Source organism: Arthrobacter sp. zg-Y895, from assembly GCF_020731025.1.
GTDB lineage: Bacteria > Actinomycetota > Actinomycetes > Actinomycetales > Micrococcaceae > Arthrobacter_B.
This window is the reverse complement of the sequence record NZ_JAJFZY010000003.1, coordinates 227431-458116: the sequence shown is the minus strand read 5'-3', so window position 1 is coordinate 458116 and position 230686 is coordinate 227431. Positions and strand designations below refer to the sequence as shown.

Here is a 230686-nt window from a genome sequence, read left to right as displayed (position 1 = left end):
ATGCTGCCCTCGCCCGCGGTTTCGACCTGTTGTCCGATCGGCTGGAAGAAACACAGTGCGTCCACCCTGCCGGCGGTCAGCGCGCCGATGGCGGCGGTGGCGGCACTGCCGATGTTGACCATCGTGGAATCGGTCTGGGCGTTCTTGCCGATCTTTTTGAACAGGTACGTCATGAGCGCTTCGGTGCCGCTGCCCGGTCCGGTGATGCCGATCTGCTTACCCACCAGGGCCTGGATCCGTTCCTCGAGCGGTGCGTCAGCGGAGGGTCCGTCGAAGTTGTTCCCCACCACCACGTCCACGTAGTACTCGGTGACCAGGCCGCTGACCAGTTTCGCGTCGTCGTCGATCTTGTACAGGTTGAACGCGTCGGTGATGACGCCGGCGCCGAGATCGATGCTGCCCGATTTCAGGGCGGCGGCCACCTTGGCACCCGTTCCGAGCCGGGGGCGTTCTCCCATGGTGACTCCTTCAGCGGTGAAGAAGCCTTCCTGCTCGGCTACGAACAGGGGGAAAAACGCGATCGAGTCGCTGATCTGGCCCACATTCAGCACTCCCGGATCGGAGCTGCCGGCGTTGTTGGCGCAGGAGGCGAGTGCGGGGACGGCGGCGATGGCGGGAAGGATGAGCATCGACTTGAGCATGCTGCGTCTGGAGGGGGTAACCGTTTCAAGCATTGGAGTTCCAATCTGTGGAGGAAGAGTTAGTGCTCGTCCAGGGGCTTCCAGCGGTTGATCCGCTTGCTGAGGACGGCGACGCCGGAGTTCAGGATGGTGGCAACGATGGTGAGCACCACCAGGGTGGCGAAGACGCCGGCAGTGTCGAACTGGGCGGCGGAGGCGTTGATCAGGTAGCCGAGTCCCTGGTTGGACGCGACCAGCTCGCCGATGACCGCACCGATCAGTGCGTACGGGATGGCTACCTTCAAGCCGGTAAGGAAACCGGTCATGGAGGAGGGGAGCACGACCTTGAAGGCGACATGGCGGCGGTTGCCGCCCATCAGCCGGACTGCGTCGATCAGGCCGCGGTCCACTTCGCGGACCCCGGCGGCGGTGTTGAGGAAGACGAGGAAGAAAACCGTGGCGGCTGCCAGCAGCACTTTCATGTCCATGCCGATGCCGAACCACACAATGAACAGCGGTGCCAGGGCAACCTTGGGGATGGAATACAGGGCGAGCATAAACGGATCCAGCACCTGGTAGAGCAGGTTGAACGAGGCCAGCAGGTATCCCACCAGGGCGCCGGCAAGGGCTCCGAAGAAGAACCCGAGAAGGATCTCCTGCAGGGTGATCCAGGTGTGTGTCCAGAGTGTGCCGTCAGCGATCCAGTCCACCAGCCGTTCCAGGATCAGGCTGGGCTTGCTGACGAAGGTGATATCGATGACCGGTCCTGCGGTGATCTGCCACAGGGTCAGGAAGGCCACCAGTACCGCCGCGCGCAGGCCCCAGACGATGGTTGAGTGGCCAAACTTGTCCCACCAGGTGCGGTTCAGGTCTTCCTTGACCGGACCGGACCCGGCCGCCAGCGGCGGTACCCGGCCCGTTCCCGGTGCGGTTGCCGCCGGCAGCGCCGGCTCGGCCGCGGATGCAGCGCTCATGCCGTGGATCCTTCCTTGAGGGCGGCGGCAAGCTTCTTATGCAGCGCCACGAATGTGGGGTCGATCCGGGTTTCATCCACCGAGCGGGGACGCGGGATATTGATCGGCTCATCCAGCAGGATCCGGCCGAGCTGGCCCAGGACCACCACGCGGTCGCCGAGGAGGAGGGCCTCCTCGATGTCATGGGTGACAAAAACCACCGTCTGCCCGGAGCCCTGCCACAACCGCAGCAGTTCCTCCTGGAGTTCGTTGCGCAGCTGTGCATCCAGCGCTCCGAAAGGCTCGTCCATCAGGAGGGTCTTCGGCGCCCCTGCCAGCATCCGGGCCAGGCTGGCCCGGCGCCGCATTCCCCCGGAGAGCTCCCGGGGATAGTGGTTCTCGAATCCGGTCAATCCGACCTTGGCTATAAGTGACTGCGCCACCTCCCGGCGCTTCTCCTTGGATTCGCCGCGGATTTCCAGCGGCATTTCGACATTGCGGACGACGTCGCGCCACGGCATAAGCGTGTCCGACTGGGTCAGGTAGCCGATGTCCACGTTGGGGCCGTTCAGCACCGAGCCCTGGTAGTGGACGGTTCCCGAACTGGGCCGGGTAAGCCCGGAGAGCAGGTTCAGCATGGTGGATTTCCCGCAGCCGCTGCGGCCGAGGATGCTGACGAATGTGCCTTCCTCGATGGAGAGGTCAAAGTCCCGCAGGGCAACGGTGGCGGTGTCATCGCGCTCAAACTGCTTGCTGAGCCCGGAAATTTCCAGCAGGGAGCTCATGCGGCCTGCACCTTGCCCCGGTGGTGGGACGGGGCATCCGGCAGCGGGTCCGCGCCGGCCAGCCAGCGGCTGTTATGCACCGTCATCAGCCGGACCTCTTCCTCCGTGAAATCCTGCGCCAGCAGCAGGTCCGCGGCGATGGCCAGCCCGTCCTCCACAGGAGGGTTGAAGGGCTGGCCGAGGTCGCTGCTGATGACCGAGTTTTCCGGGCCGGCATGGCGGATGTTGGAGAACCAGAGGTCCCAGGACACCTTGCCGGTGAGGGGAGTGGTGAGGCACCGCTCCAGCAGCGCACCCTGCTCGGCCAGCTCCCGCTGCTGATCCAGCAACATGCGCTGGGAGGTGAACTCCGGGTGCGTGATCACCATCCGGCGCACGCCCAACTCCACGGCCGCCGGAATCAGGCTGCCGGATTCGTCGGCGTGCAGGTGGCCGGTGGCAAGCGTCATGTCATGTTTTGCGATCAGCTCCAGGACCTGGCGGGCCTCCGGGACCAGCCCGCCGCCGGATTCCACCTCCACGGCGGGTGCAGCCATTCCGGCGGCGCGCAGGTCCTCCTGCAGCTGGGCCCACATGGGCGGGGTGGCGCCTTCGGGCTCTTCGGAGAGGCAGGACCGCTGGTTTGAGCTGTCCACGGTGGGCAGCCAGACAAACTGGGCTCCGCCGCGGGCGGCAATCTCCACGGCGATAGGGTTCAGACCCCCCACCGAGGCATTGAGGGTGATGGCTCCGAGGACATCCACGCCCGGGTGGACCTTGCGGACGACGGCGGCGCGCTCTGCGGTGGGCGTGTAGTGGGACTTCAGCACAAATCCGGCCATGCCGAGCTCCGCGAAACGGGCGGTTAGATCAATGTCGTCAATTCGGCGGCGCATAACGTCCGGCGCAATGTGCACGTGGACGTCATATGCGTCCCGGACTAGGTCCCGTGCGCGGGCTGAGGGCTGGTGATGGTCGGACATAAGGCTCCCTTGCCTGATGAGCGGTTGGTGCCCAAATTGTCGCCAATAATGTCAACGGTTGTCAATCCGAAAAAGTGAGCTGCTTCACATCACTGCACAATCCGGGCAGGACAACGAATAACGCCGACGCGAAATGCGCCGGCGTAGAAACTTTGGTGGGGTGGCAGGGAGCAGCTAGGCCGAGCGGGTGTTTTCCGGTTCCGTTTGCCCCGCGCGGTCGCTGGGACCGTTGAACACCACATACCGGTACGCGAAGTAGCGGAAGATATTGCCCAGGGCGATGCCCACCACGTTGCCGGAAATGTTGTCAGCAAAGGTGCTGCGGAAATCCAGCACGTAGTGGGAGATGAACAGGCAGCCGGTGGAAATAAGCAGCCCCACCAGATTGGTCAGGGCAAAAAGCAGCGTTTCACTGCGGATGCTCCGGGTGCGCAGCTTCCGGAAGGTCACGTAGCGGCTGCCCAGCCATGAAACGGTGGTGGCCGCCAATACTGAAATGGTCTTGGCCGCGATGGGGCTGTCCGGCACGAGGGTGGCAGAGAGAATATTGAACAGGCCTACGTCAACCACGAAGGCGACGGCGCCCACTGCTGAAAACGAGCCCAGACGGCGAACGATTGCGCGCACCTTGCTGGTTTCTGCCATTACCGAAAAATCCATTCACCGCATTGCTGCGGGACGCAGCTTCCTGCCCTTGCCGGTGCGCACACGCGGGGAGGGACTTTTACCTTTCGGATGATGGCACAAAGTGCATTTGGCCTCAAAATCCGTGCCGATGCAAGCCGGATCAGGGCAGTGTGACTGTAAAGACAGTGCCCTTGCCGGCCTCGCTTTCCATCGCGATGGTGCCCCCGTGCTCTTCCACAATGCGCTTGGTGATCACCAGCCCCAGCCCGACCCCGGGGATCTGCGCCCGGCGTGCGGTGCCGGAGCGGAAGAACTTGGTAAAGACCTCTGCCTGCTCGGCCTCGGTCATGCCGATGCCGGAGTCCGCTACCCGAAGGACGGTGGCGCCGGTTTCGGTGCGCCAGGCGCTGACCGTCACCCGGCCGCCGTCGGGCGAGTATTTCACCGCGTTGGAGAGCAGGTTGTCCAGCACCTGGGAAATGCGCTTGGGGTCGACCATGGCCGGCAGCGTCTCGGGAACCTCGGCAACGATGGTCACCGCGTTGATTTCGGCACGCGGAGCGGCGGAGGTGATGCCGGAGCGGACCAGTTCGCTGAGGTCCGTGACTTCCTGCTGGACATTGGCGGAGCCGGCCGCGGCGGTCAGCAGGTCCGAGACCAGGTGCAGGAGCTTCTCGGAATTCCGCTGCGCCACCTTCAGCGAGGAGGCCACATACGCCGGGATGGCATCTTCTTCGTCGAGCGCCAGTTCCAGGTAGCCCATGATCGAGGTCAGCGGGGTGCGCAGCTCATGGGACACATTCGCCACGAAGTCGTCCTTCGCCGCCACGGCATTCACCAGGCCGGTGACGTCGCTGTAGGCGATCACGGAACCGCGGAAGGCGTCGTCGTCGCCCTTGACGGAGCGGGCCGAGACGCTCAGCGCCTTCTGCTCCTCGCCGTTCCCGTACCAAACGAGTTGGTCCGAGAAGGACTGGCCGAGGGCTGCCCGCTTCACCGGACGCTGGTCCACGGGGACCGGTGTGGTGCGGTCCGGCCCGAAAATGTACATTTCCGCTTCGGTGGGGCGGGTGGTGAACGAAGGGGCCGCGAGGCGCTCGTGGAGCTGCTGGCGGGAATTGGTAAGGATGCGGCGGCCGTCCTCGTCAATGACCGCCACACCAACCCGGATGGTGTTCAGGATGGTTTCCAGCATCGATTCCTTGCGCAGGCTCTCCATCAGCGAGGCCTGCAGCACCACATCCTTTTCCTGCAGCACCACTGCCTGGGCGGTGAGGCTGGCCTCAGCCTCGGCGCGGGCGGCCTCGGCGTCCTCGGCGGTGCGCAGGGCCGAAATGAGGTCACGCTCGTACAGCCGGCGCTCGTGCGCATAGAAGGCAACCACCTGGTCAAGGGCCGGCCTCCCGTCGGCCGCGGGGGAGCGGGTGGCGGAGAGCAGGACCGGGATGCGCCGGCCGTCGGGTCCCAGGAGGTCGACGGCGAGTTCGGCAAACGCCGCGTTCAACGCCAGCTGCGGCATGGCGTGGGTGGTGTAGACAATCCGGTCACCCACGGGCAGCAGCTTCAGGAAGCTGGTGCCGCGGACGTCCTCCAACGCCTTGCCAATCCATTTCTGCGCCGTGCCGTTGGCGTCCACCACGGTACCGTCCGTCAGGGTGATGAAATAGCCCGCCGGAGCGGTTTGGGACAGGGCGCGGTAGTCGAGCCGGAAATCCAGGTCCACGATGTGCCTACTCCGACTGCTGCAGGTAGCCGAGGATGATGTCCGCGGTCTCCTCCGGTGCGCTGACATGGGGGAGGTGGCCGGTGGCTTCCATCTGCACCAGCGTGCTGTGCGGGATGTGTTCCTGCAGGTAGCGGCCCACGTGGTCGGGGGCCAGGAGATCCGCGGAGGCCTGCATGATGAGGGTGGGGACTGACACCTTATGCAGCAGGCTCCGGACATCGCTCAGGAAAGCCACGCGGGCAAACTGTCGGGCGATGGTCGGGTTGACCCGGCAGAAACTGCCCTCGAGTTCGGTGCCCAGGGCGGGAACGGCCGGGTTGCCCATGATCACCGGTGCCATGGTGGCGGCCCAGACCAGGTAATTGGTATCCAGGGATTCGAGGAGTTCGTCGAGGTCGGCGCGGCTGAAGCCGCCTTCGTAGCCGTCCTCGGGATAGTCCATGTAGCTGGGCGACGGCGCTACCAGGATGATCCGGGCAAGGCGTTCGGCGGCGGTGGCGCCGGCGGCAATGGCCATCATGGCGCTCACGCTGTGGCCGATGAAGGTGACATCCTGCAGGTCCAGCTCTTCGCACAGTTCCAGGACATCGGCGACGTAGCCGTCCAAGGTGGCGTATTTGGCCGGTGTGTAGGCGGCGAGGTCGGAACCACCGGCACCGACGTGGTCGAAGAGAACCACTTTGTACTCATCGGTGAAACGCGGCAGTACCCGGGACCACATGCCCTGGTCGCAGCCGAAACCGTGGGCGAAAAGCAGTACCGGCCCGTCCGCTCGTCCTAGGACGCGAACATTGTTCCGGGTGCGGATATCAGTCTTCATTTACCTGTACGCCTGCTTTTCTTTCATATTCCGTGCCCGCATTGCCGTGAGCGGAGTCTCAGCAAACATTACAGGTCTAATACCGCTTAAACGGCCAGCCGGGCCGCGGACGGAAATGCTGTTCGGCGGGGCCGTCGGTAATGCCGGGAAAACGGGTCGGCCCGCCCCGCATTCACCAACCGAAAGTGTTGTAGGTACCGTTTGTTCCCCGGCAAACGGTCTCTACTGCACTTTCCCCACGGCGTAGCGGAGCTCGGCGGCGCCGCCGTTGAACTGCGTGCTGGCGATCAGGCGCATGGGTGCGGTGGGGCCGGACACCGGCAGCAGGCGCCGCCCGGTGCCCAGCGCCACCGGCATGTAAGTGATCCACAGTTCGTCCAGCAGCCCGGCCTCGGCGAACTGTGCCGCCACATTGCCGCCGCCCACTACCCAGATGTTCCCTTCTCCTGCCGCGTCCCGAGCAGCCCGGAGCACCTCGCGTACGTCACCGGAGGCAAACCGGACGTCCCCCTCCGCCGGGCCGGACTCTTCCCCGTGCGTGAGTACCCAGCACGGCTGGGTGTACTCCCAGCTGTCCGGTTGCTCCGCCCGGACCCAGCGGTAGGTGTCCGCCCCCATAACCACCGCGCCGACGTCGGCCATAAACCGGTTGTAGTGGTCCTGGAACGCTTCGAAACCGAACTGGAGCAGCCAGTCCAGCCGGTTGTCATCGGTGGCAATAAAACCGTCCAGGGAGGATGCGACGTAATAGATGACCTTGGGCATGGGATGAGGATAGCCCGTGGCCTCGGGAGGGATGTAGTGCCAGGCGGGCTTAGCCGGCCCGAATAAACGGATTCTGCCTAGAAGGGATATCCGGCAATTCCGGGCCGCATGGTCAGCCACTGCGTTTCGGTAAACGCTTCGATGTTGGCGCCCGCCCCGCCGAAACGGGAACCCGTGCCGGAAGCGCCCATCCCGCCGAACGGTGAATTGGCTTCATCGGAGACGGTTTGTTCGTTGATGTGCACTTTCCCCGAGATCATGCGGTCTGCCACCTCCATCGCCATTCCCACCTCACCCAGCACGCCCACGGAGAGGCCGTATTCGGAGGCATTGGCCAGCTCGACCGCCTCATCGACGGTCGAGAACCCCAGCACGGGGGCCACCGGCCCGAAGATCTCCTCCGTCCACGCGGGGTTGTCCGGGGTCAGCTCGGTCAAGACAGTGGGCTGGTAGAAGAGGCCCTCATAGTTTCCACCCGCCGCAATCCGGGCACCGGCGTCCTTGGCCGCCCGTACCAGGCGGTCAATGTTGTCGCGCTGGCGCTCGTCGATGATCGGGCCCAACGCTACGCTGCCGGTGTGCGGATCCCCGACCGGCAGCGCCCGGGCTTTGGCCGAGAGCCTGTCGATGTACTCCTCCAGCAGGGATTCGTGGACCAGGTGGCGTCCGGTGGTCATGCAGATCTGTCCTTGGTGCATAAAGGAACCGAAGGCTCCGGCAGACGCAGCCAGCTCAACGTCGGCGCCGGGCAGCACGATCAGGGCGTTGTTGCCGCCCAGCTCCAGGTGGGCGCGCTTGAGCAGGCGGCCCGCAGTCTCGCCGACCTTGCGCCCGGCCGCCGTGGAACCCGTGAAGGAGATGATGCGTACCTCCGGGGCTTCCACCAGGGCCTGCCCGACGTCGGCACCCCCGGGGAGCAGCTGCAGGACTCCGGCAGGAAGGCCGGCCAGTTCGAAGATGCGCATGATGGACACACCGCCGGAGACGCTGGTGCGGGGGTCCGGCTTCAGCAGGACGGCGTTGCCGAGCGCCAGGGCCGGCGCCACCGACCGGATGGAGAGGATCAGGGGGAAGTTGAAGGGGGAAATCACCGACACGACGCCGGCAGCCCGGCGCCGAGCGAAGGACCAGCGGTTTTCATTGGAGGTCAGCACTTCCCCGGCCGGGTGGGCGGGAAGCGCAGCCGCTTCGAAGCATTCGTTGGCGGCAATGTGGGTCTCCAGCGCCGCCTTGGCCTCAATTCCCCCGGTCTCGCGAATGATCCATCCTTGGATTTCCTTGGCATGGTCCTCGAAGAGCATCCCCGCCCGCCGCAGCACCGCGGCACGCTCCTCCGGCTTGGTCTGTGCCCATGCCTGCTGCGCGGCAGCCGCCCGGGTTGCGGCGGCAAGGGCATCGGCGCGGTCCGCTGCCCCAACGGCACCCAGGACAAGCCCGGTGGCGGGTTCGACGACGTCGATAACGCCGCCGGACCCGGCCGTCCAGGAATCGGTGTGGATTTTTCCGTGCCAGGCGGATGTGGCGAGGATGGACATGGCTGCTCCTAGATTGCGGTGAAACAAGATGGCTGCGAAGGATTGGTTCCCTTGCGGGAGGGATCAGGCCGGGGTGGAAGCACCTTGGCCGGGTGGTGTTTCTGCCGGGGCGGAACCCGCTGCCGCGGAGGCCGGACGCACCGCCCGCGTCTTGCGGCGCTGCACCAGGGTGGCGGCTGAGACGGCGATCAGCAAAGCTACCCCGTTGAAAACGTTGGTAACCCAGGTCTTGGCACCCAGGATGACCAGCCCGTTGGCTCCGACGGCAAGCAGGTACACGCCCGTTACAGTGCCCCAGACGTTGAAGTAGCCGGCACGGATGGCCGTGGCACCCAGGAACGCAGCGGCGTAGGCCGGCAGCAGGAATTCCGGGCCAAGGTCCGGCGTCGCATTTCCAGCGCGGGACGCCTGCAGCGTTCCGGCAAGTCCGCCGAGCAGTCCGGCGCCGATGAAGGCCGCGGCCAGGTATCTCTTGGTGCGCACCCCGGAAAGTTCGGCGGCGTCGCGCCCCAAACCGGTGGCCCGCAGGTACCGGCCGAAGGGAGTGCGTTCCAGGACGAACCAGAGGATGAGGGCCGCGGCGAGGAAGTAGAACACAACTACCTGCAGCCCGCCGGGCAGGCGGAGCCCGGTCAGGGCCGAGAACGCATCGGAGGAATGGGTGATCAGCGTGGAATTGGTCAGCAGCAGGTTCAATCCGGCCAGGATGGTGGCCATGCCCAGGGTCGCAATAAAGGCGTTGACGCCGACGACGATGGTCATGAACGCGTTGATGGCGCCGATCAGCATCCCCAGGGCAAGCGTGGCGAGCAGGATCAGCGGCAGCGGCAGGCCGGTACCGGCCAGGACTATTCCGGTGATGGTGCAGATGCCGAGGTTGGCACCCACGGAAAGGTCGAACTCTCCGGCGGCCAGCGGCAGGATGACGGCCAGTGCCAGGATGCCCGGGACCGCCTGGTCGGCGAGGATCTGCCGGAAGTTGCCGGACGTCGCGAAGGTATCCGGCATAAGCAGCGCGAAGACGGCGATCATCAGTACCAGGAAGACTACGATGCCGTAGTTCTTCATGAGGATGCCGGGGTTGAGGCGGAGGTTCACTGTAGAGGCTCCTTGGTGGGGTGTGCGTAGTAGGTGGGGTGCGGCCTAAGCCGGTGCGCCGGTCTGGCAGGCGAGGGCGATTCCGTCCTCGGTGATTTCCGGCCCGGAGAGCTCGGCGGCAATCCGGCCGCGGTCCAGGACCACCACGCGGTCCGCCAGGCCGACGAAGTCGTCGTAGTCGGTGCTGGCGACCAGGACTGCCACGCCGTCGTCGGCAAGTTCCTGAAGCAGCCGGCTGATCTCCTGCCGGGCCAGTGCGTCAACCCCCTGGGAGGGTTCATCCAGCAGCAGCAGCAACGGCGTGCCGCTCGCTGCGCGTGCAACAACCACTTTCTGCTGGTTGCCGCCGGAGAGGCTGCGCACAGGTGCGGCGAGGGACGCGGTCTTCACCAGGAAGCGGCGGGAGAGGTCCTCCGCGGCGGCCTTCTCCGCAGCGCGGTTTATGACCGGTCCGCGGGTATACCGGCGCAGGCGCCCGAGCGTCAGGTTTTCTCCGACCCCCAGGTCCAGGACGACGCCGTCCCGCCGGCGGTTTTGCGGAACGCAGGCCACCCCCGACGTGATTGCGGCTGCAGGGGAATCCGGTGTGTACGGCTTGCCGGCCAAGGTCATGGACCCGGCGGACGGCTGCTGGGCACCGGCGATCAGACGGACCAGTTCGCTGCGGCCGCAGCCGACCAGGCCCGTGACCCCCACGATCTCTCCGGCGTGCACATCCAGGTCGATACCGTCCAGCCGGGGTCCGCTGAGTGCACGGGTGCTCAGCAGCACCGGGCCTTCGCGTTCCTCGGCGCTGCGGATGGCGGGGGACTCCAATTCGCGGCCGATGACCAGGGAAACGACCGCCGCGGCGTCACGTTCGCCCAGCGGCTCGTCCGCAACGAGCAGGCCGTCACGGAGCACGGCGACATTGTCCGCGATGCGGCGGACCTCCTCGATCCGGTGGCTGACATAAACGGCGGTTCCGCCGTGGCCGCGGAGCATGTCCAGCAGGGCCAGGACGCGGTCTGCCTCGTGCGCGGGCAGCGAGGCGGTGGGCTCGTCCAGGATCAGGATGTTGCGGCGGAGCGCGTCGACGTCGGCGGGGGCGCCGTCGTCGACGCTCCCGGAGCGGTGCTGGAAGGCGCGGGCGATGCCCACCATGGTGCGGGTGGAGGGGGTGAGGTCACCGACCAGCCTGCCGGGATGTTCGTCGATGCCCAGGAGCTCCAACGTGGCTGCCACGTGGGCGTGTTCCTTCCGGAGCTTCACCGGGGAAAAAGCGGTGCGGGTGAAGAACCCGTCGGAAAGCGCAAAGTTGTCGGCGATCGTCAGCGCGTCCACGAGTCCCAGGTCCTGGTGAAGGAACCGCAGGCCTGCGGCGTGTGCGGCCGCGGGTGTAAGCGGCAGTTGCAGGTCCTTGCCGCGGACCGAAAGGCTTCCGCCGGGATCCGGCGCGTAGACCCCGGCCAGGATCTTGATCAGCGTCGACTTTCCGGAGCCGTTCATGCCCAACAGTGCGGTCACTTTGCCGGTCTGGATGTCGAGGCTGACGCCGTCGAGGGCCCGTTGTCCGGTAAAGGTCTTGCTGATTCCGCGGATGCTCAGGGCTGCGGTGTGCTCCATGGGTACTCCTGAATGTGTGGCAGCGGGAAAGCGGTATACGGCCGGCCCGGATAACCGGGCCGGCCGCGTGGGTTCCGCGGAAACTAGCCCGCGTTCTCCCACAGAGCCGTGAAGGCTGACTTCCAGTCGGAGTCACCCGTCCACGGCAGCTCGGGCAGGGTCTCCTGCAGCACCATGCGTTTGGGCATCTCGATGACCTGGTGCCCGCTGGCACCGTTGGCGAAGAGGTTGTTCATCTCATGCACGGACAGGTAGCCCGTGTGCTCCATCGGCTTGATGACGTCCGCGAACTGGCTCTTGCCGTCCTTGATCAGGTTCAGGTTGGCGGAGTTGCCGTCGTAGGAAACCATCTTGATCTTCTCGCCGTTGGCGCTGCGCTCCACGGTGGCCTGGGTGGAGACGACGGCGGCACCGGTGTGCGTCCAGATGTAGTCGATGTCCGGGTTGGCGGTCAGGGTGGCCTGGATCTGCGGCGGCAGTCCGGACTGCAGCTGGGACATCTGCGTTTCGATGGTCTCGACGATCTCGCAGCCGGAGCAAAGCTCGGGGAGCCACTTCTCGAACGCCTCGGTGCGCGCCGTGATGGACGGGAAGGCCGGGTCGGTGGTGAGCAGGATCTTCGCGTCTCCGCCGCTGTCCTGGGCGATGGCCGCAGCCATCATCTTGCCCGAGACCTCCTCATCCGGCACAACCTCGACGTCGAAGCGGTCATCGGCGGGGGACATGCTGTTGACCAGGAAAATGCCGGCTTCCCGGGCCTGCTTCAGCGAAGCATCGATCTGGTCGCCTACGGCGGCGGTGAAGATGATGCCGTCGGCACCGAGCTGGATCGCCTGGTCGATGGCCTGGCGGGCTTTTTCCGGATTGCCGGCCGGATCGATCATGCGGGTTTCCCAGCCAAGGGATTCAGCCGCTTCCATCGCAGCGTCGGCTCCGCGGGCGCAGGCTTCGGACGAATAGGTGCAGGGGATGACCACGATGCTCTTGTCTTTCGCGATGGCCGCGGACTCCGTCGGCACCTCTTCTTCGAGGGGCTTCTGGAAGTCGGTGAGCATGGTCTCGAGCGCCGCTGTGTCCACTGACGAGGAACCGGTTTCGGCGGCGTCGGACGTTGTGCCGGCATCGTCACCGCAGGCGGCAAGGGACAGGACCAGTGCCGGGACAGCGAGCAGCCCGAGCAGGTGGCGGGGAGAGGTTTTCATAGGGTCCGGAGCCTTTCGGAAATGACACTGGGTGTGATGTAGGTCCCACTGTCTCCGGCAGGGCAGGCGCCGCTGAAGGCCTGGTCCGGAACAGGCAAGCCGATGTCCGGATTCGGCAAGGATCATATTCTGGAAAGGGCCGGCTTATTCCGCCTGGCGTGCGGCCGCTGAAAGGCGGGCGTCGCGGGGTGTGCAGCCGTACTCCAGACGGAATGCCCGGGAGAAGTGGGCGGCCGAAACGAATCCGACGGACGCCGCGATTGCTGCGATGGAGGTGGCGGCGTGGGCCGGATCTGCCAGCAGCTGCTGGGCACGGGTCAGCCGGGTCTCCAGTACATACCGGGCCGGGCTGGTACCTGCTTCTGCGAAAACCCGGGTCAGGTGGCGCTCGCTGATCCCCACGGCGCGGGCTATCTGGGCCAGGGACAGGGCCGGCCGGCCCAGATGTGTTCCGATGTAATCGCGGGCGGCTGCGAGATAGGCCAGCGAAGGCGCGGCCCCGGGCTCGCCGGTAATGATGGAGAACATTTCCAGCACGCTCCGTTCCAGCTCGTCCGTATCTTCAACCGGATCCCGGAAGGCCCCAAGCACCGCGTTGGCAGTGGTGTTGGCGTGCGTGGCGGCGGGTGACCCGGCGATGCGGAGCACCCGCGGACGGAAGTACTCTTCGCGTGCCGACTGCTCGCGCAGCACCGTGCGGGGTACCTCCACAATCACCTGGCGCATATCCGTGGAAAAGCCGTACATAAAAGGCCGGTTGGCGTCATAAACGACGGCTTCCCCTGCCGCCAGGGTTTCGCAGCCGGCGTCGTGGTAGAAAAACGCCTTCCCCTCGAGCAGCAGGCAGAGCATTACGGCGTCGACCGGGTTCCTGCGGATATTCTCCGGCGCGCGTTCAATTACATGGTCATTCCCGTTGATATGCGTAAGCCGGATCCGGGGCAGTGCAAGGTTGGTTTGGGTGGCCAGGAGGCTGCGTTCCGAGAGGGTGCTGCAGCGCAGCCCGAACAGTGCCTGCTCGTTGTATTCCTCCCATAAATCCAGCCGTTGCCGCAGCGGCGCCTGCGCGGTGGAAAACCGGCTTGTCCGGCGGGCTCCTTCAGGGGTGCCGAGGGGTGCGGAATCGTTCATCGGAACGGGAATCGGCACGGCCGGCGCCTCCAATCGGGCATCTTTGTCACGAACCAGGAGCAATGCACCCAAGGGTACGTGAAATGTGCCGCACGTCACTATCTGAAAGTCCGGGGGATGGCGGCACCTGGTGCCTGCTGTGCCACCCTTGGGTTCCCGGGGCGGGCAACTAATGCAATAGTGTGGCCGTATCGTAAGCATGCTGATTACAGGAGGCTTCCATGAGTGAGCGGCTCGTAGCGGATCTGATTGTCGAACGCCTGAAGGCCTGGAATGTGGACCGGGTGTTCGGCTACAGCGGAGACGGCATCAATACGGTCCTGGGCGCGATGCGCCGCAGCGGCGACCCCGAGTTCATCCAGGTCCGGCACGAGGAAAACGCAGCATTTATGGCGGTGGGGCATGCGAAGTACACCGGCGGGGTAGGGGTGATGATGTCCACCCAGGGGCCCGGCGCCATCCATCTGCTCAACGGCCTGTACGACGCCCGGCTGGACGGGGCACCCGTGGTGGCCATTGTCGGGCAGCAGTCCCGCAGCGTGCTGGGGTCCTCGTACATGCAGGAAGTGGACCTGATGAACCTGACGCGGGATGTTGCGTCGGCGTTCCGTCAGCAGATCAATTCCCCCGAGCAGGTCCCGCTGGTGCTGGACCGCGCGTTCAAGAAGGCGCTGGCCACCGGCACGCCCGCCGTCGTCATCATCCCGCATGACGTGCAGCAGGCCCCGGCCCCGGACCTGGAACAGGAGCACGGCATCCTCAACACCGTTCCCGTGTTCAGCCCCGCGCGGACCTCGCCGGACCCGGCGGACATCCGGGCCGCCGCGGACCTGATCAATTCCGGCGAGCGGGTGGCCCTGCTCGTGGGGCAGGGTGCACGGAATGCCCGCGCCCAGGTCGCCGCCCTGGCCGAGAAGATCGGTGCGGGCATCACCACCAGCCTGCTCGGCAAACCGTACGTGGATGAAACCCTGCCGCTGGCCGCCGGAACCATGGGACACCTTGGCGCCAGTTCCGCCGGCTACGTGATGGACAACTGCGACACCCTGCTGATCATCGGCTCCAGCGACCCGTGGACCGAGTTCTACCCAAAGCCGGGGACGGCGCGCGGGGTGCAGATTGACCGGGATGCTTCCGCAATCGGGAACCGCTACCCGGTGGAGGTCGGCATCACCGGAGACACCGTAGCCAGCCTGGATGCCCTGATCCCGTTGCTGGAAGCTAAACCGGATACTCCCTGGCGGGGGCAGGTGGAGGAAAGCGTACGCCGCTGGCACGAACTGGCCCGCGTACGGGCCATGACGCCCGCCGATCCGGTGAACCCCGAACGCGTGGTCTACGAGCTGAACCGGCGCCTGCCGGACAACGCACAGGTGGCGGTCGACGTCGGCAGCTCCGTGTACTGGTACGCCCGGCAGCTGCACCTTCCGGAGGGCGTGCCCGCGCACCTGTCCAGCACGCTGGCCAGCATGGGCTGCGCCGTGCCGTACGGACTGGCCGCGAAGCTGGCGTATCCGGACCGGCCGGTCGTGGCGCTCTCCGGAGACGGCGCCATGCAGATGGCCGGAGTGACCGAACTGATCACCCTGAGCCGGCTCTGGCAGAAGTGGGAGGATCCGCGGTTCGTTCTCTGCGTGCTGAACAACCGCGAGCTGGCCGAGGTCACCTGGGAACAGCGCGAAATGGAGGGCGATCCGCGGTTCGAGGACAGCCAGTCGCTGCCGGACTTCAAGTACGCGGAGTACGCCAAGCTGCTGGGACTGGAAAGCATCCGGGTGGAGGATCCGGAGCTCCTGGGTGAAGCCTGGGACGTGGCGCTCGCCGCCACCCGGCCGTTCCTGATCGAAGTGGTCACCGATCCCGCGGTGCCGCTGCTTCCGCCCTTCCCCAGCGGCGCCGCCCAGGCCGAAACCATGAAGGACGGCCTGGCGCAGGAGGGTGCCGCGGGCGAGCATTCACGCCGGCTGCTGGACATCTACCTGGAGCAGGAAGAAGGCCTGTACCGGGATCTCTGAGCCGGCCGGGGGCCGGGAACAACAACCCGGTACACCGGAACGGGCGCACCCGCGGTGGGTGCGCCCGTTCCTCCTTTCGGTGCCCGTCCTAGGTTCGGGTCGGTGCGCCGAGCTCCACGGGTTCTTCATCATTCAGGTAGGCGGATTCGGAGTGGGCCATGAGGTCGATTCCCTTGAGTTCGCTCTCTTCGGGGATGCGCAGGCCGATGGTCAGCTGGAGCACCTTGGCAATCACCCACGTCACCACGAAGGAGTAAATGAGCACGGCTCCGCAGGCGAGTGCCTGGCTGCCGAGCAGGGAGAAACCGCCGCCGTAGAAGAGGCCGCTGACACCGTTGGGCGCCGCGTCCGTGGCGAACAAACCGATCAGCAGGGTGCCCAGCAGGCCGCCGACGGCGTGGACTCCCACCACGTCCAGGGAATCGTCGAAGCCGAGGCGGAACTTCATCTCGATGGCCAAGGAGCAGACCAGTCCGGCGATCGCGCCGATGGCGACGGCGCCCAGGGGGCTGACCGCGCCGCAGGCGGGCGTGATGGCCACCAGGGCTGCGATCAGGCCCGACGCCGCACCCAGACTTGAGGAGCGTCCCAGCCGCAGGCGTTCCATCAGCATCCAGCCGAGCATGCCGGCGGCTGCGGCAACTGCGGTATTCAGGAAAACGACGGCGGCGGAGTGGCCGGCGCTGAGGGCGGAACCGGCGTTGAAGCCGTACCAGCCGATCCAGAGCAGGCTTGCCCCCAGCAGGATCAGCGGGCGGCTGTGCGGCTGCCCGTGCGAGTGCGGCCAGCCTTTGCTGCGGCCCAGGACCAGCGCCAGGGCCAGTGCAGCGACACCGGCGTTCAGGTGTACGGCGGTGCCTCCGGCGAAGTCAATGGCGCCGAGCTGGTTGGCGATCCAGCCGCCGACGACGGTGCCCTCCGCGTTGTCAAAAGCGAAGACCCAGTGCGCCACCGGGAAGTAGACCAGCGTGGCCCAGAGCCCGGCGAAGACCATCCAGGCGCCGAACTTCATCCGTCCGGCCGCGGACCCGGCCACCAGGGCGGTGGTTACGCACGCGAACATCAGCTGGAAGGCAGCGAACAGGGCCACCGGGATGGACGCGGCCGGATCTTCAGTAAGGAGTGCGGAGAGGCCGAGGTACTCCAGCGGGTCGCCCAGCAGGCCCATGCCGCCCAGCGAGTCGCCGAACGCTGCGGAATAGCCGTAAAGCACCCAAAGGACGGCCACGAGGCTGGCCCCGCCAAAGCACATCATCATCATGTTCAGGATCCGCCGTGAGCCCACCATGCCGCCGTAGAAGAAGGCGATCCCGGGGATCATCAGGCAGACCAATGCGGAACTGGCCAGCAGCCAGGCTGTGTTTCCAGAGTCCATGGAGGTACTCCCGTTCGGGTTGTGCGCCCGTTCCTGCCTCTGCCGATGCAGCCGGGCGGAGAATGCGGAGAATATGGACGGGCCAGCCCCCCGCGGCTGACCGGCACCCCGGTACCGGCGGCGCTGGTTTAAGCATGGGGGCGGTATGTTACGGCCGGGAGCGCCTGCAGGTTAGCGCTGCGTTAACGCGGTCTGGACGTCTGCTGGGAGGTTTCTGGACGCGCAGGCCCCCGGTTCGGGAGGCTGACTGCCGGAAGGAGGTTCAAGCGTTTCGGGGCATGCCCCGGCCGAAGGCAAAGGCGCGGACAATCTGGATGGCGCCCAGGACCACAAGGAAGATCCCGCCGTAAATCACCAGGACCGCCAGAGTTTCCAGGGGGAGGAAGAGCACCACTATCCCGGCGAGGATGCTCAGGATCCCCAGCACAATGGCGAACCAGCGGGACCCGCCGCGGTCGGACTCGGCCAGGGCCATCACGCCCTCCACGATCCAGGCGATCCCGATCACCAGGCCGAGTGCCGTCAGGGTTTCCGTGGGGTTGCGGATGGCGATCACGCCGACCACCAGCAGGGCCAGGCCCACCAGGATGTTGAGGATCTTCAACCCTCCGCCCAAGCCGGTGAAAACGCCGAGCAGAATGCGGACGGCACCGGCAATCACGAAATACAGGCCAAAGAGGACTGCGAGCACCTCGAGCGTCGCTCCGGGCCAGAAGAGGACAAGCAGTCCCAGGATCACCGAAACCAGCCCGGTGATGCCCAATCCGAGGCGGATTCCGCGCACGACGGACTTGGTCAGGTTCATGGCGTCCAACGCAAACCCTTGATGGAACTCGCTGCCTGATGCGGACATCCTCAAGACCTCCAGAGAGATTCCCCCATCGGCCCGGCTGGCCGTCTCCCCAGTATCCGATGCCAACGCCCCGCTTCTCTAGGGAACAGCCGCGGAACCGGCCGGCCGGACCCGGATCGTCGCTGCGGCCGGCCTGCGCCGGAGGCTCGGGTGCATCCGTCAGGGGCCCAGCAGGTCCCGGACCTCGGCATCGGTGGTCTGGCCGAACCGGCGGTACGCCAGTCCCACGGCGTCCAGTCCGCTGTGCGGCCAGGGCACCACGACGTCGTCCGCCGGCGGGCTGAGCCGGTCCGCCGCACTGCCGCACGCTACCGGCGCAGCGGCGACCAGGCGGGCCGGGTCCAGCTGCCGGACCGCGCCAAGGGCGGCACGCATGGTCGCTCCGGTGGCCAGCCCGTCATCCACCGCAATGACTGTGCAGCCGGCAATGCGCCGTTCCGGTGATCCTGGGCGGAACAGCTCCTCCCGGCTCCGGACCTCGCCGAGCTGCTGCTCGACGGCGGCCGCGAACAGGGCCTCCGCGTCCTGCGTGCGGCTGCGCCAATACCGGAGCACGTCCTCGTTGCGGACAACGCAGACCGTTCCAGCGATGCCGGCCACTGCGCCGGCCGCCAGCTCGGGCTGTTCCGGATAGCCGATCTTCCGCACCACCACCACATCCAGCGGCGCGGACAGCGTCCGGGCCACCTCGGCTGCTACGGGAACCCCGCCGCGGGGGAGGCCCAGGACCAGCAGGCCCGGTGCACCCGCGTAGGGGAACAGTCCGACGGCGAGCGCGCGGCCGGCGTCGGCGCGGTCCTGCCAGCGCGGGGAGGGGGCGGAGTTCGAGAAAAACATGGGATGGGCGGATCCGGTCGGACGGAAAATCGGGTTCGGGTGCTCCTCCCAAGCTAGGGACCGCCGCAGGCACCGGCAAGGGGTCCACCCAACCGCTGCGTTGCCAAACCGGGGCCGGCATAGAAAGGTGGCCTTATGACGCAGACAGCAGTTATTACAGGAGCCACGTCCGGAATCGGTGCGGAGTTCGCCCGCCAGCTGGCACAGCGCGGCTATGACGTGGTGCTCACCGGCCGGAATACCGAGCGGCTGGAATCCACCGCAGCGGAACTGGCCCGGGATTACTCCGTAAAGACCGAGTGGATCGCGGCCGACCTCGCCACCTCCGAAGGAGTGGACGCCGTCGCCGACCGCGTGCAGAAGCCCGACGTCGGACTCCTGGTCAATAACGCCGGATACGGTCTGAAAAACGATTTTGCCCGGAACGAACTGCAGGCCGAGATCGACCACCTGAATGTTCTGGTGGGCGCGCCGCTGCAGCTGAGCCACGCTGCACTGAACGCGATGCAGTCCAACGGCGGCGGCCGGATCATCAACGTGGCCTCCGTGGCCGGCTTCATCCCACGGGGAACCTACAGCGCCGCCAAGGCATGGGTGATCAACTTCAGCCGCTGGGCCAATCTCTACTACCGGGGCCGCGGCATCACCGTGACCGCGGTATGCCCGGGGTTTGTGCACACGGAATTCCATGCGCGCATGGAAATGGACAAGAGCCTGTACCCCAAGTGGATGTGGCTGAGTGCGGACCGCGTGGTGCGTGAAGCCCTGGCCGACGCCTTCGCGGGCAAGGGCGTTTCCATTCCGTCCAAGCGGTACCGGGTGCTGGCTACGGTGGGGAGCCGGGCACCGCAGGCACTGGTGGCCCGGCTGGCGGGCCGGGGGCGGTAGGGGAGCGGCCGACGTCGGACGTCACGGAAGCTGGCGGAGCCGTGGCCGCGGGCCTAGGGTTGCCCTGCACCGCCTGCCCTGCCCGGGGCCGACGACGAAACCGGTGAAAGTGAGTTCCATGAGCACCCCCACGGTCTATGCCCTGCATGAGAATCCCGAATGGTTCCCTCCCTTTGCCCGTGCCTTCGAAGCCGAAGGCGTGCACGTGGAGGAATGGCTGCTGACCGACGGCGTCCTGGACCTGGACTCGGTGCCGCCGGAGGGGATTTTCTGGTCCCGGATCAGCGCCTCCTCGCACACCAGGGACCACGGCCTGTCCAAGGACTACGCCCGGGCGGTGCTGTCCTGGCTGGAAGCGCACGGACGGCGCACGGTCAACGGCCGCCGGGTGCTGGAACTGGAAATGAGCAAGGTGGACCAGCTGACCGCGCTGCGCGCCGCGGGCATCGACACCCCGCGGACCGTGGCCGCCGTCGGGCACCACCAGATCCTGGCTGCGGCCAAGGAATTCCCCGCGCCGTTCATCACCAAGCACAACCAGGGCGGCAAGGGACTCGGGGTGCGGAAGTTCGAATCCCACGGGGAACTGGCGGACTACGTGGCGTCGGAGGACTTCGAGGAGCCTGCGGACGGCATCACCCTGATCCAGGAATACATTGTTGCGGCCGAGCCCTTCATTACCCGGGCGGAGATTGTGGGCGGGGAATTCGTCTACGCCATCAAGGCGGACACGGCCCGCGGCGGATTCCAGCTCTGCCCGGCGGATGCCTGCGCCATCGACCCGTCCACGGGCAAGCCGATCATGCCGCCCGGCGCCACCATTGCACCGGACGCGGACACCCAGCTGTTCAGCCTGCGGGAGGACTTCGACCATCCGGTGATCGGCAAGTACCTCGAGTTCGCCCGCCGGAACCGGTTGGAGGTCTGCGGCATAGAGTTCATCGAGGCCGCCGACGGCCGCCTGCTGACCTATGACGTGAACACGAACACCAACTACAACGCCGCCGTCGAAGCTGTGGCTCCGCGGTCCGCGCCCCGGGCCCTGGCCCGGTATCTGGCGTCCCTGGCGCCGGTTGCGGAATAGGGTGGCGCGGCTCAACTTTTTTATCCACAGGGCTGCGGCCTCGATATAGTCGTGGTATTGCCCAACCTGAAGGAGACCTCCATGTCCGCTGCCCTGGAACCGCATTGGGTCAAGAACTACCAGCCCGGCGTTCCCGCGCAGATTGAGCTGCCCACCGAATCGCTCACCGCCATGATGGAAGACGCCGTGGAGCGGTTCGGCAGCAAGGTGGCCCTGGAATTCTTCGGCGCCGAAACCACGTATCGGGAACTGGGGGACCGGATTCGCCGGGCCGCCGAAGGCCTGCGCAAGCTGGGCGTGCGGAAGGGCCACCGGGTGGCCGTCATCCTGCCCAACTGCCCGCAGTACCTCATCGCGTTCTACGCCGTGCTCCGGCTGGGCGCCGTCGTCGTCGGCCACAACCCGCTGTACACCGAACGCGAGCTGCGCCACCAGTTCGAGAACCACGGCGCCAAGGTGGCCATCGTCTGGGACAAGGCCGTGGAGAAGGTGCAGGACTTCCCCGGCGACGTGGCCGTGGAAACCATCGTGGCCGTGAACATCACCAAGGCGATGCCCCGGATCAAGCGGATGGCCCTGGCTCTTCCGGTTCCCTCCCTGCGGCGCACCCGTGCGGGCCTGACCGCCAAGACCGAGCGCACCATGTCCTGGGAGGAACTGCTCGACAATGCTCCGCTGTCCGCGGACCACCCCCGCCCGGCCGTTTCCGACCTGGCGGCCCTGCAGTACACCTCGGGCACCACCGGCATCCCCAAGGGGGTCATGCTCACGCATTACAACCTGCGGTCCAACGCCCTGCAGGGCAAGGCCTGGATGCACGGTGCGCAGGAGGGCAAGGAAGTCATTTACGGCGTGCTGCCCATGTTCCACGCCTTCGGCCTCACCCTGTACCTGACCTTCTCCGTCCTCACCGGGTCGCGGCTCGTATTGTTCCCCAAGTTCGACGTGGACCTGGTCCTGTCCGCCGCGAAGAAATCCAAGCCCACCGTCTTCTGCGCCGTCCCGCCGATCTACGAAAAGACCGCGAACGAGTCCAAGAAGCGCGGCGTGGACCTGTCCACCATCCGCTACGCCATTTCCGGGGCCATGACCCTGCCGGCAGCCACCGTGAAGCTCTGGGAAGAGGTCTCCGGCGGGCTGCTGGTGGAGGGCTACGGCCTGACCGAATCCTCTCCCGTGGCCCTGGGCAACCCGTTTGCCGAATCGCGCCGCAACGGCACCATCGGTGTTCCGTTCCCCAGCACCGAGATGCGCGTGGTGGACCCGGAGAACCCCGTGAACGACGTCGAACCCGGTGCCGCCGGTGAGCTCCTGATCCGCGGGCCGCAGGTCTTCGCCGGCTACTGGAACAACCCCGAGGACACCGCCGAGGTGCTGCTCGACGGCGGCTGGCTGCGCACCGGCGACATTGTCACCGTGGACGAGGACGGCTTCGTGAAGGTGGTGGACCGCCGCAAGGAACTGATCATCACCGGCGGCTTCAACGTCTCGCCGTCGGAGGTTGAGGACGTGCTGCGCACCCACCAGCACATCCTCGACGCCGCCGTGGTGGGCCTGCCCCGGGCCGACGGCGGCGAGCAGGTGGTGGCCGCCGTCGTCCTGCAGGAGGGTGCCGAGCTTGATGAAGCCGCCCTGCGTGCCTACTGCCGCGAGCGGCTGACCCCCTACAAGGTGCCGCGGAAGATTGTGGTTATCGAGGAACTGCCCAAGTCCATGCTGGGGAAGGTGCTGCGCCGCCAGGTGCGGGACGCCCTGCTGCAGGACGCGTAGTCCCCTCCTCGCAGCAAGTACCTATTGACGGGTCCGGAGGCGTGGGGCTGGAATTGTAAGTGGGCTTGGTATGTATGCCAGGTTCCTCACCAGTCAACCAGCCGGCCCGGAGCCGCAGGCGGAAACCGACCGCCTTGTCCTCTGTCTCCGATCAGGCCAGTGGTGAATTACCGCCGGTCAACCGATTCGGCGGATTCGCTGTCGCGAGGAGAACAAGATGATCACGAATCAGCAGGTCGAAGGACTCATGAGCGGTTCGGGCAATGTAGTCGGCTCGAACGGTGACCGAATCGGTGCCGTTGGTACCTTCTACCTGGACGACCAGACCGACGAACCGGCATGGGTCACCGTGAACACCGGCCTCTTCGGCACGTCGGAAACGTTTATCCCCCTCAGTGAGGCAACCGTCGAGGGTGCCGACGTCCTGGTGCCCTACTCCAAGGAAGAGGTCAAGAACGCGCCGCACATTGAAAGCGACGGTTCGATCAGCCCCGACGAGGAAGTCACGCTCTACCGGTACTACGGCTTCAGCTACGACGACGGTTCTTCGGAATCCGTGTCGGAAACCGACACCATCACCGAGACGCGGGACAGCGGCATGCGGGGCAGTGACATGAGCAGCGGTACCTCCACGGTGTCGGGGAGCCAGACATCCGGGACCTCCAGCAGCAGCTCCAGCAGCAGCGGGACGTCCGGCCTTTCCTCCAGTTCCTCCGGTTCGGGATCCGGGGACGACTCCATGACCCGTTCGGAGGAGCGCCTCAACGTCGGCACCGAGAACCGCGCCGTGGGCAAGGCCCGGCTGCGCAAGTACATCGTGACGGAGACCGTCACCAAGCAGGTGCCGGTCAGCCACGAGGAAGTGCGGATCGAGCGTGAGCCCATCACGGACGCCAATGCGGGGGATGCCCTGTCAGGCGCCGAACTCACGGAAGACGAGCACGAGGTGACGCTCCATGCCGAAGAGGCCGTGGTTTCCAAGCACACCGAGCCGGTGGAACGCGTTCGCCTGGACACCGAGACGGTGACCGACACGGAGAGCGTCTCCGAAGAGGTCCGCAAGGAGCAGATCGACACGGACGTCAATGATTCCTCCTCCCGCGGGAAAAAGTCCGGCGGGTCGGGGTCCTCGGGGTCCGGCTCGGATTCCTCGGGGTCTTCGGGGTCCGGGTCCGGCGGCAGCCGCTAGGTCCTGGCTCTTTAACACGCACGACGGATTAACACGCACGACGGATTAACACGCACGACGGCGGGTCCCGGGTTTCCGGGGTCCGCCGTTTTGTTGTGTGGGGGCGACTGTCGCGGTGCCCCGCTGGGAGGGGCTACTGAGCAGACGAGGGGGTGCGCCGGGGGTCATCCGGGGACCCGGATCTAGTGAGCAGATAACGGGCTATGCGCGGGGATCCTGGATCTACTGCGCAGATAACGGGGGGGTATCCGGCGGCCATAACCCCGTTAACTGCTCAGTTGATGAGTTGCGCGGGCTGGGCATCCCGAGTGCCGGCACAGCATCCCACCGAGTGGTGCTGCTGTTGCCTCGTGGGACACCGTCCGCCCCAACAGCACCACCGGATGGGATCCCCTGTCCGCCGCCGGCGCGCGCGGGACACCGTCCGCCCCGACCCGGGTCCCCACCCTGGCACCCGGCGCAAGTCCGCCGGCCCCGACGGTGAGTGTGCAGTAGATGCGGGATGGCCGTTAAACAGGCAGCATCTACTGCACACTGAATGCGATGCCCGGCTCTGCAGCGGCACCCAAAAGCTCGGCCGGTCCGGTGCAGGTGCTAGGTTGGGGCAACTGTCTACGAAGTCCCGGGGGAACCATGAGAAAAACCGCAGCCATTCCGGTCCTGGCCCTGCTGCTCGTCACCGGCTGCAGCGCAGAAGCGGCGGAGCCCGAAGCTGCCTCGGCCCCTGCAACCGCCGCAGCCTCCGCCCCTGCACCCGCCGCAGCAGCTGCCGGGTCAACCGCCGAAACGGTGGCTCTGGACTCGGCAGAGGAAACGTGCCGCAAGCTCCTCGGGACCGACGGTAACGGCCCCCTCTACCGGGCCATCTATTTCGTGAAAGACAACGGTTCGACGTTTGGCTTTGAGGGCTCGGACGGCACGGGTGCAAACGCGCTCAACACGGAAGTCCGCGGTATTGCCGACAGCGCCCCGGAGGGTATGGATGCCCTGCTCAAGGAGCTGTCAGCTCCGATTGAAAGCGCCATGCCGGTGGCCGAGGACTCCGGTTCCGCCCGGCACTTTGATATCTATGCCTGGAGAAACGCTGTTTCGGAGATCCTGGCCCAGTGCGCGCCCTATGAGGCCACGGCCGGCGACGCCGGGGCGGCACCTGCTGCGCCTGCCCCGTCCAAAGCCGACGAGGCCAGCGCCGCGTTCCCGGGCTACCCCCTGATCGTGAATGCTGCCTCTGTGGATTACCGGGTGGCCGCCTGGTTCGACAGCAAGCTCGTCGACGGGCAGGTGGTTGCACTGGCGCCGGGACTTTACGCGCCGTACGACCCCAACGTTTCTGACCTGTCGGCCTACTACGTTCCGGGCGGCGTAGCCGGGGACCGGGCCATGAAGGCAACCGTCTTTCCCAACTCCGGGGGCGCCGCCAGCTGGTCCGGGGTGAACCCCGGCCCGGAGGAACCGCAGTAGGGCGGTCAGGCGGTGCGCACCGACGGTCACGGTTACACGCCGGCCTAAACCCTCCGGTTTGGGTCAAATCGACCGGTTTGGGAAAACCCTGCCACTGCGCAGCGGAGGGATTTCCCAAACCGGCAGGAAAACCCCCAACCGGCAGGAGAACCCCCACCGAGGGATTTCCCCAAGCCGATGGAGAATTCCCAACCGGCCCCCCCCAGCCGGCAGGCCCCCCACACCGGCAGAGAGCACACCTAGGACACCAGTCGGGCCGTCCGCTCCAGAACCTCCCGGCACGCGAGAATGGCCGGACGCCTGCTCCCAGCCTCCCGGACCGATGTGAAGATGGTCCGCCGCGGCCGGCCCGGCAGATCCAGGAGCCGGACCGTCGGTGTGCGGCCGGTCCACACGAGCTCCGGCATGAGGCCGACGGCGTTGCCGGACTCGATCAGCCGGATCTGCGCCTGCAGGTCAGCCGTTTCATACCGGACATCCGGCTCGAACCCGGCCTGCCGGCACGCCTGCTCTGCCCAGTGCCGGGAGGCGGCGCCGCGGGGTTCCATGACCCAGGCGCGGGAAGCGGTGTCCGCGATGGAGCGGATGTCCCCGGCATCCAGGGAATCGGCGGGCACTGCCAGCTGGATGGCGTCCGTGGTGAGCTGCACGCGGTCAAGGCCGGGATGCCGGGGTGCGGCATGCCCGGGGTACTGTTCGGCGATCACCAGGTCGAAATCCCGGGCCCAGGTTTCATAGAGCGCGGTTTCGGGTTCGCGCTGGGTCATTTCGATCCGCACCTCGGGATAGTCCCGCCCCAGGATGGTGAGGGCATCCGGCATCAGGGCCAGTGCCGCTGACTGGAAGACGGCCACGCGGACCGTTCCCGCCACGGTGGTCAGGGACTCGGCCAGGTCCGCTTCCGCCCGCTCCATGGCGTCCAGGATCCCGGCGGCGTGGTCCACCAGGATCTCGGCCTGCGGCGTGAGGGTGACCCGGCGTCCGGTCTTGCGCAGCAGGGGCACCCCTACCTCGTTCTCCAGCAGGGCCAACTGCTGCGACACCGAGGACGGACTGAAGTTCAGGGCCGCGGCAACAGAGGCCAGCGTGCCCCGGACCTTGAGTTCGCGCAGCAGCCGCAGCCGGCGGATATCGAGCACGCGGGCACCTTTCAGATTAGTAAGCAGAGCCAAAGTGTATCGGTCGGAAAAGATCGCTTTATCTAATTGAACAACAGGCGGATACTGGGTCAGTACCTTTGGGGGATAACTACCTGTTAGATGAAAAGAGCACCAACTCATGACCGATACCTTTGAGGACCGCGCCAGCGCCGACGCCGCCCCCAGCGCCGGGCTGGCAGAGCAGTCCGTAGCCCTCGTCCGCCGCTGGCTGACCGAGGCCTCGGCCGTCCCCGTGGACGCCTCCGCCGCGCAGCTGGCCGGCGTCCTGAAGGACCCGGACGGCCTGGGCTTCACCGTCGGCTTCGTCGACGGCGTCGTGCGCCCCGAAGACATCCGCGTCGCAGCCCGCAACCTCGCCGCCCTGGCCCCCCGCGTCCCCGGCTTCCTGCCCTGGTACATGCGCGCGGCCGTGCGCGCCGGCGGCATCCTCGGCCCGGTGGTCCCGCAGATTGTCATTCCAGCCGCCCGCAAGGTGCTTCGCGAAATGGTCGGGCACCTGATTGTCGATGCCACGGACGCGAAGCTGGGCAAGGCCATCGCCGGCATCCGCAAGGACAACACCCGGCTGAACATGAACCTCCTCGGCGAGGCCGTCCTCGGCCAGCACGAAGCAGCCCGCCGGCTGGAAGGCACCCACGCCCTCCTGGCCCGCGACGACGTCGACTACGTCTCCATCAAGGTTTCCTCCACCGTGGCGCCGCACTCCGCATGGGCTTTCAACGAGGCCGTGCAGCACGTTATCGAATCCCTGACCCCGCTCTTCCGCCGGGCCGCGCAGTCCCCGGTGAAGAAGTTCATCAACCTGGACATGGAGGAGTTCAAGGACCTGGAGATGACCATGGCGGTCTTCACCGGGATCCTCTCGCAGCCCGAGTTCAAGGACCTGGAAGCCGGCATCGTGCTCCAGGCCTACCTCCCGGACGCCCTCTCGGCCATGATGCGCCTGCAGGAATTCGCTGCCGCTCGCCGCGCCGACGGCGGTGCCGCCATCAAGGTCCGCGTGGTTAAGGGCGCCAACCTGCCCATGGAACAGGTGGAAGCTTCCCTGCACGGCTGGCCGCTGGCCACCTGGCACACCAAGGCGGACAGCGACACCAACTACAAGCGCGTCATCAACTACGCCCTGCACCCGGACCGCATCAAGAACGTGCGGATCGGCGTCGCCGGACACAACCTGTTCGACGTCGCGTTCGCCTGGCTGCTGGCCGGGGAACGCGGCGTGCGGGACGGCATCGAATTCGAAATGCTGCTGGGCATGGCCGCCGGCCAGGCCGAGGTGGTGCGCCGCGACGTCGGCAGCCTGCTGCTCTACACCCCGGTAGTGCACCCCGCTGAATTCGACGTCGCCATCGCGTACCTGATCCGCCGGCTGGAGGAAGGCGCCAGCTCGGAGAACTTCATGTCCGCCGTGTTCGAACTGGCCGACAACGAGGCATTGTTCGAACGCGAGAAGCTGCGTTTCCTGGCCTCGCTGGAGAACCTGGACACCGCCGTTCCCGCCCCGCACCGTGTGCAGGACCGCAACCTTCCCGCCGTGGCCGCGGCCACGGACAGCTTCGACAACACCCCGGACAGCGATCCGTCGCTGCCCGCCAACCAGGCCTGGGGCCGGGGCATCCTCGCCCGCGTCCCCGGTTCCGAACTGGGCAAGGCCGCCGTGGCCGCTGCCGCCGTCGGCACCGAGGCGGAGCTCGACGCCGTCATCAACACCGCGGTCACCAAGGGCAAGGCCTGGGGTGCACTCAGCGGTGCCGAACGCGCCGAGGTCCTGCACCGCGCCGGCGAAGTCCTCGAGGCACGCCGAGCCGATCTGATGGAGGTCATGGCCGCCGAAACCGGCAAGACCCTGGACCAGTCGGACCCCGAGGTTTCCGAAGCCATCGACTTCGCGCATTACTACGCCGAGCTCGCCCGCGAACTCGACAACGTGGAGGGCGCCCGCTTCGTCCCGGCCCGCCTGACCGTGGTCACCCCGCCGTGGAACTTCCCGGTAGCCATCCCGGCCGGCTCGACCCTCGCTGCCCTGGCTGCCGGGTCCGCCGTCGTCATCAAGCCCGCCCGCCAGTCCGCGCGAAGCGGTGCGGTCATGGTGGAAGCGCTCTGGGAAGCCGGCGTTCCGCGCGACGTCCTGCAGCTCGTCCAGCTGGGTGAAAACGAACTCGGCCGCCAGCTGATCTCCAACCCGGCCGTGGACCGCGTAATCCTGACCGGCGGCTACGAGACCGCCGAACTGTTCCGCTCCTTCCGCCCCGACCTGCCGCTGCTGGCCGAAACCTCGGGCAAAAACACCGTGATCGTCACCCCCAGCGCGGACTTCGACCTCGCCGCCCGCGACGTCGCCGCGTCCGCCTTCGGGCACGCCGGGCAGAAGTGCTCCGCCGCCTCCCTGGTGATCCTGGTCGGTTCCGTGGCCAAGTCGGCGCGCTTCCGGAACCAGCTCGTGGACGCCGTCCAGTCACTGAAGGTCGGCTACCCCGAAGACCCCACCACGCAGATGGGCCCGGTCATCGAGCCTGCCGCCGGCAAGCTCCTCAAGGGCCTCACCGAGCTTGGCGAGGGCGAAACCTGGCTGCTGCAGCCGGAACAGCTCGATGAAAGCGGCCGGCTGTGGAGCCCGGGCATCCGCACCGGTGTCCGCCGCGGTTCCGAGTACCACCGCACCGAGTACTTCGGCCCAATCCTGGGCGTTATGACCGCCGCGACGCTCGAAGAGGCCATCGACATGGCCAACGACATCGACTACGGCCTCACCGCCGGGCTGCATTCCCTCGAACCGGCGGAAATGGACGTCTGGCTGAACCGCATCCAGGCGGGCAACCTGTACGTGAACCGCGGCATCACCGGCGCCATCGTCCGCCGCCAGCCGTTCGGCGGCTGGAAGAAGTCCGCCGTGGGTGCGGGCACCAAGGCCGGCGGCCCGAACTACCTGATCGGCCTGGGCAACTGGGAAGCCGTAAACGGCACGTCCGACGCGGCCGCCGCCGAGCTGCCCGCCGCGGCGCCGGCTGCACGCCTTGTCGCTGCCGCCGAATCCGCAGGCTCGGCCTTCACCGCCGACGACGCCGCGTTCCTCCGCCGCGCCGCGAACAGCGACGCCCGTGCCTGGAACGGCGAATTCGGGACCGCCAAGGACGTGTCCGCCCTGTCCGCGGAGCGGAATGTCTTCCGCTACGTACCCGTTCCGGTGACCGTCCGCCTCGCCGAAGGCCAGCCGGCAGCCCTGCTGGTCCGGGTCCTGGCCGCAGCGCTGACCGCCGGATCGGCAGTCAGCGTGTCCACCGCCGTCGACCTCCCGGCCGGCCTGCGGGCCGTGCTGACCGAACTCGGACTGCAGTTCCGGGTTCAGGACGACGCCGCGTGGCTGGCTTCCGCTGCTTCGCTGACGTCAGGGCGGATCCGGCTGATCGGCGGCTCCGTGCAGGCGCTGGCCGAAGCCACCGGCGGCACCCCGGACATTGCCGTCTACGCCCAGCCCGTCACCGAATCCGGCCGCCTGGAGCTGCTGCCCTTCCTGCATGAGCAGGCCGTCAGCATCACCGCGCACCGCTTCGGAACGCCGAACTTCCTCTCGGATGCGCTGATCTAGGCGTTCACCGGAGGTTCGGAATCCGACGCCGAGCGGGAAGCACGCAGCAGGAAACGCTGCAGCTTTCCGCTCGGCGTTTTTGGCAGCTCCTCCACAAAGTGCACCGCCCGCGGATACGCATGGGCGGCATACTGGGTCTTGACCAGCTGCTGCAGTTCCGCCGCCAGCTCGGGGGAGCCGGAGCCGGAGCGGAGCACCACGTAGGCCTCCAGCCGTTCTCCGCGCAGCTCGTCCGGAACCCCGATCACGGCACTCTCCGCTACCTCCGGATGCGTGGCCAGCACGGATTCGACCTCGAACGGGCCGATCCGGTAGCCGGCCATGATGATCACATCGTCATCCCGGGCGGAAAAGTAGGTGTACCCGTCGGCATCGCGTGAACCGGTGTCTCCGGTGTAATACCAGCGGCCGTCTCTGCTGTAGCGTTCGGCGGTTTTCTCCGGGTTGTCCGTGTACCCGCTGAACCACATCAGCGGGCTGGCCGGAACGTCAATGGCCACCCGTCCCTTCTCGCCGGGTGCGGCCGCGGTGTCTTCCTCCAGTGACAGCACTTCGGTGCGGTAGCCGGGCAGGGCGTGGCCCATCGAACCGGGCCGGATTTCGCGGGACACCGAGTCTTCCCACCCGTTCACAATGCACATACCCATTTCCGTCTGCCCGTAGTGGTCCCGCACGGCGGTACCCAGGCAGCGCGTGGCCCAGCTGATGGTTTCCGCGTCCAGGGGCTCGCCCGCGCTGGAGGCGCGCTGCAGTGCCAGGGGGCCGACGCCGTCGGGCGCCTCGGCCCGGAGCGAGCGGAAAATGGTGGGCGCCGCGGCGAAGTTCGTGACGCGGAACCGGTCCAGCACCTCCCAGCACAGCTTCGCGCTGAAGCCGCCGCGCAGCAGCAGGTTTCGGCGGCCCGCCGCCAGCGGAGCGAGGATCCCGTAATACAGGCCGTAGGCCCAGCCCGGATCGGCGGCGTTCCAGAACACGTCCTCCTCCTGCACGTCCAGTCCGTAGTGGAAGTAGGCGGAGAACGCTTCGAGCGCCGAAACCGGCACCGTCACGCCCTTCGGTGCGCCGGTGGTGCCCGACGTGAAGATTTCCACGAGCACCTCCTCCGGGTCCAGGACTGCCGCCGGCATTCCCGGCTGTTCGGCCGAGAGCAGCTGTGTCCAGTTCAGGGCATCCACCGCACCCGCGGCACCGGCGGCTTCGCCCGCGGCACCGGCGTCGCCAGTGCCGGCGGCCAGGACCGTCAGGCCCAGCTCCGGCACGAGGGGTGCCACCTTGGCCAGCTGGTTTTCGTCGGCCACCACCAGTCGGGCACCGCTGGCGGACAGGCGTACGGAAATGGCCGGCGTGGCAAATGCCGTGAACAGCGGCACGTGGATGGCGCCCAGGCGCCACAGGCCCAGCAGCACCGTCACCAGGTCACCACTCTTGCCCATCAGGGTTGCCACCCGGTCCCCGCGTCGCACCCCCAGCCGGGCGAAGGCCGCCGCGGCCCGCTCGGAGCCCGCCTGGAGTTCTCCGTAGGTCAGGTCGGTGGACGAAAGGTCCTGCTCAATGACGGTGAAGGCAACAGAGTCAGCGGGGTGCCGGTCGCACAGCAGTGCGGCGGGCGCCACCGGTTCCTGGACAGTGAGGGGGTTGAACATCTTATGCGGCTCCGTTCCATTCCATGTGCCGTGGATCACTCCCGGCCGTAGTCTCCATGCTAGGCCGACGTCGGCTTAGCGGGGGACATTGTGTCCTCACCGGGCAGCGGCCCATGATGGGGACCGAAAGCGATCGTGGCCGGCGGCGACGGGCCGGGACCGGCAGGGCAACCGGGAAGGCGGGACCATGGAGCAGCTGCTCAGCGGGAAGAACGCGGTGATCTACGGCGGCGGCGGAGGCATCGGCGGCGCCGTGGCGCAGGCCTTTGCCCGGGAAGGGGCGCGGGTCTTCCTCGCAGGACGCACGCCGGAGCCGCTCGAGGCCGTGGCGGATCGGATCCGGCATGCCGGGGGGACGGTGGACACGGCGCTGCTGGACGCCACCAACGAGCGGGCGGTTCGCGAACATGCCGACGACGTCGCGGCCGCCGCGGGCAGCATCGATATCTCCATGAACGTGATCCAGCACGGCGACGTGCAGGGAACGCCTATGGCCGAAATGTCCGTCGCCGACTATCTGCGGCCTGTCGCCACCGCCGTCCAGACCTTTTTCCTGACCTCGCAGGCGGCCGCGACGCACATGATGCGCCAGCGCTCGGGGGTGATCCTGGTCTTCGGCGGCTCGGGTGACCCGGTGCCCGGTTTGTACCTGGGCGGGCTGCAGGCCGCCTTTGAAGCGATGGAGTCCATGCGCCGCCAGCTTTCCAGCGAGCTGGGGGGCTACGGGATCCGGGTGGTGACCCTGCGCAGCGGCGGCGTCCCGGAAACCCTGCCGGAAAACATGGAAGGCGCCGGCGAGATTGCCGACGCCATGATTCGCTCCACCATGCTGGGCCGCGCCGCCACCCTGGAGGATGTTGGCTATGCGGCGGCCTTCGCTGCTTCGGACCGGGCTGCCACCATGACCGCCGCAACGCTGAACATCAGCGCCGGCGCCCTGATCGACCGGTGAACGGTTTCCGCAGCGGGGGTGTGGCTACAGCTTCCAGAGGCTGAAATCGTCCATGCTGGCCGCAGTCCGTAGGCCGGTGGACTCATCGCGGATCCAGACGGTGGACAGGCCCGGGGCCGTGTCCTGGACCTCGCCGTGGAAATAGGTGGTTCCGCCGCTGCGTGCTTCAACGATGTCTCCGCGGCGGAGGGAACGGATGCTTCGCACGCGCTTGGCACGTGCTGTCGTTGCGGGGGAGTTGGTATTGGCTACCGGCAAAAGGCATCTCCTCAATTAGTTGATACTTACACTAACCAGCGCATAGCCGTTAAATATTCCCGTTCGCGCATGGACCACTGACCGGCGGGCAGTACGCCGGGTAGGATTCGGCCATGGATATCGTGGATTTCCTGGTCACGCGTTTCCAAGAAGACATCTCCGAGGCCCGCAAACTACTGGCATCTTCCGACGTTTCGCTCTCCGACCGCTGGTATGAGGAGAGGCTGCTGAAGGAATGCGAAACCAAGCTCATGCTCATCGAGATCATCGGAGGTGCGCGCCGCCATGCCCTCTCACGCATGATCGTGGACCCCGACGACGATCCCCAGTTCCGTGAGGAGCTGGAGTGGACCCGGCTGGCGCTGTCCGCCCTCGCCGCCGTGCACGAGGACCATCCGGAGTTCCAAGACAACTGGCGCCTGACGCAGGAACGCCCCTAGCGGGACGTTCGCTGCCAGCGATGGAAGAAGGTGCGGCGGCGTCCTGCGGGCCATAGATTGGTTCCATGAGTGAAAAGCCAAAAGCCCCGTCCGCCCGCCCTGATCCGGACGCCGCCGGCCTCCTCCGCCAGCTTGCCGACTTTCACAAGGTAGCCACCACCTTCACCGGCTGGGACGGTTCCGAGCAGCAGGTATCCGACTCCACGCTGCGCAGCGTCCTCTCCGCACTGGGCCTGGCCGTCGAATCGGAACAGGACCTGGAACGGTCCCTCGCAGAGTCAAAGGCAGCCGCCTGGAAGCGCACGCTGCCGCCGACCGCCGTCGTGCGCCGAGGCAAGCCCGGCAGCGTGCCCGTCCACCTGCCGCCGGGCAGCACCGCGAAACTGACCCTGCGGCTGGAAGACGGCTCAGAACAGGAACTCGCCTGGCCGGAACAGCCCGAGGAGGAACGGGAGATCGACGGCTCGGCCGTGGCCCGCACCCTGGTTCCCCTGCCCGAGGGGCTGGAGCTGGGCTGGCACCGGCTTGAAGCGGCAAGCGGCGGCATCTCCGCCAGTGCCGTTCTGGTGGTCACCCCCGACCGGCTCGACACCGCGGACAAACTGGAAACGGATCGCGCCTGGGGTGTGCAGGCCCAGCTCTACTCGGTCCGCTCTTCCCGGTCCTGGGGGATCGGAGACCTTACCGACCTGGCGGATCTCGCCGCCGTCGCCGGCACGGATTACGACGCCGGGTTTGTCCTGATCAACCCGCTGCACGCCGCGGAACCCGTTCCGCCGATTGAGCCGTCCCCGTACCTTCCCACCACCCGGCGGTTCTTCAACCCGCTGTACATCCGGGTGGAAGCCGTGCCGGAATACGCGTACCTGACCGACGGCCAGCGGCAGGCCGCTGAAGAGGCGGCCCGATCCCTGTACCCGGCGAACACCTCCGCGGCGGAACTGGACCGCAACGCCAGCTACGCGGCCAAGCTGCGCGTCCTGCAGGACGTGTACCAGGTGGAACGCAGCCCGAGCCGGCAGAAACAGTTCGACGCCTTCAAGGCCGACGCCGGTCAGGGCCTGGAGAACTTCGCCCGCTGGTGCGCCCTGGCCGAGGAACTGGCCCCCGGCGCACCGGAATGGGCCGAAGCCACCGGCCCCGACAGCGACTACGTGATCCGCCAGCTGCCTCGTCTGCAGGAACGCATCGACTTCTACAAGTGGCTGCAGTGGATCTGCGACGAACAGCTGGAGGGCGTGCAGCTGGCAGCGAAGAAGGCAGGCATGGGGATCGGCGTGATCCACGACCTCGCCGTGGGCGTGCACCCCAGCGGCGCCGATGCGTGGATGCTCCGCGACGTGCTGACCTCCGGCATCTCCGTCGGCGCGCCGCCGGACATGTTCAACCAGCGCGGCCAGGACTGGAGCCAGCCGCCGTGGCACCCCGGACGGCTGGCCGACTCCGGCTACGCCGCCTACCGGGACATGATCCGCACCATCCTCCGGCACGCCGGCGGCATCCGGGTGGACCACATCCTGGGCCTGTTCCGGCTCTGGTGGATCCCGCAGGGCGCCGGATCCCCGGGCGAGGGTGCGTATGTCTACTACGACCATGAGGCGATGATCGGCATCCTCGCGCTGGAAGCGCAGCGGGCCGGCGCCGTCGTCATTGGTGAGGACCTGGGCGTCTTTGAGCCGTGGGTCCAGGAGTACCTCGGGGAGCGCGGGGTGCTGGGCACCTCCATCCTGTGGTTCGAGCAGACCGAGGACGGCCCGCGCGATCCGGAGGAATACCGGGTGGGTGCCCTGACCAGCGTGAACACCCACGACCTCCCGCCGACGGCCGGTTATCTGGCCGGTGAACACGTGAACCTGCGCGAGTCCCTTGGCCTGCTCAACCGTCCGGTGGAGGAAGAACGGAAGGCGGACAGCGAGGGGCAGGAAGCCGTCCTGGATGCGCTCCGGCAGCGCGGGCTGCTGCCCGAATCCGCCTCCGACCAGGTGGCCGGCCAGATGCACGGCGAAGAAGTGCAGCAGACGGTGGAGGCACTGCACGAATTCATCCTGCAGACGCCGTCGGTGCTTCTCGGCGTGGCCCTGGCCGACCTGGTGGGCGAGAAAAAGACCCAGAACCAGCCGGGGACCGCCGATGAGTACCCGAACTGGCGGATTCCCCTCTGCGGTCCCGACGGCGAAGCGGTGCTGCTGGACGACCTGGAACAGAACGAAAGGTTCCGCTCCCTGGCGGCCCTGATGCAAAAGGGGATCTAGGCTCACACCCCGCCGCCCTCGCCGCCCCCGCCGCCGTCGGGCGTTGGGACGGGCGTTGCGGCGGCCACAGTTCGAGCGCCGGTGCGGTGGTCTGCTTTGCGGACCGCCGCACCGGTTTTTTGTGCCCTCCCTGGGTCGCTGCCGGTATCCAGGAACAAATACTGTTGACATTCTCAACGATCCGGGGTGACATGGAGCCAGCCACCGGCACGGGTTCAGGGAATCCCCGTCCGGGTAACGGCCAGGGCACCACTCTTACCACCACAATGAAGAGGTAGGTCATGAGGAACACGATCACCAGGAAACTGTCCACTGCTGCGGCAGGCGGAGTTCTGCTGGCACTGGCACTGACCGGCTGCTCCGGTTCGACTGCCGGATCAGACGCCGAGTCGTCGCCGTCGGGCAGCGAAAGTTCCGGCAGCGGTGAACTTCAGCAGGTGGTGGTGGGGGTGTTGTCCATCGCGCCGTCCTCGGCCATGCAGTACGGCATCGACGAAGGCATTTTCGAGAAGCACGGGCTGGAAATCGAGCTCCAGCGCGGCACCGGCGGGGCAGCCATGCTGCCGGCGGTCTCCACCGGCGACATCCATTTTGCCGTGGGTAACCCGCTGTCGGTCATGGTGGCCAAGGACAAAGGGCTGGATATGAAGATCGTGTCCGGGTATTCCAATTCCCTCGCAGAAGGCAACGACATCAACGGTGTGGTGGCCCGCGCCGACTCCGGGATCACGTCCTTCGCCGATCTGGAAGGCAAAACCACCACCGTCAACGCGGTCAATACCCAGGGCGATCTGACCATCATGGAAAGCGCCGCCCTGGCCGGCGCCGATCCGGAGCAGATCAACTTCAACGAACTGCCGTTCCAGGATATGGAAGCCGCGCTCGAGCGAGGCAATACAGACGCGATCTGGCTGCCGGAGCCTTTCCTGAGCCGCGCCCTGGCCAATCCCGACTACGTCCTGGTGGGTTATCCGAACCAGGAGGCGATCCCCGGGATGCCCACGATGGTCACGTTTACCTCCGGCCGGTATGCGGAGGAAAACGAGGAAACCGTCACGGCCTTCAAGGAGGCCGTCACCGAAACGCTCACCCAGGCGCAGGGCGACGTCGACGGCGTCCGCGCCACCCTTCCGACGTTCATGGGGATGGACGCGGCAATCGCCGAGAACCTCAAGATGGAGGAGTTCGACGGCGAACTCCGAAGCGACGAGCTGGATGACCTGGGCGCACTTATGCTGAAGTACGAGTTTGTGGCAAAGGAACCGGACGTCGATGCGATGACGGTGCAGTAGTGCCATGGAGAATCAGGGGCTGGGATCATGGATACACCGCCGGCGCCTGAAGTCCGCCGGCCGGACGGCACTGGTCTTCCAGGGCAGGGGCATCAGCTACACGGAGCTGGACGAGCGCATCAACCGGCTGGCACAGGCACTGCGTGCCTCCGGGGTGGAGCACGGTTCCCGGGTGGCTTTCCTCGGCGATAACCATCCCGCATTCCTGGAGACGTTTTTTGCCGCCGGTACGCTGGGCGCCGTCTTTGTTCCGTTGAACACCCGGCTGGCGCCGCCCGAGATTCAGTTCGCGCTGCAGGATTCGGGCAGCTCGGTGCTGGTGTACACCGGTGCGCTCGCCCGGCTGGCGCAGCTGGGGTCAGCGGGCACATCGGTGGCGGTGCGGCTGGAGGTGGCCGACGGCGCCGTGGCCGACGGCGCCGTGGCCGACGCCCCGGCGGCGCCCGACGCGGACGATCCGGCCGGATCGGGCGGAGAACATGTGTCCGACTTCGACGCCGTGATAGCCGGAGCGCCCCCGGACCGGCTGGACCTGCCGGTCGGGGCAGAGGACGGGGCGATGATCCTCTACACCTCCGGCACCACCGGCCGGCCCAAAGGCGCCCTGCTGTCCCACTCCAACCTGGCCTGGAACTGCTACAACGTGCTGGTCGACTACGACGTGTCCGGGACGGAGGTCGCACTGATGATCTCCCCGATGTTCCACGTCGCGTCCCTGGACATGGGCGTGCTGCCGGTGCTCCTCAAGGGCGGCACGGTGGTGCTGGAAACCAGGTTCGAACCGGGCCGCACGCTCGCCGCGATTGAACAGTATGGAGCTACCTACATCAGCGGCGTGCCCACCACGTACCAGATGCTGTGCGAACATCCGGACTGGGACAAGCGGGACATCAGCTCGCTGACCACCATCACCTGCGGCGGATCCGCAGTGCCCCTGCGGGTCCTGGAAGCCTATGAAGCCCGCGGCCTGTCCTTCTCCAACGGTTACGGAATGACTGAAACGGCCCCGGGCGCCACTGCGCTTCCGGCCGCCCGATCCAGGGAAAAGGCAGGTTCCGCCGGATTGCCGCACTTCTTCACCGACGTTCGGATCACGGGTCCGGACGGCGGCGTCCTCCCGGCGGGAGAGGTGGGGGAGATCCAGATTTCCGGACCCAACGTCATCCGCTCCTATTGGAACCGGCCCGACGCCACCGCGGAAGCCTATGCCGAGGACGCCTGGTTCCGGTCCGGGGATATGGGCTATTTCGACGACGACGGGTACCTGTTCATTTCCGACCGGCTGAAGGACATGATCATTTCCGGCGGGGAGAACATTTATCCGGCCGAGGTCGAGCAGGCCATTGCGGAGCTGGAGGCCGTGGCTGCCGTTGCGGTGATCGGGGTGCCGGACAGCAGATGGGGCGAAGTCCCCCGCGCGGTCATCAGCCTGCGGCCGGGATACGCACTGACGGCCGAAGAAGTGCAGGAACACCTCTTCGGCCGCCTGGCCCGGTACAAAGTGCCGCGCACGGTGACGATGGTCGAGGACTTTCCCCGCACGGCGAGCGGAAAGATCCGCAAGGCCGAACTGCGCCGGCAGTATTCGGACTGACTGCAGCACAAACGAAACAGGCGGGGAGCCGATGCTCCCCGCCTGCCACTGTGATGCTCCCGCCGGGGCTACTGCTCCAGCTTCATGGCCTTGCGCAGCGTCAGCGAGCCTCCGCTCTGCAGAACGGCCCGTCGGTAGATCTTGGCGCCAAAGCCCAGCAGCGCGTAGGCCGCGGCCAGCGCAATGGCCAGCGAGGCGAAGGTCTGCCACAGCGGCACCTCCGAGCCGAGCATCCGGACGGGCATCGCCACGGAGGAAATCACCGGCACGAACGAGGCGACGACCAGCAGCTGTCCCTTGGCAAACATCCCGGCAAACAGGGCGGCGAAGATGATTGCCATGACCGGGGTGGAACTGCTGTTCAGGTCCTCGGACCGGCTGGCCATGGCCCCGAGCATTGCCCAGCCGGCGGCAAGGATCAGGAACCCGACGAGGAAGAAGACCAGGAACCAGCCGGACACCGGAATGATGGAGCCCACCATGTCCGCTGTTCCGGTCAGGTTCAGCGCCAGCAGGGCTGCCCCGCCGTACAGTGCCAGCTGCACCACGGCCAGGACGGTATTGCCGATCACCTTGCCGTAAAGGAGCTGGCGGATGGGAATGGCGGTAGCCAGGATTTCCACCACCCGGTTCTGCTTCTCCTCCAGCACGGAGGTGGCGATCGCCAGACCGAAAATGATGGTGGCCATATAGAAGAGGAAGCTGAACGCGAAGCCGACGGCGGCGGCGATTCCGGCCTGCTCGGCGTCGCCTTCCAGCAGCGCTTCTTCCAGCTCGCTGCCGGCGGTCAGTTCCGCCGCCGTCGTGCCGGCCGCTGCGGCGTTGGCACTGATGACATAGCTTGTCAGGGCCTCGGAAACCGGCCCGCGGATCCCGGAACCGATCTCGGCCTTTCCGGTCAGGGTCCAGCTGCCGTCATCTCCCTGGATCAGTGCCGCGTCCGCCTCTTCATTGTTGACCAGCTGCAGGGCTGCCTCGGGGGAGTCTGCCGTGACGGCTTCGAAGGAGGTGTTCCCGCCGTCCTCCTGTCCGGCGGCGTCGGCAGCGGTGATGATTTCGGCGGCGGCGGAATCTGCCACGGCCACCGTATGGTCCGAACCGCGCGAGGACATGTAGGCGTTAAAGAGGACGCCGCCCACGATCAGCAGCAGGGTCACCAGGGTCGAGAGCAGGTAGGTGCGGTCGCGCATCTTGACCATGACTTCGCGCAAGGTAACGATGGCCCAGGCGGGCGTGTTGTCAGGGGTTTCCGGAGCTTGCCCGGGCTTTGCCACGGGGGTTCGGGTTGCGGTGCTCATGCTGTCACCTCACGGTAGATGTCGCTCAGGGACGGACGGATGGGGGCGAATTCCTGCACCGTGCCGCGGGACAGGGCGGCGGCCAGGGTGCGCTGGGCGTGGGCGTCGTCGTCGAACTCCACCAGTGCGGACGGACCGGCGACGTCGATGACGGTGAGTCCGGTTTCCTCGCGCAGCCAGCCGGCGTCGGGGGAGACCGTGATGCGGTGGCGGCGGGGTGCCGTGGCGCGCAGCTCGTCGCCGGTGCCGGCGGCCATCAGGCGGCCGGCCTGCAGGACCACGAGGTTGTCGCAGAGCCGGTCCACCAGGTCCAGCTGGTGGCTGGAGAACAGGACCGGCACACCGGCGGCGGTCCGTTCGCGCAGCAGTTCCACCATGGAGTCGACGGCGATCGGATCCAGTCCGGAGAACGGTTCGTCCAGGATCAGGGCGGTGGGCCGGTGCAGCAGCGAGGCGGCGATCTGCACGCGCTGCTGGTTGCCCAGGGAAAGCGATTCGAGCTTGTCCTTGCTCCGGTCTGCCAGATTAAAACGGTCCAGCAGTTCCATTGCCTCACGGCGGGCCGAGGACTGGCTCATCCGGTGCAGCTGGCCGAGGTAGACCAGCTGGTCGATGATGGGCTGCTTGGGGTAGAGGCCGCGCTCTTCGGGCATGTACCCGAACTGTGCGCGCTGCGCAGCGGTCACGGGGGACCCGTCCAGCAGCACTTCGCCGGCTGTGGCGGTCAGGACTCCCATGATCATGCGCATGGTGGTGGTTTTACCGGCGCCGTTTGCACCCACGAAGCCGGTCATGCGGCCGGACGGAATGTCGAACGTGACGTCGTCGACGGCGGTTTTGTCCCCGAAGCGTCGGGTGAGATTGCGGACCTGCAGCATGTGCTGCTCCTTCCCCGGAAGAGGCCGGGCCTAGTGATGAACTTCTGCTTCGAGCTTAGGCAGAAGAGCAGCACGGCGGATCGGCCGCGGGATGGAACCTTTCCGGGTCAGCCGGCGGCCGGCTTGTCCCCCGGGAGGATGAGGCCGGACTCATAGGCGAACACCACAGCCTGCACCCGGTCCCGGACCTGGATCTTGCCCAGCAGATTGGAGACATGGGTCTTGACCGTCGCCTCGGCCACGAACATGCCCGCAGCGATCTCGGCGTTGCTCCGGCCAGCGGCAACATTCACGAGCACTTCGCGCTCACGGGAGGTCAGCGAGTCCAGCAGTTTCTGCTGCTGGGCGGACCCCGACGGCGGGCGGGTTCCGACGGCGGTGGCCGGGGCAGCGGTTGGGTGGCCGTTTGGCCGGGCAGCCGCGCCGGCAGCCTCTGCGTGCAGCTGCCGGGCGAAGCGTTCGATGACCCGCACCGTCATTTCCGGTGCCAGCAGGGCGTGGCCGCCGGCGACGGCGTGGACCGCTGCCACCAGATCGTCCGGGTCGGAGTTCTTCAGCAGGAAGCCGCTGGCACCGGCGCTGATGGCATCAAAAAGGTAGTCGTCGCGTTCAAAGGTGGTGAGGATGATGACCTTCGCGGTGCCGGCCCGCACTACCTGCTCGGTGGCCCGGATCCCGTCCAGGACCGGCATCTGCACGTCCATGAGGATGATGTCGACGGGGTGTGCCGCGGCAAAGTCCACGGCTTCGGCGCCGTTGGCGGCTTGGCCCACCACCTCGATTTCGTCCTCCACGGAGAGCATCATGGCAAAGCCCGCCCGCAGCAGGGCCTGGTCATCAGCCAGCAGGACCCGGATCGGTTCCATTACTTACGCTTCACCCTTTCGAAGGAGTTCTGCCGGCCGCAGCATGCGGCCCTCGGCAACCACGGTAACGGTCAATGGAGCGGAAACCGGACCCGGACGCGCCAGCCGCCGCCGGACCGCGGTCCGATTTCGGTGCTGCCGCCGTGCAGGTCGGCCCGTTCCCGGATACCCCGGATGCCGAATCCGGAACCGGCGGTGCTGCCCGTGCGCGGCCTGCCGTTGTCCACGGTCTCCACCTCCACCCAGCTGTTGCCGGTCCCTGTGGTGCCCGTGCGAAGGGCGACGACGGCGGAGCCTGCGGTGGAGTGCCGGCGGACGTTGGCGAGGGACTCCTGGACGGTGCGGTAAATCGAGAGGCCCAGCGGTGCGGGGACCCGGTCCAGCGAGCCGGGCACATGCTCGGACCGGTGATACGACACGGACAGGCCCAACTGCAGGTGCTCTGCCACCAGTGCCGGGAGGTCCGCCAAGCCGGGCTCGGGGGTACGCCGCGCACCGCCGTCGGACTCCGCCCCCGGTTCCTCGCCCGCGCGCAGTACGCCCAGCAGGGACCGCATCTGCTCCACCGCTTCGCGGGAGGAGGCTTCAATGGTCTGCAGGGCGCCCGCGGTGGCCTCGGGTTTTTTCTCCAGCACCCGCCGGGCCGCGCCCGCCTGGACCCCGATCACCGCGATGTGGTGCGCGACGACGTCGTGCAGTTCCCGGGCGATGCGCAGCCGCTCATCCAGCACCGCCTGCCGGGCCAGTTCCGTCGCCTGGATTTCCAGCTGAGCGGACTGTTTGACCAGCAGCTCGCGCTGATGCGCGCTGCGCCAGGCGCTCATGCCGAACATGATGGCTCCGCCGAAGAAGGCGGCGTTGATGGCGAAGTTGTAGAGCGCCAGGGATGCCAGCGGCGGCAGGAAACCGCGGTAGGTGTCATCGCCCTCCATGATCCGTTCCAGCATGCCGTCGTAGGTGGAGGACACGGTGAAGGAAAGGATGACCCACAACGCCATCACGGCAATGACCACGGTGGTGCCGAGCCAGAGCATCCTGCGGTCCTTCGCCCAGGCCACAGCGGTGTAGAGCGAGGCAAAATAGGCGGCCTGGAAGCTCGTCTGCGTGGCGACCATGGGCACCAGCAGCCCCAGTCCCAGGAACACGGCGCTGCAGGCCAGCATGACGGCCACCGGGTAACGGCGGCGCACCACCAAGGGCAGGATGATTAAAGCCAGCGCCAGATGCTGGAACCAGATGGGCCCGGTTTCCCCGGCCAGGGCACCGATTCCGCGGCTCACCTCCATAACGAGCGCGGAGACCAGCAACACGATCAGGGTTCCGACGACGTCGTGGCGCAGCTGGGCGCGGGTGGGCCCCGGGCGTTCCCAGTCCTCCCCGGTTCGCCAGGGGAGGCGGGCGAGCCAGCCGGGCCGGGTCCGTGCGTTCCGTTCCGGGCCGGCGTCGGCCGTGTCGAAGGCCATGGTCTCGATCATGCTGCCCAGTCTAGGAGTTGCACCGCCGGCAGGGGGTCCGCCGCAGGGATGAACGACCGGGGGATGAGCGGCCCCCTCGCCAGGAGCGGCTCTTCCGCGGGGGCCAGTGGAGCCCCGTTCACCGCCGTCGTCGGACCGGAACCGGTGCGGTTGGGGCCGTGCCCCCTGTGCTGGAGCGAAAGGAGTGATTTACTGCGTAGGTAGCGGCAGTCCGAACGGCAGCCGGCCATCAGCGTAGATGACAGGACTTCAAGCATGTTTGTACAGGAAGCACAGGCGATCCTGCCTGAACTGGTGGCCCTGCGGCGGGAGCTGCACCGGGATCCGGAGACCGGAATCAACCTGCCCCGGACGCAGGAAAAAGTCCTGGCCGCCCTCGAGGGGCTGGACCTGGAAATCACCCTGGGGGTGAAGACAACCTCCGTGGTCGCCGTGCTCCGCGGCGCCGAACCCGGTCCCACCGTCCTGCTGCGCGGGGACATGGACGCGCTGCCGGTGAGCGAACTGACCGATCTGGACTATGCCTCCACCAACGGATCCATGCATGCCTGCGGGCATGACCTGCACGTCGCGGGCCTGGTCGGCGCCGCCCGGCTGCTCTGCGCGCAGCAGCAGGACCTCTCCGGCAATGTGATCTTTATGTTCCAGCCGGGGGAGGAGGGCCACGACGGTGCAAGCCTGATGCTCGACGAGGGGGTGCTCGACGCCGCCGGGGAACGTCCCGTAGCTGCCTACGGCATCCACGTCCGGCCCGGCCCGCTGGGAGTCTTCCGTACCAAGCCCGGCACGCTGATGGCCGGCGCGAACGAACTGCGGATCACCGTGAAGGGCTCCGGCGGGCACAGCTCCCAGCCGCAGACGGCCATTGATCCGGTGCCGGCGCTGACTGAAATCGCCACGGCGCTGCAGACCATGGCCACGCGCCGGTTCTCTGCCTTCGACCCGATCGTGCTCACCGTGACCCAGCTTTCCGCAGGGGAAGCGATCAACGTCATTCCCGATACCGCCAGCCTCGGCGCCTCGGTCCGTACTCTCTCGGAGGAATCCCTGGACCGGGTGATCGTGGAGTCCAAGGCGCTCGCCGAGGGCATTGCCGCCGCGCACGGCTGCAGCGTGGAGGTGGACTTCACCATCCGCTACCCCGTCACCTGCAACGATCCTGACCGGACCCGGGAGGCCGTCACCGGGCTGCGGGAGATCTTCGGCGAGGACCGGGTGCTGGAATCCCGTGATCCGCTGATGGGATCGGAGGACTTCTCCCTGGTGCTCAACGAGGTTCCGGGCACCTTCCTCTTCCTCGGTGCGACGCCGCCGTCGGTCAATCCGGTCACCGCCGCCTGGAACCATTCACCGCGGGTGGTCTTTGACGACTCGGTGCTGGGGGACCAAGCCGCAGCCCTGGCGCAGCTGGCCTACAACCGGCTGACCTGACCTGGCCTGACCTGACTTGGCCTGCCGTCGTTGACCGCACCGCTGCCCGGGCGGTCCTTCGGGGCAGGGGTGTAGCGTCGGGGGCATGTCTGCCCTGAAGAAGGTCCTTGCCCTTGCCGCCCGCCCCGCGCCGCCGACGTCGAAACCCCGCCGCATCGGCGCCGTTGCCCTCGGTTCGTTCCTGGCCTTCGCCGGGACCTCGCACCTGACCTTCGCCCGGCAGGAATTCCAGGCCCAGGTGCCGGACTGGGTTCCGCTGAACGAGGATGCCGTGGTGCTGCTCTCCGGCGTGGCCGAAATCAGCCTGGGGGCGGCCCTGATCCTGCTCCGGAAGCGCCGGGTGCCGGTTGGGCTGGCCGCTGCTGCGTTCTTCATTGCGATCTTCCCGGGCAACATTTCCCAGTACGTCACCCACACGGACGCGTTTGGCCTGGATTCGGACCGCGCCCGGCTGGTGCGGCTGTTCTTCCAGCCGCCGCTGGTGCTGTGGGCGCTGTGGTCAACCGGGGCGTGGAAGGAACTGCGGGCGGCGACTAAGAAGGGATAACCCGGTCAGGGCGCGGCCTGTTGCATCCTGGCGCGGCGTTTCTCTTCCCGAGCCGCCGCCTTCGCCTGCAGCAGCCGGGCCTTCTCCTTCTCCCGCCGCCGTTTGTCCCGCTTGCGGGCTCGCCGCGCCCGGCGTCGTTCCTCGTTCCGGGCTTCGAACTCAAACTGGTCCGCTTCCCAGTCGCGGTACCACTGGGGCAGCAGCACCGGGCGGAGGGCTTTCGGCAGGAAGTAATGGTGCATCATGGCGATGGGCATGCCGATGCACCAGGACGCACCGGCCATGAGCTGAACTGCTTCCAGGGGCATCCCCAGCAGGCCCAGGATCATCGCCAGCAGCGTCCCGGTGAACGCCAGCCCGCCCCAGAAACAGGTAAAACCCACCCGGGAGTGCTTGGCGGTGGAGCCTGTCGATACCCTCAGTCCCAGCCAGGACGTCCACCGGCCGGTGTGGGCGCGGATGCCCATCACCATCGCCGCCGGCCCGATGACCACCGCGCCGGCGCCGAACAGGATGTATGCGATCAGCGGTGGCGAGTCCATTCCGATCACTCTAGGGGACAGGGTTCGGTGGTGACGACGACGGCGGCGGGTCGACTGCCACTCGACCGGCCCCAACCGCGGCCCTGGACCCGGCCCGGGAAGACGAAGAGGCTTAGCCCCTCAAAGTGCATCTACTGAGCAGATAAAGGGCTTATCGCCACCGAATAACCCCCCGCCCGCACGTTCACTGTGCAGTAGATGCTGCCTCCGGACCGGCCAGACGACATCTACTGCACTCTGAACGCGTCCGGGCCGATGAAACGCCGCAGAACTTCCCACCCACTGGTGCTCCTGTTCCTGGTGTGACAACTACAGCCAGAGCCATCACAGTTCATGGGAAATCATGCAGGACCGGTCCAAAGCGCCGCTCCTGTCCGGCTGATGCCGCCCGGAACCACGCCAGGCAGCATCACCCGTACACGAGGTGAGCTCTCATGACGTAAGAATGTGACCGCAAACACAAAGTGCATTAGCGTTGTTCTTCCGTCAACGCAGCCGGAGCCACTCTCCGTGTCCACACTGCGTCATCACTTGCCCCTTTAGGGCGGCACGACATGGAAAGGGGTGCCGGGTGGGAACCTCGCTCCACGAAACCGAGCCCTCGCTCAAGAAAGTCCTCGGCCGGATCGACGTCCTGGCCCTAGGTTTCGGCGCAATGATCGGTTTCGGCTGGGTGGTGCTCACCGGCGACTGGCTGATCAATGCCGGCACCCTCGGCTCGGTGCTGGCCATGGTTACCGGCGGCGTCATCATGGCGGTGGTCGGACTGACCTACGCCGAGCTGTGCGCGGCGATGCCCAAGGCCGGCGGCGAGCACAACTACATCATGCGCGCCATGGGCCCGCGGACTTCCTTCGTGGGATCCTGGGCCATCATCGGCGGCTATGTGACCATTGTGGCGTTCGAAGCCGTGGCCCTGCCCCGCACGGTGCAGTACATCTTCCCGGACCTGAGCCAGATTCACCTGTGGACCGTGGCGGGCTTCGACGTGCACCTGACCTGGGCGCTGGTAGGTGCGGCTGCCGCCGTCGTCATCACCTGGATCAACATCCGCGGCGTGAAGGAAGCGGGCGTGGTGCAGACCTTCGTGGTGCTTTTCCTGCTGGCCATCGGGCTGGTGATGATTGCCGGTTCGTTCACCGGAGGGTCCGTGGCCAACATGGAGCCGTGGATTAACAACGGCATGACCGGGTTCTTCGCGGTCCTGGTGGTGGTGCCCTTCCTGTTTATCGGCTTCGACGTGATTCCGCAGTCCGCCGAGGAAGTGAACATCCCCGCCAAGCAGATCGGCAAGCTCGTAGTTGTCTCCGTGGTGCTGGCAACCATTTGGTACCTCATGGTGGTGCTGACCACCTCTTCGGCCATGTCCGCCGGAGACCTGGCGCAGACGGATATTGCGACGGCGGACGCCGTCGGAGCCATGTTCGGCTCGGACATCATGGCCAAGATCCTGATTGCCGGCGGCATCGCAGGCATCCTCACCTCGTGGAACTCGCTGCTGATGGGTGCGTCCCGGCTGATGTATTCTCTGGCCCGTTCAGGCATGCTCCCGGCCTGGTTCGGCCGCCTGCATCCGAAATACCACACCCCGCACAACGCACTGCTGTTCATCGGGGCGCTGAGTTTCCTCGCCCCGTTCGGCGGCGCGGAGATGCTCGGCTGGCTGGTGGACTCCGGGGCACCGAGTATCGTGCTGGCCTACACCCTGGTGGCGATTTCATTCCTCATCCTGCGCCGCCGCGAACCGGCCATGGACCGTCCGCTGCGGATCGGCGGGCGCGGCAACGGCGGCATTGTCATCGGTATTGCCGCCGCGGTCTTTGGCCTGGCCCTGTTCAGCCTCTATATGCCGGGCATGCCGGCGGCGTTGGGGCTTGAGCCGTGGGTCCTGTTCGCTGCGTGGTGGGTGGTCGGCCTGGTCTTCTTCTTCCGGGTGCCGGCGGGCATCAAGGCAGGGCCCGACGCCGAGGAGCACGTCCTTGCCCGGCTCCGGTCCGGCGCGCGGTAGGGCTGATTTGGACAGGGGCGGTGGATCGATGTCGGCGGCCGCGAGGCTGGCGACGTCCCGGTGCACGCCCCGACGCAGCACCTTCCCCCTGGAAATCCATCTACTGAGCAGATAACGGGCTTATCTCCGCGGCTAAACCCCGTTGTCTGCTCACTGGATCCGGCTAACCCCGTTATCTGCTCACCAGATCCCGCGCCCGCACGTTCAGAGTGCAGTAGATGCTGCCCGCGGGCAGGCGAGGTGACATCTACTGCACTATGAACGCGTCCAGCCACTGAAGCCGGCAGAAAACCCCATCCAGTGTGGCTGGTGTTCCCGGTGTAACAACCGCAGCCACCAGGGTTCCAGAGAGTGTGAGCCCACGCCGACGGCCAGGCCGGCCAGCACTAACTCCGCCCGCAGCAAAAACATCATGTTGTACGGGTTTGGAGCTTCCCGGAGCGCTTTGTGAGGCAGGTAACGGTAAGGTTGCTTGGTAGTTTTCGCTCGGACACCAAGCTCGGACACCAAGCTCGGACACCAAGCTCGGACACCAAACCCGGACTCCAAGCCCCGGGCGGCGACAAGAAACATACGCAACCAAAGTGAAGAGGTCTTGATGTGTGGGAATTCGTGGCGGACCGGTATCAGCAGATCCTGTTCGCCGGATGGCAGCACTTCAGCCTAGTTGTCCAGTGCCTGATCCTCGCCACGGTCATAGCCGTGGTTATCGCGGCCCTGGTTTACCGCAATAAGACCCTCAGCGGAGTGGCCAACGGCGTCTCCGCAGTTGGCCTGACGCTCCCGTCCTTCGCCCTGATCGGCCTGCTGATCGCACCCTTCGGGTTCGGTGCCGTGCCGGCCGTGATTGTGGTGGCGTTTTATGCCACCCTGCCCATCCTGCGCAACGCGGTGGTGGGCCTGGCCGGAATTTCCCCGACCGTTGTTGAATCCGCCCGCGGTGTCGGTATGAGCCGGCTGCGCACGCTGCTGCGCATCGAACTGCCGCTGGCCTGGCCGGTCATCCTGGCCGGCGTGCGTGTGTCCGCCCAGATGGTGATGGGTATTGCCGCCATCGCGGCCTACGCCCTCGGCCCGGGACTGGGCGGCTTCATCTTCACCGGCCTGTCCCGCCTGGGCGGGGCCAACTCCCTCGAGTCCGTGGTGGTCGGCGTCGTCGGCGTCATCCTGCTGGCCCTGATCCTTGACCTTCTCCTGGTCGGCCTCGGCCGGCTCACAACCCCGCGAGGTATCCGTGTCTGAGACTCTTTCCCCAACCACCGGCGCCAAAGCCACCGCCACCGGCATCCTGCTCGAAGACGTCACCAAACGCTTCCCCGGGCAGGGCAAGCCGGCTGTCGGCGGCCTGACCATGGAGATTCCGCGGGGCAGCATCGTGATGCTGGTTGGCCCATCGGGCTGCGGCAAGACCACCACGCTGAAGATGATCAACCGGCTCATCGAGCCCACCAGCGGACGGATCATCCTCGACGGCGAAGACGTTACCGGGATCGACGGCGACCAGCTGCGCCGCGGGATCGGCTACGTCATCCAGGCCGGCGGGCTCTTTCCGCACATGACCGTGGGGGCGAACATCGCCGTCGTGCCCAAGATGCTCAACTGGGACAAGGACCGCATCCAGGCCCGGGTGGACGAGCTGCTCGAACTGGTCTCCCTGGATCCGGCCCTGTACCGGGACCGCTACCCGAAGGAGCTGTCCGGCGGGCAGCAGCAGCGCGTGGGGGTGGCCCGTGCGCTGGCCGCCGATCCGCCCGTGCTGCTCATGGATGAACCGTTCGGCGCCGTGGATCCGATCACCCGCCAGCGGCTGCAGGACGAACTGCTGCACATCCAGTCCGAACTGCACAAGACCATCGTCTGCGTCACCCATGACTTCGACGAAGCGGTGAAGCTGGGGGACTGGATCGCCATCTTCGACGAGGGCGCCCAGCTGGTCCAGTACGACTCCCCGGAACGGATCCTGGCCAATCCTGCCAACGAGTTCGTGGAGAACTTCATCGGCTCCGGCGCGGGCCTGAAGCAGCTCACCCTGACCCGGGTGAACGAGGTGGAGCTGACGTCCCCGATTACGGCCGCCATCGGAGACCTCGCCAGTGACACCCTCTCCCGGCTGCAGGGCGCCGGCGAGCAGAACGCCGTGGTGCTGGACGAACGCGAGCGGCCCATCCAGTGGCTCTCCCGCCGCCAGCTCAGCCGCCTGGACCGGCACACCGACATCGTCGATCCCAAGCTTCCGGTGATCGGGAACCAGTCCACCCTCAATGACGCGCTGGACACCATGCTGGTTTCCAGCACCGGCGCCGCCCTGGTGACGGGGCCGCGGGACCGGTTCCTCGGCCTGATCACCGTCCAGACCGTGATGGAAGCGATCACGGCAGCGAACGACGCCGCGCAGCAGGGCTCCTCCGGCGCACCGGTGGGCCTCAACAGCGGCGCCATCCGACGCGGCACCGAGACAGACGCCCAGGCAGCGGTGCAGGACGACGCCGGTGCTGCCGCCGGCCAGGGCACCCGATGACCGCCGTTTCGACGGCTGCGCAGGCCCGGACCGAAGCCGAAAGCGGTGCCGGCCCGACGTCGTGGCGCCCGCTGCTGCTGCAGCTGGCCGGCATCGCGGTGGCCTTCGGACTCCTGATGCTCTGGCTGACCACCGCCGAGCTCAGCGTCACCGAGCGCACCACGCTGGACCCCGCAGCACTGTGGGAATACACCGTCCAGCACCTCCTGCTCACCGGGGTGTCCGCCGTGATCGTGCTGGTGGTCGCCATCCCGCTGGGCGTGCTGCTCACCCGCGGACGGATGCGCCGGGTCACCGGACCGATCATGGCGCTGGCCAACATCGGCCAGGCCGCGCCGGCCATCGGGCTGCTGGTGCTGCTGGCCTTCTGGGTCGGGTTCGGCTTCCGGGCCGCCATCGGCGCGCTGGTGGTCTACGCCCTGCTGCCGGTTATGCGGAACACGATGGTGGGCCTGCAGCAGGTGGACCCGCGCATCGTCGAGGCCGGCCGCGGCGTCGGCATGAGCAACGCCCAGGTGCTGTTTCGGCTGGAACTGCCGCTCGCGGTGCCCGTGATGCTCTCCGGCGTCCGGACCGCCCTGGTGCTCCTGGTGGGCACTGCCACCCTGGCCACGTTCGTCAACGGCGGCGGGCTGGGGATCCTCATCACCACCGGCGTGAACCTGAACCTGACCACGGTGCTGGTGGCCGGAGCCCTGCTGGTGGCGCTGCTGGCCCTGGTGGTCGACTGGATCGGCCGTCTGGTCGAGCACATCGCCCGGCCGAAGGGACTCTAATGAAAAAGCAGCCAAACGCACGCGTCCGCCTCGCTGCCGCAGGAGCCGCCGCCGTCGGCCTGCTGCTTGCAGGCTGCGGACTGCAGCCCGCCGCCTCCTACGTGCCGGAGGCGGACCCCGGCCTGATCCAGCCGGTTGAGGGCCTGCCCGACGACGCGAAACTCACCGTCACCAGCAAGAACTTCACCGAACAACTCATCCTGGGCAAGATCGCGGTGCTGGCCACCAAGGTAGCCGGCTTCGACGTCACCGACCTGACCAACGTGCCCGGCAGCCAGCCGGCCCGGGAGCTGCTCCTATCGGGGCAGGCAGGCATGACGTGGGAATACACCGGCACCGGGTGGATCGCCTACCTCGGGCAGAGCGAAGGCATCCCCGACAAGCAGGAACAATGGCAGGCCGTGCATGACGCGGACCTTGCCAACGGCGTCACGTGGGGCGATCCGGCACCGCTGAACAACACCTACGCCATGGCCATCCGCAGCGAAGCGGGCGAGGAACTGGGGGTGGACAGCATCTCCGACATCGCCAACCTGCCGGTGGAGGAGCGCACGTTCTGCCTCGAGGCCGAGTTCAACTCGCGTCCGGACGGCATGAACCCGCTGCTGGAAAAGTACGGCATACCGCGCGGGGCGCCCAACGGCGTGCCGGACGCCAATATCGGCATCTATGACACCGGTGCCGTGTATTCGGCCACCGACGCCGGGGAGTGCAACTTCGGCGAGGTCTTTGCCACGGACGGACGGATCGATTCGCTGGGCCTGACCGTGCTCGTGGATGACCTGGCCTACTTCCCGGCCTACAACGCGGCGCCGGTCTTCAACACCGACGCGCTGGAGGAATATCCGGAGCTGGTAGACATCTTCGCGCAGGTGTCCCCGTTGCTAACGGACGAGGAACTGCGCAAGATGAACCTTGCCGTAGACGTCTACGGCCAGGAGCCCGCCGACGTCGCCTTCGACTGGATGGTCGAGAAGGGCCTGATTACCGCTCCCGAGTGAGGTGGACCCCGTGGACCTTCCAGCCATCCTCGACGCCGGCCACGTCGACGACGCCGCCGCCCTGCTGCACCGCTACTACACGCAGAAACTGACCTCGGGGCATGTGCGGACCGGGGCGAGGTTCGACACCTGGGCCGGCGGCGGAGACTCCCCGGGGGCCGCCAACCGGATCACCGCTGACGACCTGCTTGCACTGGCCCTGCTGGGCGAGGAAATCAAGGGACCGGCGGTGGTGGGGCTGCTCGAGACCAAGGCCCCGGAGATCGGCGAGCTGCTGGAACTGATTCCGGTGAACCTGGAGCTGGCGGACGTTACCGGCGTCGAATACGTCCACGTCCTCGGCAAGGACAGTCCGGCGTGGCTGCTCTGGGACGTGTTCCGGGGCTACCGGGGCGGGCAGTGGAAGATGGGCCCCATGAAAACCAGCAAGCTGCTGGCCCGCAAGCGGCCGAAACTGATTCCGATCTGGGATTCGATGGTGGCCCGCAGCATCGGGGCGGGTACCTCCCTCACGCAGTGGGAGCAATGGCATGCGCTGCTCACCGCCAATGACCGGGAACTGGTCCGGCGCCTGGACGCGGTCCAGGACCGGGCGGCCCTGCCCGTCCGGGTTTCCAGGCTGCGGGCCATGGACGTGGTGCTGTGGATGGACGCCAAGCAGCGCGGGTTCCGGGCGGCGCCGGGCGACGACGACTGAAATTTCCGGGGTACGCGGAAGACGCCGGCGCCTAGTTCCGGTAGGTGAACACGGTCAGCCCGCCGGTCGCGAAACGAGGAATATCGGCGTTGGCGGCCTGGCCCTCGGCGGTGGTCAGTGACTCCTGCATGGCCGATTCGTCGTCGAAATCGGCTTCAAACAGTGCAAAATACGGCGGCCGCTCCTCCGCGGACCTCAGCTCCTCGGACGCCCGCAGGTCGCGGAGGCCGGGAATGTTGCGCACCAGCGGCAGGTGCACGTTGCGGTAGTGCCGCCGGAAGGCAGCCGGGTCCACCGGTTGCCGGAACAAAACAACGAGGGTGTGCATGCAGAAAAGGTAACGCGGCTGGTTGCGAGGGAACAGGGCGGCGCCGTTAAGGACAGGCAGTCCCGCACCGGACTAGAGTCCTCAGTACGTCGGGCCGCCATGCCCGCGGACCCGCAACGAAGAGGAAACCGCCATGTCACTTTCCACCAGCCCAGCCGCGACGCCGACGCCGGAGCTTCCGGACAGCATGCGCGTCTCGGTCCTGCGGGTCCCGTCTGCCGCGGACGGCAACGCCGGCAGCGAAGCACCCAACCAGCTCTCCGTCGATGAACGCCCGCTTCCGCAGTTGGCACCGAACGAGGTGCTGGTCCGGGTGGCCGCCGTCGGCGTCTGCGGTAGCGACGTGCACTATTTCCGGCACGGGCGGATCGGGCAGTTTGTCGTGGAGGAGCCGCTGGTGCTGGGGCACGAAGCGTCCGGGACGATTGCCGCCGTCGGCGCCGCCGTGGACCCGGTCCGGATCGGCCAGCGCGTGTCCATCGAGCCGCAGAAACCCTGCCGCCGCTGCGAGCAGTGCAAGCAGGGCCGCTACAACCTGTGCCCGGACATGGCCTTCTACGCCACCCCGCCGGTCGACGGCGCCTTTGCCGAATACGTGGCGATCGAGTCCGATTTCGCCCACGCCGTTCCGGACACCGTTTCGGACGAAGCCGCCGCCCTGATGGAGCCGCTCTCGGTGGGCATCTGGGCCTGCCGGAAGGCCGGTATCGGGCCCGGACAGCGGGTGCTGGTAGCCGGGGCCGGGCCGATCGGCGTGGTTATTGCCCAGGTGGCCCGCGCTTTCGGTGCCAGCACCGTGTACATCAGTGACATCGCGCAGGACCGGCTGGACTTCGCCGCCCGGCACGGAGCCACGCACACCCTGCATGCCTCGCAGCCGGTGGACGGGCTGGGGGTGGATGCGTTCATCGACGCGTCCGGAGCTCCCAGTGCGGTCCGCGCAGGCATCCGGGCGGTGGCCCCGGGCGGCCGGGCAGTGTTGGTGGGCATGGGCGCCGAGGACGTCGAACTGCCGGTCGGCGTGATCCAGAACCGCGAAATCTGGCTCACCGGCGTCTTCCTCTACGCCAATACCTGGCCGACGGCGATCGCGCTGGTGGCAGAGGGCAAGGTGGACCTGGACGTACTGGTCACCCATGAGTTCGGGCTCGGCCAGGTGCGGGAGGCGCTCGACGCCGGGCAGGAACCGGGCGCGCTCAAGGCCATGGTCCAGCCCTGGCGCTGACGCGGCGCTGAGGGCCTGGCGCTGACGGGCGCCGCACTGCGGGGGCCGGTACCGGTTCGCGCGCCAGCGGACCGGGAAAAGAAAATTCCGCGGCGCACCTCGACACTAAGTTACTGAGCGGTAATATAGCGGGCATGCACCTCATTCTGCGCACCCTCCTGACCCTGTTCCGCGCCCGACGCCGGCCCAAGCTGGGCTTCTTCGAGACCTCCTCAGTGCCCATGAAGGTCCTGGTCACGGACATCGACTTTGCGATGCACCTGAACAACGGCATGTACTTCTCGCTGATGGACCTGGGCCGGTTTGACCTGCTGGTCCGCAGCGGCGTCTGGGACATCATGAAAAAGCGCGGCTGGAGCCCGGTGGCGAACAACGAAACCATCAGCTTCCGTAAATCCCTGCAGCTGCACCAGCAGTACAGCATTGAAACCCGGGTCATCGGGTTTGATGAACGGGCCATCTACATCGAGCAGCGCATGGTGGCGGACGGCGAGATCTATGCCAGCGCCGTCATCTGCACCCGCCTGGTATCCAAGAAGGGCCCGGTGAGCAACGAGGAGATCTTCGAGGCCGTGGGCGCCGTCCCGCCGTCGGACCTGGAACTGCCGGAGTGGATCAACGAGTGGCGTGCCGCCGTCGCGCTGCCGAGCACCCGCCGCCCCGCTCCGCACACCTGGGCCTAAGCGGAGCTCCCGCCCCCGGGCGTTGCCGGGGACCGTTGACACCCCCGGATGCCGGGCCGAACCTAGAAGCAGGGGGACCTAGGAACGGGGTGCTCGGTGAAGCTGACGGTCAACACTTTCCTGACGTTGAACGGCGTGATGCAGGCTCCGGGCAGCGTGGAGGAGGACCCGTCCGGCGGTTTCACCGGCGGCGGGTGGCTGACTCCGCTTGCTGATCCTGACCTGGAGCAGATTGTCTCCGAGTGGTACGGCATGGCCGATGCACTGCTGCTGGGGCGCAACACGTACGACATGATGCAGCCCTATTGGGAGGCCGCGAACCAACCCGGCGACTTCATTGCCACAGCATTGAACCGCCTGCCGAAGTATCTGGTCTCCGCCACAATGCCGCCGGTGCCCTGGCACAACACGTTTCTGCTCGAAGGGGAACTGGTCTCGAGCGTGGAACGGCTGAAGTCCCGGCGCAGCGGCGAACTCCAGGTGCACGGCAGCTATCAGCTGGTGCAGGCGCTGGCGGCGGCGGGGCTGGTGGACGCGTACCGGCTGCTGATCTTCCCGGTGGTGGTCGGCCAGGGCAAGCGGCTCTTCGAAGACATCCGCGAGGCCGCCTCCTACAGCGTCTCCCAGCCGCAGACCACCCGCTCCGGTGCCATCTGCGTGACGCTGCACCCCGCGGCGCTGCCGGCCGAAACGGGATCCGAAGCCGGCCCCGGAATGTCCGTCTGATGCTGTTCAGTCCTGCCGAAATAAGGAAGAAGTTTTCCGCTCTGCGATAAAGTGGGGGCAATTCGTGGGGAGGGGCAATCATGGCTGAACGGGCCGCCGGATCCGGCGTGCAGTCGGTGGAACGGGTCTTTGAACTGCTGGAGCTGATTGCCGACGCCGGCGGGGCAGTGACGCTGAGCGAACTTGCCGCCTCCACCTCCCTGCCCCTGCCCACCATCCACCGGCTGCTGCGCACCCTCGTGGGCCGGGGTTATGCGCGGCAGCTGCCCAACCGGCGTTACGCCCTGGGGCCGAAACTGATCCGGCTCGGGGAAGGCGCCAACCTGCAGCTCGGCGCGCTGGCGATGCCGCAGCTCAAGGGTCTCGCGGATGATCTGGGCGAGACCTCCAACATGGCAGTGCTCGACGCCGACATGGTGGTCTACGTGGCCCAGGTTCCCTCGCGCCATTCAATGCGGATGTTCACGGAAGTCGGCCGCCGGGTGCATACCCATGACACCGGCGTCGGCAAGGCGATCCTGGCGCAGCTGCCGGATGAACAGGTCCGCAGCATCGTGGGCAGGGCGGGAATGCCCACCCCCACCGGGCACAGCCTGGGCAGCGTCGATGCGCTCCTGGCTGATCTGGAAGGCATCCGGGAGCGCGGCTACTCCGTGGACGAGCAGGAACAGGAGCTCGGGGTGCGCTGCTTCGCCATGGCCGTCCCCAACGCGCCCACACCGTCGGCGGTGTCCGTCTCGGGGCCGGTCTCGCGCGTGGATGGAGCCTTCGCGGACCGTGCGGTGCCGCTGCTGCGCGCAGCCGTGGAGCGGATCTCCGCCGAGCTGAACCGCTAGGACATTTCCCGAGAGCCTTTTTGGGCAGCCCTCCGGGGCACGGAAAAGGGCAGGTGCCGCGGCTGCGGTACCTGCCCTTTTCTCAGTGATGCGAGGTGATGCGGTGTGATCTAGCTGTGAAGTGCCCGGTCCCTAGTGCTGGGTGCCGCGGCGGGTGCCGGCGATCAGCATGCCGATCGGAACCAGCAGCAGGAGCAGCGGGATGAGTACGGCCAGGATCTTCGGGGAGGTGAGGATTTCGCCCGGGGTCAGCGCCGTGGTGCTGGCCCGCATGGTGTCCGCACCTTCGGAGATCTTGCCGTTGCCGTCGGCCAGGGTCTTGCTGCCTTCGGCCAGTTCGGTGTTGCCGTCGGCCAGCTTCTTGGCGCCTTCCTTCAGGTCGCTCGTGCCGGCGGTCAGCGTCTTGCCGCCGTCGTCGAGCTTCACAACGCCCTCGTCCAGGGACTCGGTGCCGGTGACCAGGCGGCTGGTGCCGTCGGAGAGGCTGATGGTGCCGTCGTAGATCTTGTAGTTGCCGTCGGCCAGCGTGTAAGCGCCGGTTTCCAGGGTGTCCAGGCCGGTGGCCAGGGTTCCTGCGCCGGTGGCGAGCTTGCCGTTGCCTTCGGCCAGGGTGTAGGCGCCGGTTTCGAGGGTCTTCAGGCCGGTGTTCAGCTCGGAAGCGCCTGCGGAAAGGGTTCCGGCGCCGGTGTAAAGCTGCGCGACGCCGTCGGCTGCCGAGTGGGCGCCTGCAGCCAATGCGGGAGCCTTGCCGTTCAGCTCCGTCAGGCCACCGGATACGGCGTCGGCACCATAGACGAGGCCAGGGTTCTGGGGAGTGCCGTTGCCTTTGAGGCCGACGTCTATTCCAGCGACCAGCCGTTCGAGACCCTCCAGCTTGTCCGCTGCATCGAGTATGCCTTCCCTGGCGCCCGGAATTACCTGCGCCTGGGCCAGCATGCGGAGTTGGGCGGCGCCTGCTGAAACGCCTTCCGGACCGTAAGAACTGCCTGTCTTGGCGAAGTCTGCCGAGATGTTCTGGTAAGCGGTTTTCCCGTCCTTGCCGGGGGTGCTGTTGATGCCCGCATAAATGCTCTCTACCCCACCGTCAACCGCAGCCGCGCCCGGGGCCAGCTCGGAAATGCCTGCAACAGCGGCGTCTGCACCGGCTGCGAGTTCCTTCGAGCCTCCGACCAACGGTTCCATCTTCGTGTAAAGCTCGTTCGCACCGGTGGCCAGCCTGTCGGAGCCCTGACGCGCCGTCGTTGCGCCTGCGGCCAGCGTGCTGGCGCCCTGTGAGGCGCTGCTCGCGCCGGCAGCCAGCGTGCCTGCACCCGTCCGGGCGTTGGTGGCACCGGCAGCAAGCTTGTTGGCACCCTCGTTGGCTGCTTCCGCGCCGGTGAGGAGCTTGACGGCTCCTTCATCCAGCGTGGTGGCGCCTTCCTTCAGGGTGGTGACGCCGGCCTTGGCTGACCCGATGCCCTTGGCCAGGGTGTTGGCACCCGCGTCAACCTTTTCGGTGCCCGCAGAGAGGTCCTTGGCACCGGTCTGCGCCTTCTCGGCGCCGGCCTTCAGGTCTCCTGCGCCGGTGGAGGCGCGTTCCGCGCCGTCGCTCAGCTCCGTTGCCCCGCTGGCAACCTTGCCCGTAAAGAGGACGAAGAAGGCGAGGAGGAGGACCAGGAACAACGCCAAAAGTACGGTCAAAAGTGTGTGTGGGCGGCTGGAAGCGCGCCCGGACGTGGAACTCGTCATTGAATATCCTTCTTCTGCTTCTTACGATTCGAGACTGACTAAGCGGCGAGCAGCACGCCTATGGGCGCAGCCTCCGCGGATGCAAGGTGACCGGGTCCGTCGCTACGTTGAGACGTAATCGGTCAAGACCAGTGTGATGTCTGTTACATCTAAGCTACCCGCGGGTAACAAAGCAAGGCTTTTTCGAAATTAGTTACTGATGAGTAGGTTGCGCGGTATGTTTTGGTGCGCTATTGGTCACCAGCGTGTCGAACCCGCGTAACCCAGCTCACACCGGGCATCGTTGAGTGCAGACAGGATCGGCGTGAAATAAGGGAGTCTGTATGAGCTGGCTGGACCGCGACCGCACCATCGCCCCGCCCGGATTCAATCGATGGCTGATCCCGCCGGCGGCGCTGGCGGTACACCTTTGCATCGGACAGGTCTACGCCACCAGCGTCTACAAGACGGCGCTCGTGGAATACTTCGGCGCCAGCCTCACCCAGATCGGCGTCATCTTCTCCATCGCCATCGTGATGCTCGGGCTCTCCGCCGCTGTGATGGGCACCTGGGTGGATGCGAACGGACCCCGCAAGGCCATGTTCGTTTCGGCCATGTTCTGGGTGAGCGGCTTCCTCATTGGGGCCTTGGGCATCTTCACCGGGCAGCTCTGGCTGCTGTACCTGGGGTACGGCTTCATCGGCGGTATCGGCCTGGGCATCGGCTACATTTCCCCGGTCTCCACCCTGATCAAATGGTTCCCCGACCGGCCCGGCCTCGCCACGGGCATGGCCATCATGGGCTTCGGCGGCGGTGCGCTGATCGCCAGCCCGCTCTCCTCGGCCCTGCTGACCTTCTTTGACCCTGAATCCGGCACCCCCGGCTGGGTGGCGAGCGGCGACGCCGTGGGCAAGCTGTTCCTCACTCTGGGCGCCCTCTACCTGGTGTACATGCTCTACGGCGCCTGGAGCATCCGGGTGCCGGCGGCGGATTGGAAGCCCGAGGGCTTTGACCCCTCCACCGTCGCCTCCAAGTCCCTGGTCACCACCAACCACGTCTCGGCCGCCAACGCCATCAAGACCCGACAGTTCTGGCTGGTCTGGATTGTGCTCTTCTGCAACGTCACCGCGGGCATCGGCATCCTGGAACAGGCAGCGCCCATGATCCAGGACTTCTTCCGCCAGCCCGACGGCGCCTCGCTGGTGACGGCCGCCGTCGCCGGCGGTTTCGTCGGCCTGCTCTCGATCGGCAACATGGGCGGGCGCTTTGTCTGGTCCGCCACCTCGGACCTGATCGGCCGCAAGCGCATCTACATGATCTACCTCGGTGCCGGCGCTGTCCTGTACACCCTGCTGTCCTTCTTCGGGGACACGTCCACCATCCTCTACGTGGCCCTGGCGTTCGTGATCCTGTCCTTCTACGGCGGCGGGTTTGCCACGGTTCCCGCTTACCTGCGGGACCTCTTCGGCACCTTCCAGGTCGGTGCCATCCACGGCCGCCTCCTCACGGCCTGGTCCGCTGCCGGCATTGCCGGTCCGCTGATCGTCAACTCCTTCCTGGACGCCCAAGGCACCCCGGGGGAGCTGACGGCAGCGGCGTACTATCCGGCCCTGCTGACCATGGTGGGACTGCTGGTGGTTGGCTTCATCGCCAACCTGCTGGTGACGCCGGTTGCTTCCCGCTACCATGAACCCGCGAAATCCGAGCCGGCTGCCCCGGCCCAGGCCGCTACCCAGGACGGAGAACGCTGATGACCAAGGCAAAGTTGACGGTGAGCTGGCTGCTGGTGGGGGTCCCCCTGGCCTACGGGGTGTTCCAGACCCTGACCCGGGCCGCGGCGCTCTTCGGCTGACCGAGGCACCGCGGATCACGGGTATGGGGCAGGATATGGCCGGCAGCTGGAATGAGGTTCGGCTCCTGCCGCCGGAAGCGCGGCCGGACGCCTATACCCAGCTGCCGTTCACGGGCTGGTTCCTCATGATGGGATGGGCGGCGAGGGTGCAGCACACCTACCGCCATCCCGGCACGCTCTATGAAACCCTGCCCACCCAGGAGCTGTTTGCCCCCGAGGACGAGGAATGGGTCTACCAAATGACCAATGACTATCTGGCGCTGGTCGACATTCCGCCCGTCCCGCGCGGATACGTCTGGTTCCTGGCCCGGCCTGCAGGGATCACCTCGGATGAAGCCCTGTGGCGGCGGCTGAACGAAAAGATCGATGAGGTGGGAGGCATACCCCACTTCGACGGACCCGCCTACGTCACGGGGGCCTATCCGGTCATCGCGGAGGCGGTGCGGAGGCTCTACTGACGGGGCTTCGAAACCTTGGCGTCCTTCGAGTCCATCACCTGGTCCATGACCAGGGAATAGAGCACCGCTGCCATTGCCATGACTGGACGGGGCCGGGCCACTCCGCGTCGGACCAGCCACGCTTCGACAGCCTCATCCAGTACGAGGCTCAGTGCCGTGATCCCGCTGACGGCTGAGCCCATCAGCACAGCCAGACCCGTCAGCGCAATTCCCGGCATCCGCGTCCGGGGCCCGGCTGCACGCACGTAGGAAGGGGCGGTTGCGGAATCACCCCCGGCCCTGACCGTGAACGGGGTGACAAGGTCAACCGTTCCGGCGGCGGCCAGCTCCCTCCCTTTTCGCATGCCCCTGCTGAGGGCTACGACGCCGATGGTGCCCACGGCTGCGCCCGGTACAAGAACATAGGCGCGGCGCAGTCCCGGGGACCAGTCGGCCGGCCGTGACAGGGTAAAACCGCCGACGGCAGCGGCAATCGTGAGTGACAGCGGAAGATTCTTCATGGCCCACACGGTACCTGCCGCCGGAGGGGCTGTGGAACCGGGAACGCGGTGCAACGATTGAAGTGCAAAATCCATCCATCGCGCCGTGGCGGATCACTGTCGGTGCGGAGAGCAGGAGTATGCCATGAAGGCCCTTCAATACCGCGCCATTGGCCAGCCGCCCGAAGTGGTGGAGATTGATACCCCCGAACCCGGCCCCGGGCAGGTCCGCCTGAAGGTCACCGCCGCCGGGGTCTGCCACTCGGACGAATTCATCATGAGCCTCCCTGAGGAGGAGTACATCTACGGTCTGCCCCTGACGCTGGGACACGAGGGTGCCGGCGTGGTGGACCGGGTGGGCGACGGCGTGCAGTACATCGAAGAGGGCACGTCCATGGCCGTCTACGGGCCGTGGGGCTGCGGGATTTGCTACGAGTGCTCCAGCGGCCGGGAGAACTACTGCCGCAACGCCGCGAAGTTCGGCATTGTCCCGCCCGGACTCGGCGCACCCGGGGCCATGGCCGAATACCTGATTGTGGACAGCCCCCGCCATCTGCTTCCCCTCGGGGACCTGGATCCGGTGCAGAATGTGTCCCTGACCGACGCCGGGCTCACGCCGTACCACGCGATCAAAGGCTCCCTGGAGAAGCTGCCCTCCGGTGCCACCGCCGTCGTCATCGGAGTGGGCGGGCTGGGGCACGTGGCCGTGCAGATCCTGCGCGCCATGACCGCAGCCACCGTGGTGGCGCTGGACATCGACGAGGCGAAACTGAACCTCGCCACCGACGTCGGCGCGCACTACACCTTCCCGTCCGAGCCGGGCGCAGCGGACCTGGTCCGGGACCTGACTGGCGGCAGGGGAGTGGACGCTGTCTTTGACTTCGTGACCAACCAGGCCACCCTGGACCTGGGCCAGGCGATGGTGGGATCGCAGGGCGACCAGGTGCTGGTGGGGGTCGGGTCGGGCACCGTGTCGGTGGGCCTGGCTGCCACAGCCGCCTGGGAAACCTCCATCCGTGCCCCGTACTGGGGTTCGCGGTCGGAGCTGTTCGAGGTGCTGGACCTGGCCCGGGGCGAAGGCATCAACGTGCATACCGAGGTCTTCAGCCTGGACGAGGCCCCGGCGGCCTACGAGAAGCTGAAGAACAACCAGCTGATCGGCCGCGCCGTCGTCGTGCCGTAACTCCGGCGCGGAAGCTACAGCCCTGCCGGAAGTTACAGCGGTGCCGGTGCCAGCCCGGCGAACCCGGCGGCGGACCGCAGCAGCTGCGGCACCCCGGCCTCCAGCGACGGGGCGAATATCCGGTCGTTGGGGCGCTCGCCCTTGAGCCAGCGGGTATAGATGGCCTCGCAGAAGATCGATGCCTTCCACAGGGCCAGGGTCTGGTACCAGGGCAGCGCTTCCAGATCCAGGTCCATCCGCTGCCGGTAGGCCTCAATGACATCCTCCCGGGTGTAATAGCCCGGGTTGCGGGTCACTCCGGTGAGCTCCAGGGGCGTAGCGACGCTGCCCGGCTCGGAATAGGTGGCGGTGAGGTAGCCAAGATCGGCCAATGGATCGCCGATGGCGGACATTTCCCAGTCCAGGACGGCAATCACTCTGGCGGGGGACTGCGGGGCGAACATCAGGTTCCCGGGCCGGTAATCCCCGTGCAGCACCGAGGCGGCCTGGCTGTCCGGCACGTTGTCCGCCAGCCAGCTGCCGATCCTGCCCACCTCGGGAAGATTGCGCATGGTGTTGACCTCCCACAACCCGGAGAACCGGGCCACCTGCCGCTGCAGGTACCCCTCCGGCTTGCCGAAGGAGGCCAGGTCCCCGCTGCTGACATCCACGGAATGGATGCGGACCAAGGCGTCGACGACGGCGGCGCTGGTTGCCCGGCGGTCCTCCATTGCGGACAGTGCGGTCGGGATGGTGTTGGTGATGACCAGTCCGTCGAGGAAGCCCATCACGTAGAACGGCACTCCGAGCACCGACTCGTCTTCGCAGAGGGCCAGGATTTCCGGCACCGGCACACCCTGCACGCGCAGCAGCTGCTGGATCCGGGCTTCGCGGACCATGTCATGGGTGGAGCGGGGCAGCGGCGGGCGCGGGCCGCGGCGCAGCACAAAGTCATCGTTTCCGCGCCGGATCCGGTAGGTGATGTTGGACTGCCCGTCCCCGATCTGCGCCCAGGACAGCGGCCCCGAACCCAGTCCGTGCGCGTCGAAGAACGCGGTCACCTCATCCAGGATCAGCAGCGGAGGGGAGGCCAAGGCCTCGGCCTGGGAACGGGTGGCTACAACTTCGGTGCCGTCGGCAGTGGTGTGCATGGGGTTCAGGCTTTCGCTTCGGCGGGGGTTCCGGCGTCGTCCGCGGACGCCGGGCGGGACACATCGGCAAGATCCGGAGCGCCGCGCTCCGTTTCCCGGCGGCGGCCGGCGGAAGCGCGGCGGGCAATGGCCCACTTATGCGTTTCGTTGGAGCCGTCATAGATGCGGAAGGCGCGGACCTCGTTGAGGTAGGAGGCCAGCGGCAGCCGGTCGGTGACGCCGTCGCCTCCGCACAGCTGCAGGCTCCGGTCGATCACCCGGTACACCGCCTCCGAGGTGTGGGCCTTGGCCACCGAGGACAGGGCGGAACCGGCCTTGGCATCGGTTTCCAGCAGGGCAGCGGTCTTGGTGATGATGGCGTCGGAAGTTTCAATATCGATGACGGACTGCGCGATCATTTCCTGGGCCAGGCCGAGTTCGTTCATCACCGATCCGAAGATCTCCCGCCGGTTGGTGCGGTCCAACGCGATGTCCAGGGACCGCCGGGCCAGGCCGAGCCAGCGCATGCAGTGGGTCAGCCGGGCCGGACCAAGCCGGACCTGCGCGTACCGGAAGCCTTCCCCGGGTGCGCCGAGCACGGCGGCGTCCGGCACAAACACGTCCTCGAAGTGCACGTGCGGATGCCCGCCCCCGATCGCCCGGTCCATGGTGTGCAGCTGCTCGCCGATCCGCACCCCGGGGGCATCCATGTCCACCAGGAGCATGGTGGCCCCGGCGGGCGCGCCGTCCACCGCGTCGGTGCGCACCATGGCAATGCAGAAGGTGGCGTTGTTGGCTCCGCTGGTGAAGCGCTTGTGCCCGTTGATCAGCCAGCCGCCGTCCACCTTCGCGGCGCTGCTGCGCAGGGCGGCGGGGTCCGATCCGGCACCCGGGTGCGGCTCGGTCATGCCGAAGCAGGATCGGGCCTCGCCGGAGACCAGCGGGGCGAGGTAGCGGCGCTTCTGTTCCTCGCTGCCGATCAGGTGCAGCATGTGCATGTTCCCCTCATCCGGGGCCATGCAGTTCAGCGCCGAGGGGCCGATCAGCGAATAGCCGGCCTCCTGGAAGACGGGGGACCAGTACTCGAGCGGCACCCCCTGCCCGCCGTATTCGCGCGGTGCGTGCGGGGCGAAGACGCCGGCGGCCTTCGCGGCGGCGCGCAGTTCCTCCAGCAGCGCCTCCGGAACGACGGCGCCCGGCCGCGGTTCTGCGGGCATCACCGTGCCGCGGATGAACTCGCGGGTGCGCAGGCGGAGGTCTTCGATTTCCGGAGGCAGGGAAACAGTGCTCATGAGGGGTCCTTAGGGGATGCGGTGGGAGCGGTCAGGCCGAGCCGCCGGCCACGAGCAGGCCGCCGTCGAGGTTGATGATCTGCCCGGTGATCCAGGCGGCGTCGTCGGAAGCCAGGAAGGCGGCCGCACCGGCTACGTCCTCCGGGGTGCCGAGCCGCTTCAGCGGGTAGGTGGAGCTGACTTTTTCTTCGCGGCCCTCATACAGGGCGCGCGCAAACTGGGTCTTGACGACGGCGGGCGCCAGCGCGTTCACGCGCACCGTGGGGGCCAGCTCGACGGCGAGGGTGCGGGTGAGCTGTTCCACGGCGGCCTTGCTGATGCCGTAGAAGCCGATGCCGGCGGCCGGGGTCTGCGCCGAGACCGAGGAGAGGTTCAGCACCGATCCGCCGCGGCCGAGGAAATCCAGTGCCTCGTGCGCGCAGACGGCGGAAACCCAGGCGAGGGTGCCCAGCACGTTGACGTCCAGGATCCGGCGGGCGGCCTCCGGGTCCAGCTTGCTCAGGGGCCCGTACACCGGGTTCACGCCGGCGTTGTTGACGAGGATGTCCAGCCGGCCCCAGGTCTCGGCCACGGTGTCCAGCACCTCGGTGCGGTGGTCCGGGTCATCGGATTTGCCGGCTATCGCCAGCACCGTGCCTTCCGGGAACTCGGCGGCGGCTTCCTTCAACGGTCCGATGTTGCGGGCAGTGATGCAGACCTTCGCCCCTTCGGCGGCCAGGCGGTGTGCGATCGCCAGCCCGATACCGCGGCTGGCTCCGGTGACAATGGCTGTTTTGCCCTCGAGGCGTCGCCCGCCTGCAGGCTGCTCCGGTTCGGTCATGTGCTCCGCCAACTTCCGTCTCCAACCACTACCGAGCGACCGCTCGGTACGGTTAGTCTGGTGCAGGCCCCGTAAAGTGTCAAGGATCACAACCGGGTATTCGACCAACGAGGGGACGCCATGACCGCAGTCCGTACGCAGCCCGACTGGCGGGACTTCTCCGTGCCCGCCCTGCCGCCGCTGCTGCGCAACGCGCTGGACTGCTTTGTGGAGCACGGCTACCACGGGACCAGCATCCGCACCGTGGCCACCCGGGCCGGCTTGTCCGTGCCCGGGCTCTACCACCACTATCCGTCCAAACAGGCGCTGCTGGTGGGGATAGCCGAATCCGCGATGGCGGATCTCTACGTCCGGAGCACCGCTGCCCTCGCCGAGGCGGGGGAGGACGTCGAGGACCGCTTTGCCCTGCTGATCGAGTGCCTTGTCCTGGTGCACGCCTACCGCTGGGAACACGCGTTCATCGCGGCCAGCGAGATCCGCAGCCTGGAGGGTGCGGCCCGGGCCGGGCACATCGCGGCCCGGGACCGGCAGCAGAAACTCCTGGATGACGTGGTGTCAGCAGCGGTCAGCAGCGGCCGCTTCGCCACCGGCTATCCCAAGGACGCCAGCCGGGCGGTCACCACCATGTGCACCGGAGTGTCCCAGTGGTACCGCGCCGGAGGTCCGCTCAGCCCGGAGGAACTAGCGGTGCGCTATGTGCAGATCTGCCGCGGTGCGGTGGGCGCGACGTAAGGCTCACCGGTACCGGCGGTGCAGGTTCTCCTTCGGTTCGTCGCCGCGGGCCGTCTCCGAGATCCACGGGCCCGTCCCCTCGGACGCATCCAGCACACCTTCCTCCTGCCAGGTGTAGCGTCCGTCCAGGACTCCCTTGGACAGCTTCCGGTCCGACTCGTCGGAGTTGTGCCACAGGCCGTCGAACAGGGACTCGATCCGCACCCGGGACTGCCGGCTGAAGGCGTCCGCGAGCTCGAACGCGCTTGCACCCTCCGCCGGATCCTCGCGCCGGATGTTCAGGGCGCGGACGCACGAGGCCGAGATCGCAAAGATTTCCGCGCCGATGTCCACAATCCGGCCCAGGAAGACCTGGTGGTGTTCCAGCCCCGCCTGCCAGCGGGCCATGCCGAGGAAGGTGGACCGGGCCAGCCGGCGGGAGGCCCGCTCGGCGTAGCGCAGGTGCCGGGCCAGCAGGCCGAACTCGGCGTAGGACGTGGGGACGTTGCCCTTGCCCGCAGCGAGCGTCGGCAGCCACTTGCCGTAAAAACCGCTGGCCTTCAGTGCAGCCCGTGCCTTGGCGCCCACCGGGGCGTCCGCCACCGCCAGGTCCCCGGCCGCGGACAGGTGCGCGTCCACGGCTTCCCGCGCAATGAACAGGTGCATGATTTCGGTGGAACCCTCGAATACCCGGTTGATACGCAGGTCCCGCAGCTGCTGTTCGGCCGGGACCGCGCGCTCGCCGCGGGCGGCGAGGGAATCTGCGGTCTCGAAACCGCGTCCACCGCGCACCTGCACCAGCTCGTCGGCAACGTTGTAGGCCATTTCACTGGCCCAGAGCTTCGCCAGGGCCGCCTCGATGCGGATGTCCTTGGTGCCGGCGTCGGCGAGCTGGGCGGAGAGTTCGAAGACCGCCTCCAGTGCGAAGCTGGTAGCCGCAATGTAGGCGAGTTTCTTGGCCACGGCCTCGTGCCGGCCGATCGGCCGGCCCCACTGTTCCCTGGCACCGGACCAGCCGCGGGCAATCTTCAGCGACCATTTCCCGGAGGCCGCGCACATGGCCGGAATGGAGAGGCGGCCGGTGTTCAGCGTGGTCAGGGCAATCTTCAGGCCCTGGCCTTCGCGGCCCAGCCGGTTGGCCGCCGGAACGCGGACGTTGGTGAAGCGGGTGACCCCGTTCTCGATGCCGCGCAGGCCCATGAAGTTGTTGCGGTTCTCCACCGTGATGCCGGGGGAGGACATTTCCACCACGAACGCGCTGATGCCGCCCTTGGAACCGCCGTGCGGCGGAACGGCGGCCATCACCACCACCAGTTCGGCAATCACGCCGTTGGTGGTCCACAGCTTGACGCCGTCAATCACGTATTCGCTGCCGTCTTCGGAGGGGATGGCGGTGGTGCGCAGCCGCGCCGGGTCCGATCCGACGTCGGGCTCGGTGAGCAGGAAGGCGGTCACTGCCCCGGCGGCGCAGCGCGGCAGGTACTCCTCCTTCTGTGCGTCGTTCCCGAAGACCTTCACCGGCTCCGGCACGCCGATGGACTGATGGGCCGAGACCAGTGCCCCCAGGCTGGGGTGCACGCTGCCCAGGAGCATCAGGGCGCGTCCGTAGTTCAGCAGGGACAGTCCGAGCCCGCCGTAGTGCTGGGGGATCTTGATGCCGAACACCCCCAGGTCCGCAAGTCCGCGCAGGTTCTCGTCCGGAATCACCCCGGTGCGTTCAATTGCCAGTCCGTCCATGGTCCGGCAGTACTCGGTCAAGGCTTCCAGGAACAGTTGGGCGCGGGCCTCCTCGTCGAGGTCCGCCGGCGGCAGGGAACCGACCAGATCCAGGTTGTAATTGCCGAGGTAGATCCCCTTGGCGAAGCTCGGGCGGGATTCCCCGGTATCGCGTGCTGCTTCGGTGGCGTTGCGGGCATCCTGTTCGGTGACCACGCGCTCTTTGATTCTGCGGGCACTTCGGTTGCGGCCGGCGTCTTGGGAAACATCAGTGGTGCTCATGGGATTTCTCCTCCGTCATGGCTGCACCGTAAATCCGGCACCGTGTCCGGCCTCGCAGCCCACTGTGGGGACCATGCTACGCGTCAGTAGGTAGGGGTAAAGGGGGTGCGGTGGCTAATGTTGGCCGCAGGCCGTAAAGCCGGAGGGAAGCTCCCGGAAAAGGGAGAAAACCGGCGGGGTTCAACGTGAAGGAGATCGACATGGCATGGGTGGAGACGGAACGCGCGGAATTGGTCCGGACGCTGCGGGAGGCGGATCCGCTGGCGCCGACGCTGTGTGAGGGATGGGATGTGCGCCGGCTGCTGGCCCATCTGGTGCTGCGGGAGCACGCGCCCTGGAGGATTGCCGCCGATGCGGTGCAACGGACCAAGCCGGGGCAGGAGAAGCAGCTGGGTGCCGAGGCCGCCGCTGCCGGCACCCCCGAAGGCTATGCCGCATTGGTGGACCGGTTTGCCGCCGGTCCGGCCCGTTTTTCCCCGTTCCGGCTGGACGCGGCGAACCTGGTGGAATACGTCGTCCACCACGAGGACATCCGCCGCGGGGAATCAATGGCAGCGCCGCGGGAGCTTCCCGCGGGTCAGCAGCAGGCCCTGTGGAAGCAGCTGGGCCTCATGGCCCGGATGGGCTACCGCGGCAGCCCGGTGGGCGTGGAACTGGCAGTGCCCGGTTCCGGCCGGCGCCGGGTCAAGGGCGGCACCCCGTCGGTGCTGATTTCCGGAGACGTGGTGGATCTCGCCCTGCACGCCATGGGAAGGCGTGCGGCGGCCAATGTGAGCATCGAAGGCGGGGGTGACACGGTCCGGGCATTCCGCCAGTGGGCCGCCCGCTAACTTCACCCGCTTGACAAGTACCCCCTCATTGCCGTTGAAATAGTAAGCACACTGATTGTTTCAGCGGAGCAGAACCGCCTACCAATGACGTATCAGGGAAGCAGGAAGATGCAGAACGAGGGGGACTGGGAACCCGTGCGGCTGCTCTCAACGGCTGCAAGACTGGTAAGACGAGAAGTAGATAACAAGCTCCGTGCCGTGGGGCTGACCCAGGAGCGCGTGACAGTGCTGCGGGTGCTCCTGGCGGAGGGGCCCATGCGGCGCGCGGAGCTGGCCAGACGCCTGCGCGTCACCGCGCAGACCCTGGGTACGGCGCTGGTGAGCATGGCCGCGCAAGGTCTCGTGGAAGAGGTGTCGGCCGAGACCGTCGGCCGCTCCGGACGATGGATGGCCATCTCCGAGCGCGGGCAGAAGCTGCTGGCCGACGCCGAAAACCTGGAGCAGGACAATTCCACGGCCGGAATCGGTCCGGAGCTGCGATCGGAGTTGATCACGCTTATCCGCGGCCTCGAGCGCGGCAAGCAGCAGCGGCCTGCACCGCCCCTGGCCGGGGTGGAGCAGAACGGCTCCCCGCTGGCGGCGGCCTCCGAGCCTCCGCTGCCGGGGTAACGTGTTGACCTAAGAGCAGCACGTTATTGGCCTGGTGCCGGGGAAGGAAGGGCATGAGCGAGGGTATCCGCGTTGCCGATGTTGACGAGATAGACGAGGGTGAAGCCCTGACGGTGGACGCCGAAACTGCGGGCACCTCGGATGATATTGCCGTTTTCCACAGCGACAACGGACGCTTCTATGCGCTCAATGACACCTGCACGCACGAGGATGCCTCCCTTGCCGACGGGTGGATCGAAGGGGACGAGGTGGAATGCCCCGTCCACTCCGCGCGGTTCTGCCTCCGCACCGGTGAAGCCTTGTGCCTGCCGGCCCTCATCAGCACCAAGGCACACCGCGTCGACGTGCGCGACGGAGCCGTGTGGCTCTACCCGAACGAGAGCCCCCTCAACGTTTGACGTCCCTTGCAGCCCCCGCGTCCATCGCTGTGGTGGGCGGCGGAATCGCCGGCTTCAGCGCCGTCCGTGAGCTCCGGCGGCGCGGCTTCGCCGGCACCCTCTTCCTGGTGGACCCGGCCGGGCTGCCTTATGACAGGCCGCCGCTGAGTAAGGCGTTCCTCGCCGGAACCCTGGACCGGCTCCGCCTGCAGCTTGCCCCGGAACAGTGGTACGACGACAACGGCATTACGGTGCTCGCCGACACCGTGGACAAGCTCGACGCCGGGAACGGCACCGAGGCGTCCGTCCTCACGCTGGCCTCGGGCAGGGACCTCGCCGCCGACGTCGTCCTGCTCGCCACCGGCGCCCGGGCCCGCCGGCTGCCGCTGCCCGGCATGGACCTGCCCGGAGTCTTCACCCTGCGCGGCGCCGACGATGCCCTGGCACTGCAGGGGCACCTGGCTGCCGGCGCCCACTTGGTGATCCTCGGCGCGGGACTGATCGGTGCCGAGGTGGCGGGAACGGCCCGCGCACTGGGAGCCGGCGTCACTTTGGTGGATCCCGCCGAACTGCCGTTCGCGCAGGCCGTGGGCCCCGCCATGGCCGGCTATCTGCATCACCTCCACGCTGCGCACGGGACGGAGCATGTGCGGGGCACGGCGGCAGCGATCACCTCGGACGGGAACGTCCTGCGGGTGGAACTGGCGGACGGCGGCAGGCTGTCCGGCACCGCCGTCCTGGTCGCCGCGGGCAGCGAGCCCGAAACGGCGCTCGCCGAAGCCGCAGGACTCGCCGTGGACGGCGGCCTGCTGGTGGATGCATCCGGCCGAACCTCCCATCCGCGCATTTTCGCCGCCGGTGATTCCTCCCGCAGCATCGGCCCCGACGGCGTGCCCGGCCGCCGGTTTGAACACTGGGATGCGGCCCGCCGTACCGGCGAAGCGGCCGCTGCCGGAATGCTCGGCGCCGAACCTCCGGCTGGCACGGCGGACTGGTTCTGGTCCGACCGCTACGGCGTGCACCTGGAAGTGGCCGGCAGCATGGCCGTCCCGGGGCAGACCGTGCTCCGCGGCGAGCCCGGCTCCGGATTTATGGTGTTCCGGCTGGGCCGGGACGGAGCGCTGGCGGGAGCGGCCGCCGTCGACGGCGGAACCGCTGTCCGGGCAGCCCGGAAGCTCATTGAGTCCGGCCGGATCCTCGACCCGGCGCAGCTGCAGGACCCGGCTGTCGACCTGCGCCGGCTGGCCCGCGGGAAGGCCTGAAACAGGCGGCGGACGCGGGGTCCGGAGGCATTTCCGGACCCCCGGATGGATTACGAAAGGTTAGCGTTGCGTAATTAGGGAAAACCTAGGCTAACCTTACTTTTGGATCCGCGACCGCTGGGTCCGTTCCGTTCGTTTAGTGATCCAAGGAGCCCAACATGGCCCTGTCCCGGATGCGCCGCGTCGCCGCTGCGGCCGCCGTCGCCGTTCTGTCCCTTTCCGCCTGCTCCACCGGTGCCGCGGGGGAAAACGAATCCTCCGGCAGCGCTGCAGCGGCGGAAGACCAGTTTCCCGTGACCATCAAGCATGCCTTCGGTGAGACCACCATCGAAGGGGTTCCCGAACGGGTAGCCGCCGTGGCCTGGGCCAACGCAGAAACCGCGCTGGCACTGGACGTGGTTCCCGTGGGGATGCCGCTGATCGAATTCGGCGGCAATGACCAGGGCACCACCCCCTGGATTGACGAGGCACTCGAAGACCTCGACGCATCCATCGGATCGGAAAACGCTCCGGTGCAGTACTCCGAGGCTGACGGCATTGCCTTCGACGACGTCGCCGCCACCGACCCCGACGTCATCCTCGCCGCGTACTCCGGATTGTCCCAGGAGGACTACGACAAGCTGAGCAAGATCGCTCCCGTGGTCGCCTACCCCGAAACCGCGTGGGGCACCTCCTGGCAGGACACCGCCACCATGATCGGCGAAGCCCTCGGCAAAAGCGACGAAGCCGAGCAGCTGGTGGCGGACACCGAGCAGGCCATCACCGAGAAGGCGGACGAATACCCGCAGCTCGAGGGCAAGTCCTTCATCTACGGCAACCTCGCCCCGGGCGCGGAGAACTCCGTCTACACCGCCCTGGACAACCGGCCCAAGTTCATGGAATCCCTGGGCCTCACCATGGCGCCGGTGGTAGCGGAAAACACCAAGGGCGACGAGTTCTACATCCCCTGGTCGGATGAAAACCTCAACCAGCTGGATTCCGACATCTTTGTCAGCTGGGTGGCCAGCGAAGAGGTTGCCGACAGCATTGCCTCCGATCCGCTGCTGGGGCAGATCCCCGCTGTGAAGAACGGCGGCCTCGTGGCCGACGCCGATCCGACGCGCGTCTTCTCCACCTCGGCCATCAACGTGCTCAGCATCCCCTACGCCCTGGACAACGTGGTGCCGATGATCGCCGACGCCGCAACGGCAGCCGACGACGCGAAGTAGGACCCGTTACCTCCGCCTTCTCCGGAAGGCGCAGCGGACACCCCGGAATCCTCCGGGGTGTCCGCTGTTTTAACCGCCCGGCGGGCAGGCTCCGCACGGTCCCGCCGCGAGACCTGATTGGACAGCCACCCACGGCTGTTTGCAATGATCGAAGGTATGGAAGACCTGCTCTCGCTTGCTGTCAGCTTTAAACCGCTCTTTGCCGTGCTGGCAGCAGTGGGTGTGGCCCTGATCGTGGCCCGGATCCTGCGGGAAGTGGTCCACCGGGCATTCCGCAAGACGCCGGGCATCCGGGAGATCTCCGTCAAGGCCCGGAACCCGCTGCGGCTGGGACTCTCGCTGATCGGCGCGCGGATTGCCCTCGGAGCCACCGCTGCCGGTGCCTCGTGGCTGCCGGCGGTGGACTACGTGCTGGTGCTGGGACTGATCGGCGCCGTGGCGTGGCTGGGCGTGGTCCTGCTGCTGGTGATCGAGGCCATGATCCTCACGAAGTACAGCACGGACACCCGGGACAACCGCCGGCTGCGGCGCCTGAAAACCCAGGTGATCCTGGGCAGGAGGGTGGGCATAGCCGTGCTGATCACCATTGCCGTTGCCTGCGTGCTGCTGACCATCCCCGAGGTCCGCGCACTCGGTGCCGGTATCCTCGCCTCCGCCGGCGTGCTGTCCATTGTGGCGGGCCTCGCCGTGCAGGGGACGCTGACCAACGTGTTTGCCGGGATGCAGCTGGCCTTCACTGACGCGATCCGGGTGGACGACGTCGTTGTGGTGGAAGGCGAATGGGGCACCATCGAGGAAATCACCATGACCTACGTGGTGCTCCACATCTGGGACGACCGGCGCCTGATCCTGCCCTCCACCTACTTCACCACCACGCCGTTCCAGAACTGGACCCGCCGCCAGTCGGACATCCTGGGCACGGTGGAACTGGACCTGGACTGGCGTGTGCCGGTGGGGGACCTGCGCACCCTGCTGAAGGAAATCCTCGCGGACACCGACCTGTGGGACCAGCGCACCGGCGTGCTGCAGGTGACGGACGCCGTGAAGGGCCTGGTGCGGATCCGCATCCTCGTCAGCGCCGTGGACAGCGGCACCCTGTTCGACCTGCGCTGCCTTATCCGCGAAAGCATGGTCGCCTATCTCCAGGAATGGCATCCGGATGCCCTGCCGCGCCAGCGCTGGGAAGAGGTCCGCCCCGCCGGCAGCATGGTGCACAGCGGCCCGCGTGCCGCATCGGCGCCCCGCAACGAGGACACCAGCGACTCGCAGTTCTTCACTGGAAGCATCGATGCCGTGGAACGCCGGGTGAACTTCTCCGGCCCCGGTGAAGAGGTCTTCGCCGAACGGGAGGAAAACGCCGTCGACGGCGAGCCGCGCTGACTTCCCCGTTCCCCGCCGGACGGCACGCGCACAGGTGTTGACAGCAGGCCCTGCGTCGGGCGGCAATAAGAACCCGGCCAGTTCGGCCGGGCCGGCGAAGGGACGAGACATGGCGGATGCATTTACGCTGCACGAAATCCAGGGCTCCAGCGTCTGGGCGAACGACGGCGAGCGGCTGGGGCTGGTGGGTGAAGTGCACCTGGACCGCGCCACCGCAGAGCCTGTCTGGATCACGGTTGACCTGGGCCTGTTCGAAACCGAGAACCATTATGTTCCGCTGACCGGTGCCCGCCGCGACGGGCAGGACATCTTCGTGAACTACTCCAGGGACCAGGTGGCGCACTCACCCGGGGCCAATCCGGAGAACCCGCTAAGCCCCGGCGAAGAGGCCGTCCTGATGGACTATTACCGGCTCCGCTGACTTCCGCGGATCCGGGTGCATCAGCGGTATCTCTTTGTTGGTAAGAACGCTTACTAATAGCATGGGGGCAGAACATCCATCCCAGCAGGAGGCCGCAGTGGCGCAGGAAACGAACAGCAAAGCCGAGACCGCACCCAGTCCGGACGATGCCAGCAAGCCCGATAAACCCACCGAGGTATCCAAGCCCAGCTGGAAATACATCCTCAAGAAGACCGTCCGCGAGTTTTCCAAGGACCAGTGCACCGATCTGGCCGCGGCCCTGACCTACTACACCGTCCTGGCGATCTTCCCGGCCCTGCTGGCGCTGGTGTCCATCCTGGGTTTGGTGGGCCAGGCGGAAAGCACCACCAACGCACTGCTGGACCTGGTGCGGCAGTTTGCCCCCGCGGACGCGGTCAAGGTCATTGAAGGGCCCATCGAGCAGCTGACCTCCTCCTCCACCGCAGGGCTCGCGTTGATCGTCGGTATCCTGGGCGCCCTGTGGTCAGCCTCCGGCTTCGTGAAGGCGTTTGGCCGTTCCCTGAACCGCATTTACGAAGTTGAGGAAGGCCGGCCCGCCTGGAAGCTGCTTCCCACGCAGCTGCTCGTGACCCTGGTGCTGGTCCTGATGGCTGCCGCACTGATGCTGATGCTGGTGATTTCAGGCCCGATCGCCGAAGCGATCGGCAATGTCATCGGTCTGGGCAGTGAAGCGGTAACCATCTGGAATATCGCCAAGTGGCCAATCATGGTGATCTTCGCGGTGCTGATCATCGCAGTCCTCTACTACACCACCCCGAACGTCAAGCAGCCCACGTTCCGCTGGATGAGCATGGGCTCACTGATCGCCCTCGTGATCCTGGCGATCGTGACCCTTGGCTTCAGCTTCTACGTCGCCAACTTCGGCAACTACAACGCCACCTACGGCGCCATCGGCGGCGTCATTGTCCTGCTGCTGTGGATCTGGCTGGCCAATGTGTCCCTGCTCTTCGGTGCGGAGTTCGACGCCGAGGTGGAGCGCGGCCGCGAACTGCAGGCAGGCATCCAGGCCGAGGAATCCGTGCAGCTTCCCCCGCGTGACACCCGCCAGACGGAGAAGCGGCAGGAACAGGAAGAGAAGGACATCGCCGAGGGCCGGAAGCTGCGCCAGCAGCATGCCGGCAAGGACTATGACGACGATCTGCACGAGTAACCGCTAGCGCACTGCAAAGCCGCGCAAACCCAAAACCGCCCCGGACCAGCTGGTCCGGGGCGGTTTTTGCGTGCGGGGCGCGGCTGCCGGGATTCCCGGAACGAGAGTGCAGCGCCTACCGCTCCCGTGTGGTTTCGGTACTGCTTTCCTTCGGCTTGCCCGCACCGCGGCGGGTCTTGGCACCGAGGTTCTTGCCCTTGGCCAGGAACCGGGCTCCGAACAGCAGGAGCCCGATGGCCATCAGCGCGCCGGCCCGCAGCCAGACGGTGCCGTCCTGCTGGGTCAGGAGCAGCAGGCAGGAGGCGATAGCGAGGTACGGCACCACAATCGGAGCCTTGAAGTGCTTCTCCTCCACCTTGTCCTTGCGCAGCACAATCACTGCGAGGTTGGTGCTCAGGAAGACGAAGAGCAGCAGGAGGACCACGGTCTCGGCCAGCGAGGCCAGTCCTCCGGTCATGGTCAGGATCATGGCGACGGCGGTGGTGGCGATGATGGCCACCCACGGGGTTTTCCGGCGAGGCAGCACCCGGCCGAACACGGCGGGAAGCAGGCCCTGTTCCGACATGCCGTAGGTCAGCCGCGAGGACATAATCATGGTCAGCAGCGCACCGTTGGCCACGGCGACCAGGGCCACCAGGCTGAAGAGCCAGTCCGGAATGCCGAACCCGGTGGCGCTGACGACGTCGAGCAGCGGCCCCGAGGACCCGGCGAGGTCCTCAGTGGGCAGGGCAATGGATGCCGCCAGCCCGATCAGGACGTAGACGAATCCTGCGGTGAGCATTGCCCCGAAGATGGCCTTCGGATAGACCCGGCGGACATCGCGGACTTCCTCGGCGATGTTGGCGGAAACTTCGAAGCCCACGAAGGAGTAGTAGGCAATTACGGACGCGGCGAGGACCGCCGTGCCCGGATTCACGCCTACCGGGAACTGGGTGATCTGCTCCGTGAAGCCTTCACCCTTACCCAGCATGAGGCCCACCAGCACGATCACCAGGACCAGCCCGGAGAGCTCAATAATGGTCATAACCACGTTGCTGCGCACCGATTCCGTAATGCCGCGGGCGTTCAGCAGCGCCACCAGCAACAGGAACACGATGGCCGCGGGGACCGGGGGGACGTCCAGGAACGGACTCAGGTAGTCACCGGTGAACGCCAGCGCCAGTCCGGCCGCACTGGTCACGCCGGCGGCGAGCATGGCGAAACCGACCAGGAACGAAATGGCCGGCACCTTGAAGGCACGCTGGGCGAACACCGCGGCACCGCCGGCCTTCGGGTACTTCGTCACCAGCTCGGCGTAGGAGGCGGCGGTCAGCAGCGCAAGCACCAGGGCAACCAGCAGCGGCACCCAGATGGCACCGCCCACTTGGCCCGAAACCTCGCCCACCAGGGCGTAGATACCCGCACCAAGTACGTCGCCGAGAATGAACAGATACAGCATGGGGCCGGTGATGCCCTGCTTGAGTTTGGAGGCAGGCTTTTCCTGCGTGGTTTCTTCCATGCGGAAAAGTCTAGACAACATACTAAGAATGCTGATGATTTCCGCCGGATCCTGTAAAAAGTAGCTATGACCAGTCCTGAATCTTCCCCTCCTGTTCCCGAGTACGACGTGGTGATCGTGGGCGGCGGCATAGCCGGCCTCACCGCTGCGCTGGTCCTGGGGCGGGCTCGCCGCCGGGTGGCGGTGCTCGACGCCGGGTCCCCGCGCAACGCTCCTGCCGGCCATGTGCATGGTTTTCCCACACGTGACGGCATGCCGCCGGCCGAACTGCTTGAGCTCGCCCGCACCGAGGTCCGCGGCTACGGAGTGGAACTGGCGGAGGCCACGGTGGCCGCTGTGGAACCCTCCGGTACGGTCAGGACCGGCGAGGGCGGCGAGTTCCGCGGCCGGCAGCTGATCCTTGCCACCGGGCTGCGGGACGTTCTGCCGGACATCGAGGGCCTCCGCTCCCGCTGGGGCCGCGACGTGCTGCAGTGCCCCTACTGCCACGGCTACGAAACAATCGACAAAAAGCTGGCTGTGCTGGGAACCGGGGAAACCTCCATCCAGCAGGCCCAGCTGGTCCGCAGTTTCTCGGAGCATGTGGTGCTGGTGCTGCACGAGGACATTTCCCTCAGTGAAGAGGACGCGTCCGGCCTTGCCGCCATGGGGATCCGGGTGGTGGAGGGCACTGTGGCGGAGCTGAGCGTCGAGAACGATGCCTTGGCGGCCCTGGTGCTGGCCGACGGGCAAACCGTTCCCTGCGAAGCGCTGTTCCTGGAGCCCGACGCCGAGATGGACACCGGGCTGACCGAGCATCTGGACGTGGACGACGACGGCTGCATTGTCACCGACGAAATGGGACGCACCAGCCAGGAGCGGATCTGGGCCGTGGGCAATGCCACCGATCCGTCCGCCCAGGTGGTCGCCGCCGCCGGCGACGCGTACCGGCTGGCAGTGGTGGTCAACGCCAAGCTGCTCGAAGAGGATCTCGGGCTGGCGGTCGCCGCCGCACGCCCGGCAGCAGGCATGGTGGAAACAGCGGACCTGCGCGAAGCGGTCTAGGTGCCGGCTAGCGGCGCACCCGGCTGCGGGGTGCCAGCAGCGGAGAGCCGGCCACGCCGTCGCCGGCGCTCATCCCGTCCAGCACGAACTGCAGGGATTCCAGCGAGGTGCGCCGCGGCTGCCAGCCCAGCTCTTCGCGCGCCCGGGCGGTGTCCATTACCGGCACACCGGCGGCCAAGTCGATCCAGCCCGGATCCGAGGCCTGCAGGTGCGCCGCCCAGGTCAGGCCGACGACGGCGCGCACCAGCTTCACCGGCACGTTCAGGACCCGCTTGGCGCCCAGCACCCCGGCCAGGAGCTCGGGCGTGATGACCGGATCGGCGGCAATGTTGAAGGCACCCTCCGCGCGCTGGTCCACCACGCGCCAGTAGGCGTCGGCCATGTCATCGGCGTGGACCGCCTGGAAAACAAACTCGCTGGGCAGGGGGATCAACGGCAAGCGGAGCTTGTTGAGGATGAACTTGGGGATCACCCGGCCCACAAAGTAGACGCCGATCTCGCTTCCGGCGTCGGAGGAGAAGACCAGCCCCTGCCGCAGCCGGGCCACGGCGATCTCCGGGTACTCCAGTTCGAACCGGTCCAGGAGCGCTTCCTGCTCGCCCTTGTGCCTGCTGTAGTGCGAACTGGCGATGCCGCGCGCCGGCCAGGATTCATCCGTCAGCCGGTCCTTCGGAGCCGGGCTGTATGCACCCACAGAGGAGGCGCAGACAAACTGCCGGACCCCCGCGGCGGCCGCCGCGGCCAGCGCATTTTCCGTACCCTTGACGTTGACCCGGTGCAGCTCGGCTTCGTCGCGGTTGGGCTGGATCAGCCAGGCAAGGTGGATGACCGCATCGGACCCGCGGAGCGCCTCGGCCAACTTGTCCACGTTGGCGGTGTCGCCGACGTCGATGCTGTGCCACTCGACGTCGTTGTACGGAGGCAGCGAGGTATCCGGAATCCGGCGGGCAATCCCCACCACCTCCAGATCGCCGCGTTCGCTGCGGGCGTCGGCAAGCCGGCGCAGGATCGCCGTTCCAACGTTTCCGGTTGCTCCGATAACCGCTACTCGCATGGTCCAGTTCCTTCCGTTGAACTGCTGCCGGCGTTGGATTCGACTCTACCGCCGCGCCCGTTTTCCGGCAGCCCCGAAGGCAGCGGCAGGCCCCCGCGGCCGGGCGCAACGCGTTAGTCTGTTGGGCATGACATCACAGGGATCAGCCCCGGCGGACAGCTCCGCGCATAGCACCAAAGGCGCCTATGTCACCGGCGGCACCGAATACACGCGGGACACGAACTACATCGAAACCCGAATCACCCGAGATGGCCGGGACGGCTACCCGGTGGAGGCCGGACGCTACCGGCTGGTCGCAGCCCGCGCCTGCCCGTGGGCCAACCGGACCATCATTGTCCGGCGGCTGCTGGGCCTGGAGGATGCCATCTCGCTGGGCCTGCCCGGGCCCACCCATGACGCCCGCAGCTGGACCTTCGACCTGGATCCGGACGGACGGGACCCGGTGCTGGGCATTGAACGGCTGCAGGAGGCCTTCTTCCGCCGCGTCCCCGGCTATCAGCGCGGGATTACCGTCCCGGCGATCGTGGACGTTCCCACCGGTGCCGTGGTGACCAACAACTTCCCGCAGATCACCCTGGACTTCTCCACCGAGTGGAAGGAGTTCCACCGCGAGGGTGCTCCGGACCTGCTGCCGGCCGAGCATCTGGCGGAAATGGAACAGGTCAATAAACGGATCTTCACCGAGGTGAACAACGGGGTGTACCGGTGTGGATTCGCCGGCTCGCAGGAGGCCTACAACGCGGCCTATGACCGTCTGTGGGCTGCGATGGACTGGCTGGAGGACCGGCTTTCGACGCAGCGCTACCTGGTGGGGGACACCATCACCGAGGCGGACGTCCGGCTGTTCACCACCCTGGTGCGCTTCGATCCCGTCTATCACGGGCACTTCAAATGCAACCGGAACAAGCTGACCGAGATGCCCGCCCTGTGGGGGTACGCGCGGGACCTGTTCCAGACACCCGGCTTCGGGGACACCGTGGACTTCGAGCAGATCAAGGCGCACTACTACATCGTCCACGAGGACATTAACCCCACCGGGATTGTGCCCAAAGGTCCGGACCTGTCCAACTGGCTTTCGGAGCACGGCCGCGAGGAGCTGGGAGGCCGGCCCTTCGGCGACGGAACCCCACCCGGACCGGTGCGGAAATCGGAACGGGTTGCCCCCGGACACGGCGCCGACAACTAACCAGCGGCAGGCGTCCTAATACGCAACATAAACGTTTCTTAAAGGCAGTAACCATAGGCTAGCCTTACTTAAGAAATTGCCTGTTGCTCTAGGGAGGTGCCTACGTGAGCGTTGCCGCACGCCAGTCAGGCGTTCCCCGCCAGCGCGGCTCCCGCGTGCACCTCACCGAAGCGGCTTCCTCCGCGGGCAAGACCACCGGTCCCGGCACTGAACCTGCCGTTTCCCGGCCGGAATCCGCCGGAAACCGCGGATCCGGACGACGTTTCGGCCTGCTCCTCCTGACCCTTGCGTTCCTTGCCGTGGCATGTGCCGCGTCCGTGGCCATCGGCGCCCGGCCGGTTGCCCCCGGCACCGTCTGGGAGGCCTTTACCGCCTTCGACCCGGCCAACGGAGACCATGCGGTGGTCCACTCCCGCGTTCCGCGGACGGTCCTGGGCCTGGTCACCGGCGCCGCGCTCGGCCTGGCCGGTGCGGCCATGCAGGGCGTGGCCCGTAATCCGCTGGCAGACCCAGGCATCCTGGGTGTCAACGCCGGTGCGGCGTTCGCGGTGGTGCTGGGCATCTACATCTTCGGCGTCACCAACCTCAACGGCTACATCTGGTTTGCCCTAGCCGGCGCTGCGGGAGCCGCCGTCGTCGTTTATCTGGTGGCGAGCCTCGGCCGGGAAGGCGCCACGCCCGTCAAGCTGGCCCTGGCCGGCGCAGCGCTCAGCGCCGGATTGATGTCCCTGCTCAGCGCCGTGCTGGTCTCCAGCCAGCAGACCCTGGATACCTTTCGCTTCTGGCAGGTGGGCAGCGTGTCCGGACGGAACTGGGACACCATCGTCGCGGTGCTGCCGTTCCTGGCGGCAGGTGCCCTGATTTCCGTCTTCGCCGGCCGGGCCCTGAACGGCCTGAGCCTGGGCGACGACGTTGCCCGCGGGCTCGGCCAGCGCGTGGGACTCACACGGGGGATCACGGCGCTGGGGGTGGTGCTGCTGTGCGGTGCTGCCACTGCAGCCGCCGGACCCATCGCGTTCATCGGCCTGGTCATCCCGCACGTGGTGCGCAGTTTCACCGGCCCGGATTACCGCTGGATTCTGCCCTTCTCCATGCTCCTCGCCCCGGCACTGCTGGTCACCGCCGACGTGGTGGGCCGGGTCCTGCTGCCGCCGGGGGAAATCCCCGTCGGGGTCACTACCGCAGTGATCGGCGCGCCGGTCTTCATCTGGCTCGTGCGGCGCCGGAAGCTGGCCGAACTGTGAGCACCGCCGTCGAGACTCCGCGCGGCCCCCGCACCGCACCCGCCGGCGCGGCAGAAGCGGTCCGCGCCGCCCGGCGACAAGGACGACGACGCCGGGTGCTGGTGCCGTCGCTGCTGGCCGTCGCGGTGTTCGTGCTGTTCGCGGTCTACGTCCTGCTGGGCACCTATACCTTCACCATCCCGGATTTCTTCCGGATCCTGTTCGGGGAGCAGATCCCCGGTGCAACCTACATCCTGATGGAGAGCAAGCTTCCCCGGGCAGTCATCGGCACCTTGATCGGGGTGGGGTTCGGGATAGCCGGGGCGGTATTCCAGACCCTGCTGCGCAACCCCCTGGCCAGCCCCGACATCATCGGCATCAGCTACGGCGCCAGTGCCAGCGCCGTGTGCGCAATCGTGTTGTTCGGCGCCGCCGGGACCACGGTGTCCGTCGTCGCGCTGGTGGGAGCGCTGGTGGTGGCCCTGGCCATCTACCTGCTTTCCCGCCGCGGCGGTGCGGCGGGTTACCGGCTGGTGCTGGTGGGCATCGGCTTCGCCGCCGTGATGCAGGCACTGGTGAGTTTCCTGCTGACCCGGACGGATATCCGCACCGCCTCCGAGGCGCTCGTATGGCTGAACGGTTCCCTGAACAACAGCAGCTGGGACCGTGCAGCGGTCCTGGCCGCCTTCCTGCTGGTGCTGCTTCCCGCTGCGGCCGTGCTCTCCCGCAGCCTGCGCGGACTGGAACTCGGTGACGACGCCGCTGCCGGCCTCGGTATCCGCGTCGAATCGGCACGGCTGGCCCTGATCATCGTCGGCGTAGGCCTGGCCGCCGTCGCCACCGCGGCAGCCGGCCCGGTGGCCTTCATCGCGTTCCTCTCCGGACCCATCGCCCGCCGGCTGATGGGCGGGGAGGGCACTCTGCTCACCGCCGGACTGGTCGGCGCCTGCATCGTCCTGGCAGCAGACTTCGTCGGTGCCAACCTCATCCCCGGCGTCACCCTGCCCGTGGGCGTGGTGACCGGTGCCCTCGGGGCCCCTTTTCTTCTGTGGCTGCTGGTCACGTCAAACCGCGTAGGCCAAGGAGGCTGACATGGAGAACCTGCTTTCCGCTGAAAAGCTGGAGCTCGGATACGACGAGCGCAAAGTGGTGGACTCGCTTTCGCTCACCCTCCCCGCCGGAAAAATCACGATCATCGTCGGTGCCAATGCCTGCGGAAAGTCCACCCTGCTGCGGGGCCTGGCCCGGCTGCTGAAGCCCACCGCCGGCACCGTCTACCTGAACGGCAAGGATATCTCCGCCGTGCCCAGCCGGCAGGTGGCGCGCACGCTCGGACTGCTTCCGCAGACACCCACCGCCCCCGAGGGGATCACGGTGGCGGATCTGGTGGGCCGCGGCCGCTACCCCCACCAGGGCTGGTTCCGGCAGTGGACCTCCGCCGACGACGACGCGGTGGCCGCCGCGCTGGCCGCCACCGACACGGTGGACCTGGCCGGACGCAGCGTGGATGAGCTTTCCGGCGGCCAGCGCCAGCGGGTCTGGATTGCCATGGCCCTGGCACAGGAAACGGACATCCTGCTGCTGGACGAACCCACCACCTTCCTGGACGTCACCCACCAGATCGAAGTCCTGGACCTGATTACCGACCTCAACCGGCGGGCCGGCACCACCGTGGCCATCGTGCTGCACGATTTGAACCTGGCCGCCCGTTACGCGGACCACCTGGTGGCCATGAAGGACGGGAAGATTGCCGCAGAAGGCGCCCCGGCCGACGTCGTGACCGAGGAACTGGTGGGCGCCGTCTTCGGGCTGGCCTCCCGCGTTATCCCGGACCCGGTCTCCGGCACGCCGATGGTCGTCCCGCTGGGCCGCCACCACAGCGCCGAACCGGAACCGGAACCGGAACCGGAACCGGAAAAACCACAGGGCTACCTGCCCAATCCGGGGGACGGCCAGCGCCGGTCCGGCATCAACGAGCCCATGGAGGCCGCATCATGACGCACGTCCGCTCCGCCAACGGGGCAACTGCGGCTTCCGCCGCAACCGCCGCAACCGTTCCGGCCCGCCACGGCCGCCGTGCCCGCAGCGCCGGCGCCGTGATGTCCTTCGACGTTGAGGTCAAACGGATTGCCCGGGTGGGCACCAACTTCCAGCGAGTCACCTTCGCCGGCCCCTGCCTGGCCGACTTCGGCGTGCAGGGACTGACCCACGATCTGCGGATCAAGGTGATTGTGCCCTGCGTCGACGCGGACGGCACTTCCCTGCCGCTGCCGGACCTCTCCACGCTCGACGCCGGCTGGTACCAGGACTGGCTGAAGCTGGATCCGGCCACCCGCGGCTGCATGCGAACCTACACCGTCCGCGATGCCCGCTGCTCCGGGTCCGAACCGGAGATCGACGTCGACTTCGTGATGCACTTCGACGAGGACGGCAAGGGCGGACCGGCTTCCAGCTGGGCGGCTTCCGCGGAACCGGGGGACCGGGTCTGCATCATTGGACCGAACGTTGCCCAGTGCGTCACCGCCGAGTCCTACGGCGGCATCGAATGGCGTCCCGGCATGGCCCGGCACGTGCTGCTCGCCGGGGATGAAACCGCCGTACCGGCCATCACCGCGATCCTGGAGTCGCTGCCCGAAGACGTCACCGGCCACGCCCTGATGGAAATTCCGTCCAGCGGCGACCGCCAGGAGGTCAGCACCAACTCCGGCGTGCAGATGATCTGGCTGGCCCGCGGTTCCCGGCCGCACGGCGAACTGCTCGACGCCGCGGTGCGGCAGGTCGTGGCACTGCCGGGCTGGGCATCGGTGGAGACGGCCGACGGCGCACCGTTCCGCCCCAGCCCCACCCTGCGGGAACCCGAGGAAGTCAACGTGGACGAGGCCATCCTGTGGGAAACCCCGCAGCGGCTGGATCCCGCCGTGGTGGAAGCCTCGCGGAATCCGCACGCCCCGTCCGGCGCCCTTCCCTTCTATGCCTGGATTGCCGGCGAGGCCGCCGTGGTGCGCGGACTGCGCCGCTACCTGGTGCGCGACGTCGGGATCGACCGCAAGCAGGTGGCCTTTATGGGCTACTGGCGCAAGGGCCGAGCCGAGCTTTCCTAGCGAATCCGCACCTGATTTTTTATTAGACGGGCCTGCCATACGGCGGGCCCGTCCTCCTGAGAGGAAGAACCATGAAAAGAACTCCGATTGCCGCTGCGCTGGCGGTCCCTGCGGTCCTGCTGGCCCTGAGCGGCTGCGGTGCAGACGCGGGGGACAGCCCGGAGGCCGGGGCAAGCACTGCAGGGTCGGAGCACTTTCCGGTAACCATCGACTCCGCCCTGGGGCAGGCCGTGGTTGAGGAAAAGCCCGAACGCGTGGTCACCATCGGCTGGGGCTCCGCGGACACCGCCGTCGCGCTGGGCACCACGCCGGTGGGCGTCGAAGAAGTCACTTGGGGCAACGACGAACACGGCAACTACCCGTGGGTCAGCGAAGCCATCGAGCAACGCGGCGACGATTTCCCGACCACCTTCACCGGGGGACAGGACATTGACATTGATGCCATTGTTGCCTTGGAACCGGACCTGATCCTGGCCCCGAACTCCGGCATCACCCAGGAGGACTTCGATATCCTCAACGATCTCGCTCCCACAGTGGCCTACCCGGAGCAGGCCTGGAACATCAGCTGGGATGACCAGATTGCGCTCATCGGCAAGGCCCTTGGCGAACCGGAGGCAGCACAGGATGCAGTTGACGGCATCGGGCAGTCCCTGGCGGACAGCGCGGCCGAGCATCCCGAGTTTGCCGGAAAGACCTTCGCCTACGTCTGGGGCGGCGGCGCCCCGGGCTCCCTGGTGCTTTACAACGAGGGTGACGCACGCGTGGATATCCTCACCGCGCTGGGCATGGCCGTGGCCCCCGAGGTGCAGGACATTCCCTCGAGCGAGGGAAGCTTCACCTCGGACCTGGGGCTGGAGAACGCCGGCAAGCTGAACGACGTCGACGTGCTGTTCACCTGGTACAACGACGAAGCGGAGCAGCAGCGCACCGAAGAGCAGCGGCTTTTCGCGCAGATCCCCGCGGTTGAACGCGACTCCGTGGTGCGCAGCCTGGACCGCCAGGTCGGCATGGCCTCCAGCTTCCTGACGCCGTTGAGCGTTCCGTGGGTCCTGGATCGGTTCGAGCCGATGATTGAAGAAGCAGTTGCCAAGGTCGGCTAATTCGACGCCTGGCTTGGTTCCGGCGCAGGCCGGAAACCCGGGAGCGGCCGGTGCAGGTGCGCAGGCCGCTCCGCGGCGTCCGCTGCTGGGCGCCGGGCGCGGGACGGCGCTGCTGGCCGCAGGGCTGGGTATGTTGTTCCTCGCCGTCATCACCAGCCTCGCCGTCGGCGCCCACCAGCTGAGCCCGGCGGAGGTCGCGGCGTCGCTGTGGACGGAAATCAGCGGCACCGGCAGCACCTATGCCGATGACGTGGTGGCCAGCCGGATGCCGCGGACCGTCCTGGGCATGGTGGCCGGCGCCGCCCTGGCCGTGGCCGGGGTAATCATGCAGGGCCTGACCCGCAATCCGCTCGCGGATCCGGGCATCCTGGGCGTCAACGCGGGAGCCGCAGCCGCCATGGTCACGGGAATGGCGTTCTTCGGCCTCGGCGCCACGAGCGCGAATGTCTGGGTAGCCCTGCCCGGTGCCCTGCTCACCGTGCTGGTGGTGTACGGCCTCGCCTCCGGCCGGCGCGGTTCGACGCCGGTCCGGCTGGTCCTGGCCGGCACCGTGATTTCCGCGGTGCTGCTCTCCTATATCCAAGCCATTGCCCTGACCCGCCCGGATGTGTTCACCATGTACCGGTTCTGGGCAGTGGGGTCCCTGAGCGGACGGACCATGGAGCAGGCCTATGACGTCCTGCCGTTCTTCCTGGTGGGACTGGTCGCCGCCCTCGCCACCGGGCGGACCCTGAACGCCCTGGCACTGGGCGAGGAAGCCGCGGCATCGCTCGGCCTGCGGCCGCAGACCGCCAAGGTCACCGGCGCCCTGGCCGCCGCTCTCCTGTGCGCCTCGGCGACCGCCGCCGTCGGGCCCATCGGCTTTGTCGGCCTCGCAGTGCCGCACATCGTGCGCAGCTTTACCGGCCCGGACCACCGCTGGCTGCTGGTCCTGAGCGCGATTGTCGGGCCTGCCCTGCTCCTGTTTGCGGACGTTGCAGGCCGCCTCGTGGCGCAGCCCGGGGAAATGCTCACCGGCGTCATCACCGCCCTGCTGGGCGCACCGTTGCTGATCCTGGCCGTCCGCCGGATGCGGGCGGTGGCATGAGCGGCGTCCGCACCGTGCCCGGGAACCGCGTGCCGGGAACCCGCACCGTCCGCCTGGGCAAGCGCTTGAGCTTCCAGTACCGCAGGCGCAGCCTCCTGATCTGCCTCCTCCTGACCGTCGCACTGATCCTGGTGGGAGCATTCACGCTGACCGCCGGGGAGCTGGGGCTGACCTGGCGTGAGTTGTTCGGACTTGCCGTCTCGCCGCCGGAGGGAAGCGCTTCCTTTGTACTCGAACGGCTGCGCGGGCCGCGGTTCCTGACCGCGGTGGGCGCGGGTATCGCGTTCGGTGTGGCCGGCTCCCTCTTCCAGACGGTTACCCGCAACCCGCTGGGCAGCCCGGAGGTGGTTGGGTTGACCAGCGGTGCGGCTGCCGGAGCCGCCGCAACCACGCTTTGGCCGGGCTACCTGCCGGTGCCCGTCGCCGCGATCCTGGGTGGTGCCGTGGCTGTGGGACTGGTCTGGCTCAGCACCGGCCGCGGGTTCGCGCGGCCCGGGAAACTGATTGTGGCCGGCATCGGCATTTCCGCCGTAGCAACCGCCTTGACCTCGCTGGCAATGACGACCGTGGGGGAGCAGCAGGCGCAGACGCTGGCGTTCTACCTCAACGGGTCCCTGGCTTCCCGGTCCTGGTCCCATGTGGCCACGATCGCCGTCGCCCTCGTCCTCTCACTGCCCGCCGCGGCCGCGCTGCAGCGGCAGCTGAACCTGGTGTCCCTCGGCGATGACATAGCCGCCGGGCTCGGCGTCCGGGTGGTGCGTACCCGTACGATCGCCATCCTCCTGGCGGTGGTGTTGGCTGCCGCGGCTGTCAGCGTGTGCGGGCCCGTGGCGTTCGTGGCCCTGGTTGCCCCGCAGATCGCGCTGCGCCTGCTCGGGGTTTCCTCACCCGGTGTTGCTGCACCGGCGCTGGTGGGCGCGCTGGTACTGACGCTGTCCGACTTCACCGTCCAGCAGATCGACGTCGGCGCAGCCCTGCCCGTGGGCATCTTCACTGCGGCTCTGGGCAGCCTCTATCTGGGGTACCTCTTGTTCGGGGAGGCACGAAAGGGCGTGCTCTGAGCACGTGCCCTGAGCCGGACCGGCCGTGGGCCCGGGTGTTGGCGAGACCTCTGACACGGGGGTGCCGGACATGGGTCACCGGGTGTGTTGGGATTGGCCACAAAAGGGAGACCGGCGGCCTGCCGGTTTCTAGAATTAAAACCGGGCCGGATTGCCAGGCGGAGGACCGGGATGGTCCCGCAGATACGTTCCAGTCCGGCTTCAGCGCTCCAGGGAACCCGGTGAAGGCTGCCCGGGCCCGGAACGCAACGGACGGCAGAAAGTCCGGATCACGGAAGAGTCCTTGACCAACGCACACTGAGGTGATTGTTGACCGAGCACTTTTTAGACTCCGCACATTCAGAGAACTCCGATTCCTCTTCGGCCCTGCTCCGCGCACCCGCCAATGTCCGGGACCGGACCCTGGCGGGGAGGCGCCCGACGGGAGAACAGGCTCCCGAACGGAATCCCCTTGACCTCCGGATCTCCGCCGAAAGCGTGCGGGCGCGCGTGAAGGACCTGCGCACCCAGGCCGGAACGCTCCGTACCCGGGCTGAAGACCTTAGCGGCCGTGCGGCCAAGGAAGCGGGTGCCCGGGCAAAGGAACTGGGGGCCCACGCCAAAGGGCTGGGCGAACGGGCTCGAAACTGGATCCAGGAGAACGATGCCCCCAACCGGCGGACCGGCGCGCTGTCCATCGCCGCCGCCGTCGCTATCGGCGGGCTCGTCACCGGGACGGCCGAATCAGCCGAACCGGACCTGCGGATTGAACGCCAGGTTGTGGTGTCCGAGCTGCCCACAGTCCACGGCGCGGACGGCGGGGACGGCACGGACGGCGGTGCTCCCGCAGCGGAGGCTCCCGAACCGGCACCTGCGGCGGAACCGGCTGCAGCGGAACCGGCCCCCGAGCCTGCTCCGGAACCGGTTGCCGAACCGGACCCGGGACCTGTCCCTCCCGTGGACGACATGGTGGTCACGTCTCCGTTCGGCTACCGGGACAACCCGCTCGCCCCGGGCGCCCTGGAATTCCACACCGGAACGGACTTCGGCGCGGTGACCGGAACCCCGGTGAAGGCCATGCTCGGCGGCACCGTCACGGAAGCCGGCTGGCATACCACCGGCGGCGGCGGGCTGCGCGTGGTTGTTGACCACGGTGACGGACTGCAGACCACCTACAACCACCTCAACAGCATTGACGTGAGTGTGGGGCAGGCCGTGGACGCCGGCGCAGTGGTGGGTGGAGTCGGCAGCACCGGCAACTCCACCGGGCCGCATCTGCACTTCGAAGTGCTGCGCCACGGGGACTACGAAGACCCGATGGGCTGGCTGTAACCGGGCCGTCCGGAGACGGCCCGGGTCACGGGTTACGGAACCGGGTTGGTGAGGACCGCAGGGTCCTTCTTGCCGTAGGGCATCCGGATGCGCAGGGCACTGGCATCCATCTCGAACAGGATATGGGTGGCGTTGCCCAGATGGTCGCCGTCCATTTCGAAGTCCAGCGGGGACTCGGCCCACACCTCGGCGCGCTTGCACTGGTAGTACTCCACAGCGGTGCTGCTTCCCTTGCCGCGGCGCAGCAGCCCGGTCACCACGCCCACCCAGCCCAGCTTGCCCTTGGGCGCCAGGGTCAGGATGTCCAGCAGCCCGTCGTCGAGTTTGGCACCCGGGAAAATCTCCAGGCCGCCGGTGATCTTGCCGCAGTTTCCACCCATGACGCTGCGGAGACGGCGGTGGATCGGCTTGCCGCCGTCGATCGAGATGGTGGTCTTCACAGGCTTGCCGGGAAGGTTCCGGATGCCGGCGTCGACGTACGCCAGCCAGCCGATCTTGTCCTTGAGCGTGTCCTTGGTGTCCGCCATCATGCCGGCGTCGTAGCCCAGCCCCGCCATCACCAGGAAGGTGTCGCTGTCCACGGCTTCATCAACGGTGACGTGGACGACGTCGATGCGCCGCTCCGTGCCGTTGAGGGCGGCGCGGACTGCCTGCTCGGGATCATCGACCCCGATGTCCAGGTTGCGGGCCAGGAGGTTGCCGGTGCCCAGCGGCAGCAGGCCCATGGGGAAGGATGTGCCGGCCAGCTCCGCGGCGACGCAGCGCACGGTACCGTCTCCGCCGGCGGCAATCACCAGGTCGACACCGGCTTCCATGGCCTTGCGCGCCATGGAGTGCCCCGGGTCCGCTTCCTCGGTGTCGAAGAACAACGGCTCATCCCAGCCTTCGTCGGCGCAGATTTCCGCAACCCGCACCCGGACGTCAAAATCCGTCTTCTTGATGGGGTTCACAATGACGGCGGCACGGGGACGCGACTGGGTGTCTGGGCTGGTCATGGTGTCCTTATCGTAAGCATGCGAACTATGGTCCGGCTCTGAGTCTAGCCCGGTACCGGGCCAGGCTGTGGCTGGTGCGGCACCCGGCTTGGAACGGGAGTTTCTCGAGGAAGCTTGTAATCTGTGGTGGTGACTTTCAAGCAGCGATACGTGGCCCTGGGTGATTCGTTTACGGAAGGCGTGGGGGATGAGGATGAGACCCGTCCCAACGGCGTGCGCGGGTGGGCGGACCGCGTGGCCGAGCAGTTGGTGCTCGCGGACAGCTCCTGGGGGTATGCGAACCTCGCCATCCGCGGCAAGAAGCTGCACCAGGTCCTGAACGAGCAGGTGGATGCCGCCATCGCGCTGTCGCCCACGCTGGTGACCATCTATGCAGGGGGCAATGACATCCTGCGTCCCAAGGTGGATATTGACGCGATAGTTGCCGCCTACGACGCCGGGATTGCGAAGCTGTGCTCCAGCGGTGCCGCGGTGCTTGTCTTCACGGGATTCGATTCCGGCAATTCCCCGGTCTTCGGACGCACCCGCGGACGCACGGCGATCTACAACGAACTGGTCCGCGAGGCAGTGGAGAAGAACGATGCCGTGCTGGTGGACTACTGGCGCATGAAGAACCTCCAGGACGAACGGTACTGGGCCGTGGACCGCCTGCACATGTCCCCGGCCGGTCACATGCTGACCGCCAAGAAGGTGCTGGAAGTGCTCCGCGGAACGGACGCCATTAACACTCCGGAGCTGGAGGAGCTGCCTGCGCGCAACCGGGTGGAGCAGCTCCGCAAGGACGCCCAATGGGCGCGCGAATACCTGGGCCCGTGGGTGAGCCGCCGGCTCCGCGGAGTGTCTTCCGGGGACAACCTCAGCCCCCGTTATCCGGAGCTGACCCACCCGCCGCTGCCCGCTTCGTAGCGACCCGTGCGGGAAATCACATATGCGGTGATAAGTACGCTGTTTGTATACCGAAACCGGTCCCGGCCCCTGCCCTGACAAGGGAAATTACGTTCCTCGATTCGGTGGATGCACCGCAGATTTCATAAACTTGTAGGCCTGCCCGGCACCGTGTGGTGCTCGGGTGGTTGCTTCTGTCTCCAGCAGCCGACTTCGATCGAGGGAAGGCCCACATGCCGAAAGATGCACCGCCCCGCGTTTCCGGAACCCCGGATTCACCATCCACACAGGCGGCCCGCAAGACCCGCAGGTCCCCCCTGCGGCGCCGCCGACTTGAGGTGGACGACGTAAATGTCGTCGACAAGTCCATGATGAAAAAGGCTGTCGGCGGCACCGTCGTCGGCAACACCATGGAATGGTTCGACGTCGGTGTCTACGGCTACCTGGCCGTCACCATGGGTGCCGTTTTCCTGTCCGACGCCGACAAGGACGCACAGCTGCTCTTCAGCCTCGGCGTCTTCGCTGCCACCTTCATCGCCCGTCCGCTGGGCGGCGTCGTCTTCGGGCGCCTCGGCGACCGCATGGGCCGGCAGAAGACCCTGGCCATCACGCTGATCATGATGGCCGGTTCCACTTTCGTCATCGGCCTGCTGCCCAGCTACGGCACCATCGGCATCTGGGCTCCGATCCTGCTGGTGCTTATGAAGCTGCTGCAGGGCTTCTCCACCGGCGGCGAGTACGCCGGTGCCACCACCTTTGTTACCGAATACGCCTCCGACAAGCGGCGCGGCTTCCTCGCCAGCATCCTGGACCTGGGCAGCTACCTGGGCTTCGCCCTGGGTGCAGCCGTCGTCTCGGTGATGCAGCTGCTGCTCTCCGACGCCGACATGGTGGAGTGGGGCTGGCGCATCCCGTTCCTGGTCGCGGGACCGATGGGCGCCGTAGCCATCTACTTCCGGCTCAAGATCGAAGAATCCCCGGCCTTCCAGGCCACCCTGGATGCACAGGAAGCGGGCGCCAAGGCCGGCGACGAAACCGAGTCGCTGGGCACCATGGGCATTTTCCGTGCCTACTGGCGTCCGATCGTGCTGGCCATGGTCCTCGTGGCCGCCGCCAACACCGTGGGCTACGCGCTGACGTCCTACATGCCCTCCTACCTGACGGATTCCAAGGGCTACGATCCGGTCCACGGCACCATGCTGACCATCCCCGTGCTGGTTCTGATGGCCCTGTGCATTCCGCTCACCGGCAAGCTTTCCGACCGCATCGGACGCCGTCCGGTGCTGTGGATGGGTGCCGGCTCCACCATCGTCCTGGCTGTTCCGTCCTTCTGGCTGATTGACCAGGGGCCGGTTGCCACGACCCTGCTCGGCCTGGCGCTGCTGGCCATCCCGGTGACCTTCTACGTGTCCAACCTGGCCTCCGCACTGCCGGCGCTCTTCCCGACCGCCAGCCGCTACGGTGCCATGGGCATCTCCTACAACTTCGCCGTTGCCATCTTCGGCGGCACCGCGCCGCTGATCATGCAGGGCCTGATCACCCTCACGGACAACGACATGATGCCGGCCTACTGGCTGATGTTCACCTCCGTGGCCGGTGCCATTGCCGTAGGCGTTATGAAGGAATCAGCCAACCGACCGATGCCCGGGTCCATGCCGAGCGTGGACACCCATGCCGAGGCACGCGAACTGGTGGCAGGCCAGGACGAGAACCCGCGGCTCGACGTCGATTCGCTGCCGTTCGACACGCTGGGGAGCCAGCAGGCGCCCTCCGCTGCAGAGCCTGCTGACAACCGCGCAGAACCCGGCGTCAGCCGCTAACCGCAATACCGCCAGCCACAGGAGCCGGCCGGACGCCCCGCGCGTCCGGTCGGCTCCTGCCGTTTGGCACCGGTTGGAGCGCAGCCCGAACCCTGCGATCATTGAAACCTAAAGCTTTGACGAGAGGAACGCCGGGATGACTGAGAGCACCCCCCGCTGGCTAAGCGCCCCGGAACGGCAGGCCTGGCTGGCCCTATACGCCGTATCGGGCCTCCTCCCGGCCGCGCTCGACGCCGATCTGTTCCGCCGCGCGCGGATCACCCTCTTCGATTACCACGTCCTGGCCATGGTCTCCGAGGCCGAAGGCAGGTCCCTGCCGATGAGTGAGCTGGCCGCGCGCTCCAACGCTTCGCTGTCCCGGCTTTCCCATGTGGTCAAGAAACTTGAGCAGCGCGGCTGGATGTCCCGGACCCCCTCGCCTGCGGATGCCCGGGTGACGACGGCGGCACTGACGGATGAAGGCATGGCCGCCCTCGAGGGACTTGCACCGCAACATGTTGAATCCGTCCGGAAGGCGGTTTTCGACGGCCTCTCCGACGAAGACGTCGCGGATCTGGAACGGGTGGGAAAGAAGATACTCGCCCGCCTCGACCCCGGCAACGGCATTCTCGGGCCGAATCAGTCCCCGTAGCGCCAAAGTCAACTTGTTGCCCGGATGCCTGCCCTTGTTAGCGTGGATACCGAGCAAACGCACGATAACCACGGCACGATGAGAGGCACCACAGCATGCGCGTACCCCGAATCCTGACCGTAGTCCTCGCCGGCGGTGCCGGCGGACGGTTGGGCAGCTTGACGGACCACCGAGCGAAACCGGCCATCCCGGTTGCCGGGTCCTACAACCTCATCGATATTTCCCTCTCCAACCTGCACAACAGCGGCTTCGGCGATGTCTGGATTGTGGAGCAGTACAAGCCCCAGTCGCTCAATGACCAGATGGTCAGCGGGCGGCCCTGGGACCTTGACCGCACCCAGGGCGGGCTGCGGGTGCTTCCGCCGTTCCAGGGCGGCGACGGCGAAGGCTTCGCCCAGGGCAACGCGGACGCCCTGTACCGCCAGGCGGATTACATCCGCGAATTCGACCCGGACCTCGTGCTGGTGCTCAGCGCCGACCATCTCTACCGCCTGGACTACCGCGACGTCGTCGAAACCCACCAGGCAAACGGCGCGGCCCTGACCCTGGTCACCACGAAGATCAACAACAATCCGGGGGACCACGGAGTGGTCGAGGTAACCGACGGGCTGGTCACCGGATTCGAGTACAAGCCCCAGGATCCGAAGACGGACCTGGTGGCGGCGGAGATCTTCCTCTATGACACCGATGTCCTGCTGAACGCACTGGAAACCCTGGTGCAGCGGGACGGGCAGCTCGAGGACTACGGAGACCAGCTCATTCCCTACCTGGTGGAACAGGAAAAAGTCGTGGAATACCGGCTGCCGGGATACTGGCGGGACATGGGCACGCCGCGCAGTTACCACCAGGCGCACCTGGACCTGATCGAGGGCAACGGCCTGGATTTCGATGATCCGCAGTGGCCGATCCTTTCCGCCAGCCCGCGGCGGCTGCCGGCCTATGTCGGGCCGAACGGTGTCGCCGCGGAGAGCCTGCTGTCTCCCGGTGCCCGGGTCGAAGGCAGCGTCCGCCGCAGCGTTCTCAGCGCCGGCGCAGTGGTGGAGGCCGGTGCCGAAGTGGATTCCTGCGTGCTGCTGGACGGCGTGGTGGTCCGGTCCGGAGCGCGTATCGCAAACCTGATCGTGGACTCCACGACGGTGATCGGTGGAGGGCGGAAACTGGACGGGGCGGAGTTGGATCCGGAAAACGGCGTGGCCGTGGTGGGACGCGATTCGAAGGCGGACCCGCCGTCGTCGTGATACCCGGCACGCAGGTACCTCCGAGTTTGAACGAAACGCCCGTTGCCCCTAGGATAGAGAGGCGTTAAGTCGTGTGTGTGTTAACCTGTTCCGCTCCGCGCGGGCAGGGGAGTATTTGCACGGCCACCCGTATAAACCTAGAATTGAAGGCTGTCGAGCCGGGTTCTCCCGTTCGGCTGCCTGAACTTCACCGTCTTCCCCGCGGCGAGGCACTTCGGCTGGATCTCACCCCGCCAGGTTAACCTCCGGAAAGTCGCAGTAATAACGGTGTCAAAACTGGTGGCGGGACGCTCTTTATGGCAGGTGCTTAGGCGCTTCCGCCTTGTGTCTGTTTTTTGAGGACCGTCATATTTACTACAACTGGAGGAGAGATCATGGCAGCTTACTGCCAGGTAACCGGAGCCATCCCCGGCTTTGGTCACAGCATTTCGCACTCGCACCGCCGCAACAAGCGTCGGTTCGACCCGAATATTCAGAAGAAGCGCTACTGGGTTCCGTCCCTGCGCCGCAACGTGACGCTGCAGGTTTCTGCACGCGGCATCAAGACGATTGACATCCGCGGCATCGACGCTGTTGTTACCGATCTGATCGCGAAGGGTGTGAAGCTGTAGTGGCTAAGGACAAGGACGTACGTCCGATCATCAAGCTGAAGTCCACTGCGGGCACCGGCTACACCTACGTAACTCGCAAGAACCGTCGTAACGATCCGGATCGTATGGTTCTGAAGAAGTACGATCCCAAGATCCGCCAGCACGTCGATTTCCGTGAGGAGCGCTAAGAATGGCAAAGAAGTCCAAGATTGCCCGCAACGAGCAGCGCAAGGTTATTGTTGAGCGTTACGCTGCCAAGCGCCTCGAACTGAAGAAGACCCTGGTCGACGCAAACGCTACCGACGAAGCCCGCGAAGCTGCACGCCTCGGCCTGCAGAAGCTTCCGCGCAACGCTTCCCCGGTCCGCCTTCGCAACCGTGACCAGATTGACGGCCGCCCCCGCGGTACCCTCCAGAAGTTCGGTATCTCGCGTGTGCGTTTCCGCAACATGGCCCACGCAGGCGAACTGCCGGGCATCAAGAAGTCCAGCTGGTAAGCACTGCCTACCGCTTTAGAAGGACGGTCCCTCAAAGGGGCCGTCCTTCTTGCTGTTAAGCACGCTTTTGCCCCCTGGCCTCTTCAGCCGTTGCCGATGAGGAAGGGCTACCTTGCTGCCTCCTGTACAGGTGATGCTCCCTGCGGGACGGCCGGGCAGCATGCTGTACGCCGTCGCGCCGTCGCGCCGTCGCATGCCTGGACTGAACCGAGACCATTCTTTTACTTCGGACGGGCATCAGGAGGCTTCGGCTGGCCGAGTGTGCAGTAGATGCTGTCTGCGGACCGGCCAGGCAGCATTTACTGCACTATGAACGCCGGAATCCGAGGCTGTAATCACGCACGGGGCAGGGATTCCCAACCACTCGCGCTGCTGGCGCTGAAGTGGCCCCTTCTACCGTCCGGCATCACAGGGCGGAATTCCGTGACAATGGTTTGATATCCCACCCGCCCGGAGGCCGGTCCGGCGCTGATAGCGCAGATATCGGGGTTATGGCCCCCGGATAAGCCCGTTATCTGCACACCGGATGCGGGGTGGGGCCGACCGAGGCCTCGCGGTGGAGGAGTAAGACCCGCGGGGAGCCAGCTGCGTCGCCCCCCCCGGGTGCAATAAACCCCCAGCGCGAGCCGGCAGATCCACTCCCGCCCCGGATTCAGCCGGTGCAGAGGCAGGCTCCCGCGGGTGCCGGGCAACCCGCTTATCACGGGACCAGCTTCCACGCGAGTTGACTGCTTATTGAGGGCAAAAAGCCACTTTTCGGCCTGATTATCGGGAAAAATCCGCTAAATGCAGGGGTTTTTGCCGGAGTTGGGGGTCCAAGCTGGTAAGTTTTCGAACAGCGGCGGTTTCGCATCCGCGTTCCGCTCGAGTTACCCCAGAGTCCAGGAGGACATAAATTGGCTATGAACCGCAGTGAACTTGTTGCCGCAGTTGCAGAAAAGTCCGGCAACAGCCAGACCGCAGTCAACGGCGTGCTGGATGCCGTCTTCGACATCTTCGTTGATTCCGTTTCCAAGGGCGAGAAGATCACCATCCCGGGCTGGCTGGCAGTTGAGCGCACCGACCGCGCTGCACGTACGGGCCGCAACCCGCAGACCGGCGAAACCATTCAGATCCCGGCAGGCCACAGCGTCAAGCTGACCGCCGGCTCCAAGCTGAAGGCTGCCGTCTCCACCAAGAAGTAGCAGAACACCAGCGGCAACCCTGCCGCAGCATTTGAGAGGGCCGGCATCGCGAAGATGCCGGCCCTCCCGTGTTTTCAGGGGATTCCCGGGAAGCGCAGGCGAATGCCGCTGCCGCCGCACAGTCCGCAAACCCGTGACAGCCGCAACAATGATTGGCCCTATTTTTACAGCGGGTAGAGAATGGGTACTGTGCCAAAATCCGTCAAACCCCAGACCGAACGCCCCGCCGGCAGTTCGCGGCTCCCGCAGCACGGCAACGGGAGCGATCCAAGCGCAGCAGGGGAGAGCCGCAGTGCTGTTCCCGCCGTGCGCACCGGCTGGCTTGCAGCTGCCGGCGCCCTCGTCTTCATCGCCCTGGCAGCGGCCATGCTTTTCACCGGTGCCGCCGGAGCGTCGCAGCTGGGGGACCCCGGATCGCTGACCCGCTGGGCACTCCCCGCAGCGAAGGCCGTGCAGAATATTTCCATGGCTGCCGTCATCGGCTCGCTTGTTTTCGCCGTGACAATCCTGCCCAAAAGCCTGAATTTTCGACGCGCGCGGAAAAACGCGTCCGGCCGGCCTGCAGCCGCTGAGCCCGAGCATCCTGCGTTCACCCGTGCGCTGACCCTGACCTCGGTTGCCGCGGTCGTCTGGACCCTTTCCGCGCTGGCGGTGATGGTGTTCACTTACTCTGATGTTTCCGGGCTGCCGCTCGGCGCCGACTCCACTTACACGGCTGGCCTGGCGTCCTTCCTGACTGACTTTTCCACCGGGCGTGCCTGGCTGGCAGTGAGCATCATCGCGGCCGTAGTCACCGCGCTGTCCTTCGGCGTGCGGTCCCTCGGCATGCTGGCCTTCACGCTGGTCCTCGCCGTCGGCGCGCTGCTCCCCACCGCCCTGATCGGGCACTCCGCCGGGGGTGACGATCATGCCGCAGCGGTGAACTCGATCGGACTGCACCTGCTGGGCGTGTGCCTTTGGATCGGCGGAATCATTGTCCTGGCCGTCGTGTCCCGGCAGCTGGGCTCCATCACCGGCGTCGTGCTGGCCCGGTTCTCGGCCCTCGCCGGCTTCGCCTTCGCGCTGGTGTTCCTCTCCGGCGTCGTCAATGCGTCCCTGCGGATCAATTCGCTGGACCAGCTGGGGACGCCTTGGGGCGGCCTGGTCCTCACCAAAGCCGGGCTCACGCTGCTCCTGGGCGTCCTGGGGCTGATGCACCGCAACTGGATCATTCCGCGCCTCGCCGGTTCCCACCCGTCCCGTACCCCGGTGCCGGGCGGCACAGCAGTCCCCACCGGCGGGCTGTCGGCCCAGCGGGTGCTCTGGCAGCTCATTGCCGTGGAACTGGCCGTTATGGGTGCAGTGTCCGGCGTGGCCGTGGCCCTGGGCCGCACCGCGCCGCCGCGTTCCGAAGAGCTTCCCCAGGATGCCTCCCCGGCCCGTATCCTGACCGGCTACGACCTCCCGCCCGAGCTGACCCCGGAACGCTACCTCACCGAGTGGCGGCCGGACTGGCTCTGGGTTGCCGTCATCCTGACCCTGGCCACGTCCTATCTCATCGGCGCGGTGCGGCTCCGCCGCCGCGGAGATCGATGGCCGGTCCGGCGCACGGCCTGCTGGCTGGTCGGCCTGCTGGCCCTCGGCTACATCACCTGCGGCGCGCCGCAGGTTTACGGCATGGTCCTGTTCAGCACGCACATGCTGGGGCACATGGCCCTGACCATGGTGGTGCCGCTGTTCCTCGTCCTCGGAGCACCGGTCACCCTGGCGCTCAAGGCATTGACGCCCCGCACCGACGGGACCCGCGGGATCCGGGAATGGATCCTCATCGGGGTGCATTCACGTTTCTCGAAGATCATCACCAACCCGATTGTGGCCGCCGTGAACTTTGCCGGCTCCATCGTGGTCTTCTACTATTCGGACCTCTTCGGCCTGGCCCTGCGCGAGCACGTGGGGCACGAGCTGATGGTGGTGCACTTCCTGCTGACCGGCTACATCTTCATCCTGACGATGATCGGGATCGATCCGCTGCCCGGCCGCGCGCCGTACCCGCTGCGCTTGGTGATCCTGCTCGCCACCATGGCTTTCCACGCCTTCTTCGGAGTGGCGGTGATGGGCGGAACGGCACTGATCCAGGCTTCCTACTTCGGGAACATGGGCCGGGAATGGGGACTGTCGGCCCTGGCGGACCAGCAGCTGGGCGGGTCTTTGATGTGGGGCATCGGTGAAATTCCGACCCTGTTCGTGGCCATCGGGGTGGCTTATCAGTGGTCCAAGAGCGACGCCCGGGAAACCCGGCGGCTGGACCGCGCAGCGGAGCGGAATAATGACGCCGATCTGACTGCTTACAACAACATGTTTGCAAACCTGGCACAGCGTGATGCCGGGACCCCGGATCAAGGAGATCGTTAATGACTGAAACCGTGCGCGCCGGATACCGGGTGCGGGCCTCGGAGCTTGAGGGCCGCAACTGGCTGAACACCGGCGGCCGGCAGCTGAACCTCGAGGATCTCCGCGGCAAGATCGTGTTGCTGGATTTCTGGACTTTCTGCTGCATCAACTGCCTGCACGTGCTGGACGAGCTCCGGCCCCTGGAGGAAAAGTTCTCCGACGTGCTGGTCACCGTGGGAGTCCATTCCCCGAAGTTTGAACACGAAGCGGACCCGGTGGCCCTCGCCGCAGCCGTGGAGCGCTACGAAATCCACCATCCCGTACTGGATGACCCGGAGCTGCTCACCTGGCAGGCCTACACCGCCCGTGCCTGGCCTACCCTGGTGGTCCTGGACCCCGAGGGGTACATCGTGGCGCACCTGTCCGGTGAAGGGCACGCAGCGGGCCTGGAATCGCTTGTGGCCGAGCTGGTGGAGGAACACGAGGCCAAGGGGACACTGCACCGCGGCGACGGCCCCTACGTTCCGGCAGAACCCACCGCCGGGGACCTGCGGTTCCCGGGAAAGGTGACCGCGCTGCCCGGGGGCACCTTCCTGGTCGCCGATACGGGCCACCACCGCCTCGTGGAGCTGGAAGCGGACCTGACGGGCGTCCGCCGGACCATCGGCGACGGCACCAAGGGCTGGCAGGACGGCGACGCCGGGACGGCACGCTTCAACGAACCCCAGGGTGTGGCCCTGCTACCTGCCGACGTGGCCGAAAAGGCAGGGTACGACGTCGTTGTGGCGGACACGGTCAACCACCGCCTGCGCTCGGTGAACCTCGCTACCGGTGCCGTTCAGACCATCGCCGGCAACGGAGTGCAGCGGTTGCTGGACGCCGGGAACCAGACCAAGGCGGGTGCTGCATCCGCAGGATCCGGTGAAGCCGCCGCTGGGGACAATGCTCCCTCCGATTCCTCGGATCTGCTGGGCGCCGAACCGCTCAACATTTCCCTGTCCTCGCCGTGGGACCTGGTCTGGTCCTCGAAGCTGCAGCGGCTGGTCATCGCCATGGCCGGCACCCACCAGATCTTCAGCTTTGACCCGGAGACCGGGGCCGTCGCCGTCCTGGCCGGCACGGGACTGGAGGGCCTGCTCGACGGCGGTGCCTCCGCTGCCTGGTTCGCCCAGTCCTCGGGCCTGGCCGAAGACAGCGACGGCAACCTCTGGGTGGCCGACTCCGAGACGTCCGCCCTGCGCAAGCTGTTCCTGGACGGCACCGGCATCCAGGTGGAAACCGCCGTCGGCACCGGCCTGTTCGACTTTGGCTTCCGCGACGGCGCGGCCTCCCAGGCCCGGCTGCAGCACCCGTTGGGCGTAGCGGTGCTGCCGGACGGCTCCGTGGCCGTTGCGGACACCTACAACGGTGCGGTGCGGCGCTACGATCCGGTCACGGGCACCGTCTCCACCCTGGCCCGTGGACTCTCCGAGCCTTCGGACGTGCTGGTGGACAACAGTGCCGCCGAACCGCTGCTGATTGTGGTCGAGTCGAACCGGCACCAGCTGGTCCGCCTGCCCATTCCAAAGGAAGCCCAGTCCGTGGATGAAGGGGCCCGGCAGACGCAGCGGCCGAAGACTCCCGTGGAAGCCGGCCCGATGTCCCTGACGGTGCGCTTTGCCGCCCCCAAGGGCCAGAAGCTGGATGACCGCTGGGGCGATCCCACGCAGTTGAAAATCTCCGCCTCCCCGGAGGAACTGCTCGTTTCCGGCGGCGGTACGGCTACGGGGCTGACCCGTGACCTCGTGCTCTCCGACAAGGTGACGGATGGAGTACTCCACATCACCGCCCGTGCTGCCGCCTGCGACGGAGAGCCGGGCGGAGAGATCCCGGACCACGCGGCCTGCCACATGTACCAGCAGGACTGGGGCATTCCGGTAGTGCTGCAGGCCGGCGGCGAGTCCGAGCTGGTTCTGGACCTGCGCGGACTGGACTGAGCACCTCTTCCCTGACGGGGCGGTACTGACTGGATCTGCTTAACGGCGCAGGCGGCGGCATGGGAATCCATGCCGCCGCCTGCGCTTTGTTGAAGGGCTGCTAGTCGACCTGCGGGCTCAGCGTCACGGTTTCGCCGTCCACACGGAGGGAAGCGCTGAAGGTGAAGGGCTCATCGGCCACCAGCGGGCTCTTGTCGCCGCTGAAGAGGTCGACCTGGGTGGCGGTGACCTGCGCGGTGCCGCTCAGCGGGCTGAGCACCCAGGCGCCCTCAGCCTGGGTCAGTTCAACGTCGGGGTAGTCGGTGATGCTCCACCTGATGGGCTGGTCCACCCGGTTGTTGGTGAGGTGGTAGAACGGGCAGCCCGGAGGTGCCAGACGGTCAGCGGCCGTGCAGCCGTCGAGGAACTCGCGGATACCGGCATCGATCTTGGAAACCAGTTCCTTGGTTGCCTCCGGCACGAGCGTGAGCTGCGGCTCGGCGTCGTCCGAAACCAGGACCTCCCGCTCCGCGGCGGCCAGGTACTGGCTGTCATAAGAGGCCGTCACCCGCGACGCAGGGAAGGCGGCGAACGTATTGGCGCCCTCCGGGAGCGTTACCCGGACCCCGTTGAGGTTCGCTTCCCGCAGCGCCGGAGCGTTGACCTGAACGGTCGGCAGCGTGGCCGGCACAAAGTCCCAGGTGTCGAAGAAGAGCCAGCGTTTGCCGGTGTTTTCCAGCACGAACCTGGTTGTTCCCTCGGCCTCGCCGTAGGCGTAGTCCACCGCAACCTCGACGCGGTCCCCGCCGATCTCCTCGGCGTCGCCGATTCCGCGCACCTGCTGCCCCTTCACGGAGGCGCGGAGCGCGTCGCCGTCCAGCAGCGCGGCGTTGGCTTCGGGGACCTGGGCGTTGAGCATCCCCAGCGCCTGTTCGCCCTCGCCGTCGGCAAGCTTCTGCAGATAGCTCTCGACGTGTTTCTCGGGGCCGTACGTCTTGGCGTTAACGAAGTAGATCACGACGACGGCGGCCGCGATGGTGAGCATGAGGGCAAGCAGCCAGGCGGCTACTGCCTTGATTACCGGTGATGTTCCCTGCACTGCTCTTACGTTACCTGCCCGGACGGACGAAGGCCGGATCGGTTTCCCGCTCCGGCCTTCGTGTCAGGTGCCCTGGCGGGAGGGCTGTACCAGTTGTCCCGCTGCTAGGAGGCTGCCGCCGGGGCGGTCTCGTGTGCAGCGGCGATCTCCTCGGCACGGGCGGCATTGGCTTCCTCGGTGAGCTCGGCGCCCGCAGCAGCGTCGCGTGTGAGGTTTTCACCGCTTTCCGGGTCGAAGAGGTGCACCTTGCGGGTGTCCAGCCACAGCTCGGCGTCGCGTCCGCCGCGGATTCGGCTGGCGGCGTCGAGCGTCACCACCACCTGCGGGCGCAGTTCGTCGGCGTCCATGTCCCGGGCAAGGTTGTTCAGCAGCTCGCGTACCTCGGGGGTGGGGTCGAAGTGGATGTACCCGTACTGCTCGTTGCCCAGCCACTCCGTGTGCGTGATCGGCGCCGTGAACGTGGAACCGTGCTGCAGCTTGCTTTCCTCCACCAGGGAGGCATCCTCGAAGAACTCCGGGCGGATGCCCACCAGGACAACCTGTTTGCCGGCGGCCTTTGCGGCCTTGTCTTCGGGGACGCGGATGTCGCCGACGGCCGTCTTCAGCACTCCGTTCTCCAGTGTTGCAGGCAGGAAGTTCATGGAAGGGGATCCGATGAAGCCGGCCACGAAGAGGTTGATGGGCTGCTCGTAAAGCTCACGAGGGGAGGCGACCTGCTGCAGGATGCCCTTCTTCAGCACCGCCACGCGGTCACCGAGTGTCATGGCCTCGGTCTGGTCGTGGGTGACGTAGACGCTGGTGGTGCCCAGGCGGCGCTGCATCTGCGCAATCTCCGAACGCATCTGGCCGCGCAGCTTCGCGTCCAGGTTTGAAAGCGGCTCGTCGAAGAGGAACGCATCCGCCTGCCGGACGATGGCGCGGCCCATGGCCACCCGCTGCCGCTGGCCGCCCGAGAGGTTGGCCGGCTTGCGGTCCAGGTGGTCGGTCAGTTCCAGCGTTGCGGCTGCATCGGTCACGAGCTTGCGGACCTGCTCGTCGTTGTACTTTCCCTTGTTCAGGCGCAGCGGGAACGCGATGTTCTCGTACACCGTGAGGTGCGGGTAGAGCGCATAGTTCTGGAACACCATCGCCAGGTTGCGGTCGCGCGGTGCCTTGTCATTGACGCGCTCTCCATTGATGAGCAGATCGCCGGAGGTGATGTCCTCCAGTCCCACGATCATGCGCAGGAGGGTCGATTTGCCGCAGCCAGACGGGCCCACCAGGATGATGAACTCGCCGTCGGCAATGTCCAGGCTGACATCGTTGACGGCCGGAAAACCGTCGCCGTACTTCTTGACGAGGTGGTTGAGGGTGATAGATGCCATGGTTAGGGATCCTTTTCTTAGTCCGGGTGTCGAAGGGAACTAGCCCTTGACGGCGCCCTGGGTTAGGCCGGAGACGATTTGGCGCTGGAACGCGAGCACCAGGACAACTACGGGAATGGTGACGATGATCGCCGCGGCGGAGATGGCTCCGGTGGGCTCCTCGAACTGTGAAGCGCCGGTGAAGAACGCCAGGGCTGCCGGTACCGGCCGCGCCGCCTCGGTGGAGGTCAGCGAAATGCCGTATACGAAGTCATTCCAGGCGATGAAGAACGCAATGATCGCGGTGGTGAAGACGCCGGGGGCCGCCAGGGGAACGATGGCCTTGCGGAACGCCTGCCACGTGGTGGCGCCGTCGACCTGGGCTGCCTGCTCCAGCTCCCAGGGGATCTGCCGGAAGAAGGCAGCCAGGGTCCAGATGGAGATCGGCAGCGTCAGGGACAGGTAGGGGATGATGAGTCCGGGCCACGTGTCGTAGAGCCCGATGTTGCGCCAGAGGTTGAACAGCGGGGTCACGATGGAGATGACCGGGAAGATCGAGACACCCAGCGCCGTGGTCAGCACCAGTTTCTTGCCCGGGAAGTCCAGACGGGCAATGGCATAGGCGCACAGGGTGGCCAGGACGACCGCGATGAAGGTGGCGATCAGGCAGATGCCGATGGAGTTGCGCAGGCTGCTCAGGAAGAGCCCCTGCGCGTCGCCGACCAGGATCTGCTCGTAGTTGCTCCACGACCAGTTGGTCGGGAGGAAGGTCCCGGACGTCAGGTCGCTGGGCAGCTTGAACGAGGTGGCCAGGATCGATGCCACCGGGAACAGCGCGTACAGGACAACCAGAACCGAAATAATGGTCCAAATCGTCCGCCGTTTGGCAGGTGAGGACTTCACTTATTTACCCCCTCGTGCGCCGGAAAGGTCCACTTTGAACAGTTTGATGGCGATGAAACAGATGATGATGACGCAGATGAACAGGAGGACCGACACGGCCGAGCCCATGCCGATTTCCAGGCGGGTAATCGAGGTCCGGTAGGCCAGCAGCGACAGCACCTCGGTGCCGTACGCGCCGTTGGTCATGATGTACACGTTGTCGAAGATGCGGAAGGCGTCCAGTGCCCGGAACAGGACGGCGACCATGATGGCGGCCTTCATGTTCGGGATGATCACCTTGGACATCCGCTGCCACCAGGACGCGCCGTCAACCTCTGCGGCCTCCGTCAGCTCGCCCGGAACCTGGGCCAGGCCTGCCAGCAACAGCAGGGAAATGAACGGGGTGGTCTTCCAGATTTCCGAGGCCATGATGACGGACAGTGCCGTCCAGGTGTCGGCGAACCAGTTCAGGTCCGAGTCGATACCGGGCACCCAGTTGAACCAGCTGTTGATGTACCCGGAGTTGATGTCGAACGCATAGAACCAGGCGAAGGCGGAAACCACGGTGATGATGCCGTACGGCACGAGGATCGCGGTGCGCAGCCAGCCGCGGACGGCCTTCAACGCGCTGTTCATCACCAGGGCCAGGGCAAAGCCGAGAATCAGCTCAATGACGACGGTGATGACCGTGATCAGCACCGTGACGCCCAGGTCCCGCCAGAACAGGCCGTCCGAAAGGATGGTCGCGTAGTTGCCCAGTCCCACGAACTCCCGGTCCGCCGGGGCGGTCAGGCGGTATTTGAACAGCGATTCCCAGAGCGCCAGGAGGATCGGATAGGCGGTGACCGCCAGCATGATGATGAAGGCGGGCCCGGCGAGCCAGAAACCCAGCCGCCGCTCCGCTTTGGCGCGGTCGCTGAGGGGCTGTTTGGACGGAGTGGGCTTGGCCGGGGCGTCCCGGACCGCTTCGACGGAAGTGCTCACAGCAGTTTCTCCCCTCTAAGGACTTCGAGAATGAATTCCTGGCTCTCGGCCGGGGTGGTATCGGGGTTGACGTCGCTCGGCGGAGTCCAGGTCTGCTGGATGCCGGTCGAGATCTCGTTGTAGTACGGGGTCTGCGGCCGCGGCACGGCCAGTTCCAGCGAGTCCCGGATGACCGGGGCCATCGGGAATGTCTCTTCGATCCCCGGCGCGTTGTAGGCCTCTTCGTTCGACGGAGGGTTGCCGTTGGTGGTGAAGTACTGGGCCTGGTTCTCGGGCGAGACGATGCATTCGATGGCCTCGAACGCCAGGTCAGGGTGCTCACTGTTGGAACCCACTCCGAGGTTGATGCCGCCCAGCGGGGGAGCCGTATCCTCGCCCTCGTTCATAGCCGGGTAGAGGGCCCAGCCGATGTCCTCGATGAGGGACTCAGGCAAGGCACCCTCCTCGACCGACGCGTTGGTGGCCGGCCAGACGAAGGGGTAGTTGACCATGAACGAACCCTGGTCACCCTGGAACTGGATCATGGAGGTGTTTTCCGTCTGGGTGGGCAGTCCGGGACCGCCCAGGCCCTCCTTGCCGATCGTGGAGACGACGTCGGCCGCCTGCTTTCCGGCCTCGGAGTCGAGTCCCAGCTGCAGTTCGTCCGCCGATGCGTCCGGGTTCTGCACGATTTCACCGCCGGCAGATGCCACCAGGGCATTGACCCACACGGTCATGGACTCGGCACGTGCGCCCTGCACACCGATGTATTTGTCCTGGCTCTCGGCCGCGGCAATTATGTCGTCCCAGGTCACCGGCTGGGTCATGTCAAGACCTGCGGCCTGCGCAACGGACTTGCGGTACCAGAGGATCTGCGTGTTGGCCCAGAAGGGAACGGCCACCACTTCGTCTTTCCACTTTGCTCCCGCGAGGGCGCCTTCCAGCACACCCTCGGTGGTGCGCTCCGCGACGTCGTCGGGTACGGGCGCCAGGTAACCCGGCTCCGCATACTCGGGAACGTTGGGCGGATCCAGGCTCATGATGTCCATGCTCTTATCCCCGGCCGCGAGGCGCCGGGCCAGCTGTTCGCGCTGGGAGGCGGCATCATTCGGCAGCAGGGAGGTCTCGATGGTGTACGCACCCCCGGAGGCATCGCTGCACTGCTTCGCCAGTTCGGCTTGCCCGCCCGCATCCGGATTGATGTACCAGGTCAAGGTGGGTGCTGCGCCCTCATCGGTTCCGCAGCCGGTCAGGAGAGTCGCACCCACGGCCAGAGCAACGCCGGCCGCAGCCCGTGCCCCTTTCCGGGTACGGCCCCAGTATCTTGCGTCGTTTGGCATCGGTACTGTGCCTCCACCTCGTCGTAAGCGTCCCCTGCGGCTTTGCACGAGACGGGCCGCACACTAAGCAGCCTTCGGTTTGACCATATGCCTTGAACGTAATTTACGCCACATTTATACCGGCCAAAGCGGGTGTTGCCTCAGGTCAGCAGGGCTGCGGCCAGGACCAGCACGGGAAGAGAGGCAATGGTGGTGAGCAGCACGGTGTCCTTGGCCACCAGCACGCCTTCTTCGTAGCGGGCAGCCGCAACGAAGACATTCTGGGCAGTGGGAAGGGCGGCGGTGACCACGACGGCGAAAAGCAGGTGTCCTTCCATTCCCAGGAGGAAGCGGGCCAGCAGGAAAGCCAGCAGCGGCTGGACAAGGAGCTTGAAGGCAGAGGCGAGGACGACGTCGGCCCGCCTGCCGCCGTCGGCATTCAGGGGCCGCGACCCCACCAGCGAAAGCCCGAAGGCAAGCAGCATGGCGGGAACCGCTGCACCGCCGATCAGGGACACCGGTTCATGGATGATTTCGGGCAGCTGTGTGCCGGTGGCGGCCAACAGCAGGCCGATCAGTGAGCCTACGATTATCGGGTTGCGGACCACCTGCCCGGCAAAAACCCGAACTGAGGTCCGCCGGCCGCTGGTGGCCGAATCCATCATCATCAGGAAGAGCGGGGTGAAGAACGCGAGCTGGAAAATCAGCACGGGCGCGATATAGGCAGCGTCCCCGAGGACGTACACGCAGATGGGCAATCCAAGATTGGCGGCATTGACCAGGGACGAAGACATCGCCGAAATGAGCATTTCCGGCAACGGCCGGCGCAGCCACCAGCGGGTAACGAGCACATAGAGGACCGCTGTGGCTCCGGCGCTGACGGCGGCCACCAGCAGCGGAAACGAGAAGACCGTGGGCAGGTCCGCATCGCTGAGGGTTATGAGCAGGAGCGCCGGCGATGCAACGAAGAACGCCAGGCGGCTCAGTACGGTCTGGGCGTTTTCGCCAAGTACGCCGAGCCGGCCGATGGCATACCCGGTAAGGATGATGATCCAGACAACGGCGAATCCGGTGAGTACCCCCAGCACCGGATGCTGCTATCTGGCTTCGGCTGCGGCGCCCGGGTTGCCGGCCATGACCTGGGTGTTGTCCAGGGCCAGCGGAGGACGCTCGGTGCCTTCCGTCACGGCCTCGGCCGGGTCCGTCCCCAGCTCCAGGATCCGGTTGGCGGAATCAACGTGGACAACCGTCGGCACAAAGGAGCGGGCCTCATCGGTGGTCATATCGGCATAGGTAATGAGGATGACCGTGTCGCCCACATGCACCAGGTGGGCCGCTGCACCGTTGATGCCCAGCACTCCCGAGCCGCGTTCGCCGGCGATGGTGTACGTCTCCAGCCGGGCGCCGTTGTCGACGTCGACGATCGAGACGAGCTCGCCGGGGAGGATGTCCGCGGCTTCGAGGAGGTCAAGGTCAACCGTCACGGACCCCACGTAGTGCAGGTCGGCATGGGTCACCGTGGCGCGGTGGATTTTGGACTTAAACATTTTCCGGTTCATCGCGGATAAGTCTACGCCGAATACCCCGGACTATGAGCAGGGGGTTGACACGCTGACAGCGAAAGTGCAGTGCGGCGCAGTGCAGGGGGGAGTGGGTGGAGTCTTGCTCCGAAGTGGAGCGGGCGACGGGAATCGAACCCGCGTATCAAGCTTGGGAAGCTAGCGCTCTACCATTGAGCTACGCCCGCAGTGTCCGGAAGGAATCCGGCACAGCTCCTAACTTTACATGGAACCTGCCGGTTGCCTAATTCGTTTGCGGGCGCTGCCGAAAGGTTTCCGGACTGGTTGCCCAGGCACCGGCCGGCCTAGTCTCCGGAGCCTTCGCCGGGTTCGGAATCAGCGCCGGCCCGGGCCCGCTCCACGAGTTCGCGCCACCTGCCCTTGACCTGCCGTTCCGGGATGGTGACGGCGGCCGGGCCCACGGAGATCTCATACGTGAACCGGTCCGGTTCGCTGTCCGGGGCTTCGGGCGGATCGCTGAGGAGCGGCAGCCACCGCTCCTGTGCCTCTTCGGAGCTGACCTGCGTGCTCCAGGTGCGCTGCATGCCCGCAAAGCCGCCGCTGCGCACTACAACCAGTCTCATACCAAGACGTTAACCTCTTTCCATGCGGCCTGCACAGCAGTACTTTCCTCCGTTCCCGCTCCGTACCGTTTTTCCGCTGCGGTGAGCGTGGCGGCGGCAAAGACGGCGAAGGTGGCGTCGGCGGGAAAATTGCGTTCGGTGATGGTGTCGTACCAGATCTGGCCGGCTCGTTCCCAGGCATACCCGCCCAGGGCTTCAGCGACCAGGTAGAAGGCGCGGTTGGGGATTCCGGAGTTGATGTGGACACCGCCGTTGTCCGCCGCGGTCTGCACGAAGTCCGCCATGGACGCCGGCTGCGGATCCTTGCCAAGCACGTCGTCGTCGTAGGCAGTGCCCGGTGCCTTCAGGGACCGCAGTGCATGCCCCTGCACCAGGTCCGTGAACAGGCCCTCACCAACCAGCCAGCTGGCCTGGTCCGCTGTCTGTCCCAGCAGTTTCTGCTCGACCAGGACGCCGAAGACATCCGCTACTGATTCGTTGAGTGCCCCGGCCTGGTCACGGTAGTCCAGCTGCGCGGTGTACTGGATGATGCCGTGGGTCAGCTCGTGGCCGATCACGGTGAGGGATTTGCTGAAGCGTTCAAACACCTCGCCGTCGCCGTCGCCGAGCACCATCCGGGAACCGTCCCAGAAGGCGTTGTCGTAGGCGCGTCCATAGTGGACGGTGGCCTCCAATGCCCGCCCGGCGCCGTCGAGCGAGGAACGTCCGTAGGCATCGCTGAAGAGACGGTACGTGGCGCCGAGACCGGCATAGGTTTCGTCCACCGCCGGGTCGCCCGTGTCCGGTTCGCCCTCGGACCGCACTACCGTGCCCGGCAGTTCCTCCAGGCCCAGGGCATCGGAGATAGTGCGGCGCAGGGACGGGGCAAACGCCGTGCCTGATCCGCGGGACGGCGCAGAACGCGGCGCCGAGCGCGCGGATTCCACGCCGTCGATCCCGGTCAGGGCGCGGCGGGCAGCCTTCGCCGCCGTTGCCTTTGCAGGGTCTTCGGCGGCGGCCAGGCGGGCAAGCAGATACGGCGGAACGATGGAACAGATCGAAGAAGCAACGCTTGAGTTGGTCACGGTACAGCCCTCCCTCTGTTGTGAGGTTCCCCAGCGTAGGCCCCGGCACTGACACTGCAAGCGCTAGGCCTGCAAAAACGGCATCAAATGGCCATAACGCAACCTAATCGGCTGTTTTCGACCCTTCCGGGGCTGGTCAGTCCTGTTCCGTACCGGCCGGGTCCTGTGCCTGCGCAGCGGCCTTTTCGGACGCCTCGACGAGCGAAGCCACAACGTCCGGGCCGATCTCCAGCCCTACTTCGTGTCCCGGATTGACGGACATGCCGTATCCCGGGGCAATGCTGCGGATGGTGGCTTCGCCGCTGGCCTTGACGACCACCGGTGCTGCTTCGCGCAGCTGTGCGGGGATGCGGTCCGCGGAGGTGAAGGTGGCAGCCACGGAGTAGTCGGCGTCCGGGGCCTTCAGGACCACTGCCTGGAAGGTGGAGGGATCGTCGTCCTTCGTCAGGCGCCCCACGCTGAGCAGTTCCGACGTCCAGATGACGGACATAACCTCGCGGTTGGTGAGCCGGCCCTCACGACCGGCGGTGATGGCTTCTTCAAGCGCCGCGCCGGGTGCTTCGACGTCGTCGTGGGCCAGCGGCATTGTCGGGATCTCGGGGGTGTTGTCCGGTTCCATGGGGGCTCCTTCTCAGGGCTCGGTGCCAAAACCCCAAGTCTGGCATATGGAGCGGATACCGTGGTGGGCATGAGTCCGAACGAGAACACCCGCAGCCTCGAAGCAGGCATTGAGCGGGATTTCAGCGACAAGATGAGCTACGGGTCCTACCTTGCCCTGGATGAGCTGCTTTCCGCGCAGCATCCGGTGAGCAGCCCGGAGCACCACGACGAGATGCTGTTCATCATCCAGCACCAGACCTCGGAACTGTGGTTGAAGCTCGTCCTGCACGAGCTGCTGGCCGTGCGTGCCCGCCTGGCGGCGGATGACCTGCGTTCGGCCATGAAGGGAATTGCCCGGATCAAGCACATCCAGCGCTCGCTGACGGAACAGTGGTCCGTGCTGGCAACGCTGACCCCGTCCGAGTACTCCGAATTCCGCGATGACCTGGGCGCCTCGAGCGGCTTCCAGTCCTACCAGTACCGTGCCGTCGAGTTCCTGCTGGGCAACAAGAACGAGGCAATGATTGCCGTGTTCGCGGCAGACCCGGCCGCTCAGGAGCTGCTGTCCGGCCTGCTTTCCCAAACCAGCATCTACGACGAGTTCATCCGCTATCTTGCCCGCCGCGGCTACGCCGTGGCGCCGGAACTCCTGGACCGTGACGTGACGCAGGCACATGTGTATGACGAGTCACTGCTGGCGGTCTACAAGTACGTCTACGAAAACCCCGCCGGGAACTGGGACGTCTACGAGGCCTGCGAAGAGCTTGTGGACCTCGAGGACAATTTCCAGCTGTGGCGTTTCCGACACTTGAAAACCGTTGAACGCACCATCGGCATGAAGCGGGGCACGGGCGGTTCCAGCGGTGCCGGCTTCCTGCGGCGCGCCCTCGAACTGACGTTCTTCCCCGAGCTCTATGCGGTGCGGACGGAAATCGGCCGCTAGGGGCATGCGCTATTTTTGAAGAGTGCTGATTTCTGACCGCGACATCCGAGCCGAGATTGCCGACAACCGGATTGCCCTGGACCCCTATGACCCCGCCATGGTCCAGCCTTCCAGCGTCGATGTGCGCATCGACCGCTTCTTTCGGCTATTCGACAACCATAAGTACGCCCACATCGATCCCTCGCAGGACCAACCTGAGCTGACCCGCCTGGTGGAAGTGGATCCGGATGAGCCGTTCATCCTCCACCCCGGAGAGTTTGTCCTGGGTTCCACCTACGAGCAGGTCACCCTGCCGGACGACATCGCTGCGCGTCTGGAGGGCAAGTCCTCGCTGGGCCGGCTTGGGCTGCTGACGCACTCCACGGCTGGCTTCATTGATCCCGGCTTCTCCGGCCACGTCACGCTGGAGCTTTCCAACATGGCAACGCTGCCCATCAAGCTGTGGCCCGGCTCCAAGATCGGACAGCTGTGCTTCTTCCGGCTCAGCTCCCCGGCGGAGCACGCGTACGGCTCGGGACGCTACGGCAACCGGTACCAGGGCCAGCGGGGCCCGACGGCGTCGCGCAGCCACCTGAACTTCCACCGCACCGATGTCACTGCTGCCTCGAATGACGAGGACACGGCGGGCGTCAGCGCCTCCTAGGGCCTGGCGGCGGCGCGGCGACCGTCCGGCTGTAGGGCCTGGCGGGGGCGGTGTGACCGTCCGGCTGGAGGGTCGGGCGGGGGCGGTGTGACTGTCCGGCTGGAGGGCCTGGCGGCGGCGGTGTGACTGTCCGGCTCTAGGGTCTGGCGGAGGCGGCTTTAATATTCCGAGCGAGCTCTGCGAGCGTAGGAATTTCGTTGCCGCCGGAGCCAGACCCGCAGGCACGCAGGCCGGAGCCGGAGCCCGGCCCCATAGCGCTTAGTCCTTATCGACGGGCGAAGCGGTCCGTGCTGCGGGGGAGCGGACCGGGAGCAGCACCAGCAGCCCTATCAGCAGCACGGCCATGATGCCGATGATGCCGTACCGCTGGGAGCCGAAGACCACGATGCAGACCGAGAACAGCGTGGGGGCCAGGAAGCTGACCGCCCGCCCGGTGGTGGCATACAGGCCGAACAGCTCGCCTTCCTTCCCTTCCGGGGCGAGCCTGGCGAGGAACGCCCGGGACGCGGACTGGGCCGGGCCCACGAACAGGCACAGCAGCAGGCCGAAGATCCAGAACGTGGTGTCGCCGGTCCACTGCAGTCCAAACAGGTCCTGGTCATCCGGGCCCAGCACCACAATGGCCGTGCCGGCAAGGATCAGTCCGATCAGCGAACCGACGATCACGGCCTTGGGACCGGAGCGGTCATCGAGGAAGCCGCCGACCACGGACCCGGCGGCGGCGACCACGTTGCCGAAGATGGCGAACATAATCACCTCTGACAGTTCCCAGTTGAAAGTGCCGGCCGCGATAACGCCGCCGAAGGTGAACACTGCCGCCAGGCCGTCGCGGAAGACGGCGCTGGCGAGCAGGAAGTAAATGGTGTGCGGGTCGGTCCGGAAGAGGGCCTTGATGCGCTGGAAGAGGAGCTTGTAGGACGCAAGGATCCCCAGCCGTGCCAGCGCCTCCTGCCGGGGAACCTCGGGCACGGTGAACATCAGAGGCAGGGCGAACAGCAGGAACCAGACGGCGGAAAACAGCGCAACGAAGCGGATGTTCAGTCCGTCTTCGGAGGTGACGCCGAACCAGCCGACGTCGGGCTGCACAAAGCCCACGAGTACCAGCGCCAGGGCAGCGATTCCGCCTACATAGCCCATGGCCCAGCCCAGGCCGCTGATTTTGCCGACGGTGGCCGGCGTGGAGATCTGGCTGAGCATGGCGTTGTAGTTCACGCCGGCAAATTCGAAGAACAGGTTCGCTGCGGCGATCAGTGCCACACCCAGGATCAGATAGTCGGGCGAGGGGAAAACAAACCAGCACGCCGCGACCAGGGCGCAGGTCAGCAGGGTGTTGACGGTGAGCCAGGTGCGGCGGCGGCCACCCGCGTCCGAGCGTTGGCCGGTGACCGGCGCGAGGACGGCCACGGCGACGCCGGCAATCGCGAGGCCGGCGCCGAGGACGGCTGAGTTCTCGTCTTTGTCTCCGAAGGAGGCGGACGTCAGGTAGACAGTGAACACAAAAGTGGTCATCACTGCGTTAAAGGAAGCGGACCCCCAGTCCCAGGCCGCCCAGGCCGCCACCTGTTTCCAGCGTGCAGGTGCGGAGGCGCGCGGCGCCAGGCCACCCGGAGACGTTTTTTGTGTGCTGAGACTCATGCCGCTGAGCCTAGCGGCTGCCGCGGCCCGGAACGGTATTCAACGCCCAAAACGCCGGTGGCCGGTTCCTTTGCCGAACCGCCCGAGTAGGAGGGCGTCCGTATGCCATGGGTAGAATGTACTTACGACCTTGACCGCCCCCCTTGATAACTGCAGCCAAAATCAGGCTGAAACATCGACGAAAGAGCCCGGGAGATCATAGTGCTGTTTGTGCTCACCGTTTTATTTGCGGTGGCATTGGTTGCGCCCTTGGTGTTCCGCAAGGTCGGCCGGTCTGCGTTCTACATCCTCGCGGCCTTCCCGGCTGCCGCGTTCATTTGGCTGATAGCCACCTTCCCCCGGTACACCGGTGCAGACCAGACGCTGGCATCCGGCGCCCCGAACGCGCCGCCGTCGGTCACCATTGCCTGGATTCCCGACCTCCGGGTGGAACTGGCCTTCCGGATGGACACCCTTGCGGCTGTGCTGTCCATCCTGATCCTCGGCGTGGGCGCCCTTGTCCTCTTCTACTGCGCCCGGTACTTCCGGCCGAATGACCCGAAAATGGGCAGCTTCGGTGCCCAGCTGCTGGCGTTCGCAGCCGCCATGTTCGGTTTGGTTACGGCGGATGACCTCATCCTGCTGTTCATTTTCTGGGAACTGACCACCATCCTTTCCTACCTGCTGATCGGCTACTCGGCGCACCGGCTCTCTGCCCGCCGCGCGGCCCTGCAGGCCTTGATCGTCACGACCTTCGGCGGCCTGGCGATGCTGGTCGGCATGATCATCCTCGGCTCCGTCGCCGGGACGTACCGGATCTCGGAGATCCTGGTGCAGGCACCGGAACTGGTGAATGCCGGGACGCTGGTCAACGTTGCCATCGCCCTGCTGCTGGTCGGCGCCGTCTCAAAATCGGCCCTCGTGCCCTTCCACTTCTGGCTGCCCGCAGCCATGGCGGCGCCCACCCCGGTCAGCGCCTACCTGCATGCCGCAGCCATGGTGAAGGCCGGTATCTACCTCATCGCCCGGCTGGCCCCCGGTTTCTCCGAGACGCTGCTGTGGCACCCCATCGTGCTGATCCTGGGCCTTTCAACCATGCTGCTGGGCGGCTGGCGTGCCCTGCGCCAGTACGACATCAAACTGATCCTCGCCTACGGCACGGTCAGCCAGCTCGGTTTCCTTACCCTGGTGGTGGGCCTGGGCAGCCGGGAGGCCGCAGTCGCCGGGATGGGCCTGCTTCTGGCGCACGGCTTCTTCAAGGCGACCCTGTTCCTGGTGGTCGGGATTATCGACCACCAGGCCGGCACCCGTGACATCCGCAAACTCTCGGGAATCTTCCGTGCAGCACCGAAACTGGCCGTCGTCGCCGTTATCGGTGCGGCGTCCATGGCAGGCGTGCCGCCGCTGCTGGGCTTCGTGGCCAAGGAATCGGTCTACGAGACCTTTGTGCATTACGGCGAGCAGCAGGGCACCATCGCCGCCTGGCTCCTGCTGGCCGGCGTGGTGACCGGTTCCATCCTCACCTTCGCCTACAGCGCCCGTTTCATCTGGGGCGCCTTTGCAACCAAGGATGGCTGCACACCCACCCCGTTCAAGGCGGTGTCCTGGTCCTTCCTCGCCGCTCCGGCGATCCTGGCGGGCGTCACCGTAGTGTTCGGGCTCTGGCCGGCACCGCTTGATTCCGCGATTGCGTCCTACGCGGATCTTTTCCCGGCCGAAGGCAAGCCCACCCACCTGGCCCTCTGGCACGGCCTGACCCCGGCGCTGGGCCTGACTGCGCTCACCCTCGGCATCGGCGTCGTCCTGTTCCTGCTGGCCCGGCAGGTAGAGGACCTCCAGCGGGACGTCGCCTTCCCGGTCGACGCCGAGCGGTCCTACCGCGGCGCCATCGGGGTACTCGACGACGTCGCCGTGTGGGTTACCGGGCGCACGCAGCGCGGTTCGCTGCTGTTCTACCTGTTCGTCATCCTGACCATGGCGATCCTGACCCCGCTGATGGCCCTGATCCTGCGGTCCGCGCCCCTGCCGCAGGACTTCCGCTGGTTCGATACCCCGCTGCAGGCCGTGATCGGCGCCGCGGTGGTCCTGGGCGCCGTTGCCGCGGCCCGCGCGACGAAGCGTTTCCTGGCCGTGCTGATGGTTTCCGTCAGCGGTTACGGCATTGCCCTGATCTTCGCGCTGCAGGGCGCCCCGGACCTGGCCCTGACCCAGATGCTCGTCGAAACCATTGTCCTGGTGGCGTTCGTGCTGGCCCTGCGGTCCCTGCCGGCCAGGTTGTGGAAGCGTGAACCCAAGCGCCACCGCTTCCTAAGGGCGTTGCTGGGCATCGCCTTCGGCGCCAGCATGGTCGTGTTCGCCATGACCGCCATGGCTTCCCGTGTCGCCACGCCCGTATCCCTCGACTTCCCGCAGCTGGCCTACGACGGCGGCGGTGGTTCCAACATTGTCAACGTCACCCTGGTGGATATCCGCGCCTGGGATACGTTCGGTGAAATCACGGTGCTGGCCATCGCGGCCACGGGCCTCGCGTCCCTGATCTTCGTCCGCGGACGCGGGGACAAGCGGCGCCGGGCCGAGGGTGTGGCCAGCGGCTCCGTGGACCGGGGGAGGGAGCAGTTTGCCCCCACCGCCCGGCGCCAGGCCACCCTCGCCATGGCCCGCAAATTCTCCAGCGTGGGCCGCGACGCCTGGCTGGTAGCCGGCCGGACGCTGGCGCCCGAGCGCCGGTCCATCATCTTCGAGGTGATTACCCGGCTGCTGTTCCACTCCGTCATCCTGTTCTCCGTCTACCTGCTGGTTGCCGGCCACAACCTGCCCGGCGGCGGGTTCGCCGGCGGGCTGATGGCGGGACTGGCGCTGACCATCCGTTACCTGGCCGGTGGCCGCTTCGAATTGGCCGAAGCCAGCCCGGTCAGCGCCGGAACGCTGCTGGGCGGCGGCTTGGGCGTGATTGCCCTGTCCGCGGCGGCACCGCTGTTCTTCGGCGGGCAGATCCTGCAAAGCGCAATCCTCAAGTTCACCTGGCCGATCTTCGGGGAGGTCAAATTCGTGACCTCCACGATCTTCGACATCGGCGTCTACCTGGTGGTGGTGGGGCTGGTGCTGGACGTCCTGCGCAGCCTGGGCTCGGAGATTGACGAGCGCAGCGAGGGCGACGCCGACGACGAGGACGACGACGAAAATACTGTGGAGGAACCGGAAATCATCGACGTTGCCGCCCGTCCCGAAGAGGAAGAGGTGGCACGGTGACTGTTAACCTCACCCTCCTCCTGGTTATGGGGTGCCTGTACGCAGCCGGCATCTACCTGCTGCTTGAGCGGAGCCTGACCCGGGTGGTGCTTGGCCTGGCCATGCTCACCAATGCAACGAACATCCTGCTGCTCGCCACCGGCGGGCCGGCGGGGCTCGCACCGATCTTCAACAAGGACATTGCTGCGGATGCCTACAACGATCCGCTGCCGCAGGCCTTCATCCTGACCTCGATCGTCATTTCCTTCTCGGTCACGGCCTTTATGCTCGGCATCATTTACCGGTCCTGGGTGCTGGGCCGGCAGGACGAGGTCCAGGACGACGTTGAGGACCGGCGCGTGGCGAGCCAGAGCAGCTTCGACGCCGAAGATGACGCAGACGTCCCGGAGGACACCACGGAATTCACACCGCCGGAGGAAGCCGAAGAGGCTCCCGGCTCCCAGCGCGGCAACACAGCAAACGAACCGGAGGTGAACCGATGAACACAGCCAGCCTTGCACCGCTGGCGGTGGTGCTCCCGGTCCTCGGTGCCGCCCTCGCGTTCATCCTGATCCGCCACCAGCGCGCCCAGCGGGTGGTCAGCATCAGCATCCTCAGCGGAACCCTGATCCTGGAAATCGTCCTGCTGGGCTCCGTCTGGCAGACCGGCGCGCAGGCCGTGAACCTGGGCGCCTGGCTTCCACCGTTCGGCATCACCATGGTGGTGGACCAGTTCTCCGCACTGATGCTGGTGGTCTCTTCGGCGATCAGCCTTTCCGTGCTGATCTATGCCGCCGGCCAGGGTATGGCCGACGGCGACGAAGACGGACCCATTTCGATCTTCCACCCGACCTATCTCATCCTGGTGGCAGGCGTTTCCAATGCCTTCCTCGCCGGGGACCTGTTCAACCTGTACGTGGGCTTCGAAATCCTGCTGACCGCCAGCTATGTCCTGATGACCCTCGGCGGGACGACGCCGCGGATCCGCGCCGGCGTGACGTATGTAGTGGTCAGCGTGGTGTCGTCGCTGCTGTTCCTGATTTCCATTGCCATGATCTACGCGGCCACCGGCACCGTGAACATGGCCGACCTTGCCCTGAAGCTCGGCGAACTGGATCCGGCGACCCAGCTGATGCTGCACCTGATGCTCCTGGTGGCATTCGGGATTAAGGCCGCCATTTTCCCGTTGTCCTTCTGGCTGCCGGACTCCTATCCCACCGCGCCGGCCCCGGTCACCGCTGTGTTCGCCGGCCTGCTGACCAAGGTGGGTGTGTATGCCATGGTCCGCACCGAGACCCTGCTCTTCCCCGGGGACAGGATCAACACGCTGCTGATGGTGGTGGCGGGGCTGACCATGCTGGTGGGCATCCTCGGTGCGCTGGCGCAGACCGACATTAAGCGAATGCTCTCCTTCACCCTGGTCAGCCACATCGGCTACATGGTGTTCGGTCTCGCGATCGCCTCCGTGATGGGCATCGGTTCCACCGTGTTCTACGTGGTGCACCACATTACGGTGCAGACTTCGCTGTTCCTGGTGACGGGCCTGATCGAACGCCGCGGCGGAACCGCCAACATGGACCGGCTCGGCGGGCTGGCACGGCTGTCGCCGCTGCTGGCGGTGCTGTACTTCATTCCCGCCATCAACCTGGCCGGCATCCCGCCGTTCTCCGGGTTCCTGGGCAAGCTCGGCCTGATGCAGGCCGGTGTGGACCTTGGCACTCCGCTGGCCTATGTCCTCGTGGGTGCAGGGGCCGCCACCAGCCTGCTGACCCTGCTGGTCATGGCCCGGGTCTGGAACCGTGCATTCTGGCGTACCCCCGAGGACGCCGTGCACCCGGATCCCATCCTGCTGGCCACCAGCACCGACGGCTCCAGCCTGCGCAGCTCCGAGCACGTCATCGAGCATGCCACGGGACGGTTCTCCGGCAGGGAGTCCGTGGACCTGCTGCCCCGGACCATGGTTTACCCGACTGTGGGCCTGGTTGCCCTCGGCGTCGCCCTGACCGTGGCTGCCGGACCACTGTTTTCACTCAGCGACGACGCCGCCCGGGACCTGCTGGACCGCACCCCCTACATTGAAGCCGTACTGGGCGAGGGGGCAGCCCAATGACCAAGCAAGCACGCATGCGCAACCGGTCCCGCGTTCCGCTGCTGCAGGAACTGCCCCTGCTGATCTGGCTGGTGTTCCTGTGGGGGGCGCTGTGGCAGGACTTCAGCGCCGGAAACCTGGTCTTCGGGGCGGTGATCGCCTTCTTCGTGGCGAACATCTTCTACCTCCCGCCCGTGGAACTCAGCGGCAGGTTCAACCCGCTCTACGGGCTGCTCTTCGCCGGACGTTTCCTCTACAAGCTGGTGGAGGCCAGCTTCCACGTGCTTTGGCTCGCGCTTGTCCGCGGCCCGCGGATCCGCAACGGTGTCATCGGGGTGAAGCTGCGCAGCCGCTCGGACCTGCTGGTCACGGCCACCGGCCACGTGCTCTCCCTGATCCCCGGCTCGTTGATTGTCGACGTCGACCGTTCCACCTCGACTCTGTACCTGCACGCGCTGAACGTGTCCACGGCGGAACAGGCGGAAAAGGTGCGGGCCGATGCCCTGGACGCCGAGGCCTGGCTGATCCGCACCCTGGGAACCAAAGAGGAGCTGGCCGCCCTGCGTGCCGAAACCGCTGAAACACGGAAACGAAAGATTGGAGGCCGGGCATGATGAGCGCAGCTGTGGTGGCCGTGTCCGTCATGTTGGCAGTGGCCGGCGCCGGTGCCATTTACCGGATTGCCCGGGGCCCCTCGATCCTGGACCGGGTGCTGGCCTCGGACGTGCTGCTCGCCATTGTCGGTGCGGCCCTGATCACGGACATGATCGTTTACCGCAACCTGGACTACCTGGCCCTGGTGGTCGCTATTTCCCTGATCGGCTTCATCGGCTCCGTGACCGTTGCCCGGTTCGTAACGGACAGGCGGTAGCACCATGGAAGAGACCGTCTATGACGTGATCACAGCCGTATTGATGCTCGGCGGCGCGCTGATGTCCCTGGCCGCCGCCATCGGCCTGATCCGTTTCCCCGACCTGCTCAGCCGCATGCACGCGGCCACCAAACCCCAGGTGCTTGGGCTCCTGCTGTTCCTGCTGGCCATGGCCGTGGAATTCCGCAGCTGGAAGCTGCTGCCGATCCTGTTCGTGGCCTGGATCTTTATGCTCCTGACCGCACCGGTCTCGGCCCACATGGTTGGCCGCGCCGGTTACCGGACCAAGCACCTGCGGCCCGAACTGCTGGTCATCGACGAACTGGACGACGTCGTCGAGCGTGCACAGCGCCTGCTCCGGGAAGCGGAAGAGGAAGTGCTCGAAGACGAGGATGACGATCCGCGCGTGGACGATGATCCGGGGCACGGCTACACCGGGGAGCTCGACGACGACGAGATGCTGCGCGCCCGCGGAACCGGCGCAGGAGGGGCGTTAAACAGCGACGCCCAGCGCCCGGGGAAAAACCCCGAGGGCTGAGCGCCCCTGCCTCCACCAACGGCGGAGGCTTCGATAATCGAAGGCTTAGACGATTTCCGGCGTCTTCTGGTAGCGCTGGATGGCCCGCTGCGTGCCGCGGTTGGTCAGCACGCGGATGACCTGGCTGACGGCACCCGAGACCACGGCGAATGCCACGGCGGAGCGGAGGCTGTTTTCCAGACTGCCTTCGGCGTCCTTCGGCGGCTCGTTGCCGGTGGCCTTGGTCCAGGCGAAATCCAGCACCTTGGCGGCGACGATTCCGGAGAGGATGCTCGCTCCGGTTCCGAGCAGTTTGAGGATCAGGTTCATGAATACTCCTAGCTTCGGGCGTTTTTCCTAACCCTACGGTACCCGTTTGCCCGTCGCCGGATCAGGAACACGTGTGTAGAGTGGAACCGCAAACATACGACAGGGGAGCGCCGTCCCGCAGCAGGTCTTCGGACTGCGAAGGACAAGGCGCTGAGAGTGCGGATATCCGCAGACCCTCGAACCTGATCCGGTTAGTACCGGCGAAGGGAGTCGAGACTCAGGGAAATTCCCCGTTGGCCGGGCAACGGTCTGCGGGGAAGCGCGCCGGTTTACCGGTGCAGTATCACCCTCCCCTCCTGACCTCAGGAGGATATTCATGAAAGACCAATCCGCAGCACCCCACCGCACCCGGACTGCAGCCCCAAGGCGTTCCTGGCGGGTGGTGGACATTGTTGTTGCCTCCGTCCTCGCGGTGGCCGTGGGCGTGATTTTCTGGGCCTGGTCCCTGGGCTACGCCGGGATCAGCGTACTCACCGCGGCGTTTCCGCCGCTCGCCGGGCTCTACACCGGCGGCTGGCTGATTGCCGGGGTGCTGGGCGGGCTCATCATCCGCAAACCCGGCGCGGCGATCTACTGCGAGATGCTGGCCTCCGCCGTGTCAGGCGTGCTGGGCACGCAGTTCGGCCTCTCCGTGCTGCTTTCGGGCTTCCTGCAGGGCCTGGGCGCCGAGCTGGTGTTCCTGCTGTTCCTGTACCGGCGGTTCTCCCTTCCCGTGGCACTGCTGGCCGGGCTGGGGTCCGGCCTGTTCCTCGGCCTGAGCGAAAACGTCCTGTACAACGTGGAATGGGCTGCCCAGTGGCAGTTGCTGTACGTCCTGCTCACCTGCGTCTCGGGAGCGGTCATTGCCGGCGGGCTGTCCTGGCTGGCGGTCCGCGCGCTGGCACGGACGGGTGCCCTTGCACCCTTCGCATCGGGCCGGACGGGAACGGCGTAGCGGTGCTGTTCGGGAAGAAGGGCGGCGGGAGACGTCCGCCTGCTGCAGCGGCTTCCATCCCGTTGCGGAACACCGCCGCCGACTCCCGCCGCCGGCCCCGCCCGGCCGCCGTCGCAGCCCGCGGCTGGGGCTGGCAGCACGGGGGACGGACCGGTTCGGCGGTGTCTGGCCTGGACCTGGCGATTTCCCCGGGTGAGCGGGTGCTGCTGCTGGGTGCTTCCGGCGCCGGAAAATCCACGTTCCTGCACGCCCTTGCCGGTGTCCTCGGCCCGGATACCGGCGGGGAGGAACAGGGGGTCCTGACGCTCGACGGCGTCCATCCCGCGAACGCCCGCGGACGGACCGGGCTGGTCCTGCAGGACCCGGACTCCCAGACCGTCCTGTCCCGGGTAGGGGACGAAGTGGCCTTCGGCGCGGAGAACCTGGCCGTTCCGACCGCGGAGATCTGGCCGCGGGTGCGTTCGGCACTGGCCGACGTCGGACTGGAGGTTCCGCTGGACCACTCCACCGCCGCGCTCTCCGGCGGACAGAAGCAACGCCTGGCCCTCGCTTCGGTCATGGCCATGGAACCGGGACTGCTGCTGCTCGATGAACCCACGGCCAACCTGGACCCGGACGGCGTGGTGGAAATCCGCGACGCCGTGACCCGGGTGCTGGACCGCACCGGTGCCACGCTCATTGTGGTGGAGCACCGGGTGGATGTCTGGGCCGGCGTTGTGGACCGCGTTGTCGTCCTCGCCGCGGGCGGCGGCGTGCTGGCGGACGGTTCCCCGGAACAGGTACTGGGCAATCCCGCGCACCGCAGCACCCTGGCGGAGTCGGGGGTCTGGCTGCCCGGTACCAGGCCGGAAATTCCGGGCGGACCCTGGGGTCCGGCTGCGGCCGGTCCCCGGCTGCTGGAGGCCCGCGGGTTGGCCGTTGCGCGTTCGCTCCGCGGTCCCGCCGTGCTGACCGGAGCGGACCTGAGCCTGGACGCCGGCACCGCCGTCGGGATCACCGGCCCTAACGGTGCCGGCAAATCCACGCTTGCCCTGACTCTCGGCGGCCTGCTCCGGCCACGGGAAGGAACCCTCACCGCGGCCCCGGCCCTGGCCGGCGCGGCCCGCCCGGAACCCGGCCGCTGGACCTCCGCGCAGCTGGTGGACCGCATCGGCACCGTCTTCCAGGAACCCGAACACCAGTTCCTGGCCAACACCGTGCTGGATGAACTGGCCTTCGGACCGCGGCGGCTGGGCCGGGAGACGGACGCGCAGGTGCTGGCCCGGGTGCACCACCTGGCGGAACGGCTCCGGCTGGACAAGCTGCTCGAGGCCAACCCGTTCACGCTTTCGGGCGGGGAGAAACGCCGGTTGTCCGTGGCAACCATGCTTGCCACGGAGCCGTCCATCCTGCTGCTGGATGAACCGACCTTCGGACAGGACGCCCGCACCTGGGCGGAACTGGTAGCCCTGCTGCGCGGCCAGTTGTCGGAAGGGCGCTGTGTGGTTTCCGTGACGCATGACGCTGAGTTCATCGACGCGCTGGCCTCCCGGAACCTCCGGGCGGCGGGCGGGGTGCTCACCCCTGTTGCCGCTGCCGCGCCCGGCGTTCCTGCCGGCGACGCCGGCACGGCCCGGGACGCCGGCACGGCCCGGGACGCCCAGGTGCGGCGATGAGCGCTGCAGCTGCCGCGGCTCCGGCCCGCCCCGCCGGCACGTTCCTGGCCCGCGCCAACCCGCTCTCCAAGCTTGCCGCGGCAGTGCTGCTGACCCTGGCAGTACTGGTGACGGTGGACTGGGTGAGTGCCGCCGTCGTCCTCACCGCCGAACTGGCCCTGCTGCCGCTGCTGCACATCCGGATCGGAACGCTGGTCCGGCGGATCTGGCCGCTGCTGGCCGCGGCGCTGATCGGTGCGTGGGGCACGGCGCTGCTGGCGGAAAAGACCGGGTCGGTGCTGCTCGAGGCCGGGCCGCTGGTGTTCACCTCCGGCTCCGTTGCCGCGGGCATCGCCATCGGGCTGCGCGGCCTGGCGATAGCCCTGCCGGGTATCTACCTGCTGGCCACCACTGATCCCACGGACCTGGCCGATGCCCTGGCCCAGAAACTGGGGCTGCCGCACCGCTTTGTCCTGGGCGCGCTGGCGGCCATGCGCCTGGTGGGGCTGCTGGTGGAGGAATGGCGCACCATCGGACTGGCCCGGCACGCCCGGGGCGCGGGACCGGATGCCGGGGGAGCGGCCCGGCTTCGGGGGTTCGCCGGGCAGTCCCTCGCGCTGCTGGTGCAGGCGATCCGCCGGGCCACCCGCCTTGCGACGGCAATGGAGGCGCGCGGCTTCGGCGCAGCGGAACGGACCTGGGCTCGAACGTCGACCTTCAGCGGGGTGGACGCCGCGGTCTTCGGGGTGGGGGTGGCAGTGTCCGCCGCTGCCGTGGCAGCCGCGGTGGCGGCCGGCACGTTCAACTTCATCCTGACCTGAGGCTTCCCGGCCCGGCCGGCTTAGAGGGCCGCGTCCGCCAGTTTGGTGAGTTCGGCGTTCAGGGTCTCCGAGAAGGGCAGGTCCCTGCCGTCGATGGAGCGCACCGGTACCAGCAACCGGATGCTGGACGCCAGCCAGACGCCGTCGGCCGCGAACAGGTCTTCGGGCACCAGCGGCCCGTATCCCAGTTCCCAGCCGGCGGCTTCGGCCGCCCTGAAGAGGGCATCCTGCGTGGTTCCGGCCAGGATGCCGCTCTTGCGCTCGGGGGTGAGCAGGGTGCGCACGCCGTTGCGTTCGCGGGCCAGCACCACGGTGGACGTGGGCCCTTCGAGGACCTTGCCGTCGGAGGAGGTGAAGATCGCGTCGTCGGCGCCGTTCGCGCGGACGTAGCGCAGGGCCGCCATGTTTACGGCATAGGAGAGTGTCTTGGCGCCGAGCAGCAGCCACGGCGCGCGGGCGGCTGCCTGGCTGTCATAGCCGCGGTCCAGGAGCAGCACCTTGATGCCTTCGGAACGCTGGCGGAAGGCATCGGGGGCGGTGCTCACCTGCACCCATGCCGTGGGCGTGGCGGCGCCCTCCACGCCGCGGGTCACCACGAGCTTCACTGCCGCCCGTGCGGGGGAGCCGGTGCCGGCGGTTTCCGCCTCCGCGTGCAGGGCGAGCGCGGTGGCAATGGCCCGTTCCCAGGCGCCGCGCGGGGGAATGTCCAGTTCCAGGAGCCGCGCGGAGGACGCCAGCCGGTCCAGATGGGCATCCGGCTTGCGGGGCACCGAGTCCACGGCCAGCAATGATTCGAAGATCCCGTCTCCGCGGGTCACGCCCAGGTCATTGATCATCAGCTGGGGGACCCCGGCGTCGGCCGGACGTCCGTCGGGAAAGGCGGAATCCAGGAAAACCAGAACAGTCATGGCCCCAGCCTAGCCGCGGCAGGCACGGCCAGCGCGGCCGGACCGATAGGCTGTCTAAAAGGCGGCGTCGGGGAGGAGCAGGGTGTGTGGTGGTCTGTGGCCGGTTTTGACGTGTCCGGGTGGACCGCCGTCGTCCTGACCACGGTGGATTATGCGATCCGGATCATCGCCCTGGGTGTTGTACCCGGCAACCGCCGTCCCACCACCGCCATGGCCTGGCTGTTGTGCATCTTCTTCCTGCCGATTCCCGGGATCATCCTTTTTTCCTTCTTCGGCAACCACCGGCTGTCCGAGCACCGGGTGAAACGGCAGGCCGAAATCAGCCGCCTGGTCCGTGAAAACACCAAGGAGCTGGAAACCGAGGGCACCAATTACGACGGCCCCGAGTGGGTGCTGAATGCGGCGGAGCTCAACCGCCGGCTGGGATCCTTTCCCACCCTGGACGGCAACAAGGTGGACCTGCAGCGCGACTACCACGAGTCCATCTCTGAAATGACCGAGGCAGTGGGGAAGGCTACGCGGTACGTCCATGTGGAGTTCTACATCATGGGGTACGACGCCGTCACCCGCGACTTCTTCCGGGCCCTGAATGACGCTGCCGCGCGCGGCGTCACCGTCCGGCTCCTGTTTGACCACATCGGCACCCTGCGCATCCCGGGTTACCGGAGGCTGCTGCGCGAACTGCGCGGCAGTGACATCCAGTGGCGGCGGATGCTGCCGGTCAATCCCTTCCGCGGGCGCTGGCGCCGGCCGGATCTGCGCAACCACCGCAAGATCCTGGTGGTGGACGGGGACGTGGGGTTCACCGGCTCCCAGAACCTGGTGGAACCGGCCTACAACAAGCGCCGCAACCGCCGGTCCGGCCGCAAATGGGTCGAGCTTATGGCCCGGGTGGAAGGGCCGGTGGTGGATGAACTCAACGTCGTCTTCGCCACGGACTGGAACGCCGAGACCGACGAAAACCTGGAACGGGAACTGAGCCTGTACGAATCGTCGTCAAATCCGGGCGACGTCACGTGCCAGGTGGTGCCCAGCGGTCCCGGCTTCAGCACCGAAAACAACCTGCGCCTCTTCGCGTCCCTTATTTACTCGGCGAGCGACCGCATCTCCATTACCAGCCCGTACTTCGTCCCCGATGACACACTGCTTTACGCAGTGACGACGGCGGCGCAGAGAGGCGTGGAAGTGGAGCTGTTCGTCTCCGAGAAAGGTGACCAGTTCCTCGTGGACCACGCGCAGCGCTCCTATTATGAGGCGCTGCTGCGGGCCGGGGTCCGGATTTACCAGTACCCCAAACCGCTGGTACTGCATGCGAAGCACTTCACCATCGACAACGAGGTGGCGGTGCTGGGGTCCAGCAACATGGACATGCGCTCCTTCTCGCTGAACCTCGAAATCTCCGTCATGATGTTCGACGGCACGATCGTCGAGCAGATGCGCCGCATCGAGGACACCTACCGGGCACTGTCCAAGGAGCTCATCCTGGACAACTGGGTGGACCGGCCGCTGTGGCAGCGGTACATCGACAACGTGGCCAGGCTGACGGCGACCCTGCAGTAGCGGCTAGCCGGGAATGTTCCGCGGTGCCGGCTGCAGCCGGGACAGGACGGCCCTCAGCGCTGCCGCGGCGTTCCCCTGCGGACCCACCAGCCGTACGGTGAGATCCGCGGCGGAGGCAGCGTCGTCGTCGGCCGCCCAGCGGCGTTCCTGCGCCGCCCACCGCTCCCAGTGCGGAGCGTAGGTTCCGCCGTCGCGCGCCAACGCGACCCGGCGGCGGACGCTTTCCTCACCCGCCACCCAGACCGTGGTGTCCAGCAGCTGCCGGGCAGCGCGGTGGGCGGCGCCGACGCCCTCGAAGACCACGACGTCGGCCGGTTCCGTTCTCTGCCAGTCGCCGCAGCGTCCGGCGGACCAGTCCCAGGACTGCCAGCGGGCGGCGCGTCCCTCGGCGAGCGGGCACAGGATGTGCTCGCGGTAGTAGGTCATTCCCGATTCCAGCCCGTCCCAGCCGGGGTAGACATCCTCCAGGTGGAACACCCGAACGGAACGGGAGCGGGACAGGGCAGCGGCAATCCCGGCGGCCAGGGTGGTTTTCCCGGCGCCGGAGAAACCGTCCACCGCAATGAGCAGGGGTGCGAAGGAGCTAACGGGCATCGGGGGAGTTCCCGGGGCACATGGTCATGATGGCGGACATTCCTTAACCCTAGCCAGAAACGGTCAGGCTCTGAGGAGCAGTTCCCCGCAGGGGATCAGGAACCAGCCGTCCGGGGCTCCGGCCCACTCCTGCCAGCCGGCGGCAAGCTGCGCCAGCAGGTGGCTGTCCGCCAGTCCGCGTTCCTGCGCCTGCTCCGCGAAGGCGGAGTGCAGTACGCGTTCGGACCAGGAGTCCGCGTGTCCGCGCCGCTCTTCCGGCGTCGCGTAGAGCCAGTTGGAGGATGAGGGCGTGACGTCGGTGAAGCCGGCCTCCAGCGCCCAGGCCAGCAGGTGCCGGCCGGCATCGGGCTCAGCGGAGTTACCGCGGGCAATCTGCTGGTAGATCCGCATCCACTGGGCCAGCTCGGGTGTGGGCGGATGCCAGATCATGCCGGAGAAATCGGCGTCGCGCACCGCCACCAGCCCGCCGGGCTTGGCGACCCGGCGCATTTCCCGAAGCGCGGCCACCGGGTCCATCAGGTGCTGGAGCACCTGGTGGGCATGGACGACGTCGAACGTTTCGTCCGGAAAATCGAGGTCATAGACATTCCCGGCGACAAAGGAGGCATTGGCCAGTCCGTGTCCGTCCGCCCGGGCGCGGGCGGAGATAAGGACGTCTTCGGAGGAGTCCAGGCCCACCACCGGGCCCGGAGCCGCAAGCGCCGCGAAATCGGCGGTGATGCTGCCCGGGCCGCAGCCGACGTCGAGAATGCTGACTCCGGGCGTCAGCTCCGGCAGCAGATACGCCGCGCAGTCCCGCGCCGTTCGGAGGGCATGGGCGTCCACCACGCTGCGGTGATGGCCGTGGGAATAGGTTTCGGAAGCCATGGCAGGACCCTACCGCCAGACCCGCCCGCGAGGGAGAAGGGCCCGCTGCCGTGTTCCGCAACCTCCGGGCGCAGAGTTGAGCCTGAGACACTCAAGTTTGTTGACAAAGAAATACTGCTGAGTAAAGTTGAGTGCAGAACGCTCAATTGCTCTCCGCAGCGAACCGAGTGGCTGTCCTCCGGGGCGGACCAGGCCGGTGCCGCTGTGAGATGCGGGTTTCTCCAAGGAAAGAGGAAGCAAATATGTCACGTGCAGTAGGTATTGACCTCGGTACTACCAACTCGGTTGTCTCGGTCCTGGAAGGCGGCGAGCCCACGGTTATCGCCAACGCCGAAGGCGGCCGCACCACTCCGTCCGTCGTAGCCTTCGCCAAGTCCGGCGAAGTCCTGGTCGGCGAGATCGCCAAGCGCCAGGCAGTCAACAACATTGACCGCACCATCGCTTCCGTCAAGCGCCACATGGGCACCGACTGGAGCGTAGACGTGGACGGCAAGAAGTACACCGCCCAGGAGATCTCCGCCCGCATCCTGATGAAGTTGAAGAACGACGCCGAGGCGTACCTCGGTGAGAAGGTCACGGACGCCGTGGTCACCGTTCCCGCCTACTTCAACGACGCCGAGCGCCAGGCCACCAAGGAAGCCGGCGAGATTGCCGGCCTGAACGTGCTGCGCATCGTCAACGAGCCCACCGCTGCTGCCCTGGCCTACGGCCTGGACAAGGGCAAGGAAGACGAACTCATCCTGGTCTTCGACCTCGGCGGCGGCACCTTCGACGTCTCCCTGCTGGAAGTCGGCAAGGACGAAGACGAATTCTCCACCATCCAGGTCCGTGCCACGGCCGGTGACAACCGCCTCGGCGGCGACGACTGGGACCAGCGGATTGTCGATTACCTGCTGAGCCAGGCCAAGGCCAAGGGCGCGGATCTGTCCAAGGACAAGATCGCCCTGCAGCGCCTGAAGGAAGCAGCGGAGCAGGCCAAGAAGGAACTCTCCTCGGCTACCTCCACCAACATCTCCCTGCAGTACCTTTCGGTCACCCCCGAAGGCCCGGTCCACCTGGACGAGCACCTGTCGCGTGCCAAGTTCCAGGACCTGACCAAGGATCTGCTGGACCGCACCAAGAAGCCGTTCAACGACGTCATTTCCGAGGCCGGCATCAAGGTCTCCGACATCGACCACATCATCCTCGTGGGCGGTTCCACCCGTATGCCCGCCGTCTCCGAACTGGTGAAGGAACTGGCCGGCGGCCAGGAGCCCAACAAGGGCGTGAACCCGGACGAGGTTGTGGCCGTGGGCGCTGCCCTGCAGGCCGGCGTGCTGAAGGGTGAGCGCAAGGACGTCCTGCTCATCGACGTCACGCCGCTGTCCCTGGGCATCGAAACCAAGGGCGGTGTGATGACCAAGCTGATCGAGCGCAACACGGCCATCCCCACCAAGCGCAGCGAGACCTTCACCACCGCGGATGACAACCAGCCGTCCGTGGCCATTCAGGTCTTCCAGGGCGAACGCGAGTTCACCCGCGACAACAAGCCGCTGGGCACGTTCGAGCTGACCGGCATTGCGCCGGCTCCGCGCGGCGTTCCTCAGATCGAGGTCACCTTCGACATCGACGCCAACGGCATTGTGCACGTGTCCGCCAAGGACAAGGGCACCGGCGCCGAGCAGTCCATGACCATCACCGGCGGGTCCTCCCTCAACAAGGAAGACATTGACCGCATGGTCCGCGAGGCCGAAGAGCACGCCGCGGAGGATAAGAAGCGCCGCGAGGCCGCCGACATCCGCAACTCGGCCGAGCAGCTCGCCTACTCGGTGGACAAGCTCCTTGCCGACAATGACGACAAGCTGCCCGAAGACGTCAAGACCGAGGTCAAGGGCGATGTCGACGCGCTGAAGAAGGCGCTCGAAGGCACGGACAACGACGACGAGGTCAAGACTGCGTTTGAGAAGCTGCAGGCTTCCCAGACCAAGCTGGGCGAAGCTATCTACGCCCAGGCCTCCGCCGCCGGTGCCGACAGCACCCCCGGTGCTGCCGACGGTGCTCCGTCCGGTGACGGCTCTGCCGCAGGCAGCTCCGCCGGTGACGAAGACATCGTTGACGCCGAAGTTGTCGACGACGAAGAAAAGAAGTAACCATGCCGGCGGAAAACGAGCACGGGAACACTCCCGAAGGTGAAGAGCCCGTAAACGGCCAGGACACGCCCGGCACGGGCGAGACTGCGGATTCCGCCAACGGTGGCGCGGCAGGGGAGGAAGCTTCGGCTTCCGCCCCCGCCGCCGGAGCCGAGGGAGATGCACTCTCCCAGGCGGAGCAGATCCTGAACAACGCCGACGTACCGGCCCAGCCTGCCGCGTCCGGTTCGCCGGAGGCAGCTGAACTGCGCAACGACCTGCTGCGCCTGCAGGCCGAGTATGTGAACTACCGCAAGCGGGTGGAACGCGACCGCGACGTCGCCCGGGAGATGGCCGTCATCGGAGTCCTGAACTCCCTGATGCCCGTCCTGGACGACATTGACGCCGCACGCCAGCACGGCGACCTGGCGGAGGGACCCTTCGCCGCGATCGCCACCAAGCTGGAAAACTCGCTGAAGACGTACGGACTCAGCCGCATCGATGAGACCGGTGTGGAGTTCGATCCGAACATCCACGAGGCACTCATCCAGCAGCAGAGCGCGGACGTCACGTTCGATACGGTGACGCAGATCCTGAGGGCCGGCTACAAGTCCGGCGACCGGGTCCTGCGAGCCGCGCAGGTGATTGTTTCGGTTCCGGAACAGTAGTTGCACCGTGTCCGGGGCCGCCGTAAAGCGGCCCCGGACATTTTTCCATCGGCAGGTCCCGCAGCAGGGGCAGCAGGCCCGGCAGCCGTGTTTTCGCGGCAATGCAGCGGGATTCGCAAATGAGGAAGGGACACCAATTGGCTAGTCAGGATTGGGTCGATAAGGACTTTTACAAGATTCTGGGTGTTCCCAAGGATGCGTCCGACGCCGACATCAAGAAGGCGTACCGCAAACTGGCGCGGAAGTACCATCCCGATCAGAACCAGGGCGACGCCAACTCCGAGCGCATGTTCAAGGACCTCTCCGAGGCGTATTCGGTCCTGTCCGATGCCGAGGAACGCCAGCAGTATGACGCCATCCGTGCCATGGGCAGCGGCGCCCGGTTCACTGCCGGCGGCCCCCAGGGTGCCGGCGGCGGTGCCGGCGGGGCGGGCTTCGAGGACATCTTCGGGGACCTGTTCGGCCAGACCGCACGCGGCGGCGGCCGGCGGACCACCTTCAACGCGGGCGGCAGCAACATCCCGCCCGAATTCGCCGACCTTTTCGGCGGCGGCAGCGGCTTCGGCGGCGGCGGTTTCGGTGCCCCGCCGCCCACCAAGGGTGCGGACCGGACGGCCAGCACCACCATTTCCTTTGCAGGGTCCATTAACGGAACCGTGATCGGCCTGCGCGAACCCAGCGGCGAAGTGGTGGAGGTCCGGGTCCCAGCCGGCGTCAAGGACGGCCAGAAGATCCGGGTGCGCGGCAAGGGCCAGCCCGGCCCCGCAGGCGCGGGGGACCTGATGGTCACCGTCCACGTCACCCCGCACGACTTCTTCACCCGCGAGGGCAACAACATCCGGATCCACGTTCCGGTCTCCTTCCCCGAGGCCGCCCTGGGTGCCACCATCGAGGTGCCTACCCTCACCTCCGACACCGTCCGGCTCAAGGTGCCCGCCGGAACACCGTCGGGACGCACCCTGCGGGTCAAGGGCCGCGGCGTGCACACCTCCAAGGGCAACGGGGACCTGCTGGTGACTATCGACGTCGCCGTGCCCACCCACCTGAACAAGGACGCCCGGGAAGCCGTCGAGGCATTCGCCGACGCGACCAAGGGCGAGGACCCCAGAGCCGGATTGGCAGCAAAAGCACGGCTGTAATTCCGGCGCTCCGCTCCCCGGAGGGTGAACTACCCGCGTTACCATTTCAACAGCAGTGAAGGAGGAACAATGGGCATAGACGTCAATGCGCCTATATTCGTGATCTCCGTTGCCGCTGAGCTCGCGGAGATGCATCCGCAGACCCTCCGGCAATACGACCGGCTGGGGATTGTCCGTCCCAGCCGGGCTCCGGGGCGGTCGCGCCGATACTCCCAGCGCGACATCGAACTGCTGCGCGAGGTCCAGAAGCTCTCCCAGGAGGGTGTCTCCCTCGAAGGCATCAAGCGGATCATGGAGCTGCAGAACCAAGTCACCGGCCTGCGTCAGCGGATTGTGGAACTCTCCACCGAACTGGACGAGGCCCAGCGCCGTACCCCCGACCGCAGCCGCGTCTTCGCTGCCGGGCTCGCCGGCGACGTCGTCACCCTCAGCCGCGGGCAGCGCCCGCCGGCCGCCGCCACCGCCGTCCAGCAGCTGGGCCTGGTCTCGCTGATGGAACGCCGGAGCCGGCTGCGCGCGCTTCCCGCCGGCAAGTCCGCCGAGCGGAACTACGCCGACGACGGCTACATCCAGTCGCTCTAAGCGCCGGCCTGCAGGGCCTTTATGACACAATGCCGGGATGCCATATGAGGAAACGCCGGTAGGCAGCGTCCAGGCCTTGTACCGCTATCCGGTCAAGTCGACCGCGGGCCAGGCGGTGCGCGCCTCCGCCGTGACCGACAGGGGATTGCAGCATGACCGCCGATGGGCGGTTTACACCGAGGACGGCGGCATCGCCAGCGGCAAGCGGACCCGGCGCTTCCGCCCCGTGCCCGGGTTAATGCAGTGGTCCTCCAGCATCGAGGACAGTGAAACTGCGCCGTTGCTGATGAGCCCTGAGGGCCGCCAATATCGAGTCGATGATCCGGCCGCCTCCCGGGCGCTGAGCGCAGCCTTCGGCCGGGAACTGACCCTGCGGACCGAAACCGCTGTCGGGCACCATGACGAGACACCCCTGCACCTGGTGACAACGTCCTCACTTGCGGCACTCGAGGGCCTGGCAGGTGGTGCGGTGGATGAGCGCCGTTTCCGCGCCAACATCGTCATCGACACCGGTTCCCGGCTAGGGTTCTGCGAGGACGAATGGGTCGGCGCCGAACTGGTTCTCGGAGGCGAGGTTCTTCTGCGACTGGGGGAGGGGATGCCGCGCTGCGTGATGATCGACGAGACGCAGGCCGGTATCGCGGCACAGCGCAAGGCGTTGAAGCTTCTCGGCACGCACCACTCCACGGAATTCGGGCTGCAGGCACATGTCATGCGGACCGGGAAGCTGCGGGTCGGAGACGTCGTTACCCTTCGCCGCACCCTGACCGCATGACGGCCAGGTCCAGTCGCCCTGGTCAGGACCCGACGAGTCCGGTTCCGGGGGTCGGTCCCGCCCAGCCGTAGCGCAGGAGGACCGCTCCTTTCTCCGAAGCCTCCGGCGCCCCGAGCAGTCTCAGTTCCGCGGGCGGGCCGTCCGGAGGGAACAGGCGTTTCCCGGGGCCGACGACCACCGGATTCACCCACAGGTTCAGGGAATCGAACATGCCGCCCACGACGAGGGTGCGCGAGAAGTCGATGCTCCCGATGACATGGATTTCCCGGTGCCGTTCCCGTAAGCCTGCCAGCGCCGCCGCCAGGTCTCCGTCGAGGAGGTGCGAGTCCCGCCACCGGCCCAGATCCGGGGTTCCCCGCGACGCGACGTATTTGGGGACGGCATCGAACTTGCGTGCAATTCCGGAGTCCTCACCCTCCAGCTGGTGCGGCCAGTAGGCGGCGAAAATGTCGTATGTCTTCCGCCCCAGGAGCAGTGCGTCCATGGACTGGATGCCCTCGTCCACCTGGGCACCGATGGTTTCGTCGAGCAGGGGAGCCTGCCAGCCGCCGTAGGCGAAACCGCCCTCCAGGTCTTCCTCCGGGCCGCCCGGAGCCTGGGCGACGCCGTCCAGCGTCATAAAGAGGTCGATGGAAACACGGCCGGCCATGGTGCCCTCCCGTTTTGGTTACGGCACTGGGTAACGGTGCCAGGCAACATGCTCGCGACGCGGCGTGGCACCTGTCAATGGGCGGGAGGCGAGCAGGCGGTCCCCCGGGAGGGAAAACACCGGAGGGCTAGCGCCGCCGCCGTGCGCGCAGCACAACATCCTCGGTGTGGTGGGCGCCGGCACCGCTGGCAACGTGCCGTGGGCGGGTTTCGTCGACCTCTATCCGCCAATCGTCATCGAGCAGTGCAGCCACGTCGGCAACTCCCACGTACTCGTGAAGATCAATTCCGCGGGCCTTTGCTTCCTCCGCAGTGGGCGGCGGATGGTGCACCCACAGGAGAACCCCGCCCGGCGCGACGGCGCGAAGCAGCGAGTGTTCCGCTTCGTTCCCGTCAGTCCGCAGGAGTACGGGGTACTGCGCCGAAACCAGGTCAAAGGACGCCGGCGGCAGGGCAGCCTCGACCAGACCCGCATGCACCCAGTCCACCCGGACCGAACGCAGCCCGGCTTGGCGGGCCGCCCGGGCGAGGGCTACCCCCGAGACGTCCAGTGCAGTGACGTCCCACCCCTGTTCCGCCAGCCACAGGGCGTCGGCACCCTCGCCGCAGCCCACATCCAAGGCGCGGGCGGGCCGGAGCCCCCGGGCCTCGCTGACCAGCACGGCATTGGGCTGCCCGCTCCACAGTTCGCCGCTGCCGGCGTAGCGCCGGTCCCACAGCTCCTCGACGGCTGCAGGATCCCGCGGCTGGGAATCGGAGGGCTCGGCGCTGCGTGTCAACGGCGGGTGTCAGCTTCCGGGCGAAGGCGGATAAGGCGCTGGGGCCCGTCGTCGTCCAGCTCCACCAGGTCGCCGTGCGAGGAGAGGAAATCGGTGAAGGACCGGAAGCCCAGCGGCTTCTCGTTGAAGGCCGGGTCCATCCGGCGCATCTGGTTCTTGACCGTGCCCGTGTTGAGCCACTCGTCGGCGTCGCCCTTCGCGTGGCCGATCTGCAGGGCCCGCACGAGGAGTTCCGTTGCGAGGACACCCGGGTCGACGTCGTCGGCGGGTTCCGGCTCCTCAAACCCGGCCTGTCCCGTGTGCGAGAACATGGGGACCGTAGTGAGCCTGCGCGCAGGGGCAGGGTCGGGCTGGGAATCCGTCGGGGCTGCGGTTTTCCCGGCAGCCGTATCCGCCGCGGCCGGAGCGGCGGCTGCGGCTTCGATGCCGGGCAGCGAGTCGTAATCCTCGAATTCATCGCAGGCCGCAGCGAGGGAGGTGCTGGTCGACCCGGCAACACCGATGCCGACGACGAAGCGGCCGAGCCGCTTGGACTTCTGCGCGAGGGCAATGTAATCGCTGTCGCCGGCCACGATGATGACATGGGTCAGGTCGGGCAGGCGGAAGAGGTCTTCGACGACGTCCACGGCGAGGCGGATGTCCGCCCCGTTCTTGGTACCGCGCGTGGTGGTGGTGAACAGCTGCGTGAGGTCCACTGCCCGGGACATCAGCTGGCGCTGGTAACTCGCGTTCACGGGCACCGACCAGTCGGCATAGGCGCGGTTAACCACGAGGGTTCCGAAGGAAGCGGCGAAATCGATAATTGCGTTGAAATCCACCGTGGCTGCGGTGAGTTTGGCGGCAACTTCGGGATCGGCCTCGCGGTTCGTCCGGTCGAAATTGCGGATCCCGTCGCGCTGGAACGCGTTGCGGCCATGCAACTGCTGATAGCGCGAGATAACAATGTTGTCGAAATCGATGTAGAGACCGACGCGTGCGTCGTTCGGTTCAGTCATTTTTGAGTCAGATCCTTCGGTAAGCAAGGTCGAAAATCAGTCGGCCGGCCTCGTGGGCCTTGTTCTCGAAACTGGTCAGTGTCCGGCCTTCGAAGCGCGGGGCCCAGCCGCCGAGGGTATCGACGTCGTCTTCCGGGGCCTTGTTCTCCAGGCCTTCCCGGCGCACGCGCGTCAGTGGGCTGTCTTCACCGGCACGCTCGCCGGCGTGCAGATTCCCGAACCGCGCCGATGCATCCAGCACGTCGCGCATCTGCACGGCGTAGTCAGACCAGTCGGTTGCCAGGCGCCACGTGCCGCCGGGCTCCAGCACCCGGGCCACCAGCTCGGCAAAGGACTCCTTGACCAGGCGGCGCTTGTGGTGGCGGGTCTTGTGCCAGGGGTCGGGGAAGAACACCCAAACCTCAGCCACGGACCCGGCCGGGAGCATGCTGGTGAGCACCTCCGGGGCATTTGCCTGGACCACGCGGATATTCGTCAGGCCCTTCTGGCCGATCCGCTGCAGGGTCTGCGCCAGGCCGGGGAGATAGACCTCAACGGCCAGGAAGTCCTTGTCCGGATTCTGCTCGGCGGCATGGGCAACGGCTTCGCCCAGGCCCGAACCGATTTCGACGACGAGGGGAGCGGTGCGCCCGAACTCGGCGGCGGCGTCGAACACGTATCCGGGGTGCACCGAGGTGTCCGCTTCGTCACGCGGGACATCCACCACGAAGCGGTCGGAAAGTTCGTCCCAGGCCTGCTGGCGGCGGCCCTGCAGACGCGAGCCGCGCCGGACAAAGGACACCGGAGAGCGGAAATGCTGCTCCTCGTCGGAGCCGGTGGCGGGATCCGCCGGCCCGGTTTCGGCGGCGTCGGGCAGGGCTGGTTCAGTAGTCATCACTGTTAATGCTATCGGCTGGCACGGCCCCGGATTTCACCGCCGTTGCAGCCCCCGATTAGGAAAGATTCCGCATTACGGTAAACTTGAGGCAGATGTTGGTCCTGCCACTGTTGAACCATGCTTAAAATCCAAGGTTTGAACAGTGTGTGTAAGCAGTCCAGCCTGCGTCGATGAACGCTTTCTTTTGTCCCGCTTCAGTGCGGTAGACACTGTCTGACTTTTCTTCGGCGAACCCCCGGCCCAAACGGCGTTGGGGGCCTCTTACCGAAAGTTGCCTGTCTTTAATGACCACTTTTGCTGCCCTTGGTGTGCCCAAGGCACTTGTTTCCTCCCTCGCCGCCGCCGGAATTGACGAGGCCTTCCCCATCCAGGTGGAAACCCTTCCGGACACACTCAAGGGCCGTGACGTCCTGGGCCGTGGCCGCACCGGTTCCGGCAAGACCCTGGCATTCTCCCTCCCGCTGGTCGCCCGGCTGGCCGAGAACGAAGCAGCCTACCGCCGCCGCCCGAACCGCCCGCTGGGCCTGGTCCTGGCTCCGACCCGCGAACTGGCCACGCAGATCAACAACGTGATTGAGCCGCTCGCGAAGGAACTGGGCCTGAACACCACCGTGATCTACGGCGGCGTATCCCAGCAGCGCCAGGAAAAGGCACTCAAGGCCGGCGTCGACATCGTCATCGCCTGCCCGGGCCGCCTCGAAGACCTGATGAAGCAGAAGGTCATCAGCCTCGAGTCCGTCGAGATCACCGTCCTGGACGAGGCCGACCACATGGCGGACCTCGGCTTCCTGCCGGTTGTCCAGCGCCTGCTGGACCGCACTCCGGAAAAGGGCCAGCGGATGCTGTTCTCCGCCACGCTGGACAACGGCGTGGACAAGCTCGTCCGCCGTTACCTGTCCAACCCGCTGACGCACTCCGTGGATGAGCCGCAGGCAGCGGTCTCCACCATGGAGCACCACGTGCTGCTGGTCCAGGACCAGACCGCCAAGAAGCTGCTGGTCAAGGAACTGGCCGGTGGCCAGGGCCGCCGCATCATGTTCATGCGCACCAAGCACCACGCCCGCAAGATGGCCCAGTTCCTCACGGACAACGGCATCCCCACGGTGGACCTGCACGGCAACCTGTCCCAGAATGCCCGTGACCGCAACCTGGCGGAGTTCGCTTCCGGCGACGTCCGCGTCCTGGTCGCCACCGACGTCGCCGCCCGCGGCGTCCACGTGGATGACGTTGAACTCGTGGTCCACATTGATCCGCCCACGGAGCACAAGGCCTACCTGCACCGTTCAGGCCGTACGGCCCGCGCCGGATCCAGCGGAACCGTGGTGACGCTGACCCTCCCGGAGCAGAAGAGCGAGGTGTCGAAGCTGATGAAGGCTGCCGGCGTCGACGTTTCCATCGAGAAGGTCAGCCACAATTCGCCGTCCATCGCCAAGCTTGTCGGCGAACGCGCGGCCGTTGTGGAACCGCACGTCCGCGCTGCACAGCTCGCGGCCAAGTCGCCGCAGCAGGGCGGCGGGCGCTCCACCGGCGCCAACGCCCAGCGCAAGCGCGCAGCCCGCAGCACGGGTGCTCCCCGCGCCGGCGGACGCGGCGGTACAGGCGGCCGCGGCCGCGTTTCGGCTGAACGCCCGGACCGCAGCGAACGCAATGACCGTGCCGTCGACGACGTGCGTACGCAGCGTCCGGCCCGGTCTTCGGACGGACGCCGCAACAGCGCCTCGGCCGCGACCGCATCCGGCCGCAACCGCCGCCCGGCAACCGGCCAGCGCGCCGAGGGCGCCGGCAGCGGCCAGCGTGCAGGCGGGGCCTCCCGCGGCGCCGCCGGTGCAGCCTCCGGCCGTCCGGCACGCGCCGCCGGTCCCCGCCGCGCCACCGCGCCGGCGTCGAACGAACGCCGTTCCCGCTAAGGCATAGCAACAGCTACAAGAGGCGCCGCACCCACGAGGTGCGGCGCCTCTTTCGGCGTCGTCTGCTTTAGCGGGCTACTCCGTGTACAGCCCCATTCCACGCAGCACATTGCGGCGGGCAGCAATGGAGATAAGGAACCGGCGGCCGGTTGTCAGTTCCGGTTCAATGCGGACAAACGCGTTTTTCGTCCCCGCCTGCCACGGGAAGAGCGGGAGTTCCTCGGAGTCCATGATCTCCGAGAAGTCTTCGAGCAGGGTGGCTCCGCCCTTAAGTACCACGCTCCAGGCGGAGGACAGCGTGTCATCGTAACCGTCGATTTCGAACGCAACCCGGTTGCCCGAGAGCGCACCGGCCAGCTTGGTTCCGGCCGAGGTGCGGAAAACCACTGTGCCTTGGTCAACGGCGAAGTTAACGGGGAAAATCTCGGGATGTCCGTCGACAATCACGGCGAGCCGGCCGAACTTCGCCTGCCGGACATAGGTCCAGCACTGGCTGGAGGTCAGGTGGTCTGCGGTGTTCTCGTCGCTGATCGGCATGGCGCCAGTCTAGGGCAGGTGCTGGCGGGCGGGTATGCAGGCGGCCAAGCCGTGGCTAATCAGTACCGGGTGGAGAACAATGGATCCATGAAAGCGATCCTGAACGTCATCTGGCTTCTGTTCGGCGGTATCTGGCTTGCCCTCGGTTATGCACTGGCGGGTGTGGTCTGCTGCCTGCTCATTGTCACTATCCCGTTCGGTATCGCATCCTTCCGTATCGCCAACTACGCGCTCTGGCCGTTCGGCCGGACGGTCGTGGACCGGGGCGGGTTCACCGGTCCCCTCAGCCTGCTGGGAAACATCATCTGGCTGCTGCTGGCCGGCATCTGGATCGCCATTGGACACATCCTCACGGCCATCCCGATGTTCGTGAGCATCGTCGGGATCCCGCTGGGCATCGCGAATTTGAAGATGCTGCCGATTTCGCTGATGCCGCTGGGCAAGGTAATAGTGCCTACGGACACCTGGCAGATCACTCCGTACGCCGGGAACGCATACCGGCAGCCCGGCTACCAGGGCCGGGTTGCACCCCAGCAGTGGCCCTCCTGAGCTGTTCCCTTCGCGGTTAGCCCTGGGCGCCCTCGAGGAAGGCCTTCATCAGCGGTCCGCCCGAGGTAGAACCCCGCTCGCCCTGCTCCACGAACACTGCAACGGCCAGGTCGCCCTGGATGGCCAGCACCCATGCGTGGGTTTCCGGCGGCGTCTGGCTGCCGAACTCAGCGGTTCCTGTCTTGGCGAGCACGGGATCGCCCGGCACGCCGAGCAGCATCTGCACTCCGCCTTCGGCGACGACGGCGCGCATCATCTCCCGCAGCGATGCGGCTTCCTCTGCCGTGAGGTTGCCCGGCACGGAAGCTGTCGTTTCCGGAGCGGAGGCGGTGGGCGAAGCCGGAGCGGACCCACCGGCCGGGGCCGGCGAGGCGGATTCCCGGATCAGCGTGGGGGAGACCCGTTCGCCCTTGCCGATGGAGGCACCGGCAACCGCCATGGCCAGCGGGGACACCAGGACCTGGCCCTGTCCGATCAGCGAGGCTGCATGCTCGGTGCCTGCAGCCTCCGCAGGCACGGAGCCCAGGAACGCGTCCGTCCCGATCGAAGCATCCACACCGATGCCCAGGTCTCCGGCGGCAGCGGAGAGGCTCTGCTGGGAAACGGTGCCCTGGGCATTGAGGAAGGCAGTGTTGCAGGAGTTCGCGAATGCCGTGCGCAGCGGGATGCTGCCGGTGGCCTCGGCCGGGTAGCCGGGGACGTTGTTGAACTTCCGGCCGTCGACGTTGAGTTCGGACGGGCACTCCACGGTGCTGGCCGGTGTGGTGCCGTTGCGCAGCATTGCCAGCGCGGTGGCTGTCTTGAACGTGGATCCCGGCGGGTACTGGCCCAGGAGGGCGGTTTGCTGGCCTTCGCTGCCGGGGCCGTTCGCCACGGTCAGGATCTCACCGGTGGAGGGCTGGATAGCCACGATGGCGGACGCCGACGGTTCTTCTTCCAGGATTCCCTCCGCCAACTGCTGCAGCCGCGGATCCAGGGTGGTCTGCAGATCAGTGCCCGTCTGCGGATCGATGCTCTTCACGGTGTCGCTGGTTCCTGCTTCATTCTCGACGGTGACCGTAACGCCGGGACTGCCCTGGAGCTGCGGGTTGTACTGCTTCTGCAGCCCGGAAAGACCGGTCTGGTCCCCGGCGGACACCCTGCCCTCGGATTCCTCGACCAATTCCGCAGTCGCCTCGCCCACGGTGCCCAGCAGGGCGCGGGCAAAGCCGCGGGTGGGCGCCAGGATCCGCTGCGCGGGAAGGGCTAGTGCGCCGGGGATGGCTTCGATGGCCGCCGGGGTTGCCGGTCCCTCCGCTTCCTCACGCTGGACAATCGCCTCGACAAAGGCTTCGGGGCCGGAGGCCTGCACCTGTGCGGTGTACGGGGCGGGGTCCAGTCCCACCAGTTCGGCCAGCGCCGCCGACGACGACGCATACTGATCCTCGGAGAGGTCCGGCTTGTTGATGCCGATGCGGAGCACCGGCCGTGCGTTCATCAGGGGTTGCCCGTTGCGGTCCAGGATGTCGGCGCGGCCGCCGGGAGTGGTGGAGCGGACCAGCCGATCGCCGTCGACCAGGGGACTGAACAGTACGGAGGGTGCCCACTCAACGAGCCACTTGTCGTCCTCTCCGCGGCGGAGCTGGGCGGAGCTCTCATAGGTCCAGTCCGGCTCCGAATCGCTGTTGACGTCCCAGGCATAGGTCAACCGTGCGGTGGCGGCGGAGTCGTCGTCCTCGTCTTCGTCAACTCCGGCCACTGTGACGTCAGGGCGGAGCGGGCCCATGTCGGCGAGCAACTGTTCCAGCTCGGCGTTCACGTCGGCGGGGGTGCCCGCCGTAAAGGCAGATGCCGAAACGTCCAGTTGGCTGAGGCCCTCCGCCAACTCGGCGGCGGCGTCGTCAGGCGCCGGTTTGTCCCCCGAGCAGGACACCAGGGTCAGGGCCAGGGCGGCCACGGCAAGGACGGAAACGGAAGTACGGTTTTTCCCCATCCGCACAGGCTACCCGGGGTGGGCCCCGACTTTGGATTCCGGACACGTAAAAGGGCGGTGCGGAAGTCCGCACCGCCCTTTGTGCCGGGTGTTACGCCGTGCGGGCTGCCTTGATCAGGTCCGCGCAGCGTTCGCCGATCATCATGGTGGTGATGTTCGGGTTCACGGTCACCAGCTCCGGCATCACGGAAGCGTCCGCGACGCGCAGGCCGGTAACACCCTTGACCCGTAGCTGGGGATCAAGGGGAGACATGACGTCGTCCTCCGCGCCCATCCGAACCGTGCCGGCCGGGTGGTAGACGGTGTTGTGCGTCTTTTTGATGTATTCGATTATCTGCTCGTCGGTTTGCACCTCTTTGCCCGGGTAGAGTTCCTCGCCGACCCACTCCGCCATGGCAGGCTGGGAAACGATCTCCCGGGCCTTCCGGATGCCGTAGACCATCACGCGCATGTCATGCGGGTCGGTGAAGTAGCGCGGATCGACCATCGGCTTGTCACGGAAGTCCCGGCTGCGCAGCCGCACGGTGCCGCGGGAGCGGGCGTGGGTGACGTTCGGGGTCAGGCAGAACCCGTTCTCGGTGGTCGGGTAGCCGTGGCGCAGGGTGTGCATGTCGAACGGCACCGATCCGTAGTGGAACATCAGGTCGGGGCGGTCCAACCCGTCTTCGGTGGGGGTGAAAATCCCGATTTCCCACCACTGCGTGGAGGTTTCGGGCATCGGCTTTTTCGCCTCCCACTGAATCACGCCTTCGGGGTGGTCCTGCAGGTTCTCGCCCACGCCGGGGGAGTCCACCCGGACTGCGACGCCGCGCTCCTCGAGGTGTTCCTTCGGGCCGATGCCGGAGAGCATCAGCAGTTTCGGTGAGTCGATCGCTCCCGCGGAAACCACGGTTTCGATCCGCGCACGCAGATAATGTGCGCGGCCGAACGGGTTATCGACGACGGCAACACCGGTGCAGCGGTTCGCGTCGTCGAAGGTCAGTTCCTTCGCCAGCACGCCGGTGAGCAGGGTGAAGTTTTCCCGCTCCATGATCGGGTGGATGTAGGAGACCGACGACGAGGACCGGGTGCCGTCGGCGCGGCGGTTGATCTGGAAGAAGTTCGCGCCGTTGATCACCGTCTCGCCGGTATTGAACTTCACCTTCGGAATGCCGGCCTGCTCGCAGGCTTCCAGCAGGGCGACGCCGCACGGGTCCTCGGCGGGGATGTTCATCAGGTGCACGGGGCCGGAGTCGCCGTGATGCGGCGCGTCGGGGCCGGCGTCCTCGTTGGTCTCCAGCTTCCGGTACAGCTCCCAGGCCGTCTTGGCATTCCAGCCCTCGGCGCCGAACTTGGCTTCCCACTCGTCGATGTCCTCGCGCGGGGCCCAGAACGCGATGCAGGAGTTGTGGCTGGAGCAGCCGCCCATCACCTTCGCGCGGGCATGGCGCATGAAGGAGTTGCCGTTCTCCTGCGGCTCAATCTGGTAGTCCCAGTCATAGCCGGATTCGAGCAGTTCCATCCAGCGGTCCAGCTGCAGGACTTCCTGGATGCCGCGGTCATCGGGCCCGGCTTCGATCAGGGCCACCTGGACATCCGGGTCCTCGCTCAGCCGGGCAGCCACGGCTGCGCCGGCGGAACCGCCGCCCACCACGATGTAATCGAATTCGGTCTGATCAGCCATGTGGTGCTACGCCTTTCCGTGGTCGGCGAACCAGCCGGTCACCTGCGGGTTGATGTTGTGGTAAATGTGCTTGGCTTCCTGGTACTCGCCCAGACCGGTGGGTCCCAGCTCCCGGCCGATGCCGGACTGCCCGTAACCGCCCCACTCCGCCTGCGGGAGGTACGGGTGGAAGTCGTTGATCCAGACGGTGCCGGCGCGCATCCGGCGGGCCACCCGCTGGCTCTTGCCGGCGTCCTGCGTCCAAACGGCTCCGGCCAGTCCGTAGTCGGTGTCATTGGCCAGTTTTACGGCCTCTTCCTCGCCGTTGAACGTCTCCACCGTGACAACCGGGCCGAATGCTTCGTCCTTAAGCGCAGCAGTGCCGCTGTCCACGTTGTCCAGCACAGTGGGGGCGTAGTAGAAGCCCTTCTCGAGGTCGCCGGTGCCCCAGGTTCCACCGCAGCGGATACGGGCGCCTTCTTCCACGGCCTTGTTCACGTACGCGGTTACCTTGTCACGGTGGGCAGCGGAAATCAGCGGTCCGGTTTCGGCGGTCGCATCGAAGGGCCCGCCCATCCGGATCATTTCGGCGCGGCGTGCCAGCTCGGCCACGAACCGTTCAGCGATGGGTTCTTCCACGAGGAGCCGGGCGCCGGCGGAGCAGACCTGGCCGGAGTGGACGAAGGCGGCATTGAGTGCGTTGTCCAGGGCGGCGTCGAAATCGGCGTCGGCAAAGATGATGTTGGGGTTCTTGCCGCCCAGTTCCAGGGCGACCTTCTTGACCGTCTTGGCGGCGGAGGCAGCGATGACCTTGCCCGTCGCCACGCCGCCGGTGAAGGAGACCAGATCGACGTCGGGGGACTCGGAGAGCGGCGCGCCGGCCACGGCTCCGGCGCCGAGCACCAGGTTGGCGACACCGCGGGGCAGGCCCAGTTCCTCCAGCACCTGCATCATGAGGATGGAGGTATGCGGGGTCAGCTCGGAGGGCTTGAGGATGAAGGTGCAGCCCGCGGCCAGTGCGGGGGCGATCTTCCACGCGGCCTGCAGCAAGGGGTAGTTCCACGGTGCGATCAGCCCGCACACGCCGACCGGTTCGTATTCGATCCGGCTGACGACGTCGTTGTTGCCGGCGTCGACTATCCGGCCGGCGTTGGATCCGGCGATCTTGCCGAAGTACGTGAAGCAGGCAGCGATATCGTCCATGTCGATTTCGCTTTCCACCAGGCGCTTGCCGGTGTCCCGCGTTTCAGCCAAGGCAAATTCGTCTTTGCGTTCCTTGAGCCGGGCGGCAACCTTCAGCAGGAAGTCGCCGCGTTCCGGGGCGGGAACACTGGACCATTCCCCGCGTTCCCAGGCAGCCTTGGCAGCGGTGATGGCCTTTTCCGTGTCTTCACGGGTGGCTTCGGAGACCGTGGCAACAAAGGTGCCGTCCGCAGGGTTGTGGATGTCACGGGTGCCGCCGTCGGACGCGGGCACCCACGCTCCGTCAATAAACAAAGTGGCAGTGGTCATGCTTTTCCCTCCTCGCTGACAAAGTCAGCTTCCCAGTTGTCTTTCGGAACCTGGTCCTCCGCGATGGAGGTATTGCCCGGCACCTCGCGGTTGAGGTGCAGGAATTCCAGGTGGGTTTCGTAGTGGTCCAGGACATCGGTGATGACCTGTTCCTTGGTGTAGCCCATGAGGTCGTAGCCGTGGCTGCCCTCCAGGGAGAAAACCTCCATGCGGAAGTACTTGCTGTCCGCCGACGCGTTGTGCGCGTAGGAGGGCGTGTCGTACTGCACGGGGTAGATCTGGTACTTGAAGCCGCGTTCCTCGGCCATTCCCACCTGCAGGTCCAGATGGTGGATGCCGTGCGGGGCCGCTTCGCCCTCGCAGAGCACAACGTCCGCGCCGCGTTCCCGAAGTTCGTCATGGACTTCCTGCAGTGCCGGCCGGGCCACTGCCTGGAGGAACCGCTCCGCCTGCCGCGGGCCGGGGTAGGTCATCACCCGGGAGAGCCGCTGCCGCCAGCTTCGGCCGCTGCGCGCGTCGAGGCTGCGGCCCGCGATGATGCCCGGCAGCGAGGCGCGGTAGCTGTCAGTCAGCGTGTTCTCCACGCGCAGGGCCTTATAGACCCCGAGCATGATGAACAGCAGCAGGATGGACAGCGGCAGGCCCATGATGATGGTGGCGTTCTGCAGTGTGGTCACGCCGCCCACCATGAGCATCGCCAGGGTGAGCAGGCCGGTGGCCACGGACCAGAAGACCCGGAGCCATTTGGGTCCGTCAGAGTCGGCGTCCTTCAGATGGGACGTAAAGTTGGCCATCACCAGGGCTCCGGAGTCCGCGGAAGTGACGTAGAACAGCAGGCCGGTAAAGGTGGCGATGGCTGCCGTCGCCGGGGCCCACGGATACTGTTCCAGCAATCCGTAGAACGCCCGTTCGGGCTGGTTCATGGCTACCTCGCCGAAGGCGGCGTTGCCGCCCATCACCAGGTCGAGGGCCGAATTGCCGAAGATGGAGATCCACAGCAGGATGAAGGCGAACGGGACAATCATGGTGCCCAGTACAAACTGCCGGATGGTCCGGCCCCGGGAAATACGGGCGAGGAACAGGCCCACGAACGGCGCCCAGGCAATCCACCAGGCCCAGAAGAACAGCGTCCAGGAGCTCAGCCAGTCGTCCGGCCGGTCATAGGCCATCGTGTCCATGGTCATGGCCGGGAAGCGGCTCAGCACGTCGCCGACGTTCTGGACGATGCCGTCCAGCAGGAAATTGGTCTTGCCGGCAACCAGGACGAAAAGCATCAGCCCGACGGCGAGGATCACGTTGAGCTCGGAGAGCCGGCGGATGCCTTTTTCGACACCGGAGACCACCGAGACCGTGGCCATGACCACGGACAGGGCAATCAGGGCTATCTGTACGGTGAGGTTTTCGGGCAGCCCGAACATAAAGCTCAAACCGTAGTTCAGCTGGACGACGCCGATCCCCAGGGATGTAGCAATGCCGAAGATGGTGCCAAGCAACGCGGCGATATCCACCCCGTGTCCGATGGGCCCTTCAATTTTCTTGCCGAAGATCGGATACAGCGCGGAGCGGATGCTCAGGGGGAGATTGTGCCGGTAAGCGAAATAGCCCAGGGCCAGCCCCATCAGTGCGTAGAGGGCCCAGCCGGTAATGCCGTAGTGGAACAGCGTCAGCACCAGCGCCTGGCGGGCAGCCTCGGCCGTGGCGCCGTCTCCGGACGGAGGAGCGAGGTACTGGGTGACCGGCTCGGACACCGAGAAGAACATCAGGTCAATACCAATGCCCGCCGCAAACAGCATGGCTCCCCAGGTGAAGAGACCGAACTGCGGTTTGGAGTGGTCGGGGCCAAGCTTCGTTTTCCCCACCCGTGTCAGCGCAGTGGCCAGTACGAAGATCACGACCAGGCTGACCACCAGGAAGTAATACCACCCCATATTTACGGAAACCCAGCCGACCATGGAGCCGATAACGGATTCAGCGTTTTCTGTGGCCAGCATGGCCCAGAGGGCAATCGCAAGGATTCCCGTTGCTGAACCAATAAAGACCGTCGTATTAACCCGGGTCCGGGGAGCGGCCGGAATCCCTGTTTCGGGCTCCTCTGTCTCCGGTTCCGCAAGTCTGCTCATGGAGTCGATCCTTCGGGTTGCTTTGGAGTTGGAATGCGCTCCGGCAGCCTGGAATGTTTGAGGTGCCCACGGCAACGTACCGGCCTGCTGCGGCAGTGCGGCAGGTCTCACGGTTGGCGGCAAAGTGCGGGCTCCCGGAGGCATTTCGAATCTATCAAAGGGATTTGCGCTGTTCCGATTTCCTTGACGTGGATCACAATCGGTGTCCGTCCGCTGGGATGCCGCGGCTGGTTTGCCGCCGGTCGGGAGCCCTGTGCAGGGCATGTTTTCCCTGCTACGGTTTTTGGAAACGGCCTCAGGACGTGGCCTTATAAATACAACTCGCTTCCACCGGCACCCTGCGGACAGCCGGAACGGCCGCAATGGCCGCTGGAGGACCGGATCGGTTGCCGGTTGTTTTACGGCAGGAGTGGGCAAATGTCCGATCTGGACATGATTCTCGAGAAGACGGTGCGGTCCTACGGGCGGCGGCAGATCCAGGCCGGCCACGCACTGATGATCGTTATGGCACGCGATATTCCATACCCCATCGGAGAAGTGTGGTCTGCGCTCGCGGATCCGGAACGATTGGGTCAATGGGTGGCGCTTCCGGAAGGGGACCTGCGGCGAGGCGGCACCTACAGCCTCCCGGACGGATCCCACGGAGCGATCCTTCGCTGTGACGGACCCCGCCTTCTGACGGTGTCCTGGGCGCGGGAAGGAACGTCGTCTGCAGAGGTGGAATTTCACCTGACCGGGGAGAACGGAAATACCCGGTTGGAACTGCGGTACGCGTCGGTGCGCAAGGGATTCGCGGTAACAGCGGCCCCCGGCGCAGGACTCTGGACCGGCGGTGCGGGGTGGGAATATTTCCTCGACGTCATGGAGGACTATCTGGCCGGGACTATCCCCGAGGAGCCGCCCGGAATCCGGTTTGAAATCGAAGCAGCCGGGCCGCTGGCGCAGCTCTTTGAAGCGCGGAACGAACGCTGGCGAAGGACCGCAGACGAATTCGACCGGGAGCACATCCCCTAGGCGTTCCCAGGCCAGCGGAGGTGCTGTGGACAACTTTACTTCCAAAGTTGAGCGAATTAGACTCAACTTTATTTAGCATTGCGGAAGCATTCTTCGCTGAGGTTTTGAGGAGCCACCGTGGACACTAAATTCACGAACAAGAGCCAGGAAGCACTTTCGGCTGCGGCCATGAACGCGAACACTGCGGGGAATCCGCAGATTGAACCGGCGCATCTGCTCAAAGCGCTTATGGATCAGCGGCAGGGGGTCGCCGTCGCCCTCCTGAAGGCTGCAGGAATCAATGTGGACACCGTCAGTGCCGCTGCCAGCACCGCCATTCACCAGCTGCCTTCCTCCTCCGGCAGCTCGGTGGCGCAGCCCCAGTTTTCCCGGCCCTTGCTTCAAGTCATCAACGCGGCGCAGCAGGAGGCAGAACAGCTGGGGGATGCCTTTGTCTCTACCGAACACCTCCTGCTCGGGTTGTCCCTCGACAACGGTCCCGCAGGAAAAGCGCTTCGGGACAACAACGCCGGGCACGACGCGCTCAGCGCCGTGCTTCCAACCGTACGAGGAGACCGCAAAGTGACCAATGCCGACCCGGAGAACACGTTCCAGGCCCTGGAAAAATTCAGTACCGACCTGACGGAAATGGCCCGCTCGGGCAAGCTGGACCCCGTGATCGGCCGGGACGCCGAGATCCGGCGCGTCATCCAGGTGCTCAGCCGCCGTACCAAGAACAACCCGGTACTCATCGGCGAGCCGGGCGTGGGCAAGACGGCCGTCGTCGAAGGACTGGCCCAGCGCATCGTTGCAGGGGACGTGCCCGAGAGCCTGAGCGGCAAGACCCTGCTGTCCCTTGACCTTGGATCCATGGTCGCCGGTGCCAAGTACCGCGGCGAGTTCGAAGAGCGGTTCAAGGCCGTGCTCGAGGAAATCTCCAATGCCGAAGGCCAGATCGTCACCTTTATCGACGAGCTGCACACCGTAGTAGGGGCGGGTGCGGCCGAAGGGTCCATGGACGCCGGCAATATGCTCAAGCCAATGCTGGCGCGCGGTGAGCTGCGGCTGATCGGCGCCACCACGCTGAACGAATACCGCGAAAACATTGAAAAGGATGCGGCATTGGAGCGCCGTTTCCAGCAGGTATACGTGGGCGAGCCCAGCGTCCCGGACACCATCGGCATCCTGCGCGGCTTGAAGGAGCGGTACGAGGCGCACCACAAGGTCGCCATCGCCGACTCGGCCCTGGTTGCCGCCGCAACGCTGTCCAACCGCTACATCACCGGGCGCCAGCTTCCGGACAAGGCCATTGACCTGGTGGATGAGGCTGCTTCCCGGCTGCGGATGGAAATCGACTCCGCCCCCGAGGAAATCGACGAGCTCCGGCGTGCCGTGGACAGGCTCACCATGGAGGAACTCGCACTGGCGAATGAAACGGACGAGGCTTCGATTGAGCGGCTGGCCGTCCTGCGCGAAGACATGGCGAATAAGAAGGAACAGCTGGCGGCGCTCAACGCCCGCTGGGAGGCCGAGAAGGCGGGACTGAACCGGGTCGGCGACCTCAAGGCAAAGATCGACGAGCTGCGCAGCGAGGCGGAGAAATTCCAGCGCGACGGCGACCTCACGGAAGCCTCCCGCATCCTGTACGGGGAAATACCTGCCCTGCAGAAGGAACTGGAGGCAGCTCAGCAGGCCGAGGAGAACAGCTTCGGCGAAGAAACCCGGGAACTGATGGTCTCCGAGGAAGTCACTGCGGACGACATCGCGGAAGTGGTCTCTGCCTGGACGGGCATCCCCTCCGGACGCATGCTGCAGGGCGAATCCCAGAAACTGCTGGACATGGAAGAAGCCATCGGCTCGCGCCTGATCGGGCAGAGCAAGGCCGTGGCCGCGGTCTCCGATGCCGTGCGCCGCTCACGGGCCGGTGTCAGCGATCCGGACCGGCCCACCGGTTCCTTCCTGTTCCTTGGCCCCACCGGCGTCGGCAAGACCGAACTGGCGAAGGCCCTGGCGGACTTCCTCTTCGACGACGAGCGGGCCATGGTCCGCATCGATATGAGTGAGTACTCCGAGAAGCATGCGGTGTCCCGCCTGGTGGGTGCGCCTCCCGGATACGTGGGCTATGAGGAGGGCGGCCAGCTCACCGAAGCCGTGCGCCGCCGCCCCTACTCGGTGATCCTGCTGGACGAAGTGGAGAAGGCGCATCCGGACGTCTTCGACATCCTGCTTCAGGTGCTCGACGACGGCCGGCTGACTGACGGCCAGGGCCGGACGGTGGACTTCCGCAACGTCATCCTGATCCTGACGTCCAACCTCGGGTCCCAGTTCCTGGTGGATCCGGGCCTGACCGAGGAGCAGAAGCGCGAATCGGTGATGTCCATGGTCAACGCGAACTTCAAGCCGGAGTTCCTTAACCGGCTCGACGACGTGATCCTGTTCGATCCGCTGAGCCTGGAGGATCTGACCCGGATCGTGGACATCCAGGTGCGTGCCCTGGCCAACCGCCTCCACGAGCGCCGCCTGGTGCTGGATGTGACCGATGCGGCCCGGGAATGGCTGGGCCTGACCGGCTACGATCCGGCCTACGGTGCACGGCCGCTACGCCGCCTGGTGCAGCGGGAAATCGGCGACCAGCTGGCCCGCGGGATCCTGGCCGGAAAGATCAGCGACGGCAACACAGTGCTGGTGGATAGGCCGTCAGACGGGCTGGACGGCGACGGGCTGGTGGCCGAGCCCGGGCTTACGGTGGCAGCGGTCGCTTAGGTCCGAAAAGCACAAAGGCGCGCGGCGGCTGATGCCCGCCGCGCGCCTTTGTGCTGTTGCCTGGGGCGCTTACTCCTGAACCGCTTCCCTGTACCCGCTTACTCCTGAACCAGGGACTCGGTGAGTTCCTGGCCCTCAGGTGCGAAGACAATGCAGTCCACGCGGCGGTCACCGGAGGCCCAGGTCTGCTCGGTGGGAATGGACTTGGTCAGCTTCAAGCCCGGGGACTCCGCGGCGGCGTCGGCATACTCCACAGCCGCGCAGACCTCGCTGACCCGCTCTTCCAGGGCGCCGGTGCCGGGGAAGGCCGCGTCCTCAGTGAAGCTGTCCGTGGCGACCAGCTGGGCGTTGTGCGGCGTTTCGCAGGTGACTACGGTGGCGCTGGAGTTGACGTCGTCCCAATCCTTCAGGCACGCGCCGTCCGCCAGCTCGAGAGGACTCACATCCTCGGAGATGACACCTTCCTCCTTGCCGTTAAAGACGAACACGAAAAGCAGGATGGCGACGACGGCGGCGAGCACAACGCCGCCGAGTACCAGCAGCAGGCGGGTGTTGCGCTTGCTCTTGCCGCTGTCCTTTGCCGCGGCGGGGGCGATGCCTGCCGGCGTCCCTGCCCCAGTTGCGGAGGCCGTGGCGCCGGAGGCTGCGCCGGACTGCTTGGATGATGCCGTGGCCCCCGCTGCCTGGCTTTCGGCCAGCCGGCGTGACCGGCGGGTGTCGCCCGCCGGTACAGCTGCCGTCACGGGCTCCGGCTCTCCTGACGCGGCAACCGGGGCGACGGTGCGCTCCTGGGGTGCCGCGGTCATCGGAGCTGCCGCATTGATGCCGTGCAGGGGATGCGGTTCAGTGCCCCCTGCGGACGGTTCCTGTTCCGCTTCGGCGGCTGGTTCAGGTGTTTCGCCGGGCGCCGGAAGGTCTAGCCCGACGGCGGATTCACCTGCGGAGCCATCGGACTTGGAGTCATCTGCACCGTCGCCGGGGGCCGCGGAGTCTTCAGTACCCCGATCCGGCATGGCTTCAGCCTCCGCGCTGTCGGTTGTGTCTTCAGCCTCGGCACCATCGGCCTTGGAGTCATCTGCACCGTCGCCGGGGGCCGCGGAGTCCTCAGTATCCCCGTCCGGCACGGCTTCAGCCTCCGCGCCGTCCGCCGCAGCGGTACCGGCAGCCGACTCAGACTCGGAGGCCGTTGCAACGCCGTCCTCGGGTGTTGGACCGGAAAGAGTGGTCGCCTCGTCAGTTTCTCCGGGCTCATTGGCGCCGGCAGCGTTGGCGTCCACCTGGACTTCCGTCCCGGTAGGAGCGGGTTCCAGTCCGGACAGGCGCCCGGCTTCGGCCGCGTCGGCCTCGGCTGCAGCGGTTTCCGAGGCAACCTGGTCGAGGGACGCTGCTTCCACGGCGTCATCACTCAGGGCCGGCTCGGCCAGGGAAGGTTCTTCCAGTTCGAGTTCCTCCGGTGCTACCACCACCGGCTCCGGGGGAAGATCCAACGCAGCGGTTTCGTCACCGTCGGGTTCAGTTCCGGCGGCCATAGCCGGGGCATCCGCTGCGGAGCCTGCGCGGTCAGCCCCTTCGGCGGCGGCCATGTCAGCGTCTCCTGCACCCTCGAAACTGCGTTCCCAGACTCCGGCGTCGTGGTTTCCATCTTCGGAGAGCCACGCGGGGGAGTCCGAATGCGCGCTCAGATCGGGGAAGGCACCCGGCGTACTTTCCTTCTCCGGTGGCGGATAAACCGCTTCCGGTGTACTTTTCTGATCGCTCATGGTGAACGTCTGTCCTCCCTGTAGGCGGTGGCATGATGCACCCCAAAACTGTCTCTACCCCCGACTTTAGCCAATATCGGCGGGTGGGCGCAGGGACCGGCGTGCCGGACGCGCTGTGCTAATGCTCGGGGAATACCCCTCGCCGCGGTCGAGGGGGCACAAGCCAGCGGGAAAACATGTAACCTGTACTTACGACAAATTGACCAAATATTCCGGGGCCCTCGTTCATCTGCCCGAACGACTAACCTCCGGATCGACGCAAAAAGGGGGTCACGCCATGGGGCGCGGCCGTCAAAAGGCAAAAGCAACCAAGCAGGCTCGGGAGATGAAGTACTTCACCCCTGCCACGGACTACTCGGCGCTGCAGCGTGAGCTCTCAGGACCGACGAGTCGTCCATCCAGTCGATATCCCGAGGAGCCGGCTGAGCCCGACTACTCGGCGTACGAAGATAAGTACGCGGATCAATTTGGCGACGATGACGATGATGAGGGGAACCGCCGCGTAGGCTAGCGGTAATTTCCTCAACGACGTTGGCCAATTGCCTCCTTCAGCGGATCACCTTAGGGTGGGTCCGCTGAATGGCGTTAAGCCTGTAAGTAAGTTCCTGTTTTAGAGCAAGGCCCCGCACCGGCGTATCCGGTGCGGGGCCTTGCTCTGTTCGGGGGGGAGTGCTTAGGCGTAGGTCCCGACCAAGCGGACCGCACCGCCGTCAACGCCCTTGGCACCCTGTACAAAATCGGCATCGGTGCCGGACGGCGTTTCGATCCCGCCGACAGTGCCCATGACCCAGGCGGGGACGCCGCGGGCCGCGAGGCGCTCAAGCGCGGCGTCCGCGCTTCCGGCGTCGACGATCGCCACCATGCCGACGCCGAGGTTCAGCGTACGTTCGAGGTCCGGCTGAGGGACGTTGCCCAGTTCGGCGATCAGCTTGAACACGGGTGGCAGTTCCCAGGTGGAGCGGTCCACCGTGGCCTGCAACCCCTTCGGCAGCACGCGTGCCAGGTTTGCTGCCAATCCGCCGCCGGTCACGTGGCTGAAACCGTGCACTCCGGCCGCGTCGTAGCGGGCGAGGTCCAGGCAGTCCGCGGCGTAGACGCGGGTAGGTTCGAGCAGTTCCTCGCCCAGGGTGCGTCCCAGTTCGGAAACCTGGCGTTCAAGCTGCCAGCCGGCATGGTTGATGACGCGGCGGACCAGGGAGTAGCCGTTGGAGTGGATTCCCGAAGATGCCATGCCGATGACTACGTCGCCGTGGCGGACGCGGTCCGGGCCGAGGAGCCGGTCCGCCTCCACAACGCCCGTGGCAGCGCCCGCGACGTCGTACTCGTGCTCACCCAGCAGACCCGGATGTTCGGCGGTTTCCCCGCCCACCAGTGCCGTGCCGGCCACCTCGCAGGCAGCCGCGATGCCGCGGACTATGTCGGCGATGCGCTCCGGCACTACTTTGCCGCAGGCAATGTAATCCGTCATGAACAGTGGCTCGGCGCCCACCACCACGATGTCGTCCACCACCATGCCCACAAGGTCGAAGCCGATGGTGTCGTGGATATCCATGGCCTGCGCAATGGCAACCTTGGTTCCGACGCCGTCCGTGGACGTTGCGAGCAACGGCTTCCGGTAGCGCAGCAGCCGGGAGGCGTCGTAAAGGCCGGCGAAACCGCCCACCCCGCCCAGCACCGACGGATTGTGGGTGGCCTTTACGGCTGCCTTCATCAGTTCAACGGCTTTGTCGCCGGCTTCGACATCCACTCCTGCGGACGCGTAGGTGATGGGGGCGGCGTTCATACGGCTTCTTTCTTTTCGGCGTCGGTAAGCAGGTTCTCGTATTCGCTGTCCGGTCCCGGGTCACATCCGTTGGAGCCGGCGTCCTCCGCGGGATTGGCGGGATTGCCGGGTTCCAGCAGGTTCTTCCCCAGCCGGTCCGCGGAGGGCAGTTCGATCGGGTAGACACCGGTGAAGCAGGCCGTGCACAACCGTTCCCGCGGCTGCAGGGTCGCATCGATCATGCCGTCTTCGGAAATGTAGGCCAGGCTGTCCGCGCCGATGGACGCGCGGATTTCCTCCACGGCAGCGCCGTTGGCGATCAACTCGGCCCGGGAGGCGAAGTCGATGCCGTAGAAGCACGGCCATTTCACCGGGGGAGAGGAAATCTTCACGTGGACCTCAAGGGCGCCGGCTTCGTGCAGCATCCGAACGATGGCACGCTGCGTATTGCCGCGCACGATGGAATCATCCACCACCACTACCCGCTTGCCGCGGATTACCGATTCGAGGGCGTTCAGCTTCAACTTGATGCCGAGCTGGCGAAGGGTCTGGCTGGGCTGGATGAAGGTGCGTCCAACGTAGGAGTTCTTGACGAACCCATGGGCAAAGGGAATGCCGGATTCCTCGGCGTATCCCACCGCGGCCGGGGTGCCGGATTCCGGGACCGGGATTACGATGTCCGCTTCGACCGCGTTTTCCCGTGCCAGCTGGCGGCCCATTTCGACGCGGGATTCGTACACCGACCGGCCGGCAATGGTGGCATCGGGGCGGGCGAGGTAAACGTACTCGAACACGCAACCGGCCGGCGTCGGCTCCCCGAAGGTGCGGCTGCGGACCCCTGACTCGTCAATGGCAATGAATTCGCCCGGCTTGATCTCCCGGATGAAACTGGCTCCCACCGTGGCGAGGGCGGAGCCTTCGGAGGCCACCACCCAGCCACGCTCCAGCCTTCCAAGCACCAGCGGCCGGACGCCGTAGGTGTCCCGCGCGGCGTAGAGGGTGCCCTCATCCATAAACACGAAGGAGAACGCGCCGCGCAGTTTCGGCAGCAGTTCCATGGCCGTGTCCTCAAGGGACCGTCCGTCGCTGCCGTTGAGCAGGGCGGTGACCAGGGCCGTGTCGGAGGTGTTGCCCTGAGCGATTTCGCCGGTGCGGGGCCTGCCTTCACGCTCGAGGATCAGCTCGTACAGTTCGGCGGAGTTGGTCAGGTTGCCGTTGTGCGCCAGGGCCACGGTGCCGCTCGCGGTGGCGCCGAGGGTGGGCTGGGCATTCGCCCAGTGGGAGGCGCCGGTGGTTGAATACCGGCAGTGCCCCACCGCAATGTGCCCCAGGAGGGTATTGAGCGTGGTTTCGTCGAAGACCTGGGATACCAGCCCCATGTCCTTGTACACGCTGATGCGGTTGCCGTCGCTGGTGGCGATGCCGGCGGACTCCTGTCCGCGGTGCTGCAGGGCGTACAACCCGTAATAGGTAAGCTTCGCTACCTCTTCGCCGGGGGCCCAGACTCCGAAGACTCCACAGGCATCCTGTGGGCCTTTTTCGCCGGGCATCAGATCATGGGAAAGCTGTCCGTCTCCGCGTGCCATGTGTGAATTGTCTCATGGACAACCGGCGGCGCGGGCTGTGTGCGCAACCGTTACGACGGCGGCTGTTCCCGGCTTTCCGGTTCCGCGGGATCCACGCTCTCAACCGTGGACCGGCGGGCCCTGCGGACGCTGATCCAATCCAGGATGAGCGCGGTCAGGGCGCCCAGCAGCAGCCCCGGGAGGCCGAACATGACGGTGAAGAACCCGAGGGTGGCTTCACGCGTGAAGCTGGGGTTCTCGGCCCCGCCGTAAGCGACAAAGAGGGCAGCAATAAACCCGGCAACCACGCCTAGTGCCAGGAAAGGGACGAAACGGGGAGCGCGGCGGACCGTAATCTCGCGGCGCTCAGGGCTGTGCTGCTCGGAAACCATGCTTCGATTCTACCGGCCGGGCACTCTCCCGCCTGCCGATGGAGATCAGGCGCGGACGGGACGGATCCCGGCCGGGGATCCTAGGACCCGGTCCGGAAGAGCGGCAGCACATCGGAAAGGTCGGCGCGCAGCCCCGAGGCCGCCACCTTCCCCGCGGCAACGGCGTCGGCCCAGGACTGCCGGCCGGTGACCAGCGCCAGCCAGGTGGCGCCGTCGGTCTCGATGACGTTCGGGGGAGTGCCACGGGTGTGCCGGGGGCCGGCGACGCACTGAGTCACCCCGAAGGGCGGAACCCGGACCTCGACGCTGTTGCCGGGGGCGCGTTCGGCGAGTTCCTCCAGGGCATAGCGCACCGCCATGGCAGTGGTGCCGCGGTCGGTTGCCCCGGCTGCCGCTGCCTGCAGTGCGGCCCGGCCGTCTTCGCCGGAGATCCGGCGCCGTGCCACGCTTCTAGCCCAGCAGCGCCGTGACCGGCGCACCCAGCCGCAGGCTTCCCACGGGCTGTCCGCCGCCGAGCACCGGCTGCATGATCTTGGTCAGCACCTTCTCCACGGCCAGCGGATCGACGGCGCCGCTGGCGGCCAGCAGCGTCAGGCCCACCAGGGAGGCGGCACGGGTATTGCCGTCGAGCATCTTCAGCGCCACGGAAACGCCGGTGTCGGTGCCCAGCACCAGGACACCCTCGGCGCCGTTCTTGGCGATGATCCCCAGGTCCTCCATCACAACCGAATTCTCGCGGCCGTGGCCGTGCACCGCCCACGGGTAGTCGAGCATCGCGGTGGCAACCGTTGCCGCACGGGCGTTGCCGTGTTTGCCGGACGGCGCCTTGGCCAGCCGGCCGATGCCGCGGGCCAGCCCGGTCAGCGAGACAGCGGCCAGCGGCGCGCCGCAGCCGTCCACCGCCCAGTGCTGCACGGTTTCACCGGTGAACTCCTCGATCAGCTCGGCGATGCGGCGCTGCAGCGGATGCTGGGGATCCAGGTAGGTTGCGTGGTCCCAGTTGTTCTCGGTGCACGCCCAGAGGAAAGCGGCGTGCTTGCCGGAGCAGTTGAACGCGATCCGCTGCGGCCCCCTGCCTTCGCGGATGAGTTCATTTCGGGCCTCGGTGTCCTGCGGCCAGTCCTCGGGGCACTGCAGGTGCCCCTCGGTGACGCCGGCGGCGGCCAGCATGCCGCGGACGACGTCGGTGTGTTCCCGGGAGCCGACGTGGCTGGCGGCGGCAAGTGCCACCTGCGGCCCGCGCAAGGGCACCCCGGACTGCATGGCCGCGACGGCCTGGAACGGCTTGAGCGTGGAGCGGGGGAAGATCGGCGTGGTGATGTCACCGAGTTCCGTGACCACGGTGCCGTCGGCGGCCATCACGACGGCGGAGCCGATGTGGCGGGATTCGATAAAACCGTTGCGCTCCAGCACTGCCAGTTCAACGGCGTCGGACGCGGTAAAAGTTGCGTTCATGTTCTTCAGTCTAAAGGGGTGCGGGGGGCGAACCGGCGATGACGGCCCCGGCACCGCCGTCGATCTCGCTGCCCCCCGCTGTTCCTCGGCATGCGCTGCACGACTGCAGCTTCCGCACTTCCACTATCGATCCGCCTCGGGCTACCTGCAAGGGACGCCGGCCTACAGGTACCGAACGCATGCCAAATAGGTAGCCCTGGATGTCGAGCCGCCGCGGACAGGCATCGCTGCGGCAATCCGTGCCGCGGCGTCATGTTGGGCAGGTGCTTTCAGGCGGTCCATCCCAGCAAGTACCCTGATCTACTGTGAAGGTTCTCGTAGTAGGCCCCGGCGGCCGCGAACATGCCCTTGTCCAAGCGCTCCTGGCCGATCCCTATGTCCGCGAGGTGCACGCGGCACCCGGGAACGCAGGCATTGCCCAGCTGGTGCCGGTCCACCCGGTCGAGGCCACCGACCCCTCCGCGGTCACGGATCTGGCCCGCTCCCTTGGTTCCGACCTGGTGGTCATCGGGCCGGAAGCACCGCTCGCGGCAGGTGTTGCCGACGCGCTGCGGGAGGCCGGGTTTGCCGTGTTCGGTCCGTCGCAGGCTGCCGCCCAGCTCGAAGCTTCCAAGGCCTTCGCCAAGCAGGTCATGGCGGCCGCCAACGTTCCCACCGCCATGGCGCGCATGGCCGGCACCATGGAGGAAGCCGCCGACGCGCTCGACACCTTCGGCGCCCCGTACGTGGTCAAGGACGACGGGCTGGCCGCGGGCAAGGGCGTGGTGGTGACTTCGGACCGGAAGGAAGCACTGGAGCATGCCCGCGCCTGCTTCGAGGCGGGCGGAACCGTGGTGATCGAGGAGTTCCTGGACGGCCCCGAGGTCTCGCTCTTTGTGCTCTCGGACGGACGGCACGTGGTGCCGCTGGCTCCGGCCCAGGACTTCAAGCGGATTTTCGACGACGACGCCGGCCCCAACACCGGCGGCATGGGCGCCTACTCGCCCGTGGACTGGGCGCCGGCCGGGCTGGTGCAGGACGTGGTCCGCCGGGTCGCGCAGCCGACCATCGACGAAATGGCTTCCCGCGGCACCCCCTTCGTGGGCGTGCTGTACTGCGGGCTTGCCCTGACGACGCGCGGGGTGCGGGTCATCGAATTCAACGCCCGCTTCGGCGACCCGGAGACGCAGGCGGTGCTGGCCCGGTTGAAGACACCGCTCGGCGGGCTGCTGATGGCGGCGGCCAAGGGGGAGCTGGATGCCATGGAACAGCTCAAATGGGACCCGCGCCCCGCCGTCGCCGTGGTGGTGGCAGCGGAAAACTATCCGGGCAAGCCGAGGACCGGTGACCGGGTGCGGGGGCTGAAGAAAGCCGGGCGGCTGGAGGGTGTACACGTGCTGCACGCCGGAACCAAGCTCAAGAAGGACAAGGTGCACAGCGCCGGCGGGCGGGTGCTTTCCGTTGTCGCGCTGGGTTCGGACCTGAACGAGGCGAGGGACCGTGCCTACGCCGGCGTCGATCTGATCCGGCTGGAGGGGTCCCAGCACCGCACCGATATTGCCCTGAAGGCTGCCCGCGGCGAAGTGCGGGTTCCGGAAGGCAGCTCGGGGCAGGCGGGCAGCACCGCCGCCCCGGAAGCCGATGCGGCCCGGGAAGGGAAACTCGCATGAGCGACGGTACGGGCCATGCACCCCAGCTGCCCGGCTGGCGGCACGTGTATTCGGGCAAGGTCCGCGATCTGTACGTGCCCGAGGGGGACGGGGACGACGCCGGCCGCGTGCTGGTAGTGGCCAGCGACCGGATCAGTGCGTATGACCATGTGCTGGCCAGCACCATTCCGGACAAGGGCCGGATCCTCACCCAGCTCAGTCTTTGGTGGTTTGACCAGCTGGGGGACATCGCGAACCACGTGATTTCCGCCCGGGAGGGTGTACCGGACGCGGTGGCCGGCCGGGCGATGATCTGCAAAAAGCTGGAGATGTACCCGGTGGAGTGTATTGCCCGCGGTTACCTCACCGGCTCCGGGCTGGCCGAGTACCAGGCCTCCCGGACAGTGTGCGGGTTGCCGCTGCCTGCCGGGCTGGTGGACGGTTCACGGATTGAACCGCCAATGTTTACCCCCTCGGCCAAGGCCGAGCAGGGCGAACACGACGAAAACATCACCTATGAAGCAGTGGTGGACACAGTGGGTGCCGGCACGGCGGACGAGCTGCGTTCCCTGACACTGCAGATCTACACCCGCGCCGAAGCCGTCGCACGGGAACGCGGGATCATCCTGGCCGATACCAAAGTGGAGTTCGGAAAGGATCCGGTTACCGGTGCGGTCACCTTGGGGGACGAAGTGCTGACCCCGGATTCGTCCCGTTTCTGGGACGCGGCACTGTATTCGCCCGGCCAGGCCCAGCCGTCCTTCGATAAGCAATATGTGCGGGACTGGCTTACCTCACCGGCCTCGGGCTGGGACCGGCGTTCCGATGTGCCGCCCCCCGCTCTCCCGGACGACGTCGTCGAACGCACCCGGGCCCGGTATGTGGAGGCCTATGAACGGCTTACCGGGGAGAAGTTCGTCTAGTCCCGGCATTTTGCTCTTGGCGCTTAACGCAAAAGGGCCGGTCAGATTTCTCTGACCGGCCCTTGCTGGTCGGGGTGACAGGATTTGAACCTGCGACCTCGTCGTCCCGAACGACGCGCGCTACCAAGCTGCGCCACACCCCGTAACCACTGTTTCGCTGAAGTGTTTGACGACCTCGCGAAGCAACTTTACAAGGATACTAGACAAATCCCGATTCCGCGAAACGGACGTTTTGAACGTCTCCGGCGGCACCTGCGGAAGGCCGGTCCGGCGCCTGGTCCGGGCTTAGGAGTCCCGCGCCGTCAGGGTCAGCAGGACCGCCTCGGGACGGCAGGCAAAGCGCACCGGTGCATAGCGCGAGGTGCCGATGCCGGCGGAGACGTTCAGCGGCACCCGGCGTCCCGCATGTGCCCAGGACGTCAGGCCGCGGGCCTGCCAGGTCGGCAGGTCACAGTTGCTGACCAGGGCGCCGTAGCCGGGAATGCAGACCTGTCCGCCGTGGGTGTGCCCCGCAAGGATGATCTCGGCACCCCCGCCGGTGAACTCGTTAAGTACCCGCTGGTAGGGAGCATGGGCGACGCCGATCTTCACTTCGGGCGCTGCGTTGTTCCCCGTGGATGCGGCTACGCCGGACGGTGCAAAGCCCTGATATTTGTCCCGCCCCAGGTGCGGGTCATCCACTCCGGAGAAGTTCAGGCGCAGGCCGGGCAGGTCCATCACGCTGCTGGTGTTGGTCAGGTTCTGCCAGCCGGCGTCCTGGAAAGAGTCGAAGAGGCTGCCCCAGGGCAGCTTCTCCGGCTCGCGCCGATGCTTGGAGGGGCCGGTGAAGTACGTGAACGGATTCTTCAGCACCGGGGCGTAGTAATCGTTGGAGCCCGGGACAAAGACGCCGGGGAAACGCATCACGGGTTTCAACGCTTCAAGCACGGCTGGCACTGCCTGCGGGTGGCTGAGATTGTCGCCGGTGTTGACTACCAGGTCCGGTTCCAGCTCAGCCAGGCCCTGCAGCCAGCGGACTTTCCGCTCCTGGCCGGGAACAAAGTGGATGTCCGAAAGGTGCAGGACCCGCAGGGGAGTGCTTCCGGTCGGCAGGACCCGGACGGTTTCTTCACGGACGCCGAAGAGGTTCCGTTCTATCAGGGAGCCGTAGGCGAGGGCCGCAGCGCCGGTGCCGGCGAGGCCGCCGGCCAACCATGCTGCCTTCCGCCCCACGGAGGTGAGGGTCGAATCAGCCACTAGCCGTTACCGCCGCCGTTGCCGCCGCCGTTACCGTTGCCGCCGCCGCCTTCACCGCCGCCACCGTTGCCGCCGCCTTCACCGCCACCGCCACCGTTACCGCCGCCGCCGTTACCGTTGCCGCCGCCGTTGCCAGGCCCCTGATCTGCGGCAGGGGATGCCGGCGGGGAAGCCGGCGGAGTGGCGCGGGGCGGTGTTGTGTTGCCGACCATGCTGGCCGGGGGAGCGGTAAACGCGTTGGCCTCGTACTGGCCGGCAATCCTCTGGATGTAATTCTTCCAGGAGGGACCGGCGATCAGGGAGCCGTCGATCTCCGGGTAGGTCCGTCCGCCGATCAGCTTGTCGGACATGGTGGTGTTATTGGCTTTCCAGTTGCCGATCCACGAGGCGGTGACCATTCCGGTGCTGTAGCCCATGAACCAGGTCTGCGAGCGGGTGTCGTTGGTGCCGGTCTTGCCTGCGGTGGGAACACCGACCTGCAGGTTCACACCGGAACCGTTGGTCATCACCCGCTGAGTGGCCATATTGACGCCTTGGGCAACCTCTTTGCGCATCACCTGCTCGCAGGACTGCTCCGGAACCTGATATTCGGTGCCGTCGGCGCCGGTGACAGACTCAAGCGCAATGGGGTCACACTTCACGCCCTCGGCGGCCAGGGTAGCAAAACCGGTGGCCATGGACAGCGGAGAGGCGTCGCCGCCGCCGCCGAAGGTAGACGGCGGATCGACGGAGAGCATGTCCTCTTTGCCTTCCGAGCTCTTGCCGTTGTGGATTCCTGCGGCAAAGGCGATTTCCTGGAAGGAGCACAAATCCAGCTGGTTGATCTCCGCCAGGGTGATGGTGTTGTAAGACTGTGCCAGGCCGTCCAGGACGGTGGTGCTCTTGTAGTTCGTATCGCCGTAGTTGATGGGCGTCCACGGTTCAAGTGCCACGTAGCGGCCGCCGGGCAGGCACTTGGCGTTCCAGGAGTGCCCCGCGGGGTAGGTGCGCTTGGAACCGTTCAGGGTGGTGTTCAGGGTTTTGCCCGAATCCAGCCAGGCAGCAACGGTGAACGGTTTGTACGTGGACCCGGGCTGGAAACCGCCCAAGCCGTTGAGGGGTTTGGCTGGATCACCGTCTTGGTTGACGTCCACATTGAAGTTCTGGACGGAGTTGCCATCCGCGAGTTCCGGCGTGTACCGGGTGTTCTGGGCCATCGTCAGGATCTTGCCGGTGCCCGGTTCGATGCTGACCATCGCGTGGCCGATCTCAGCGTCGGTGGTGTCCGGATTGGCCGTTTCATTTACGGCTGTCTGAGCGGCATTCTGGAACGTTGGGTTCAGGGTGGTCTTGATGGTGAGGCCGCCGCGCTTGAGCAGCTTGTCCCGATCTTCCTCGGTGGCGCCGAAGTTCTCGTCGTTGAGCACAAGGCGTGTTACGTAGTCACAGAAGTAGGGGGCCTGGGAGGCGCCAACGCAGTTGCTGGAAACCGGAGTGACCTGCAGGTCCAGTCCGGTGGCAACAGAGGCGTCGAAGTCTGCCTGCGTGATGCGGCCCTTATCCAACATGGCCTGGAGCACCAGGTTCCGGCGTTCCAGGGCGCGCTCGGGGTTCAGCTCCGGGCTGTAAAAAGTGGGGCCGTTGACGACGCCGGCCAGCAGGGCCGACTGGGCAATGGTCAGGTCCTTGGCGTCAACGTTGAAGAAGTAGCGGGCCGCAGCCTGGACGCCGTACGTGGTGCCGCTGAACGGAACGATATTGAAGTAGCCCTCAAGGATTTCGTCCTTGCTCAGCTCTTTTTCCACCGCAATTGCAAGCTTCATTTCGCGAAGCTTGTCGCCAACCGATTTACCGCCGCTGAAAACAACTTCCTCGTTGTTCTGCATGTTGGTGTCAATGATGACGTTGTTTACGTATTGCTGGGTGATGGTGGAAGCACCGCGCGTGCTGTCACTGGTGGCATTGGACACCAAAGCACCCATGATGCCCTGCAGGTCCACCCCGCCGTGATCGTAGAACCGGTCATCCTCGATGGCCAGCATGGCGTCCACCATATTGGGCGACACCTGGTCGAGGGTCACCGGCTGGCGGTTCTCCTCGTACACGGTGGCGATCAGGGAGCCGTCGTTTGCATAGATCTTTGACGGCGTGGCCAGCGCCCCACGTTCCAGTTCCGACGGAAGCTGGTCAAAGAACTGGATGGATCCGGATGCGGCTGTGCCTGCTGCTGCGGCTACCGGAACCAGGAGACCGGCAGCCAGGACTCCGCAAAGAGCACTGATGCCGAAGAACGCGACGAGCTTCCCGAGAGTGGTCGCCGTGTCAAAGAACGGTGATTTGCGTGCTGCCATGCGAGACAGTCTACAAGCACGTTACGCTTTCCCTTATGACCAAATGGGAATACTTCATTACGCCTCTTCCACTGCACACACCCGGCCAAGTCCTCAATATGCACGGGGACGAAGGCTGGGAACTGGTACAGATCGCTTCGGCGCCGAACGGAACCGGTTCCGTTGCCTACATGAAACGCGAAAAAAACCAGTGACCGGCGCTGCCGGTGCAGTCTCGGCTGTTGAGGTCAGGCTCCGGGAACTGGGCCTGAGCCTTCCCGCCGTCGCGTCCCCGGTGGCCGTCTACGTTCCGGCCATGATCACCGGAAACCTCGTCCACACATCCGGCCAACTGCCGTTTGTGGACGGGGTCCTGCCGGCCACGGGCAAGGTCGGTGCCGAAGTGGGGGCAGAGGATGCCGCGTCCTACGCGGCCATCTGCGCCGTCAATGCCCTGGCCGCCGTGAAGGCTCAGATTGGTGACCTTGACCGCGTGGTACGTGTGGTCAAGGTGGTGGGCTACGTCGCCTCCGACCCTTCCTTCACCGGCCAGCCGGCCGTCATTAACGGTGCTTCCGAGCTGCTGGGAAATGTCTTCGGCTCCGCGGGAAGCCATGCGCGTTCCGCCGTCGGCGTGGCGGTCCTGCCTCTGGACGCGCCTGTTGAAGTAGAAATGATCGTTGAATTTGCCTAACTCCTCAGTCCGGCTTTTCCCGGTAGCCCCCGCGGACCGGGTGGCGGCCCAGACTTGGTTCGAGCGCCCCGACCGCACGCCCCGCAAACCGCGGCTGGCGTCCTCGGTGGTGCTGCTGCGGGACTCCCCGCGGGGTACCCAGACGTACCTTTCCTATCGGCGCGGCGAATCGCCCCTGGGCAAGGTCGCCTTCCCGGGCGGCAGCATCGAAGAGAACGACGACGCGCAGGTCGCTTGGTACGGTCCGGCCCCGGCACTGTGGGCGAAGTCCATGGGCGCCGACGACGCCCGGCACGCCCGTCGCCACGTCGTGGCCGCAATCCGCGAGTTGTTCGAAGAAACCGGAATCCTGCTGGCCGGCCCTGACGAGTCCACCCTGCTGGAAAGCAACCGTGGCCCGGAATGGATGGCTGCACGGACGGCCATTGCCACTCAGGAGGCATCCTTCCTGGAGTTGCTTGGTAAGCGCGGACTCGGTCTGCGAACGGACCTTCTGCGCCCGCTCTCCAACTGGCACAGCGCCGACTTTGCGCTCCGGCGCTTCGATACCCGGTACTTTGCCGCGGTCCAGCCGGTGGGCCAGGACGCCACCCTGCTGGAGGGTAAAGGTGTCTGGGCAGACTGGAAACCGGCGGCGGAAGTCATTGCCGCGCGGGACAGCACCGAGCTGGGCGACGAAATCGGCCAGCCGGACACGTCCGGTCTGACCCTTGGCGAACTGGTGGTTCCCGCCGTCGAACTCACCCTGGAAAAGGTAGCGTCCGCCCGAGGCTGTATCGCTTATCTTTCAAGCCGCCGGCCCGCAGCCGTCTACCAGCCGGAACTGGTCGAGGTTGACGGAAAGCCCTGCGTAGCCGTTCGTGCGGGTGGCGGCACCGAAGGATCCTCCCAGCACGGGCGCTAGCCGGCTGCGGCCCGGCCGGTGCACAAACGTGCACGGTTCTCAACCAACAACGGCGGGGGCGGGGGGCCACCACCCCAACCCGGGGGCCGCGGGCCCCCGCCCCCCCCCCCGCCGTTGTTGGTGTTTCTTGCCTTTAGCGGGAGCGCTGGCGCAGCCGCTGGACGTCAAGAATGACAACCGCGCGGGCTTCCAGGCGCAGCCAGCCACGCTGGACAAACTCGGCGAGGGCCTTGTTCACCGTTTCGCGGGAGGCGCCAACCAGCTGGGCCAGTTCCTCCTGGGTGAGCTCGTGCGCAACCAGGATGCCGTCGGTCGCGGGACGGCCGAAGCGGTCCGCCAGGTCCAACAGCGCCTTTGCCACGCGGCCCGGAACGTCGGAGAACACGAGGTCCGCCAGGGACTCGTTCGTGCGGCGAAGCCTGCGGGCCAGTGCCTGCAGCAGCTGGACGGAAACCTCGGGGCGGGTTTCAATCAGGGCGCGCAGGTTCTCGTGGCGGAGGCCCGCTAGGCGGGTTTCGGAAACGGCGGTTGCCGTGGCGTTCCGGGGCGAGGGATCAAAGAGGGCCATCTCGCCGAACAGTTCGCCCGGGCCGAGGATCGCCAGCAGGTTTTCCCGGCCGTCCGGGGCGGAGCGGCCAAGCTTGATCTTGCCGGAGACGATGAAATAGAGCTGGTCGCCCTGATCGCCTTCGCGGAAGACGGAGGCGCCGCGTGAGAGGTCGACCTCAGTGAGCTCTTCGGTCAGGGCGGCGAAGACGTCGTCTCCCAGAGAGGCGAACAACGGCGCGCGGCGCAGTACCTCGATATCCATGAAATCTCCTGTAAATAGTGGTCTCTCCTTATTATCTTGCCGCACGTCACCCCCTAGTGATACCTGAAGCACGTTTGTTCACTGATAGGTGCGAAAAAGAGGGCAGGACCACAAGCGCGGGAGCAATCCTGATAACGGCTTCCGCAGGTTGTCCCTATAAACTCGCAACTGCAGCGGTCTTCCACCGCCGGGCCACCCCGATTGACACGCTTGGAGCTCTTTGTGCTCGGACTGACACTTCTGGACATCATCCTGCTCCTCGTCCTGCTCTTCTACCTCGTTGCAGGACTGCGCAACGGACTGGTGGTGACCCTCGGCGGGATCGTCGGATTCGTTGCCGGCGCCATTGGCGCCTTTTTCGCGATTCCGCTGGTTGCCGAATGGGTTCCGGATAACGGCTGGCGGCTGACGGTGGTCATTGCCACGGCCGTCGTCCTCGTGCTCGTGGGCCACGCAGCCGGGGCCGCGCTTGGCGGCATGATCCGCAGGTGGCTGAATTTCCCGCCGCTGAGGTTCCTGGACCGCGTACTCGGCGGTGCAGCCAACCTTGCAGTGGCAGCGCTGGTCATGGCCATGCTTGCCTTTAGCGTGACGACGCTGGGCGTTCCGTTCCTGTCCCAGCAGATTGCCGCCTCGAAGGTACTCACCACCATTGACGATGCCACCCCCGAGCAGGTGAAGACCTGGAGCGCGCAGATTCGTTCCTTCACTGTCTCCGAGGGGCTGCCGACCATCCTTGACAGCGCCGCACCCCAAACGGCTGTCCCGCCCAGCGCGGAGGTGGACTCCGCGGAGCTGCGGACCGCATCGGCGTCGGTCCTCAAAATCACCGGCACGGCGTACCAGTGCGGACAGAACCAGACAGGGTCAGGTGTTGTGGTGGCGGATGACCGCGTGCTTACGAACGCCCACGTGGTTGCCGGCGTGAACGAACCAGTGGTGGAGGTTCCCGACGGCAGCGTGCTGCCCGGACGGGTGGTCCACTTCGATTCAGCCCGCGACCTGGCCGTCCTCGCGGTGGAAGGCCTCGACGCCGATCCCGTCCCCGTGGGTGAGCCGCTTGAAGCCGGCACCACCGCGGCCTTTGCCGGGTACCCGGCGGGCGGCCCGTTCCGGCTGCAGGCCGCAAGTGTCGAGGGCCTGTCCAACGTGTCCGTCCGGGATATCTACGGAACCTCCCCCTCGGTGCTGGAGGTCTACACCCTGGCCGCGAACGTGCAGCAGGGTAATTCCGGCGGGCCGCTGCTGGGCATGGACGGCAGCCTCGCCGGCATCATTTTCGCTAAGACCACCAGCGACCAGCCCATCGGCTATGCCCTCTCACTGGCTGAAGTCGGCCCGGTGGTTGATGCCGCGCCGGGTTATGACAGCCCGGTTTCGGCCGGTCAGTGCACCAGCAAATAAAAACAGACGACAGCAGTACCCCGCTATAGCCAGTGCAGGGACTGTCCGTGCGCTCCGGTGCGGGCCACGGCCCTGCCGTTGTGGTGCAGGACGAACAGTCCGGGTTCCGTACCGTGTTCAGGCTCTGCCGGCCCCGGAAGAGCGCCGCTGCCCTCGTTGGAGATCCAATGCACCGGGCGTGCGGGGATATCCACATAGCTGGACACCGTGTCCCGGAAGATTTCCCGGTCCGGCTTCGGAACGTAGGCAAGGACGGCGGTGTGGAACACAACGACGGCGGCCTCGGGCGGGGCAGCTTCAATCAATCCGGCGATTTCGGCGTTGAGGTCCCCCTTGACGATCCGGGCGGGGGAGCAGCCGGCGGTTTCGGCCGCTGCCTTCAGGAGTGTCCGGCGGTCTTCCATGCCGGGCCAGATCAAGGCATCCAACCAGGCGAGGTCTTCGGGGTCGGCAGGGTCCAGCGGCGACAGATCCACCCCGGTGCGGTGGATGATTTCGGGACAGGACCGCGGCAGCGGCGGGTTGCCGGTGGTCGTGCAGTCCAGGACCAGGTCCGCGCGGCCCGGATCGTTGAGGAGGTCGCCGTCGTCGTACCGGTAACCGTAGCGGTCCGGATACAGGCACAGCCCGGCGGAAGCGCCGACTTCGATCAGGGCCAGCGGGCGACCCTCCGTCCGCGCGATCTCGGCGAACAGGGGAAGGAGGACGGCGCAGCGGCGGGGTTCGTTGGTCTGCGTGCTCCGGCGCAGGATGACCGTCCGGATGTCTTCCCAATGCTCCTGCAGGAAGGAACGGAACTGCGCGTAGGGTCCGGCGGCGGCGCCACGGCTCCGGGCGGCCGCCAGCACGAGGTTGGGTTGGCGCTTGGCCTCCGGAAGGGCGTCAATCAGCTCCAGCACCTCAGGATCCGCGCTGATAGCCGCGGTCCACTGCTCATACACATCGGAGGATCCCCGGGCCTCGAATTCGGCGAACCGGGCATACCGCTGCGCAGTGGCGGCCATGGCTACTCCGCGGACTGCCCGGCGACGGCGGACCCGATCAGGTAGTCCACCGCCATGCGGTAGCCACTGATACCGGCCCCGCAGATCACTACCTCCGCCACCGCGGAGACGAAGGAGTGGTGGCGGAACTCCTCGCGGCGGTGGATGTTGCTCAGATGAACCTCGACCACCGGAAGTTCCACGCCGGACAACGCGTCCGGGATGGCCACCGAGGTGTGGCTGTAGGCAGCGGGATTGATGACAATGCCGTCCGCGGTGCCGCGCGCCGCGTGGATGGCATCGATCAGATCGCCTTCGTGGTTGGACTGGACGCAGTCCACGGTCCAGCCGTGGGCGGAGGCCGCGGCCATGGCCGCGGCCTCCACATCCGCCAGGGTGGAGCTGCCGTAGATCGCCGGTTCGCGGGTGCCCAACAGGTTCAGGTTGGGGCCGTTTAGGACGAGGAGGTTGCGGGTGCCGGCTGAAGTCATGGCTTAACTATGCCGGAGCTCAGATCAGAAGGCTGCACTGCGGCCGTGTTGCGCGCTGTCATGCGGCGGGCGGCCAGCGCGCCGGCAATGGTGATCAGGGACATCATGGCCAGGACGACGCCGGGGTGCCACCACGCACCGCCGGTTGCGTTGGAGAACACCTGGGTGATGGACGGGGTGAATCCGGAGAGGATGCCGGCCAGGCTGTAGGCCAGGGACATGGCGGTGAACCCGGTTCGGGCCGGGAACAGATCTGCCATCAATCCCCCCAGCGCCGCCCACGCCGCCGTCGGCGCGATCCCGCCGATCAGGATGGTCAGGATGTAGACCGGCGCGGTGGCGTTGCTGATGATGAAGTACAGCGGGAAGGAGATCAGCAGGGTCGCAACGGCCCCGGCCATCACCATCCGCGCCGAACCGATCCGGTTGGCCAGGAAACCGAACGCGGGGATGGTTGCCAGCTGCAGCACCGAACCGACCAATGCCGCGTTCAGGACCGTGGATTCGGACAGCCCAAGCACCGTTGTCCCGTAGGACTGGGTGTAGGTGGTCATCAGGAAGTACGAGCCGATACCCAGCAGCGCAGCCGCGGCCGCCACCAGGACCGCAGCCCACTGGGTGCGGAGCACCTCCAGCAGCGGAACCCGGGTGATCTGGTGCGCCTGTGCCACGCCCTTGAAAACGGGGGTTTCATCGATGGCCAGCCGCAGGTACAGGGCGATGCCCATAAAGGGGAAGGCCAGCAGGAACGGAATGCGCCAGACCCCGGCTGCCAGGTCCTCGTCGGAAACCTGGGTAAGCAGCAGGAAGATGCCGGTGACCATGATGGTGCCTACCGGCGAACCGATCTGCGGAATGGCCGCGTACAGCGCCCGCTTTCGGGGAGCGGCGTGCTCGGTGGCAATCAGGATGGAACCGCCCCATTCACCCCCGACAGCCAGGCCCTGGAGGAGGCGCAGCGCCACCAGCAGCAGCGGCGCCCAGATCCCGATGGTGTTGTAGTCCGGCAGCAGGCCCACGGCTCCGGTGGCGGTACCCATCAGGACGATGGTTCCGATCAGGGACGTTTTGCGTCCTACCCGGTCACCGATGTGGCCGAAGAGAATGGCGCCCAGGGGTCGGGCGATGAAGCCCATGCCCAGGGTGAGGAAGGACAGCAGGATGCCTGTTGCCGCATCCACGTCGGGGAAGAAGATCCGGTTCAGGATCAGGGCTGCGGCGGTGCCGAAGACATAGAAGTCGTAGGACTCCAAAGCAGTGCCGATAAACGATGCGCCCGCAACTTTGCGGGCCATCTTGGAAGAGGAGGGGGTGGGGGAAGCGGGCGGTGCGGCCGCTGCGGGTGTAGTAGACACAGACAGGAATTGTCCTAGCAGTGGAGGGTTTCACCAAGTCCATGAGTCCAACGTCACACTGGTCCGGATTTCGGCGGAGCTAGGAGGACTGTCCCGGCTCCGGAAGGTGCGGGAGGACCAGTGCCTTTCCGGCCGTGATCAGTGCCGGTTCGACGGCGGTGCCGTCCCCCACGTATCCGTGCACCATTGCGCCGTCCCGCAGCATCAGCAGCTGGTCCGCGAGCTGTCCGGCGTTCGTGGCGCCCAGTTGCTCCAGCCGTTCGCTAACGAGGGCATGCAGCCACGCGCGGTGCTCGGAAACAACCACCCGGACGGGATGGCCCGGGTCCGGATATTCCGCCGCCGCATTGATGAACGGGCAACCGCGGAAGCCTGCACTGCAGGCCTCGGAACCCATCGCTTCGGCGAACTGCAGCAGCCCGGTGCACGGATCCGGGTCCAGCTCCGCTGCCCGCGCCCGCATCGCCGCCGACTGCTCCCGCAGGTAGGCGACCACGAGGTCATCCTTCGAGCGGAAGTAGCGGTAGAAGGTCACCTTCGTGGTGCCGGCAGCGGCAATGATCTTGTCGGCACTGACTGCCCGGATGCCCTCTCGGTAAAACAGGAGGGAGGCCCGTGCCAGGATCCGCTCCCGCACGGGTGTAGCTGCCGTCATGGGTCCCCTCATTCGTTGTTCCTCATTTGCAGTAGACGTACTAGTTAGTCTACCTTGAGGTCTACCAAGTTTTCCCCACAAAAGGAGTTCCCCATGAGCGCTTTGTACACTGCCGCCGCCACCGCCACCGGCGACGGCCGCAACGGTGAAGCCCGTACCAGCGACGGCAAGCTCGAGGTGAACCTGTCCACTCCGACCGAAATGGGCGGTTCCGGCGAAGGCACGAACCCGGAGCAGCTTTTTGCCACCGGCTACGCCGCATGCTTCCTCTCCGCACTGAAGATGATTGCCCGCGCGGAAAAGGCACCCATCTCGGATGCCGCCGTGACGGCGGACGTCAGCATCTTCAAGAACGACGACGGCGGCTTCAAGCTGGGCGTTGAACTCCACGTGGAGATGTCCGGCGTCGACGAAGCCACTGCGGACAAGCTGACCCAGGCCGCCCACCAGGTCTGCCCCTACTCCAACGCCACCCGCGGCAACATTGACGTGTTCCTGGACGTCACCGTCGGCTAAGTCGCACAGGGTGAAACAACAGCAGGTGCCGTCCCGATCAGGGGACGGCACCTGCTGTTTTCTGCGGGGCCTACTTCTTGAGGGAAGCCGCAATCTGCTGCATGACTGTATTGTCAGCCAGCGTGCTCGAGTCGCCGGCTTCGCGGCCCTCGGCCACGTCCTTGAGCAGGCGGCGCATGATCTTGCCGCTGCGGGTCTTGGGCAGTTCGGGAACCACCAGGATGTGCCGCGGCTTGGCGATGGGGCCGATCTCCTTGCCCACGTGGTTGCGCAGGGTGGTGACAATGTCGTCGTCGTCCTTTGCACTGCCGCGCAGGATCACGAAGGCAACCACGGCTTCTCCGGTGGTGTCGTCCGCAGCGCCGACGACGGCGGCTTCGGCCACCGACGGGTGGCTGACCAGGGCGGACTCGATCTCCGTGGTGGAGAGCCGGTGCCCGGAGACATTCATAACGTCGTCCACGCGGCCGAGCAGCCAGATGTCGCCGTCCTCGTCCTTCTTGGCGCCGTCACCGGCGAAGTACATGTTGTCGAACCGGGACCAGTAGGTCTCCTTGAAACGCTCCGGGTCACCCCAGATGCCGCGCAGCATGGACGGCCAGGGTTCCTTGACCACGAGGAAACCGCCGGACCCGTTGGGCACCGATTCGCCCATCTCATCCACCACGTCCACTGAAATGCCGGGGACGGCCACCTGAGCAGAGCCCGGTTTGGTGGCCGTGATGCCGGGCATCGGAGCGATCATGTGGGCGCCGGTTTCCGTCTGCCACCACGTGTCCACGATGGGGGCGGGGTGTTCCTTCTTGCCGCCGTTGCCGCCGATGACCTGCCGGTACCACATCCACGCTTCGGGGTTGATCGGTTCGCCCACGGAGCCCAGTACCCGGATGGAGTCGAGGTTGTACTTCTGCGGAATGTCCCGGCCCCACTTCATGCAGGTGCGGATGGCGGTGGGCGCGGTGTAGAGGATGGAGACCTTGTACTTCTCCACCAGCTCCCACCAGCGGCCCTGGTGCGGGGTATCCGGGGTGCCTTCGTAAATCAGCTGCGTGGCTCCGTTGATCAGCGGGGCGTAGGTGACGTAGCTGTGGCCGGTAACCCAGCCGATGTCCGCGGTGCACCAGTACACGTCCGTTTCGGGGTGCAGGTCGAAGGTATTCAAGTGCGTAAAGGCCGTTTGGGTGAGGAACCCGCCGGTGGTGTGCAGGATGCCCTTGGGCTTACCCGTGGTTCCCGATGTGTAGAGGATGAACAGCGGATGCTCGGAGTCGTGGGCTACGGGGGAGTGCTCGGCGCTCGCGGTGTCCACAACATCGTGCCACCAGCGGTCCAGGCCGTCGTTCCATTCCACGGGCTCCCCGTTGCGGCGGACCACCAGCACGTTTTCGACGGTATGGCCGTCCTTGGCGAGGGCTTCGTCCACGGCGGGCTTGAGTGCGCTGGGCTTGCCGCGGCGGTAGGAACCGTCCGCCGTGACCACAAGCTTCGCCTCGGCGTCGTCGATCCGGCTGCGCAGGGCGTCGGCGGAGAAACCGCCGAAGACCACCGAGTGCACGGCGCCGATCCGGGCGCAGGCCAGCATGGTGATGACCGCTTCGGGGATCATCGGCAGGTACACCGCCACGCGGTCGCCCTTGGTGACACCCAAGGATTCGAACGCGTTCGCCGCCTTCTTGACCTCTTCGGTCAGCTGCGCATAGGTGTAGGTGCGCGTATCCCCGGGTTCGCCCTCGAAGTAAATGGCCACCCGGTCTCCGCGGCCTTCTTCGACATGCCGGTCCAGGGCGTTGTACGCCGCGTTGAGTTTGCCGCCGACAAACCATTTGGCGAACGGAGCATCAGTCCAGTCCAGCGCCTGGGTGAAATCCTGTTCCCAAGAGAGAATGCTCCGTGCCTGCCGCGCCCAGAACTCGGGCCCATCGGCTGCCGCTTCCTCATACAGCGAGGGACGGGCCACTGCGGATGCTGCAAATTCGGCACTCGGCGGGAAGCTGCGGCTTTCATGCAGCAGGTTCTCGAAGGCGTCTCCGTGCTTCTTTGCAGGGGACTGATCAGACATGGTTGAACCCTTTCACTTCGCTGAAAATCCATCACTAGGGGAATCGTGCATGGCTGCAAACCACCCTATCCCCGGTTTTATGCCACTGTGTCCGCGCTCACATAATCAGTCACAAAACGGCGCGATTATGCGGTGAGCGGTATGTCACTCCGCCGGGACGCGCCGCCCCTGCGCTAGTCTGCCTCGCCGTCGTTGATTAGGCTGTCTGAAGGAAGCAACCGCCTACGTACCGTAGATGCGCACCTCCAGTTCTTGACCGCACCCCGTGCGGTCAAGGGACAGGGGGGTCGTGAATGGAGATCAGTATGAACAACCCCCCTGTTGAGAACGAGGCCCGCACCACGGCCGGATCTTCGGAAACCGGCGGACATCCCTCCGCGACGGACAAGGGCCTGCCGGCACATCCGGCCGCCACGGACCAGGAAGCCCTCGTTGGGCCCTTCGGGCTTCGCGACACCGTTGTAGGCGGCTCGGTCCTCGTGATGCTCGTGGGCAGCATCCTGCCGTTCTTCACGGTGACCCGTCTCGGGTTTGAAGAGGACTTCAACCTTTGGAATGCGTTTTCCCTGTTCTTCATCGGCATCGGCATCCTGCTGCCGCTGCTGGTAGCCGGACTGTTTGCCGGCCGCCGCCTCGCGCCCACGATGAAGCCCCGCGTAGGATCGCTCTCCCTGGACCAGTTCGCCTCCGTGGCAGCTGTGCTGGCCCTGGCTTTCTTCTTCATCCAGACGGTGACCGATTTCAGCGTCGGCGCGATGGTCGCGCTGGTCGGTTCCCTGGGCCTGGTGGTGTCCACCACCCTGGCGCCGCACCTTCCCTTCTTTGCCCGGGAATTCCGTAACCGCCCCGAAGCTGCCGCGGCGCTGACTGCCCGCGATGCTTTGCCGCTGCGTCCGCGTCCGGCCCGCCCGAAGCCTGAAGCGAAGCCGGAGACGGAGAACGCCGCCGGTGCCCGCCGTTTCACCAACCCGCTGCGCCGCAACGAGGACGCCCGCACCACCGTGCATGACGCGCCGAGCCAGAGCGGCACCGATGTTTCCGCTCCGGGCGGCACCGCCGTCGTCGGAACCCCCACCGCCGGGGCGGCAGCAGCCGCTCCCGCCACCTCCGCGCACGCTGCATCCACCCCCTCGACGCAGGTTTCCCCCGCCACGGCATCACCGGCTACGCAGGCGCAGCCCGCTGCCGCTCCGGCCGCCGGAATGCAGGCCGAGGAACCCATGGCCGCCACGACCGTGAATCCGGTGGTCCGCGACGCCGGAACCCCCGAAGCGTCCGCAGCAGGGGCCCACGAAGCCGAAGCCGGCAACGCGGAACCCATTACCGCTACCCGTGACGAGTCCGAGGCAGTGGTGGAAGCCTTCTGGTTCGCCGTGGGCACGCCGCGCCAGATTGTGGACGAGCGCACCGGCCTGCCGCTGTTTATGTTCCACCCGGGTGACTGGGAACTGGGCCTTGAGGACCGCGGTGACGAATTCCTGGTCCAGGACAAGCGCACCGGGCGCATCGGCGTGCTGCGCGACCTCAGCAACATTGAGCGCGTCGACGCCGACCAGTAGGCCGTTCGCAGCAGGGCCGAACAGCATCAGGGGCCATCAGCAGCATCCAACCGTCAGTAGAAGGACACCCAGCAGTGGCAAAGGCAACCGGCAGCGATCCGTCCCTCCTCGCTTTGAAGCGGAGGGCACGGCGGATCAACCGGATGCTCGGCGAGGTTTATCCCTACGCCGTGGCCGAGCTGGACTTCACCAACGCGTTTGAGCTGCTGGTGGCCACTGTGCTTTCGGCGCAGACCACGGACATCCGGGTCAATGCCGTCACGCCCATCCTCTTTGCCCGGTACCCCGATGCCAAGGCGATGGCGGAGGCCGACGAGGAGACGCTGCAGGAGATTCTCCGGCCCACCGGATTCTTCCGTGCGAAAGCGGCCAGTGTGAAAGCACTGTCCACCCGGCTGGTCGATGAGTTCGACGGCGAAGTGCCGGACCGGCTCGAAGACCTGGTCACCCTGCCCGGCGTCGGCCGGAAGACCGCCAACGTGGTGCTGGGCAATGCCTTCGGCGTTCCCGGAATCACGGTGGACACCCACTTCGGGCGCCTGTCCCGCCGGTTCGGCTGGACCACCGCCACAGACCCGGTGAAGGTGGAGGAAGACGTCGCGGCGCTGTTCGAGCCGAAGGACTGGACCCCGCTTTCCAACCGGGTGGTGTTCCACGGCCGGCGGGTCTGCCACGCCAAGAAACCAGCCTGCGGCGCCTGCCCCGTCGCCCAGCTCTGCCCCTCCTACGGTGAAGGCGAAACGGACCCCGCGAAGGCACGCAAACTGCTCAAGTATGAGCTGGCGCCCGGCCGCGAGGAACTGCACGCCCGGATGATGGCCGCCGAAACCCGGGCCCAGCTGCGGGCCGCCGGCTTCGGCCTGGAAGCATGAGCGCCTACGCCGATCTGCGGGCGCTGGGTGTCTCCGCAGCCGCCCGCACCACCTACTTCGACGCGAACCTGGAACTGATGCGACGCAGCGTGGACCCGGCCACGGCCCGCCGTGCCGCCGTGCTGATCCTCTTCGGCAACCTGGATGACAAGCCAGCGGACTTCCGTTCCGCCGGGGTCCCCGCCGAACTCGATGTCCTGCTGGTCGAGCGGGCAGCCACACTCAACGACCACCCCGGCCAGGTGGCCTTTCCCGGCGGCTCCCTGGATGCCGCCGACGCCGGCCCGGAAGCCGCAGCCCTGCGCGAAGCCCGGGAGGAAACGGGATTGGACCCCGACGGCGTTACGGTCCTCGGGACCCTGCCGGAGGTGGGACTGCCCGTCAGCAACTTCCTGGTCACCCCGGTGCTGGGCTGGTGGGACCGGCCCACGCCGGTGGACGTGGTGGACTACGGGGAATCGGCATCGGTGTTCCGCGTACCGGTGGCCGACCTGCTCAATCCGGAAAACCGGCGCACCGCCGTCATCACGAACGGCTCTCGGACGTACCGTTCGCCGGCCTTCCGCGTGAACGGAGTGCTGGTGTGGGGCTTCACCGGCATCACCCTCAACGCCGTGCTGGATGAACTGGGCTGGACCCTGCCCTGGGATGAGAGCCGGGAAATCGTTCCGGCTCTCTAGCCTGCGCTGCTACTTGGCGTCCGCGTAGGAGTCCACGGCAACGGCTACCACCGGGAACTCCAGCGGAATCGGCCCGAACAGCAGCCGTGTGGCTGCCGACGCGGCCTCCGTCACCAGTGCGCTGACCTCCTCGACCCGTTCGGCAGGCACCTGGAGCATCACCTCGTCATGCAGGAAAAACACCAGTTCTCCTGCAGGGGCGGACGACGACGCCGCCCGCAGCCGCCGTCGTATCTCCGCCAGCCAGCACAGCGCCCATTCCGCCGCCGTCGCCTGGACCACGAAGTTGCGGGTGAACCGGCCCTGGGCGCGGGCCAGCGAATCTGCGCGGCGTTGTTCCTCGGCGCTGGTGCTCTGCTGGGCGCGGACCCAGCGTTCCGATACCGGCGGCGAACTGCGGCCCAGGTGGCTGCTCACCACCTGCCCGGCTTCACCCGCCCGGGCGCCGCGTTCCACCACGCCGATGGCCTGCGGGTAGGCGCGGGTCAGCACCGGCATCAGCCGGCCCGATTCCCCGCTGGTGGCCCCGTACATGGCCCCGAGCATTGCCATCTTTGCCTTGGCCCGGTCGCCGTCGAAACTGCGGTCTGCGATGCCCTGATAGAGGTCCTTGCCGCGGGCCGCTGCCGCCAGAGCATTGTCCTGCCCCAGGGCGGCGAGGACACGGGGTTCCAGCTGCGCTGCGTCGGCCACGATGAGCCGGTGGCCGGGGTCCGGGCGAACGGCGTCCCGTACCGTCTTGGGAATCTGCAGCGCACCGCCGCCGCGGGAGGCCCAGCGACCCGACACCACGCCGCCCACTACGTATTCGGGCCGGAAGCGGCCGCCGTCCACCCAGGCATCCAGCCAGGCCCACCCGTTGGCGGTGAGGAGCCGGGAGAGCTTTTTGTACTCCAGCAGCGGCTCGATGGCGGGATGGTCCTGCTGCTGCAGCTCCCAGGAGCGGGTGCTGCGGACCTCGATGCCGGCGCGGTGCAGGGCCCGCAGCAGCTCCTGCGGGGAGTCCGGGTTGAAGCCGGGGTTGCCCAGCAGCAGGCGCAGCTCGGCAACAAGCTGTTCGAGCTTTTCGGGGCGCTGGCCCTCCGGCGGCCGCTCGCCGAGGCTCTCCCGGAGCATGGCCTCGTGAATGTCCCGGCGCCACGGAATGCCGGAGTGTTCCATTTCCACGGCGATCAGGCCGCCGGTGGACTCCGCGACGGCCAGCAGGTTCAGTTTCGCCGGCGACGTGGAACGGGCGATCGCATCCAATTGGTCCGCCAATTCGGCGGCGAGCTCGGCAGCGGTGGCCTGCTGCGGACCGGCCGCCGCTCCGGCGGGGGCGTCGAGCGTATCGAAGATGGAGGTCTGGTCGGGGGAGTGCTGGACCGGGAGCAGCTGGCGGGGCGCCGGGTCTGGAGCCTCTTCCGCGGCGCGCAGTTTTTCGATGTAGGGAGTGGAGGGCACCGACTCGGCGAACCGCAGGATCCCGCGCACCAGTGCGAGGTCGTGGCAGCGCTCCACCGTGAGTCCGGCAGCCAGCAGCCGGGAATAGACTGCGCGGGCAGAGTCCCAGACCCAGCGGACCGGCTGTTGTTCATAGTGCCGCACGGCCGCGGGCAACCGGTCTCGGGTAATCACGACGGCGGGCGCGGACGGAAGGCCGGCGTCGTCGGTTTCCTGCAGGGTCCAGGTCTCGTCCTTCGCCTGGGCAGCGCCGGTGCCGGGTGCGAGGACGATGTACATGCTTCTATTCTCACCCGGAACCGCGGCACCGTGCTTTAGCCGCTTCGGTCGCGGGGAAACCTGCGGCGCGGCGATAGGGGAGACTGGAAGCTCACCAACTCTCAGGGCGGAACCACTTGATCACTCTTCAGCAGGACAATGACGGCTTTATTCGGATGGACCGGCATTTCCCGGCCTCCGCTTCCATCGCGGTCCGCTTCAGCGACGGCACCAGCGAAGTGCTCACCGGTGCCCGGCTGAATCAGGCGTACGACGACGCCGTGGCCGTTTTCCGCGCAAAGAACCACCTGGATGCCAAGGGTTTCTCCCGCGTACCGAAGAAGGTTTTCCCCGGCGCCAACAAGATCAATGTCGTTCCGGTGCAGCCCGGGATGGGCGACTAGCTCAAACTCAGGCGGAATCCGCGGTGCGGGCACCCAGGTGCCCGGCGACGAGCCTCAGCAGTTCGGGCACCACCGCGGGGGAGAAGTAGTGGCCCATTCCGGGGATCGTGGCCAGCCGTGAGCCGGGAATGGCGGCCACCGTCGCCGCGCCCCCGCTGGGATGCACAATCGGATCCCGGTCGCCGTGGATTACAAGCGTCGGAACCCGGATTCCGGCCAGGGCCCCGGTGCGGTCGGCGGAGGCATTGATAGCACCGAGCTGCCGGGCCCGGGCCGCCCCGCCGTCCGGATAGGCTCCGCGGTCCCAGGCCAGGCCGGCCAGTTCGGCTTCCGTCGCCGGATCCGCCGGGTTGGTCCGCCCGGAAAGATGACGCATCAGGGCTACCCGTGCCCGGATGAACTCCTCGCGGGTCCTCGGAGGCCGTGCCGCGAACCGGCGCTTAGTGGAGAAAGTTGCGCCACCCACGTCCCGGGCTCCGGTGGTGGAGATGATGGAGGTCAGGGTCAGGACGCGGTCCGGGTGATGGGCGGCCACGGACTGGGCGATCATGCCGCCCAGCGACATCCCCGCCACATGGGCCCGGCCCACCTGCAGGTGTTCGAGCAGCCCCGCGACGTCGTCGGCCATGTCCTCAATCCGGTAGGCGCCGGGCATCGGCCGGGCCAGCACCTGATGCAGCAGGGTGGGTGTGGGGGTGTCCATCCGGCAGGAGCGTCCGACGTCGCGGTTATCCGGCCGGATGACGCGGTAACCGGCAGCGGTCAGGCCCTGCACGAATGCGGCCGGCCACGCCTCCAGGTCCAGGCCGAGGCCGGACAAAAGGACCACCGGCTCGCCGTCGTCGGGCCCCTCGATCCGGTAACACAGCCGCAGCCCGGACCCGAGGGTGACGAACCGGTCCTCCGCCGAATTGTCGGCCCCGCCGGCGTCACCGCTGAAGTGCAGGTACTCATCCGCCAGCGCACCTTTCTGCAGGTCCCTCCGGTCGGCCAGGAAGTTCATGGTCATCAGCCAGGGAGCCTGGTCGCCCTGCCGGGGCAGGGAAGAAAGGCTGCGCTGGACGTAGCCGGCGCCAAAGTCCAGCAGCGGCCGGGTATGCATGTCCGGCGGCGCGACGGGGACGGCCGATGTGTAGCCGTGCCGGTCCATGGAGCTGAGCAGCCGCGAGAACCACTGCGTCAGCAGCCCGACCTTTAGCGTCCAGGAAGCGTTGGTGTAACCGATGGCGAACGCCATGTTGGGGATGCCGCTGAGCATCACTCCGCGGTAGGCGACGTGCTCGGCCAGGTTTACCGGCACGCCGTCGAGCTTTAATTCCATACCGCCCAGCACCTGGACGGTGAATCCGGTGGCGGTCACCACGACGTCGGCCTCCACCTCTTCACCGGAAGCCAGCCGGAGGCCGCGCTCGGTAAACCCGGTGGTCCGGCCGGTCACCACGGTTGTGTTGCCGCTGCGCAGGGCGGTGAAGAAATCGCCGTCCGGCACCGCGCACAGCCGCTGGTCCCACGGCCGGTACGGCGGGTTCAGGTGCTTATCCAGCTCAAAACCCTCCGGTACATTACGGGCCTGGATACCGCGGATGAGCTTCCGGGCCAGGTCCGGCCAGCGCTGGCAGAACACCCAGATGGCACGCTGCCGGCGGGCGCTGACCTCGGCCATGATCCGGCCGGTCCGTTCGGGCCCGACGACGCCGCGCAGCCGCCGGGCCAGCGGATCCTCCGCCGGGACGGGAAGGATATAGGTAGGCGTGCGCTGGACCATTGTCACGCGGGCGCCCAGCTCCGCCAGCGCCGGAACGAGGGTGACGGCCGTGGCTCCGCTGCCAAGCACGGCAATCCGTTTCCCTGCGACGTCCAGGTTCTCGGGCCAGTGCTGCGGATGCACCACCGGTCCGGCGAACAGTTCCCGCCCGGGCAGCTCCGGCGCGTAGCCCTCCCCGTAGCGGTAGTAGCCGGCGGCGTTGAAGATCCAGCCGGCGGTGAGATGCAGGATTTCCCCGGTTCCCACCGGTTCGGCCGGGGCAAGGTCAGGGCCGGCTTCCGGCGTCCGGGTGCGCTCGACCGTGACGGTCCAGCATGCGTCCCGGCTGGACCAGTCCGCGGAGAGCACGCGGTGGTGGTACCGGATCAGGGAATCCACGCCGTATTCTGCGGCGGTCTCCTTGAGGTAATGCAGGATGCTCGGGCCGTCGGCAATGGCTTTCTCTTCACGCCACGGGCGGAAGTCATAGCCGAAGGTGTAGAGGTCCGAGTCGGAGCGGATCCCGGGGTAGCGGAACAGGTCCCAGGTGCCGCCTGCGCGGCCGCGGGTCTCCAAGAGGGCGACGGAACGGCCCGGATGGTCCATGCGCAGGCGGCAGGCCGCGCCGATGCCGCTCAGGCCGGCGCCGATGACCAGCACGTCCAGGTGTTCCATATCGGTTTCCATGACTCCCCGCTTCCTTCGCCGGCGCGCCGCTGCGCCGGGATGTCGGTGCCGAAGCGTTCCTGCCGGATAGTCCGCTCCCGGTTAGCGCCGACCCTATCGGATTCCTCCGACGGTAGCCGATGCAGCCGGAGGCAGCCTGACCCGGCGGGACCTTTCCTCCACAACCTTCTTGCCGGCGGCACTTTCTAATGGTGTTTCGGCCGGCAGATACATCAGACCGGTCCGTGGTGCGACGGTTGGGCGCATGGACATGGAACGAGGTGGGCCGGGCGCCGGCCGCGCACGGACCCGACGGCTGCCGGAAACGCGGTCCGGCCGCAGGCTGTCGGGCACGGCGGGCGGGGACGCCGCCGTCGCTGTGCTCGTGGCCGGGGACCAGGCGCTGCAGGATGAAGTGGCCCGGGTCGCTGCAGCTGCGGGCGTGGAAATTCCCGTGGCTCCGGGTATCCCCGAGGCGATGGCGTTGGCACCGGATGTGCTGCTGTTGGGCAGCGGGCACCTCCGGTTCCTGGCCGAACAAGGAGGACCGTGGCGCGCGCTCGCCGCTGCGGGAGCCGGTTCGGCAGGAACGGGGAAACCCGAGGTCATTGTGGTCAGCCTGGCGGAGGACTCCGCCGTCTGGGACGCAGCTGCGGGAAGTTCTGCGGGCCGGGTCGCGGTTCTCCCCGCAGCAGCCGGCTGGCTCGCGGGCTTTCTGGGCAGACGGCGCAGCCTCTCCGGAGGTACGGTCCTGGGTGTCTTGGGCGGCGGCGGAGCCGGCACCTCCACCGTGGCGTGCTGGTTGAGTGCCAATGCCGCTGAGATCGGCCAATCGGTGCTGTTGCTGGAGGGGGATGCCTGGGGAGCCGGCTTGGAGTGGGCCCTGGGCGCTGCAGATCTGGAGGGAATCCGCTGGCCGGATTTGGAGGGGCTAAGCGGCAGCCTGAATCCCGTGCAGCTCGCGGCCGGTTTACCGGCGCTCGCAGGCTTTTCGCTTCTGGGCAGGGGGACGGGGATACCTCCGGCTGATGAGGCAGTTGCCACTGCAGTCGTGGATGCAGCGCGGAGCGGATATCAGCTGACCGTTGTTGATTTGGGCCGAACCGTCGGCGCAGCGTCGCTGCTGCGTTTCTGCGACCAGGTGCTGTTGGTGGTGCCGGGCCGGACCGGCGGGGTCCTGGGGGCGCAGGCGTTGCTGCGGTATCTCCGGGAGGTACCGGCCTACGTAGTGGTGCGCGGTCCGCTCGGGAACGGATTGGACGAAGTCCTGGTGGCCGAAGCCCTGGGGTTGCCGCTGGCCGGTTACCTCCCCTTCCAACGGGGAACGGGCCGGGAGTACGGCCAGGTACTGGCGGGTGCGGGGCGCCCGCGGATCAGGCGCGTGTCAAAGCGGATTCTGGCGACGGTGGTGCCCGTGCCGGTTGGAGCGGCGCCGTGAGTATGTCCGGTGCCGGAAGCGGCGGAGTGCACCGCCAACGGCTGGGTCAGCCGCTTGGCCAACCGCTTGGTCCGGATCCGCTGTTGGCACGGGTGCGGGACCGGATGCTGGCACGCTCCGAACCGGTGACCGGAGCACGGCTCGCGGCAGCGGTGCAGGCGAGCGGCCAGCTGCTGGGTTCCGAGGGGACACTGCACGCGGTGGACCGCATGCGTGCCGAGCTGCAGGGCCTGGGGCCGCTTCAGCCGCTGGCATTGCTTCCCGGCGTAAGCGACATCCTGGTGAACGGTCCGGACCGGGTCTGGGTGGATGCCGGCCGCGGCTTGGAACTGACCGCTATCCGGTTTGCCTCCGATTCGGAGGTGCAGGCCCTTGCCACGCGCCTGGTGGCGGCCGGGGGTCGGCGGCTGGACGATTCCTGTCCCTGCGTCGATGTCCAGCTGCAGGGGTACCGCGTGCATGCAGTGCTCCGCCCGGTTTCCACCGGGGCTACGCTCCTCTCGGTCCGAATTCACCGGAGCCGGTCTTTCACCCTGGCGGAACTGACACGCGGCGGAACCCTGGACCGGGAGTGTGAAGCCCTGCTCCGCGCCATTGTCCGCCGACGCTTGAACTTTCTCGTCAGCGGAGCCACCGGCACCGGGAAAACGACGCTTCTCTCCACGTTGCTTTCCATCAGTGGTCCGCAGGAACGGCTGGTGCTGGTGGAGGACGCAGCCGAACTGGAACCGGACCATCCCCACGTGGTGGGCCTGCAGAGCCGGCACGGAAACGTGGAGGGCAGCGGGGTATTGGATCAGGCCGAACTGGTGCGGCAGGCCCTGCGCATGCGGCCGGACCGCCTCGTGGTGGGCGAGTGCAGGGGAGCCGAGGTCCGGGAACTCCTGGCAGCGCTGAACACCGGCCATGACGGTGCCGGCGGAACCATTCACGCCAACTCTGCCGCGGGAGTGCCGGCCCGGTTGGTGGCATTGGGTGCACTTGCCGGTATGGCGCCGGAAGCAGTGGCACTGCAGGCGGCAGCAGCGCTGGACGTGGTGGTCCATCTGCACCGGTCGGCCGGCACCCGCACCATTGCCGAGATTGCGGTCCTGATGATCGCCGACGGAAAACTGACTGCCGTTCCGGCCCTGGTCCTCAGCGGAGGGAAATACCGGCGCGGCAGCGGGTGGTCCGAGCTCGAACAGCGGCTGGAGGTACGGGCAGCCGCTGAAAACGGTGCCGGATCCGTGCCGGCAGGCCGTTAGTGTCGGCGTGGCAGGGCTGACCGTCGCGGTACTCCTCGCCGCGGCAGCGGCCCTGACGCTCGGGGTTCCGCCGCCCCGGCCGCCGGTTGCCCGCCGCAGGTCTGCCCGCATACCGGACGGCCTTCTTCTACGACCACGACGGCGTCGCCCTCGCCGTCGCCGTCGCCCAAAACTCGACAGTGATGCCCCGGCACTGCTGGTGCGGGAACTGGCAGGGCTGCTGGCGGCGGGACGCTCGGCCCACCGGATCTGGGCGGATGCAGCCACACTGTACGAAGTCCCTGGCTCGGCGGAGACCCCCGTTCACCCCTTTTCCCCGGTGCTGAAGGCGGCCGCGGCGTCGGCAGCGCTGGGTCTTAGTCCCGTGCCGGTGCTTGCCGCCGCGGAGCGGGCAGGCAACGGGGAAACGGATCCGGCGCTGCAGCAGCTGTGGTCCGGTTTGGCTGTCTGCCTGCGCGTGTCGGAGCGGAGCGGCGCCCCGCTGGCCGCTGTGCTCAGCCGGTATGCCGGGCAGCTGGAAGCCGCCCGTGATGCCGCCTCGGACCGGGAGGCGGCAATGGCCGGCCCGCGTGCCACCATGCGGCTCCTGACCTGGCTGCCGGGCGGCGGGATACTCCTGGGCTACCTGCTGGGCGGCAACCCGCTGCAGATCCTGACAGCGACGCCGCTGGGGTGGCTTGCGGCGGCAACCGGAACCGGGTTCTGGCTGGCAGGGCGTCTATGGTCCTCACGGCTGGTGCGGAACGCCCAGGCTCCGGTGCAGGGCAATTCCGGATGACCGGCCTGCTGGTATTCGCGTTCCTTTCGACGGCTGCCCTGCTCCTGACCGGATCCGGCGGGCATCCGCGGCAGCAGCACCTCCGGCAGAGGACCGAACCCGGGTCGGAGGGCAGCACCGGCGACCCCGCCCTGATGCTGGACCTGATTGCGGCGATGTTGGAAGCGGGACAACCGCTGCCCTCGGCGTTGGCCATCCTGCGCGGCGGTGTGGACCCGGCTACGTCACGCGATCTTGAGCGGCTCCTTCGGGCGTTGGACCTCGGAATTCCCTGGGATGCCGCGTGGCAGTTGTCCGCCGTTTCCGCCCCCGCGGGAGCGCAGCCAGCGGGTGCGGAACCAGCGGACGCGGAACGGGTATCCCGGGCCAGCGGAATGCCAATCTCGGCACTCGCGGCACTCGGTCCGGCCCTGCGCTTCACGGCCGTTACGGGGGCCCCGTCAGCTGCGGTGCTTCATTCCCAGGCGGACGCCCTTCGACGGCGCCGACAGACGGAGAGCAGGCGGCGGGCAGCGGCGCTCGGGGTTCGTCTGGTGATGCCGCTGGGGCTGTGTTCGCTGCCCGCGTTTGTGGCTTTGACCGTGGTGCCGCTGCTGATGTCCCTGCTGCCGGGGTGGAATTGACCGGTTTGGGCAGGGCTGGTTTCACCTGTTTGTTCCTCCACAACCAGCCGCCGGACCGGGGTTGTCCCCATCGGTATCGGAGCTGCAACCGTCGGGTGGCGGCCGGAGGCAGGATCGAAGTTCAGACCCTTTCAGCAGGAGGAAAGACACATGCCACTCAGCACCAGATCCGTCTCCGCACCATCCCGAGACGCTGCCCCCTCCGAAATGGACGGGGGAGGACCGGGGCCAGCCTGCCCGAACCCGGAATCGGACGGCAGCCACGGGGCATACAGCCTGTCCGGGCGCACTGCCGCGGATAAACCCCGCCTGACACTGGTGAAGCCGCTGCCGGAAACGCAGGCACCGGCGGATCCGCCGTGGACCGACCGGGAGGCCGGTATGGCCACCGCCGAATATGCCATTGCCACACTGGCGGCCGTGGCTTTTGCGGGTTTGCTGGCCATCATCCTGGGCGGCGACGAGGTCCGCGGCATGCTGGTCTCGCTCATCCGGTCCGCACTGACTTTGGGGTAGGCGGAGGGAACGGAGCGCGGGAAAGTGCCAACGGGACAAACATGCCTGGACCAGCAATCACAGCGGAGTCAACGGGGATCACAGCCGGGAAACCACAGGACGTGAGGCAGAAGATGACAGCCGCCGGTTCGGCACGCGAGACTCCGAAACAGAGCGACCGGGGAGCGGTGACAGCCGAATTTGCGGTGGCGCTGCCAGCCATTGTGCTTGTCCTAGTGGGAGGCCTGACCGGTATTTCGGCAGGTATCACCCAGCTTCGGCTGGAGGAAGCAGCCCGGGCGGCGGCGCGTGAGGTCATGCGCGCAGATCAGCCCGCCGCGGCGGCTGCAGTTCAGCGGCTGGCCGGAGATTCGGCCGAGCTGATCCTTTCCGTTGAGGGGCGCTGGACCGCCGTGGAGGTCCGCAGCTCCCTGACCCTGCCCGTGCTGAGCCTGCTCCCGCTGGAACTCTCCGCGGACGCCGTCGCTTTCCCGGGGGACGGAGGCCTGCCGCATGGCATTCCGTCCACCGGATAAACCCCAATCCGACGTTGTGGCCGGAGCCCAAGGGGAAGCCGAAGCCAGCCGTCCGGGCAGGACGCAAGGCAGAACGGCAGCCAGAACGGCAGCCAGGACGGAAGCCAGGATGGCAGCCAGGACGCTAGGCAGAACGGAACCGGCCAACTCCGGACCTGCTAACACCGAGCCGAATGACCGGGGTGCCGGAACGGTTGCCACGCTGGCGATCTGCATGGTGTTGCTGGGGTTCTCCGCGGCCGCGCTGGTGATGGTGCAGGCATCGGTGGCTGCGGTAAGGGCCGCCGCTGCCGCGGATCTCGCCGCGCTCGCCGGTGCGGATGCCCTACGCGGGCTGGGGCCGTCCGGAGCAGCTCCTATCGCGGACTACGATGCCGGCAACCAGGGTTCCAGTCGCCTCGATGCCGGGGCAGGCACAGCTGCCGGCACCGGGAACGCCTGCGGCGTGGCCGGAGAAGTAGCCGCGCGCAACAACGCTGCACTGCGCGACTGCACCGCGGATCCACGTTCCGGCACCGTCACCGTGGCAACGGAAGTGCAGGTCCCTGCACTTCCGGTGCCAGCCGTGGCCCGGGCACGTGCCGGACCTCCGGGCTAGGACGTGAGGGCCAGGGCCTCCGGGGCGTGGTCCAGCAGCACATTCAGGAGCGTGACGGCGCCTTTCTTATCCAGCGGATTGTTCTTGTTGCCGCACTTGGGGGACTGCACGCAGGAGGGACAGCCGCCGTCGCACTCGCAGGCACGGATGGCATCACGGGTGGCGGCGAGCCAGATCCGTGCCGCCTCGTAGCCGCGCTCGGCAAAGCCGGCACCGCCGGGATGCCCGTCGTACACGAAGATGGTCGGCTTCTCGGTGTCTGCATGCAGGGCAGTGGAGACACCGCCGATGTCCCAGCGGTCACTGGTGGCCACGAGCGGCAGCATGCCGATGGACGCATGTTCGGCGGCATGCAGGGAACCGGGGAAATCGGCAGGGGCAAGCCCCGCCGAGACAAGGAACTTCTCGTCGATGACAAACCACACGGCCTTGGTGAACAGTTCCTTGGCCTCCAGCTCCAACGGCTCCTCGCCGAGGATCTCGTTCGAGATCAGGGCCTTGCGCTGGTAGGAGACCACCTGCGTGGTGACCTTCACCGTGCCGAAGCAGACCTGGATGCCGTTCCACTCGGAGGTGCGGTCCGTTTCCAGCACCTCTACCTGCGTGATGTCACGCGCCTGGGTGTAGAACTCCGGATTGGTGCGGGTGACCATGGCGCAGTGGTCGGCCTCGTTGAGTTCATCCACCAGGAACGTCTGCCCCTGATGGACGTAGATCGCCCCGGTATGCGCCTGGTACTGCGCCTGCGGGGAGTCCATGGTGCCCAGCAGCGTGCCGGTTTCGGTCTCGACAATGTTGATCGGCCCCCCGCCTGCCGCCCGCAGGTTGACCATGGACGCGGCGCTTTCCGGATGCGTCCAGAACCAGCCGGAGGGCCGGCGCCGCAGATAGCCCTGGTCCACCAGCTGCTCCAGCAGCCCTCCCGCAGTGGGACCGAACAGCTCCCGCTCGTCCGGTGTCACCGGCAGCTCGGCCGCGGCAGCGCACAGATGCGGTCCCAGCACGTACGGGTTGGACGGGTCGAAGACCGTCGCCTCCACCGAAATATCGAAAATGGCTTCGGGATGATGCACCAGATAGGTGTCCAGCGGATCGTCGCTGGCGACAAAAGCGGCCAGCGCATCCTGCCCGGACCGCCCGGCCCGGCCGATCTGCTGGAACAGGGACGCGCGGGTGCCCGGCCAGCCGGCCACCAGCACCGCGTCCAGCCCGGAAATGTCGATGCCCAGTTCCAGCGCCGAGGTGCTGGCGATGCCCAGCAGTTCACCGCTGCGCAGCCGCCGTTCCAGCTCCCGCCGTTCCTCCGGCAGATATCCGGAACGGTAGGCCGCCACCCGGTCCGGCAGGGAAGGATGTACCTCGTCCAGCAGCCGCCGGGTGATGGTGGCAATGGTTTCGGCCCCGCGGCGGGATTTGATGAAAGCGATGGTGCGGACCTGCGCTGCGACCAGATTGGCCAGCAGGTCGGCAGTCTCCGCGACCACCGTGCGCCGCGACCGCGCTCCGTTCTCGCCCTTCAGCTCGGTCAGCTGCGGCTCCCACAGGGCCACCGTGGTGGACCCGTGCGGCGAATGGTCCTGCGTCACGGCGGTGACCGGTGCGCCGATCAGGCGGCTGAAGGAATCCGACGGTTCGGCGGACGTGGCCGAGGCGCCGATGAACACGGGATCGGCACCGTAGTACCGGCAGATCCGCCGGAGCCGGCGCATCAGGTTGGCGACATTCGAACCGAAGACCCCGCGGTAGCTGTGGGCCTCGTCGATGATGACGTATTTCAGGCGGCGGAAGAACCGCGCCCACCAGGCGTGGTTCGGCAGGACGCCAAAGTGCAGCATGTCCGGGTTGGCGAGCACGAGGTTGGCATGGTCACGGATCCAGCGCCGGGCACCCGTGTCCGTGTCGCCGTCGTACGTCTCGGCCCGGACCGTGGGAAGCTGCAGCGACTTGACGGCGGCAAGCTGATCGGCGGCCAGCGCCTTGGTGGGGGCCAGATACAGCGCGACGGCGCCGGACGGCTCCAGCGTGGCACGGTCATCGAGGGAAGTGCGGTGGATCGCGTCGAGGACGGGCAGCTGGTAGGCCAGCGACTTTCCCGAAGCCGTGCCGGTGGCAATGATCGTGTGCTGCCCGCTGTGTGCTGCTTCGGCGGCTTCCATCTGGTGCGCCCACGGCTCGTGGATGCCGCGGCGCTGGTAGGCGGAAACGACGTCGGGGTGCGCCCATTCGGGCCACGGCGCGGGAACGGCACGGCGCGCAGGAATGTGGTGCACGTGCATCAGCTGCTCGGGCTCGGCGCCGCCGCCCAGCAGCGGAATCAGGGAATCATGAAGAGCCACGTGCTCATTGTCCCACCCGGAAATCGGCGGGCACGCATGTTCACTGCCGGGGGAAAATGGGGTCGAAGATCAGAGCCGCGGCTCGAACATTACGACGGCGGCGAGGGACTCCCAGCCCAGGTACCGGTAGAGCTCCTGCCCGTCCAAGGAGGCGATAAGCAGCCCGGAATCGGCGTCGTCCTCCAAGGCCAGCGCGGTTAATGCCCGCATTACGTAGCTTCCCAAACCCCGGCGCCGGTATGCAGGCTCGGTGATGATCCGGTCAAACACGGCGTAACCGTCGATTACGGCGACCCGTCCCTGCGCTATCGGCTGCCCCGCATCGAACACCGTCACGGCACCCACCTGGTTCTCGTGGGTGCTTTCGGTTTCATAGTTATCCCACGGCAGCACGGGGTATTCGATGTCCTGGCCCTCCATATCGGCGGCCATCAGGACCTCGTCGCTTGAACGGATCTGCAGCCCGTACACCGAGGCCGCGCCGTGGATTTCATGAACCCGCGTAGTCACGATGGTGAACAGCCGGGTAGGGCTGTGCCGGGCGGAGGAAGCCAGGGCGGCGAACTCGTCGTGGGAAGGCTCGAGCGCGAAATACTCCCAGTCATTGGTCCGGTCATGCAGGAGTGCTGCCGGAAAGCGGCCCTCATGGCGTGTCCGGTACCCCCTGGCCTGGGCCCACCCGGAGACCCAGGTCTCAAGCAAATCGTCATCCAGCGCTCTCATAGATGCACACTAGCGGCCACCCGGTGTGAACGGTATGCATCCGAGATGAAATGCGGATGCCTGCCTCGGTCTACCCTTGTCTTGTGGCACTGAACCGAATCGCACTGTATTACGCTTTCACTCCTCTTCCCGACCCGGATGCAATCCGCCTCTGGCAACGCGCGCTCTGCGAAAAACTGGGCCTGCGCGGGCGCATCCTGATCTCGCAGGACGGCATCAACGGCACCGTCGGGGGAGAGCTGGACGCCGTCAAGGCCTACGTCAAGGCCACCCGGGAATACCCCGCCTTCAAGAAGATGGACATCAAGTACTCCGAGGGTTCGGCAGAGGATTTCCCGCGCCTGAGCGTGAAGGTGCGCAACGAGATAGTGAGTTTCGGCGCACCGGGCGAATTGAAGGTGGACGAGAACGGCGTGGTCGGCGGTGGAACGCACCTGCGCCCGGAAGAACTCCACCAGCTGGTGGAAGAGAAGGAAAAGGCCGGCGAGGAAGTGGTCTTTTTCGATGGGCGCAACGCGTTCGAAGCGCAGATCGGCAAGTTCAAGGGCGCCGTGGTGCCCGACGTGTCCACCACCCACGACTTCATCGCCGAACTGGAATCGGGCAAGTACGACGACCTCAAGGACAAGCCGGTGGTCACCTACTGCACCGGAGGCATCCGCTGCGAGGTGCTCTCCAGCCTGATGGTGAACCGCGGGTTCTCCGAGGTTTACCAGATGAAGGGCGGCATCGTCCGGTACGGGGAAACCTACGGCGACAAGGGCCTCTGGGAAGGTTCGCTCTACGTCTTTGACAAGCGGATGCACACCGAATTCACGGACGACGCCGTGACCATCGGCCAGTGCGTGCGTTGCCAGGCCCCCACGAGCAAGTTCGAGAACTGCTCCAACCCGTCCTGCCGCAAGCTGACCCTGTACTGCGCGGACTGCGCCTCGGACCCCGCCACGCTCCGCTGCCCTGACGGCTGCGACGGGTGACGCCCGAAAATTACTTAGGTTGCGGCTAACTGCCTATGTACTTCCCCACCCTCCGTTGTTAGCATCGCGGCACGGGCGCTGACGCCCGGAAAAGGCCTGAGCGGAACCGGCGTCTGCCGGGCACCCCGGATTCGGGCGCAGCCCAAAAGGCGGGGGAGTATGGAAACGGTTGACACGGCGGACGCCGCAAAGACGACAAATGACTGGGACCGGATAGTCGATGTCCTGGTGGTGGGATCGGGAGCAGCCGCGCTGACAGCGGCCATCACGGCAGCTGACGAGGGACTGGATGTCCTGGTTGTGGAAAGCACCAAGCTTTGGGGCGGCACCACCTCCATTTCCGGCGGCGGCCTCTGGATGCCCAACAACCCCCTGATGAAAGAGGCAGGGGTGCAGGACAGCCAGGAGAACGCGCTCACCTACATGGAAGAGGTGATTGCCGACGTCGGCCCCGTCTCCTCCCGCGAACGCAAGCTCGCGTTCCTGCGCACCGTGCCCGAGGTCGTGACGTTCCTGGGCGGTCTCGGGGTGCAGTGGATGCGCTCCAAGGACTACCCGGACTACTACCCGGACCGGCCCGGCGGCATGGTCGGACGTTCCCTCGAAGTGAAGGCCTTCGACACGAAACTGCTGGGGCCGTGGTTCAAGCAGTCCCGTCCGGCGGCGTCGGGCATTCCCGCACCGCTGGCCACCGACGATGTCTGGGAGCTCTCCAGGGCCTGGTCTACGCCGAGCGGGTTCATCCGCGGCGCACGCTTCGTTTTCCGCACCCTCGGGGGCCTGGTCCGCGGCAAACGGCTGTACGGTCTGGGCGGAGCCCTGTCCTCGTCGCTGATGTACATCGTGCGTAACCAGCAGACGCCGGTCTGGCTCTCGGCACCGCTGACGGATCTGGTCCAGGACGACGACGGCGCGGTGCTGGGCGCCGTCGTCCGCCGTCAGGGGCGGGACGTCCGGATTCGGGCCAGGCACGGCGTGGTGCTGGGCGCCGGCGGCTTTGCACGAAACGCCGAATGGCGGGAAAAATACCAGGGCCTCGAGAAGGAATACTCCTCGGCGCCGGAAGGCGACCTCGGACAGGCCATCGACATTGTGGCCTCCCGGGGCGGCGCGCTGGCGCTCATGGACGATGCCTGGTGGGGGCCGACCGCCGTCGGGCCCAAGGGGAAGGTCACCTTCACCCTTGCGGAGCGGTCCATGCCGTTCTCCCTGGTGGTGGACGCTACGGGCAAGCGGTTCCTGAACGAGTCCGAATCCTACGTGGATTTCGGTCACCACATGCTCGAGAACAACAGAAAAGTACCGGGCGATCCCGCCTGGCTGGTGTTCGAAGCCAGGCACGCCCGCCGCTACCTGTTCAACGCCCTGCTGATCGGGCGCAAGGACTGGACGCGGCAGGGACTGCTGCTTCGGGACGACACGGTGGCGGGCCTGGCGGAGAAGATGGGTGTCCCGCCGGCCGCCCTGCAGGCCACTGTGGAACGGTTCAACGGCTTCGCGCAGACCGGAGTCGACGAAGATTTCCATCGCGGCGACACCGTCTATGACAACTACTACAGCGATCCGCGGGTGAAGCCGAACCCGAACCTGGGTCCGCTGGAAAAGGGGCCGTTTTCCGCCGTGCGCCTGTACCCCGGGGACCTGGGCACCAAGGGCGGTCTGGTGACGGACGCCGATGCGCGTGTGCTCCGCGAGGACGGCAGTGTCATTCCCGGCCTGTATGCCGCTGGAAATACGACTGCGTCGGTCATGGGCCGCACCTATCCAGGGGCCGGGGCAACCATCGCACCGGCCGTGGTCTTCGGTTACCGCGCTGCCCGGCACGCGGCTGCGCACGGGCTCTCCGCTGTGGGCCCTGCGGCGGCAGCACCGGCGGCATTTATGTCGGCACCGGCAGCAGAACCGGCGGTACCGGCAGCAGCACCGGCAGAAGCACCGGCGTCGGTGGCCGGAGTGCAGGGCACAGCCGGGTAGCGGGCTCTCCGGCAGGCGGACGGGTGCATCCGGAAAGCGAAGGGGGTGCCCGTCCGCCGATTGCACGGACCGCCGATAGCGCGGCCCTAGACTGGGGGATGTGATTGATTTCTCTTCCGTTCCTTCCGCCCCCCTGAGCCGCGACACCTGGCTCCTCAAGGCGCTCGCCGCCGATCTGGAGGAGGCCGGATACACCGTAAACGGTGTGGCCGGGTTCCTTGGCGAGGCCGCCTCGGCGGCCCTGCAGCGGGACCAGCTGGTTCCGGCCCTGCTGGCCTGCCGTGCGGAAGCGGAAGCGGCATCGCCGCGTCGAGTGGCGGTTCCCATCCAGCTTTGGCTGTTGGGGGAAACAGCTGAGCGGGTCGAACTGGACAGCGCGTTCCCGCGCACCGGCACCGAAGGCCTGCTGGAACTCGGGCTCATTGAACGCGGACGCATCTTCGGCACCTTCCGTGCAGCAGTGGACCTGCGACCCTACGGCACCGACGACGGCGGCACCGGTTCCGCCGGGAACCCCGACGGTGACCTCTGGGTGGCCAGCGACCTGGGCAGCCACCAGCGGCCCGGCGTACTGCGCCGCGACCACGTCCTTGGCATCGGGCAGGCCTCCCTGAGCCTGGCCCAGCTCACCGTACGCGCGCCCGTGGGACGTGCCCTGGATCTGGGCACCGGATGCGGGATCCAGACCTTCCATCTGCTCCGGCACGCGGACCATGTCACGGCAACCGACATTTCCGAGCGTGCCCTCGGCTTCGCCCGGTTCAACCTGCTGCTCAACGCGCCCCAGCTGGACATCGATCCGGACCAGCCCGAGGATCGGTTCACCCTCCGGCTGGGCAGCCTGCTGGAGCCGGTGGCGGGCGAAAAGTTTGATTTGGTGGTCTCCAACCCGCCGTTCGTCATCACTCCGCGCACGGGCGGCGACGACGATGAGAGGTACACCTACCGCGACGGCGGCCTGGCCGGTGACGGCATCGTCGCTGCCCTGGTGGCCGGCCTCGAGGAGGTCCTGCGTCCGGGCGGCACCGCCCAGATGCTGGGCAACTGGGAGATCCCGGCCGGCCGCGACGAGGAATGGTCCGCCCGGCTCGAGGAATGGCTTCCGGACGGGACGGACGCCTGGGTTATCCAGCGCGAAACGCTCACCCCTACGGAGTACGCCGAAATGTGGCTCCGCGACGCCGCGCAGGGCCGCGAACGCGAGGAATACGCTGCGGCGTACGCCGGCTACCTGGAGGATTTTGCTTCCCGGGATGTCGGCACTGTGGGGTTCGGCTCACTTTGGCTGCGCCGACGGCGGAAGCCCGGCGCCGAGCCGCTGCGCAGGTTCGAGGAAATCACCCACCCCATCGAACAGCCCGTGGGGCCGCACCTGGATGCCGCCGTACGCCGGTTCGACTGGGTCAGCAGCCGCACCAAGCTGGAAACAGTGCACCTTCTGGTCGCCGACGACGTGACGGAGGAACGCCATCAGCGCCCCGGGGCCGAGCATCCGGGGGTGATTCTGCTCCGTCAGGGCGCGGGACTGCGGCGGACCAACCTCATGAGCACGGAGCTCACCGGGTTCGTGTCAGCCTGCGACGGCGAGCTCTCCGTGGGTCAGATAGTCTCAGCCCTCGCCGCCCTGCTGGACCGCCCGGAACCTGAGTTTGGCGAAAACCTGATCGCGGAAGTGCGTAATCTGGTCTTGGACGGGTTCCTCGTTCCGGACCGCTGGTAGGCCCCGCGCCTGTCCCGGTGCAGATCATGCCTGCGGTGCTTTCCGGTTACCCTAGTGCTGGGGCATCGCGCATACTGTCTGTGGATGTACCGGACTGCCGATGCACCAAAGCGCCGGAACGAAGCGCCCCGAACTTATTTGAACCACCCCGTTACGTAGGAGAACAGTGCCAGTTAAGGCAACGGACAAGAAGACCGGCAAGAAGAAGCTTGTAATTGTCGAGTCTCCGGCCAAGGGCAAGACCATCGCCGGGTACCTCGGCGAAGGCTTCGAGGTGACGGCGTCGATGGGTCACATCCGTGATCTTCCGCAGCCCTCCGACCTGCCCGCCGAGTTGAAGAAGACGGGCGTCGGCAAGTTTGCCGTGGACCTCGACAATGACTTCGAGCCGTATTACGTGGTCTCCGCGGACAAGAAGAAGAAGGTCGCCGAGCTCAAGGCGGCCCTCAAGGACGCCGACGAACTCTACCTCGCAACTGACGGTGACCGCGAAGGTGAAGCCATTGCCTGGCACCTGCTCCAGGTGCTCAAGCCCAAGGTCCCGGTGCACCGCCTGACCTTCCCCGAAATCACCAAGGAAGCCATCCAGCGCGCCCTGCTGGAAATGCGCGACGTCGACGTCGCCATGGTGGATGCCCAGGAAACCCGCCGTATCCTTGACCGGCTCTACGGCTACGAGATTTCCCCCGTGCTGTGGCGCAAGGTTGCCCGCGGCCTGTCCGCCGGACGCGTGCAGTCCGTCGCCACCCGACTCGTGGTCGAACGCGAGCGGGAGCGCATGGCGTTCCGCGCGGCGTCGTACTGGGACCTCGTGGGAACCTTCGCCACGGAAGCCGCCGAGAAATTCAAGGCCCGCCTGGTCTCCGTTGACGGCTCCCGCGTAGCCACCGGCAAGGACTTCACCGACCGGGGTGAGCTGAAGTCCAAGACCGCCGTGCACCTGGACGAAGCAGCAGCCGTGTCGCTCGCCGCCGGCCTGGAATCGGCCGCGTTCAGCGTCCGTTCCGTCGACACCAAGCCGTACACCCGCCGTCCGGCCGCGCCGTTCACCACCTCCACCCTGCAGCAGGAGGCCGGCCGCAAGCTGCGCTTCTCCTCGCGGGTGACCATGCAGGTGGCCCAGCGGCTGTACGAAAACGGCTACATCACCTATATGCGTACAGACTCTCCGGCGCTGTCGGACCAGGCCATCAACGCCGCCCGCCGCCAGGCCTCGGAGCTTTACGGCCCCGAGTACGTGCCCGAAGCCCGGCGCGTCTACAAGGGCAAGTCCAAGAACGCCCAGGAAGCGCACGAAGCCATCCGCCCCGCCGGTGACTCCTTCCGCACTCCGGCACAGGTTGCCTCCTCGCTGCGCGGCGACGAGTTCCGGCTTTACGAGCTGATCTGGAAGCGCACCGTCGCCTCCCAGATGGCCGATGCCAAGGGTTCCACGGCATCCGTGCGCATCGGTGCGGTGTCCGCTGACGGGCGCGACGCCGAGTTCTCGGCTTCCGGTACGGTCATCACCTTCCGCGGCTTCATGGCTGCCTATGAAGAGGGCCGCGACGCCGTCCGCGACGACGACGAGGCCGAGGGTACCGAAGGCGCCCGCCTGCCGGTGCTGAAGGCCCAGGACACCCTGACCGCTGCAGACATCGCTGCCGGCGGCCACGAGACCTCCCCGCCGCCGCGTTTCACTGAAGCGTCGCTGGTGAAGATGCTCGAAGAACTTGGCATCGGCCGCCCCTCCACGTACGCCGCCACCATCTCCACGATCATGGACCGCGGCTATGTCACCAGCCGCGGCCAGGCACTCGTGCCGAGCTGGATCGCGTTCTCCGTGGTCCGCCTGCTGGAGGAACACTTCACGGATTACGTGGACTACGACTTCACCGCGGAGCTCGAAGAGGACCTGGACCGTATCTCCCGCGGCGAAGCCGGCCGCGTGGAGTGGCTGAACCAGTTCTACTACGGCGACCGGGTGCAGACCGGCCTGCACACCATCGTGAACGATCTCGGCGAAATCGACGCCAAGGCGATCAACTCGATCGAGATTGCCGACGGCATTGTGCTGCGCGTGGGCAAGTTCGGCCCCTACCTGGAGCGTCCGCTGCCCGCAGACGCACCCGAAGGGACCGAGCCCGAGCGGGCGAACGTTCCCGAGGACCTGGCCCCTGACGAACTCACCGCCGAAAAGGCCGTGGAACTGATGGAGACCGCCGCTCCCGAAGAGCGCGTGCTGGGTACCGATCCGGAGACGGGCCGGACCATCGTGGCCCGCAACGGCCGCTACGGCCCGTACGTGATCGAGCTGATCCCGGAACCCACCGAAGAGGACCTGGCGAACCAGCCGGTGGAGTACTACAAGAACGGCAAGCCCAAGCCTCCGAAGAAGCCGGTGAAGGTCAAGCCGCGCACCGGCTCGCTCTTCAAGTCCATGAGCGTGGAAACGGTGACCCTGGAAGAGGCGCTGAAGCTGATGAAGCTGCCGCGCGTCCTGGGCACCGACGCCGAGGGTAACGAGATCACGGTGCAGAACGGCCGGTTCGGTCCGTACCTGAAGAAGGGCACGGATTCACGGTCCATCGGTTCCGAAGAGGAGATCTTCACGATCACGCTCGAGCAGGCGCTGGAGATCTATTCCCAGCCCAAGCAGCGCGGCGGCCGGCAGGCTGCGGCACCGCTCGCGGAATTCGGTGCTGATCCCGTGTCGGAAAAGCCGATTGTGGTGAAGGACGGCCGCTTCGGTCCCTACATCACGGACGGCATCACCAACATCACGGTGCCCCGCTCCACGGCCATCGAGGAGCTGACCCGGGAGCAGGCCATTGAGCTGCTGGCGGAGAAGCGCGAGAAGGGCCCGGCGAAGAAACCCGTGAAGAAGCGCGCGGCGCCTCGGAAAGCTCCGGCGAAGAAGTAGGGGCCGGTAGAGCGATAATGGAATCATGCGCCTAGGCGTTCTCGACATCGGGTCCAACACCGTCCACCTCCTGCTGGTGGACGCCCATCCCGGTGCGCGTCCCGTCTCCTTCGCCTCGCACAAGCGCCCGCTGCAGCTGGTGTCCTATCTGGACGCCGACGGCGCGATAAGCGAGGCCGGGCAGGACGAACTGATCGGGTTCGTCAACGAGGCCTGGAACTTCGCCCGCCGGCACGGTGCGCAGGACCTGCTGGCCTTCTCCACCTCGGCCATCCGGGAATCGGCCAACGGCGCCGAGGTCCTGGCCCGGGTGCACCGGGAGACTCCGGTGCACCTGGAGGAACTCTCCGGCGGAGACGAAGCGGCGATGACTTTCCTCGCCGTCCGCCGTTGGTACGGCTGGGGTGCCGGTTCCATCCTGGACCTGGATATCGGCGGAGGTTCCTTCGAGATGGCACTGGGCCAGGACGAGCTTCCGGAAATCGCCCGGTCCCTGCCGCTCGGTGCCGGTCGGCTGACCCGGGACTGGCTTCCCGAGGATCCGCCCTCGCCCAAAAGCATCAAAAAGCTGCGCAAATACATCCGCGGCATGGTCGGGGAGGCGGCTGAGGAGTTCAGCGCCTTCGGCCGACCGGACCTCGTTGCCGGAACGTCCAAGACCTTCCGGTCGCTGGCGCGCATTGCCGGCGCCGCGCCGTCGGCCGCCGGACCGTTTGTGCCCCGCGTGCTCACGTTGGAGGACCTGTCCCTCTGGACCAAGCGGTTGGGGGCCCTGAGTGCCCGGGACCGTGCCGGACTGGACGGGGTGTCCGCGCTGCGCGCACCGCAGATGCTTGCCGGAGCGCTGGTGGCGCAGGCTGCCATGGAAGCCTTCGATGTGCAGTCCCTGAAGATCTGCCCCTGGGCCCTGCGCGAGGGTTTGATCCTGCGCCGATTCGACACGCTTCGCTTTGAAACAACCGGCGACCTGCCGCGCGGCCCCGCCGAAGGGGAGGAATTCCTCGTGGCTGCAGGGGCGGGTCCTTCGTCCAATGGAAAGCCAAGCTGACATGCCGACGTCTCTCCCGCTGCCCGGACGCGCCGCTATTCCGGTGGCGCTGTCCAGTGCATCCGTGTACCCGCTGTCCGTACATGACACCTTCGCGGTGGCTCATGACCTGGGCTATGACGGTGTGGAAATCATGGTCACCAACAGCCAGGTCAGTCAGGACCCGGACTCCCTTAGGGAGCTGAGCGAGCAGTACCAGCAGCCGATCCTGGCCATCCACGCTCCCACCCTGCTCCTGACGCAGCAGGTCTGGGGTGCGGCTTGGACAAAGATCGAACTGTCCGCGGCGATGGCCGCGGAAGTAGGTGCTTCCACAGTGGTGGCGCACCCGCCGTTCCGGTGGCAGACGGGTTATGCGGAGAACTTCGCCGAAGGCGTGAAGGACATCGCCGAACAATACGGCGTCACCATCGCCGTGGAGAACATGTATCCATGGCGGGTCCGGGGGCGTGAGGCAAAAGCCTACCTGCCGCATTGGAACCCGATCCCCGAGCCGTATGAAAACGTCACCTGGGACTTTTCCCACGCTGCCATCGCCGGTATGGACTCCTTTGAGCAGATCCGTAAACTCGGGGATCGGCTCCGGCACGTCCACCTCACGGACGGAACTCCCAACGGCAAGGATGAGCATCTGCTGCCCGGTGAGGGTACGCAACGGTGCGCCGAGGCGTTGTCCTACCTGGCCGACGGCGGGTTCGACGGCGTGGTGGCCGTGGAAGTCAGCACCCGAAAGGCGCGGGGAGCGGGGGAGCGCGAGGAACAGTTGAAGCAGACCCTGGAATTCGCGCGGGAGCACCTCCGGCCCAAAACAGTCCTGGCCGGGCACGACGCCGGATAGCCGGCCGCCGTCGGCGGTCCGCAACCGGCGTAGAAGCGGCATATTCGCGGCATGACAGAATCGAAGTCATGGAAAGCGCACAGAATCCCCGACTGACATTCCTTGGCTGCGGCTCGATGAACGAAGCCATCCTCGGCGGAATCCTCGCCGGGGGCCTTGCCGCCGAGCAGGTAACCGCCACCGTCCGGCGGGCCGAACGGGCCGAAGAGCTTCGCACGGCCCACGGCATCACCGTCCTTGCGGGCAGCGAGGATCCGGACGCGAACCGGAAAGCGGTCGCCGGAGCCGACCTCGTCATTGTGGGCGTCAAGCCCGTAGGCGTGGCTGACCTGCTGCGCGAAATCGCTGCGGACCTGCCCCGCGGCGCCGTCGTCCTGAGCGTGGCTGCCGCGGTGCCGCTGGCCCTGATGGAGTCGCTGCTGCCGGAAGGCCAGTCCGTTATCCGTGCGATGCCCAACACCCCGTCCCGCCTCGGCCGCGGCGTCACGTCCATCTCCGCAGGCAGTTCCGCCGGTCCGGACGCGATGGACCTGGCCCGCCGCGTGCTGTCCGCCACCGGCACCGTGGTGGAGGTGCCCGAAGAACAAGTCGACGCCGTTTCCGCCGTCAGCGGTTCCGGCCCCGCCTACGCGTTCTACCTGGCCGAGGCCATGGCCCGGGCCGGCGTCGAGCTCGGTCTGGACCCGGACCTCTCGGCCCTGCTGGCCCGCGAAACTGTGGCCGGTGCCGGATACATGCTGGCCGAGCCCGACGCCGATGCTCCGGCCCTGCGCCGAGCCGTCACCAGCCCCAAGGGCACCACGGAAGCGGCCATCCGGACCTTCGACGAGATGAACCTGCCCGGCGTGATCGAGGCCGGCGCCCGTGCGGCAGCGGCTCGGGCCGAAGAGATCACGAAGCAGCTGACTGCTTAGGTCTGCTGGCTGGGCCGGCTGGGTGGCTGGGTGGGCCGGGTGGCTGGGCCGGCCTTCGGGCCTGGCTCCGGCGGCAACGAAATTCCTACGCTCGCAGAGCTCGCTCGGAATATTAAAGCCGCCTCCGCCAGGCCCTTCGGCCGGACGGGTGCCGCTGCCGCCTCTGTCAGGATCCCTTCGGGCGGGCGGACGGGTGCCGCTGCAAGGCCAGCACTGCGCCCAGGAATCCTGCGGTTTGTCGGGTTCCCTGCGGTTTGTGGCAATCCCTGCGCCGCGCGGCGGAGGGAAGTGCACAAACCGCAGGGTCTTTACACAAACCGCAGGGTTTTGCGTTCGGTCGACAGGCATCACCGGCGCTGTCGGCTGTGCGGGCTGCTCTGATTCCCGCTGGCGCCTATGCCTCGGGTGATTGCACGCATCAGCGAGTCCGGCGCCCGTGCGCAGCGGCCCGGGCATCGGAAGCTACGAACCAACTGACCCCGTAGCTCTGACTTGCTCTGCAGGCGACGCTCGTGCAGGTGCTAACCGCCGTAAGGCGTGGCGGAGGCGGCTTTAATATTCCAAGCGAGCTCTGCGAGCGAGGAATTTCGTTGCCGCCGGAGCCACGTCTGGAGGCGACCCGCAGGTGCCCCGCCGCCGGAGACATGCCTGGAGGCGACCCGCAGGTGCCCGCCGCCGGAGCCTCCCCTGAAGCCGGCCCGCAGGCGCCCCGCCGCCGGAGCCATGCCTGGAGGCGACCCGCAGGTGCCCGCCGCCCGAGCCTCCCCTGAAGCCGGCCCGCAGGCTACCGGAAAACCGACCTACGGCCGGGCCGCAAACCGTTCCAGCAGATCCACGTGCCCGGACACGATCAGGGTGTCGCGGCTGGAGACCTTGGTATCGGGCTGCGCGTAGGTGAAGTCCTCACCGGGGGATTTCACGCCGACCACGGTGACGCCGTACTTCGCCCGCACATTGGACTCGCCCAGGGTGAAGCCCTGCGTCTCCTTCGGCGGGTACATCTTCACGATTGCGAAACCGTCATCGAACTCGATGAAGTCCAGCATGCGGCCCCCGACCAGGTGCGCGGCCCGCCGTCCGGCGTCGGCCTCCGGGTAGATCACGTGGTTCGCCCCGATGCGGGTAAGGATCTTGCCGTGCGCCGGCGTGATGGCCTTGACCCACAGGTGCTCAATGCCCAGGTCCACCAGGTTCACGGTGATCAGCACGCTGGACTCGATCGAGGTGCCCACGCCCACGACGGCGGCGGAGAAGTCCTCGGCGCCCAGCTGCTTGAGTGCCTCGATGTTGGTCGCGTCGGCCTGGACCACGTGCGTCAGCAGGCCGGAAGCCTTCTGGACGAGCGCCGGATCGCGTTCCACGGCCAACACCTCGCGGCCCTGCCGGACAAGCTGCTCGGCGGTGGCGGCACCGAATCGGCCGAGTCCGATGACCAGGACCGGTGCATTGTGGGGAGGTCTGTCAGCCAATGATCGGCCTTTCTTCGGGGTAGTGGTAGAGGGTGCTGCGGTGGCGCACGGCAAGTGCCGCGGCAAGGGTGATGGTGCCGACGCGTCCGGCGAACATAAGCATCGACAGGACGTACTTTCCGGACGGCGGCAGGGCTTCGCTGAGGCCGGTGCTCAGCCCCACCGTGGCGAAGGCGGAAATAACCTCGAAGAGGACCGGCTCCAGGGATTCATTGGTGATGACCAGCAATGCCGACGTGGCCACCGCCACCAGGGTGGCGCCGAGGATGGTCACCGAGATTGCCACCCGCATGGCGCCCTGCGGGATGGTGCGGCCAAAGGCCCGGACGTCGGAGTCGCCCCGGGCCTCGGCCACCACGGCCAGGAACAGGACGGCGATGGTGGTGACCTTGATGCCGCCTGCCGTGGAGGCGGAACCGCCGCCGGCGAACATCAGCATGTCGGTTATGAGCAGGGTGCTGGAATCCAGGTCCGTCATGGAGACCAGGTTGAAGCCGCCGGATCGGGTCATCACCGAGGCGAAGATCGAGTGGATGATCTTGTCCCCCAGGGACAGGTCGCCGATGGTGCGGCTGTTGAACCACTCGAAGGCGCCCCAGATTATCGCGCCGGCCACCAGCAGGATGGAGGACACCAGCACGGTCAGCTTGGTGTGCAGGTTACATTTGCTGACCCGCGCACGGGTCTGCAGCAGGACCATGATGACCGGAAAGCCCAGCGAGCCGATAAATACACCGAGCATCAGCGGAATCAGGATCCACAGGTCTTCTTCGTACGGCACCAAACCGTCGGAGTGCGGCGTGAAACCGGCGTTGTTGAACGCGGAAATGGAATAGAAGACCGCATGCCAGATTGCCTGGCCGGGGGACTCACCCAGGATCATGAACCGCGGCGCCATGATCAGGGCAAGGGCCAGTTCAATTACGACGGCGGTGCTGAAGACGATGCGCAGCAGGTGGCCCACTTCGCCGAGCCGGCCCGTGTTCATACCTTCCTGGGCCATGAGCTTGCCGCGGACGCCGAGCCGCTTGTTCACGGCCAGTGCCAGCAGCGAGGCCAGGGTCAGGATGCCCAGACCGCCCACCTGGATCGCGATCAGGATCAGCACCTGTCCGAAGGCGGACCAGTAGGTGGCGGTGGAGACCACGGTGAGGCCGGTGACGCAGACGGCCGATACAGCGGTAAAGAAGGCATCGTGCAGCGGGGCGGATTCCCCGCTGCTGGAAGCGGCAGGCAGGCTCAGCAGGGCGGTAAAGAGCAGGATGACCAGGCTGAACACGATAAGCGCCAGCCGCGCCGGCCGGCCGGTGACCAGCCCGCCCACAAACTCGCGGATCCCGGCAACGATGGCGGGACCGCTGTGCTGCTCTTTCTCCAGCAGGGATTGCCGTGGGATTGCCATGGGTGGTCCAGTTCTTTTCCGCGGTGGTTCCGCACAGTAGTAGCACTTATCCGGCAGATGGGCGCGGACACCAATATCAGAGTAGCGCCCGCATCACGTAGCCTGTCTGCATGATCAGTTCCGGGCTAAGCCTTCCCATTATGCCGACGTGCATTGTCTGGGATGAATCCATGCTGGCTTACGACTTCGGCGCAGGCCATCCGATGAGCCCGGCGCGCCTGGACCTGACGGCCCGGCTGGCCCGTGAATTGGGACTTTTCGACCTCGAAGGGGTCTCCATGACCGAGCCGTATGTCGCCTCGGCAGCCGACCTGCTGACCGTCCATGGCTTCGACTACATCAGCGCCGTGCAGGCCGCCGGAGCCGACCCCGCGAACTGCAACACCCTGCTGGGGCTGGGTACCGAGGACACGCCGGTCTTCGCCGGCATGCACGAAGCCAGCGCCCGGTTGGTCGGCGGTTCCCTGGCCGCTGCGGACGCCATCCTGTCCGGCGAGGCGACACACGCGGTCAACTTCGCCGGCGGCATGCATCATGCCGGCTATGAAAAAGCGTCCGGATTCTGCGTCTATAACGACGCCGCGGCCGCCGTCGCGCGGCTCCTTGCCAAGGGTGTGCAGCGGGTGGTGTACATCGACGTCGACGCCCACCACGGCGACGGCACGCAGAACATTTTCTGGGACGATCCCCGCGTTATGACCATCTCGCTGCATGAAAGCGGCCTGACCCTGTTTCCGGGGACGGGTTTCGCCAACGAAACCGGTGGCAAGGCAGCCGAAGGAACCGCGGTCAACATCGCCGTACCGGCACGCACCACCGACGCCGGCTGGCTGCGGGCGTTCCACGCAGTGGTACCCCAGCTGACTGAGGCCTTTGCTCCGGAAGTAATTGTCAGCCAGCACGGCTGTGACAGCCACACGGATGATCCCATGACCAGCCTCCGGGTCAGCGTGGAGGCCCAGCGGCAGGCTGCCCTGACCATCAGCGACCTGGCCGGCCGCCTGTGCGAAGGCCGCTGGATCGCCACCGGCGGAGGCGGCTACAACGTCGCCTCCGTGGTGCCGCGGTCCTGGGCGTTGCTGATGTCAGTGGCTGCCAACGGGCGGGTGCGTCCCGCCACCCCGCTGCCCCCGGCCTGGCGCGAGTACGTGCTGGAAAAGCACGGCGTGAAGTCCGGCGAGACGCTGGGAGACGGGGCGGATATCTGGTGGCGTTCCTGGGAAGTGGGCTACGACCCGAATGACGAGATCGACCGGACCGTGATGGCGACCCGCAAGGAATTGTTCCCGCTGCACGGGCTGGATCCGTGGTTCGACTAGGCGGTTCCTCCGGGATGCTCCCGGCTGAGGGTACGGATAAACTGGCGGGGTCCCGGCCTGGGCCTGCCGGGCAAGCTGTCCGGCACCTTCCACGCGGGCGGGCGGAAGCAGTTCTGGAATATTTCCGGATATGACCGCGCCGTCGTCATCGCACTGGACCCCGCGGAAAAATTTGACCGTCTCGTGATCACGGTTGATGACCCGAACCAGCTGGTGGACATGATCAACAACGCGGTCGGCGTACGGTAAACCAGCAGAACCGCTGGTTCAACCCGCGGCTCCTGCAGTGCAACGAGGCACCGGCCGCAGCGAGCATACGGTGGTCCTCCGGGATGCTCCCGGTCCCATATCCGCTAGGGTAAATGCCATGGTCTTTGACGATGTGTTTGCAGTAATCGCGGAAGGTACGCGGCGTGAAATCCTGGGCGCCCTGCGTACCGGCGACAAGTCCGTAGGGACACTGGTGGAGGAACTCGAGGTCAGCCAGCCCACGGTCTCCAAGCACCTGAAAGTGCTGCGCGAAGCCGGACTCGTCTCCATGCGGGCCGAAGGCCAGCGCCGGTACTACTCGCTGGAAACTGCCCCGCTCGAGGAACTGGTCCTGTGGCTGCGGGCCTTTGACCTCGCGTCGCTGACGGAGTCCCGCCTGGCATCCGTTTCGGCAAGCCACCAACCCGCCACCGCGGCTGCCGCGGCGGCCGGTGCGCTGGTGCCCGGCGCCGCGGAGACCCGCCCGCTGCCGGTGGACGCCGGCGTGCAGAACCTCGGCCGCACCGTGGGACGGGCCGCAGAGCGGGCCGCCGACCTGTTCGGCCAGTTCCCGAAATTCCGCCGCCGCCGGCCCTAGGGACGCGGCCCGCAGGCACTTTGGCCCGCCTTGCATCGCATCCCCGGCATCCGCGGGGCTAGCGTAGTCCTAACCGGGGAATCCAACCTCTAAGGAGCAGCAAATGGAACGTGTACTGACACGCGTACGCGACGACGTCTTCCGTCGCAATCCCGGGGAAACCGAGTTTCACCAAGCCGTCGTGGAAGTCTTCGACTCCCTCGCCCCCGTGCTGCGCAAGCATCCCGAATTTGCCGAGGCCGCGATCCTGCAGCGGATCTGCGAACCCGAACGGCAGATCATCTTCCGGGTGCCCTGGGTGGATGACAAGGGCCAGGTACAGATCAACCGGGGCTTCCGGGTGGAATTCAACTCTGCCCTCGGCCCGTACAAGGGCGGGCTCCGGTTCCACCCCTCCGTGTACCTGGGCATCATCAAGTTCCTCGGTTTCGAACAGATCTTCAAGAACGCACTCACCGGCATGCCGATCGGCGGCGGCAAGGGCGGCTCGGACTTCGACCCGCGGGGAAAGTCCGACGCTGAAGTAATGCGCTTCTGCCAGTCCTTCATGACCGAGCTGTACCGGCACATCGGCGAGTACACGGACGTTCCGGCCGGTGACATCGGCGTCGGCGGCCGCGAGATCGGTTACCTCTTCGGACAGTACAAACGCATCACGAACCGCTACGAATCGGGCGTCCTCACCGGAAAGGGCGTGAGCTGGGGCGGATCCCTGGTCCGTCCCGAGGCCACCGGCTACGGCGCGGTGATGTTTGTCGAGGAGATGCTCAAGACCAAGGGCATGAGCCTGGACGGGCAGCGGGTGATCGTCTCCGGGTCCGGCAATGTCGCCATCAACGCCATAGACAAGGCCCAGATGCTCGGCGCCACGGTGGTGGCCTGCTCTGATTCCGCGGGCTACATAGTTGACGAAAAGGGCATTGACGTTCCGTTGCTGCGGCAGATCAAGGAAACGGAGCGGGGCCGGATCTCGGAATATGCCGAGCGCCGCGGACACTCCGTGAGCTACGTGACGGAGGGTTCCATCTGGAACGCGGGAGCCGGCGTCGCCCTGCCCTGCGCCACCCAGAACGAACTGGACGAAGCAGACGCGCTGGCATTGATCAAGTCCGGAGTCCGGGCCGTGGCCGAGGGCGCGAACATGCCGTGCACTCCGGCCGCCATCACCGCATTCCAAGCCGCCGGGGTACTGTTCGGCCCGGGTAAGGCGGCCAACGCGGGCGGCGTCGCCACCTCCGCGCTGGAGATGCAGCAGAACGCGAGCCGGGACTCCTGGTCCTTCGAGCATACGGAACGCCGGCTCAGCGAAATCATGGTCAACATCCACGAACGGTGCGCCCGGACCGCAGAGGAATACGGTTCGCCCGGCGACTACGTAGTGGGTGCCAACATCAGCGGCTTCGTGAAGGTAGCCGATGCGATGCTGGCCCAGGGCGTGATCTAGGCCGGCTTGCACGGCCCGGGCCCCGTGGCTGCGGAAAGAACTTCCACTATGGTTACTCCTGCCACTACAGTAGGGACCATACGGGGCCATCAGTGACGCACGTCGCAACAGGCCGGTGACGCGATATCCTTCAGCCACAGGTGCTCCCACATGGCTTGCTGTCGGGAGCGGCGGCAATGAGCAAAGGAACGGGACTAAATGGCAGACGAGGGAAACTTCTCGGATGTGCGGTTTCTGACGGTATCGGAAGTTGCCGATGTCATGCGGGTCTCCAAGATGACTGTGTACCGGCTGGTCCATTCCGGCGAGCTGCCGGCCGTCCGTTTCGGCCGGTCCTACCGTGTGCCTGAATCGGCCGTCCAGAAGGTGCTCCGCGACGCCGTTATTGACCGGCGTACAGACACTGCCTAAGCCCTGCCTCGGGTACACCGCTTCACTGAACAGCGCCGGGACGCGCCGTTCCCGGCTGCTGTTCCGGGCTGGCAAATTCCACAGCCCCGAAGCTGTACCCTGTTAAGGAACGTTTTAACCGAAAGCCAGTAACTACCGGCAACCAGCTCCTGTGCCCACGGCAACAGGGGAGGGGAACCGGTGACTCCTAATAAGTTTGTGAGGACTCTGTGGGTTCAGTAATCAAGAAGCGCCGCAAGCGTATGGCCAAGAAGAAGCACCGCAAGCTGCTTCGCAAGACCCGCCACCAGCGTCGCAATAAGAAGTAGGTCCTTCTTAGCGACCGTTGTCAGCTGGCCCCCGCTGCACATGCAGTGCTGGGTCCGCTACGGCAGAGCCCGCCAGTCCCTAGGGATAGGCGGGCTCCGGTTTTTAAGCAGCCGCCGGGCGGTCAGCTCTGCTGGGCTGTCAGCGGGCCCGCACCCAGGAGAACCCCCGCCACAGTCCGTACGTCGCCCCGGCAACGGTCGCCGACTTCAGGCCCAGCGTTGCTGCCCTCCGGCCTGACCGGAAGTCGTACACGGGCCAGTTGCGCTCACGGGCATGACGGCGCAGGCGTGCGTCCGGATTGATCGCCACCGGATGCCCCACCAGGCTCAGCAGCGGAACGTCGTTGTAGGAATCGCTGTACGCCCAGCAGCTTTGCAGATCCAGGCCTTCCTTCTCGGCCAGCGCCCGGACACCGGCAGCCTTGGCTGGCCCATGCAGGAACTCACCCACCAGGCGTCCGGTGTACATGCCGTCGGTGACCTCGCTGACAGTGCCGAGGGCACCGGTGAGGTCGAGCCGGCTGGCGATGACCGAAGCAACTTCGATGGGCGTTCCGGTGACCAGCCAAACCGGCCGGCCGGACTTCATATGCTGCTGGGTCAGGGCCCGGGTGCCGGGCCAGATCTTGGAGACAATCATTTCGTCGTAGACCTCTTCGCCCAGCGTGCGCACATCCTCCGAAGAGAGACCAACGGCGAAGGCCAAGGCGGCGTCGCGGACAGAGTGGACGTCCTTGAGGTTTTCACCCTGGAGCATGAACCTCAGCTGCTTGCTCGCGAACCCGGCTGCTTCACGGATCGTGAAGACTTTCCGCTGGTACATTTTCCGGCCCACGTGGAACAGGCTGGCACCGCGCATGAGCGTATTGTCGACGTCGAAAAAGGCGGCTTCGCCAGGTTTGCCCGCGGCGTCTGTGGTTCCGGTGGCTCGGACTACAGTGGCTCGGGGCATGGTCCGAGTCTACGCAAAACCCGGCCTGAGCGCGGAAATCCGACGTATTGGGGCTATTTTGGACATATGAGTGAATCCGTCGGACCGGAAGTCGTCCTCCTTACCCGACCGGGCTGCCATTTGTGCGAAGACGCCCGCCTGGTGCTCCGGCGCGTGGGGGAGGACCTTGGCATTCCCTGGCAGGAACGCAGTGCCGAGGATGACCCGGAACTCGCCGTCCGCTTCGGCGAGGAGATCCCGGTGTTGTTCATCGACGGCGTCCAACGGGACTTCTGGAAAATCGACGAAACACGGCTGCGGCGTCTGCTGGGGGCGTGATGACACCCGAGGAAGTCCGGTCGGAACGATCCGCCCTGGAGGGCGGAACGGCCAACAGCGGCGAGGCGGCCCGACCATCGTCGGCCGGTGCGGGTGCAGGACGGCACATACCGCCGGCGTCGCTGGCGCGGTTGACTATCTACTTGAGGGCGCTGTCCGTCATGCTCGCCGACGGGATAGAACGTGTGTCCTCTGAAGAGCTGGCCGAAGCGGCCGGAGTTAATTCGCCCAAGCTGCGCAAGGACCTGTCCTATCTGGGGTCCTACGGGACCCGCGGCGTTGGATATGACGTTCCGTATCTCAGCGGACAGATTTCCGCCGCGCTTGGCCTGACATTGAATTGGCGGGTAGCCATAGTAGGAGCCGGCAACCTCGGCCGTGCCTTGGCAGGCTATCCCGGGTTCGGCTCAAGGGGCTTCGAGGTTGTGGCACTGTTCGACGCCGACCCGATGGTTATCGGCCAGGAGGTGGGCTGGCTAAGGATCAGCCCGGTGGACTCGCTTGAAGCAGTGCTCGCGAAGACGGAGGCGAACATGGCGGTGCTTTCGGTGCCCGCCGAGGTTGCCCAGGATCTATGCGACCGCCTCGTGGAGTCCGGCATTACCAGCATCCTCAGCTTTGCTCCCGTAGTGCTGCAGGCGCCCGAAGATGTCCAGATCCGCAAAGTGGACATGGCGACCGAACTGCAGATCCTTGCCTACCACGCACAGCGTTCACAGGTTTCGCAGATCGCCGCCCGGGCCCGCCTGGCGCGCTAGGACCGGTTCCGACGGCAGGGGTTCCGCCTGGCCTCCTAGGTGTTGGTGCGGCTTTGTTTGGTGCCGTTGCGGCGCGAACGGCTCAGTCGAGAGTACCCGCGGGCGGAACCACGGAGCTGCTCCCTTGGTGAAGGTGATCGCGGCTCCTGCGACGCCCAAGGCTGCCGCGAGAGACTGGGTGCCGGTTCCTGCGTTCGTCGCGTAGAACAGTGCCGTGCCCGCAAGGACCGCGGTGGCTATCCGCGCCCAGCGGTGCCGGTCCCGAACGGCAACCGCAAGCAGGAGGGCGGATCCCAGGATCACCAGGGCATACGCGAGCTCTACCGCAGCCTGCGTCCTGGCATAGTGGGTGCCGGTCACTCCGTACCGCTCGAGGAGGGCAATGGCGGGCGGCAGCGAATCCGGTATGGGCATCCGCGAAACGGTTGTAATGGTGCCCCACAGATTGAGCAGGCCGGCACCTGAAATCAGCGCGAATGCGGCGGCAATGGCAGGAACCGGGTTGCCGGTGTTCGCCGGCAGGTGGCGCTGTACGGCCCGCACCACCACGGCTATCGCGCGCGCTGTGGAGCGGGCTGCAACGGCTATGGCATGTGCAACGGTGCGGGCTACCACCGAGGTGGCGTGTGCGACGGCGCGGGCACCGACGGCTGTGGCGTGCGCTGTGGTGCGGGCTGCAACGGCTATGGCATGTGCAACGGTGTGGGCTACCACCGAGGCGGCGTGTGCGACGGCGCGGGCACCGACGGCTGTGGCGTGCCCTGTTGTGCGGGCGCCTACGGCCGTGACGTGTGCTGTGGTTCGTGCGCCTACGGCCGTGGCGTGTGCTGTGGTGCGGGCGGCCGTCGAAACGGCGTCGGCGACGGCGCGGGCGCCTACGGCTGTGGCGTGCGCTGTTGTCCGGGCGGCAACGGAGATGGCATTTCCGATGGTGCGGACTGCGACGGCAACGGCGTGGGCCGTGGTGCGGGCGGCCATCGAAACGGCGTGGGCCGTGGCGCGGGCCGCCACCGACACCGCATGGGCGGCAGCGCGCGCCCCGGCGACAGTCGAGTGCACCGCGGATTGAATCGCCGCCGATGCGGCGTGTGCAGCGGAAAGTATCCAGTTCCAGACGGCATGGGCCGCGGCTTGGAGCCATGCCGAGGCGGCACGGGCTCCGGCGCCAACTCGGTTGGCCCCGGACTGGACCGCAGCGCTGGTGGCATGGGCGCCGGCTTGAACCTGAATGGATGTTGCATGCGCCCCGGCATGGACTCCGGCAGAAGTTGCCTGGGCCCCGGCTTGAACCCGCAGCGAAACGGCGTGTGCTCCGGCGCGGACCCGGACAACCCCTGTATGGACGCCGGCAGAAGTAGCCCGGGCTCCCGCCCGGGCTTGATTGGAGGTGGCATGCGCCGCGGCTTGGACATGATTGGATGCGCTGCGTGCCAAGCTGCGGAGCCAGGAGTAAGTTCCCTGCACCCCGGTGCGGAGCCAGGCGGCGGTTCCTCCCGCCCCGACGCGAAGCCAGGCAGATATACCCCGCAGTCCTGCACCCAACCACGTAAAGGTGCCATGAAGGCCGCTGCCAATCCAGGCGATGACGCCCTGGAACCCTGCCCGGAGCCAGACGTAGAGGGCGTGGCCGCTGCCGTTCTCCCCGATCCCTGAGGGTGAGCCGGGTTCAGGGGAGGTAGGTTCCTCCCGTTTCCCGGATCCGCTGCCGGGGCCTGCCGGGGAGCCCCCGGATACCGTCGGGGGATGGAGCGGTACTTCCGGGATGAAGATGTTGGGCCCTGCATACTCCGGAGAATCGGCTGCCCGGTTGCGCAGGGGAATACGGGTTTTTTGTTGCTGCGGGTTAGGAAGCAGAGCTGCCATGGTCCTCCCCTTCACGGCGGAACTCCGGGGCCGTTGCGTAGCAACTCGCCGCCGGAAGAGAACACAACGCTACGCGGGCACGGTCGGCGTGTGACCCCTCCACTGCGAAACCCGATCCGGCAAGGGAGAAGTCCCGCCGAAACCGACGGGACTGTGCGAACTCAGTAGGGGTACAGCGGAGCCTTGCGGAAGTACGGGGTGGACGGCCGCAGATACAGCATCACGATCCCGGCAATTCCCAGCAGGCTGGAGGCCAGCGAAATCAGGCTTAGTGGTGAGGTGAAGTAAGCGCCCAGCATGGTGAAGATGCCGATTAAGGAGAAGGCGGCAAACACGGTGCCCAGAATGCGGGCCCAGTTTTTTCCCCTCCGTACAAAGAACGCGATCAGCACGTAGATTGCAAAGCCGATCAGGGCCACGACGATGCCAAAGGAAATGAGGAAGGAGCTCACGCCTTCTTCGTCCAAACCGGTTTCGGCGAACGCCTCCTGCTCCTGGGAAGTCATGATCGACGGCAGGCTGAAGGAGGTGATGACGTTGTTGATGAGGCTCAGCACGCCGGCAGCAAGGATCAACCACGATCCGATGATGACCTCGCGCGGGGCAGGTCCCTTAGCCGGTTTTACCGGCGGTGCATAGGAGTAGGGCTGGGCGTAGCCGGAGGGCTGGGGGTAGCCGGAGGGGACGGACTTGTCGTAGGGGCCGCCTGGAGCATACTGACCGTACTGCGGCTCCGGACGGGATCCGGGACCGGTTCCGGGAACAGTAAATCCATCGGGATTCGCAGCGCCGCCTGCACCCTCGGGGCTGGTTGTGCCGTCAGGATTGGTCGGGTGGTTGGGCTCGCGCCCTGGCTCGGGAGTGTTCTCTGGTGTGCTCATGTCCGCCTGCTTGCTGGTTGGTGTCTCGAAGCGGCTGGACGAAGGTGCCGTCGGCGTGGCCGGGGCGCCCCCGCAGCCAAACATCCAGCGTATCGCGGTGGGTCCGGGACGGTCAGGGGTCCCGGAAAGATGGTCCCCGAAAACAGTCCCGGAAAGACGGCCCCGGAGTACAGCCCCGAGGACAGTCCCGGAAAACAGCCCCAAAAAAACGGCCCCGGACCAATGGGTCCGGGGCCGCCCTGTGGGGGGGGGAATGGGGGGCTAGGCTGCTACGAAGGCTGCGTCAACGTTGATGGTGACCTTGTCGCCCACCAGGACGCCGCCGGTTTCCAGTGCCGCGTTCCAGGTCAGGTCAAAATCCTTGCGGCTGATAACCGTGCTGGCGGAGAAGCCGGAGCGGGTGGCGCCGAAGGGATCCACGGCCACACCGTTGAACTCCGTGTCCATGACGACGGAGTGGGTGATGCCCTTGATCGTCAGGTCGCCTGTGATCTTGTAGGTGGAACCGGCGCCTTCAATTCCGGTCGCAGTGAACGTCAGCTCCGGGAACTGCTCGACGTCGAAGAAGTCCGCGCTCTTGACGTGGGCGTCACGATTGGCGTCGTTGGAGTTGAAGGAGTCAGCGGCAATCACGGCAGTGACCACGGTGTCAGCCAGGGTCTCGCCGACCACGAGGGTAGCCTCGACCTTGTCGAAGTTGCCGCGGACCTTGCTGATGCCGGCGTGACGGACAGTGAAGCCCACTTCGCTGTGGGAGGCGTCGAAATTCCAGGTTCCGGTGGTGAGGCCGCTGGGGATCATGGAGAGCTCCTTCTGGTAGCGGTGCTGCCGGGAGGCCCCGACGGCACTTTCATGCATTTGCATACAGTGTTGCACGGTTTGGTTAAAGGTTCAAGTGAAATGGGTCCGTCGATTTCGAAGATTTAGCTGACGGCTCCAACTCTGCGAAACTGGGACACATGTCCCGCTCATCCATACACCTCGTGCGCCACGGTGAAGTCTTCAATCCGGACAAGGTCCTTTACGGACGCCTTCCGGAGTTCCATTTGTCCGACCTCGGCCGCCAGATGGCGGACCGGGTGGCGGAACACTTCATCGAAGAGCGCAGCAAGGGGGCCAACCTGGTCTACCTGGTTGCTTCGCCGCTGACCCGGGCCCAGGAGACCGCCGCCCCGTTGGCGGCCGGACTGAACCTGGAAATCGCCACGGACGAGCGGATCATAGAGGCGGAAAACCGCTTTGAGGGCATGTCCCGCATCAAGAGCCAGCTGCGCAATCCGCGGTACTGGCCGCTCCTGCGCAATCCCATGCGTCCCTCCTGGGGGGAGCCGTACGCCAAGCAGGTTGCCCGTGTGATGTCCGCCGTTGATGATGCACGGATGCGCGCCGTGGAACTTGGCGGAGATGATGCCGAAGCCGTTTTGGTCAGCCACCAGCTGCCCATCTGGGTCACCCGGCTCGCAGCCGAGGGCCGGAAGCTCTGGCATGACCCCCGCCAGCGCGAGTGCACCCTGACGTCCGTCACCACCCTGGAGTTCGACGGCGCCGTACTCACCGGCGTGCGCTACGCCGAGCCCAGCGCGGACCTCCTTCCCGGTGCAGCAAATGTTCCGGGAGCATAATAGAATTACTACGCGTTGTAGAAGTGGCTCCTCCCTGCCGCGATGAAAGCTGGAAATCCTTGAAGAACCGCACACGCCCTGCTGAGCCGGAAGCCCTTGGGCGACGTTCCTTCCTTCGGCTCGGTGCCGGGCTGGCCCTCGCCGTCCCCTTTGCCGCAGCTGCCACCGGCTGCTCCACGGATGACCCCCTGGCCGAACAGGCCAACGCTGGAGACAACAAGAACTACATTGCCGGCGACGGCTCCGTCACTGAATACGACGCAGCCGAGCGCGGAGAAGCGGTGCAGTTCTCCGGTTCCCTGTTCGACGGCACCGAGGTGACCTCCGCTGACTGGGCGGGCGACGTCGTCGTACTCAACTTCTGGTACGCGGCCTGCGCCCCGTGCCGGAAGGAAGCCCCGGACCTGGTGGAGCTGCACGATGAGTTCGCCGGTGCCGGTGCCCGCTTCTACGGCGTGAACATCCGGGACGAGAAGGCCACCGCGGAAGCGTTCGAACGGAACTTCAATATTCCGTACCCCAGCTTCCGGGACAAGGACGGCGGCGTACTGCTGGCCATGACCAAGTTCGTTCCGCCGTCGGCCGTACCCACCACGCTGGTGCTGGACCGGCAGGGCCGCGTGGCTGCCCGCATCCTCGGACTGGCAGACAAGGGCACCTTGAAGGCCCTGATCAGCGACTCGCTGGCAGCGTAGGGACAGTGTCCTTCCTTACTGCCGTCGTGGCCCCGGTGACCGAGTCCACCGCCAATACCTTTGCAGACACCGTCCTGAACGGGTCCGTACTGCTGGCTATCCCCGTGGCTGCCCTCGCCGGCCTCGTATCCTTCCTTTCCCCCTGTGTGCTGCCCCTGGTTCCGGGCTACCTCGGCTATGTCACCGGGTTGACCGGCGTCGACCTGCAAAAGCAGCGGCGGGGACGGATGTTCGCCGGCATCGGATTGTTCGTGCTCGGCTTCTCCGTGGTCTTCGTGGCCCTGGGCGCCGGAATCGGACAGCTGGGTGCGTGGTTGAAAGGCTCCGAACAGGCCTGGATTTCGCAGGTCCTGGGCCTCGTCGTGATCCTGCTGGGCATCGTGTTTATGGGCGGCATGAGCTGGTTCCAGCGGGACCGCAAGATCGAAGCCAAGCCGCCGGCCGGGCTCTGGGGAGCTCCGGTGCTCGGCATCACCTTCGGGCTGGGCTGGGCACCGTGCATCGGCCCCACGCTTTCGGCAGTCCAGTTGCTTTCCTTCTCCGGCAGCGACGCCAGCGCCGCAAAGGGAGCCCTGCTGACCTTCGTGTACTGCCTCGGACTGGGGCTGCCCTTCCTGCTCATCGCCGTCGGGTTCCGCCGCGGCATGGGCGCCCTTGGCATCTTCCGCCGGCACCGGCTGGCCCTGCAGCGTTTCGGGGGCGGCATGCTGATTGCCCTGGGCCTGCTGATGGTCAGCGGAGTCTGGAACCAGTGGATCAACCAGCTCCAAGGTTGGTTGGGTAACGTGACCCTGCCGATCTGATGCCGAAACCCAGTGAAGAACAGACGACCAATGAGAACACCTTGACCCCCGGACCGGATGACGTGACAGACAAAGCAACAACGCCCCGCCCGTCCAACCCCCGCCCCGCCAAGGGACGCCGGGACGACGTTGCGCTGCCCGCACTGGGCCTGCTTGGCACGCTGCGCTGGGCCTGGAACCAGCTGACCAGCATGAAGACGGCGCTGTTCCTGCTGCTGCTGCTCGCCGTCGCCGCCGTGCCGGGATCACTGTTTCCGCAGCGCCCCGCCGATCCTTCGGTAGTCACGCAGTACATCAAGGACAATCCCGAAACCGGGCCCTGGCTGGACCGCTTCCAGCTTTTCGACGTGTACTCCTCCGTCTGGTTCTCGGCGATCTACCTCCTGCTGTTCATCTCGCTGATCGGCTGCGTGATTCCCCGGGCCAAGGCCCACTTCAAGGCCATGCGCTCCAAGCCTCCGCGCACGCCGAGCCGTCTTTCCCGGATGCCCGAGTACGGCACGCTCACGGTTCCGGCGCAGCTGTCACTGACACCGGCGGATGCCGTGCGCGACGCCGCGAAGATCCTGCGCCGCCGCGGTTACCGCGTGGACATCCGGGACGAGGACGGCGAACGTCCTTCCGTCGGCGCCGAGCGCGGCTTCGCCAAGGAACTGGGCAACCTGGTGTTCCACACCAGCCTGATCGGCGTCCTGGCCTGCGTGGCTTTGGGCGGGTTGTTCGGCTACAGCGGACAGAAGATCGTGGTGGAGGGCGAGTCCTTCGTTAACACCCTGGTCAGCTATGACACCTTCACGCCCGGCTCCAACTTCACCGAAGACCAGCTGAGCCCCTATTCCCTGACGCTGGACGACTTCGAGATCGAATTCGACCGCGAATCCGAGACCCACTACGGACAGCCCCTGGACTTCACGGCGAACGTGACGGTGAAGGAAGACCCCGAGGCCGAGGCCGAGGAACAGGTCCTGAAGGTCAACTCGCCCCTGACGCTGGGCGGCACCCGGGTGTACCTGGTGGGCAACGGCTACGCCCCGATGGTGACGGTGCGCGACGGCGAGGGCAACGTGGCGCTGGAAGGCCCGGTCGTGGCCGTGCCCACCGATGCCATGTACACCTCCCTGGCCGTGGTCAAGGCTCCGGATGCCAAGCCGGACCAGCTCGGCTTCGTCGGGTTCTTCCTGCCGACCGCCATGATCGACGAAGCCGGAGTCAGCTACTCCGGCGACCCGGATCCGATCAATCCCCAGCTGAACCTCAACTCCTACTACGGGGACCTGGGGCTGGACGAAGGAGTGCCTTCCAACGTCTACGTGCTGGAAACCGAAGACCTGACGCCGCTGAACAACCGCGACCTCGACGCCGGCGGCATTGTGCTGGGCGCCAACGAGACGTATGAACTCCCCGACGGCAAGGGATCCATCACCTTCGACGGCCTCAAACGGTACGCAGCCCTGGACATCCACTACGATCCGGGAAAGACCGGAGTCCTCGTGTTTGCCGTGCTCTCCCTGTCCGGTCTGGCTGCCTCGCTGTTCCTGGCACGCCGGCGGGTCTGGGTGCGGGCCGGCCAGCATCCCGACGGACGGGTAATGGTTGAATACGGGTTGCTGGCCCGGGGCGAAGATCCCCGCCTGACCAGTGAAGCAGCTGCACTCCGCGGACTGTTCGCTGAGAAGTGGTTGGCAGGGCAGGACGCAGAAGGACAAAATGTTGGACGGGCCACCGTCTCCGCACACGCATCGGCAGATAGCACCGCCACAGAAGAATCAGGTAAGGACCAGTAATGCCCTCCATTGATTACACCCTAGCCAGCTACAGCGAGCTCTTTATGCTGCTGGCGGCATTTGCCTACACAATCGCCTTCCTGGCGTTCACGTGGGACCTTGCCAAGAGCAGTAAAACCATCCGATCGGTGGAAAGCCGGCTGGAACAGAAGACCTCCGTGCGTGAAACCGTTCCCGTCGGCGTCGGCGCCGGCGCCGGCAACGGCTCCGCCCGGGACTGGGACGCCGACGGCAGCCGCGAGGCACAGACCGCTGACAGCGCCATGGGCTACACCGGTCCGCGGCGCAACGCAGCCCGGGTAGGCGTGGCCCTGACCGTGCTGGCGGCAGCCATCCACGCGGCCGGCGTCGTAACCCGCGGTATGGCGGCGCACCGCGTCCCCTGGGGCAACATGTACGAGTTCTGCACTACGGGCGCCCTGGTGGTGGCCGTGGTGTTCCTGCTGGTGCTGACCCGCCGTGACCTGCGCTTCCTCGGCACCGTAGTGGTGGGCCTGGTGCTTGTTATGATGATGGCCGCCACCATCGGGTTCCCGACGCCGGTGGCACACCTGGTTCCGGCGCTGCAGAGCTACTGGCTGATCATCCACGTTTCGGTTGCCGTGATTGCGTCGGCACTGTTCACGCTGACGTTCGCCATGTCCGTCCTGCAGCTCCTGCAGGCTGACCGGGAAACCCGGATCCGCGCCGGACGCAAGGAACGGCTGCCGTTCATGCGCATCGTGCCTTCCGCGCAGAGCCTGGAGAACCTGTCCTACCGCATCAACGCAGTGGCCTTCGTCCTGTGGACCTTCACCCTCATGGCCGGCGCCATCTGGGCCGAACAGGCGTGGGGCCGGTACTGGGGCTGGGACACCAAGGAAGTCTGGACCTTCGTTATCTGGGTGGTCTACGCAGGCTACCTGCACGCCCGTGCCACCCGCGGCTGGACCGGAACCCGTTCCGCCTGGCTGTCGATCGTCGGCTACCTCTGCGTGGTCTTCAACTTCACGATCGTCAACATGTTCTTCTCCGGCCTGCACAGCTACTCCGGCGTCTAACTCAACCGGGGTCTAGCTCCACAGGGGCTGGCCGCCCCGGCCCCACAGACACTGAAAGACCCGTTCCGGGACATCCGGAACGGGTCTTTTTTATGCGGTGATCAGCTTATGTCTGCGAAGTGCTGCAGGGACCTCAGGCGCCGGGCTTGCCGTCGTCGTTCTGTTTATCCCTGCCTTCTTCCTTGGCCCGCAGCTGGGCCTCCCGGGCCCGCAGTTCGGCTTCCTTCTGTGCCTGGCGGCGCCGGACCTCGAGGTTGCGCAGGAACTCCGGATCGTCGTCGGGCGCCGAGGGGCGCCGCGGCTCGCGCGGCCCGGGCCCTGCGGAGGGCCGGCCGAACAGGAACCAGAGCACTGCGCCCAGGACCGGAATCAGGACGATGGTGAACATCCAGGACACCTTGGAGATGCTGCGCACCTCGTTTGCCCGGGACATGAGGCAGTCAATGGCGGCGTAAATGATCACGGCAGCGACGATGATGACGCCGAACAAGACAAGACGGGGCATACGGACATTGTAGTGGAGGGCACGGTCCGTGGCGTCGGGTGGACGGAAGGAACGCTGAGGACGCCGAGCGCCTAGAATGAAGGCGTGGCTTTCTGGAAATTTACTGCTCTCCGCCTGGGTTTGGTGGCCGTCTTCTTCGTGATCTGCATGCTGCTGCAACTCGGCATCGTGCTTTCGGCGCTTGCCGCCGCCGTGCTGGCGTGGTGCGTCACCTATCTTTTTGCCCGTGATATGCGGGACGAAGCGGCCCGTACGGTACAGCGGCGCTTCACCGAGGAACGTGCACCCAAGCGCAACCGCGGCGAACTGGATGATTCCGCGGCAGAGGACACCTTGGTCGCCGAGAACCCGGACGTGCAGATCGACAACGACCGCCGCCGCGACGCCTAGCCTGCCGCGGCGACGCGGTAAACCTAGGCCAGCAGCCGCGTGAGGACGAGTCCGGCGCCGTAGAGCACGCTGAAGCCGAGGTTGATCAGGCCGGTGTGCTTCAGGACCGGGATCAGGCTGGAACCCTTTTTACCCGTGAGCATCAGCCCGCAGGGCAGGATGCACGCCGGAATGAGCAGCAGCACCAGCAGGATCCACGGGTAGCTGCCCGCGATGAAGAGGGGCAGCAGCAGCGCCAGGGCCAGCATCATCACGTAGCTGATCCGTGCAGCGCCGTCGCCCAGCCGCACGGCGAGGGTCCGCTTGCCGGCCACCCGGTCCGTGGGGATGTCGCGGACGTTGTTGGCCATCAGCAGGGCCATGGCGATCAGGCCGGTACCGATGGCGCCCAGCACCGAGGCTGTGTTGATTTCCAGTGCCTGCGTGTAGGTGGTTCCCAGCGTGGCCACCAGTCCGAAGAACACAAAGACGAAGATGTCGCCCAGCCCCCGGTAGCCGTAGGGGTTCTTCCCGCCGGTGTAGCCCCAGGCAGCGGCAACGCAGCCGATTCCCACGAGGATCAGGTACGGGGTGCCGGCCAGGACCACGAGGGCCACTCCCGCCAGCATCGCGGCGGCGAAGCAGCCGAACGCCGCGTACTTGACCTGCTTCGGGGATGCCAGCCGGGAGCCGGTCAGCCGCAGCGGCCCCACCCGGTTGTCATCCGTGCCGCGGATGCCGTCCGAATAATCGTTCGCGTAGTTCACGCCCACCTGCAGCAGTACGGCAATCAGGGCGGCCAGGACGGCGCGGACGGGTGAGAAACCGCCGAGGTCGTACGCGGCGGCGGATCCGATAATGACCGGCGCGATTGCCATCGGCAGCGTCCTGGGACGGGCGCCTTCTAACCATTGGGCGGCTGTAGCCACGGTGTTGTTCCTTAGTTCTTGAGTTGAGACAGGTGCGTAAAAGACGGGTCAGTGCCGCGCGGCGGCCAGCAGCCGCAGCAGCGTCATGCGGTCCGCCTTGCCGTTGGGGAGCAAGGGCAGGGATTCCAGCAGCAGGACCACCTTCGGGACGGCAGCGGCGCCCAGCCGGGAGCGGACGGCGTCGCGGATCAGTTCCGGGTCCACGCTGCCCACGACGGCGGCGCCCACCCGGGAGCCCCATTCGGCGTCGTCCAGGCCCAGCACAAACGCCTGCTCGACGCCGGCAACCGTCTCCACTACCTCGGCCACGGCCTGCGCGGAGACCTTGATCCCGCCGCTGACAATGACGTCGTCCAGCCGGCCGGAGACGGTGACCCTGCCGGCGTCGTCCACTGTGCCGGTGTCATCCGTGCGGAACCAGCGGCGTCCGGAGTTGAATCGGAAACGGTCCTCGGTCAGGTCCGGCCGGCCCATGTAACCGTCCGAAAGGACGTCACCGGCAATCCAGAGGCGTCCCTCCCACCGGATGACGTCGACGCCGGGCAGCGGAACGCCGTCGTAAACGCACCCGCCGCAGGTTTCGCTCATCCCGTAGGTGGTCACGACGTTCAGCCCGTAGCCGCGGGCCTTTTCCAGCAGGGGAGCGCCGGCCGGTGCGCCGCCGAGCAGGATGGCGTTGAACCGGCGCAGCACGCGCAGGGTTTCCGGCGCCGGATCCTGCAGCAGGCGGTGAAGCTGGGTGGGCACCAGCGAGGTGAAGCGGTTGCGGTCCGTCATGTCCTCGGCGGCACGGGTGAACACCTCGGCGCTGAACGGCACGGAAAGGTCCATAAAGACCGGCTGCGTCCCGGCGTACAGGGAGCGGACCAGGACCTGGATTCCGGCAATGTAGTTGACCGGCAGGGCCGCCAGCCACTGCCCGTCCGACTTCAGGGCCATGGCCGTGGCCATCGAGGACGCGGCCAGCGCATCCGTGCTGAGCATGGTCTGCTTCGGGGTGCCGGTGGAGCCGGAGGTGCTGACCACCAGGGCAATGTCGTCATTGGGCAGTTCACCCTCGAACGTCTGGTCCGGGTCGGTGTGCGGTGCCACCGCGGGGCCTTCCCCGGCCAGGGCATCGGCAAGCGGGGAGAGCAGCATGCCGGCGTCGAAGCCGGGGGTAATCAGGACTGGGAGCAGTTCCAAGAGGGTCCTAGAAGTAGTAGGGGAATGAGGACCAGTCCGGGTCGCGTTTGGCCAGGAATGCTTCCTTGCCCTCCACCGCCTCGTCCGTCATGTAGGCCAGCCGCGTCGCCTCGCCGGCAAAGACCTGCTGCCCGGCCAGGCCGTCGTCGGCCAGGTTGAAGGCGAACTTGAGCATCCGGATGGCCTGCGGCGACTGCCGGGCAATGTCTGCGGCGTATTCCAGGGCGACCTTTTCCAGGTCCTTGTGGTCCACGGCTTCGTTGACGGCGCCCATGGCCACCATCTCCTCGGCGGAGTATTCCCGGGCCAGGAAGAAGATCTCGCGGGCCTTTTTCTGGCCGATCTGCCGGGCCAGGAGCGCCGAGCCGTAACCGGCGTCGAAGCTGCCCACGGTCGCGTCGGTCTGCTTGAACTTGCCGTGCTGGCGCGAGGCGATGGTCAGGTCCGAGACCACGTGCAGGCTGTGGCCGCCGCCGGCTGCCCAGCCGTTCACAACGGCGATGACCACCTTGGGCATGGTGCGCATCAGGCGCTGCACTTCCAGGATGTGCAGCCGGCCGGCGCGTGCCGGGTCTATGGTTTCCTTCGTTTCTCCCTCGGCGTACCGGTACCCGTCGCGGCCGCGGATCCGCTGGTCCCCGCCGGAGCAGAAGGAGTGGCCGCCGTCCTTGGGGGAGGGGCCGTTGCCGGTGAGCAGGACGGTGGCGACGTCCGGCGTCATCCGGGCGTGGTCCATGGCCCGGTACAGCTCGTCCACGGTGCCCGGGCGGAAGGCATTGCGGACCTCCGGCCGGTTGAACGCGATACGCACGGTCGGCAGGTCACGCACGACTGCGCCGTCGGCGTCGCGCTCCACCTGACGGTGGTACGTCATGTCCTGCAGGTCCTCGAACCCGGAAACAAGACGCCACTGCTGCGGGTCGAAGATATCGGACACCTGTACTGGAAGTTCTGTGCTCACAAACCGAGTTTATCGCCCGTGGGCAAAACCTCCGGACGGCGGGCTCCTGTTCGGCGAAGCACCCGCCCGGGCACCGGAGTGCCCGGGTCCGGGGTCAGTTCTCCGCTTACCACTGTCGGGTTCGGGCGCACTGCCCCAAGCTTGTAGGTATGGCTGGCTCCGTTTCGGGGATCGATGGCCCCGCATCCGATGCAATGCTCTCTCTCGGCAGGTTCTTCACCCGGTGGGATGAAACGGGTGACGGACGCGCCGTGTTCCGGGAAGGCGGCCGTGAAGGAGACGCCTTCTACCGGAACCGGTGGAGCCACGACAAGGTGGTGCGCTCCACCCACGGCGTGAACTGCACGGGCTCATGTTCGTGGAAGGTGTACGTCAAGGACGGGATCATCACCTGGGAGGCGCAGGAAACCGACTATCCCTCGGTGGGACCGGACCGGCCGGAGTATGAGCCCCGGGGCTGCCCCCGCGGTGCGGCCTTTTCCTGGTACACCTATTCCCCCACCAGGGTCCGGTTCCCCTACATCCGGGGGGTGCTGCTGGAAATGTACCGGGAGGCCAGACGGCGCACGGGAGACCCGGTGCTGGCCTGGGAAGAGATCGTCCGCGACCCGCAGCGCCGCCGGAAGTACCAGCAGGCCCGCGGCAAGGGCGGGCTGGTGCGTTCCAGCTGGGCCGAAGCCCTGGAAATGACGGCCGCAGCGCATATCTCCACGATCAAGAACTACGGCCCGGACCGCTGCACGGGCTTCTCGCCGATTCCGGCCATGTCCATGGTGTCGCACGCGGCCGGAGCCCGGTTCATCAACCTCATCGGCGGGGTGATGAACAGCTTCTACGACTGGTACGCGGACCTTCCCGTGGCCAGCCCGCAGGTGTTCGGCGACCAGACGGACGTCCCCGAATCCGGAGACTGGTGGGATGCCACCTACCTGATGATGTGGGGGTCCAACATCCCGGTGACCCGCACCCCGGATGCGCACTGGATGGTGGAAGGGCGCTACCGCGGGACCAAGGTGGTCTCCGTCAGCCCCGACTATGCGGACAACACGAAGTTCGCGGACGAATGGCTGCCTGCCGCCGCCGGCTCCGACGGCGCGCTCGCCATGGCCATGGGACACGTGATCCTCAAGGAAAACTTCGTGGACCGGCGCGTGCCGTTCTTCGAGGGCTACGTGCTGCAGTACACCGACCTGCCGTTCCTCGTCACGCTCGAAGAGCGGGACGACGGCACCGTGGTGCCCGGGAAGTTCCTCACCGCCGCGGACCTGGGACGCCGCGAAGCCAAGGCCTCCGACTCCGCGTTCAAGACGGTCCTGCTGGACCGCGAGGCCGGCACACCCGTAGTGCCCAACGGATCGGTGGGCTTCCGGTACAACGAGGCCGACGCCGGGAAATGGAACCTGGACCTGCAGGGCGTGGTGCCGGCACTGTCCATCGCGGATGCCGCTACCGTCCGGCAGGGGACCAGCCGGGTGGACCTGCCCGCCTTTACGGACCCCGGCGGCACGGGCTCCGTCCTGCGCCGCGGCGTGCCGGTGACCACCGTGGCAGGGAAAACCGTCACCACCGTGTTCGATTTGATGCTCGCCCAGTACGGACTCGGGCGGAACGGCCTGCCGGGGGATTGGGCGGCCGGGTACGACGACGCCGGCACCCCCTACACTCCGGCGTGGCAGCAGGAGATCACCAATGTGACTCCTGACGCCGTGATCCGCACGGCCCGGGACTTCGCCGCCAACGCCGAGAAATCGAACGGCCGGTCCATGATCATCCTCGGCGCCGGCATCTGCCAGTGGTACCACGGGGACGTGACCTACCGGGCGATCCTGGCGATGCTGATGCTCTGCGGCTGCCAGGGCCGCAACGGAGGGGGCTGGGCGCACTACGTGGGCCAGGAAAAATGCCGGCCGATTACCGGCTGGGCGGCCATGGCCTCAGCCGGGGACTGGAACCGGCCGCCGCGCTTTATGATCGGCACCGCGTTCTGGTACATGCATACCGACCAGTTCCGCTCCGACGGCTACTCCTCCGATTCGATGCAGTCGCCCCTGGCCAGCGGACACCTGCGCGGACTGCACACCGCCGACGTCATCGCGAAGTCCACCCGGATGGGCTGGATGCCTTTCTTCCCGCAGTTCGATGCAAAGAACTCCCTCGATGTCGCCGACGAGGCGGCAGCAGGGGTGGCCCGCGGCGAGGCACCCGACGAGCCGGGGTGGGTGGCGCAGCAACTCAAGGACGGGCGGCTGCGGTTCGCCGTGGAGGACGTTGACGCCCCGGAAAACTGGCCGCGGACGCTGATCCTGTGGCGGTCGAACCTGCTGGGCTCCTCCGCCAAGGGGGAAGAATATTTCCAGAAACACCTGCTCGGCACGCTGAACAACGTGATGGGCGAGGACCACAACGAGTCCCGGCCGCGCGACGTCGTCTGGCGCGACGACGCACCGCAGGGCAAACTCGATCTGCTCGTCTCGGCCGACTTCCGGATGACGAGCTCCACGCTGCTGTCCGACGTCGTGTTTCCCGCTGCCACCTGGTACGAGAAATACGACCTTTCCTCCACAGACATGCACCCCTATGTGCACGCGTTTACCCCCGCGATCCCGCCGCCGTGGGAAGCGAAGACGGATTACGACCTGTTCCGCCTGCTCTCCGAGGAGTTCTCCCGGCAGGCCGCGAAGCACCTCGGGGTACGCAGGGACCTCGTAGCCACGGCGCTCACGCATGACACGCCTGGGGAGATCGCGCAGCCCGGCGGGCACGCCCCGGACTGGAAGGGCACCGACATCCCGGCGGTCCCGGGAAAGAACCTGCCCTCCCTTGCCGTGGTGGAGCGGGACTATACGGCCATCGCCGAGAAGTTCGCCGCCGTCGGACCGCTGGCGGACAAACTGGGATTCACCACCAAATACGTCAAGTACGACGTGACGCGGCCCTTGGAACAGCTGGCCCGCAAGCACGGCGTCTTTGACCGGGGCGCGGCGGCGGGCCGCCCGGCGGTGGACACCGACGCCCGCATGGCCGAGGCGATCCTGCTGCTTTCCGGCACCACCAACGGGGAACTGGCCGTGCAGGGTTTCCGGACCCTGGAGAAACGGACCGGAACGCCGCTCGTGGATCTGGCCGAGGGCGCCGAGGACCGGCAGATCACCTTCCGCGACACCCAGGACCGGCCGACGTCGGTGCTGACCTCCCCGGAGTGGTCCGGCTCCGAGACCGGGGGCCGGCGCTACGCACCGTTCACGATCAACATCGAACGGCTCAAACCCTTCCACACGCTCACCGGGCGGATGCATTTCTTCCTCGACCATGACTGGATGCTGGACATGGGCGAGGCCCTGCCGATCTACCGGCCGCCGCTGGACATGCACCGCCTGTTCGGGGAACCGCAGCTGGGCACCCGCGGGGAGCTCTCCGTGGCAGTGCGCTATCTGACCCCGCACAACAAGTGGTCCATCCACTCCGAATACCAGGACAACCTGCTGATGCTCTCGCTGTCCCGCGGCGGAACCTCGGTATGGATGAGCCCGCAGGACGCCGCGCTGATCGAGGTGTCGGACAACGAGTGGGTGGAATGCGTGTCCAATTCCGGGGTGCTGGTGGGCCGGGCGATTGTCAGCAGCCGGATGCCGGCCGGAGTGATTTACGTCTACCACGCGCAGGAACGCATCATCGACGTGCCCAAGTCCGAAGCCACCGGCCGGCGCGGCGGCATCCACAACTCCGTGACCCGGATCCTGGTCAAACCCACCCACATGATCGGCGGGTATGCCCAGCTGTCCTGGGCCTTCAACTATCTCGGCCCCACCGGCAACCAACGGGACATTGTCTCCGTGGTGCGCAAACGTTCCCAGGAGGTGCAGTACTGATGCGGATCATGGCGCAGACAGCAATGGTGATGGCGCTGGACAAGTGCATCGGCTGCCACACCTGTTCGGTGACCTGCAAACAGGCCTGGACCAACCGGGCCGGCACCGAGTACGTGTGGTTCAACAACGTGGAGACCCGGCCCGGGCAGGGGTATCCGCGCCGGTACGAAGACCAGGAGCGGTGGAAGGGCGGCTGGGAGCTGAACAACCGCGGCAGGTTGAAGCTCAAAGCCGGCGGGAGGCTCGCCAAGCTCTTCGGCATCTTTGCCAGTCCGGTCCAGCCGGAGCTGAACGACTACTACGAGCCCTGGACCTACGACTACGAAAACCTGATCAACGCACCGGCCGGCAACGACTTTCCGGTGGCCAAACCCAAGTCCCTGATCACCGGCCAGGACATGAAAATCACCTGGTCGGCCAACTGGGACGATGACCTGGGCGGATCCGAGCGGACCGGCGGCCAGGACCCGGTGCTGGAGAAAATGCGCCGGGACGCGGAGGAGAAGGTGAAGCTGGAATTCGATTCCACCTTCATGTTCTATCTGCCGAGGATCTGCGAGCACTGCCTGAATCCCTCCTGCATGGCCTCCTGCCCAAGCGGTGCCATCTACAAGCGTGAAGAGGACGGCATTGTGCTGGTGGACCAGGACCGCTGCCGGGGCTGGCGGCAGTGCATCACCGGCTGCCCGTACAAGAAGATGTACTTCAACCACCGCTCGGGCAAGGCGGAGAAGTGCACGTTCTGCTATCCGCGCATCGAGGTGGGCATCCCCACGGTCTGCGCCGAAACGTGTGTGGGCCGGCTGCGGTACATCGGGATTTTCCTGTACGACGCCGATCGGGTCACCGAAGCCGCGTCCGTGCCCAACGAGCAGGACCTCTACGAGGCGCAGCTGGACCTGATGATGGATCCCAATGACCCGGAGGTCATTGCCGGTGCCCGGTCCGAAGGCATCCCGGAGGACTGGCTGGACGCCGCCCGGCGCTCGCCGGTCTACGCCCTGGCCAAGGAAATGCGGGTGGCGCTGCCGCTGCACCCGGAATACCGCACGATGCCGATGGTCTGGTACGTGCCGCCGCTGTCCCCGATCGTGGACGTGCTGAAGGAGCAGGGGCACGACGGCGAGGCGGCGGAGAATCTCTTCGGCGCCATTGAGGCCCTGCGGATTCCGGTGGAATACCTCGCCGAACTCTTCACGGCCGGGGACACGGACCTGGTCACCGCAGTGCTGCGGAAGCTTGCCGCCATGCGCGCCTACATGCGGAACATCACCCTGGGTGATGAGCCTGACGAGAGGATCGCGGCCGACGTCGGCATGACCGGCGAGCAGATTGTCGCGATGTACCGGCTGATGGCCATTGCGAAATATGAGGAGCGGTACGTGATTCCCGCAGCGCACGCGGAGGACGCCCACAACCTGGAAGAGATTGGCTGCTCCCTGGATGTGGAGGGCGGCCCCGGGATGGGACAGACAGGGGTCTTCGGTGAGGCTTCCGGGCGGCCGATGCCCGTGGCTGTGGAGAACTTCGAAGCCCTGCAGGCCCGCCAGCGCGGGGAGGACCCGACGGGCAACGGCAACCTGGGCGGGCGGGTGAACCTGCTCAACTGGGACGGGCGGGGCTCGCCGCAGGGGCTGTTCCCAGCCAACAACAACCGGGGCGCACCCGATGAGGGTGCCGGCGAGGGCATGGGTGCCGGATACGACCAGGCAGAGGGCGATGGGCCCGGATCGGATCAAGGCAGGGCTGACCGGGGCGGGCCGCAGCCATGAGCCTGCTGGAGAAACTGCTCGGCAAACCCGGGAAGGGCACCCTTGAGCCCGAGCCCTACGCCGATGCCCGGCCCGGCCGCAGCCGGGTGATCCGGCAGGCGGCTGCCCTGCTGCTCGAATACCCCAACGAGCAGCTGGTGGAACTGATCCCGGGAATCCGCGCGGCCCTGGCTGAAGCCGGGGCGCCGGCAGGGGAGCTGGAACCTCTCTTCGCCTGGCTGTCGTCCCGGCCGCTGCCGGAGGTGCAGGCCGCCTATGTGCAGGAATTCGACCTGTCCAAGCGGCACAGCCTGCACCTGACCTACTGGACCGACGGCGATACCCGCCGCCGGGGCGAGGCGCTCGCCGCCTTCAAGGAGATCTACCGCTCCCACGGCGTGCTGCCGGAAGGCACCGAGCTGCCGGACTACCTGCCCCTGGTGCTGGAATTCGCCGCCAAGGTTTCTCCGGAGGACGGGTACGAACTGCTGCAGCGCTACCGTCCGTCAGTGGAACTGCTCCGGCTGGCCCTGCGGGACGACGACCTGCCCTACGAAGGCGTCCTGACCCTGGTCTGCTCCACCCTTCCCGGTGTGTCCCCCGAGACCCAGGCCGCCGTGATGCGTACGGCGGGCTACGGTCCGCCCACCGAAACCGTGGGGCTGGAACCGTACAGCTCGCGGCTGCTGCCGGTGAGCGAAAGGAGCCACCCATGACTGCCGTACCTGCACCGCTGGACGTGCCGCCGCCGGAGAACGTGCAGGTGGGCGTGGACGACGTCATGCTTTGGGGCGTGCTGCCGTATCTGGTGCTGGCCATCCTGGTGCTCGGTTCCATCTGGCGGTACCGGTATGACCAGTTCGGCTGGACCACCCGGTCATCCCAGCTCTACGAGTCCAGGCTGCTGCGGATTGCTTCCCCGCTCTTCCACTTCGGGATCCTAGCGGTGATCGTGGGGCATTTCGTCGGATTGGTGATTCCGAAAACCTGGATGGACGCGATCGGACTCAACGAGGACACCTACCATTTCTTCGCCCTGAGCGTGGGCATCCTGGCCGGCATAGCCACGCTGGTGGGGATAGTCCTGTTGATTTACCGACGCCGGACCACCGGCCCGGTATTCATGGCCACCACCCGCAATGACAAGGGGATGTACATCTTCCTGCTGGCGGCGATCCTGACCGGACTGGCGACCACGGTCTTTTCCGTTTTCGACACGAACATCGTCAACTACCGGGACACCGTGGCGCCGTGGTTCCGCTCCATCTTCATCCTGCAGCCCGACATCACGGGAATGACGGCTGCCTCCATGTCCTTCAAGATCCATACGGTCTTCGGGCTGGTGCTCTTTGCCCTCTGGCCCTTCACCCGCCTGGTCCACGCGTTTACCGCGCCCGTGCACTACCTGTTCCGGCCCTACATCGTCTACCGTTCGCGGGGCCGGCGGCCGGTTCCGGGTGCGAGGACGCCGCGCGGCGGCTGGGACCCCGTGGGGACCCCCGATCGGGACCGCCCGGGCACACCTTAGAACCGAGTTCATCTGGCGGAAGGCAGGCAGCCCATGTCCACAGCATCTTCTCCTCCGGCCGCAGGCGCAGACTTCCGGTCCGGCCAGCTGCGGAACCTCATCGTGGCAACCATTGCCTCCACGGTGGGGTTCTGGGCCTGGACGATCATCGGGCCGCTCTCCAGCCGCTACGCCGCAGACATGGACCTGGGGGCCGGACAAACCTCGGTCCTTGTGGCCATGCCCATCCTGGTCGGCTCGGTGGCCCGGATCCCCGTCGGCGCCCTGACGGACCGATACGGCGGGCGCGTTATGTTCACCGTGATCCTGGGAGTGACGGCGCCGCTGGTGCTGCTCACCGGAATCGTCGGCCAGCAGGGAAACTTCCCGTTCCTGGTGGTCATCGCGTTCTTCCTCGGCATTGCCGGGACCGTCTTCGCGATCGGCATCCCCTTCTGCTCCGCCTGGTACGAACGCAGCCGGAAGGGCTTCGCGACCGGCGTGTTCGGGGCCGGCATGGTGGGGACGGCCGTGTCGGCGTTCTTCACCCCGCGGCTGGTGGCCGCCGTCGGCTACATGGGCACCCACATCACCATCGCCGTCGTCGTCGCGGCCATGGCGGTGCTGAGCTGGCTGATCCTGCGTGAATCCCCGGCCTGGTCACGACCCACGGAACCGGTGCTGCCGAAGATCACCCACGCCTTCACCCTGCGCGTCACCTGGCAGCTGTGCTTCCTGTACGGCGTGGTGTTCGGTGCGTTTGTGGCGTTCTCCAACTACCTGCCCACCTATCTGGGCAATGTCTACGATTACGACGCGACCGCGGCAGGAACCCGGACCGCAGGCTTCGCCGTGGCCGCCGTCATCGCCCGGCCGATCGGCGGCACCATCGCGGACAAGGTGGGGCCGAAGCTGGTCACGCTCGTTTCCTTTGCCGGCACGGCGGTCCTGGCCGTTATCGTTGCCCTCCGCCCGGAGGAAGAGGAGGTCTACGGTACGGCGTTCATCCTGATGGCCTTGTTCCTGGGGCTGGGCACCGGCGGAGTGTTCGCCTGGGTGGGCCGTGCCGCTCCGGCGCAGGATGTGGGTACCGTCGGCGGGATTATTGCCGCCGCCGGCGGGCTAGGCGGCTACTTCCCGCCGCTGGTTATGGGGGCAACCTATGACCCGGCGAACCGCAGCTATTTCGTGGGCCTGATGCTGCTTGCGGCTTTTGCCGCCGTCGCCCTGCTGCTGACGTTCACGGTGCGCAACGGCGGCAGGGTGGACACTCGCTCCGGTGCCTGAGCCCTTGGCCTCCGGAGGCCGGCGGGTAGAGTCGGAGCATGGGTGCAATTGAACTGATTCTGGTCCGTCACGGTGAATCCGCCGGCAACGTGGCCGCTACCCGCGCCGGCCGCGAGGGCGCCGAACGTATTGACCTTCCCTGGCGGGACCCCGACGTCCCGCTCAGCTCCGACGGCGAGGAGCAGGCTGAA

Annotated in this window: 207 protein-coding genes, 2 tRNA genes, 2 pseudogenes and 1 riboswitch (2 of these 212 running past the window's edge); of the genes and pseudogenes, 123 read left to right on the top strand and 88 right to left on the bottom strand. The window is 66.6% G+C overall.

Features of this window, described 5'->3' with window-relative positions:
* The 13 genes from LJ760_RS03830 to LJ760_RS03770 all read right to left on the bottom strand — a co-directional run.
* Positions 1-674 carry the 5' portion of an ABC transporter substrate-binding protein gene (locus tag LJ760_RS03830; protein ID WP_227919451.1) on the bottom strand. The gene continues 370 nt to the left of window position 1, outside the view, so the window shows 674 of its 1044 coding nt (coding positions 1-674); the start codon lies at positions 672-674; its stop codon lies beyond the left edge, outside the window.
* Between the two features lie 26 nt (positions 675-700).
* Positions 701-1594, bottom strand: coding sequence for an ABC transporter permease (locus LJ760_RS03825; protein WP_227919448.1), 894 nt, complete (start codon positions 1592-1594; stop codon positions 701-703).
* Complete coding sequence (locus LJ760_RS03820; protein ID WP_227919445.1) at positions 1591-2358, bottom strand: ABC transporter ATP-binding protein; 768 nt, start codon at positions 2356-2358, stop codon at positions 1591-1593. Before LJ760_RS03820 ends, LJ760_RS03825 begins: the two co-directional genes overlap by 4 nt.
* The gene (locus LJ760_RS03815) at positions 2355-3320 is read right to left on the bottom strand and encodes a DUF6282 family protein (RefSeq protein WP_227919443.1); all 966 of its coding nucleotides are present in this window, start codon (positions 3318-3320) and stop codon (positions 2355-2357) included. The genes LJ760_RS03820 and LJ760_RS03815 overlap by 4 nt, the downstream gene beginning before the upstream one ends.
* A 174-nt stretch (positions 3321-3494) precedes the next feature.
* Positions 3495-3965, bottom strand: coding sequence for a GtrA family protein (locus LJ760_RS03810; RefSeq protein ID WP_227919441.1), 471 nt, complete (start codon positions 3963-3965; stop codon positions 3495-3497).
* A gap of 142 nt (positions 3966-4107) precedes the next feature.
* Positions 4108-5670 (bottom strand): ATP-binding protein, encoded by a 1563-nt coding sequence (locus tag LJ760_RS03805; RefSeq protein WP_227919438.1) that lies wholly within the window; start codon positions 5668-5670, stop codon positions 4108-4110.
* A gap of 7 nt (positions 5671-5677) precedes the next feature.
* A complete protein-coding gene (locus LJ760_RS03800) occupies positions 5678-6493 on the bottom strand; it encodes an alpha/beta fold hydrolase (protein WP_227919436.1) in 816 nt (271 codons plus the stop codon).
* A gap of 222 nt (positions 6494-6715) precedes the next feature.
* Positions 6716-7258, bottom strand: a complete 543-nt coding sequence (locus tag LJ760_RS03795) for a dihydrofolate reductase family protein (RefSeq protein ID WP_227919434.1) — start codon at positions 7256-7258, stop codon at positions 6716-6718.
* Between the two features lie 77 nt (positions 7259-7335).
* On the bottom strand, positions 7336-8793 hold the full coding sequence (locus LJ760_RS03790; protein WP_227919432.1) for a benzaldehyde dehydrogenase: 1458 nt from the start codon (positions 8791-8793) through the stop codon (positions 7336-7338).
* A gap of 63 nt (positions 8794-8856) precedes the next feature.
* Positions 8857-9891 (bottom strand): ABC transporter permease, encoded by a 1035-nt coding sequence (locus tag LJ760_RS03785; protein ID WP_227919430.1) that lies wholly within the window; start codon positions 9889-9891, stop codon positions 8857-8859.
* Positions 9892-9936: 45 nt separating this feature from the next.
* On the bottom strand, positions 9937-11496 hold the full coding sequence (locus LJ760_RS03780; RefSeq protein ID WP_227919428.1) for a sugar ABC transporter ATP-binding protein: 1560 nt from the start codon (positions 11494-11496) through the stop codon (positions 9937-9939).
* Positions 11497-11579: 83 nt separating this feature from the next.
* Positions 11580-12698, bottom strand: coding sequence for a sugar ABC transporter substrate-binding protein (locus LJ760_RS03775; RefSeq protein ID WP_227919426.1), 1119 nt, complete (start codon positions 12696-12698; stop codon positions 11580-11582).
* A 144-nt stretch (positions 12699-12842) separates the two neighbouring features.
* The gene (locus tag LJ760_RS03770; RefSeq protein WP_227919425.1) at positions 12843-13847 is read right to left on the bottom strand and encodes an AraC family transcriptional regulator; all 1005 of its coding nucleotides are present in this window, start codon (positions 13845-13847) and stop codon (positions 12843-12845) included.
* Positions 13848-14050: 203 nt separating this feature from the next.
* On the opposite strand from LJ760_RS03770, the gene LJ760_RS03765 reads away from it, so the two are divergent.
* Positions 14051-15844 (top strand): thiamine pyrophosphate-requiring protein, encoded by a 1794-nt coding sequence (locus LJ760_RS03765; RefSeq protein WP_227919424.1) that lies wholly within the window; start codon positions 14051-14053, stop codon positions 15842-15844.
* 88 nt (positions 15845-15932) lie between these two features.
* Here LJ760_RS03765 and LJ760_RS03760 read toward each other — a convergent pair whose 3' ends face one another.
* The 3 genes from LJ760_RS03760 to LJ760_RS03750 form a co-directional block, all read right to left on the bottom strand.
* On the bottom strand, positions 15933-17219 hold the full coding sequence (locus LJ760_RS03760) for an ammonium transporter (RefSeq protein WP_227919423.1): 1287 nt from the start codon (positions 17217-17219) through the stop codon (positions 15933-15935).
* A gap of 262 nt (positions 17220-17481) precedes the next feature.
* On the bottom strand, positions 17482-18072 hold the full coding sequence (locus tag LJ760_RS03755) for an HdeD family acid-resistance protein (RefSeq protein WP_227919422.1): 591 nt from the start codon (positions 18070-18072) through the stop codon (positions 17482-17484).
* A gap of 159 nt (positions 18073-18231) precedes the next feature.
* On the bottom strand, positions 18232-18909 hold the full coding sequence (locus LJ760_RS03750) for a phosphoribosyltransferase (RefSeq protein ID WP_227919421.1): 678 nt from the start codon (positions 18907-18909) through the stop codon (positions 18232-18234).
* A 135-nt stretch (positions 18910-19044) separates the two neighbouring features.
* Between LJ760_RS03750 and LJ760_RS03745 the strand changes: the two genes are divergently transcribed.
* The 5 genes from LJ760_RS03745 (at position 19045) to LJ760_RS03725 (ending at position 25301) form a co-directional block, all read left to right on the top strand.
* Entirely contained in the window at positions 19045-19797 is a 753-nt protein-coding gene (locus LJ760_RS03745) for an SDR family NAD(P)-dependent oxidoreductase (protein ID WP_227919418.1), read from the top strand.
* 118 nt (positions 19798-19915) lie between these two features.
* Positions 19916-20881: an ATP-grasp domain-containing protein gene (locus LJ760_RS03740; protein WP_227919416.1), complete on the top strand. Its 966-nt coding sequence runs from the start codon at positions 19916-19918 to the stop codon at positions 20879-20881.
* A gap of 81 nt (positions 20882-20962) precedes the next feature.
* Positions 20963-22651, top strand: a complete 1689-nt coding sequence (locus tag LJ760_RS03735; protein ID WP_227920910.1) for a long-chain-fatty-acid--CoA ligase — start codon at positions 20963-20965, stop codon at positions 22649-22651.
* A 217-nt stretch (positions 22652-22868) separates the two neighbouring features.
* Positions 22869-23840, top strand: a complete 972-nt coding sequence (locus LJ760_RS03730) for a YsnF/AvaK domain-containing protein (RefSeq protein ID WP_227919413.1) — start codon at positions 22869-22871, stop codon at positions 23838-23840.
* Between the two features lie 633 nt (positions 23841-24473).
* Positions 24474-25301 (top strand): hypothetical protein, encoded by an 828-nt coding sequence (locus tag LJ760_RS03725; protein WP_227919411.1) that lies wholly within the window; start codon positions 24474-24476, stop codon positions 25299-25301.
* 239 nt (positions 25302-25540) lie between these two features.
* Here LJ760_RS03725 and LJ760_RS03720 read toward each other — a convergent pair whose 3' ends face one another.
* Positions 25541-26440, bottom strand: coding sequence for a LysR substrate-binding domain-containing protein (locus tag LJ760_RS03720; RefSeq protein WP_227919408.1), 900 nt, complete (start codon positions 26438-26440; stop codon positions 25541-25543).
* Positions 26441-26579: 139 nt separating this feature from the next.
* Between LJ760_RS03720 and LJ760_RS03715 the strand changes: the two genes are divergently transcribed.
* Positions 26580-30047, top strand: coding sequence for a bifunctional proline dehydrogenase/L-glutamate gamma-semialdehyde dehydrogenase (locus LJ760_RS03715; RefSeq protein WP_227919404.1), 3468 nt, complete (start codon positions 26580-26582; stop codon positions 30045-30047).
* Here the strand turns inward: LJ760_RS03715 and LJ760_RS03710 are convergent.
* Entirely contained in the window at positions 30044-31690 is a 1647-nt protein-coding gene (locus tag LJ760_RS03710) for an AMP-binding protein (RefSeq protein WP_227919402.1), read from the bottom strand. The two genes, LJ760_RS03715 and LJ760_RS03710, sit on opposite strands and share 4 nt — an antisense overlap.
* Before the next feature lie 187 nt (positions 31691-31877).
* Here LJ760_RS03710 and LJ760_RS03705 point away from each other — a divergent pair, with 187 nt between their 5' ends.
* Positions 31878-32642, top strand: a complete 765-nt coding sequence (locus tag LJ760_RS03705; protein ID WP_227919399.1) for an SDR family NAD(P)-dependent oxidoreductase — start codon at positions 31878-31880, stop codon at positions 32640-32642.
* A gap of 24 nt (positions 32643-32666) precedes the next feature.
* On the opposite strand, the gene LJ760_RS03700 is transcribed toward LJ760_RS03705, so the two are convergent.
* Complete coding sequence (locus LJ760_RS03700; protein WP_227919396.1) at positions 32667-32900, bottom strand: hypothetical protein; 234 nt, start codon at positions 32898-32900, stop codon at positions 32667-32669.
* 113 nt (positions 32901-33013) lie between these two features.
* Here LJ760_RS03700 and LJ760_RS03695 point away from each other — a divergent pair, with 113 nt between their 5' ends.
* The 4 genes from LJ760_RS03695 to LJ760_RS03680 all read left to right on the top strand — a co-directional run bounded on the left by LJ760_RS03695 (position 33014) and on the right by LJ760_RS03680 (position 38478).
* Positions 33014-33340 (top strand): DUF6221 family protein, encoded by a 327-nt coding sequence (locus LJ760_RS03695; protein WP_227919392.1) that lies wholly within the window; start codon positions 33014-33016, stop codon positions 33338-33340.
* Positions 33341-33405: 65 nt separating this feature from the next.
* A complete protein-coding gene (gene malQ / locus LJ760_RS03690; protein WP_227919390.1) occupies positions 33406-35592 on the top strand; it encodes a 4-alpha-glucanotransferase in 2187 nt (728 codons plus the stop codon).
* A 281-nt stretch (positions 35593-35873) separates the two neighbouring features.
* Positions 35874-36884: an ABC transporter substrate-binding protein gene (locus LJ760_RS03685; protein WP_227919388.1), complete on the top strand. Its 1011-nt coding sequence runs from the start codon at positions 35874-35876 to the stop codon at positions 36882-36884.
* Positions 36885-36888: 4 nt separating this feature from the next.
* Positions 36889-38478 (top strand): acyl-CoA synthetase, encoded by a 1590-nt coding sequence (locus tag LJ760_RS03680; RefSeq protein ID WP_227919387.1) that lies wholly within the window; start codon positions 36889-36891, stop codon positions 38476-38478.
* Between the two features lie 68 nt (positions 38479-38546).
* Here the strand turns inward: LJ760_RS03680 and LJ760_RS03675 are convergent, their stop codons facing one another.
* The 4 genes from LJ760_RS03675 to LJ760_RS03660 all read right to left on the bottom strand — a co-directional run bounded on the left by LJ760_RS03675 (position 38547) and on the right by LJ760_RS03660 (position 42995).
* Positions 38547-39776: an ABC transporter permease gene (locus tag LJ760_RS03675; protein WP_227919386.1), complete on the bottom strand. Its 1230-nt coding sequence runs from the start codon at positions 39774-39776 to the stop codon at positions 38547-38549.
* Complete coding sequence (locus LJ760_RS03670; protein WP_227919385.1) at positions 39773-40654, bottom strand: ABC transporter ATP-binding protein; 882 nt, start codon at positions 40652-40654, stop codon at positions 39773-39775. Before LJ760_RS03670 ends, LJ760_RS03675 begins: the two co-directional genes overlap by 4 nt.
* Before the next feature lie 107 nt (positions 40655-40761).
* Entirely contained in the window at positions 40762-41520 is a 759-nt protein-coding gene (locus tag LJ760_RS03665) for a response regulator transcription factor (RefSeq protein WP_227919384.1), read from the bottom strand.
* A gap of 71 nt (positions 41521-41591) precedes the next feature.
* Positions 41592-42995, bottom strand: coding sequence for a sensor histidine kinase (locus LJ760_RS03660; protein WP_227919383.1), 1404 nt, complete (start codon positions 42993-42995; stop codon positions 41592-41594).
* Between the two features lie 255 nt (positions 42996-43250).
* Here LJ760_RS03660 and LJ760_RS03655 point away from each other — a divergent pair, with 255 nt between their 5' ends.
* Positions 43251-44426, top strand: coding sequence for a M20 metallopeptidase family protein (locus LJ760_RS03655; protein ID WP_227919380.1), 1176 nt, complete (start codon positions 43251-43253; stop codon positions 44424-44426).
* 85 nt (positions 44427-44511) lie between these two features.
* Complete coding sequence (locus LJ760_RS03650; RefSeq protein WP_227919378.1) at positions 44512-44973, top strand: DoxX family protein; 462 nt, start codon at positions 44512-44514, stop codon at positions 44971-44973.
* Between the two features lie 5 nt (positions 44974-44978).
* Here the strand turns inward: LJ760_RS03650 and LJ760_RS03645 are convergent, their stop codons facing one another.
* Positions 44979-45515: a hypothetical protein gene (locus LJ760_RS03645; RefSeq protein WP_227919369.1), complete on the bottom strand. Its 537-nt coding sequence runs from the start codon at positions 45513-45515 to the stop codon at positions 44979-44981.
* 571 nt (positions 45516-46086) lie between these two features.
* Between LJ760_RS03645 and LJ760_RS03640 the strand changes: the two genes are divergently transcribed.
* The 6 genes from LJ760_RS03640 (at position 46087) to LJ760_RS03615 (ending at position 52515) form a co-directional block, all read left to right on the top strand.
* Complete coding sequence (locus LJ760_RS03640; protein ID WP_227919367.1) at positions 46087-47523, top strand: APC family permease; 1437 nt, start codon at positions 46087-46089, stop codon at positions 47521-47523.
* A gap of 600 nt (positions 47524-48123) precedes the next feature.
* A complete protein-coding gene (locus tag LJ760_RS03635; RefSeq protein WP_227919365.1) occupies positions 48124-48765 on the top strand; it encodes an ABC transporter permease in 642 nt (213 codons plus the stop codon).
* The gene (locus LJ760_RS03630) at positions 48758-50041 is read left to right on the top strand and encodes an ATP-binding cassette domain-containing protein (RefSeq protein ID WP_227919363.1); all 1284 of its coding nucleotides are present in this window, start codon (positions 48758-48760) and stop codon (positions 50039-50041) included. The genes LJ760_RS03635 and LJ760_RS03630 overlap by 8 nt, the downstream gene beginning before the upstream one ends.
* Positions 50038-50817, top strand: a complete 780-nt coding sequence (locus tag LJ760_RS03625; RefSeq protein ID WP_374200022.1) for an ABC transporter permease — start codon at positions 50038-50040, stop codon at positions 50815-50817. Before LJ760_RS03630 ends, LJ760_RS03625 begins: the two co-directional genes overlap by 4 nt.
* Positions 50817-51818 (top strand): glycine betaine ABC transporter substrate-binding protein, encoded by a 1002-nt coding sequence (locus LJ760_RS03620; RefSeq protein WP_227919361.1) that lies wholly within the window; start codon positions 50817-50819, stop codon positions 51816-51818. The genes LJ760_RS03625 and LJ760_RS03620 overlap by 1 nt, the downstream gene beginning before the upstream one ends.
* 10 nt (positions 51819-51828) lie before the next feature.
* On the top strand, positions 51829-52515 hold the full coding sequence (locus tag LJ760_RS03615; RefSeq protein WP_227919359.1) for a DUF6308 family protein: 687 nt from the start codon (positions 51829-51831) through the stop codon (positions 52513-52515).
* A 31-nt stretch (positions 52516-52546) separates the two neighbouring features.
* On the opposite strand, the gene LJ760_RS03610 is transcribed toward LJ760_RS03615, so the two are convergent.
* Positions 52547-52843 carry an EthD family reductase gene (locus LJ760_RS03610; RefSeq protein ID WP_227919358.1) on the bottom strand — a complete coding sequence of 99 codons (297 nt, stop codon included), beginning with the start codon at positions 52841-52843 and terminating at the stop codon, positions 52547-52549.
* A 133-nt stretch (positions 52844-52976) separates the two neighbouring features.
* On the opposite strand from LJ760_RS03610, the gene LJ760_RS03605 reads away from it, so the two are divergent.
* The 4 genes from LJ760_RS03605 to LJ760_RS03590 all read left to right on the top strand — a co-directional run bounded on the left by LJ760_RS03605 (position 52977) and on the right by LJ760_RS03590 (position 56313).
* Positions 52977-54068, top strand: a complete 1092-nt coding sequence (locus LJ760_RS03605) for an NAD(P)-dependent alcohol dehydrogenase (protein WP_227919356.1) — start codon at positions 52977-52979, stop codon at positions 54066-54068.
* A gap of 134 nt (positions 54069-54202) precedes the next feature.
* A complete protein-coding gene (locus LJ760_RS03600) occupies positions 54203-54751 on the top strand; it encodes an acyl-CoA thioesterase (protein WP_227919354.1) in 549 nt (182 codons plus the stop codon).
* Positions 54752-54847: 96 nt separating this feature from the next.
* Positions 54848-55477, top strand: a complete 630-nt coding sequence (locus tag LJ760_RS03595; protein ID WP_227919351.1) for a dihydrofolate reductase family protein — start codon at positions 54848-54850, stop codon at positions 55475-55477.
* 80 nt (positions 55478-55557) lie between these two features.
* Complete coding sequence (locus tag LJ760_RS03590; RefSeq protein ID WP_227919349.1) at positions 55558-56313, top strand: IclR family transcriptional regulator; 756 nt, start codon at positions 55558-55560, stop codon at positions 56311-56313.
* A 132-nt stretch (positions 56314-56445) separates the two neighbouring features.
* On the opposite strand, the gene LJ760_RS03585 is transcribed toward LJ760_RS03590, so the two are convergent.
* Positions 56446-58041 carry a hypothetical protein gene (locus tag LJ760_RS03585; protein ID WP_227919347.1) on the bottom strand — a complete coding sequence of 532 codons (1596 nt, stop codon included), beginning with the start codon at positions 58039-58041 and terminating at the stop codon, positions 56446-56448.
* Between the two features lie 323 nt (positions 58042-58364).
* Here LJ760_RS03585 and LJ760_RS03580 point away from each other — a divergent pair, with 323 nt between their 5' ends.
* Genes LJ760_RS03580 through LJ760_RS03575 form a run of 3 tightly spaced genes read left to right on the top strand, consistent with a single transcriptional unit; the run spans position 58365 to position 60330 of the window.
* Positions 58365-59771, top strand: coding sequence for an OFA family MFS transporter (locus LJ760_RS03580; RefSeq protein ID WP_227919345.1), 1407 nt, complete (start codon positions 58365-58367; stop codon positions 59769-59771).
* Positions 59771-59872, top strand: a complete 102-nt coding sequence (locus LJ760_RS17555; RefSeq protein ID WP_442860366.1) for an MFS transporter small subunit — start codon at positions 59771-59773, stop codon at positions 59870-59872. Before LJ760_RS03580 ends, LJ760_RS17555 begins: the two co-directional genes overlap by 1 nt.
* Positions 59873-59895: 23 nt before the next feature.
* Complete coding sequence (locus tag LJ760_RS03575) at positions 59896-60330, top strand: DUF5956 family protein (RefSeq protein ID WP_227919343.1); 435 nt, start codon at positions 59896-59898, stop codon at positions 60328-60330.
* Here LJ760_RS03575 and LJ760_RS03570 read toward each other — a convergent pair.
* Positions 60324-60830 (bottom strand): hypothetical protein, encoded by a 507-nt coding sequence (locus LJ760_RS03570; RefSeq protein WP_227919340.1) that lies wholly within the window; start codon positions 60828-60830, stop codon positions 60324-60326. The genes LJ760_RS03575 and LJ760_RS03570 overlap by 7 nt on opposite strands.
* Positions 60831-60954: 124 nt before the next feature.
* Between LJ760_RS03570 and LJ760_RS03565 the strand changes: the two genes are divergently transcribed.
* A complete protein-coding gene (locus tag LJ760_RS03565; protein WP_227919338.1) occupies positions 60955-61992 on the top strand; it encodes an NAD(P)-dependent alcohol dehydrogenase in 1038 nt (345 codons plus the stop codon).
* Positions 61993-62024: 32 nt separating this feature from the next.
* On the opposite strand, the gene LJ760_RS03560 is transcribed toward LJ760_RS03565, so the two are convergent.
* The 3 genes from LJ760_RS03560 to LJ760_RS03550 are packed head-to-tail and all read right to left on the bottom strand — an operon-like array spanning position 62025 to position 65213.
* On the bottom strand, positions 62025-63122 hold the full coding sequence (locus LJ760_RS03560; protein WP_227919336.1) for a phosphotransferase family protein: 1098 nt from the start codon (positions 63120-63122) through the stop codon (positions 62025-62027).
* Positions 63123-63127: 5 nt separating this feature from the next.
* Complete coding sequence (locus tag LJ760_RS03555; protein WP_227919333.1) at positions 63128-64393, bottom strand: acyl-CoA dehydrogenase family protein; 1266 nt, start codon at positions 64391-64393, stop codon at positions 63128-63130.
* Between the two features lie 31 nt (positions 64394-64424).
* Positions 64425-65213 (bottom strand): SDR family oxidoreductase, encoded by a 789-nt coding sequence (locus LJ760_RS03550; protein WP_227919331.1) that lies wholly within the window; start codon positions 65211-65213, stop codon positions 64425-64427.
* A gap of 120 nt (positions 65214-65333) precedes the next feature.
* Here LJ760_RS03550 and LJ760_RS03545 point away from each other — a divergent pair, with 120 nt between their 5' ends.
* Positions 65334-65945, top strand: a complete 612-nt coding sequence (locus LJ760_RS03545) for a TetR/AcrR family transcriptional regulator (RefSeq protein WP_227919328.1) — start codon at positions 65334-65336, stop codon at positions 65943-65945.
* A 3-nt stretch (positions 65946-65948) separates the two neighbouring features.
* On the opposite strand, the gene LJ760_RS03540 is transcribed toward LJ760_RS03545, so the two are convergent.
* On the bottom strand, positions 65949-67922 hold the full coding sequence (locus LJ760_RS03540; protein ID WP_227919325.1) for an acyl-CoA dehydrogenase family protein: 1974 nt from the start codon (positions 67920-67922) through the stop codon (positions 65949-65951).
* Between the two features lie 200 nt (positions 67923-68122).
* Here LJ760_RS03540 and LJ760_RS03535 point away from each other — a divergent pair, with 200 nt between their 5' ends.
* The 8 genes from LJ760_RS03535 (at position 68123) to LJ760_RS03500 (ending at position 75180) form a co-directional block, all read left to right on the top strand.
* A complete protein-coding gene (locus tag LJ760_RS03535; protein ID WP_227919324.1) occupies positions 68123-68752 on the top strand; it encodes a TIGR03085 family metal-binding protein in 630 nt (209 codons plus the stop codon).
* 108 nt (positions 68753-68860) lie between these two features.
* The gene (locus LJ760_RS03530; RefSeq protein ID WP_227919323.1) at positions 68861-69361 is read left to right on the top strand and encodes a MarR family winged helix-turn-helix transcriptional regulator; all 501 of its coding nucleotides are present in this window, start codon (positions 68861-68863) and stop codon (positions 69359-69361) included.
* A gap of 53 nt (positions 69362-69414) precedes the next feature.
* On the top strand, positions 69415-69759 hold the full coding sequence (locus LJ760_RS03525) for a bifunctional 3-phenylpropionate/cinnamic acid dioxygenase ferredoxin subunit (RefSeq protein ID WP_227919321.1): 345 nt from the start codon (positions 69415-69417) through the stop codon (positions 69757-69759).
* The gene (locus tag LJ760_RS03520; RefSeq protein ID WP_227919319.1) at positions 69756-71000 is read left to right on the top strand and encodes an NAD(P)/FAD-dependent oxidoreductase; all 1245 of its coding nucleotides are present in this window, start codon (positions 69756-69758) and stop codon (positions 70998-71000) included. Before LJ760_RS03525 ends, LJ760_RS03520 begins: the two co-directional genes overlap by 4 nt.
* A gap of 158 nt (positions 71001-71158) precedes the next feature.
* Positions 71159-72208 carry an iron-siderophore ABC transporter substrate-binding protein gene (locus LJ760_RS03515; protein WP_227919317.1) on the top strand — a complete coding sequence of 350 codons (1050 nt, stop codon included), beginning with the start codon at positions 71159-71161 and terminating at the stop codon, positions 72206-72208.
* 144 nt (positions 72209-72352) lie between these two features.
* Positions 72353-73588, top strand: coding sequence for a mechanosensitive ion channel family protein (locus tag LJ760_RS03510; RefSeq protein WP_227919316.1), 1236 nt, complete (start codon positions 72353-72355; stop codon positions 73586-73588).
* A 109-nt stretch (positions 73589-73697) separates the two neighbouring features.
* Positions 73698-74009 carry a PRC-barrel domain-containing protein gene (locus LJ760_RS03505; RefSeq protein ID WP_227919315.1) on the top strand — a complete coding sequence of 104 codons (312 nt, stop codon included), beginning with the start codon at positions 73698-73700 and terminating at the stop codon, positions 74007-74009.
* Between the two features lie 61 nt (positions 74010-74070).
* Positions 74071-75180 carry a YihY/virulence factor BrkB family protein gene (locus LJ760_RS03500; RefSeq protein ID WP_227919314.1) on the top strand — a complete coding sequence of 370 codons (1110 nt, stop codon included), beginning with the start codon at positions 74071-74073 and terminating at the stop codon, positions 75178-75180.
* Between the two features lie 115 nt (positions 75181-75295).
* On the opposite strand, the gene LJ760_RS03495 is transcribed toward LJ760_RS03500, so the two are convergent.
* Complete coding sequence (locus tag LJ760_RS03495) at positions 75296-76678, bottom strand: APC family permease (RefSeq protein ID WP_227919313.1); 1383 nt, start codon at positions 76676-76678, stop codon at positions 75296-75298.
* A 66-nt stretch (positions 76679-76744) separates the two neighbouring features.
* Between LJ760_RS03495 and LJ760_RS03490 the strand changes: the two genes are divergently transcribed.
* Positions 76745-77722, top strand: coding sequence for an NAD(P)/FAD-dependent oxidoreductase (locus LJ760_RS03490; protein WP_227919311.1), 978 nt, complete (start codon positions 76745-76747; stop codon positions 77720-77722).
* A gap of 7 nt (positions 77723-77729) precedes the next feature.
* Here the strand turns inward: LJ760_RS03490 and LJ760_RS03485 are convergent, their stop codons facing one another.
* Positions 77730-78776 (bottom strand): NAD-dependent epimerase/dehydratase family protein, encoded by a 1047-nt coding sequence (locus LJ760_RS03485; RefSeq protein ID WP_227919309.1) that lies wholly within the window; start codon positions 78774-78776, stop codon positions 77730-77732.
* Between the two features lie 127 nt (positions 78777-78903).
* Between LJ760_RS03485 and LJ760_RS03480 the strand changes: the two genes are divergently transcribed.
* From LJ760_RS03480 to LJ760_RS03440, 9 genes are all read left to right on the top strand, one after another.
* A complete protein-coding gene (locus tag LJ760_RS03480) occupies positions 78904-79962 on the top strand; it encodes a glutathione S-transferase family protein (protein ID WP_227919306.1) in 1059 nt (352 codons plus the stop codon).
* Positions 79963-80066: 104 nt separating this feature from the next.
* Positions 80067-81206: a FecCD family ABC transporter permease gene (locus tag LJ760_RS03475; RefSeq protein WP_227919303.1), complete on the top strand. Its 1140-nt coding sequence runs from the start codon at positions 80067-80069 to the stop codon at positions 81204-81206.
* Entirely contained in the window at positions 81203-82276 is a 1074-nt protein-coding gene (locus LJ760_RS03470; protein WP_442860627.1) for a FecCD family ABC transporter permease, read from the top strand. The genes LJ760_RS03475 and LJ760_RS03470 overlap by 4 nt, the downstream gene beginning before the upstream one ends.
* A gap of 1 nt (position 82277) precedes the next feature.
* Positions 82278-83183, top strand: coding sequence for an ABC transporter ATP-binding protein (locus tag LJ760_RS03465; RefSeq protein WP_227919300.1), 906 nt, complete (start codon positions 82278-82280; stop codon positions 83181-83183).
* Positions 83184-83284: 101 nt separating this feature from the next.
* Entirely contained in the window at positions 83285-84286 is a 1002-nt protein-coding gene (locus tag LJ760_RS03460; RefSeq protein ID WP_227920904.1) for a siderophore-interacting protein, read from the top strand.
* 71 nt (positions 84287-84357) lie between these two features.
* Positions 84358-85386, top strand: coding sequence for an iron-siderophore ABC transporter substrate-binding protein (locus LJ760_RS03455; protein ID WP_227919298.1), 1029 nt, complete (start codon positions 84358-84360; stop codon positions 85384-85386).
* Between the two features lie 13 nt (positions 85387-85399).
* The gene (locus LJ760_RS03450; protein WP_227919296.1) at positions 85400-86473 is read left to right on the top strand and encodes a FecCD family ABC transporter permease; all 1074 of its coding nucleotides are present in this window, start codon (positions 85400-85402) and stop codon (positions 86471-86473) included.
* Entirely contained in the window at positions 86470-87534 is a 1065-nt protein-coding gene (locus LJ760_RS03445; RefSeq protein WP_227919295.1) for a FecCD family ABC transporter permease, read from the top strand. Before LJ760_RS03450 ends, LJ760_RS03445 begins: the two co-directional genes overlap by 4 nt.
* A 309-nt stretch (positions 87535-87843) precedes the next feature.
* Entirely contained in the window at positions 87844-88845 is a 1002-nt protein-coding gene (locus LJ760_RS03440; protein WP_227919294.1) for a M23 family metallopeptidase, read from the top strand.
* A gap of 32 nt (positions 88846-88877) precedes the next feature.
* Here the strand turns inward: LJ760_RS03440 and LJ760_RS03435 are convergent, their stop codons facing one another.
* A complete protein-coding gene (locus LJ760_RS03435) occupies positions 88878-89840 on the bottom strand; it encodes a diacylglycerol/lipid kinase family protein (protein ID WP_227919293.1) in 963 nt (320 codons plus the stop codon).
* 129 nt (positions 89841-89969) lie between these two features.
* On the opposite strand from LJ760_RS03435, the gene LJ760_RS03430 reads away from it, so the two are divergent.
* The 10 genes from LJ760_RS03430 to LJ760_RS03385 all read left to right on the top strand — a co-directional run bounded on the left by LJ760_RS03430 (position 89970) and on the right by LJ760_RS03385 (position 101030).
* Positions 89970-90746, top strand: a complete 777-nt coding sequence (locus LJ760_RS03430) for an SGNH/GDSL hydrolase family protein (RefSeq protein WP_227919292.1) — start codon at positions 89970-89972, stop codon at positions 90744-90746.
* 212 nt (positions 90747-90958) lie between these two features.
* Positions 90959-92545, top strand: coding sequence for an MFS transporter (locus tag LJ760_RS03425; protein WP_227919290.1), 1587 nt, complete (start codon positions 90959-90961; stop codon positions 92543-92545).
* Between the two features lie 136 nt (positions 92546-92681).
* Positions 92682-93176 (top strand): MarR family winged helix-turn-helix transcriptional regulator, encoded by a 495-nt coding sequence (locus LJ760_RS03420; protein WP_227919283.1) that lies wholly within the window; start codon positions 92682-92684, stop codon positions 93174-93176.
* A 95-nt stretch (positions 93177-93271) separates the two neighbouring features.
* Positions 93272-94414 carry a glucose-1-phosphate adenylyltransferase family protein gene (locus tag LJ760_RS03415; RefSeq protein ID WP_227919281.1) on the top strand — a complete coding sequence of 381 codons (1143 nt, stop codon included), beginning with the start codon at positions 93272-93274 and terminating at the stop codon, positions 94412-94414.
* Positions 94415-94788: 374 nt separating this feature from the next.
* A complete protein-coding gene (gene rpmB, locus LJ760_RS03410) occupies positions 94789-95025 on the top strand; it encodes a 50S ribosomal protein L28 (protein ID WP_146360594.1) in 237 nt (78 codons plus the stop codon).
* Positions 95025-95192 (top strand): 50S ribosomal protein L33, encoded by a 168-nt coding sequence (rpmG, locus tag LJ760_RS03405; RefSeq protein ID WP_227919278.1) that lies wholly within the window; start codon positions 95025-95027, stop codon positions 95190-95192. The genes rpmB and rpmG overlap by 1 nt, the downstream gene beginning before the upstream one ends.
* Before the next feature lie 2 nt (positions 95193-95194).
* Positions 95195-95500, top strand: a complete 306-nt coding sequence (gene rpsN / locus LJ760_RS03400) for a 30S ribosomal protein S14 (protein WP_227919276.1) — start codon at positions 95195-95197, stop codon at positions 95498-95500.
* Between the two features lie 896 nt (positions 95501-96396).
* Positions 96397-96684 carry an HU family DNA-binding protein gene (locus LJ760_RS03395; RefSeq protein ID WP_269436490.1) on the top strand — a complete coding sequence of 96 codons (288 nt, stop codon included), beginning with the start codon at positions 96397-96399 and terminating at the stop codon, positions 96682-96684.
* Between the two features lie 180 nt (positions 96685-96864).
* Complete coding sequence (locus LJ760_RS03390) at positions 96865-99075, top strand: cytochrome c oxidase assembly protein (RefSeq protein ID WP_396127059.1); 2211 nt, start codon at positions 96865-96867, stop codon at positions 99073-99075.
* The gene (locus tag LJ760_RS03385) at positions 99075-101030 is read left to right on the top strand and encodes an NHL domain-containing thioredoxin family protein (RefSeq protein ID WP_227919272.1); all 1956 of its coding nucleotides are present in this window, start codon (positions 99075-99077) and stop codon (positions 101028-101030) included. Before LJ760_RS03390 ends, LJ760_RS03385 begins: the two co-directional genes overlap by 1 nt.
* Before the next feature lie 100 nt (positions 101031-101130).
* On the opposite strand, the gene LJ760_RS03380 is transcribed toward LJ760_RS03385, so the two are convergent.
* The 11 genes from LJ760_RS03380 to LJ760_RS03330 all read right to left on the bottom strand — a co-directional run bounded on the left by LJ760_RS03380 (position 101131) and on the right by LJ760_RS03330 (position 110441).
* Positions 101131-102108: a hypothetical protein gene (locus LJ760_RS03380; protein WP_227919268.1), complete on the bottom strand. Its 978-nt coding sequence runs from the start codon at positions 102106-102108 to the stop codon at positions 101131-101133.
* Between the two features lie 104 nt (positions 102109-102212).
* Positions 102213-103472, bottom strand: coding sequence for an ABC transporter ATP-binding protein (locus LJ760_RS03375; RefSeq protein WP_227919267.1), 1260 nt, complete (start codon positions 103470-103472; stop codon positions 102213-102215).
* Positions 103473-103511: 39 nt separating this feature from the next.
* Entirely contained in the window at positions 103512-104354 is an 843-nt protein-coding gene (locus LJ760_RS03370) for a carbohydrate ABC transporter permease (RefSeq protein WP_227919266.1), read from the bottom strand.
* Complete coding sequence (locus LJ760_RS03365) at positions 104355-105317, bottom strand: carbohydrate ABC transporter permease (protein WP_227919264.1); 963 nt, start codon at positions 105315-105317, stop codon at positions 104355-104357.
* Positions 105314-106636 carry an extracellular solute-binding protein gene (locus LJ760_RS03360; protein ID WP_227919262.1) on the bottom strand — a complete coding sequence of 441 codons (1323 nt, stop codon included), beginning with the start codon at positions 106634-106636 and terminating at the stop codon, positions 105314-105316. Before LJ760_RS03360 ends, LJ760_RS03365 begins: the two co-directional genes overlap by 4 nt.
* 140 nt (positions 106637-106776) lie before the next feature.
* Positions 106777-107703 carry an AEC family transporter gene (locus LJ760_RS03355; RefSeq protein WP_227919259.1) on the bottom strand — a complete coding sequence of 309 codons (927 nt, stop codon included), beginning with the start codon at positions 107701-107703 and terminating at the stop codon, positions 106777-106779.
* A gap of 9 nt (positions 107704-107712) precedes the next feature.
* Positions 107713-108174 carry an aspartate 1-decarboxylase gene (gene panD, locus LJ760_RS03350; RefSeq protein WP_227919251.1) on the bottom strand — a complete coding sequence of 154 codons (462 nt, stop codon included), beginning with the start codon at positions 108172-108174 and terminating at the stop codon, positions 107713-107715.
* Positions 108175-108288: 114 nt separating this feature from the next.
* Positions 108289-108362: transfer RNA gene (locus LJ760_RS03345), tRNA-Gly, on the bottom strand.
* 117 nt (positions 108363-108479) lie between these two features.
* Positions 108480-108758, bottom strand: coding sequence for a protealysin inhibitor emfourin (locus LJ760_RS03340; RefSeq protein ID WP_227919248.1), 279 nt, complete (start codon positions 108756-108758; stop codon positions 108480-108482).
* Positions 108755-109822, bottom strand: coding sequence for a M4 family metallopeptidase (locus tag LJ760_RS03335; RefSeq protein WP_227919246.1), 1068 nt, complete (start codon positions 109820-109822; stop codon positions 108755-108757). The genes LJ760_RS03340 and LJ760_RS03335 overlap by 4 nt, the downstream gene beginning before the upstream one ends.
* 136 nt (positions 109823-109958) lie before the next feature.
* The gene (locus LJ760_RS03330; protein WP_227919240.1) at positions 109959-110441 is read right to left on the bottom strand and encodes an SseB family protein; all 483 of its coding nucleotides are present in this window, start codon (positions 110439-110441) and stop codon (positions 109959-109961) included.
* Between the two features lie 69 nt (positions 110442-110510).
* Between LJ760_RS03330 and LJ760_RS03325 the strand changes: the two genes are divergently transcribed.
* Both LJ760_RS03325 and dcd read left to right on the top strand, forming a co-directional pair.
* The gene (locus tag LJ760_RS03325; protein ID WP_227919238.1) at positions 110511-111365 is read left to right on the top strand and encodes a tryptophan 2,3-dioxygenase; all 855 of its coding nucleotides are present in this window, start codon (positions 110511-110513) and stop codon (positions 111363-111365) included.
* A 22-nt stretch (positions 111366-111387) separates the two neighbouring features.
* Positions 111388-112008: a dCTP deaminase gene (gene dcd / locus LJ760_RS03320; RefSeq protein ID WP_227919236.1), complete on the top strand. Its 621-nt coding sequence runs from the start codon at positions 111388-111390 to the stop codon at positions 112006-112008.
* Positions 112009-112266: 258 nt separating this feature from the next.
* Here dcd and LJ760_RS03315 read toward each other — a convergent pair whose 3' ends face one another.
* Positions 112267-113643 carry an MFS transporter gene (locus LJ760_RS03315; RefSeq protein ID WP_331460702.1) on the bottom strand — a complete coding sequence of 459 codons (1377 nt, stop codon included), beginning with the start codon at positions 113641-113643 and terminating at the stop codon, positions 112267-112269.
* A gap of 201 nt (positions 113644-113844) precedes the next feature.
* Here LJ760_RS03315 and LJ760_RS03310 point away from each other — a divergent pair, with 201 nt between their 5' ends.
* The 6 genes and pseudogenes from LJ760_RS03310 to mnhG form a co-directional block, all read left to right on the top strand.
* Positions 113845-116871: a Na+/H+ antiporter subunit A gene (locus tag LJ760_RS03310; RefSeq protein WP_227919233.1), complete on the top strand. Its 3027-nt coding sequence runs from the start codon at positions 113845-113847 to the stop codon at positions 116869-116871.
* Positions 116868-117353, top strand: a complete 486-nt coding sequence (locus tag LJ760_RS03305) for a Na(+)/H(+) antiporter subunit C (protein WP_227919230.1) — start codon at positions 116868-116870, stop codon at positions 117351-117353. The genes LJ760_RS03310 and LJ760_RS03305 overlap by 4 nt, the downstream gene beginning before the upstream one ends.
* Positions 117350-118960 carry a Na+/H+ antiporter subunit D gene (locus LJ760_RS03300; RefSeq protein ID WP_227919229.1) on the top strand — a complete coding sequence of 537 codons (1611 nt, stop codon included), beginning with the start codon at positions 117350-117352 and terminating at the stop codon, positions 118958-118960. The genes LJ760_RS03305 and LJ760_RS03300 overlap by 4 nt, the downstream gene beginning before the upstream one ends.
* Positions 118957-119553 (top strand): Na+/H+ antiporter subunit E, encoded by a 597-nt coding sequence (locus tag LJ760_RS03295; protein WP_227919227.1) that lies wholly within the window; start codon positions 118957-118959, stop codon positions 119551-119553. Before LJ760_RS03300 ends, LJ760_RS03295 begins: the two co-directional genes overlap by 4 nt.
* Positions 119550-119810 (top strand): monovalent cation/H+ antiporter complex subunit F, encoded by a 261-nt coding sequence (locus LJ760_RS03290; protein WP_227919225.1) that lies wholly within the window; start codon positions 119550-119552, stop codon positions 119808-119810. Before LJ760_RS03295 ends, LJ760_RS03290 begins: the two co-directional genes overlap by 4 nt.
* Positions 119811-119814: 4 nt before the next feature.
* Positions 119815-120174 (top strand): annotated as a pseudogene (mnhG, locus tag LJ760_RS03285) (monovalent cation/H(+) antiporter subunit G); the annotation flags it as partial.
* Positions 120175-120393: 219 nt separating this feature from the next.
* Here mnhG and LJ760_RS03280 read toward each other — a convergent pair.
* Positions 120394-120657 (bottom strand): DUF4235 domain-containing protein, encoded by a 264-nt coding sequence (locus tag LJ760_RS03280; protein WP_227919224.1) that lies wholly within the window; start codon positions 120655-120657, stop codon positions 120394-120396.
* Between the two features lie 91 nt (positions 120658-120748).
* Positions 120749-120883: riboswitch (TPP riboswitch) on the top strand.
* A gap of 90 nt (positions 120884-120973) precedes the next feature.
* Here LJ760_RS03280 and LJ760_RS03275 point away from each other — a divergent pair.
* The 3 genes from LJ760_RS03275 (at position 120974) to LJ760_RS03265 (ending at position 124046) form a co-directional block, all read left to right on the top strand.
* On the top strand, positions 120974-121591 hold the full coding sequence (locus tag LJ760_RS03275; protein WP_227919223.1) for an ECF transporter S component: 618 nt from the start codon (positions 120974-120976) through the stop codon (positions 121589-121591).
* A gap of 62 nt (positions 121592-121653) precedes the next feature.
* Positions 121654-123246 (top strand): ABC transporter ATP-binding protein, encoded by a 1593-nt coding sequence (locus LJ760_RS03270; RefSeq protein ID WP_227920897.1) that lies wholly within the window; start codon positions 121654-121656, stop codon positions 123244-123246.
* Complete coding sequence (locus tag LJ760_RS03265; protein ID WP_227919222.1) at positions 123243-124046, top strand: energy-coupling factor transporter transmembrane component T family protein; 804 nt, start codon at positions 123243-123245, stop codon at positions 124044-124046. The genes LJ760_RS03270 and LJ760_RS03265 overlap by 4 nt, the downstream gene beginning before the upstream one ends.
* Before the next feature lie 20 nt (positions 124047-124066).
* On the opposite strand, the gene LJ760_RS03260 is transcribed toward LJ760_RS03265, so the two are convergent.
* Positions 124067-124954: an aminodeoxychorismate lyase gene (locus LJ760_RS03260; RefSeq protein WP_227919219.1), complete on the bottom strand. Its 888-nt coding sequence runs from the start codon at positions 124952-124954 to the stop codon at positions 124067-124069.
* 84 nt (positions 124955-125038) lie between these two features.
* On the opposite strand from LJ760_RS03260, the gene cls reads away from it, so the two are divergent.
* Positions 125039-126514, top strand: a complete 1476-nt coding sequence (gene cls / locus LJ760_RS03255) for a cardiolipin synthase (protein WP_374200024.1) — start codon at positions 125039-125041, stop codon at positions 126512-126514.
* A gap of 3 nt (positions 126515-126517) precedes the next feature.
* Here cls and LJ760_RS03250 read toward each other — a convergent pair whose 3' ends face one another.
* Both LJ760_RS03250 and LJ760_RS03245 read right to left on the bottom strand, forming a co-directional pair.
* Complete coding sequence (locus LJ760_RS03250; protein WP_227919217.1) at positions 126518-127108, bottom strand: hypothetical protein; 591 nt, start codon at positions 127106-127108, stop codon at positions 126518-126520.
* Positions 127109-127171: 63 nt separating this feature from the next.
* Positions 127172-127975, bottom strand: coding sequence for a methyltransferase domain-containing protein (locus LJ760_RS03245; RefSeq protein WP_227919215.1), 804 nt, complete (start codon positions 127973-127975; stop codon positions 127172-127174).
* A gap of 242 nt (positions 127976-128217) precedes the next feature.
* Here LJ760_RS03245 and dnaK point away from each other — a divergent pair, with 242 nt between their 5' ends.
* From dnaK to LJ760_RS03220, 5 genes and pseudogenes are all read left to right on the top strand, one after another.
* A complete protein-coding gene (gene dnaK, locus LJ760_RS03240) occupies positions 128218-130104 on the top strand; it encodes a molecular chaperone DnaK (RefSeq protein ID WP_227919212.1) in 1887 nt (628 codons plus the stop codon).
* Positions 130105-130106: 2 nt separating this feature from the next.
* A complete protein-coding gene (locus LJ760_RS03235) occupies positions 130107-130751 on the top strand; it encodes a nucleotide exchange factor GrpE (protein ID WP_227919210.1) in 645 nt (214 codons plus the stop codon).
* A 137-nt stretch (positions 130752-130888) separates the two neighbouring features.
* Complete coding sequence (locus tag LJ760_RS03230) at positions 130889-131890, top strand: DnaJ C-terminal domain-containing protein (protein WP_227919209.1); 1002 nt, start codon at positions 130889-130891, stop codon at positions 131888-131890.
* 69 nt (positions 131891-131959) lie between these two features.
* Positions 131960-132358: pseudogene (locus LJ760_RS03225) on the top strand (heat shock protein transcriptional repressor HspR); the annotation flags it as partial.
* 151 nt (positions 132359-132509) lie between these two features.
* Positions 132510-133247 (top strand): MOSC domain-containing protein, encoded by a 738-nt coding sequence (locus LJ760_RS03220; protein WP_227919208.1) that lies wholly within the window; start codon positions 132510-132512, stop codon positions 133245-133247.
* A 22-nt stretch (positions 133248-133269) separates the two neighbouring features.
* On the opposite strand, the gene LJ760_RS03215 is transcribed toward LJ760_RS03220, so the two are convergent.
* The 4 genes from LJ760_RS03215 to trmB form a co-directional block, all read right to left on the bottom strand.
* Positions 133270-133896 carry a dihydrofolate reductase family protein gene (locus LJ760_RS03215; RefSeq protein WP_227919207.1) on the bottom strand — a complete coding sequence of 209 codons (627 nt, stop codon included), beginning with the start codon at positions 133894-133896 and terminating at the stop codon, positions 133270-133272.
* Between the two features lie 127 nt (positions 133897-134023).
* Positions 134024-134674, bottom strand: a complete 651-nt coding sequence (locus LJ760_RS03210; RefSeq protein ID WP_227919206.1) for a class I SAM-dependent methyltransferase — start codon at positions 134672-134674, stop codon at positions 134024-134026.
* The gene (locus LJ760_RS03205; RefSeq protein ID WP_227919205.1) at positions 134671-135669 is read right to left on the bottom strand and encodes an NYN domain-containing protein; all 999 of its coding nucleotides are present in this window, start codon (positions 135667-135669) and stop codon (positions 134671-134673) included. The genes LJ760_RS03210 and LJ760_RS03205 overlap by 4 nt, the downstream gene beginning before the upstream one ends.
* Before the next feature lie 7 nt (positions 135670-135676).
* The gene (gene trmB / locus LJ760_RS03200) at positions 135677-136543 is read right to left on the bottom strand and encodes a tRNA (guanosine(46)-N7)-methyltransferase TrmB (protein ID WP_227919203.1); all 867 of its coding nucleotides are present in this window, start codon (positions 136541-136543) and stop codon (positions 135677-135679) included.
* A 287-nt stretch (positions 136544-136830) separates the two neighbouring features.
* Here trmB and LJ760_RS03195 point away from each other — a divergent pair, with 287 nt between their 5' ends.
* A complete protein-coding gene (locus LJ760_RS03195; RefSeq protein WP_227919201.1) occupies positions 136831-138453 on the top strand; it encodes a DEAD/DEAH box helicase in 1623 nt (540 codons plus the stop codon).
* 75 nt (positions 138454-138528) lie between these two features.
* Here the strand turns inward: LJ760_RS03195 and LJ760_RS03190 are convergent, their stop codons facing one another.
* Complete coding sequence (locus tag LJ760_RS03190) at positions 138529-138990, bottom strand: pyridoxamine 5'-phosphate oxidase family protein (protein ID WP_227919200.1); 462 nt, start codon at positions 138988-138990, stop codon at positions 138529-138531.
* An 87-nt stretch (positions 138991-139077) separates the two neighbouring features.
* On the opposite strand from LJ760_RS03190, the gene LJ760_RS03185 reads away from it, so the two are divergent.
* Complete coding sequence (locus LJ760_RS03185) at positions 139078-139539, top strand: YccF domain-containing protein (RefSeq protein ID WP_227919199.1); 462 nt, start codon at positions 139078-139080, stop codon at positions 139537-139539.
* A gap of 16 nt (positions 139540-139555) precedes the next feature.
* Here the strand turns inward: LJ760_RS03185 and LJ760_RS03180 are convergent, their stop codons facing one another.
* The 4 genes from LJ760_RS03180 to betT all read right to left on the bottom strand — a co-directional run bounded on the left by LJ760_RS03180 (position 139556) and on the right by betT (position 146785).
* Positions 139556-141511, bottom strand: coding sequence for a penicillin-binding transpeptidase domain-containing protein (locus LJ760_RS03180; protein ID WP_227919198.1), 1956 nt, complete (start codon positions 141509-141511; stop codon positions 139556-139558).
* 91 nt (positions 141512-141602) lie between these two features.
* Positions 141603-143174: a GMC family oxidoreductase gene (locus LJ760_RS03175; protein ID WP_227919197.1), complete on the bottom strand. Its 1572-nt coding sequence runs from the start codon at positions 143172-143174 to the stop codon at positions 141603-141605.
* 6 nt (positions 143175-143180) lie between these two features.
* On the bottom strand, positions 143181-144665 hold the full coding sequence (locus LJ760_RS03170) for an aldehyde dehydrogenase family protein (RefSeq protein WP_227919196.1): 1485 nt from the start codon (positions 144663-144665) through the stop codon (positions 143181-143183).
* Positions 144662-146785 carry a choline BCCT transporter BetT gene (gene betT, locus LJ760_RS03165; RefSeq protein WP_227919195.1) on the bottom strand — a complete coding sequence of 708 codons (2124 nt, stop codon included), beginning with the start codon at positions 146783-146785 and terminating at the stop codon, positions 144662-144664. The genes LJ760_RS03170 and betT overlap by 4 nt, the downstream gene beginning before the upstream one ends.
* A gap of 417 nt (positions 146786-147202) precedes the next feature.
* Here betT and LJ760_RS03160 point away from each other — a divergent pair, with 417 nt between their 5' ends.
* Together LJ760_RS03160 and clpB are read left to right on the top strand one after the other, a co-directional pair.
* Positions 147203-147799, top strand: coding sequence for an SRPBCC domain-containing protein (locus LJ760_RS03160; protein WP_227919192.1), 597 nt, complete (start codon positions 147203-147205; stop codon positions 147797-147799).
* A gap of 117 nt (positions 147800-147916) precedes the next feature.
* Complete coding sequence (gene clpB, locus LJ760_RS03155) at positions 147917-150541, top strand: ATP-dependent chaperone ClpB (protein WP_227919190.1); 2625 nt, start codon at positions 147917-147919, stop codon at positions 150539-150541.
* A gap of 98 nt (positions 150542-150639) precedes the next feature.
* On the opposite strand, the gene LJ760_RS03150 is transcribed toward clpB, so the two are convergent.
* Positions 150640-152301, bottom strand: coding sequence for a septum formation family protein (locus tag LJ760_RS03150; protein ID WP_227919187.1), 1662 nt, complete (start codon positions 152299-152301; stop codon positions 150640-150642).
* Positions 152302-152578: 277 nt separating this feature from the next.
* Between LJ760_RS03150 and LJ760_RS03145 the strand changes: the two genes are divergently transcribed.
* Entirely contained in the window at positions 152579-152812 is a 234-nt protein-coding gene (locus LJ760_RS03145; protein WP_146361664.1) for a DUF3073 domain-containing protein, read from the top strand.
* 162 nt (positions 152813-152974) lie between these two features.
* Here the strand turns inward: LJ760_RS03145 and purM are convergent, their stop codons facing one another.
* From purM to LJ760_RS03120, 5 genes are all read right to left on the bottom strand, one after another.
* Entirely contained in the window at positions 152975-154084 is a 1110-nt protein-coding gene (purM, locus tag LJ760_RS03140; protein ID WP_227919185.1) for a phosphoribosylformylglycinamidine cyclo-ligase, read from the bottom strand.
* Positions 154081-155649 (bottom strand): amidophosphoribosyltransferase, encoded by a 1569-nt coding sequence (gene purF / locus LJ760_RS03135; protein ID WP_227919184.1) that lies wholly within the window; start codon positions 155647-155649, stop codon positions 154081-154083. Before purF ends, purM begins: the two co-directional genes overlap by 4 nt.
* A 50-nt stretch (positions 155650-155699) precedes the next feature.
* Entirely contained in the window at positions 155700-156020 is a 321-nt protein-coding gene (locus LJ760_RS03130) for a hypothetical protein (protein WP_227919183.1), read from the bottom strand.
* Positions 156021-156100: 80 nt separating this feature from the next.
* A complete protein-coding gene (locus LJ760_RS03125; RefSeq protein ID WP_227919182.1) occupies positions 156101-156466 on the bottom strand; it encodes a sterol carrier family protein in 366 nt (121 codons plus the stop codon).
* 4 nt (positions 156467-156470) lie between these two features.
* A complete protein-coding gene (locus LJ760_RS03120; protein WP_227919181.1) occupies positions 156471-157475 on the bottom strand; it encodes an asparaginase in 1005 nt (334 codons plus the stop codon).
* Positions 157476-157780: 305 nt separating this feature from the next.
* Between LJ760_RS03120 and purD the strand changes: the two genes are divergently transcribed.
* Positions 157781-159124 (top strand): phosphoribosylamine--glycine ligase, encoded by a 1344-nt coding sequence (purD, locus tag LJ760_RS03115; RefSeq protein ID WP_227919180.1) that lies wholly within the window; start codon positions 157781-157783, stop codon positions 159122-159124.
* A complete protein-coding gene (locus tag LJ760_RS03110; protein WP_227919179.1) occupies positions 159121-160026 on the top strand; it encodes a phosphoribosylaminoimidazolesuccinocarboxamide synthase in 906 nt (301 codons plus the stop codon). Before purD ends, LJ760_RS03110 begins: the two co-directional genes overlap by 4 nt.
* Positions 160027-160092: 66 nt before the next feature.
* Here the strand turns inward: LJ760_RS03110 and LJ760_RS03105 are convergent.
* The 3 genes from LJ760_RS03105 to LJ760_RS03095 all read right to left on the bottom strand — a co-directional run bounded on the left by LJ760_RS03105 (position 160093) and on the right by LJ760_RS03095 (position 163592).
* A tRNA-Pro gene (locus tag LJ760_RS03105) sits at positions 160093-160169 on the bottom strand.
* A 142-nt stretch (positions 160170-160311) separates the two neighbouring features.
* Positions 160312-161262 (bottom strand): metallophosphoesterase, encoded by a 951-nt coding sequence (locus LJ760_RS03100; RefSeq protein WP_374200025.1) that lies wholly within the window; start codon positions 161260-161262, stop codon positions 160312-160314.
* Positions 161262-163592, bottom strand: coding sequence for a transglycosylase domain-containing protein (locus LJ760_RS03095; protein ID WP_227919176.1), 2331 nt, complete (start codon positions 163590-163592; stop codon positions 161262-161264). The genes LJ760_RS03100 and LJ760_RS03095 overlap by 1 nt, the downstream gene beginning before the upstream one ends.
* A 35-nt stretch (positions 163593-163627) precedes the next feature.
* Here LJ760_RS03095 and LJ760_RS03090 point away from each other — a divergent pair, with 35 nt between their 5' ends.
* The 3 genes from LJ760_RS03090 to LJ760_RS03080 are packed head-to-tail and all read left to right on the top strand — an operon-like array spanning position 163628 to position 165169.
* Positions 163628-163786 (top strand): DUF4177 domain-containing protein, encoded by a 159-nt coding sequence (locus tag LJ760_RS03090; RefSeq protein WP_227919175.1) that lies wholly within the window; start codon positions 163628-163630, stop codon positions 163784-163786.
* Positions 163783-164265 (top strand): RidA family protein, encoded by a 483-nt coding sequence (locus LJ760_RS03085; RefSeq protein ID WP_227919170.1) that lies wholly within the window; start codon positions 163783-163785, stop codon positions 164263-164265. The genes LJ760_RS03090 and LJ760_RS03085 overlap by 4 nt, the downstream gene beginning before the upstream one ends.
* Positions 164258-165169, top strand: coding sequence for an NUDIX hydrolase (locus LJ760_RS03080; protein WP_227919168.1), 912 nt, complete (start codon positions 164258-164260; stop codon positions 165167-165169). Before LJ760_RS03085 ends, LJ760_RS03080 begins: the two co-directional genes overlap by 8 nt.
* Before the next feature lie 133 nt (positions 165170-165302).
* Here the strand turns inward: LJ760_RS03080 and LJ760_RS03075 are convergent, their stop codons facing one another.
* Positions 165303-165980 (bottom strand): Crp/Fnr family transcriptional regulator, encoded by a 678-nt coding sequence (locus LJ760_RS03075; protein ID WP_146360700.1) that lies wholly within the window; start codon positions 165978-165980, stop codon positions 165303-165305.
* Between the two features lie 222 nt (positions 165981-166202).
* Here LJ760_RS03075 and LJ760_RS03070 point away from each other — a divergent pair, with 222 nt between their 5' ends.
* Positions 166203-167384, top strand: a complete 1182-nt coding sequence (locus LJ760_RS03070) for a MarP family serine protease (RefSeq protein ID WP_227919166.1) — start codon at positions 166203-166205, stop codon at positions 167382-167384.
* A 23-nt stretch (positions 167385-167407) separates the two neighbouring features.
* Here LJ760_RS03070 and LJ760_RS03065 read toward each other — a convergent pair whose 3' ends face one another.
* The 4 genes from LJ760_RS03065 to LJ760_RS03050 all read right to left on the bottom strand — a co-directional run bounded on the left by LJ760_RS03065 (position 167408) and on the right by LJ760_RS03050 (position 170880).
* Positions 167408-168388 (bottom strand): DUF2332 domain-containing protein, encoded by a 981-nt coding sequence (locus LJ760_RS03065; RefSeq protein WP_227919163.1) that lies wholly within the window; start codon positions 168386-168388, stop codon positions 167408-167410.
* 2 nt (positions 168389-168390) lie between these two features.
* Positions 168391-168858, bottom strand: coding sequence for a type II 3-dehydroquinate dehydratase (gene aroQ / locus LJ760_RS03060; protein WP_227919161.1), 468 nt, complete (start codon positions 168856-168858; stop codon positions 168391-168393).
* Positions 168855-170213, bottom strand: coding sequence for an MFS transporter (locus LJ760_RS03055; RefSeq protein WP_227919159.1), 1359 nt, complete (start codon positions 170211-170213; stop codon positions 168855-168857). The genes aroQ and LJ760_RS03055 overlap by 4 nt, the downstream gene beginning before the upstream one ends.
* Before the next feature lie 79 nt (positions 170214-170292).
* A complete protein-coding gene (locus LJ760_RS03050) occupies positions 170293-170880 on the bottom strand; it encodes a TetR/AcrR family transcriptional regulator (protein ID WP_227919157.1) in 588 nt (195 codons plus the stop codon).
* Positions 170881-170961: 81 nt separating this feature from the next.
* On the opposite strand from LJ760_RS03050, the gene LJ760_RS03045 reads away from it, so the two are divergent.
* Complete coding sequence (locus LJ760_RS03045) at positions 170962-171384, top strand: organic hydroperoxide resistance protein (RefSeq protein ID WP_227919155.1); 423 nt, start codon at positions 170962-170964, stop codon at positions 171382-171384.
* Between the two features lie 70 nt (positions 171385-171454).
* Here the strand turns inward: LJ760_RS03045 and acs are convergent, their stop codons facing one another.
* Positions 171455-173443: an acetate--CoA ligase gene (acs, locus tag LJ760_RS03040; RefSeq protein WP_227919152.1), complete on the bottom strand. Its 1989-nt coding sequence runs from the start codon at positions 173441-173443 to the stop codon at positions 171455-171457.
* 305 nt (positions 173444-173748) lie between these two features.
* On the opposite strand from acs, the gene LJ760_RS03035 reads away from it, so the two are divergent.
* The 3 genes from LJ760_RS03035 to LJ760_RS03025 all read left to right on the top strand — a co-directional run bounded on the left by LJ760_RS03035 (position 173749) and on the right by LJ760_RS03025 (position 176554).
* Complete coding sequence (locus LJ760_RS03035) at positions 173749-175002, top strand: hypothetical protein (protein WP_227919150.1); 1254 nt, start codon at positions 173749-173751, stop codon at positions 175000-175002.
* 143 nt (positions 175003-175145) lie between these two features.
* A complete protein-coding gene (nth, locus tag LJ760_RS03030) occupies positions 175146-175874 on the top strand; it encodes an endonuclease III (RefSeq protein WP_231709216.1) in 729 nt (242 codons plus the stop codon).
* Complete coding sequence (locus LJ760_RS03025; protein WP_374200030.1) at positions 175871-176554, top strand: NUDIX hydrolase; 684 nt, start codon at positions 175871-175873, stop codon at positions 176552-176554. Before nth ends, LJ760_RS03025 begins: the two co-directional genes overlap by 4 nt.
* Before the next feature lie 9 nt (positions 176555-176563).
* Here LJ760_RS03025 and LJ760_RS03020 read toward each other — a convergent pair whose 3' ends face one another.
* Complete coding sequence (locus tag LJ760_RS03020) at positions 176564-178276, bottom strand: bifunctional 3'-5' exonuclease/DNA polymerase (protein WP_227919146.1); 1713 nt, start codon at positions 178274-178276, stop codon at positions 176564-176566.
* 116 nt (positions 178277-178392) lie between these two features.
* Here LJ760_RS03020 and LJ760_RS03015 point away from each other — a divergent pair, with 116 nt between their 5' ends.
* A complete protein-coding gene (locus LJ760_RS03015) occupies positions 178393-178659 on the top strand; it encodes a hypothetical protein (protein WP_227919136.1) in 267 nt (88 codons plus the stop codon).
* Between the two features lie 7 nt (positions 178660-178666).
* Here the strand turns inward: LJ760_RS03015 and LJ760_RS03010 are convergent, their stop codons facing one another.
* Positions 178667-181090: an alpha/beta fold hydrolase gene (locus LJ760_RS03010; RefSeq protein WP_227919133.1), complete on the bottom strand. Its 2424-nt coding sequence runs from the start codon at positions 181088-181090 to the stop codon at positions 178667-178669.
* Between the two features lie 244 nt (positions 181091-181334).
* On the opposite strand from LJ760_RS03010, the gene ssd reads away from it, so the two are divergent.
* The 7 genes from ssd (at position 181335) to LJ760_RS02975 (ending at position 186784) form a co-directional block, all read left to right on the top strand.
* Positions 181335-182507 (top strand): septum site-determining protein Ssd, encoded by a 1173-nt coding sequence (ssd, locus tag LJ760_RS03005; RefSeq protein WP_227919118.1) that lies wholly within the window; start codon positions 181335-181337, stop codon positions 182505-182507.
* 2 nt (positions 182508-182509) lie between these two features.
* Positions 182510-183754 carry a TadA family conjugal transfer-associated ATPase gene (locus LJ760_RS03000; protein WP_257793639.1) on the top strand — a complete coding sequence of 415 codons (1245 nt, stop codon included), beginning with the start codon at positions 182510-182512 and terminating at the stop codon, positions 183752-183754.
* Positions 183755-183761: 7 nt separating this feature from the next.
* The gene (locus LJ760_RS02995) at positions 183762-184532 is read left to right on the top strand and encodes a type II secretion system F family protein (protein ID WP_227919113.1); all 771 of its coding nucleotides are present in this window, start codon (positions 183762-183764) and stop codon (positions 184530-184532) included.
* Complete coding sequence (locus tag LJ760_RS02990; RefSeq protein ID WP_227919111.1) at positions 184529-185155, top strand: type II secretion system F family protein; 627 nt, start codon at positions 184529-184531, stop codon at positions 185153-185155. Before LJ760_RS02995 ends, LJ760_RS02990 begins: the two co-directional genes overlap by 4 nt.
* Before the next feature lie 150 nt (positions 185156-185305).
* Entirely contained in the window at positions 185306-185671 is a 366-nt protein-coding gene (locus tag LJ760_RS02985; RefSeq protein WP_227919108.1) for a DUF4244 domain-containing protein, read from the top strand.
* Between the two features lie 101 nt (positions 185672-185772).
* Positions 185773-186186, top strand: a complete 414-nt coding sequence (locus LJ760_RS02980; protein WP_227919106.1) for a TadE family type IV pilus minor pilin — start codon at positions 185773-185775, stop codon at positions 186184-186186.
* Positions 186187-186295: 109 nt separating this feature from the next.
* Positions 186296-186784, top strand: coding sequence for a hypothetical protein (locus LJ760_RS02975; RefSeq protein WP_227919104.1), 489 nt, complete (start codon positions 186296-186298; stop codon positions 186782-186784).
* Here LJ760_RS02975 and LJ760_RS02970 read toward each other — a convergent pair.
* Together LJ760_RS02970 and LJ760_RS02965 are read right to left on the bottom strand one after the other, a co-directional pair.
* Positions 186781-189120 (bottom strand): DEAD/DEAH box helicase, encoded by a 2340-nt coding sequence (locus LJ760_RS02970; RefSeq protein ID WP_227919101.1) that lies wholly within the window; start codon positions 189118-189120, stop codon positions 186781-186783. The two genes, LJ760_RS02975 and LJ760_RS02970, sit on opposite strands and share 4 nt — an antisense overlap.
* A gap of 69 nt (positions 189121-189189) precedes the next feature.
* Positions 189190-189843 carry a GNAT family N-acetyltransferase gene (locus tag LJ760_RS02965; protein WP_227919100.1) on the bottom strand — a complete coding sequence of 218 codons (654 nt, stop codon included), beginning with the start codon at positions 189841-189843 and terminating at the stop codon, positions 189190-189192.
* Positions 189844-189926: 83 nt separating this feature from the next.
* On the opposite strand from LJ760_RS02965, the gene trhO reads away from it, so the two are divergent.
* The 7 genes from trhO to proC all read left to right on the top strand — a co-directional run bounded on the left by trhO (position 189927) and on the right by proC (position 200216).
* Positions 189927-190820 (top strand): oxygen-dependent tRNA uridine(34) hydroxylase TrhO, encoded by an 894-nt coding sequence (trhO, locus tag LJ760_RS02960; RefSeq protein ID WP_227919098.1) that lies wholly within the window; start codon positions 189927-189929, stop codon positions 190818-190820.
* A gap of 159 nt (positions 190821-190979) precedes the next feature.
* Positions 190980-192794 carry an FAD-dependent oxidoreductase gene (locus tag LJ760_RS02955; protein ID WP_227919096.1) on the top strand — a complete coding sequence of 605 codons (1815 nt, stop codon included), beginning with the start codon at positions 190980-190982 and terminating at the stop codon, positions 192792-192794.
* Between the two features lie 100 nt (positions 192795-192894).
* Positions 192895-194514, top strand: a complete 1620-nt coding sequence (locus tag LJ760_RS02950; protein ID WP_227919093.1) for a DUF7059 domain-containing protein — start codon at positions 192895-192897, stop codon at positions 194512-194514.
* A gap of 166 nt (positions 194515-194680) precedes the next feature.
* A complete protein-coding gene (gene topA, locus LJ760_RS02945; protein WP_227919091.1) occupies positions 194681-197416 on the top strand; it encodes a type I DNA topoisomerase in 2736 nt (911 codons plus the stop codon).
* A gap of 25 nt (positions 197417-197441) precedes the next feature.
* Complete coding sequence (locus LJ760_RS02940; protein WP_227919089.1) at positions 197442-198464, top strand: Ppx/GppA phosphatase family protein; 1023 nt, start codon at positions 197442-197444, stop codon at positions 198462-198464.
* A gap of 1 nt (position 198465) precedes the next feature.
* Positions 198466-199302: a sugar phosphate isomerase/epimerase family protein gene (locus LJ760_RS02935; protein ID WP_227919087.1), complete on the top strand. Its 837-nt coding sequence runs from the start codon at positions 198466-198468 to the stop codon at positions 199300-199302.
* Positions 199303-199370: 68 nt separating this feature from the next.
* The gene (gene proC, locus LJ760_RS02930) at positions 199371-200216 is read left to right on the top strand and encodes a pyrroline-5-carboxylate reductase (RefSeq protein WP_227919085.1); all 846 of its coding nucleotides are present in this window, start codon (positions 199371-199373) and stop codon (positions 200214-200216) included.
* An 800-nt stretch (positions 200217-201016) separates the two neighbouring features.
* On the opposite strand, the gene LJ760_RS02925 is transcribed toward proC, so the two are convergent.
* Complete coding sequence (locus LJ760_RS02925) at positions 201017-201685, bottom strand: potassium channel family protein (protein WP_227919084.1); 669 nt, start codon at positions 201683-201685, stop codon at positions 201017-201019.
* Positions 201678-203087, bottom strand: a complete 1410-nt coding sequence (locus LJ760_RS02920) for a TrkH family potassium uptake protein (protein WP_227919083.1) — start codon at positions 203085-203087, stop codon at positions 201678-201680. The genes LJ760_RS02925 and LJ760_RS02920 overlap by 8 nt, the downstream gene beginning before the upstream one ends.
* A 110-nt stretch (positions 203088-203197) precedes the next feature.
* Between LJ760_RS02920 and LJ760_RS02915 the strand changes: the two genes are divergently transcribed.
* From LJ760_RS02915 to LJ760_RS02895, 5 genes are all read left to right on the top strand, one after another.
* On the top strand, positions 203198-204406 hold the full coding sequence (locus LJ760_RS02915) for an acetoin utilization protein AcuC (protein WP_227919082.1): 1209 nt from the start codon (positions 203198-203200) through the stop codon (positions 204404-204406).
* Positions 204407-204773: 367 nt separating this feature from the next.
* A complete protein-coding gene (locus LJ760_RS02910; protein WP_227919081.1) occupies positions 204774-205253 on the top strand; it encodes an ArsR/SmtB family transcription factor in 480 nt (159 codons plus the stop codon).
* Positions 205254-205356: 103 nt separating this feature from the next.
* Positions 205357-206697 carry an NADP-specific glutamate dehydrogenase gene (gene gdhA / locus LJ760_RS02905; protein ID WP_227919079.1) on the top strand — a complete coding sequence of 447 codons (1341 nt, stop codon included), beginning with the start codon at positions 205357-205359 and terminating at the stop codon, positions 206695-206697.
* 198 nt (positions 206698-206895) lie between these two features.
* Positions 206896-207108, top strand: coding sequence for a helix-turn-helix domain-containing protein (locus tag LJ760_RS02900; protein WP_227919077.1), 213 nt, complete (start codon positions 206896-206898; stop codon positions 207106-207108).
* Positions 207109-207317: 209 nt separating this feature from the next.
* On the top strand, positions 207318-207416 hold the full coding sequence (locus tag LJ760_RS02895) for a 30S ribosomal protein bS22 (RefSeq protein WP_003792170.1): 99 nt from the start codon (positions 207318-207320) through the stop codon (positions 207414-207416).
* A gap of 139 nt (positions 207417-207555) precedes the next feature.
* On the opposite strand, the gene LJ760_RS02890 is transcribed toward LJ760_RS02895, so the two are convergent.
* The gene (locus tag LJ760_RS02890) at positions 207556-208368 is read right to left on the bottom strand and encodes an HAD family hydrolase (protein WP_227919075.1); all 813 of its coding nucleotides are present in this window, start codon (positions 208366-208368) and stop codon (positions 207556-207558) included.
* Positions 208369-208434: 66 nt separating this feature from the next.
* Here LJ760_RS02890 and LJ760_RS02885 point away from each other — a divergent pair, with 66 nt between their 5' ends.
* Together LJ760_RS02885 and LJ760_RS02880 are read left to right on the top strand one after the other, a co-directional pair.
* Entirely contained in the window at positions 208435-208686 is a 252-nt protein-coding gene (locus LJ760_RS02885) for a glutaredoxin family protein (protein ID WP_227919072.1), read from the top strand.
* Positions 208686-209444 carry a redox-sensing transcriptional repressor Rex gene (locus LJ760_RS02880; RefSeq protein ID WP_227932962.1) on the top strand — a complete coding sequence of 253 codons (759 nt, stop codon included), beginning with the start codon at positions 208686-208688 and terminating at the stop codon, positions 209442-209444. The genes LJ760_RS02885 and LJ760_RS02880 overlap by 1 nt, the downstream gene beginning before the upstream one ends.
* Here LJ760_RS02880 and LJ760_RS02875 read toward each other — a convergent pair.
* From LJ760_RS02875 to LJ760_RS02865, 3 genes are all read right to left on the bottom strand, one after another.
* Positions 209400-210503, bottom strand: coding sequence for a hypothetical protein (locus tag LJ760_RS02875; protein ID WP_227919067.1), 1104 nt, complete (start codon positions 210501-210503; stop codon positions 209400-209402). The genes LJ760_RS02880 and LJ760_RS02875 overlap by 45 nt on opposite strands.
* 965 nt (positions 210504-211468) lie before the next feature.
* The gene (locus tag LJ760_RS02870; protein ID WP_227919065.1) at positions 211469-212188 is read right to left on the bottom strand and encodes a hypothetical protein; all 720 of its coding nucleotides are present in this window, start codon (positions 212186-212188) and stop codon (positions 211469-211471) included.
* Between the two features lie 261 nt (positions 212189-212449).
* Positions 212450-212989, bottom strand: a complete 540-nt coding sequence (locus LJ760_RS02865) for a YceI family protein (protein WP_227920890.1) — start codon at positions 212987-212989, stop codon at positions 212450-212452.
* 158 nt (positions 212990-213147) lie between these two features.
* Between LJ760_RS02865 and LJ760_RS02860 the strand changes: the two genes are divergently transcribed.
* Genes LJ760_RS02860 through ccsB form a run of 5 tightly spaced genes read left to right on the top strand, consistent with a single transcriptional unit; the run spans position 213148 to position 218132 of the window.
* On the top strand, positions 213148-213810 hold the full coding sequence (locus tag LJ760_RS02860) for a histidine phosphatase family protein (RefSeq protein WP_227919063.1): 663 nt from the start codon (positions 213148-213150) through the stop codon (positions 213808-213810).
* A 59-nt stretch (positions 213811-213869) separates the two neighbouring features.
* Positions 213870-214505, top strand: coding sequence for a TlpA family protein disulfide reductase (locus LJ760_RS02855; protein WP_374200031.1), 636 nt, complete (start codon positions 213870-213872; stop codon positions 214503-214505).
* 5 nt (positions 214506-214510) lie between these two features.
* The gene (locus LJ760_RS02850) at positions 214511-215308 is read left to right on the top strand and encodes a cytochrome c biogenesis CcdA family protein (RefSeq protein ID WP_227919061.1); all 798 of its coding nucleotides are present in this window, start codon (positions 214511-214513) and stop codon (positions 215306-215308) included.
* A complete protein-coding gene (gene resB, locus LJ760_RS02845; protein ID WP_227932964.1) occupies positions 215308-217092 on the top strand; it encodes a cytochrome c biogenesis protein ResB in 1785 nt (594 codons plus the stop codon). The genes LJ760_RS02850 and resB overlap by 1 nt, the downstream gene beginning before the upstream one ends.
* The gene (ccsB, locus tag LJ760_RS02840; RefSeq protein ID WP_227919058.1) at positions 217092-218132 is read left to right on the top strand and encodes a c-type cytochrome biogenesis protein CcsB; all 1041 of its coding nucleotides are present in this window, start codon (positions 217092-217094) and stop codon (positions 218130-218132) included. The genes resB and ccsB overlap by 1 nt, the downstream gene beginning before the upstream one ends.
* A 133-nt stretch (positions 218133-218265) precedes the next feature.
* Here the strand turns inward: ccsB and LJ760_RS02835 are convergent, their stop codons facing one another.
* Complete coding sequence (locus LJ760_RS02835) at positions 218266-218637, bottom strand: PLD nuclease N-terminal domain-containing protein (RefSeq protein ID WP_227919056.1); 372 nt, start codon at positions 218635-218637, stop codon at positions 218266-218268.
* Between the two features lie 84 nt (positions 218638-218721).
* Here LJ760_RS02835 and LJ760_RS02830 point away from each other — a divergent pair, with 84 nt between their 5' ends.
* A complete protein-coding gene (locus LJ760_RS02830) occupies positions 218722-219027 on the top strand; it encodes a DUF4229 domain-containing protein (protein ID WP_227919054.1) in 306 nt (101 codons plus the stop codon).
* 23 nt (positions 219028-219050) lie between these two features.
* Here LJ760_RS02830 and LJ760_RS02825 read toward each other — a convergent pair whose 3' ends face one another.
* The 3 genes from LJ760_RS02825 to LJ760_RS02815 are packed head-to-tail and all read right to left on the bottom strand — an operon-like array spanning position 219051 to position 222081.
* Positions 219051-219935 carry a 1,4-dihydroxy-2-naphthoate polyprenyltransferase gene (locus LJ760_RS02825; protein WP_227919052.1) on the bottom strand — a complete coding sequence of 295 codons (885 nt, stop codon included), beginning with the start codon at positions 219933-219935 and terminating at the stop codon, positions 219051-219053.
* A 48-nt stretch (positions 219936-219983) separates the two neighbouring features.
* On the bottom strand, positions 219984-221120 hold the full coding sequence (locus tag LJ760_RS02820; protein WP_227919049.1) for an AMP-binding protein: 1137 nt from the start codon (positions 221118-221120) through the stop codon (positions 219984-219986).
* A 7-nt stretch (positions 221121-221127) separates the two neighbouring features.
* Positions 221128-222081, bottom strand: a complete 954-nt coding sequence (locus LJ760_RS02815; RefSeq protein ID WP_227919047.1) for a 1,4-dihydroxy-2-naphthoyl-CoA synthase — start codon at positions 222079-222081, stop codon at positions 221128-221130.
* Positions 222082-222230: 149 nt separating this feature from the next.
* Here LJ760_RS02815 and LJ760_RS02810 point away from each other — a divergent pair, with 149 nt between their 5' ends.
* The 6 genes in view from LJ760_RS02810 to LJ760_RS02785 are tightly spaced (at most 38 nt apart) and all read left to right on the top strand, a layout consistent with a single transcriptional unit that may run on beyond the window.
* Positions 222231-225950: a nitrate reductase subunit alpha gene (locus tag LJ760_RS02810; RefSeq protein ID WP_227919045.1), complete on the top strand. Its 3720-nt coding sequence runs from the start codon at positions 222231-222233 to the stop codon at positions 225948-225950.
* Positions 225950-227722 carry a nitrate reductase subunit beta gene (gene narH, locus LJ760_RS02805; RefSeq protein WP_227919043.1) on the top strand — a complete coding sequence of 591 codons (1773 nt, stop codon included), beginning with the start codon at positions 225950-225952 and terminating at the stop codon, positions 227720-227722. Before LJ760_RS02810 ends, narH begins: the two co-directional genes overlap by 1 nt.
* On the top strand, positions 227719-228417 hold the full coding sequence (gene narJ / locus LJ760_RS02800) for a nitrate reductase molybdenum cofactor assembly chaperone (protein WP_227919040.1): 699 nt from the start codon (positions 227719-227721) through the stop codon (positions 228415-228417). The genes narH and narJ overlap by 4 nt, the downstream gene beginning before the upstream one ends.
* Complete coding sequence (gene narI, locus LJ760_RS02795) at positions 228414-229229, top strand: respiratory nitrate reductase subunit gamma (RefSeq protein ID WP_227919037.1); 816 nt, start codon at positions 228414-228416, stop codon at positions 229227-229229. The genes narJ and narI overlap by 4 nt, the downstream gene beginning before the upstream one ends.
* Positions 229230-229262: 33 nt before the next feature.
* On the top strand, positions 229263-230495 hold the full coding sequence (locus LJ760_RS02790; RefSeq protein ID WP_227919035.1) for an MFS transporter: 1233 nt from the start codon (positions 229263-229265) through the stop codon (positions 230493-230495).
* Positions 230496-230533: 38 nt separating this feature from the next.
* Positions 230534-230686, top strand: partial view of a histidine phosphatase family protein gene (locus LJ760_RS02785; protein WP_227919033.1) — the 5' portion only. The gene runs 588 nt beyond the window's last position; 153 of the gene's 741 nt are visible here — the first part of the coding sequence; its start codon is at positions 230534-230536; its stop codon lies beyond the right edge, outside the window.

Excerpts from the sequence above, each read along its gene's own strand:
- LJ760_RS03655 (WP_227919380.1), top strand. The coding sequence starts at position 43,251 with ATGTTTGTACAGGAAGCACAGGCGATCCTGCCTGAACTGGTGGCCCTG.
- LJ760_RS03730 (WP_227919413.1), top strand. The coding sequence starts at position 22,869 with ATGATCACGAATCAGCAGGTCGAAGGACTCATGAGCGGTTCGGGCAAT.
- gdhA (WP_227919079.1), top strand. The coding sequence starts at position 205,357 with ATGGAACGTGTACTGACACGCGTACGCGACGACGTCTTCCGTCGCAAT.
- LJ760_RS03295 (WP_227919227.1), top strand. The coding sequence starts at position 118,957 with ATGACCAAGCAAGCACGCATGCGCAACCGGTCCCGCGTTCCGCTGCTG.
- LJ760_RS03170 (WP_227919196.1), bottom strand. The coding sequence starts at position 144,665 with ATGACCACTGCCACTTTGTTTATTGACGGAGCGTGGGTGCCCGCGTCC.
- purF (WP_227919184.1), bottom strand. The coding sequence starts at position 155,649 with ATGGCACGCGGAGACGGACAGCTTTCCCATGATCTGATGCCCGGCGAA.
- LJ760_RS03050 (WP_227919157.1), bottom strand. The coding sequence starts at position 170,880 with ATGAGGGGACCCATGACGGCAGCTACACCCGTGCGGGAGCGGATCCTG.
- LJ760_RS03590 (WP_227919349.1), top strand. The coding sequence starts at position 55,558 with ATGGCTGAACGGGCCGCCGGATCCGGCGTGCAGTCGGTGGAACGGGTC.
- panD (WP_227919251.1), bottom strand. The coding sequence starts at position 108,174 with ATGAACCGGAAAATGTTTAAGTCCAAAATCCACCGCGCCACGGTGACC.
- LJ760_RS03825 (WP_227919448.1), bottom strand. The coding sequence starts at position 1,594 with ATGAGCGCTGCATCCGCGGCCGAGCCGGCGCTGCCGGCGGCAACCGCA.
- LJ760_RS03010 (WP_227919133.1), bottom strand. The coding sequence starts at position 181,090 with ATGGAAACCGATATGGAACACCTGGACGTGCTGGTCATCGGCGCCGGC.
- LJ760_RS03160 (WP_227919192.1), top strand. The coding sequence starts at position 147,203 with ATGTCCGATCTGGACATGATTCTCGAGAAGACGGTGCGGTCCTACGGG.
- LJ760_RS03245 (WP_227919215.1), bottom strand. The coding sequence starts at position 127,975 with ATGGCTTCCGAAACCTATTCCCACGGCCATCACCGCAGCGTGGTGGAC.
- LJ760_RS02920 (WP_227919083.1), bottom strand. The coding sequence starts at position 203,087 with ATGGCAATCCCACGGCAATCCCTGCTGGAGAAAGAGCAGCACAGCGGT.
- LJ760_RS03560 (WP_227919336.1), bottom strand. The coding sequence starts at position 63,122 with ATGCACACCACTGCCGACGGCACCGAAGTTGTAGCCACCCGTTCCCAG.
- LJ760_RS03610 (WP_227919358.1), bottom strand. The coding sequence starts at position 52,843 with ATGCACACCCTCGTTGTTTTGTTCCGGCAACCGGTGGACCCGGCTGCC.
- LJ760_RS02865 (WP_227920890.1), bottom strand. The coding sequence starts at position 212,989 with ATGATCCCCAGCGGCCTCACCACCGGAACCTGGAATTTCGACGCCTCC.
- LJ760_RS03360 (WP_227919262.1), bottom strand. The coding sequence starts at position 106,636 with ATGCCAAACGACGCAAGATACTGGGGCCGTACCCGGAAAGGGGCACGG.
- LJ760_RS03795 (WP_227919434.1), bottom strand. The coding sequence starts at position 7,258 with ATGCCCAAGGTCATCTATTACGTCGCATCCTCCCTGGACGGTTTTATT.
- LJ760_RS03265 (WP_227919222.1), top strand. The coding sequence starts at position 123,243 with ATGAGCGCTGCAGCTGCCGCGGCTCCGGCCCGCCCCGCCGGCACGTTC.
- LJ760_RS03275 (WP_227919223.1), top strand. The coding sequence starts at position 120,974 with ATGAAAGACCAATCCGCAGCACCCCACCGCACCCGGACTGCAGCCCCA.
- LJ760_RS03555 (WP_227919333.1), bottom strand. The coding sequence starts at position 64,393 with ATGAGCACTGTTTCCCTGCCTCCGGAAATCGAAGACCTCCGCCTGCGC.
- LJ760_RS03725 (WP_227919411.1), top strand. The coding sequence starts at position 24,474 with ATGAGAAAAACCGCAGCCATTCCGGTCCTGGCCCTGCTGCTCGTCACC.
- LJ760_RS03375 (WP_227919267.1), bottom strand. The coding sequence starts at position 103,472 with ATGGCATCTATCACCCTCAACCACCTCGTCAAGAAGTACGGCGACGGT.
- LJ760_RS02860 (WP_227919063.1), top strand. The coding sequence starts at position 213,148 with ATGTCCCGCTCATCCATACACCTCGTGCGCCACGGTGAAGTCTTCAAT.
- resB (WP_227932964.1), top strand. The coding sequence starts at position 215,308 with ATGCCGAAACCCAGTGAAGAACAGACGACCAATGAGAACACCTTGACC.
- LJ760_RS02940 (WP_227919089.1), top strand. The coding sequence starts at position 197,442 with ATGCGCCTAGGCGTTCTCGACATCGGGTCCAACACCGTCCACCTCCTG.
- LJ760_RS03130 (WP_227919183.1), bottom strand. The coding sequence starts at position 156,020 with ATGGTTTCCGAGCAGCACAGCCCTGAGCGCCGCGAGATTACGGTCCGC.
- LJ760_RS02910 (WP_227919081.1), top strand. The coding sequence starts at position 204,774 with ATGGTCTTTGACGATGTGTTTGCAGTAATCGCGGAAGGTACGCGGCGT.
- proC (WP_227919085.1), top strand. The coding sequence starts at position 199,371 with ATGGAAAGCGCACAGAATCCCCGACTGACATTCCTTGGCTGCGGCTCG.
- LJ760_RS03340 (WP_227919248.1), bottom strand. The coding sequence starts at position 108,758 with ATGAGACTGGTTGTAGTGCGCAGCGGCGGCTTTGCGGGCATGCAGCGC.
- LJ760_RS03820 (WP_227919445.1), bottom strand. The coding sequence starts at position 2,358 with ATGAGCTCCCTGCTGGAAATTTCCGGGCTCAGCAAGCAGTTTGAGCGC.
- LJ760_RS02965 (WP_227919100.1), bottom strand. The coding sequence starts at position 189,843 with ATGAGAGCGCTGGATGACGATTTGCTTGAGACCTGGGTCTCCGGGTGG.
- LJ760_RS03510 (WP_227919316.1), top strand. The coding sequence starts at position 72,353 with ATGATCGAAGGTATGGAAGACCTGCTCTCGCTTGCTGTCAGCTTTAAA.
- LJ760_RS03575 (WP_227919343.1), top strand. The coding sequence starts at position 59,896 with ATGGGGCAGGATATGGCCGGCAGCTGGAATGAGGTTCGGCTCCTGCCG.
- ssd (WP_227919118.1), top strand. The coding sequence starts at position 181,335 with ATGGACATGGAACGAGGTGGGCCGGGCGCCGGCCGCGCACGGACCCGA.
- LJ760_RS03415 (WP_227919281.1), top strand. The coding sequence starts at position 93,272 with ATGCGCGTACCCCGAATCCTGACCGTAGTCCTCGCCGGCGGTGCCGGC.
- LJ760_RS03740 (WP_227919416.1), top strand. The coding sequence starts at position 19,916 with ATGAGCACCCCCACGGTCTATGCCCTGCATGAGAATCCCGAATGGTTC.
- LJ760_RS03540 (WP_227919325.1), bottom strand. The coding sequence starts at position 67,922 with ATGAGCACCACTGATGTTTCCCAAGACGCCGGCCGCAACCGAAGTGCC.
- LJ760_RS03175 (WP_227919197.1), bottom strand. The coding sequence starts at position 143,174 with ATGGCTGATCAGACCGAATTCGATTACATCGTGGTGGGCGGCGGTTCC.
- LJ760_RS02990 (WP_227919111.1), top strand. The coding sequence starts at position 184,529 with ATGACCGGCCTGCTGGTATTCGCGTTCCTTTCGACGGCTGCCCTGCTC.
- LJ760_RS03605 (WP_227919356.1), top strand. The coding sequence starts at position 52,977 with ATGTCACTTTCCACCAGCCCAGCCGCGACGCCGACGCCGGAGCTTCCG.
- LJ760_RS03625 (WP_374200022.1), top strand. The coding sequence starts at position 50,038 with ATGACCGCCGTTTCGACGGCTGCGCAGGCCCGGACCGAAGCCGAAAGC.
- LJ760_RS03195 (WP_227919201.1), top strand. The coding sequence starts at position 136,831 with ATGACCACTTTTGCTGCCCTTGGTGTGCCCAAGGCACTTGTTTCCTCC.
- LJ760_RS03260 (WP_227919219.1), bottom strand. The coding sequence starts at position 124,954 with ATGACTGTTCTGGTTTTCCTGGATTCCGCCTTTCCCGACGGACGTCCG.
- LJ760_RS03480 (WP_227919306.1), top strand. The coding sequence starts at position 78,904 with ATGACATCACAGGGATCAGCCCCGGCGGACAGCTCCGCGCATAGCACC.
- LJ760_RS03090 (WP_227919175.1), top strand. The coding sequence starts at position 163,628 with ATGACCAAATGGGAATACTTCATTACGCCTCTTCCACTGCACACACCC.
- LJ760_RS03780 (WP_227919428.1), bottom strand. The coding sequence starts at position 11,496 with ATGGAGCACACCGCAGCCCTGAGCATCCGCGGAATCAGCAAGACCTTT.
- LJ760_RS03280 (WP_227919224.1), bottom strand. The coding sequence starts at position 120,657 with ATGAACCTGATCCTCAAACTGCTCGGAACCGGAGCGAGCATCCTCTCC.
- LJ760_RS03620 (WP_227919361.1), top strand. The coding sequence starts at position 50,817 with ATGAAAAAGCAGCCAAACGCACGCGTCCGCCTCGCTGCCGCAGGAGCC.
- LJ760_RS02835 (WP_227919056.1), bottom strand. The coding sequence starts at position 218,637 with ATGCCCCGTCTTGTCTTGTTCGGCGTCATCATCGTCGCTGCCGTGATC.
- LJ760_RS03205 (WP_227919205.1), bottom strand. The coding sequence starts at position 135,669 with ATGACTGAACCGAACGACGCACGCGTCGGTCTCTACATCGATTTCGAC.
- LJ760_RS03735 (WP_227920910.1), top strand. The coding sequence starts at position 20,963 with ATGTCCGCTGCCCTGGAACCGCATTGGGTCAAGAACTACCAGCCCGGC.
- LJ760_RS02870 (WP_227919065.1), bottom strand. The coding sequence starts at position 212,188 with ATGAGCACACCAGAGAACACTCCCGAGCCAGGGCGCGAGCCCAACCAC.
- LJ760_RS02975 (WP_227919104.1), top strand. The coding sequence starts at position 186,296 with ATGGCAGCCAGGACGCTAGGCAGAACGGAACCGGCCAACTCCGGACCT.
- LJ760_RS03530 (WP_227919323.1), top strand. The coding sequence starts at position 68,861 with ATGCAGAACGAGGGGGACTGGGAACCCGTGCGGCTGCTCTCAACGGCT.
- dnaK (WP_227919212.1), top strand. The coding sequence starts at position 128,218 with ATGTCACGTGCAGTAGGTATTGACCTCGGTACTACCAACTCGGTTGTC.
- LJ760_RS03235 (WP_227919210.1), top strand. The coding sequence starts at position 130,107 with ATGCCGGCGGAAAACGAGCACGGGAACACTCCCGAAGGTGAAGAGCCC.
- LJ760_RS02880 (WP_227932962.1), top strand. The coding sequence starts at position 208,686 with ATGACACCCGAGGAAGTCCGGTCGGAACGATCCGCCCTGGAGGGCGGA.
- LJ760_RS03180 (WP_227919198.1), bottom strand. The coding sequence starts at position 141,511 with ATGGGGAAAAACCGTACTTCCGTTTCCGTCCTTGCCGTGGCCGCCCTG.
- betT (WP_227919195.1), bottom strand. The coding sequence starts at position 146,785 with ATGAGCAGACTTGCGGAACCGGAGACAGAGGAGCCCGAAACAGGGATT.
- LJ760_RS03585 (WP_227919347.1), bottom strand. The coding sequence starts at position 58,041 with ATGACGAGTTCCACGTCCGGGCGCGCTTCCAGCCGCCCACACACACTT.
- LJ760_RS03645 (WP_227919369.1), bottom strand. The coding sequence starts at position 45,515 with ATGGACTCGCCACCGCTGATCGCATACATCCTGTTCGGCGCCGGCGCG.
- purM (WP_227919185.1), bottom strand. The coding sequence starts at position 154,084 with ATGAACGCCGCCCCCATCACCTACGCGTCCGCAGGAGTGGATGTCGAA.
- LJ760_RS03435 (WP_227919293.1), bottom strand. The coding sequence starts at position 89,840 with ATGACCAGCCCAGACACCCAGTCGCGTCCCCGTGCCGCCGTCATTGTG.
- LJ760_RS03500 (WP_227919314.1), top strand. The coding sequence starts at position 74,071 with ATGGGGGCAGAACATCCATCCCAGCAGGAGGCCGCAGTGGCGCAGGAA.
- LJ760_RS03565 (WP_227919338.1), top strand. The coding sequence starts at position 60,955 with ATGAAGGCCCTTCAATACCGCGCCATTGGCCAGCCGCCCGAAGTGGTG.
- LJ760_RS03325 (WP_227919238.1), top strand. The coding sequence starts at position 110,511 with ATGAGTCCGAACGAGAACACCCGCAGCCTCGAAGCAGGCATTGAGCGG.
- LJ760_RS03075 (WP_146360700.1), bottom strand. The coding sequence starts at position 165,980 with ATGGATATCGAGGTACTGCGCCGCGCGCCGTTGTTCGCCTCTCTGGGA.
- LJ760_RS03695 (WP_227919392.1), top strand. The coding sequence starts at position 33,014 with ATGGATATCGTGGATTTCCTGGTCACGCGTTTCCAAGAAGACATCTCC.
- LJ760_RS02900 (WP_227919077.1), top strand. The coding sequence starts at position 206,896 with ATGGCAGACGAGGGAAACTTCTCGGATGTGCGGTTTCTGACGGTATCG.
- LJ760_RS02915 (WP_227919082.1), top strand. The coding sequence starts at position 203,198 with ATGATCAGTTCCGGGCTAAGCCTTCCCATTATGCCGACGTGCATTGTC.
- LJ760_RS03035 (WP_227919150.1), top strand. The coding sequence starts at position 173,749 with ATGAACAACCCCCCTGTTGAGAACGAGGCCCGCACCACGGCCGGATCT.
- LJ760_RS03650 (WP_227919378.1), top strand. The coding sequence starts at position 44,512 with ATGTCTGCCCTGAAGAAGGTCCTTGCCCTTGCCGCCCGCCCCGCGCCG.
- LJ760_RS03600 (WP_227919354.1), top strand. The coding sequence starts at position 54,203 with ATGCACCTCATTCTGCGCACCCTCCTGACCCTGTTCCGCGCCCGACGC.
- LJ760_RS03505 (WP_227919315.1), top strand. The coding sequence starts at position 73,698 with ATGGCGGATGCATTTACGCTGCACGAAATCCAGGGCTCCAGCGTCTGG.
- LJ760_RS03420 (WP_227919283.1), top strand. The coding sequence starts at position 92,682 with ATGACTGAGAGCACCCCCCGCTGGCTAAGCGCCCCGGAACGGCAGGCC.
- LJ760_RS03330 (WP_227919240.1), bottom strand. The coding sequence starts at position 110,441 with ATGGAACCGGACAACACCCCCGAGATCCCGACAATGCCGCTGGCCCAC.
- LJ760_RS03790 (WP_227919432.1), bottom strand. The coding sequence starts at position 8,793 with ATGTCCATCCTCGCCACATCCGCCTGGCACGGAAAAATCCACACCGAT.
- LJ760_RS03660 (WP_227919383.1), bottom strand. The coding sequence starts at position 42,995 with ATGATCGAGACCATGGCCTTCGACACGGCCGACGCCGGCCCGGAACGG.
- LJ760_RS02955 (WP_227919096.1), top strand. The coding sequence starts at position 190,980 with ATGGAAACGGTTGACACGGCGGACGCCGCAAAGACGACAAATGACTGG.
- LJ760_RS03215 (WP_227919207.1), bottom strand. The coding sequence starts at position 133,896 with ATGGCCGGCCGTGTTTCCATCGACCTCTTTATGACGCTGGACGGCGTC.
- LJ760_RS03120 (WP_227919181.1), bottom strand. The coding sequence starts at position 157,475 with ATGAACGCAACTTTTACCGCGTCCGACGCCGTTGAACTGGCAGTGCTG.
- LJ760_RS03545 (WP_227919328.1), top strand. The coding sequence starts at position 65,334 with ATGACCGCAGTCCGTACGCAGCCCGACTGGCGGGACTTCTCCGTGCCC.
- LJ760_RS03815 (WP_227919443.1), bottom strand. The coding sequence starts at position 3,320 with ATGTCCGACCATCACCAGCCCTCAGCCCGCGCACGGGACCTAGTCCGG.
- LJ760_RS03385 (WP_227919272.1), top strand. The coding sequence starts at position 99,075 with ATGACTGAAACCGTGCGCGCCGGATACCGGGTGCGGGCCTCGGAGCTT.
- LJ760_RS03315 (WP_331460702.1), bottom strand. The coding sequence starts at position 113,643 with ATGAGTCTCAGCACACAAAAAACGTCTCCGGGTGGCCTGGCGCCGCGC.
- LJ760_RS03300 (WP_227919229.1), top strand. The coding sequence starts at position 117,350 with ATGAACACAGCCAGCCTTGCACCGCTGGCGGTGGTGCTCCCGGTCCTC.
- LJ760_RS03390 (WP_396127059.1), top strand. The coding sequence starts at position 96,865 with ATGGGTACTGTGCCAAAATCCGTCAAACCCCAGACCGAACGCCCCGCC.
- LJ760_RS03765 (WP_227919424.1), top strand. The coding sequence starts at position 14,051 with ATGAGTGAGCGGCTCGTAGCGGATCTGATTGTCGAACGCCTGAAGGCC.
- trmB (WP_227919203.1), bottom strand. The coding sequence starts at position 136,543 with ATGACTACTGAACCAGCCCTGCCCGACGCCGCCGAAACCGGGCCGGCG.
- LJ760_RS03490 (WP_227919311.1), top strand. The coding sequence starts at position 76,745 with ATGACCAGTCCTGAATCTTCCCCTCCTGTTCCCGAGTACGACGTGGTG.
- LJ760_RS03515 (WP_227919317.1), top strand. The coding sequence starts at position 71,159 with ATGGCCCTGTCCCGGATGCGCCGCGTCGCCGCTGCGGCCGCCGTCGCC.
- nth (WP_231709216.1), top strand. The coding sequence starts at position 175,146 with ATGCTCGGCGAGGTTTATCCCTACGCCGTGGCCGAGCTGGACTTCACC.
- LJ760_RS03750 (WP_227919421.1), bottom strand. The coding sequence starts at position 18,909 with ATGTTTTTCTCGAACTCCGCCCCCTCCCCGCGCTGGCAGGACCGCGCC.
- LJ760_RS03580 (WP_227919345.1), top strand. The coding sequence starts at position 58,365 with ATGAGCTGGCTGGACCGCGACCGCACCATCGCCCCGCCCGGATTCAAT.
- LJ760_RS03775 (WP_227919426.1), bottom strand. The coding sequence starts at position 12,698 with ATGAAAACCTCTCCCCGCCACCTGCTCGGGCTGCTCGCTGTCCCGGCA.
- LJ760_RS03745 (WP_227919418.1), top strand. The coding sequence starts at position 19,045 with ATGACGCAGACAGCAGTTATTACAGGAGCCACGTCCGGAATCGGTGCG.
- LJ760_RS03065 (WP_227919163.1), bottom strand. The coding sequence starts at position 168,388 with ATGGCCGCCACTGCGCAGCGGTATGCCCGGTTCGCCGAATTCGAGGCC.
- LJ760_RS03685 (WP_227919388.1), top strand. The coding sequence starts at position 35,874 with ATGAGGAACACGATCACCAGGAAACTGTCCACTGCTGCGGCAGGCGGA.
- LJ760_RS03020 (WP_227919146.1), bottom strand. The coding sequence starts at position 178,276 with ATGTACATCGTCCTCGCACCCGGCACCGGCGCTGCCCAGGCGAAGGAC.
- aroQ (WP_227919161.1), bottom strand. The coding sequence starts at position 168,858 with ATGACTTCAGCCGGCACCCGCAACCTCCTCGTCCTAAACGGCCCCAAC.
- LJ760_RS03680 (WP_227919387.1), top strand. The coding sequence starts at position 36,889 with ATGGAGAATCAGGGGCTGGGATCATGGATACACCGCCGGCGCCTGAAG.
- LJ760_RS03665 (WP_227919384.1), bottom strand. The coding sequence starts at position 41,520 with ATGGAACCGATCCGGGTCCTGCTGGCTGATGACCAGGCCCTGCTGCGG.
- LJ760_RS02985 (WP_227919108.1), top strand. The coding sequence starts at position 185,306 with ATGCCACTCAGCACCAGATCCGTCTCCGCACCATCCCGAGACGCTGCC.
- LJ760_RS03710 (WP_227919402.1), bottom strand. The coding sequence starts at position 31,690 with ATGTTCAACCCCCTCACTGTCCAGGAACCGGTGGCGCCCGCCGCACTG.
- rpmB (WP_146360594.1), top strand. The coding sequence starts at position 94,789 with ATGGCAGCTTACTGCCAGGTAACCGGAGCCATCCCCGGCTTTGGTCAC.
- LJ760_RS03185 (WP_227919199.1), top strand. The coding sequence starts at position 139,078 with ATGAAAGCGATCCTGAACGTCATCTGGCTTCTGTTCGGCGGTATCTGG.
- LJ760_RS03715 (WP_227919404.1), top strand. The coding sequence starts at position 26,580 with ATGACCGATACCTTTGAGGACCGCGCCAGCGCCGACGCCGCCCCCAGC.
- LJ760_RS03190 (WP_227919200.1), bottom strand. The coding sequence starts at position 138,990 with ATGCCGATCAGCGACGAGAACACCGCAGACCACCTGACCTCCAGCCAG.
- acs (WP_227919152.1), bottom strand. The coding sequence starts at position 173,443 with ATGTCTGATCAGTCCCCTGCAAAGAAGCACGGAGACGCCTTCGAGAAC.
- ccsB (WP_227919058.1), top strand. The coding sequence starts at position 217,092 with ATGCCCTCCATTGATTACACCCTAGCCAGCTACAGCGAGCTCTTTATG.
- LJ760_RS03145 (WP_146361664.1), top strand. The coding sequence starts at position 152,579 with ATGGGGCGCGGCCGTCAAAAGGCAAAAGCAACCAAGCAGGCTCGGGAG.
- LJ760_RS02810 (WP_227919045.1), top strand. The coding sequence starts at position 222,231 with ATGGCTGGCTCCGTTTCGGGGATCGATGGCCCCGCATCCGATGCAATG.
- LJ760_RS03550 (WP_227919331.1), bottom strand. The coding sequence starts at position 65,213 with ATGACCGAACCGGAGCAGCCTGCAGGCGGGCGACGCCTCGAGGGCAAA.
- LJ760_RS02885 (WP_227919072.1), top strand. The coding sequence starts at position 208,435 with ATGAGTGAATCCGTCGGACCGGAAGTCGTCCTCCTTACCCGACCGGGC.
- LJ760_RS03290 (WP_227919225.1), top strand. The coding sequence starts at position 119,550 with ATGATGAGCGCAGCTGTGGTGGCCGTGTCCGTCATGTTGGCAGTGGCC.
- LJ760_RS03000 (WP_257793639.1), top strand. The coding sequence starts at position 182,510 with ATGTCCGGTGCCGGAAGCGGCGGAGTGCACCGCCAACGGCTGGGTCAG.
- LJ760_RS03705 (WP_227919399.1), top strand. The coding sequence starts at position 31,878 with ATGGAGCAGCTGCTCAGCGGGAAGAACGCGGTGATCTACGGCGGCGGC.
- LJ760_RS03460 (WP_227920904.1), top strand. The coding sequence starts at position 83,285 with ATGTCCTTCGACGTTGAGGTCAAACGGATTGCCCGGGTGGGCACCAAC.
- LJ760_RS03755 (WP_227919422.1), bottom strand. The coding sequence starts at position 18,072 with ATGTCCGCATCAGGCAGCGAGTTCCATCAAGGGTTTGCGTTGGACGCC.
- LJ760_RS02890 (WP_227919075.1), bottom strand. The coding sequence starts at position 208,368 with ATGCCCCGAGCCACTGTAGTCCGAGCCACCGGAACCACAGACGCCGCG.
- LJ760_RS03760 (WP_227919423.1), bottom strand. The coding sequence starts at position 17,219 with ATGGACTCTGGAAACACAGCCTGGCTGCTGGCCAGTTCCGCATTGGTC.
- LJ760_RS17555 (WP_442860366.1), top strand. The coding sequence starts at position 59,771 with ATGACCAAGGCAAAGTTGACGGTGAGCTGGCTGCTGGTGGGGGTCCCC.
- LJ760_RS03025 (WP_374200030.1), top strand. The coding sequence starts at position 175,871 with ATGAGCGCCTACGCCGATCTGCGGGCGCTGGGTGTCTCCGCAGCCGCC.
- LJ760_RS03525 (WP_227919321.1), top strand. The coding sequence starts at position 69,415 with ATGAGCGAGGGTATCCGCGTTGCCGATGTTGACGAGATAGACGAGGGT.
- LJ760_RS03220 (WP_227919208.1), top strand. The coding sequence starts at position 132,510 with ATGCCATATGAGGAAACGCCGGTAGGCAGCGTCCAGGCCTTGTACCGC.
- LJ760_RS02790 (WP_227919035.1), top strand. The coding sequence starts at position 229,263 with ATGTCCACAGCATCTTCTCCTCCGGCCGCAGGCGCAGACTTCCGGTCC.
- LJ760_RS03045 (WP_227919155.1), top strand. The coding sequence starts at position 170,962 with ATGAGCGCTTTGTACACTGCCGCCGCCACCGCCACCGGCGACGGCCGC.
- LJ760_RS03445 (WP_227919295.1), top strand. The coding sequence starts at position 86,470 with ATGAGCGGCGTCCGCACCGTGCCCGGGAACCGCGTGCCGGGAACCCGC.
- LJ760_RS03150 (WP_227919187.1), bottom strand. The coding sequence starts at position 152,301 with ATGAGCGATCAGAAAAGTACACCGGAAGCGGTTTATCCGCCACCGGAG.
- rpsN (WP_227919276.1), top strand. The coding sequence starts at position 95,195 with ATGGCAAAGAAGTCCAAGATTGCCCGCAACGAGCAGCGCAAGGTTATT.
- LJ760_RS03425 (WP_227919290.1), top strand. The coding sequence starts at position 90,959 with ATGCCGAAAGATGCACCGCCCCGCGTTTCCGGAACCCCGGATTCACCA.
- LJ760_RS03095 (WP_227919176.1), bottom strand. The coding sequence starts at position 163,592 with ATGGCAGCACGCAAATCACCGTTCTTTGACACGGCGACCACTCTCGGG.
- LJ760_RS03675 (WP_227919386.1), bottom strand. The coding sequence starts at position 39,776 with ATGAGCACCGCAACCCGAACCCCCGTGGCAAAGCCCGGGCAAGCTCCG.
- LJ760_RS03485 (WP_227919309.1), bottom strand. The coding sequence starts at position 78,776 with ATGCGAGTAGCGGTTATCGGAGCAACCGGAAACGTTGGAACGGCGATC.
- LJ760_RS03810 (WP_227919441.1), bottom strand. The coding sequence starts at position 3,965 with ATGGCAGAAACCAGCAAGGTGCGCGCAATCGTTCGCCGTCTGGGCTCG.
- narJ (WP_227919040.1), top strand. The coding sequence starts at position 227,719 with ATGAGCCTGCTGGAGAAACTGCTCGGCAAACCCGGGAAGGGCACCCTT.
- LJ760_RS02935 (WP_227919087.1), top strand. The coding sequence starts at position 198,466 with ATGCCGACGTCTCTCCCGCTGCCCGGACGCGCCGCTATTCCGGTGGCG.
- LJ760_RS03535 (WP_227919324.1), top strand. The coding sequence starts at position 68,123 with ATGGCATGGGTGGAGACGGAACGCGCGGAATTGGTCCGGACGCTGCGG.
- LJ760_RS03465 (WP_227919300.1), top strand. The coding sequence starts at position 82,278 with ATGGAGAACCTGCTTTCCGCTGAAAAGCTGGAGCTCGGATACGACGAG.
- LJ760_RS03455 (WP_227919298.1), top strand. The coding sequence starts at position 84,358 with ATGAAAAGAACTCCGATTGCCGCTGCGCTGGCGGTCCCTGCGGTCCTG.
- LJ760_RS03670 (WP_227919385.1), bottom strand. The coding sequence starts at position 40,654 with ATGCTGCAGGTCCGCAATCTCACCCGACGCTTCGGGGACAAAACCGCC.
- narH (WP_227919043.1), top strand. The coding sequence starts at position 225,950 with ATGCGGATCATGGCGCAGACAGCAATGGTGATGGCGCTGGACAAGTGC.
- LJ760_RS03250 (WP_227919217.1), bottom strand. The coding sequence starts at position 127,108 with ATGCCCGTTAGCTCCTTCGCACCCCTGCTCATTGCGGTGGACGGTTTC.
- malQ (WP_227919390.1), top strand. The coding sequence starts at position 33,406 with ATGAGTGAAAAGCCAAAAGCCCCGTCCGCCCGCCCTGATCCGGACGCC.
- LJ760_RS03495 (WP_227919313.1), bottom strand. The coding sequence starts at position 76,678 with ATGGAAGAAACCACGCAGGAAAAGCCTGCCTCCAAACTCAAGCAGGGC.
- LJ760_RS03800 (WP_227919436.1), bottom strand. The coding sequence starts at position 6,493 with ATGAAGACTGATATCCGCACCCGGAACAATGTTCGCGTCCTAGGACGA.
- narI (WP_227919037.1), top strand. The coding sequence starts at position 228,414 with ATGACTGCCGTACCTGCACCGCTGGACGTGCCGCCGCCGGAGAACGTG.
- LJ760_RS03110 (WP_227919179.1), top strand. The coding sequence starts at position 159,121 with ATGAGCGACGGTACGGGCCATGCACCCCAGCTGCCCGGCTGGCGGCAC.
- LJ760_RS03570 (WP_227919340.1), bottom strand. The coding sequence starts at position 60,830 with ATGAAGAATCTTCCGCTGTCACTCACGATTGCCGCTGCCGTCGGCGGT.